This is a genomic window from Parabacteroides sp. 52 (assembly GCF_010500925.1).
GTDB lineage: Bacteria > Bacteroidota > Bacteroidia > Bacteroidales > Tannerellaceae > QVMG01.
The window spans coordinates 57,672-238,751 of record NZ_QVMG01000002.1; the positions used below are offsets into that span (position 1 = coordinate 57,672).

Consider the following 181,080-nt stretch of genomic DNA (forward strand, 5'->3'; position numbering starts at 1 on the left):
AAATCAACCGGAGCGATTTCTTATCGAATTGGTAACTTTTTATCCGGAGATACTGGAAGACATCTGTACCGTGTTTGCCTATCCCTGTGATGTGGCCCAGCAGGATAAAAGCTCAGTCTTGCATGTTGGTATGCCTTATGGTCCTATCACCACCATCTTGCGGCAATACAGTCGGTATGGTACGCCCAACCGTATGTGGATACTGAAAGAAAGCCTGGCAGCTCATAACAGAGGGTTCAAAAAGATACAAAGTGGTTGGTATGCAGATCTTTTTATGGCAATGGAACCTTCCTGTGAAGAATTGCTCGAATTGCAGAACGAACTCTTATCCTCTCTTCATTCCCCTTGTTCGAAAGGGGTACACACCGCTTTGAAATGCATAAAGAGGATATGCCCGGAAAAAACATTTCGTTCAAACGATTTCATCCCCCTGGTGCCCATGTTATTATCTTCTTCTCATAAATCTATACAAGTAGCTACCTTGGCTGTAATGAAGTTGCTGGCGCAAAGTCATCCTTGCCAGTCCGTGGATAAAGAATCAGCTTGAAACATCTCCTGCTGTATTTGTTAACAAAATTTACCCATTCCGATTGCAGCTATTTCAACAGTGAATTCATCTTTCAGATGTAGTTATAATTAATGAAATGAAAGTGATGAAGACATTAAAGTATTTTTTATTGGCCATGGGAATTACATTATCCCTAACGACTTTTCAATCTTGTCTGGATGGTGATGACACAAATTGGGATCTGGTTTATCCCAATGCGCTTGTAACGGTAAAACCGCTTAGTGACAATTCTTTTTACCTGCAACTGGACGACAGTACGACCTTATTACCTACGAATATAAAAACATCTCCTTATGGAGACAAAGAGGTGAGGGCTTTATTGAATTTCAGTGATACGGATAAACCCAGTGAAGGCTATAGTAAAGCGGTTCATATTCATTGGATGGATAGTATTCTTACCAAAGAGATAGCTCCGGATCGGGCATCGGATAATGATCTTGTTTATGGTACGGACCCTGTGGAACTTATCAACGACTGGGTTACAATAGCAGAAGACGGTTATCTGACGCTTCGTTTCAGAACAATACGGGGAGAGGCTGACAAAATTCATTATGTGAATCTATTGGCAAGCCAGGATCCCGCTTCTCCTTATGAAGTTGAATTCCGTCATAATGCGGATGGAGACGTCTACGGAGTTGAAAAAGACGGCTTGGTCGCATTCAACCTGAATAAATTACCTGATACGGAAGGGAAAACAGTGAAGTTGAAACTGAAATGGAAATCATTCACCGGGGATAAATCGGCAGAGTTTGATTATTGTACCCGTAAGAGTACTCCTGCGAGTTCCGCCATGGCTGCCCAAAGAAGTGAGTTGCATTTGAACTAGGCCTGTACGTATTTATTCATTCTTCAATGCTTTTACCGGATTGCCGGATGCAGCCTTGTAACTATGCCAGCTTATGGTGAGTAAGGTAATTGCTGTGACAGAAAGTAAGGCAATGATAAATATGCCTACGGATATATTTATCCGGTAAACAAAGATTTGCAACCAGCGATTCAGAAGAATCCAGGAAACGGGCGCCGCAAGAAGAAAAGCGATTCCAATCCATAGAAGGAATTGTTTGTTGAGTAGGATGACTATTTTTCTTGTTGTGGCACCGTTTACTTTTCGGATACCAATCTCTTTGCTGCGTTGTTCGGTGGAGTATAATGCGATGCCGAATAGTCCGAAGCATGTTAAAGCAATACTAATCAAAGAATACATTAGTAATAAATGAACCAGACCGAAAGACTTCCGGTTTCGGTCAATGAACGTTTCATATAGATGTTGGTAAGTAAATAACTTACCGGGATTATGTTTTTCCCATATTTGTTTAACCGTAGCTATTCGTTCGGGGTGTCTATTGTCTAAACGAAAATAGACATAGGTGTACTTCTCATTTATTTCTTCACGGATATGAATAATGGCAGGAGGGATTTCTTCTTCTAACGAATTGGTAAAAAAGTTATCCACTATTCCTGCAATATAGGTTGTTGGTTTTTCTTTTGATCCGTCTTCTTTGTTACCATAATCGAAGTCTTTGTCGAAGTTTTTTAAAGGTTGCCCGATCGGGTTGTTTTCTTTTCCTACCCAAACATCTGCAAAACGTTGATTGATATAAACCGGACGTGCATACTGACGGATAGCTTCTTGCGGCTGCATTCCTTGCAATACGTCAATGTGGAATGTTGACAAATAGTCAGTGTCCCCCTTGAATTCCAACAATGAATAGTACGTATTGTTTCCATTTGAATCGGGGATAGCCATTTGGCGTATCTCACTATATAAAACGGCTCCTTCGCTTGTATTTATCTCCCCTAATTCCGGATGCGTGCGTAACTCGGCAACAAAAGGTTTGTTATAGTCTCCCGCCGGACTGATTTCGATTAAGTCGCGATAGGCTTCTCCTCCTTTCCGGATCAATTCAACCTGTTTGTTGACTGTAAGGGTAGCTATTATCAATGCGATAGAAATGGTAAATTGAGCAATCGATAAAACGGAGATGATACGCTGTTTGCCTTTTCCGCTGAATAGGGCTATGTGATGTTGAGAAGAGAAGGAGGTCACCACCTTTCGGCTGACATAAATGGCTGGAATAATAGAAAGAAGAAGAATAAACCCGATCAATACAGGAATCACCTGGCTGTTGAAGAGGAAAGCTGCTTTCATATGTCCGGAAAAGATGGTGTTAAATATCGGAATCAGGTCATACATGATAAGCAATGAAATGAAAAAACCGATGATCACGGTAAAGAAGATATCGAAAAACAATTGTTTATTGATTTCTACAGGGGAAGCTCCCATTAAATGTTGGATATGAATCATTCTAATCTGCTGCAATAAACGGGAAAAATGCAGGTTGATATAATTGAAACAAGCAATCAACAAAATCAAGAAGGCGGAGCACAATCCGATTGTTAAGCTCGTTTTGTTCTGTTTATTAAGGTAGTCAATCGTTTGTGCATTGAATTCCTGGAAGTAGTTTTCTTGTAAGGTATGAAGATAGTACTGCCCTTCATTGACCATCAATGTGGGGAGTCCGTCTTCTTTTATTCGCCGTGCGAATGCTTCCGGGTCGATGGATTGTTTCATCAGAAGAAAGCAGGTTCCGCCATATGCTTGATTCATAGCCGTGATACCGTCGAAAGAGAGCAGGGCCTGGTCGTGTTCTTTGATTACGGCTACTACTAGATAGGGGGTTGCCCCCTCTGCTGTATGGTGTATATACATATTTTGCCCTATGGGGTTTTCTTTCCCAAAGAGTCGCTGAGCCGTAGTTTCTGTCAAAGCAATTTTATTCGGTTCTGTTAATGCCTCTTCCAGATTTCCTGCCAGAATCCGGTAGGGGAAGAAATGAGGAAAAGAAGCATCTGCCACCAGAAGTTTTATCGGGTCATAAATAGCTTCCCCAATAGAAACCTGGGATACATCGGCATGGTTGAGACATAGACAATCTTCCACCTCCGGATAACGATCCTTAATCATGGAAGGGATAGTATATGAGGCGTAAAAAACCTTGGTTCCTGACTGAAAAGGATTATCTTGAACAAGGCAATATATCCGGTCTTTATTGGGATTATCAGCCTCTACATTATACGCATGTATCACAAAGGCGACTAATAAATTGGTACAGGCTATACCGACAGCCAGGCTGAGGATGGAAATGACAGCAAATGTCTTATTGCGCCACCAACTTCGGAAGATAAGTTTGAATGAGATACTCTTCATAATGTTTCTGTCGTTTTGCCAAAACTAATCAGTCTTTACCAGCTTACCAATAGGATACAACGTCTTTTGAATCCCCCAAGAGAAAATTGTCTATTTTTTAGACATTCATAACAAAAGTTTCTTTTGGGGGTATACTTTCATGTATCAGCCTTGTCTTTGGCATTTATTTTAATTGTACGTTTGTATATTAAGTATGCGTACAGGTAAAATCATCATCGTAGACGATAACGAGACGGTATTAAAGACACTGCGTATGATTCTTTCGCGTGAGTTCAAGACCGTTCTGACAGTGGAGGTTCCCACTCTGCTTCCCGCATTATTACGGGAAGAGGATGTGGATGTGGTATTACTTGATATGAATTTTGGTACCGGAAAACAGACTGGAGGGGAAGGTATGTTCTGGCTCGACAGGATCCGAAGATGCCATAATCCCCCGGAGGTGGTTCTGATGACTGCTTTTGCAGATGTCGAATTGGCAGTAGACTCATTGAAAAAGGGGGCGGCTGACTTTATTGTCAAACCCTGGGATAATGAGAAACTTATTATTACAGTGAATGCTGCCAGGGAAAAGAGGAGAAATAAAATACATATGTCCATATCAGGTACGTCGGGTGAAGGGAAGAACGAACAAAAGGCTACCGATGCTGCCCATATTATCAAACAACTGATTGACTTCTTCCTGAAAAAATATGTTGTGGCCTATGGCAAACCCTATCCTTCATTGGATCAGAAGGCACGTGATAAACTGGCAAGTCAGCTGTATGCCGGAAATATACTGATTATTGAACAAAGTATTGAGCGTGCCATCCTCCTAAATAATGGAACGGAATTGACTGCCGATGATTTTATTTTTGAGGAGGGGAAATCCGTATCTTCTATGGCTCTTACGCTGGATGATATTGAAAAGCAATTTATTCAAACAGTTCTGGCAGAGAAAAAAGGAAATCTGACATTGGCTGCTCAGCAACTTAATATTACCCGGCAAACATTGTATAACAAACTGAAAAAATATAATATATAAACCTTTTATATGCCGAACCGCCGATTACATCGAATCCTTATGGGAGGGATAACAGGAATTGTGTTGTTCGCGATTGCTGGAGCCTGGTTCTTAGTCAGTCATACTTCTTTGTTTTTTGCTTTTGTTTGTTTCTTTATGATTGTTGTCCTGGCAATTCTATTGATAAAAAAGATGGAGAAATTAGATGTACAGTTGAACAAATTCTTTCGTGCGATCCATAATAACGACTTTCGTATTCACTTCGCAGAAAGAGAAAAGGACAGATTTCTGTATGGTTTGTTTCAGGAAATGAACCGAATCATGGCACAATTCGAAGAAAACCGGACTGTATTGGAAGAACGGCGTTTTTATTATGAGAGTATTATTCGGGTTCTGACCCATGAGATTCGAAACTCTATCACCCCGATAGCTTCTTTATCGGCCGATTTGATTAAATACCCGGAGGAGTATGGGGAGAAAGGGATGATTGACGGACTGCAAACGATTCATCAGCAAGCCAGGCAATTAAATACATTTCTTGATGCGTATCACCGGTTGACTCATCTTCCTGACCCGGTGAAGGCTAAAGTTGAAATTCCGGTTTTGTTTGATAAGCTTCAGCGTTTGTTGAATTCAGAACCGGGGAGTAAGTATATCCATTATATTTCGCTGGAAAATATGGAGGTTTTATGTGATCAGAATCTGATCACATTGGCATTAATCAATCTTATCCGTAATGCTTTACAGGCCACAGTAAATACCCCGGAACCACAGATTGTCGTGGAGGCCGGAAGAGAGAAGTCCTCATCATTCTTGCGAGTAATTGATAATGGAGAAGGCATAATACAAAGCCGATTGGAAGATATCTTTATCCCGTTTTATTCAACTAAAAAAGAAGGGAGTGGAATAGGTTTGCCTTTGTCCCGACGCATTATGCAACTTCATGGCGGGGAACTTTTCGCATATTCAACTCCGGGAGAACAGACGGTTTTTGGTATGCACTTTCCTGATTAACCCTGATATAACCTGTCAGGCCGAACGTATTTACCGGATTAATTATAAAAATTTCTTCGACAGGAATCGGCGAACCGGCTCATCATACAGTTTCAAGCAAACGTAGGCTAATAAAATACTACCTATGAGTAAAGCCAAGGCACCGGGGAAAGATGCTGCAAATGTGAGATCTTCGTTTTTTACCCAGGCATAATACAAATAAATGAAAGGATAATGTACCATGTATAAAGGGTAAGAGAGGTCTCCTAAGAATTTACAGATACGCCGGGTATATCTATCTGTCGTTTTGCCTGATGCTCCAAAGAGTACGATAAGTGGAAAGAATATGAGACAGCATACGGTGTCGTACAATCCATTCATCCATAGGTGGTCGGCGCCTCCTATGCGGGGAACAGCCAAGAGAACGACGACGGACAAACTACAGAACCAAAAGGCTCCTTTTATAGAAACAGATTGAAAGAGACGCGACAAGAGGAGACCCGCTGAAAAAGAGAAAAATAACCGGAAGAAACCTCCCGTGAATTCTGTTTCCGTCAAGGAATAGCCTACACATATGTCGCCATACCCAATCGCAAAACCTGCCAGACCGAAGCCGGCAACTGCCACTAACACGGCAAGCGCTTTTGTTGGTAGCTTACGGATAAAGAGCGCATATAAAAAGGTGCCGATATATTCGAAAAACAAAGACCAGCTTGGACCATTCAATGGATACATTTCACCTACACCCCGGATTTCGCAACCGGGTGTTGCAGGTATCAGAAAAATATTCAAACAGGTAGCTATCAGAAAAGCGGTTATCGAAATGGTTGAAACATCCCAAACAGGACAACCTTGAAAATAGAACATAATTGCTCCGATAATAGCCCCGAGAACGACCATCGGATGTAAACGAATAAATCGACGTTTGATAAAGTCTCTTGTTTTCATCGTTTTCCACCGGTCATCGTAAGCATATCCCACCACAAAGCCGGACAAGATAAAGAAAAAGTCGACTGCCAGATATCCATGGTTGATTTGTTGATCTAAATGACTGGTAGCAAAAGCCTCAAACACATGGAAACAAACGACTGTAATAGCTGCTACTCCACGCAGCCCATCAAGAATAGTATAATGTGGTTTGGTATCTGCAAAAGCAGCAGATGAAATCTGTTTTTCTGACATGAAAATAAAGTATTGATTTTCTGAATTTATATCTTTCTCGCACAAAACTACAAATTCAGAAGCATATACAACGCTTTTAAAATATTTCTTTTATAGTTTTGTGTAGTGAATCCAGTAAAAGAAAAGGTCTGTAATGAGGAATAAGATGAATAGATGCCTATTGGCATTAGGATCTAATGTGAATAAGGAATGGAATATAGACCAGGCGATTCAGTTGTTGCGTATTTTTTTTGATTGTATTTATTTTTCGGAAGCTCTATTGACAGAACCTATTGGGCAGATACATTTTCCGGGGGATTTTTTGAATCAACTGGCTTGGGTGTATACTCCCTTGGAGGAAGAGACTGTGCAAAGGATTCTCAAACAGATAGAACAAGAATTGGGTCGTCAACCGGAAGATAAAATATCCGGACGTATTCCTATCGATATAGATCTCTTACAATGGAATGACTGTATCTTGAAACCTGCTGATATGGAACGGGCGTACGTTCAAGAGGGTATACAGTCGCTTTCTGTGACAATGCAACATATTCTTAAAGGCGACAATAAATCCTAAGCTGCGATATTTTTTTTAGTGATAAATCTTTCTAAATAAGAGCATACAAACGTTCCGCTTGCTTTTGGTTGGAATAGGTGGTGTTGAGAATCTTTTCCCGGGAAGAGATAAGTTCCGCTGTCATGGGTAATGCCATTTGTTCGTTACAGGCACGAATCATCTCTTCGGGGCTATCAGCTATGACGCAAAGACTATCAAGTCCTGTTCCTGTTAACATCAGGCTGTTGACGATGGTATGGCGACCGGCAAACAGGCTGTTTAATAATTTGAGTTTTAACCCGGTATCCTGAAATGTGATTAGTAACTGCACTTGGGCATGGGTTATCAGGTATTCCATTCGTTCTTGGGAGGGGTTGGCTTCGATTTGTATATGGGGATAGTGGGCAGCCGCTTCTATTATTCGCTTGGAAGGATCCATGCCTGCGATAATGCAAGTGTGTTTCAGTTTATTGAATACGTTCTTGATAAGAAACAAAGCGGCTTGTTCATTTTCTACCACGGAGAGTTTGCCGTGGTAGAGGATAAAGTCGGATTGTCCCGGTTGAATCCTTATATGGTCATTGGCGTGGAAGCTGGGCATATATTCAACTGTAACCTCCGGGTATTGTTTTTGCAGATAATCCGTATCAGCCGTTGAAACCACCAACATATGATCGGCATGTGTTAACACCTTCTCATATCGTTTGTATTTCCAGGCTTCAATGTATAGGAATGTTTTCCGGATAATTTCCGGAGTCGCTTTAGCTAGGTGACGATAATAATCATGTTCAATATTACTTTCCCTGTATATTTTCATTCGGTCTTTCAGCGCAGGGTGATCGATATAATAGCAGGTGTGTAAAGCTTCAAACAGGATCGGGTAATTATTCTTTAATAAGTTCTCCAGCAGTTGCGGATCCTTGCGCCCACAGACATTATAGGGCAATAGGGATAGGTTTTTTAGGATACCTGTTTTTCTTTTGTAATAATAGACCTTTTCACATAATGCTTCCAGTTCCGGAGCCGGGGGGCGTTCGTACTCAAAACAGTGAAGAATAGTCCTGACTCCCATAAGATGAAGTGCTTTCAATTTGTAATAAACGTCTATGATGCCTCCGTAATTGGGAGGGTAGGGGACGTTGAAGGATACAATGTTAATATGCTTCTCCATGATTATAGTATAGTCTTTTTAGTTATTCTTGCGGTTGTCTATTAATTGATTGAATAGAATGGCAAATTCCTTGGCTTGGTTTTTTCGGGAATATTGCTGTATGGCTTCCCTGTTGACGGGAGAGGAGGTATACCCTTGTACTTTCCATTCTTCGTAATAATGCATTAAAAAGGCAGAGACCTCTTCTACTTTTGTTGCCGCCAATCCAGCGTTTGTTTCGTCTATAGCGGCTGCCAGATAACTCTCATCACTGCGAACACAAAGTATGGGTTTCTCTACGGCCAATGATTCAAAAAACTTTGTCGTCATTGTTCCCTTTGGTCCCTTTTGATCGGATTTATTTGTCAACAATAAAAGCACAGAACTATTGTTGAGCACATGTGGGATTTGGTTTGCGGGAACATATCCTTTAAAAACCATGTATGAAAGAATATCTTCTTTTTCTGCCTCTTTATATATAATATCCCAGGAGGCTGCATCTACATACCAATGTACTTTGCAGTCGCAAGGCGATAACTTTTTGTTTTTAAGAAGGATAGATAAAGCTTGCATAAATAGACCGGGATCACGCATCTCTGTGCTGAGGATCCGTCCGGTATAGGTAATCACAAAGTGACGTGTGACAGGCTGTTCCGGATAGAATAACTCCGGATCATAGCCATTGTATATAAGAGATACATTCCGGTTGAATGCTTGTAATACCTCTACATGCCAGGGAGATATTGTTGTGACATGGGCTGCTGTTGTCAAAACCTCATTTCTTGTTTGCAGATTCTTTTGCCTGAAATACTTGGTAAAGGATCGCCCCAGGTTACCCCAGGAAGAGATGTCGTGGGAGATAAATTCATTACCGGAATATTGTTCAATAATATCTCTGAGGTCTACCACGAATGGCAGGTTATATTTTTGTGCGACTTTCCTGGCGGCTTTTAAAGGGAATGTACGGAATGTACTGCAAAGGACCAGATCGAAAGGTTGTTTTTTATACATTTTATGGGCCTTTTGGACCATCCGAAAATCCTTATAGTCAAAAAAGAAATCAAGCAAAAAAAGGAATAACCACTGCAGTTTGCGTAAGTATTTTCCTTTTGCTGTGTAAAAGTTAATCCGTGTCACCGGGCAGATGTCTGTCAGAAAAGAAAAGGCGGATTCGTCTTTAACGGTTTCTGTCAATACGATAGGCTCCCATCCATAGGCGCGGATATATTTCGTTAAATATCCCATGCGTGGCCCAAAAGCAGGGGGGAAGAGGTCACATATGATCAATACTTTTTTCATAATAATTTGATAATCTCTCCGGCGGCATCTCCGTTGCCATATTCAAGAATTTCTTTTTTGTTTGTTTCTTTATGCAGGCAACGCAAAATGTCAGTTGCTTGGTATCCTGCTATTTGATTCCATCCGGCATCTACCGTTTCTTTCCATTCGGTCTCTTCCCGTAAGGTGATACAAGGAGTTTGGTGGAAGTAAGCCTCTTTTTGTATCCCGCCTGAATCGGTTAAGATGGTGAGAGCTTGTTTTTCTAACAGGACCATGTCCAGGAAAGAAAGGGGAGGCGTCAGGATGATACCGGGTTCTTCCCGTAAGGAAGCCATCCATCCATATTTTTCCAGGTATGTTTGGGTACGGGGATGCAGGGGAAGCACAACAGGTAAAGAAGGACTTCCTATTTCTTTCAGTGCCGTAAAGATTTGATACAATCGTTCTTTGTTATCTGTATTTTCAGCCCGGTGAACGGTACACAGATAAAAAGACTTACTCTTTATTGCCAATTGATTCAGTATATCAGAGCTGGTATCGGCCAAGCGGCCGAAGACTAAAGCCGCATCATACATTACATCACCTACGTGATATACCCCTTTATGTATGCCTTCCTCTGTCAGGTGGTTGACTGCTGCAAAGGTGGGGCAACAGAGCAAAGTAGATAAATGATCTGTAAGAACCCGGTTGACTTCTTCCGGCATTTGCCGGTTAAAGCTGCGTAGGCCGGCTTCTACATGTATAACAGGTATGTTCAGTTTGGATGCTGCCAACGCGCCTGCTAAGGTAGAGTTTGTATCTCCGTAAACAAGTACATAATCCGGTAGGGTATCTAACAATATTTTTTCTATTTCGATCAACATAGATCCAGTCATCTCTCCATGGCTACCATTTCCACACTGCAGATGCCAGGTGGGTTGAGGAATTCCCATTTCTGTAAAGAAGATGGAGCTCATGTTTTCATCATAATGTTGGCCTGTATGAAGCAGAAACTCTTCAATCAATAATTCTGGTTTTTTCCGGTTATGCTCCAGGATTGCCCGGCTAACCATCGCCGCTTTGATGAATTGAGGACGTGCCCCTACAATGGTAACAATCTTCATAACGATGCGAGTTTATGGATGAGTGTGGTATAAAGAACTTGCTGATAGTCCTTTTCTGTATCCGCAAGTACGTTATTGTGCCATAAGAGACTGATTTCTCCGCCCACCTTCTGCACTTCTTCAATAAGCCTCAGGCTGTATTTTTCGGCTTCTTGTTGTGTTAAATGCATATATTTCGGTTCTTCCAATGAACAATCCATAATCAATAAAGGGTGAAGTCGGAGAGGTGAGAGTCTGCGATTCACAGGGTTGATCCATTGTACCGGATAAGAGGTACCCAATCGAAATCCTGCCACATCCGCATATCCCATCGTGAAATCATCCGTAATGCCATTGGCCTCCAACTGGAGCATATCTTCGGGTTCTCTGTTAGCCAGGAAATGATGTCGGTTGAAAGTGATTTTTTGGTGAATAGCTTTTTCCAGTTTTTCTTTTTCTTTAGCAATGAATAAAGGATTTATTCCCGCCTGATAACTGCTATGCAGGCCTATCACCGCCTTGTTTTTTATTGTTTGTTGTAAAAGTTGCTGTATGTCTTTATCTTGCAGTTGATAATGCGGCTTGTCCGGTTTACCTTTGCCTCCGGCTTTAAAAAAGTAGATTGATTGGCAGTGTTTACTCCCTCTCTTTTGTTGCAAGAAATTATCTATCTCCCAAAATAGAGGGAATGTATAAAAAGGATCATTTGTGACCGGTCCGAATTTATATTGGAGAGCCTTTTTGAGGGAATTACCTCTTTGAAGCGAACGGATAAAGCCTTTCCATGAACGGTAGAGAAAAGGAGCATCCACATCATGCGTAAGATATACTTTCTGTATTTTTTTCTTTACCTCAGGTACGTTGAGGTTTGTCTGTTGCAGCCAACGACGGAGTAATAAACGGTATTCATCAACAATCGGACGATGTATGAAACCGGCCCGGTAAGGCAATGATTCTTTTCCGGGGAAACGCCCGTGTGTATCTCTCACCTTTCGGCATATCATTTCTTCGTACCGGGAAATTAAAAAATAAGTGCTGGCAATAATATCAGCATGTATGACAAGGGTAGCTCCCACAGTTTCCGTTTGCGGAGAACCAAATAACAAAGGAACCCCTTCAATCTCTTGCAAGGGAAGAAGAGGAAGCGAAGAGGGATGTCCATACTGAGAGGGGGCGAAGAAGCCGGAAGGAATAATGACAATGTTATAACGGGGAAAAAGAGTGCGATCGGCTGTGTAACCGATTGTTGCAGTTATACTCCCCGATATATCTTCTCCAAGAAGGAAACGTATGATATATTGCACTATTTTCTCGTTCATACAAGACTCTTCACTTTCAGATAGGCTCTATGTAATAAACTGCGTTTTCCTTTTGATATTGTAAAATAAGGGATTTGTTTTGCCCCGAACTCCCGGAAAAAACGTTCTACTCCCGGAAGCATGGAACCTTCAAAGTCGAACAATTCACTCTTGTCAGCGGTAAAACGGATGGCCTCCCACATAATCAGGCTATGTGCTCCGGAGTCCCGATAGGCCGGATCTCCACCTCCTGCGATGTAATAAGCAGCACTCTCTTGCCATGCGACAAAGATGGCGGCATGCAGATTGCCTACTTCATCGTATCCTCCCCATATATCTCCCTGTTCCCGTTCCCGGCAGGAGATGATTATCTTTTTCAGTATGGAGGTGTTAGGAATGGAAGATTTGCCTTGCCGCTTGAAGGTTTTTTTTACTATTTGCAAAAAATCATCGACAGGTATTCCTTTGATTACTTTTATCTGCAGTTTCTCCTGCGCCTTATTTATGTTCCTGCGTGTATGTTGACTCATATTGTCCCATACTTTTTCAGTATCGGTAAGAGAAAGAATATATGTATACCGTGTGGTTTGTTTATATCCTTGCCAATAGAAAGGTAACCAGTCGGTAATGTCATAGTGAAAGTTTTGAAGGAAAAAAGTATAGGATTGGAGTCGCTCTGTAAATTGTTTACAAAGAGCCTGACGTAGCCCTAACTCTGTGGTGTATTTGGTGTCTTTGGCAATTGGAGCAAACCAGGGACCCATTGTTTGGGTATAGGGAGGCATGGAAATAAAGCCTTTTCTTTGTTGTCTGAAGCCTGTTTTTAGCCCTTTATAAGGAACGTAAAAGGGCAGTACTGCTTGTACCTGCCCTTTTTGTTCTATCCATAAGACATCCCAGTTTACTTCTCCACACACAATATCCAACCACCAATCCCTTGAAAATAAGGGAATGGATTTTTCTGTATTGCAAAGCAAACGGTATTTGTCTTTGTCTGTCATTCTTATTTTTTCAGTGCTTCAAGTATCAAACCGGCTAATTCTTCGGCTAATTCCGGATTGTCACTGATGCATTGTTTGGCAGCATCCCGTCCTTGCCCTAGTTTTGTGTCGTTATAACTATACCATGAACCGCTTTTCTTTACAATGCCTAATTCAGAGCCTAAATCAATGATTTCTCCGGAGCGAGAGATACCTTCCCCGAACATAATATCGAATTCTGCTTTACGGAAAGGAGGAGCGACCTTGTTTTTCACTACTTTCACCCGGGCTTGGTTACCTTTTACTTCGTCACCGTCTTTCAATTGACTGATACGACGGATATCCAAACGTACAGATGCATAGAATTTCAAAGCGTTACCTCCGGTGGTAGTCTCCGGATTACCAAACATAACACCGATTTTATCACGCAATTGGTTGATAAAAATACAAGTGGTATTAGTCTTGTTAATAGCAGCTGTCAGTTTACGCAAAGCTTGTGACATCAAACGTGCCTGTAATCCCATTTTGCTGTCTCCCATTTCTCCTTCGAGTTCCGCTTTAGGAGTTAATGCTGCTACAGAGTCAATCACAACAATATCAATAGCAGAAGAGCGGATCAATTGTTCGGCAATCTCAAGTGCCTGCTCACCACTGTCGGGTTGGGAGATCCATAGATTATCAATGTCTACTCCTAGTTTTGCTGCGTAAAAGCGGTCGAAAGCGTGCTCTGCATCCACGAAAGCTGCTATACCTCCGGCTTTTTGTGCTTCGGCAATGGCATGAATAGCCAATGTCGTTTTACCAGAGGATTCCGGACCATAGATTTCAATGACACGACCACGGGGATAACCTCCTACACCTAATGCAGCATCCAATCCAATGGAACCGCTGGATATTACTTCTATTTGTTCAATATTTTCGTCGCCCAACTTCATGATAGAACCTTTGCCATAGTTCTTTTCTATCTTATCCATTGCTGCGCGAAGTGCTTTCAACTTATCTGCATTCACAGCTGATGTACCAGCCGCTTCTGTTCCTTGATTCATTTCTTCTTTTGCCATTCCTTTGTAATTGTTTTTAAAGGTTTTTATTTCTGAGGATTTGGTTATTAATTGATTTTTGTTAGTTTATGTTATAATTCATTTTTCTAGTGACATCTACTTTGTCTCTTGGGGTTTTCCCAAGAGCATGCCGTAGCAGTTGTCTCCCATAGTGATGTTTTTTTGCATAGGACTCAAATGTCTCTGTTTGATAATCAAAGTCCTCCTTCCAACAACCTTGGGGGGAAATATAACAATAAGTTGCTTTGTCGATGCGTCGATCGGCAGTCTTATCTTCTTCCAGTATAATTATATTCTTTTTTTCCGGAGCAAGGCAGACAATACCTTTTTCGTTGCACGATTTGATTAATGGAGCTATGATCGTATCATAGCTGGCATAGATATTTGACAGGTCAAAATCCGAATAGGCACTGTTCCCGATTTTTTGAATCGGTCGCAATTGTAAAATATCCATATGCTCCCCCACTATTTCCCAAAGATAAGGTAACTCGTTCAAATTATCGTTATTTATCGTATAATTTATACGAAGTTTTAAGTCCGGATACTGTGTTTTTATTTCTGAAATGTTTTTCAAAACCTGGCGAAACTCTTCGAAATTTCCGTTCACCATCAGCGATTCATAGGTTTCCCGCGTCAAGCCATGGGTGGAGATTGTTATTTCATCCAAACCGGCCTTCGCCATTCCTTCCAATACATCCCGACTCAGTAAACTACCGTTTGTTGTGAGGGATATATGGGGTATATGATATTGCTTTCCCAAGGCAATGATGCGAACCAGGTCTTTGTGTAAAGTAGGTTCGGCACCACAACCGATTTGCAGTTTCAATGCTCTGTGAAAGAGAGATTGAGCAATGGATTCAATCGCTGTATAGTCCAAAGTCCCTTTATAGGTTTTACGTTTTTCCGCATCACTGAAATAACACATTTTGCAACGAAAATTGCAGGCAAGTACAGGATCGAAAAAGATACCGATATATCTTTTTCTCAAAACATGAAAGAGCCAAATGCCCAACAGTTTGATCCTTATGCTTTTTATTCGGGAATTTAAACGTAATATCCTATAAAAGCCAGACATTATACCTCCAAGTCAACATTAAACTGTTCGTGCCAAGGCAATCCTTGTTCATTTAATTCGACCATGAATGGATCCGGATTAAATTCTTCAACATTCCATACCCCTGGTTTCTTCCAGATACCTTTCAAGAATAGTTTGGCTCCGATCATTGCCGGAACACCGGTGGTATAACTCACAGCTTGGGCACCTGTTTCTTTGTAGGCAACCTGGTGGCTAGCATTGTTATAGATATAATAAGTTAATGCCTTTCCGTCTTTCATACCTTGGATACGGCAACCAATGGATGTCTCCCCTGTATAATTCTCTCCCAGTTCGCCCGGATCCGGTAACACCGCTTTTAAGAATTGAATAGGCACAATCTCTACCCCATTGTATAATACAGGTTTGATGCTGGTCATACCAATATTTTGCATAACCCGCAAATGGGTAAGGTATTCTTGTCCGAATGTCATCCAGAAACGGGCACGTTTGATGGTCGGGAAGTTCTTTACCAGGCTTTCCAACTCTTCGTGATACATCAGATAAGATTCGCGTGATCCGATATTAGGATAGTTAAGTGTTTTATGTACAGACAAAGGATCTGTTTCTATCCATTGACCCTCTTCGTAGTATTTTCCCCGCTGAGTAATTTCGCGGATATTAATTTCCGGATTGAAGTTTGTGGCAAATGCTTTGTGATGGTCTCCTCCGTTGCAGTCGACAATGTCCAGGTATTGAATCTCATCAAAATGATGTTTGGCTGCGTGTGCCGTAAAGACACTGGTTACCCCCGGGTCAAAACCGCATCCGAGAATCGCTGTTAAGCCGGCCTTTTCAAACCGGTCTTTGTAAGCCCATTGCCAGCTGTATTCATATTTAGCCTCGTCTATGGGTTCGTAGTTTGCCGTATCCAGATAACTTACTCCGTATGCCAGGCAGGCATCCATGATAGACAGGTCCTGGTAGGGGAGTGCCAGGTTGACAACCAGATCCGGTTGATAGGCATTAAAAAGTGTAACCAGTTCATCTACATTGTCCGCATTTACCTGTGAAGTATGTACCTTCATATTTTTGATATCTGCTGCAATTTGTTCGGCTTTACTTTTTGTCCGTGTAGCTATCATAATGTCCGTAAAGACATCTGCATTCATTGCCATTTTCTTAACAGCAACGGTGCTAACACCACCAGCACCAATAACTAATACTTTTCCCATTTACTCAGTCAAATTAATCTTGTTGTTATACGTCTATTTTAGTTCTGAAACCAAGCAACAAATATAGGAGTAATTCTTTGAAATAATGTATGTGAGAGGTAAAAACAATTTATAGTATCTTTGCCTTCATGAAACTGACATCCGCCATGAAACAGTTTATACAGGAGCATGCAGGTGATGATTTGAATAAATTATTGCTCAGCAGTTCCCGTTATCCGACTATGGATATTCCTTTTGCTGTCGACCAGATTGCAGCAAGACGCCAGTTGCGTGATAAACTTCCTTCCTGGTATGCAAATGATAACTTGATATATCCTTCCAAAATAGCAGCCGAACAATGTTCTTCGGAGCTGACAGCCCGGTATAAACAACAGTTGATCAAAGAGGGAGAGGGCGTATGCGATCTGACGGGGGGATTGGGTGTTGACAGTAGTTTCTTTTCCCAAAAGGCCAACCGGTTAATCTATATTGAACGTTTTGAGAATTACTGCGAGGCAGCAAGGCATAATTTTCAGTCGTTAGCGATTAAAAATATAGAGGTGATAAAAGGCGATGCCACGGAAGTTGTTGAGACTCTGGAAGGCATAGACGTTTTTTATATTGACCCGGCAAGAAGGGGAGAAGGCAATAAACGCGTATTTGCTTTGTCGGATTGTGAACCGGATTTATCGCGGTTACTGCCTGTTCTCTTTCAACGGGCTCCCAAGGTGATTGCTAAGTTATCCCCGATGGTGGATATACAACATACGTTGCATTTATTACCTGAAACAACCGAAGTGCATGTTCTCTCCGTAAAGAATGAATGTAAGGAGTTGTTGTTTGTGATGGAACGGGGAAATTGTCTCTCTCCGCTTATTTATTGCCAGAATATTTTATCGGAAGAGGAAGAGCAGTCTTTTCAGTTTACTTACCAGGAGGAGCAAGGCGAGCAAGCTCGTATGGCCGGGCAGATACAAGAATATCTCTATGAACCCAATGCCTCAATCTTAAAAGCCGGAGCCTTTAAATGTCTTTCCAGTCGTTTGATGGTAGAAAAGTTAGGTATAAGCAGTCATTTGTATACCTCCGCACGATGCATTCCTGATTTCCTGGGAAGAGTTTTTTCTGTAGAGGCAGTCTATCCTTTTACCGGAAAACTATGTAAGACCTTGTCTAAAGAAATTCCCAAAGCGAATATTACGGTTCGTAATTTTCCTCTTTCTGTAGCCGAACTGCGCGCCCGCACGAAAATAACCGATGGGGGAGAGCTGTATTTGTTTGCTACCACACTGGCAGGTGGTGAGAAGGTGTTAATTAAAGGGAGGAAGGTTATAGTTTTTGCAAATGTGGGTTTATCAAAGGAGACATGATAACGTTTCCTTTTTTTATGAATAGAGGTATGTCTGATTGGTGTTATAAGTTGTTGTCTTGGTGTTTTGGAGGAAATAGGCTACATAAACAACAACAGTATTAACTGCGCTGTAATCACCCGTGTAAACATGGAAATAGGATAAACGGTAGCATATGCGACGGAAGGCTCATCGCCTTCTACCGTTGTGTTGGCGTAAGTCAGTGCCATAGGATTCGCCATGCTGCCGCAAAGCATACCCATATTCTCCGCATAATCAATAGGCAGGAAACGGGAGGCTATAAAACCGACAAGTAATACCGGTACGATGGTCAGGATAAATCCCAAGCCGATCCACAAAAGACCTTCCGCGCGAAAGACGGTCTCAAAAAAATGGGCACCGGAGTCTATGCCTAACCCGGCCAGGTAGATTACGATACCTAACTGGCGCAACATCAGGTTGGCACTTTGTGTCGTATACGTAGTCATATGTAAGCGTGGACCAAAGGCTCCCATTAAGATACCTACAATGATAGGTCCTCCGGCAATACCTAATTTAACAGGCATACTGATACCCGGAATGGAGATAGGGATAGCCCCCAATAAAACTCCCAGGGTAATACCGATAAATACAGCCAATAGATTCGGATTGTCCAATCGTTTGATTTCATCCCCTAGGATCTTTCCTACATTATTCACGGCATTGGCCTCACCTACGATGGTCAGGCGGTCGCCTATTTGTAACCGAAGGGCACTGGAAGCAATCAGATCGATCCCGGCACGGTTAACACGTGTAATATTTATACCATAGAGGTTGCGTAAACGAAGCGTTCCCAGTTTGCTGCCATTCACTTTTTCCTGTGTGACGACGATGCGGCGGGAGACGAGTTGGCGATCCACAACATCCCAGTCGATATCTTCCCTGTTCCAATCGATATTCTCCTGTTCTCCGAAGATGACTTTGATCGCTTCGATATCGGCCTGCGCAGAGATTACCAAAAGGTGATCTCCTTTTTGTAGTCGTTTGTCGGAGGTGGGAATAAATACATTCCCTTTGCGCCATATACGGGAGATCACAAATTCTTTTCCACCGGATTTGACGATTTCCTGAATGCTTTTATTGTAAATAGCCGGATTGGCAACAAGATATTCGGTTACATTCGGGCGCGGACTCCTGTTTTCTTTTTTCTTTGTTTTGTCAGTCTCTGAGACAAAACATTTTTTTAATAAAACAATGGCAAGTATGACTCCTATAACCCCCAATGGATAGGCCACAGCACAGGCCAATGCCATTTCGGTCACCCCCGAATTATTATCCGGTTGGATCTGAAGCAATGTTTGTTGTGCCGCTCCTAGAACGGGGGTGTTTGTCACAGCACCGGACATAATACCTACCATGGTAGACAAGGATATACCTGTCGATTGGCTGAGTATCAACGTCAGTATAAGTCCCAGAAAGATTACACAGAGAGCCATGGAGTTTAATAATAACCCTCCCTTTTTCAAAGAACCAAAGAATCCGGGTCCTACCTGAAGTCCCAAGGAATAAACAAAAAGGATCAAACCGAAGCTTTGGGCAAAATACAGCATATCTTTATTTATCTCCAGCCCGAAATGTCCGGCAATGATCCCGGCAAAAAAGACAAAAGTAATGCCCAGGGAAATACCCAAAATCTTTATCCGCGACAACAACAATCCCACCGCCGACACCAGGGATATTCCTGCTGCTGCCTGTAATACGGGGGAGTCAAGCCATGTGTTTAAAAGACAATCCATTTCGGGTGCAAATGTAAGCTTATCTCTATGAAAATGAAAATAATTCATGCATTTCCCTCCTTTAAGCGTTTGGGAAAGTGTAAAGGAAGGGGTAAAAAAAGAAACGATTGGACATGGGTCCAATCGTTTACTGTTATACTTGAAAAGTAATAAGAAGCTCTGCTTTATTTCGTAGAAAATAATTTCGCTTTATTCAGTCGGATCACTTTGCCGAATTTTTCTAATTCTTTGGTGTCTATTTGTTTCGGGTCACCAATGATAGCAATGGCAATGGGTTTATTTTTGATTTCTGTATGATAGAACTGCATCAGATCTTCAAATGTTAGGTTTTCTATAACAGATAATTCTGTTTTTGCAGGATCTTCAGTATACCCCAACTTTCTCCAGGCTTCATACCGTTGACTGGCATTCCGGAAAGAAGGTTTGGTTGTCAGCATCACCTTATATAAAAAACCTTTGATGTTTTCTATTCTGTTTGGATACTCCGGCATCTCTTTTAATAAAGAAAGATACAACTCAATAGCATCAATCGTTTTATCCGATTGCGTACCAATGAATCCGTCCATATAGATATTCTTTTGTTGAATCGGAGGGGTTACAAAGCGGCCATAGGCGGTGTAAGCCATGGATCTGTATTCGCGCACCTCTTTCATTACCAAACCATTAAAACTTCCGCTGAAGTATTGATTGAAGGCATTAATCGCTATCTTATCTTTTATATGGTAAGGTTTTCCGTTTATAAGGAAATAAATAGCGCTCTGCTGTGCATCATTATCCGGTAAGAAGTAGACTGTATTTTCATTGTATTGAACGACTTCTTTTACTTCTGGTGAGGTGGATGGTTTTTCCTGTGCTTTTAAGGGCAGGTTATTGCTCAAAATTTCATAGGCATCATCAAAACTCATATTACCGACATAATGAATTTCGGCTTCATAGTCTGTTGCCCGAGAGAATTCACCAGTTAGATGGCTCACACTCATCGAACGAATATCTTCTATCGGCAATCTGTCTATATATTCAGACTTGTCTTGGTAAAATAAATATTCAAAAAGTGCATCTTTAAGTATGTCGGTATAATCTTTTTCCACTCTTCTGGATTGCATCTGACTACCGATAATACTATTCAACTGTTTTTCTTCCAGTTTGGGCATCAATATTTGCCGTGTTAATAAATTACATGACTCTTGAAGTGTAGATTCATAGCCTTCCATTACAACATACAAATAGCTATCATCCACCCGGAAACGACAAGAAGTCCCTAATTTACTGAACTCTTGTTTTAATTCCTGCGGTTCGAACTGTCCCATGACACCTGCATTGTTCATTAACTGAACGGCATAACGCAGTTTAGGCATTTGAGCCGTTCCTACTCCGTATTTTAAAGTCAATGTATAAATTTCGTTTTCTTCATTCTTGGTGTAGAACAATTTAGACAGATCGTTTATTTTTTTAGATTTTACATCTTCCAGATTCGCGAATTCCGGTGCTTTTTTCATTACTGGTAAGTTCGAGAAGTTGGCAGCATAAGCTGATTCTGCATCTCTTGACGGAATGATTGGATCGTATTGCGGTTTATCCAGTTTGGTTGATTTAGGAGCTTTACCTTCTTGCAATTCAATGGCAATAAAGTCATTGGTAAGATATTTTTTGGCAATTGTTTTTATGTTGTCCAATGTAATTGCGGCAACGCGATCTTTGTATGCCAGGATTTCCCCTATATCTTCGTTATTCATGAATGCAGATACCAGTAAATTCGCTTTGGTAGCAGATGATTCGAATAACAAATCAAATTGACGGATTTCTGTCTCTTTGATTGATTGCAGTAACCATTCTTCAATATTTCCGTCTTGTAATTTTTTTATTTCTTTCCGGATGATCTTTTCCGTATCTTTCAATGAGTTAAAGCGTCTTTGATTGATGTCGAAATAAGGTACGGCACCGACTACAATTCTACCCTGGTCGCGGAAGCTGTTTACACCTGAAAAAGCAGTCATCAAGTCGCCTTCCAGTACCAATTTGTCCAATAAACCGGTACGGCTGCTATTAGAAAGCAAAGACATACATATATCTAAAGCGATATCATCGGGATGTCCATTCGGAATACCTTGAAATGCTAATTGAATCTGAGGGTAGGGGGTTAATTTGGCAGAAACGGATTTACGTCCTTTGATATCCCAATCCGGATATGTTTTTCTCTCCGGAGATTTTTTAGCCGGTAAGCGGCCGAATTTATCTTGTATAAGTGCTTGTACTTGTGATGTTTTAATGTTTCCCACTAATACCAATACCATGTTTTCAGGCACATACCACTCGTTATAGAAGTCAATTAAGGAACTTAGTTTCGGATTTTTCAAATGTTCCTGTTTACCAATGATTGGACGGGAATAAGGGTGTCCGGGGAATATGTTTTTCAATATAAAGTTTTGAACCTGACTTCCTTGTTGATCCTCATATCTATTGAACTCTTCGTATACCGTTTCCAATTCGGATTGGAAAGCACGGAATACCGGATTGATAAAACGTTCGGAATTCAATTCCAACCAACGATAGATTTCAGAGGGAGGAAATGAGTTGTAGTATACTGTGTAGTCCCATGAAGTACCGGCATTTAAACCATAACCTCCTAATTCTTCCGTAAGCGAAGAGAATTCGTTGGGAGCCATATATTGTGCAGCTTCAATACTTAGTTTGTTTATCTCTTTAGCCAATATTTCTTTTTGTGTAGCATCGTCTGTTGCTGCCATTTCATCATATTTGGCAATGATTTGTTCATAAAGCGGCCGTTCTTTTTCCCAATCGACCGTACCGATCTTTTCAGTACCTTTAAACATTACATGTTCCAGGTAATGGGCTAATCCGGTTAGATTCTCTGGATCCGATGAGGATCCTACATTGACACCCACCATGCCAAATACATCCGGTTTAGAGGAATCTTCCCATATATATACAGTTAATCCATTTTGCAATTTGAGCCCTTTCAGCCCCTGCGCATGAATAAGTGTGGGAATAAAACATAGAATGACTGATAGTAGAAAGAACTTTTTCATTTGTCGTTTATTATTATGTTCAAACTCTTGTTCTATAAATGAGATAGAACGAGAACTCTTTTTTCAGAATTTCTCGTTCTATCATAGTATTCTAATTTAATATTCTATTAGAGATTAGGGTTGTTTGTGATTTCGCTTGTTGGAATTTGGAAATACAAGCGGCTGTCTGTGTAATCAATCGTTTTACCAGGGTAAGTAGCATCGTTGCCTCCGCGAACGACTGCTTTTTTGAAACGTTTCATTGTTAACAAGCCACGTCCTTCTCCCCACATTTCAACACGCCAGTTATAATACATAAGCTCCAATAACTGATCACTGTTCATCTCTTCAATGGCCTCAGCTGCTGCTTCATCTCTTTCGCTCAAGAATGATTTAAGAACCACTTTGGCTCCTTCCAAATCATTCGCACGTATGCTTGCTTCGGCTGCTATCAAGTAGATTTCTTCCATACGCATATAGACTTCGTCATTCGTCCACAAGGCATCTCCGGCAGGTTTTCTGGCAGCATCATAGAATTTCCACCATCCTAAATAGGGAGCACCTCCACGGAACCAATCTTTCCGTTTGTCTGTGGCAGGAATTTCTGCATATAGATTGTCAGGTATTTCTTTGTAATTACCTAAGCTACCATATCCGTATGTGAAATAGTCAAACATACCCCAGAAGGTAGGAAGTGCAGGTGAATTGTCCAATGTCAAATCGATTGCCCACATGAAACTGTGGTTATCGATGTTGTTGAATCCGGTAGTTGTCAATTCATCTTTTGTTAACATCGGGTATGCGTTTACTTCGATCACCTCTTTCGCTGTTTGAGCTGCCAATGCATATTCTCCTTTTGACAAGTAGGTATATGCCAGGAATCCTTTAGCTACATTGATGTCCGGAGCAGTCTTATCACTTCTGGTTTCGTTAGTCAAAGCAGTGATGGCTTCTTTTAAGTCATTGATGATAAAAGTATAAATCTCATCTACCGTTGCTGCTGGTTCTGCTACTGCTGTTAATTGCGTTTTGTAGATAGGTACTGCTTTTTCACTTTTTGCTACATCATAAGGACGAGCGTATAAGTTTACCAGATTAAAATAAGCATACGCACGTAAAACCTTTGCTTGACCGTAAAAATTTCTTCTACTATCTCCTTCGTCCGGCATTTTGCCATCCCCCCCGACTGTGTCGAGAATAGTGTTGGCAGCCTTTATGATACGATAATAGTAACGCCAGAAAGAATAGGCTCTTTTGGTTCTGTCTGAAGTATTATTGGTTAACATAGCATCTGTCTGGAACCAGCCGTATGAATAACTGGAGCTAACCACATTACCACTCATTAAATCGGTAGCGATATCAATAGATTTTTGTCCAAAATCATCGTGGTTTGTACCACTTATCCCTCCTGTGCCATAGGCGAAGGTGGTGGATACAATCCCGGCAGCCTGTCCAAGCAGGATGTTGGGGTTCCATGTTGCATTTTCTTCCATTTGCTCCGTGGTGACCCAGCCATTCGGATTCTTTTCTAAAAAGCTCTCTGAACAAGCTGTTAACGTAATAGCTGCTAAGCCGATAACTATTCCTTTTTTATATGTTTTCATAAATTCTTATCAATTAAATTATTAAAAATCTATTTTAATACCACCTGTAACTGAACTTACCGGCAGGTAATGGCTACGGTCTGAACTTCCTGTTTCGCTTGCCATTGCAACGAATCCTTTACGTGCAGAAACGGTAAATAAGTTGTCTCCCGTTACATATACTGACAAACCGGCAACTTTGATATGATTCAATACCGATTTAGGGAATGTATAACCGATCCGTATATTGGCCAGGTTCAGGTAAGAACGTTTGGTAAGGAAGCGTGTTGAAAGTGCTGTAGCATACGTGTCACCACCTGCGGAAAGACGGGGGACATCCGTGATATCTCCCGGTTGTGTCCAGCGTTTTTCAATGTCGCTATGCCAGTTGTAATTACCCGCAGCACCACTGTTCATTAAAGTTGCATATACATTATCATACGCATAACCTCCCAAAGCATAGGTGAAAGTCGAGCTGAATGTAAGGCCTTTATAATCCAAGTCAAGTCCGAAACCACCACTGATTGTCGGTATAGATGTTTTGTCGATGAATTTTTGTGTAGCTAGGGAATAATTGCTGGTTTTATTTACTTTTATAGTACCGATATTACCTTTGTTACGGTGTAAGTAAGTTTCCATCTCTGTAATGATTTCTTCCGTACCGTCTGCTTTTACATTTACATATTGATTGTATTCTGCTAATCCTGTTTCAGGGTTTACACCGGCATATTCTTTGATGTAATATTCTCTGATGGAGTGCCCTTTGGCCCAGGCAGAACTACTACTTCTTACTTCAATAGGTTTTCTTTCTCCGGTGGTATCATCTAAAGGCATTTTTCCCATTTTGTTTTTATAATGTCCGCCGTTTAGTCTGATATCAAATTTGAAATCATTCGTATTGATGATATGTCCCGTAAGGTTGAATTCAATACCGGTATTAACCATTTCTCCATCATTTACAGGATATTGAGCATATCCCAGAGAAGGAGCAACTTGTTTCATAAACAACATATCGGTGGTAGAACTACGATAGACTTCAACTTCTCCTTCTAATCTATCAAAGATGTTGAATTCGATCCCTGTATTGATCGTCGAGCTTTTTTCCCAAGTCAGATTCTGATTTCCTTTGTATTGGAAAGTGAAAGACGGTTTGTCGTTCATGTTGCTGATTGAATATAAATCTTCATAAGGGTAATAGTTTGCTCTACTATAACCTGTATTCAGGAACTGATTTCCTAATTTTCCCCAGCTTAATTTGTATTTCAAATTTTTAAGCCATGACACATCAGAAAGGAAAGATTCTTTGTTGATAACCCAGGCAGCACCGATAGAACCGAAAGTACCCCATTTGTTTCCTTTAGAAAAACGTGAACTACCGTCTCTACGCAATGAAGCATTGAAGTGGTATTTGTCTTGGTAATCGTAACGGATTTGTCCAAAATAACTTTCAATAGCGTATTCCCAAGTCTCAGAATCCATAGATTGCATAATAACTGCATTCGTCCATTCTGTAACACCTGCTCTGACAAGCAGCGATTTTTCACCACTTATCCAAGAGAGTTTATATCTGTCGGTTTCATGGGCTACGAAAACATCAATGTTATGATCACCAATTTCTTTTGTATATGAAAGTACTTGGTTGAATGTGATTCTTTTCTGTGTTTGTTGTTCTTTGGCAATACGTCCGTAGGCTGATTTGGCATCTCCGTAATATGGATTTGTCAAATTGTTGTATCTCATGCTAGAAAATTGAACACCTAAGTTGGATGATAATTTGAAATCTTTCAAGAATCTGGCTTCTGCCAGGTAATTACCATTGAACAAGTTAGTTTCAGTTGTTTTATCATCCAGATTGATAACCCCTACAGGGTTAACGGCTGCTCCATAAGGACGTCCTTTTTCTCCATAGTCGTACCGGTATCCGCCTACCACTTCATCCGGAATAAGCGCACCGTTTTCATCCCGTTCGAACACTGGGAATATGGGAGCCATGAAGTTCACATACTGGAATCCGTTATTCATATTGTCCGTTTGTCCGGGGTTGCTGCTTTTGATATTGGTATACCCCATGTTCATGGTTGTTTTCAACCAAGATGTTACGTCATTCACCAAATTGCTTCTGGCATTGAAACGTTCAAAGTCAGATCCCATATAATACCCTTTTTCTTTGTAGTATCCCAAAGAAGTAAAATAAGTCAATTTGTCAGAACCACCGGAGATTCTCACGTCTCCTTCAACCTTTTCCCCTGTACGGAAAATATGGTCTTCCCATTTCTCCGGAGTGAATTTGCGTTGTACACCGTCTTTTACTCGCCCTGTTGTCGGATCAATAAAATCCGTACCCGTAGCGTTCCACATATTATAGGCATTGTTAATCCCTAATTTGCCACCCCAGATTTCTCCGCTAGCCCATTGACGAGCAGCTGATTCTTCCAGGCCATTTATATATTGTCCTCTGTTTTTCAACCCTTCCCAGGTTAATTCCATATAACGTTCCGGGTCCTCTACTTTGTCATAAAGCGGAATCCAACGTTGGCTTATACCATATTTTACTTCTGCTTCCACTTTGGTTTTACCTTTTTGACCTTTTTTGGTTGTAATCAAGATCACACCATTGGCAGCACGTGAACCATAAAGTGCGGTTGCAGTTGCATCTTTTAATACAGTCATTGATTCAATGTCTGAAGGGTTAATCCCTGAGATGTTGGCTTCGTAAGGAATACCGTCTACTACATAAATAGGTGCATTGCTTGAGTTCACTGAACCAATACCACGAATACGGATTACCGCATTTGAACCGGGTTGTCCACTGGTGTTGAATACTTGTACCCCTGCTACTTCACCCTGAAGTGCTTTACTGATCTCAGAAGTATTCTTTTGGGCGATTTTTTCACCTTCCACTTTGGCAGCAGAACCGGTAAAGGAACGCTTGGTCGCTGTTCCATAAGCTACGACCATCACTTCTCCTAAAGCCAGTGAACTGACATTCATAACGATGTTCATTCTGGGTTTGACGGCTACTTCCATTGTCTCCATCCCAACAAATGATACTTGTACGGTTTTTGTTGCACTAGGAACCTCTAGCGTAAAATTACCCTCGAAGTCAGTTACTGTTCCTGTACTTGTGCCTTTGATCATTATTGATGCACCAATAATAGGCTCGTTGTCTTCTGCGGAAATAACATTCCCTGTTATTTTTGTAGTCTGAGCTTGCGCTATACCAATACTCATAACTAAGCAAAAGAGAAAATAAGTCAATCTTTTCATCATAAATACACTCTTTTTATTAAACTTATATTGAAAAATCTCATAATTTGTAAACCTTATCCCACATATATAATATAGAGTGACATTGTTATTGTTTCTTCATTTTGTTATGTTTTTTGGATGAAAATGAAGCTTTTTGTCAACTTTCTAAATGTGTCTTTTCGTTAATTTTAGCGACTTGTGTTTTTGCCTTTTTAAGACAAAATAGCTTTGACGCAGTTTCAGCATTGTGGCAAAAGTAATAATTTTTTTAAATAAAAACAGTTTTTCATATATCTTTTTGCAAAAAATAAGAAAAAACAGATGGTCAAACCCTTTGAATCGCGAGGCGCGTTTTATTATAACATATTGTTGGTTGTCTTTGTTTAGTCTTGACTTGTTGGCGGTTTTTGTTTGAATCTGCTTATAAAATGGATAAATTGAAAGGGGAAGAGCGTTTTTTTATTCTCTGTTTTTAGGGAGAGTTTTCTGTTGCCGATGGGCATCGGCAATATTGACGATGCTGTTCAGCAATATTGTCGAACGTGTTCAGCAATGTTGCTGATGCCCATCGGCAACAGAATTGCCTCTCTTTAAATGTGTTATAGTATAGGTCGTGTATCGTTTTTTGATTCTATGGAAAAGGAAGGAGGGTGAACGTTCTCTTTTATTAACTATGTATTGCCTGGTGTGTATTGGCGGTGTGGATCTGGCTTTTTGTATGGTGTTTTGAAATGAAATGTGACATATTGATAGAATATAGCCCTGCGTTTCTGTTTAGTCTCTTCCTGTTGCTTTCAAAATGACACGAAAACCTGTTATTTAACAGTTGTTTTTCTTTTTATTTTCTTTCTTATTCCTTTTGCGAAGTGAATAAAAAATACGACTTTTGTCATTGTCATGAGTCAACCTTTAGCAGAAAGAATGCGTCCGAAGACGCTGGATGATTACATAGGGCAAAAGCACTTAGTGGGGAAAGGAGCTGTACTGCGGAAAATGATTGATGCCGGACGGGTTCCTTCTTTTATCTTATGGGGGCCTCCGGGCGTGGGTAAAACCACCTTGGCGCAGATCATTGCCCATAAATTGGATGCTCCTTTTTATACCTTAAGTGCGATCAGCTCAGGAGTGAAAGATGTACGGGAGGTGATTGAGAAAGCGAAAAGCAATCGTTTTTTCAATACCGTATCCCCTATTCTTTTTATTGATGAGATCCATCGGTTCAGTAAATCGCAACAAGACTCTTTATTGAGTGCGGTGGAGACAGGTGTCGTTACATTGATTGGAGCAACGACGGAGAATCCCTCTTTTGAGGTGATCCGCCCGTTATTATCCCGTTGCCAGGTATATGTCCTGAAATCTCTGGATAAAGAAGACCTGTTGACCCTGTTGCACCGGGTGATAGGAGAGGATGTCTTATTGAAAGAAAAGAAGATTCGCTTCACCGAGACAGATGCGATCCTGCGTTATTCGGGAGGAGATGCAAGAAAACTGTTGAATATCCTCGAATTGGTTGTTTCGGCCGAAGAGAGTAAAGAGGTGGAGATCCTGGATGAGAAGGTGGTGGAGCGTTTGCAGGAAAATCCGGCAGCTTATGATAAAGGAGGGGAGATGCATTATGATATTATCTCGGCTTTTATCAAATCGATCCGCGGCAGTGATCCCGATGCCGCCATCTATTGGTTGGCCCGTATGGTAGCCGGAGGGGAAGACCCGGAATTTATTGCCCGTCGCTTGCTTATCTCGGCAGCGGAAGATATCGGTCTGGCCAATCCCAATGCATTATTGTTGGCCAATGCCTGTTTTGAGTCGTTACGCAAGATCGGATGGCCGGAAGGACGGATTATCCTGGCAGAGACAACGGTATATCTGGCAACCAGTCCGAAGAGCAATTCGGCCTATCTGGCGATAGACGAAGCCTTGGCGTATGTGAATCAGACCGGTAATTTGCCTGTGCCTTTGCATCTGCGCAATGCACCGACCCAGTTGATGAAAGAACTGGATTACGGAAAAGAATATAAGTATGCCCACAGTTATGAAGGGAATTTTGTGACCCAGGAGTATCTGCCGCCGGAAACGAAGGAGCAACGCTTTTGGAAAGCACAACGCAATCCGGCAGAAGGAAAATTGGAGGAACAGATGAAACGATTGTGGGGAGATCGGTTTGAGTGATAAAATGATTTTGTTCTGTGGTAATATCTTTCGGAAAGATTGCCTGGGAGAATAAAAGCTGTATATTTGTCGCTTGTTTTGGGAAATAAAGTTACTAAAATATTATATAACATTTTAAAATGAAATGGGTATGAAGAAACACAATTTTAACGCAGGACCCTGTATTTTGCCGAAATCAGCCATTGAATCCGCCTTGGCAGCAATCAACGACTTTGATGGAACAGGTATTGGTATTCTGGAAATTTCACACCGTACTCCGGGCTGGGAGCGTGTGATGGCAGAGACAGAACAATTATGGAAAGAGTTATTACATATACCGGAAGGCTATAAAGTATTATTCCTTGGGGGCGGTGCCAGTACACAATTTTGTTATGTGCCCTTTAACCTTTTGGGAAAGAAAGCGGCTTATTTGCAAACCGGAGTATGGGCAAAGAAGGCGATCAAAGAAGCCAAATTGTTTGGAGAGGTAGAGGTGGTAGCCTCTTCTGAGGATCTCAATTACACCTATATCCCGAAAGAATATACGATTCCTACGGATGCGGATTATTTCCATATCACCACAAATAATACGATATACGGGACAGAGATACATACGGATATCAACTCTCCGGTGAACCTGATTGCCGATATGTCTTCCGATATATTGAGTCGTCCGGTGGATGTCTCCAAATATGCAATGATTTACGGAGGAGCCCAGAAGAATGTAGGTCCGGCCGGGGTTACTTTTGTTATTATCCGGGAAGATATTCTGGGTAAGGTAGACCGGCAGATACCGACTATCATCGACTACCGTACGCATATCAAAGACAGTTCCATGTTTAATACCCCTCCTGTATTCTCTATCTATGTGATGTATGAAACCTTGAAGTGGGTGAAGGAATTAGGCGGGCTCGAAGCCATGTACAAGATCAATAAAGAAAAGGCCGCTTTGCTTTATGATGAGATCGATCGCAACGCGATGTTTGTCGGAACGGCCAAGACGGAAGACCGCTCGTTGATGAATATCTGCTTTGTCATGGCAGACGCTTATAAAGACAAAGAAGCCGACTTTATGGCCTTTGCCAAAGAAAGAGGAATGGTCGGAATCAAAGGGCACCGTTCGGTAGGTGGTTTCCGCGCTTCTACATACAATGCTTGTCCGATAGAGAGTGTGAAAGCGTTGGTGGCATGCATGCAGGAATTTGAAAAAATGAATAAGTAATAAAGATTACCCATGAAAGTACTTATTGCAACCGATAAACCCTTCGCGAAAGTCGCGGTGGATGGTATACGAAAAGTAATAGAAGGTGCCGGTTTCGAACTGGCCCTTCTGGAGAAATATACGGAAAAAGCACAGTTGCTCGATGCCGTAAAAGAGGCGCATGCGATTATTATCCGCAGTGATATTGTGGATGCCGAGGTGTTGGACGCAGCCAAGGAGTTAAAAATCGTGGTACGTGCCGGAGCCGGTTACGACAATGTAGACCTGGCAGCCGCTACCGCCCATGGGGTGGTGGTGATGAATACACCGGGGCAAAACTCAAATGCTGTGGCCGAACTGGTTATGGGGATGTTGGTGTACGGCGTGCGTCGCTTCTATAACGGCACAGCCGGTACGGAATTGAAAGGTAAAAAACTGGGTATCCTGGCTTATGGCAATGTGGGACGGAACGTAGCACGCATTGCCCAAGGTTTCGGTATGGATATCTATGCCTACGACGCCTATACCCCTGTGGCATCGATTGAAAAAGATGGAGTGAAAGCTGTTGCTTCGACCGAAGAACTTTTCAGGGAATGTCAGATCGTATCCTTGCATATCCCGGCAACGGCTGAGACAAAAGGTTCGATCAACTTTGCTCTGATGAACACTTTGCCCAAGGGGGCCATCGTTGTGAATACCGCGCGCAAAGAAGTCATCGACGAAGCCGGACTGACAAAGATGTTCGAAGAACGTCCCGACTTTATATACCTTTCGGATATCCAACCGGCCATCCATACCGAGTTGAATGAAAAGTACGGCGACCGTTACTTCGCTACTCCCAAGAAAATGGGCGCACAAACTGCGGAAGCCAATATCAATGCCGGTATTGCCGCTGCCGAACAGATTGTGGACTTTATTAAAAATGGGAATGAGAAATTTAAAGTAAACTGATTATAGTGATTAGTGTTTAGTGATTAGTGTTTAATCGGCAGGATTATGAAACCAGGACCTTTACGAGAGAAAAGCTTTTGTTTTGCCTTGAGAGTTGTAAGTCTTTACAAATATTTATGTAAAGAAAAAGGGGAATATGTTTTATCCAAACAACTTCTCCGTTCTGGTACAGCTGTAGGTGCATTACAACGTGAAAGTGAGTTTGCGGAGAGTAAAATTGACTTTATTCACAAACTGGCAATAGCTCAAAAGGAGTGTAATGAAAGTGTTTATTGGTTGGAGTTGCTCCATCAGGCAGATTTTATTACAGAAAAAGCCTTTGTTAGCTTAAAGGATAATGCAGAAGAGTTGTTAAGGTTAATAACAGCCAGCATTAAAACTGCTAAAACACATACTAATCACTAATCACTCATCACTAAACACTAAACACTAATCGTTAATCACTAATCGTTAGATAACATGAAAATAAAACCTTTCAAAGGAATACGTCCACCCAAGAATTTGATCGAAGAAGTGGCTTCCCGCCCTTATGATGTGTTGAACTCGGAAGAAGCTCGTGCGGAAGCGGCAGGTAATGAGAAGTCTCTGTATCGTATTATTAAGCCGGAGATCGACTTCCCGGAAGGAATGGACGAACATGATCCGGCTGTTTATCAGAAAGCAGCAGCTAATTTTGCTCTGTTTCAGGAAAAAGGATGGCTGGTACAGGATGAAAAAGAACATTATTATGTATATGCCCAGACAATGAACGGACGTACGCAGTACGGACTGGTCGTTTGCGCTTATGTAGAGGATTATATGACGGGCAAGATCAAAAAGCATGAATTGACCCGACGGGATAAAGAGGAAGACCGAATGAAACATGTACGTGTGAATAATGCGAACATCGAACCGGTATTCTTTGCTTATCCGGATGATGTCGCGCTCGATTCTATCGTGATGAAATATACGGCTCGTGAACCTGAATATGACTTTGTGGCAAAGTTGGATGGTTTTGGCCATACTTTCTGGCTGATAGAAGATGAAAAAGATATAGACCGTATCACCGAATTATTTGAACGCATGCCGGCTCTTTATATCGCGGATGGACATCATCGTTCTGCCGCTGCTGCTCTGGTGGGTAATGAAAAGGCAAAACAGAATCCCAATCACCGGGGGGATGAAGAATATAATTATTTTATGGCTGTCTGTTTCCCTGCGAATCAGTTGACTATCATCGACTATAATCGTGTGGTGAAAGACCTGAATGGACTGAGTAATGCCGACTTTCTGGCCCGGTTAGAGCAAAACTTTGAGGTGGAAGATAAAGGAACGGAGATATATAAACCTCAGGCCTTGCATAACTTTGCGCTTTATCTGGATGGAAAATGGTATTCACTGACGGCTAAGCCGGGAACGTACAATGACAATGATCCGATCGGAGTCTTGGATGTAACCATCTCTTCGAATCTTATATTGGATGAGATCTTGGGGATTAAAGACCTGCGTTCGGATAAACGGATTGATTTTGTGGGAGGGATTCGTGGTTTAGGCGAATTGAAACAGCGTGTGGATAGCGGCGAGATGAAAGTCGCTTTGGCTTTGTATCCTGTTTCGATGAAACAATTGATCGATATAGCGGATACAGGAAATATCATGCCACCGAAGACAACCTGGTTTGAACCTAAACTGCGTTCGGGCTTGGTTATCCACAAACTGGATTGAGAAAAAGAAAATCGAATGGCAATAAAAAATATCGTTTTTGACTTAGGCGGTGTGATTATCGAGTTGGATACACAGCGGCCTATTGATCGTTTCAAGGAAGTAGGGGTGAAGGATGCCGCTGAATTATTGGATCCTTATGAGCAGAAAGGGCTTTTCCTGGAGTTTGAAAATGGAAAGGTAGATATGAACACTTTTCAAAAGGAATTGAGTAAACATGCCGGAAAGCCTTTGACCCTTGAAGAGATCACGTACGGCTGGATGGGTTTTCTACTTCATGTATCCCAGGAAAAATTGGATTATATGGAAGAACTCCGTCAGCAATACAATGTGTATATCTTAAGCAATACGAATCCGGTCATTATGGGATGGGCCAGAACGCCGGCATTTAGTCCGGCCGGTCGCCCGTTGACGGACTATTGTGATAAGATTTATGCATCCTTTGAGATCGGTGTGACAAAGCCTGATGTGCGTATTTTCAACTATATGTTGGCAGATGCCCAACTGATACCAGAAGAGACCTTGTTTGTGGACGATGGAAAAAGAAATGTGGAAGTAGGGGTATCGCTCGGCTTTCATGTATACCAACCGGCCAATGGAGAGGACTGGAGGGAGAAGGTGGCTTCCCTTCTTGGTTGAAAAACAAGAGTATATATAAAAAAATACGGAGAATCAGGAGTTATACACTCCTTTCTCCGTATTTTTTATTTTATCTTCTATGCGTCGAAACGAATCGTCTTGATTTATTGTATGCCGCGTTCGCGTAGTTTCAATTGCCAGTTCCAGGCAGTGACTAATGTGTCTTCCACTGTTTCTTTCGCTGTCCAGCCCAATACGGTATTGGCATGTACCGGATTGGCCCATACTTTTTCGATATCTCCTTCGCGACGGTCTACGATTTTATAAGGCACCTTTACACCGGTTCCTTTTTCAAATGCGTGGATCAATTCAAGAACAGATACGCCCCGGCCGGTTCCCAGGTTGAATATTTCCAGTTTTTCGTCGGATTTGTTTTCCAACATACGGTCGATAGCAATCACGTGTGCCTTTGCCAGGTCTACCACATTGATATAGTCGCGGATACAAGATCCGTCAGGGGTATCATAATCGTCTCCGAATACACTCAATTCTTTGCGGATACCCATGGCTGTTTGCGTGACAAAGGGCACCAGGTTCTGAGGCACTCCGTTAGGCAGTTCGCCGATCTCAGCGCTGGGATGCGCTCCGATAGGATTGAAGTAACGCAGGATAATGCTTTTGAATGGGAGGTCTGCATGGATGCAATCCCGGATGATTTCTTCGTTGATCTGCTTGGTATTTCCGTAAGGAGAAAGTGCCGGTTTGATAGGGGCGTCTTCTGTTACTGGAAGAATATCGGGTTGTCCGTATACCGTACAAGAAGAAGAGAACACGATCCCGTCAATATGAAACTCGGGCATTAGGTCCAGGAGGTTGACCAGGGTTACAAGATTGTTTCTGTAATATAATAAAGGTTTGTGAACGGATTCTCCAACGGCTTTACTGGCAGCGAAATGAATGATGCCTTTGATGCCGGGATTCTCTTTCAATACGTTGCGAACACCTTCTTTATCGTTCAGGTCAAGCTGGGCAAATACCGGACGGATACCCGATATTTTCTCAATGCCGTCTAATACTTCGATGTTAGAGTTGGATAGGTTGTCGATGATAACGACTTCGTAACCTGCATTTTGCAGTTCCACCACAGTGTGTGAGCCGATATATCCGGTTCCTCCTGTTACTAAGATTTTCTTCTTCATTTTGGTTGTTATTTTAGATCATCATGATGATTATACAATACCCGAGAAGCCCATGAAGGCCATTGCCAGTAAACCGGCAGTGATAAGGGCTATAGGAGTACCTTTCATGCCTTTCGGAACATGGGTCATCTCCAGTTGTTCTCTTATGCCTGCAAAGATAATCAAAGCTAAAGCAAATCCAATAGCCGTAGAAGCGGCATATACGATTGCTTGTAATAAATTATAATCTTTTTGAATAACCAGGATGGCTACCCCGAGTACGCAACAGTTCGTTGTGATCAACGGAAGGAATACGCCTAACGCCTGGTATAAGGCAGGGGATACTTTCTTGAGTACAATCTCCATCAATTGCACCAAGGCGGCAATGACAAGGATAAAAGATATGGTTTGCAGGTATCCCAGTCCATAGGCATCCAATACATATTTCTGAATCAGAAAAGTAACCAGGGTGGCAATCGTCAATACAAATGTTACGGCAGCTCCCATTCCAATCGCTGTATCGACCTTTTTAGATACACCCAAGAAAGGGCATATGCCTAAGAATTGTGCCAATACGACATTATTTACAAATACAGCGGCTATAAATATCAATATATATTCCATAACTCAGATTTATTTTAGGATACTTTTCGTAATTTATTAACAAGGGCAATCAGGAATCCCAAAGCGATGAAAGCACCCGGTGCAAGAACAAAGATAAGAGCACCGAACTCTTCCGGCATAATGGTCAGGTTAAATAATTTTCCTGTTCCCAATAGTTCGCGTACAGAGCCTAACAATGTCAAGGCGAGTGTGAAACCTAATCCAATACCAATGCCGTCCAGGGCAGAGGCAAACACTCCGTTTTTGGCGGCAAAGGCCTCGGCGCGTCCCAGGATAATACAGTTTACAACAATCAGGGGAATAAAGATACCCAGGCTGGCGTATAATGCCGGCACGAAGGCTTCCATGCTCATCTGCAAGACGGTTACAAACGAAGCAATTACAACAATATAACAAGGTATACGTACCTGGTCGGGGATCAGGTTTTTAAGTGCGGATATCACGGAATTGGTACAGATCAGTACAAATGTTGTAGCCAATCCCATTCCTAACCCGTTGATCGCGGAAGAGGTAGTCCCTAAGGTAGGACACATTCCCAATAATAATACAAATATAGGATTCTCTTTCAGGATTCCGTTTGTCAATGTTTTTAGATGGTTCATTCGATCCCTCCTTCCTTTGTTTCTGTTGATTCTGTCGCGGTGGTAGCCCCTGTTTGGCTGTCCGTTCCTTTGTAAGCACTGTATGCACGGTTGATGCTATGCAGGAAAGCCCGGCTGGTGATGGTAGAAGCGGTTATCGCATCTACATCTCCACCATCTTTACTCACGCTCAGGTTGCCCTGAGACAAGGAGCGCCCGATCACGCTCTGTTTGTTTTTGTCTGTACGGAACCATTCCTGCATCTTGGAACCCAAACCGGGGGTTTCTGCATGTTGAAGAACGGAATAGTTTACCAATGTACCGGCGGTATCGAATCCAACGATCACCTGGATCTCTCCATTGAATCCGTTTCTGCTGTTGCTTTCTACGGCAACACCTACGGCTTTACCCTCTTTGGTCGCCGGATAAATGGTTAATGAATCCCCTTCTGTGGTGACAGCATTATAAGCCTCTGTTAACGGGTTGTTATCGTATGGCGGTACCACTTCTTTGATGGCATTTTCTAAAGCCGCCGCCTTGGATAAGGCAATGGGACCGGCGGTATACATATTTGCTGTGGCCAGGATAGCACCTGCGCAGAGCGAGATGATCGTCAGCGACAGAAACATATTAGGCAAAGTTGATTTTAGTTTTTCCATGCTTATTTTCCTCCGAAGTGTTTAGGTTTCATATAGCTGTTGATAAGCGGAGTAAGTGCATTCATTATCAGAATAGCGAATGACATACCTTCCGGATAGGAACCGAAAAGACGTATCACTGTGGTCAGTACACCTATACCTATACCGTATACGATCATGCCGCTTTTACTCATAGGCGAAGTGACATAGTCGGTAGCCATAAAGATAGCTCCCAATAACAGACCGCCGGATAAAAGGTGAATCAGCGGATTGGCGTATACAGTCGGATTTACACTGTGCATAATACCGGTAAAGACAAGAACGGTTCCCAGAATAGCAACAGGTATATGCCAGGTAATGATTTTGCGTACCAACATAAAGATCAAGCCCAGGATAAGAGCGATAGCCCCTACTTCTCCGAGGCTGCCTCCCATATCTCCCCATAACATATTCATGTAAGAGGGCAGATTTTCCGTACCTCCTTTAAGCATGGAAAGCACCGTTGCTCCGGTTTGAGCATCTGTGTAATGCATTGACATCACCTCCGGCACCGGCCAGGTAGTCATCTGTGCCGGGAAAGAGATCAACAGGAAGACACGACCGACCAAGGCCGGGTTCAATATATTATTCCCTAATCCTCCGAACGGCATTTTACCGATACCGATCGCTGCCAGTGCACCGATAAGAATGATCCATACCGGCAGGTTCGAGGGTAGGTTGAATGCCAGGAGCAAGCCGGTAAGAATAGCCGAACCGTCATAGATTGTCGGTTCTTTTTTCATCATGAACTTTTGGATCAGGTATTCGAAGCACACACAGGATGCAACCGAGACAAGGGTTACAATCAATGCACCCAATCCAAAATAGTAAAGTGATACCAGGAAAGCCGGAATAAGGGCTATCAATACACCATACATGTTTTTCTTTATGCTGTCACCTCCATGAATATGCGGGGAAGGCGATACGTATAATTTATTCTCCATATTCCGTTTGTTTATGATTTGCGTGCGCGTATGATACCCATTACTTTCCCTTTTCCATAGCGGATGTGATCCAATAAAGGACGGTTGGCAGGGCAGGTATAACTACATGAACCACATTCGATACAGTCTGTGATATGATTTTTCTCTGCGAGATCCCATTGGGTAAACTCGGTAGCTGTCATTAATTGTGTCGGGTTCAATCCCATCGGGCAGGCACTCACACATTTGGCACAGCGGATACAGTTTTCCATTGGTTTGCGTACAGCCTCCTTTTCGGATAGGATCAGGATGCCGGAGCTTCCTTTTGTCACCGGAACTTCGGTGTTGACAAGTGCTTTTCCCATCATTGGTCCTCCACCGATAATCTTACCTGTACGGGGAGGCAGTCCACCGGCAGCCTCTATCAATTCGGTGATGGGGGTGCCCAGGCGTACCAGGAAGTTGGAGGGGTTCGCCACCTCTTTCCCTGTAACGGTTACTACCCGTTCGATCAGCGGTTTGTTCTTTATGACAGCTTCGTATACGGCAAAGGCAGTTCCTACATTTTGCACTACCGCTCCTTCTGAGATGGGGAGTGCTCCGCTCTTCACTTGTCGGCGAATGATGGAGTCGATGAGTTGCTTTTCACCTCCTTGTGGATATTGTGTCTTTAAAGGTTGTATTTCTATCCCTTTGTATTCGACTGCCAGCTTCTGCAGATGGGCAATGGCGTCTTTTTTATTGTTTTCGATACCGATGACGGCTTTTGTCACATGGATCGCCTTCATCAGGAGGCTGGTGCCGATCAGTACTTCTTCGCCTTTCTCCATCATCAACATATGGTCGGAGGTAAGGAAGGGTTCACATTCGGCTGCATTGATAATAAGTATCTCCGCCTTATTGCCGGGAGGAGGTGTCAGTTTTACCTGTGTGGGGAATGTGGCACCGCCTAGACCCACAATGCCGGCCTCGGCAACCCGCTTGATGATCTCTTCTGCAGTCAGGGAGGTCGTCTTTACAATCGTTTCACTTCTGTCGATCGATTCTTCCCATTCATCCCCTTCAACATCGATATAAATGGCCATGCGGCGATATCCACTGGCATCCAGTGCATTGTCTATCTTGTTTACTTTCCCCGAAACGGAAGAGTGTATGTTGGCAGATACAAATCCGGTGGCTTGTGCCAATAATGTACCTACTTTCACCAAATCTCCTTTTTTGACAACAGCTGTTGCCGGTGCTCCGATATGTTGACTGAGCGGAACGATTACTTGTTGGGGTAATGCCAAAGGAGTAATCTTTTTCCCTGCCGACAATTTGTTTTCGGGTGGATGTATACCTCCGATGCGAAATGTCTTTAGCATACTATTCGATTTTATTGTATTGTTTCTTCTTTTACTTTAGTCTCTGCAGCCGGCTCTTTCTTCGGTGGGAAATTGAGCTCGTGGATGGCACCCGTAGGACAAACCGCTACGCATTTGCGGCATAAGCGGCATTTCGTATAGTCGATATAAGCCAGGTTGTTTTCCAACGTGATGGCTTCAAAGGCGCATTCTTTCACACATTTGCCGCAACCGATACAGGCATTGTTACAGGCTTTCTTGGCCACTGCCCCTTTGTCTTTGTTGATGCAACTGACAAAGATACGGCGGGATTTAGGCCCTTTCTTGCGCAGTTCGATAATGTTTTTCGGACAGGCCTTGACGCAGGCGCCACAGGCTGTACATTTGTCTTCGATCACCTCCGGTAATCCGGTTTCCGGATGGATATGAATGGCGTCGAAGTTACATACCGATACACAGTCGCCAAATCCATGGCAGCCATAGGAGCATCCTGTTTCTCCTCCGTAGAGTGTGGAAGCGATTGCACAGGTCCGAGCCCCATCGTATGTGTTGTTGCGGGGACGGGCATTGCAGTTGCCATTGCAACGGACAACAGCGACCATCGGTTCGGCGGTTGTCACCTCTTTGCCTAATATTTTAGCCACTTCCGACATGACCTCTGCACCCCCTACCGGGCAATACAAATTGTCTAATTCGTCAGCTTTTACACAGGCATTGGCAAATCCGGAACAACCCGGGAAACCACATCCCCCACAATTGGCAGCAGGTAATGCCTCCTGCACCTCGGCAATACGAGGATCTTCATATACCTCAAACTTCTTTGAGGCGGCATAGAGGAACGCAGCGCTGATGGCACCGATCACTCCCAATGAAATAGCGGCAATTAAAATCATTTCTATTCGTAGTTTTGTTTTTCTAATTCCAAGGTGAATACAAAGCGTCTTTTCAGTTTGTCGCGCATGACATATAATAAGACGTAATAGGGGACTAACAATAGTAAACCGGCCAGGGCACTTAGGGTCTCACTCCAACCGATTGTCATGCCCAAGGCAACAGCCCCGAAAACCAAGACCAGGGGAATGACAAATGCAAATAAAACGGCCTGAAGTCCTAAGGAACTTTGGCCGCATATCATGACATCATCGTTTATGTGAAATCTACCGGACCGGTCAGTCACCTCTATTATTTTGACTTTGCTGTCTGAGGCTGAACACATGGAACGGGCATGGCATCCCGCGCAGGCGGACTGTTGTATGATCCGAACAAATACACTATTAGCTTCAATGCGTTCTACGATTCCGTTGTGACGTATGTTTTCTTTCATGGTTGTAATCTCGACATTACAAAATCACCGCAAAAGTAAGTATTATTTGCATATGACATTGGGATTAACAAATATTATTATTTGTCTAAAAGAAGAAATTATTTGAAAGATGAAAGAGAAAATAAGTGAGGGGTGACTTTTTGAAAATAAATAGTTGTTTTTACTTTCCAGCTTTTAAATCTTAAAGGGTATATGTTTACCATTTGTAATTGAATCCGAAACTTAATAATTCGTTCAATTGAAAATAGTTGTCAAAGTCTTTTGTTTTAGCAATACCGTCGTCGTAACGCAAATGGGCATAGATGCGGGTGGAGAAAAAGCGGTTGATGGCCATTGTTAATGTGTTCTCAAACTCGCATTCTACCCTTTCGTAGCTGGTTTTATAGCTTAAACGGGAAGTCCATGACACGTTGCGGTTGAAGTTGATGGTTAGATCTGCCCGTACGTTCGAACCGAACTGGCTGAGTGAATTTTTGAATATACCGGTCTCGGGGTCTTTTTCAAAACCGTGCCGTCCCAGGTCCATTGTCTTTTGGTCTTTGATCCGGCTATACATGTAGGTATAAGAAAAAGGGGCCATATTCAGAGAGAAAGCCAGGTTTTTGTGTTTGTTCTTGTATTTCTTCTTCAATTCGTATTTCATACCAATACCAAAGGTGGCGGTTACGGGTGCGAGAAGAGCGGATAATTTGATGCGGTTGTTTTCTTTGTAATTATTGAAAAGCTGTGTTTTGATTTCTCCGTCAAGTGTATAGTACCATTTGTTGAAAGCTTGATATCCAAAGTTACTATGTATACGCAACAGGTCGTCTCCCATTTTGTAGTTACGCAAGGTGTCTTTGGGTGCAGTATAAGCACTTATTTTCAATTCGACCTCGTTGGTGAGTTGTGTTTTGTCTTTTTTGTAATCATACCTCATGTAATTGCGCGTGTACAGGTTCAGGTTGCTGGTTCCTCCTTTATGCCAGTTGGGGGATACATAGTTTTGGGAAAACTGTATGGCGCTTTCAAAGGCCGATTTCCAGTAAAGTCTTTCCAGAAAGCGGGGAGGGGCTTGTATATCATTGATTTCCACATTCGTTTGCACAGGAATGGGGGAGTTTTCGTATATCTCTTTGATGTCTTTCTGGATAGGAGCCGGTTGGAACTTATCCTGGGGAAGGTCCTTTTCCGTATACTTGAATAGATCCGGCCGGTTTCTTTCTATGTATTGGAAAACCTTATCAGTAAACTCTTTTTTTCTTTTGAACTCGGGATATATCTCGGCAACGGCAAAAGGAATAGAGAGATCGTCTTTTTCCTGAAAAGAATAAGGCGTGTAAAAACGTATGTTTTCCGGCAATTGCATGCCTTTGAATACGAGTGGCATAAGGAAAGGGCTGGCTATGACGGTGTCTTTATAGGTTATGTTCGGGGCGAATAAGAGGGTGCTGTCCATCGTGGCATGGGCCAGCCTTTTTGCTTCCTCCGACATCTCCAGTTTGTCTTTGTCCAGAAAGCGTTGCAAAGCCTGGCTGGGGCGTTGGGGAGAGGCGTATGTCTTGTTTTGTTTTTCAAATTGAGAGCGCAGGTCGCTTATGGCGGATAAATCCACCTCTTTTATTTGTATCACCGGGATTGTGTCCGGTGCCATTTGTTGAGTGGATGGGTGTGTTGTGGAAAGGGTCTGGTAAGTCACATCTTGTGCATTTATTATCCCGAACAGGCACAAAAACATACATACTATATATATATGTCGATTTTTCATCATTCTATATCATTTATAAACAGATAAATATCAGGATGACAAAAGTATTGAAAAAGAATGAGACCAGCTAATCTTTTTACATCCTATAACAATCAGTCAAGAGGGGAGGCAGAAGAAAACCCTTCCTATTCTCACGAATCGGAAGGGTTTTGGGTTTGAACCTTAAAGAATAATACATAAAAACCTATAACTCTTTATGTTGATCAATATGGATTGATCTTGTATTGTTATGACTGAATAATCGGACAAAGGTTTAAAGAGGGTTGTTATTTTATTTTGTTTATGCCGGGGAAATTCTATTGCCGATGGGCATCGGCAACATTGACGATGCTGTTCAGCAATATTGTCGAACGTGTTCAGCAATATTGCCGATGCCCATCGGCAACAGTATTGTCCTTGTATTGGAGGCTTGCAAAATTCCGTGATCCGGGGTGATTTTATTAGAGGGCACAAAAAAAAAGAGTCACTAAAAAGTGACTCTTTCGGTTTTGTTGCGGAGGCAAGACTCGAACTTACGACCTTTGGGTTATGAGCCCAACGAGCTACCACTGCTCCACTCCGCGATATAGTTGCTATCATTCCTGATTGCGAGTGCAAAGGTAATGCTTTATTTTATGAAAACAAATTTATGGCAACTTTTTTTTATTATGCTTGGTAGATACCATCTTTTTTATCTACTTTTGCGCACAGTTTTAATCAAAATGTGCAATACATCGTATGACAGTATCGAAGACACGGGATATGTTAGTGGATGTGGCAAGACAATTGTTTGCCCGCATGGGGGTAGACAATACCACCATGAACGATATTGCACAGGCTTCCCGTAAAGGAAGGCGAACGCTTTATACCTATTTTAAAAGTAAAAATGAGGTGTATCTGGCCGTAGTGGAGTCGGAGTTGAACAAATTGCATCGTATGTTGCTTGATGTCGCTGCCAAAGAATTACCGGCCGATGAAAAACTCATTAATTTTATCTATACCCGTTTGGATACAGTCAAGGCATTGGTATTTCGCAATGGCACATTGCGGGCTACTTTTTTCCGGGATATCTGGCGGGTAGAGAAGGTAAGGAAAAGCTTCGATTTGCGGGAAATAGATATTATCAAAGGTATTCTGGACGATGGGGTGAAAGAAGGTGTTTTTCAAATGCCGGACACGGAAGTGACAGCGCTTGTACTTCATCATAGTTTGAAAGGATTGGAAGTCCCTTATATACGGGGATTGATGGGTGATACTATACAGCAGCGGATTAAGCGGAGAGATAATGTGATCAATTTAATATTCAACGGAATAAAGATTAAGTAAATCAGCGATGTATATAAATGCGACAGGTTATTATGTACCCGAAGAGCGTGTAGATAACCAACACTTTTTAGAACTGAATGGGTTGACCAGCGAGTGGATTGAACAACGTACCGGAATCAAAACCCGATCCAAAGCCAAGCCGGAAGAGAATGTAACGACTATGGGAATAGAAGCCGTGAAGCAGGCGCTTTCTTCCTTACCTTATGATATCACGGAAGTCGATTTGGTTATAATGGCTTCCTATTCTCCTTTTGATACGGTGGCAACCGGTGGGCATGTGGCTCAACGGGAGTTTCATATAGAAAACGCGAAAGTGCTTTATCTTTCTTCCGCCTGTTCTTCCTTTATCAATGCATTGGAGGTTGTAGAAGGCTATTTTTGTATGGGGAAGGCGTCGAAGGCCTTGATTATTTCTGCAGATAAAAACTCGGCCTATTCGAATGAGACGGATCCGAAGGCAGGACACCTGTGGGGAGATGCTGCGGCTGCATTTTTTGTATCCAAAGAACGTGTGACGGAGAAAGATCCTCATATCCTTGAAATCGTAACACAGGGGTTGGGTCATATAGGCAAAGGACCGGAAGGCGTGCAGTTGCGTCCGGGAAATGGGGGTATTATGATGCCGGAAGGTCGGGATGTATTTATCCAGGCGTGTACCTATATGCCGAAAAATGCCGTTTATTTGTTGGAAAAAAATGGATATTCCATAAATGACCTGACTTACTTTATCGGTCATCAGGCCAATATGCGTATCTTATCCAATATAGCCAAACAACTGCAATTGCCGGAAGAAAAATTCTTACACAATATAGAAGAATTGGGAAATACAGGCTCGGTGAGCACCCCTTTGGTGTATGCCCAGTTTGCCAAAGACTTTAAGAAGGGTGATCTGATCTGCTTGACCGTGTTCGGTGGTGGATATTCAGCCGGAGCCTGTTTGATTGAATGTTAATAAAAGAAGAATATATGAAACTATTAGAAGGAAAAGTTGCTGTCGTAACAGGTGCCGCTCGTGGTATTGGTAAAGCGATTGCACTGAAATTTGCTTCCGAAGGAGCAAGTATCGCATTTACTGATTTGGTTATCGACGAAAATGGCTTAGCGACACAAAAAGAGATCGAAGCCTTGGGAGTAAAAGCAAAAGGATATGCTTCCAACGCGGCGAACTTTGAAGAAGCACATGCTGTTGTTGGCGAGATCGTGAAAGATTTTGGTAAAGTGGATATATTGGTAAACAATGCCGGTATCACCCGTGACGGATTGATGATGCGTATGTCTGAACAACAATGGGATATGGTTATCAATGTAAACCTGAAGTCTGCATTCAACTTTATCCATGCATTGACTCCGGTGATGATGAAACAAAAAAGCGGAAGCATCATTAATATGGCTTCGGTGGTAGGTGTTTCAGGAAATGCCGGACAATGTAACTACTCTGCATCCAAAGCTGGTATGATCGGTTTGGCTAAGAGTATTGCCAAGGAATTAGGCTCACGGGGTGTGCGCGCCAATGCGATTGCTCCCGGTTTTATTCTTACGGAGATGACAGATGTTCTTTCGGAAGATGTCAAAGCAGAATGGGCTAAACAAATCCCGTTACGTCGGGGAGGCACAACAGAAGATGTAGCCAATGTAGCTACCTTCCTTGCTTCGGATATGTCTGCTTATGTAACAGGGCAGGTGTTGCTTTGTGATGGTGGGATGAATATGTAAATAGTGATTAGTGGTTAGTGATAAGTGGTTAACGTTTTATGATTAACGATAGGATAATTCCAAACAATTAATCACTAACCACTAATCACTAACCACTAATCACTAACCACTAATCGTAAATCATTAATCGTTAAAAAAAGTGGTAGTCCTTTTCGAAGATAATCATATTATTGCTGTTAATAAGACCTGTAATGAGATTGTGCAGGGAGACAAGACCGGGGACAAACCTTTGTCGGATCTGTTGAAAGATTGGCTGAAGGAGAAGTATAATAAACCCGGGAATGTATTTGTTGGCGTCACGCATCGGTTGGATCGTCCGGTTAGTGGCGTTGTTCTTTTTGCCAAAACCAGCAAAGCCTTGTCCCGGATGAATGAGATGTTTCGCTTGGGAGAGGTAAAGAAAACCTATTGGGCGATCGTGAAGAACCGTCCGCCGGCAGAAGAAGGTGAATTGGTCAATTGGTTGGTACGTAATGAAAAACAGAATAAGAGTTACGCCTACGATACCGAAAAGCCACAAGCGAAGAAAGCCATCCTGCGTTATAAATTAATCGCTTTTTCAGATAATTACTATTTATTGGAGATTGACCTCCAGACGGGACGTCATCACCAGATACGTGTGCAATTGGCCAAAATGGGATGTCCTATCAAAGGAGATCTGAAGTATGGCTTCGATCGTTCCAATAAAGATGGAGGGATCAGCTTGCATGCCCGTAGGGTAGGCTTTATCCATCCGGTATCCAAAGAATCTATTCAGGTGATAGCTCCTGTACCGGAGGATAATTTGTGGGCAGCCTTAACGAAAGGTCTTTCGTCTGTTAAATGAGTTCGGCAGAGAGAATGCTTACGTTTTCTAACGGACGATCCTGACTGTTGGTCTTTGTTCCTTCTATTTTTTCAACAACATCCAACCCTTCAATCACTTCCCCGTAGACTGTATATTGGTTGTCCAGAAAAGGAGTGCCTCCTATTGTTTGGTACGCTTCGAGTTGTTCGGGGGTGAATTTCGCTTCCTCTTTCCGTTTTTCCGCTTCCAATTGTGCTTTTCCTACCAGGGTGTCGCGTAGAATGGTTAATTCGTCTTTCTCTCCATTGCGGTACAATTCCATGATTTTCGGTTTGTTTTCCGTTTGCAACCGGTTGAATATGGATTGAATCAGTTGGCTTTCTTTTTGTTTTTCCAATTGTTTCAGCTCCGACTCTTTGTATACTTTCCCGGTAACAATGTAAAACTGAGAGGCGGAAGAGGCTCTTTCCGGGTTTACCTCATCCCCGGTACGGGCAGCAGATAAAGCTCCTTTTTTATGAAAATATTGAGGGTAAACAAATTCAGCCGGAACAGTATATCCCAAATCGCCAGCTCCTAACTGCTTATTCAAGGGGGCGTCTTTGGAAGTGACATCTCCTCCTTGTATCATAAAATCTTTGATGACGCGGTGAAAGAGTAAGCCGTCGTATTGTCCTTCTTTTACCAGTTTGATAAAATTGTCTCGGTGTAGGGGTGTTTCATTGTAGAGTTTAAGAATGATTGTTCCGTAGGATGTATGTAGTTTAACCTTTGTTTCCATAAAAAGTATAATTGTTTTTTAAATTTATTTCTTTACAATAGTCATTGATTTGATCTTGACATTTTTCAAGGGGCGGTCGTCTTCGTTTGTCGGGACAAATTGTATCTTATCGACAGTCTTCATGCCGCTGATAACTTCTCCAAAAACGGTGTAGTTTCCGTCCAGGTGAGGAGTGCCTCCTTCGAGCATATAGGCTTCCCGTTCTTCGGGGGTAAATGTTTTGTTGTTGTTGTTTTCCATCTTGTCTAATTCCATAGCGGTGTAATGTTTACCGGTGACAATGTAAAACTGGGAAGAGGAAGAGGCTTTCTCCGGGTTTTCAGCATCTGCAGTACGTGCGGCGCATAACATGCCTCGTTTGTGGAAGTATTGGGGATAAACAAATTCGGCCGGGACGGTATAGCCCAGGTCTCCATCTCCTAAATGTTTTTCAAGAGGAGCATCCTTTGATTCAATATCTCCGCCTTGGATCATAAATTGTTTGATTACGCGATGAAATAAAAGCCCGTCGTAAAGCTTGTTATTTACATTTTTAATAAAGTTGTCCCGGTGCAGAGGCGTTTCATTGAATAGTTTTACTTTTATTTTCCCCATATCCGTATCAATCAACACCATTGTCTCGTTTTCTTTTTCCTGCGCTGACAGTGAATAAGCCGAAAAAGAACAGACTAAAATCAGTAAAAAAGTCAACATATGTCTCATATTCATCTCTTTTTATTAAATTGAAGTGAGCAAAAGTAACAATAAAATACGATTTTTTGATGTATCCTGTTTCTTTTGATTTCTTTAACAAAGTAGGTGGATGAAAAGCGAGAAGTATCTTCAGCTTGAAAGAAAATGAGTATATTTGTTCCTGATTTAAAACAAAGTGTGATGAGTTATTCCAATTATCTCTACATTGCCATGCGGGCAGCCATTGATGCCGGGAAATCCATAATGGATGTATATACCGATCCCGACGCGGATTTTGGGGTGGAACGAAAAAGTGACCATTCTCCTCTGACGCGTGCAGATAGGGCGTCGCATGATTTTATCACGGGGGCTTTGTCGGCAACTCCGTTTCCTGTTTTGAGTGAAGAAGGAAAAGAAATACCGTTTGAGGAACGTTCGAAGTGGGAGACACTTTGGATTGTTGATCCTTTGGATGGAACTAAAGAGTTTATAAAAAAGAACGGAGAATTTACCGTAAATATCGCTTTGGTGGAAAAGGGCGTTCCTGTATTGGGTGTGATCTATGTTCCTTGCCGGAAAGAATTGTATTATGGCACGGAGCAATCGGGCGCTTATAAGGTGACTGGGGTGGATTATGAAAATCAACTATCCTTTGAGGAAATAAAACAAAAAGCGTTGCGCCTGCCTGTTTCGGTAGGGCACCAGGGTATTGTGGTGGTCGCTTCCCGGTCGCACCAGTCGGAAGAGACGACAGCCTATATAGAGAATTTGCGGAAGCAAGGAAAGCCGGTTACTCTGATCCATAGTGGGAGTAGCCTGAAGATTTGCTTGGTGGCGGAAGGATCGGCGGATGTCTATCCTCGTTTTGCTCCCACTATGGAATGGGATACGGCTGCCGGCCATGCGATCGCACGTGCTGCTGGCTGTGAAATCTACCAGATTGACGACAAAACACCCTTGAATTATAACAAAGAGAATCTACTAAATCCGTGGTTTATTGTCAGGCAGTAATTGTTCCATTTGCGGAATTTTATAGTCTGAATGTGCTATCCAGGTAATTAGGTACTTGTAAAGGCATGATTCAGTTGAGAATCTTTTTTACATTTGCCGTCTTTAATTGATTTATATATAAGAGACGCTAGTCTTAAAGGCATGAGTTTTGAAATAATTTTTGTGTTATTAGGGTTGGCCTTAATGGTCTTTGCGCTTATCCGGGATTTAATGCGCCCGGGTATGATATTGTTTTCGGTGGTGGTCCTGTTCTTATGCGCGGGAGTACTCACTCCGAAGGAGATGTTGGAGGGTTTCAGTAATAAGGGCATGATCACGGTTGCCCTGCTTTTTCTCGTGAGTGAGGGGATCCGTCAGAGTGGTACACTCAGCCAAATATTCACTAAATTCCTCCCTAAAGGAAATACTACAGTAATAAGATCGCAGGCACGTTTACTCCCTATACTTGCCGGTATGTCGGCTTTTTTGAATAATACACCTATGGTGGTTATCTTCGCACCGATCATTAAACGCTGGGCGGAGAAGGTAAAGCTGCCGCCTACTAAATTCCTTATTCCACTTACATACGCGGTTAGCCTTGGTGGAATTTGTACCTTGATAGGTACTTCTACCAATCTGGTGGTTAACGGTATGATTATGGAGGCGGGATATGAAGGCTTGTCCATGTTCGAGATCGGAAAGATCGGATTACCGATTGCTATTGTAGGTGTCCTTTTCCTGATTTTGTTTTCCAATAAACTCTTACCCGATTCTCCGGCGAACGGAAAGGAAGAGTTGACAGAGGCAGATGAAAAAGAAGGATGGCATAAGATAGAGGCTGTGTTAGGACCTCGTTTTCCGGGGATAAATAAAAACCTGAAAGAATTTAACTTTTTACGTCATTACGGTGCGATTGTTAAAGAGATAAAACGTTCCGGACAACGTATTTCCGGACAACTGGAAGAGGTTGTCTTCCAGGAGGGAGATGTCCTGACGCTTTGGGGCGATGAATCGTTTATACCGACCTGGAGAGAATCCAGTGTCTTTCTTATCTTATCCAACGGGAAAGAGGATGTGAAACCTATCTCCAACAAGAAACGGTGGTTTGCTCTTGGTCTGTTCCTGTTTATGATTGCCGGAGCAACGATAGGAGAGTTGCCTGCTACCAAAGAGGCTTTCCCGGATATAAAACTGGATATGTTCTTTTTTGTATGTGTTACTACGATCATCATGGCGTGGACTAAGATATTCCCGGCACGTAAGTATACAAAATATATATCGTGGGACATACTGGTCACTATCGCCTGTGCCTTTGCGATCAGTAAAGCGATTGAAAACTCAGGCGTGGCAACTATGGCTGCACGCTATATCATAAGCCTGTCCGAGACATTCGGTCCTTATGTGTTATTGGCTATGACCTTTCTTATCACCGCCTTTTTCTCACAACTTATCACCAATAATGCGGCTGCAGCTTTGGGATTCCCTGTCGCTCTATCGGTAGCAACGCAGTTAGGAGTTAATCCTATGCCTTTCTTTATGGTTATTTGTGTGGCAGCTTCTACCAGCTTCTGTACGCCGATCTGTTATCAGACCAATATGATCGTGCAGGGGATAGGAGGCTATTCGTTTATGGATTTCGTGAAGATAGGAACGCCGCTTACTATTATCGTGTTTTTGATGGCTGTATTTCTAGCGCCGATGATATGGGCATTTTGAATGAAGAAATGAAGAATCGTAGATCGCTTAATGAAGTGTAAAACAATGAAGAATCGTAGATCGCTTAGCGAAGCGCAAAGCAATGAAGAATTAAATATAACACCTGTTTTTGACAGGATGCTCAAAAGAGAAGATAAAGAGACTCTTTTGCGGCAACGGGGCATAATGGTTTGGTTTACGGGACTGAGCGGTTCGGGGAAGAGTACGATTGCTATCGCGCTCGAACGTGAGTTGCATAACCGGGGTTTATTATGCCGCATACTGGATGGCGATAATATCCGGACGGGTATCAATAATAACCTGGGTTTCTCACCAGAGGATAGGGTGGAGAATATCCGCCGTATTGCGGAGGTGGGTAAACTGTTTGTAGATACAGGCATTATCACGCTGGCGGCTTTTATCAGTCCGAATAATGAGATTCGGGAGATGGCAGCGTCTATTATCGGGAAAGATGATTTTCTGGAAATATATGTAAGCACTCCGATAGAAGAATGTGAACGCCGTGATGTCAAAGGCTTGTACGCCAAAGCAAGAAAAGGAGAGATAAAAGAATTTACTGGAGTGTCTGCTCCGTTTGAAGCTCCTTTAAATCCGGATCTGTCTTTAGATACTTCTGTATTTAGCCTAGAGGAATCGGTACAGAAGGTGTTGGGGTTGATAATTGACAATTGAAAGTTGACAATGAAAAGAATAAATAAAGAGTTATGATTGAGAAACAAAATAATGAGACGAGTAATTGTCAATTGAATCTAAGTCATTTGCAGGAGCTCGAAGCTGAATCTATCCACATTATCCGTGAGGTGGCTGCTGAGTTTGAAAATCCGGTGATGCTTTATTCCATAGGAAAAGATTCGTCGGTGATGGTACGGTTGGCGGAAAAAGCTTTTGCCCCGGGCAAGGTACCGTTCCCTTTGATGCATATCGATTCGAAGTGGAAATTCAAAGAAATGGTTGAGTTTCGTGATGCTTATGCGAAGAAGTTTGGATGGAACCTGATTGTGGAATCCAATATGGAAGCTTTTAATGCCGGAGTAGGACCATTCACACATGGTAGTAAGGTGCACACCGACCTTATGAAAACGCAGGCTTTGTTACAGGCATTGGATAAACATAAGTTTGATGCCGCCTTTGGTGGTGCCCGTCGCGATGAAGAAAAGAGCCGTGCCAAAGAACGTATCTTCTCTTTCCGTGATAAGTTCCATCAGTGGGATCCTAAGAATCAGCGTCCGGAGTTATGGGATATCTATAATGCGCGGATTCATAAAGGGGAAAGTATCCGTGTTTTCCCACTATCAAACTGGACCGAATTGGATGTATGGCAATATATACGCTTGGAAAATATACCGATCGTGCCTCTTTATTATGCCAAGGAACGCCCGATTGTCAATATGGATGGAAACCTGATCCTGGTAGACGACGAACGTATGCCAAAGGAGTTGGCGGATAAAGCGGAAATGATGCGAGTGCGTTTCCGTACCCTCGGTTGTTATCCGTTGACCGGTGCTGTTCAGAGTGAAGCCGAGACTATCGAAGAAATCGTTGAGGAGATGATGACGACAACGAAGAGTGAACGTACTACCCGTGTGATCGACTTCGACCAGGAAGGCAGTATGGAACAGAAGAAGAGGGAAGGATACTTTTGATCCAATTGATAATGGATAATTGAAAATTGATAATGAATACACTAAATATAAAGGAATATCTCGATAAGGATGAACAGAAAGACCTGTTAAGATTTCTGACCGCGGGATCGGTGGATGATGGGAAGTCTACGCTGATTGGGCGTTTATTATTTGACAGTAAGAAAATCTATGAGGATCAACTGGATGCGCTGGAGCGGGATAGTAAACGCATGGGTAATGCAGGTGAGCATATTGATTATGCTTTATTATTGGATGGCCTAAAGGCGGAACGGGAGCAGGGTATAACGATTGATGTGGCATACCGTTACTTCAGTACGAATAACCGGAAGTTTATTATAGCTGATACTCCGGGGCACGAACAATATACCCGCAATATGATTACGGGTGGCTCTACGGCTAACCTTGCCATCATCCTGGTGGATGCCCGCACGGGAGTGATTACGCAGACGCGGCGTCATACTTTCCTGGTCTCTCTTCTGGGAATCAAACATGTGGTGTTGGCTGTAAATAAGATGGACCTGGTCGATTTTGATCAGCAGGTATTCGATCGTATCGTAGATGACTATAAGGCGTTTGTGGAACCTCTGAATATTCCTGATATTACTCCGATCCCTCTTTCTGCTCTGGATGGCGATAATGTGGTGGAGAAGAGCGGCCGTACCCCGTGGTATGAAGGTATCTCTTTGTTGGAATATCTGGAAACCGTACCTATCGACCAGGATCGTAACTTTGACGATTTCCGCTTCCCGGTACAGTATGTGCTTCGTCCGAATCTGGATTTCCGTGGCTTTAGTGGGAGAGTCGCCAGTGGGATCGTGCGCAAAGGGGATACGGTTATGGCTTTACCATCGGGGAAAACTTCACGGGTAAAGAGTATCGTAACCTATGAAGGTGAGTTGGAGTATGCTTTTCCACCCCAATGTATTACGATAACCTTGGAGGATGAAATTGATATTTCCCGTGGAGAGATGCTGGTACATCCGGATAATAAGCCTGTGGCTGACCGTAACTTCGAAGCTATGCTTGTCTGGATGGATGAGGAACCGATGGACAGAAACAAACAATTCTATATCAAACATACCACCAATACGAGCCGTGCCCGTATAGATAATATCCGTTATAAGGTAGATGTTAATACGATGGAACAGTCTACTGTGGATCACCTTGTGCTGAATGAAATAGGGAAAGTTGTATTTACTACCGGAAAGGAATTGTTTTTTGATCCGTATACCCAAAACAAACAAACCGGTGCTTTTATCCTGATCGACCCCATCACGAATAACACCTCAGCTGTCGGTATGATTATCGACAGGGTGGATATTAAAGATATGATGACCGACGATGTATTGGCAGTATTGAATCTGCCCGAACTGGGAATAGGAGAGGAGCATTATGACGCGATCCGCAAAGTATGTGAGGATTTGAAAAGACAGGGGCTTCCTGTGAGATGTATAACAAAAGAAGATTAAAGGATGGGGTTGGAATTTGATAAGTTACCGGTCAATACATTGGTCGGTTCGAATTGGAAATCATTGCAGATACTGACGAAAGGGAAAGAGATAGATAAAGGTTTTAAGCAGAAATATTACCTTACCAAGTCGGTTTGTCGCCTACTCAGTCTGTTGCAGCCAATAGAAAACGCCCGTTACCGTAAACTGCAGGATAAACCATTGGAGATGGATCCTTTGTTTATCCTGGGGCATTGGCGAAGTGGTACAACCTTTGTTCATAATATATTCGCTTGCGACAAGCACTTCGGCTATAATACGACCTACCAGACTGTATTTCCCAATATCATGCTTTTTGGTCAGCCTCTCTTTAAAAAGACTACTTCATGGCTGATGCCCGATAAACGTCCGACGGATAGTCTGGAATTGCAGGTCGACCTGCCGCAGGAAGAAGAGTTTGCATTGTCCAATATGATCCCTTATACCTATTATAATTTCTGGTTCTTCCCGAAACAGATGATGGAGTATTGCGACCGTTACCTGTTGTTTGATACGATACCGGAGGAAGAAAGGCAGATATTTAAAGATACCTTCCTGAAACTGATTAAGATATCTCTATGGAATACAAACGGGACTCAATTCCTGAGTAAGAACCCTCCGCATACGGGACGTATACGTACTCTGTTGGAAATGTTCCCCAATGCTAAGTTTGTTTATCTTAAACGTAATCCCTATACTGTATTCGAGAGCACACGTAGCTTCTTTACCAATACTATACGTCCGCTTCGTTTGCAGCATACCACGGATGAAGAATTGGAAAATAACATAGTTGAAGTCTATCGCCGCCTTTATTATAAGTACGAAGACGAGAAGCATCTTATCCCCGCCGGTAACCTTGTTGAAGTGAAGTTTGAGGATTTTGAAGCCGATGCCTTCGCCATGACTGAGAGTATTTATAAACAATTAGACCTTACCGGCTTCAACGAATCGCGAGACAATATAGAAAAGTACCTGGGTAAAAAGAAAGGTTATAAGAAGAATCAATATAAGTACGAAGATCGTACTGTCCGTATTGTAGAGGACAACTGGGATATGGCGCTCAAAGACTGGGGATACAATCTTTGAGAATGGACAATTGACAGTTGACAATGAATTCTGAAAGATTTTACAAAAAAGGATATGATAAGAGGTAAAAGAGTCGTTTTATATCGTCTGTGCATTTGCGCAGTTCTTTTAATTGTCAATTGTCAATTGTCAATTGTCAATTGCCAAAAGGCAGTTACACTTCCTTTTGGAGACATGAATGCGTGGTTGGTTCGTGAGATAAAGGAATCGGCTGTGATTGGTGGGAACACAAAGCTATTATATGAAGTCGCTCCACCGGATACTCTCCGGGGCAATAATGCATATACCAATATGGGCGGTTCGCCATGGGCGAATTCAAATGTGTTGGCAAAGGTGGCGGGTGTAGTCAAAACCAATACCTCAGTGTTTCCGGAGAAAAGGGGCGACGGATGGTGTGCCCGTCTGGAGACCCGGTACGAGAGTGTCAAAGTGTTGGGATTAATCAATATCGAAGTTATTGCCGCCGGCTCTCTCTATCTGGGGGCTATGCATGAGCCTATTACCGGAACCAAGAATCCTCAAAGTAAGTTACAAAGCGGTATCCCTTTTACTCAAAAACCACAGGCAGTATGTTTTGATTATAAGATAAAAGCCGCACCGGAAGAGAATCGTACCCGCAGTACAGGTTTCAGCCGTAAAAGCACGGTGGCGGGAAGAGATTCCTTGGCTGTTGTACTTTACCTGCAGAAACGATGGGAGGACAAGGAAGGGAAAGTCTATGCCAAACGGGTAGGCACGATGGTCAACCGCTATTGGCAATCAACCTCCGGTTGGGTGAACAATGCCACTTATCCTATTCTTTATGGGGATATCAGCGCGCATCCTGAGTATAAAGACTATATGCGTATACAGGATGAAGAGCGGTATACGGTTAACAGCCGGGGTGATATCGTGCCTATCAACGAAACCGGCTGGGCAGATCCCGATGAAATACCTACCCACATCATCTTACAATTTACCTCCAGCCACGGAGGTGCCTATATCGGTTCCCCCGGTAATACGATGTGGATCGACAATGTAAGAGTTGTTTACGCTGATGAGGATTGAGATGGGATAAGGAAACTAGTTTATCTCCTTCACTTTATTTATAAAACAGGTATTAGCAGGTAAGGGGGATTTGCTGTATCTTTGCAGAATATAGGATGCGCCTTGGCATAGCTCAAACTTGTTTGGCTCTGCATTTGGCTTTCACTATATTTGCTACCTAATGTATAATGGCGCCTGTATGAATGAGACAGAAAAAAGGATAAAGCAGCTGCGTGACGAACTCAACCAACATAATTACAACTATTATGTTTTGTCGAATCCTACTCTTTCCGATCGTGAATTTGATGAAAAATTGAAAGTTCTCCAACTCCTGGAAGAACAACACCCGGAGTATGCCGATCCGCATTCACCTACCCAACGTGTGGGAAGCGATCTATCTAAGGAATTTCAACAGGTAGCCCATGTCTATCCGATGCTTTCTTTAGGCAATACTTATTCGGAAGAGGAGATAGGAGACTTCTACGACCGTGTGGAAAGGGCATTGAACGAACCTTTCGAATTGGTTGCCGAACTGAAATATGACGGCAGCTCTATCTCGTTGACGTACGAAAAGGGACGGTTGGTACGTGCTGTTACCCGTGGGGACGGTACCCGTGGGGATGATGTGACTGCCAATGTAAAGACAATCCGCTCTATACCTCTCCAACTGATGGGAGATGATTATCCCGATAGCTTTGAAATACGTGGGGAGATCTTATTACCCTGGGCGGAATTCGACCGCATCAACAAGGAACGCGAGGAGCAGGAAGAACCTCTTTTCGCTAATCCGCGTAATGCAGCGGCAGGCACATTGAAACAACAGAACCCAGCTGTTGTGGCTTCCCGTAAACTGGATGCCTATTTTTATTATATATTGGGAGAGAATTTACCCGGAGAAAGTCATTATGAAAACCTGACGGCTGCCCGTAGTTGGGGATTTAAAGTGCCGGATGTGATACGCAGGTGTTATTCTTTACAAGATGTTTTTGATTATATAAAGCAGTGGGATGTAGAACGCAAAACCTTACCTGTGGCGACGGATGGCATTGTGTTGAAGGTGAATGCCCTTCGTCAACAACGCAACCTTGGGTTTACGGCTAAAAGCCCGCGTTGGGCTATCGCTTATAAGTTTCAAGCTGAAAAGGCGGTTACCCGGTTGAACTCAGTCTCTTTCCAGGTAGGACGAACAGGGACTGTCACTCCGGTGGCCAATCTGGAACCGGTTTTATTGGCTGGTACGACAGTCAAGCGCGCTTCTTTACACAATGCGGATATTATAGAAGGACTGGATCTGTATATCGGCGACCAGGTGTTTGTCGAAAAAGGAGGAGAAATCATTCCGAAGATTGTCGGAGTGGATACGGAGGCACGCGGGATGATGATGGGTGATAAGGTGCGCTTTATCCCTGTTTGCCCCGAATGTAATACGCCGTTGACTCGTCCTGAAGGTGAAGCAGCACACTATTGTCCGAACGAATCGGGTTGTCCTCCGCAGATAAAAGGAAGGATCGAACATTTCGTGACCCGCCGGGCTATGAATATAAATATGGGACCGGAGACAGTGGACGACCTCTACAATGTCGGTTATGTGAAAAACGTGGCCGATCTTTATACATTGACCATACACGATCTGTTGCAATTGGAGCGCTGGGCGGATAAAAGTGCCCGTAACCTGATGGAAAGTTTACGTGAATCGAAAACCGTTCCTTTCGAACGGGTATTGTATGGATTAGGCATTCGTTATGTAGGTGAGACAGTGGCTAAACGACTGGCCTATGCTTTTCAGTCGATGGACAACCTGGAAAAAGCATCTCAGGAGGAACTGACTGCAGTTGATGAGATCGGTGGACGTATTGCACAGAGTGTGATTGCTTATTTTGCAGACGAGAGTAACCGGGAGATGATTCGTCGGCTGAAAGAAGAAGGATTGCAGATGATTATCTCCGAAGAGCTTTTATCCCAACGCTCGGATAAATTGAAAGGCCTAACCCTGGTTATCAGTGGAACCTTTTCCCGGCATTCGCGCGACGAATACAAAGCGATGATCGAACAACATGGAGGCAAAAACAGTGGGTCGGTATCCGGAAAGACGGATTATATCCTGGCCGGTGATAATATGGGACCGGCAAAACTGGAGAAAGCGACCAAATTGGGTGTGAAGATATGGAGTGAAGATGAATTTTTAAACTTCTTGAACGAATGATACTGAATAATTACTTTATAAAAAGAAATGTAGAGAAACAGGCTACAGTGGCTGTGGGTAGAAAGCATTGTTTCCGTTCCTTGAAAGAGGCGCATAACATATTGATCTTTTTCGAAGCCAAAGATGAAGATAAGATAGAACCTTGCCTGGAGACTTTGCGGATGTTGAAGAAAAATGTACAGGTCTGCTTGTATGTTTCCCGTAAGAATCCTTTGGAAGCCAACGATTCGTATCAAATGATCTACGAAAACAAAGATATCAACCGTTGGGGCTTTCCTCTCGCGGAAATCAGCCGGCAGGTAAACGATATCAAGGCTGATGTCTTAATTGATCTGACGGGAGATGGTTGTTATTCAATGAAATATATAATGCTTCAACACCCTTCTTGCTTTAAGGTGGGACTCAAACGCAAAGAACAGGATATGTATGATTTTTCATTATCTGTGACAGATCGGGACGATTTAATGTATTTGTTTGGACAGATTATATTTTATTTACAGACTATCCGTTCTAAATGATATTATTTGCTTATTTTTGCGTGGCAAAACTACAAAAGGAATATTTTCCCTATGGCGGACATAAACTTAAAAGGAATGGGAGTAGCTCTGATTACTCCTTTCAATGAAGATGACAGTGTAGATTATGAGGCGTTAGGCAAACTGGTCGATTTCCAGTTGCAGAATGGTACCGATTATTTAGTCGTTTTAGGTACAACGGCTGAGACACCCACATTAACAGAAGAAGAAAAGAAGAAGATCACTGATCTTATTATAACCCGCGTGCGGGGACGCGTACCAATTGTTTTGGGAGTAGGTGGTAACTGTACCCGTACCCTTGTGGAAAAATTGAAAAAGGATAGTTTTGAAGGTATCGATGCTATTCTTTCTGTTGTTCCTTACTATAACAAACCTTCCCAGGAAGGTATTTACCAACATTATAAAGCCATTGCGGAAGCTACCCGATTGCCTATTGTATTGTATAATGTGCCGGGACGCACAGGTGTCAATATGACGGCGGAAACAACCTTGCGTATAGCCCGTGAATTCCCGAATGTAGTAGCTATTAAAGAGGCTTCAGGCAATTTCACCCAAATGGATGATATTATCAAGAATAAACCGGCAAACTTCGATGTGATCTCCGGAGACGATGGTATCGCTTTCCCATTGGCCACCTTAGGAGCAGTCGGTGTTATCTCTGTGATAGGAAATGCCTTCCCGCGGGAGTTCAGTCGTATGATTCGCCTGGCTCTATCGGGCGATTACGATAGTGCCCGTACCATTCATCATAGCTTTACCGAACTGTTCGATCTTTTATTTGTAGACGGCAATCCGGCGGGTGTGAAGAGTATGCTTCATATGATGGGTTTTATCAACAATAAACTTCGCCTCCCATTGGTTCCGACAAGAATCGTTACTTTCGAAAAGATTCGTGATGTATTGCGGGAACTGAATATTAAATGCTAACAGAATAACAAAATAAAACGAAAGGCATCCCCCCAAAGGATGCCTTTTTTTATGGATCTTTCCGAAAAGGGGGGCAAGCATTGCATTTTTGGGAAGCCCTCGCTGAGATACTTTCCAGTTACAAATCTTCCAATCTCAACCGATTAGAAGATAAAAATCCGTACTAAATATAATTGCCGATATATATCAGCAATTGTGTCGATATATATCGGCAATTGTGCTGACAATTATCAGCACAAGTGTCGACAGCTATCGGCACTTTTATTTTCCAGCAGATTTACGGAAGAGAAAGTTGCTGTTTCAATTGCTTCATATAGGATTGAACTTCTTCCGTTTCTTCGGCGGCAGGGCTCCAGGGAGCCATGTCTTCGGTGGCAAGAGGGGTAAAAGGACCATTTTTGATTTCATATAATACGGTGCCGGACTCCAAAACGAGTAGACCATGCCATACGCCAGCCATTAATTCGGCACCATAACTTCCTTCCAGTGGATTTAAGAGCAGTGTTTCGGTGATATTGCCCTCTGCGTCAAAGAGCAGAAGAAGAGCCTTGCCCCGAAGAATAAGGAAAATCTCTTCTTTGGCCGGATGCAAATGGCGGTGGGGACGTACGTAGGTGTCGGGTTCCATCGCATTGAGTAAACGGTTTATGGGGGTTTCCGGCTTTTCGTGGAAATTGTAATTCATTCTGCGGCGCGGGTTTGTTTTAGCCAGACTGGTTGTCTGGTTGAGTAAATCTTCGTTGATGACCTTCATGTTTATTCTGTTTTGCATTGTCTGCGAAAGTACAAAAGACTTTTGAGAACCATTCATTCTCCGGAATTGTTTTTAAGAAAGTGGATTCAGAAAGGAAGGAGTGTCAAAATGGCATTATTTCGGGTTGGCATTTGTTTTGCAGTTTAAAGGATAGAATATAAGAGAATACGGATAAAATAAATAAACAGAAAGATATGAATTTGAATAACTTTACAATCAAAGCACAAGAGGCAGTTCAACAGGCAGTGCAGTTGGTTACCCATTCTAACCAACAGGCGATAGAACCTGTTCACTTATTAAAAGCTGTCATTCTGACGGGTGAAAGTGTAACGAATTTCTTGTTTCAGAAACTGGGCGTGAATATCCAGAATCTGAATATGGTATTGGATCGCCAGATAGAATCCTACCCGAAGGTGTCGGGTGGTGAACCTTATCTTTCCAGGGAATCGAATGCGGTATTGCAGCAAGCTATTGATTATTCAGGTAAGATGGGAGACCAGTATGTTTCCCTGGAACCGATAATCCTTGCTTTATTTACAGAGAAAAGTACGGCTTCGCAGGTCTTGAAAGATGCCGGGGTGACGGAAAAAGAACTGCGCCAGGCTATAGAGGAATTGCGTAAAGGCAATAAAGTCACCAGCCAGTCGGCAGAAGATACCTATGACGCCCTAGGTAAATATGCTATCAATTTGAATGAACGCGCGCGTAGCGGAAAGTTGGATCCGGTGATCGGTCGTGATGATGAGATACGGCGTGTCTTACAGATCCTGAGCCGGCGAACGAAAAATAATCCGATCCTGATCGGGGAGCCAGGCGTGGGTAAAACGGCTATTGCCGAAGGACTTGCTCATCGTATCATACGGGGCGATGTACCGGAGAATCTGAAGACCAAACAATTGTTCTCTCTCGATATGGGTGCCCTGATTGCCGGGGCCAAATACAAGGGTGAGTTTGAGGAACGTCTGAAGTCGGTAGTCAATGAGGTTATCCAGTCCGAGGGAGAAATCATTCTTTTTATTGACGAGATTCACACCTTGGTAGGAGCAGGGAAAGGAGAAGGGGCGATGGATGCGGCCAATATCCTGAAACCCGCTTTGGCCCGTGGCGAATTGCGTTCGATCGGTGCCACTACATTGGATGAATACCAAAAGTATTTTGAGAAAGACAAAGCCCTGGAGCGTCGTTTCCAGATCGTGATGGTGGAAGAACCGGATGAGCTGGATACCATCTCTATCCTGCGTGGATTGAAGGAGAAGTATGAAAATCATCATAAGGTACGAATTAAAGACGATGCGATTATTGCTGCAGTGCAATTGTCTTCGCGTTATATAACCGATCGTTTCTTGCCCGATAAAGCCATCGACCTGATGGATGAGGCCGCCGCTCGTCTGCGTATCCAGGTCGATTCTGTTCCCGAATCTCTGGATGAGGTGTCTCGTCGTATCAAGCAGTTGGAAATTGAGCGCGAAGCCATCAAGCGGGAAAATGATACAGCCAAACTGGAATCTTTATATAAAGAGATTGCAGATCTCAAAGAAGAAGAGAAGATACAAAAAGCGCAGTGGCAAACCGAAAAAGACCTGGTCAATAAGATCCAGCAGAATAAGATCGATATTGAAGATATGAAGTTCCAGGCTGACAAAGCCGAACGGGAAGGGGATTATGGGAAGGTGGCCGAACTGCGTTACGGTAAGATCAAAGTAAAAAAAGAAGAAATACAAGAGGTACAGGCGAAACTGCATGAGATGCAGGGTGCTTCGGCGATGATTAAAGAGGTGGTCGATAGTGAAGACATAGCCGATGTGGTCTCCCGCTGGACGGGCATTCCGGTAAATAAAATGATGCAGAGCGAGAAAGACAAACTCCTGAGCCTGGAAGCCGAATTGCATAGTCGGGTGGTGGGGCAGGAAGAAGGCATAACGGCCATAGCCGATGCCGTGCGTCGCAGTCGTGCCGGATTACAGGACCCGAAACGTCCGATAGGTTCGTTTATCTTCCTCGGAACGACAGGGGTGGGCAAGACCGAATTGGCCAAGGCCCTGGCGGAATATCTGTTTGATGATGAGAATATGATGACCCGTATCGATATGAGTGAGTATCAGGAGAAATTCAGTGCCACCCGTTTGATCGGTGCCCCTCCGGGATATGTCGGTTATGATGAAGGGGGGCAGTTGACGGAGGCTATCCGCCGCAAACCTTATTCGGTCGTTCTTTTTGATGAGATAGAGAAGGCGCATCCCGATGTATTCAATATCCTTTTGCAGGTATTGGATGATGGGCGATTGACGGACAATAAAGGACGTGTGGTCAACTTCAAGAACACGATTATCATTATGACCAGTAATATGGGTTCTTCGTTGATCCGGGAGAACTTTGAAAAGATAACGGCCGAAAACCGGGAAAAAGTCATGGATGAAACGAAGATACAGGTGTTGGAACTATTGAAAAAGACGATTCGTCCCGAATTTCTGAACCGTATCGATGAAATCATCATGTTCACCCCTCTGAATGAAGAAGAGATTCGTCAGATTGTAACCCTGCAATTAAATGGCGTTCAGAAGATGTTGATGCAGAACGGAATCCGATTGGAATTTACAGAGGCTGCAATTCGTTTGCTTTCCGATGAAGGCTTCGATCCGCAATTCGGTGCCCGTCCGGTAAAACGTGTCATACAAAAGCGGGTGCTCAATGAACTCTCCAAGCAAATCCTGGCCATGAAGATCGATCGGGACCGTCCGATTCGTATTGACAGGGAAGGGGAAGAATTGGTGTTTACCAATTAATTGACGGATCATTCAGTCTTTTGTGTAAAGAGCGGTTCTTTTTAATTGTTTTGCCAGTTGTTTTGTTTTTAGTCGTATATTTGTCCTGTAAAACCCATAAAAAGAAATATTATGAGTACGAAAGACGAATTTATGTATGATGAAGACGATTCTGTCAAATTTATACAGAACTATCTTCCTCAGGAATTGAAAGGCAAATTCAGTGACGACGATATCAATTATATTGTAGATCTGATTTATGATTTCTATGATGCCAAAGGTTATCTGACAGATGAGTCGGATGAGGATGAAAGCGACATAGAAATTGATGAAGACGAATTGGTTCAATATGTAATTAAAAACGCTCAAAAAGACGAAGTAGGTAAATTTGAAGCGGAAGAAATAACTTTTATAGTACAAGGAGAACTGGAATATTGTGATTCGATAAACATGTTCGACTGAAACGCTGTTATAAACAAAAACATAAATACAACCGTTTATTAAAAAAAGTAAAATGAAAAGTGCAAAATTAGTGTCAGTTATGCTACTCAGTGTAGCGTTGGTTTTTAGTAGTTGTGGTACATGGAATAACACAGCAAAAGGTACAGCAATCGGTGTTGGTGGTGGTGCGGCAGTAGGTGCCGGTGTAGGTGCCATTGCAGGTAATACCGCTTTGGGTAGTATCATTGGTGCGGCCGTTGGAGGGGCTGCCGGTGCATTGATCGGAAAGAAAATGGATAAGCAAAAACAACAAATCGAAGAGACGGTTCCGGATGCTACTGTAGAAACAGTGAATGACGGAGAAGCTTTGAAGATTACATTTGATTCCGGTATTCTGTTTGCCACGAATTCAAGTACGGTAAGCGATGCCTCTAAAAATGCGTTGCATAATTTCTCAAACACGCTGAAAACAAATCCGGATACATACATTAAGGTGATCGGACATACAGACAATACAGGTAAGGTTGATTACAATCAGACTTTGTCGGAAAAGCGTGCGAAAAGTGTATATGATTATTTATTATCACAAGGTGTTATGCAGAGTCGTATGACCTATGAAGGAAAAGGTATTCATGAACCTGTTGCTGACAATAGTACAGTAGAGGGTCGTTCGTTGAACCGTCGTGTGGAAATTCTTATCATGGCCAATGAAAAGATGTTACAAGAAGCACAAGAAGGTACATTAAGATAAAGAATTAAACATCTTAATTATATAAAAAAGGCTGCTCGGTTGGGCAGCCTTTTTTATTCGTATGAGGGGTGTTTGGTGGAATGTTTTATAATATTTGCAGCTTTACTCCGAGGGATAAACTCAGGTAATCTTTGGGTTTGAGATAAGCGTTTTGTACGGCGCATAATAAATATAAATCGCAGGTGCTTATTTCATAAAAAAGAGTGATGGATTTATTGTGTTTGTATTTATGATTGAGTTTGAAAGTGACACGTTCTCCCAGAAAGAGAAGGGTGCGTATTTTGGTTGAAAAAAAGTAATATCCTTCCGGGTATTTGGAGGGTTGTTTGGACCAGAAGTTTCCATTTAATAAAGTGTTGAAATAGATTCCACAGGACAACGGTTCAAAAGTGATGTTCTCGTTTACAGGAATATGCCAGGGGATATAATTTTGTTTGAGGGTGAATGTGATCAACGGATTGAGTTCACTCAGTGCTCTATCGCTATGTACATTGGAGGTCTGTTTGGGGACAAATCCCAATAAGAGATCGGTCTCCCAATGATTTTTCCCGTAATTCCAACCTCCACCGAAAGAGAACATACCCATGGAACCGGCGAATTGTATCTTTGTATATTTGGGAATAAGTGCGTCCCACAGATAGGTGTAGGCTTCTATCCGTCTCTCGTAGCGACTTCGGATGTAGACCGAATCCGTCTGTTCCTGTGCCGATAAACCAATGGGACAGATAAAAAGAAAAAGAATAAAAAAGCTTTTCTTAAAAGTAGATACGTTCATGGGTATAGCTGTCAGGGGTTATGGTAAATAATAAATAACTGCGTTTGCCCATATTGTCGCAACAATAATAGGGGATCTCATCCTCAAAGAAATAGATTGGTCCCTTGTAGTTATGGGTATGTCCGTGCAAGCAAAATTGCAGGGCAGGAAACTCTTTGATCTTTTCCTGAAAGATATCTGCCACATTGTTATTGAATTGTTCATTTTGGGGAGGGGCGTGCATCGCTACCACCGTTCGTCGGAAACGAGGGTATTCGCTGTTTACATCGCCATATTCCAAGGTCTCTTTGATAAAACTAAAATCGGGTATGGGGTTGGAGTAGTCGTATTCGATCGCATTGGTGTTTAAGCATAAAAACAGTATATCCTGGGCGATAAAAGAAAAGTTCTGAGGACCGAACATCTTTTCGTATATCTTGTCTCCGTTTGCGATGATATCGTGGTTGCCTATAATGACTACATACGGAAAATGGAGTTTACTCAAAATCTCTTGTCCCCATTCATATTCTTTGGTTGTACCGAATTCTACCAAATCTCCTGCGTGAATGCCGAAGTCAATGGAGTCCTTTTGGTTGATGTGTTTGACAAAGAGTTCCAACTCATCCAAGCTGCGTCCGGAATCACCAAACCAGACAAAGCGGATGGTGTCTTTCCTGTGGCAGGCACTTTCAATCAGGGGGATATTACGTATGTTTTCGTCTTTTCCTAAACCGAAATCGATTTTTCCATCATAGGGGTGATAATCAAAGAGATCGCAAGAAACGAATAAAAGAAAAACGGAGAAAGAAAGAATCTTTTTATACATAGTTATTCAGCCTTTATTAAAAAGGTAAAGGTAACAGTCTTTATGCAACGATAATGGCTGTTTTTAAGTAAAATGTAGTTTAAATAAAATGCTTTTATTCGCGTATAGGGAAGAAATGATTCAACTCGGTAAAATCAGAGATTATGACATCGGCTGTTTCATCTCCTTTGTAATCGCTCCATCCGATACTTTTTAACCAGACTGTCTGACATCCGATTGTTTGGGCTGGGATTATATCTTTATCATGTGAATCTCCAATGACAAGGATGTTTTCTGCCGGTAAGGCCAGTTCTTTTACTCCCAATGCGAAGATAGCGGGATCGGGTTTGCGGATGCCCACGACTGCGGATTCTACAATCGACACAAAGAGGTGTTCTAACTGAAAGTCTTTCAATACGGATTCGATGTTTCCATAGAAGTTGGAAACGAGTACTAAGGGGTATTCTTTGGCCAGATGCTCCAATAGAGGGCGGGCGGCATTAATTGCTTTTTGGGCATAGGCATAACACCAGTCCGCTATTCTTGCCGGAAGAAAGGCCGGCAGGGTGTGAGAGGATAAGTGCCCCTGTTCCTGTAACCATTGTATTTGCAGTTCACTTTTCAGTAGTAACATATCCAGAAAAGTGTGGTGTGGTTGTATGATCGGGTTTTTGCCTAAAGTCCTTTCTCCGTAGACGTAAGCCTGTCGGAAGGTTTCTTTGTTGACAGGGATCTCCAATGTTTCGTAAGCCATCCAGATAACTTCGGCCCAATGCATTCCGTTACTGTCGATCGTTCCCCCGTAGTCGAATATAATACCTTTTACTTTTTTTGCCTCAAACATTTTCTTCAGTCTCTAATTGTTTAGTGAATTCCCGACAAATACGTTCGTGTGTACATACCATATAGATCAGCATGCCGTTTAAAACGGTCAATTCAAAAGCGAAATACAACCAGGGTATACGGATAAAAAGACTTATAAATAAAGCGATGATACGTGTGTTGAAAGAGAGCATATTGGTGTATTTCATCAGGGGAAGACTTTTCTCCCGGAAAGCTGTACGGAACCATTCGGGGGCTTCTCCTTTGTATTTCTCCCGAATGAGCGCCATCATCTTTTGAAATTGAGGAGAGAGACGCTCTTGTCCAACCGTATAGTTGATATAAAACCATTCGAATGCCTTGAATATAAAATCGTGTTTCCAGCTTAATTTCTGATATTCCTCTTGCAGGTTGGGGGAATAAGAGAGCTCACTACCGGATTTACCTTTTAAAAACAGGAGGTGTATATTCCGGTAATAATCAGCCATCGCAGCTTGTTTGGTATGGGAATATCCCGCTATCGCTGCCAATATCCAGATCCATAGCGACCATTCCGGCATAAGACGCAGGCAGATAGCCGCATAGATGGTGATGAACCAAAGATCCCCGCAAGCCCCATCCAGGATACGTCCCAGTTGACTTTTCTGTCCGGTCATTCGCGCCAGTTGACCGTCTGCGCTGTCATAGGAGTTGGCCCAGATCAGAAGCAACATACCGATCACATTCACTGTCAGGCTGTCGAAGTAATAACATATGCCGGCAGCTATGCCTATAAATATAGATGCAATGGTGATTGCATTGGGGGATACGCCCAGTTTATGAAAAAAAATAGCCCAACGGTATCCGATGGGACGGTAGAAATAGATATCGATACATTCTTCGGTATCCAGGGATTTGAGGGTAGATTCTAAGCTGGGTATTTGTTTTTTTTCTTTCATCTTGCCGTTTCTACAAATTACTTATTGGCCGATTGCCATATGTGTTGAGCGATATATTGAGAGGCTTCTTCCCTGCACGGAGCAAAGCTGGGCCAGTCATTGAAATCTATAAGTTGCATATTTCCATCTGGGGAGACAATACAATCTCCTCCGTAAATAGATATGCCTAAAACCTCAGCTGCCTTATTGCATAACTTATGCAGATCGGTTCCGTGAAAAGGAATACCTGTTGCCGTTCCGTTGATTTGTTCCCATCCGAATTTACTGTGATGGATGTCGGACGGATAGAACCAATAAAAGAAGTCGGTACCTCTCACGCCATAGAACTTTACCAGGTCACCAGTTAAATGCGCATTGATCACCGCGGAGGGAATGCCCCGTATGGCAAATTCTTTAAAGATAGAGCAGGCCTCTTCCGGATTTCTTACATAAGTGACATCTTCCCGGTGTACTGCATGAAAGTCTCCTCTTTTGATCCAGCAATTATATAATCCTGCCTTCTCCAGTGCAGCGGTCGGATCTTCTTGTGTAGAGAAGATCAGGCTGGTAGGATGGGGGATGTTGTTTTCCATCAAAAGGCGGGTCATTTTCTCCCGGGTGCAATTCTCAATAGCGTATCCTGAGTTTATAACGATACGGCCTTGTTCTTCCATCTGTTGCAGTTTGCGGATCGAATTCCAGTCGCGTACCATATTGAAGATGATATTTTCCTGTAGATCTTGAACGATAAGGTCGGATTCGGTATATTCATTCACTGTGCATCCGTATGCCTGCAAATGTTTTACTGTTAAAGAAAATATGGCAGCGTCGTTGCCGATATGATTGGGAGAGAATTGATTACCTCTTCGTATGCCTGCAAGGGTAAATGGGCTCATCTTTATTTTATTTGTTTATGACTTAAGAAACGACTCTGCTTTAATTATATCTTCCGCATGGTCGACATCGATAATTTTACTGAAAGGATAGGCTTTCAGTGTTAACCCTTCCGTAATTAACTGGCGTTGGTAGTTACGCATGCGAGAAATATCAGCGGCTATTGCTTTGTTTAATACGGCAATCCCTCTTTCTCTCAGGCAATAGATGCCTCCGGAAATATAACGGCAAGAAGGATTGGCCTTGTCGAGGAAGTTACGGATAAACAATTTTTCGTCTGTTTCTACATATAAAGGCTTTTCGTCGTCTATATAATCGGTTACGGCCATAAGTCCATCCAGGTTTGTTTCCTGAAGAAACGCCTGTATGTAAGCTGTGAATTCCTTTTCTTTGAATATGGTGTCAACCGTAGTCAGGCAAATTTGCTTGCTGTTTAAATGACGGCTTATCTCATAAAAACTATGCATAGAGCTGGGAGTCGATTTTATGAGTAGGTGAAAGGGGACAGGCAATGTTTTCTTTTTCAGGTGATCCTGTACTTCTTTCATCTCTTCGTTTACAATGATATTGATAGAGGTAGCACCGTTTTTCAAGAAAATATCGATCAGCCGGTCTATCAGTATGGTACCGTTTAAACGCACAAGCGGTTTAGGCCATTTAACCCCTTCCTGGGCTAAACGCGAACCCTCACCGGCTGCAATAATTGCATAATCCATTTTTATATAATTAAGAATGAAGAACAGAGAAAAGAAAGAATGAAGAACCGTAGATCGCTTAACGAAGTGTAAAGCGATCTACGGTTCTTTATTTATTTAGTCTAAGTAGTCTATCGTTTCTTCTCCAATGATTTTCCGAAGCGTATTCTTCAGAATGGTGTGTTGGATGAATAAGTCGTGTTCCGGAACCCGGTCTTCGGCATGCATCGGACTCTTGAAGTAGAACGATAGCCAATCCTGAATACCCGAGAAGCCACAACGTTGAGATAAGTCAGCCAACAGTACCAAATCCAGGCATAAAGGAGCCGCCAGGATAGAGTCACGGCAAAGGAAATCTACTTTCAGCTGCATCGGATAGCCCATCCAGCCTATCAGGTCGATATTATCCCATCCTTCTTTGTTGTCTTTGCGCGGAGGGTAATAGTTGATACGTACCTTATGGTAAACGTTTCCATACAGTTCCGGATAAACGTCCGGTTGCAGGATGGTATCGATAACAGACAATTTGCTGACTTCTTTTGTTTTGAATGATCCCGGATCGTCCAATACTTCTCCGTCACGATTACCCAGGATATTTGTAGAGAACCAGCCTTCCAAACCTAACATACGTGTTTTAAGCATCGGGGCCAAAACCGTTTTAAGCATAGTCTGTCCGGTTTTATAGTCTTTACCAGCGATGGGTACGTTCATCTTCAAGGCGAACTCACATAAAGCAGGGGTGTCGACACATAAGTTCGGAGCTCCCATAATATACGAACAACCTTCGGCTATTGCAGCATAGGCATAACACATGCTGGGAGAGATAACCGCTTTGTTGTCTTCTTTCATCGCTTTTTCAAAAGCAGCCAGGCTTTTATGTTCATCGCTTAATGGAATATAAACTTCAGTACTGGCAGCCCACATGACAACAACACGGTCGCATGCATGGGTTTGCTTAAAGTTGCGGATGTCTTCACGCACCTGTTCCATCAGTTCCCAACGGTTTTTGCCGGTCTTGACATGGGTACCATGTAAACGTTTGACAAAATCCTGATCGAAAACCGCTTGCATGGGTTTTATGGCCACCAATTCGTCTTTTACACACTCGATGTCCTCTTTTTTCAAGACCTCTGCATGTACTGCGGCCTCATAGATATTTTCAGAAAATATATCCCATCCCCCAAATACCAGATCATTCAAATCTGCTAATGGCACTACGTCTTTGATCTTTGGGAAACGGTTTTCATTCCGTTTGCCTAAACGAATGGTAGCTAATTGGGTCAGTGAACCAATGGGGGTGCTCAACCCCTTGCGGACTGCTAGTGTACCTGTAATAAACGTTGAGGATACAGCACCTCCCACGCCTACAACAAGAATACCTAGTTTACCACTTGCTTCTTTTACTTCCATTTTCTAATATTTTTATAAGTTTTGTAATAATACTGCAAAAGTATAAGATATTAATGATTTTGAAAGACTTTATCGCTAATATATTTTGGTCAAAATAGGGATAAAATATGTCTTGTTGATGCATTCTGGTGTTTAAAGTAGAAAATAAAATACAATTTATAGTACGCAATTCAACTTAAATGCCTTTCTTTGCCTCCGAAAACAAAAGATAGTTTTTTTATTGTTCTTATTCTCTGGATTTACCTTTGTTATTTGGGATATTCTTGCAGTCTACAGATCACTACCAAAACCATCCTTGTTTATTTAATTAATTATTTATATATTTTTTGTATGAACATTTACATTGGTAACCTGAATTACCGGGTTAGAGAATCAGATCTACAACAAGTTTTGGAAGAGTATGGAACAGTAGATTCTGTAAAGTTAATTATTGATCGTGATACTCGTCGTTCTAAAGGTTTTGCTTTCGCTGAAATGCCTAATGATGCAGAAGCTAAAAACATGATTGAAGAACTCAATGGCGCCGAATTCGAAGGTCGTCAAATGGTAGTTAAAGAAGCTACGCCGAGAGGTTAATCTTTTAGCCTCAGGCTTTAAAAGATATCATTTGAATGAGGAAATGGAAATGTATTTTTCTGTTTCCTCATTTTTTTGTAAAGATATTTTGTATACGTTTGTGCGCAAATAATGAAAACTATGCATTTATTGGGGACTAATTGGAAAAAGACCGTTCGTCAGGGGGTACTACTGGGAGCTTTAGGTCTTGTTTTTTCTTCTCTTCACGCCCAGTTATCCGAACGTGTTTATCAGACAGATTATTCTATCCATCCGGAAAAAGAAAAAGAATTGTCCGTTGAATTGGATAACCTCAGTTTTTTTAAAAACAATGAGTATGCCGGGGTTGTCACGAGAGGCTATTCCCTTCCCGGTTTATGGGTACAACCGAAGGTGGTTTATTACCCTTTGCCTACGATCAAACTGGAAGCCGGACTTCATATGCTTTTTTATCATGGAGCGAATAAATATCCGAGTATGGCTTATATGGATATCCCGCGTTGGAAAGGAAATCAATATCAAAAAGGAACCCATATATTGCCTTATTTTCGCGCACAAATGGCTTTGTCGGAGCGAGTGAATCTGGTTATCGGGAACATTTACGGCGGAGCCAATCACCATCTGATAGAACCCTTGTATAGTCCCGAGCTCAATCTGACGGCTGATCCGGAAGCGGGTGTGCAGCTTCTCTATAATTCCCGAATTTTTGATTGGGACGCCTGGCTGAACTGGGAAAGTTTTATCTACCGGAACGATACACATCAGGAGGCGTTTACTGTCGGGATTTCTTCCCGTATAAAATGTAACGACCCGTCTTCCCGTTTCCATTGGTATATTCCCGTGCAAGGATTGGCCCAGCACCGGGGAGGGGAGATCGACACCCTGACTGTTGCTTCTGTGCAGACGTTGATGAATGGGGCTGTAGGTGTCGGAGCCGTATGGAATACGGGGCATAAGGTTTTCAAAAAGCTCAATGTGGAATTGGATGCCGCCGGTTATTATCAGCAGGCGGGTGAGATATGGCCTTTCGATAACGGGTATGGGGTATATGCCAAGGCTTCGGTTGATATATATGACTTTCGTATAAAAACCTCTTACTGGCAATGTGACCAGTTTATATCCATGTTGGGTGTTCCTTTTTATGGGGCAGTATCCACCCGGGAAGAAGGAGCAACATTGGATAAGCCCGAAATGGTTTATCTGGGATTGGAATATTCCCGTGTTTTGGGAAAAGGCTATTCGCTGGGAGTCGATCTGGATGTTTACCAGACATTGTCCGGCAAGATAAATAATCCGCAAACAGGGATTCGTTCGGTAGGAAGTTCTACCAGTTTTTCTTTTGGAGTGTATGTCCGGGTGAATCCTTCTTTCCTTTTGAAACGTTTTACTAAGTAAGTATCGGTACTGTGTTTAAAAAGCTTTGAAATTCAACCTTTTCAAAGCTCTCCTTTAGCGTTCGGAATGATCTCGGATCACAGGGTCAGTGGATTGTTCATGTAAGGACAATTCTGTTGCCGATGGGCATCGGCAATATTGACGATGCTGTTCAGCAATATTGTCGAACGTGTTCAGCAATATTGCCGATGCCCATCGGCAATAGAATTACCCCTCGAAAAAAAGAGGATCCTCCCGCATAAATGTGAAGTTGAGAAGACGTAGAGAAAGGGTTGGATGATATTGATTCTAAGGCTTGGCTCTGGCTTTAGGGAAAGCGATTCCGGTAATCCCCGGATATCGGATTGTGCTAACGTTTTTTATTGTCTGCAGGCACGGTCAAGTCAATAATAATCTGTAAATTTGTCGACATAAATATATTTATTAGAATGAAATACAATACAGAAGGAAAAAAGTTGGTAATGCCTGAGTATGGCCGTAATATTCAGAATATGGTGGACTATTGTCTGGCTATTGAAGATAGAACCGAACGCAAGCGTTGTGCCGACACTATTATAAATATCATGGGGAATATGTTTCCTCATTTACGGGATGTGAACGATTTCAAACACATACTATGGGATCATTTGGCTATCATGGCCGATTTCAAACTGGATATCGACTATCCTTATGAAATCATTAAAAAAGAAGATTTGCATAGTCGCCCTCCCCGTATTCCTTATAACAATTCACGCATTCGGTATCGCCATTATGGAAAAACGCTGGAGTTGATGATTGACAAAGCGACCGGATTCGAAGAAGAAGGTGAAGAAAAGAAACAACTGGTCAACCTCCTGGCTAACCATATGAAAAAATCTTTCCTTACCTGGAATAAAGAATCGGTGGACGACCGTAAAATCTTTAAAGACCTGGAAGAATTGTCTAAAGGAAAGATCGTGTTGGACGAAGAAGTCTATAAATTGACGGAAAGCCGGGATATTCTTGCCCGCAATAATAACAACACGAATAATAACAACAACAAGAAAAACTATTCGCGCAAAGGTCGATGAGCTCATTTGTCATAGAAGGTGGATATAAATTAGCGGGAGAGATCGTTCCCCAGGGAGCAAAGAATGAGGCTTTGCAGATTATCTGTGCCGTTCTCCTGACTCCCGAAAAAGTAACGGTACATAATGTACCTGATATTTTAGATGTAAATAATCTGATTCAGTTGTTGCGTGATATGCAGGTGAAGGTAGAGCATCCGGCTGCGGATGTGTATACTTTTCAGGCCGATGCCATCGATCTGGACTATTTATATACAGAAGAATTTGTACGCAAAAGTGCTTCGCTTCGTGGCTCGGTTATGATTGTAGGCCCTTTGGTGGGGCGTTTTGGAAAAGCATCGATCCCCAAGCCGGGAGGTGACAAAATCGGTCGCCGGCGGTTGGATACCCATTTTGTCGGGATCCAGAAGTTGGGCGCCTGCTTCCATTACGATGAAGACCATCAGTTATACGAGGTGGAAGCGAAGAAGCTAAAAGGCACTTATATGTTGTTGGACGAGGCTTCGGTTACCGGAACGGCAAATATTGTCATGGCGGCGGTATTGGCCGAGGGGACAACCACTATTTATAATGCGGCCTGTGAACCTTACCTGCAACAGCTTTGTGCGCTCTTAAACCGTATGGGTGCCCGTATCTCGGGTGTCGGTTCCAACCTGTTGACCATCGAAGGGGTAGAATCCTTAGGGGGAGCAACGCATACTATCCTGCCGGATATGATCGAGGTGGGTAGTTTTATCGGTATGGCCGCCATGACCGGATCGGATATTCTCATTAAAAATACAGGATATGAACACCTGGGTATAATACCCGACTCTTTTCGTCGTTTAGGTATTACGGTGGAACAGATAGGAGATGATATTCATGTTCCTTCCCATGATTCTTATCAGATAGATACTTTTATTGACGGCTCTATCATGACAATTGCCGATGCTCCCTGGCCGGGATTGACTCCGGATTTATTGAGTGTCTTTCTGGTTGTAGCCACACAGGCGGTAGGAAGCGTATTGATACATCAAAAAATGTTTGAGAGCCGGCTCTTTTTTGTGGATAAACTGATCGATATGGGAGCGCAGATCATCTTATGTGACCCGCATCGTGCGACAGTGATCGGTTTGGGCAATCGCTACCGGTTGCGCGGTTCTACGATGGTTTCTCCGGATATTCGTGCGGGGATTGCCATGTTGATAGCCGCCCTGAGTGCAGAAGGTACCAGCCGTATTGATAATATCGACCAGATAGACCGGGGCTATCAGAATATAGACAAACGATTGAATAATATAGGGGCTCGTATCACCAGACTATAATATGTTGTTATGATAAAGAAAGAGGATGTTTTTAAAATCGGTCGGTTTGCGAAGCCACATGGCGTGAAAGGGGAACTTTCTCTGGTAACGACCAGTGATCTTTTTGATGAGGTGGACGAACCGTATATCGTATGCGATATGGATGGCATATTGGTTCCTTTCTTTATCGAAGAATATAGGTATAAAAGTGATACGGTGACATTGGTGAAATTGGAATGTGTCGATAATGAAGACGCAGCCCGGGAGTTTGTCAACCGCGATGTGTATTATCCCCTGGAAGGTGTGGAGGAAGAGAACTTAGTGGGCGATATGACGTGGGATAGTTTTATCGGTTATACGGTGACTGATTCTGTTCATGGTCTGTTAGGTCCCATTAAAGGGGTGGATGAAAGTACGATAAATGTACTCTTGCAGGTCGATTACAAAGGAGAAGAACTCTTGTTCCCGGCCGTAGAAGAATTGATTACAGAGGTGGATCATACCCGTAAACAAATGACGGTGTCCCTGCCGGAAGGTTTGTTGGATTTGTGAAATAGGAATAGATAGAAATGGCAGAAAAGAAGAAAAAGAAAGGCAACCGCAAGTCTTTTTGGCACCGGATACGCTTCAAATATAAATTATCCTTTTTTAATGAAGGGACCTTGGAAGAGGTCTGGTCTTTTCGGATTTCCCAGCTTTCAGCTCTTCTGGTCTTGTTTATTTTTGCTTTTCTATTGATTGTCATAACCTCTCTTTTTATTATAATGACTCCTGTGAGGAATTACCTGCCCGGTTATCTGGATGTAGAGGTGCGAAAAGAAATTGTGCAGAATGCACTTCGGGCGGATTCATTGGAACGGATGATTGCCATTCAATCGCTTTACCTCGATAATATAGCGGGCATATTAACGGGAACGACTCCGATAGATTCTATCCGCGAGATCGATTCGTTGGCACATGTACATGCCAACTACGTGATTCTGCGTACGGCAAGAGAAGAAGATTTTATAAAGAATTTCGAAGAAGAGGAAAAGTATAACCTGAATAGTTTGAGTTCCAATACGGCTCCTGCCGATGGGGTTTTCTTTTTCAAACCGATAAATGGCATTGTGTCGGCTGCCTTTGAACCGGAAAAACATCATTATGGAATCGATCTGGTGTCGGCACCGAATGAGAGTGTATTGGCTACATTAGATGGTACGGTTATCTTTACCGGTTATGATCCTAATTTTGGCAATGTGATTCAGTTACAACATAAGAATGGTTTTTTATCCGTTTATAAACACAACGAGTTGCTGTTGAAAGAAATAGGCGATACCGTTGTGGCTGGCGAAGCGATTGCTTTAGTCGGTAATACCGGGAAATTATCTACAGGACCACATCTTCATTTTGAGCTCTGGTTCAGGGGATTGCCGGTGAATCCTACAGAATATATTGCGTTTTAGTTCCCATGAAAAGACAATTAGCTATATTAGGTTCTACGGGTTCTATTGGAACCCAGGCATTGGAAGTGGTAAGCGAGCATGCCGATTTGTTTGAGGTTTATGCGTTGACAGCAAATAATCAGGTTGATTTGCTTATCAACCAGGCGCGTAAATTCATGCCGGAGGTAGTGGTTATTGCCAATGAAGAGAAATATCCGGAATTGAAAGAGGCTTTGGAAGATCTACCCATAAAGGTGTGGGCCGGTTCCGAAGCAATCGCCCAGGTAGTACAGTCGGAACCGATTCATATGGTACTGACTGCTATGGTCGGATATTCCGGGTTGAAACCGACAATCGCAGCCATAAAAGCCGGTAAGGCGATTGCTTTGGCCAATAAAGAAACCTTGGTGGTTGCAGGGGAACTGATCACCTCCCTGGCTGCTGAATATAAAGTACCTGTCTTGCCGGTTGATTCGGAGCATTCCGCTATTTTTCAGTGTTTGGCTGGCGAATGGGAGAATCCGGTGGAGAAGATCGTGTTGACAGCTTCCGGCGGACCGTTCCGCACGAAGTCGCTGGAAGAGTTGGCTTTGGTAACAAAGACACAGGCATTGAAACACCCAAACTGGACGATGGGAGCAAAGGTGACGATTGATTCTGCTTCGATGATGAATAAAGGCTTTGAGATGATTGAGGCGAAATGGTTGTTTGGCGTTTCACCCGATCAGATACAGGTCGTGGTGCATCCGCAATCGATTATTCATTCGATGGTTCAGTTTCAGGATGGAGCTGTTATGGCTCAATTGGGTATTCCGGATATGAAACTGCCGATAGCCTATGCCTTTTCTTATCCCCAGCGGTTGAAGAGTACCGCTCCCCGGTTGGACTTCAAGCAGTATGCCACACTTACTTTTGAAGAGCCGGATATGACACGTTTCAGAAACCTGGCATTTGCTTTTGAATCCATACGGAAAGGAGGCAATCTGCCTTGTGTCATGAATGCGGCCAATGAAGTAGTGGTCGCCGCTTTCCTGCAGGAAAAGATCGGTTTTTTGCAGATGAGTGATGTGATAGAGAAGACAATGGAGAAAGCAACTTTTATTGCAACGCCCGATTACGATGATTATGTGGCGACAGATACAGAAGCCAGGCAGATAGCTATGGGTTTATTTTAAATATTTAATGAATAAAAATAGATGGAGACATTTTTGATTAAGGCATTACAGCTTATATTAAGCTTATCGATATTGGTGCTTGTGCATGAGTTCGGGCATTTTATTTTTGCCCGTATCTACAAGGTACGTGTGGAAAAGTTTTACCTGTTTTTTGATGCTTGGTTTGCCCTTTTCCGGTATAAACCGAAAAACAGTGATACGGAGTACGGTGTGGGGTGGTTGCCCTTGGGCGGATATTGTAAGATCTCCGGGATGATCGATGAGAGTATGGATAAGGAGCAGATGGCCTTGCCGCCGCAACCCTATGAGTTCCGTTCCAAATCAGCAGGAAAACGACTGATGATAATGATTGCCGGGGTCTTATTTAATTTCCTCCTGGCGCTTTTTATCTATTCCATGATTTTATATACCTGGGGAGATACGTATGTACCTCTTAAGAATATGAAACATGGGATGTATTACAGTGAAACATTTCATGACGTAGGCTTTCGGGATGGAGATATACTGACGAAAGCGGACGATACGGTATTGGAGCGTTTTGGGGAGAATAGTTTTCGCCAGGTGGTTGAAGCCCGAACGGTAACAGTGATTCGAGACGGTATAGAAGTTGTTATTCCTATGCCGGAGGATATGATGCAACGGGTATTGCGGGATAAAAAAGGTTTTGCCGATCCCAACCGTTTCCCTATGGTGATACGGGAGTTGGCCGACGAGCACTCTCCGGCGGCTAAAGCGGGCTTGATGGCACGCGATAGTATTGTCTCTGTTAATGGTGAGGCAACGCCTGTGTCTGAAGATGTAATGCGGGTTTTGAATGCAAACAAAGATGCGGATATACAAGTAGGTTTTTACCGGAATGGTCTTTTGGAATCTACCGTATTGCATACGGATACTGCCGGTAAGATGGGGGTATATGCGGAGACTTCTACCGCTTTATTGTATGGTACGGTGACGAAGTCCTATGGTTTCTTCGAGTCTTTTCCGGCCGGAGCCAAACTGGGTGTTAATACATTGAAAGGGTATGTGAATGATATGAAATATGTATTCACCAAAGAAGGAGCATCCAGTCTGGGAGGATTCGGTACTATCGGAGGCTTATTTCCTGCCAAATGGAACTGGCGTATGTTCTGGGAAAGGACCGCTTTTCTATCCATTATTCTGGCGTTTATGAATATCTTGCCTATACCTGCATTGGACGGTGGTCATGTTATGTTCTTATTGTATGAAGTTATTGCCCGTCGCAAACCGAGTGATAAGTTCCTGGAGTATGCACAGATAACAGGTATGTTGATTCTTTTCGGCTTACTTCTTTTTGCCAATGGGAATGATCTTATCCGGTATTTCTTTAAGTAAAAGCGCGTAAAACGTATTTTATATCAAAAGGGGCTGTCCAAAACTGGACAGCCCCTTTTGATTTTATAATCTTGCCGTTTTTTTTATTTCAGCACTTCATTGACTGCATCTAAAGATTTTTGAGCGTTGGCATTGCCGATGGTTTTAGCTTGCTCCAGGTATTCTTTGGCTTTTTTAAAGTCTACACTCGCTTTGCTTTTTTCAGCAGCGTATTTGTCCGGATCTGTTGCTGCTGCTGCCGTTGCTGCCTGTAACACTTTAGCTCCTTTGTTATAATATAAGATACCTAAGCTATACAGTGCATTGCCCTGATAGGTTTTGTTAGATACTTTCAATACTTCATTGAACAGTTTTTCCGCTTCAGTCGCATCTCCGCTTTTTTGTTTGGCTTGTGCTAATTTCATGAAGTAGCCATATTGCATCTTCTCTAAGTTTGCATTTGCCGGGAAAGCTTTGAGACCTTCTTCTACTGTTGCACTGAATTCTTCTGATTTGTTTAAATCGCGTAAAGCCTTGGCTTTACCTGCATATGCATTTTCTGCTTTGTATCCTTTTTTGATAGACATATCAAAGAAACGAACGGCCTCATCGTATTTTTTTGCCTGGTCTGCACTGAATCCTGCGTTGAAGATACGTGCTTCGTCCTGGTAATCTGTCAGTTTAAGGTATTCGCTGTATTTGCTTAATGCTTCTTCGTAATTTTTTACTTTAATGGCAGCGTCACCTTCATCTCGCAATTTGTCAGCATCTTGTGCAAATAGGCTTCCCAGACAAAAGCAAAACGATACAAATAAAACAATTTTCTTCATGATTAAATTAATTTAGTTGATAATGTCCAAAAGTAGTATCTCTGCTCAAAGCGAACAAGGTTTTTTGCTTTTATTTAGATTTCCAAAGGTAAATAATTGTTTGTTAACAATGAGTTTTTCGGAAGTAGAAACAAAAAAGGCCTGTTTGCATTTCAAACAGGCCTTTTGGTGGGTTTTATTTTATAAACCTTTGCCGTGGCAAGCTTTATATTTCTTACCGCTTCCACAAGGGCAAGGATCGTTACGTCCTACTCTTTTTTCTGTGCGAATCGGTTCCAGTCTTTGTTGTTGCTGTTGCATTTGTTCCGGTGCATTTGGATTAACCGGTGCATGATTACCTCCGCCTATTTCGGCTTTCTCTGTCCGGTACCGGCTCATATCCTGGCGTCTTTCCGGTGTTGCCTGTTGCACGGCAATACGGCGGGAGGCGGCAGCTGCTGCAGCTTGTTGTTCGGCCGACGGTTGCTCTTCCCGTACCGGTATCTGTCCACGCATCAAAACGGCAGCACTCTTTCTGTTCATGATATCTACCATCGTTTTAAAGAGGGTATACGATTCCAGTTTGTAGATCAATAACGGATCTTTGTTCTCGTAGCTGGCATTCTGAACCGAATGGCGTAATTCATCCATTTCGCGTAAGTGTTCTTTCCAGGATTCGTCGATGGTATGCAATACAATAGATTTCTGGAAAGATTTAGCAATCGCTTTACTTTCCGTATCGTAGGCTTCTTTCAGGTTGCAGGATACATTATACATCCGTTTTCCGTCTGTGATCGGAATAAGAATGTTTTCGTACATAGCTCCCTGATTTTCGTATACCTGTTTAATTACCGGATTGGCAACCTGTATCATCCGCTCCATCCGGCGTTTGAAAGTCTTCAACACCTCGTCGAAAAGTTTGTCTATCAGCTCAGGAGACTTTATACTTTTGAATTCTTCTTCTGTGAAAGGCGATTCCATTGCGAATGTACGGAAGAGTTCCAGTTTGAATCCTTCAAAGTCATGCACATCGGCATGTTGTTCGATAATGGAGGTCGAAGTATCGTAGATGGTATTCAATACGTCCATACCGATACGCTCTCCCATAAGCGCATGTCGACGGCGGGTATAGATCACGTTACGTTGTGAGTTCATCACATCATCGTATTCGAGCAAACGTTTACGGATACCGAAGTTGTTTTCTTCCACTTTCTTTTGTGCCCGTTCTACCGACTTGCTCAGCATGCTGTGTTCCAATACTTCACCTTCTTTGAATCCCATACGGTCCATTAATCCGGCTATCTTTTCAGAAGCGAACAGACGCATCAGGTCATCTTCGAGAGAGACAAAGAATACCGAAGAACCCGGGTCTCCCTGACGTCCGGCACGTCCTCTTAACTGACGGTCTACGCGCCGGCTTTCGTGACGTTCCGTACCGATGATCGCCAAACCACCAGCAGCTTTCACCTCCGGAGAAAGTTTGATGTCGGTACCACGACCGGCCATATTGGTTGCAATCGTAACGGTGCCTTTTTGTCCTGCCTGGGCTACAATATCTGCTTCCCGTTGGTGTAATTTCGCATTCAATACATTGTGAGGTATCTTCCGCATATTCAACATACGGCTGAGCAATTCGGATATCTCCACCGAAGTTGTACCGACAAGCACCGGTCTTCCGGCTTCCACCAAAGCGCTGATCTCGTCAATCACCGCATTGTATTTTTCCCGCTTCGTTTTGTAGATGCGGTCGTTCATATCTTTACGGGCGATCGGGCGGTTGGTAGGAATAACCACAACATCCAGTTTGTAGATGTCCCAAAGTTCGCCTGCTTCCGTTTCAGCCGTACCGGTCATACCGGATAGTTTGTGGTACATACGGAAGTAATTCTGTAAAGTAATCGTTGCAAACGTCTGGGTGGCAGCTTCCACCTTCACCCGTTCTTTGGCTTCAATCGCCTGGTGCAGTCCGTCGGAGTAACGACGTCCATCCATAATACGTCCGGTCTGTTCGTCAACGATCATTACCTTATTGTCCATAACCACATACTCATCATCTTTTTCAAACAATGTATAGGCTTTCAGTAATTGGTTGATTGTATGTACGCGTTCGCTTTTTACGGAATAGTTTGCCAGGATCTCATCTTTTTGTGCTTGCACTTCTTCTTCCGTACCCGTCACGTTTTCCAACTGTGATAATTCGGCAGCAATATCCGGCAGTACAAAGAAATGAGGATCATCCGAATTACCTGTCAACAGGTCAATCCCTTTGTCTGTCAGCTCGATACTGTTGTTCTTCTCATCAATCACAAAGAACAAATCATCGGTAACGAGGTGCATATTGCGCATATTCTCTGCCATGTACAATGCTTCGGTTTTGAGCATCTGCGATTTGATACCCGGTTCACTCAGGTATTTAATCAAGGCTTTGTTGCGCGGGAAACCTTTGAAAGAACGATAAAGCAGGAGTGTACCTTCTTCTTGTACTTTGTTATCGTCGCTGGCCATTTTTTGTTTGGCTTCGGTCAATAGTTTAGTGGCCAGGTTCTTTTGAGCATTGACAACCACCTCTACATTGGGGCGGAACTGTTCAAACAATTGTTCTTCTCCGCGGGGGATAGGTCCGGAAATGATCAAAGGAGTACGGGCATCGTCAATCAATACCGAGTCGACCTCATCGACAATGGCATAATTGTGTTTGCGTTGTACCAGATCATTGGGGCTGATAGCCATATTGTCACGCAGGTAATCAAAGCCGAACTCATTGTTCGTACCGAAAGTAATATCTGCATTATACGCTGCCCGGCGGGCGTCGGAGTTGGGTTGGTGTTTGTCGATACAATCAACAGACAATCCATGGAACATATACAATGGTCCCATCCATTCCGAGTCACGTTTAGACAGGTAGTCGTTCACCGTTACTACGTGTACCCCGTTTCGTGTCAGGGCATTGAGGAAGACAGGCAGGGTAGCAACCAGGGTTTTTCCTTCCCCGGTAGCCATTTCGGCAATCTTACCTTTGTGTAATACAACACCTCCGAACAGCTGTACATCGTAATGTATCATGTCCCAGTGTATTTCACCTCCTCCGGCTGTCCAGTGGTTCAGGTAAATAGCTTTATCGTCTTCGATGCGTACGAAGTCGTGTTTGGCAGCCAGGTCACGGTCGAAGTCAGTGGCAGTTACCACAATTTCTTCGTTTTCGGTGAAACGGCGTGCTGTATCTTTAACGATAGAAAAGACTTCGGGTAATACCTCTTCGAGGATCACCTCCATTTTTTCTGTAATTTCTTTTTCTATTTTATCTACTTCTGCCCAAATTGTTTCCCGCTCTTCCAATTCTTTCTCGTCTATGCCTTCGCGCAGGCGGGCTACGGCAGCCCGTTCGTCGGCTACATAATCCTGGATGCGTTGTTTGATATCATCTATCCTGGCACGTAACTCATCGTGGCTTAGACCTGCAATAGACGGATAAACGGCTTGGATTTTCTTCACATACGGGGTGATCTCTTTCAGGTCCCGTTGCGATTTATTGCCGAATAATTTGGTCATAAATTCATTGAATCCCATAATTCTTTTATTTAATTGACAAGTGACAATTGGTAATTGACAATGAAATGTCAAATGGAATTGTATTCTTGCCGTACGTTTATATTCTTGTTATTCGTGATTAAGGGAGACGGAGTCAGGGATTGAATGACGCATTCTTCCCTTTTTCCCCCTTTTGCTTTCCGAATTGTCAATTGTTACTTGTCAATTGTCAATTCAAACAGCGGAACGCTGTTTGACGCATTCGGTGGCCTTATCCGTAATATATGTGTTACGGAAGGGGCTACTTCTGTCGCTTTTACTTCGCGGTAAATATGTTTAGGCTGAATGCCATTCCCCATAAAGATGAGTGGGGTCATAACGGCATTGTTCCGGATCACTTTGACTTTTTCTTTGGCATCGTCAAAGTTGATCTTCCAGCCTGGTTGCAGTTCGATGATCAGATCGCCACGTCCCAGGTGATGGGTGCCGTGACGGAATTTGGCGGTGCCTTCGTTCCAGTCTCCATGCAGCAGGGCATGATCGGTCGTGACCAATTGTACCCCACTGAATTCCTGGATGAATTCAGCCGCTTTATCTTGTATTTCGGTAAGATTTAATTTAGCGTTTTCAATGGCTTTACGGTTCAGGTATATCTGGTTGTTGTAATATCCCTTCACCCAATTATTCTCCTGTCCGTATACGGCCATCAAATACATGTTGAGCAGTGCGATGCAACGTTTGGGGTGAAATTCGCCTCCGCCCAATAGCATTCCCTCCGGATATTCTTCTTCGCTGCGGAAATAACCGCTGCCGGTGAACACAATCAGTGTGCGGTTCAGGCCGACCTTTTTATCGATTACATCCAATAATTCTTCGATGTCCTTATCCAATTGGTAATAGGTATCCTGAATCTCCCGGTTGTATTCCTTATGCATCAGGCCCCGGTAGTTACCGGCGTAATAGGTCAACGCGAGCATATCCGGACAAGAACGTGTGCCGAATGCCGCATATTCCAGGAATTGTTTGGCCAAGCGGTTGATCTCCTTATTTATAAAAGGAGATGTTTTTAAGTGCAGATACGGATTGGCTTGCTTGGTATTGAATGTATATTTGAAAGGCACCTCGTCCTGTACGTAGGGAAATGCATGGTAACGGTCGAGTGGTAGAGAGGGTGTCCATGTCATCGTCTCCAACCGGGAAGGCAAGGCTTCGACTCCGTTATTGTATTTATCCAGGTACCAGGGGATTCCTTTATAATAGGTCGTGGTCGCCCATTTACCATTGTAATCATCCATCCAGAACGCTCCGTTCGCTGCATGTCCGGCAGAAAGTATGGCACTTTCCGCATCCGGTGCAATGGCGTACACATCGCTGCGTCCTTTGGAGGCTATTTTCAATTCGTCTCCTATGGTCGAACCTATCAACGCTTTGGGAGAATAGTTCTCTTTCGTATAATTTCCTAAGAATTCCGGGTCGTTTAAGATAGAGACGGCTCGTTCTTTCTCGAAATCATATACTTTGTCGTTATGTATGCCGTGGAAGGCCGGATTGGAGCCGGTAAAAAGGGTGGCGAATGCACTGGCCTGGTCAATGTTTGAAAATTCGAAACGGATGTTATTGTAAACAAGGCCTTCGTTCATTAAACGTTTGAAGCCCCGTTCCCCAAAGGTTTGGTAGAAATATTCAATATAATCCCCTCGCAATTGATCCACCGTAATGCATACCACTAACTTGGGAGCTTGTTGTGCTTCCAGGTTGGTGACTGCCAAAAGGACGATCAGTGACGATAATATTTTTCTCATTCGAAATGTCGTTTATACCTGTATAGCCCATATCCGGAACGTAGCCAAAGCGTGGCTACAAGCGGTATGAAGGCTGCATTCATCTGCTGTGGTATGAAATGCCAACCCATCAGCATACATGAAAGCGCCGCAAAGTTAATAAAATGATAGCAATATGCGGCCTTCTTTCCTCTTTTTACACAAAATAAAATAAGTCCGATCAGGTGTAAAGGGTGTAACCATATCAAGGACCAATTGGGCCAGATAGACGGATGTTCGGACTGGAAACACAAAAAGAAAAGGACAATACCCCCTAAGCCGGCCGCCGCAAATAAGACAATGTCTATGCCTAAAAAGGCTCTTTTCTTGCGTGCCCCCAGATAAGTCAGGGCGGCGATGACAAAGAAAAGGATCCAGCCGCAAACCAGGGGCGTGAATAAGGTGTCGAGTATATCCGGTTCTATTTCAGTCTCTGCCGCTTTGATGATATGTGTTTCTTTGACCAAAGGGCGTTCTGTATCGCCAAATGTCTGAATGGTCGCTTTACTGAATGCTTCTTTCAGGTAAAAAGGTAAAAACATCATCTCGTGCGGGGTTGCCATGCGGTCGGTCGGGCTGCCCAATGCCAGGGCGCAGCCGAAGGTGAGCCACGGATGGTTGCGGGTGCATTCATCGATCATGTCCCGGAAGGTGCGGGTAGGAGGGGGATCGTTATAGAGGATGTTGCCGTTGACGTTGTTTTCCAAGAGTAAAGGTATACGTGTGGCGCAATTGTCGAAAAAGAAATTGTATCGGTACACCCGGTTCTCCGGTTGCGCGTTTTGGATTAAGTTCATCCAGATCAGACTGACCTCTTCGTAGGTCAGGTCTAATACCTGCTCGGTGATGTCGCTGCCTCTCATCTGGTATTCGACGATGTAACTCAGATAATCATGCGCCCCCAACATATAATCGGTTTCCCCTTTGGCGAAATGGTAGATGAAGTTGGGTTTGGAGTCGTCGAACAAGCCAAAGTTGAATACCTTATCAAAATGATGTGTCGGGTCGGTCAACCGCAAAGCGACATGTCCGTATACGGTAAACACCTGTCCTTCGTAGGGAGCGCTTGTCAGGACACTGATCGTGGCCTCTTTGCTCAAGATCCGTTGAGCATGTGCCTGCAGGAGTAAACAGACGCTTATACATGCTAAAAATATCTTCTTTGTCATTTTTTGTTTTCTTAGAAGCTACAAAGGTAACAATAATAATAAGCAGAACATACATCTGTAAAGGCTTCTTGTCGATTCTTACCCAGGCACAATTCTGTTGCCGATGCGCATCGGCAACATTGCTGAACATGTTCGTCAATATTGCTGAACAGCATCGTCAATATTGCTGATGCGCATCGGCAACAGAATATTCGCTTTGTTTTTCTTTTTTTTCCGGGCAATATATTTCATCTTTCAGTAGATTTTAGGTCTTCTCTATGCTGTGATTGATATTTTTACTATTTTTGAACCCTAAAAATGAACTAAGATTATGATATTCCGATTTCTTATTTTGTCAGACGAAGTAGATGACTTTAAGCGTGAGATTAAAATAGATGCAGAAGCCAGTTTTTTGGATCTGCATGATACCCTCTTGGATTCAGTGGGTTATACCAAAGATCAGATGACCTCATTCTTTGTGTGCGATGACGATTGGAGTAAGAAGACTGAGATCACATTGATGGAAATGGATACCTCTTCCGAGGTAGACAGTTATATAATGGAAGATACCCGTCTGGAAGAATTGTTGGAAGATGAGCATCAAAAACTATTATTTGTTTTTGATTATATGACCGAACGGGCGTTTTTTATGGAATTACGCGAAATCGTTCCGGGGCAGGATTTGAAAGAGCCGCTTGTCAGCAAATCGATAGGGGAGGCTCCTGCTCAGGTAATGGCTTTCGATGAGTTCGAAGTGAAACAGCCTGTGCCGACAGTCGGTGAAGAGTTCTATGGAGACTCAGAGTTTGATATCGACGAATTGGACGAGGCCGGTTTCGAAGGTCTGGATGGTGGTGCAGCCGATGATATATTCGGAGAAGACCGTTTCTGATGAATACGTTGGTGGTTCTGCTTGGGCCGACAGGTGTTGGTAAAACAGAGTTGAGTTTACGTATAGCAGAACATCTGGCTTGTCCGATTATTTCTTCTGATTCCCGTCAGCTTTACCGGGAGATACCGATAGGAACGGCTGCCCCGACGCAGGAGCAGTTGGAGCGGGTAAAACATTTTATGATAGGCACGCTCTCTTTGACCGACTATTACAGTGCCAGTCAATTCGAAGAAGAAGTGATCGATTTATTGCCAAAGTTATATGCCACTCATCCATCCGTGGTGATGACGGGGGGATCCATGATGTATATAGATGCCGTCTGTAAAGGCATTGATGATATTCCGACCGTAACCCCCGAAATACGCCATGCCCTTTATACCCAGTTTGAAAACGAAGGCTTGGGTCCTATCCTGGAAGAACTCAGGCGGTTGGATCCTGTTCATGCGGAAGAAGTGGATCCGCATAATTATAAACGAGTAATCCATGCAGTGGAAATCTGCCGGATGACAGGTCGTCCTTATTCTTCTTTTCGTACCCATACAGCCAAAGAACGTGCTTTTCGTATCCTGAAAATCGGCTTGACCCGCGAGCGCGAGGAGTTGTGTCACCGTATCAATCTCCGGGTCGATCAGATGATGGCCGAAGGTTTGTTGGAAGAAGCCCGCAAGGTATATCCCCTGAGGCATCTGAACGCATTGAACACGGTGGGCTATAAGGAGCTTTTTGCCTATTTTGATGGGGAATGGACATTGGATTTTGCCGTCGAGAAGATCAAACGCAACTCCCGTGTGTATGCCCGCAAGCAAATGACCTGGTTTAAGCGGGATGCGGATGTTCAGTGGTTTCATCCCGATCAGGAAAAAGAGATTCTGGCCTGCCTGGACAAGAGTCTGTTTGTATAGGGAGGGGCTTGTGTATTTCATTAAATTTATATTCCTTTGCGAAAAAAATTTCACAGATAAGTGAATCTGATAATAGAACAAGGAAATACGTCAACTAAAGTAGGTGTGTATGATAAAGGAGTACTGGAAGCCTCTTTTGTGTACAAGGAGTTTAATCGTTCTACGCTATTTCCCTTATTAGAGCAATATGATTTGACCCAGGGAATACTGTCTTCTGTCGTAACACTCGATAAGGAGATGATCGCTTTTCTGCAGGAAAATCTGCACCCCTTTATTCTTTTGGATGAAACAGTGCCTGTGCCGATCCGCGTAGGATATGATACACCGGCCACCTTGGGGCGGGACCGTTTGGCCGCTGCCGTGGGAGCCAACTATTTACGTCCCCGGCAAGATCTGTTGGTGATTGATGCGGGCACGGCTATCACCTATGAATTGATAGAAGCGTCCGGGCTTTTTGTGGGTGGGAATATTTCCCCGGGTATGGGTACACGATTCAAGGCGTTGCATCAGTACACAGATAAACTACCTTTGGTATCGGAACAAGAAGAAATACCGTTTATAGCGACCCATACCGTGGGGGCTATACAGGCGGGAGTGGTGCATGGAATTGTCTTTGAAATGGATGGATATATCAATGCTTTACGGCAGAAATATCCGGATGTTTTCGTTTTTTTAACAGGCGGTCATTCGTTTTATTTTGAAAGACGCCTAAAAAACCGCATCTTTGCAAACATTAATTTAGTGTTGACAGGATTAAATAGAATCTTAGAGTATAATGTTGAAAATGAATAGGGGAGTAGTAATAATAAGTATTCTTATTGTTGCACAATTATCAGTATGGGCACAAAATAATACCAATTCGCCTTATTCTCGATTTGGTTATGGAGAGTTAGCGAATCGTTCTTTTGCTGCAGGCCGTGCCATGGGAGGAATAGGGTATGGATTGAGATCATCTAAGCAAATAAATCCAATGAACCCGGCTTCATATACAAGCATGGATTCATTGACTTTTCTCTTTGATTTCGGTGCGCAGGCGCAGATGTCCTGGTATGATGACGGCACGAATAAGCAGCGTTATACGAATGGGAATGTGGAATATATGGCTATGCAGTTTCCTTTACACAAACGTATTGCCATGAGTGTGGGCTTATTGCCCTATTCTTTTGTGGGGTATGAGTTCGGAGGATACAAAGACGAAGGCGATCAACCCTATTCGGAAACATTTGTGGGAACAGGTGGATTAAACGAATTGTATGCAGGCTTGTCTATAGATATATGGAAGAAGCGTCTTTCAGTAGGTGCCAATATAGGGTATCTGTTCGGAAATATAGACCATGAGCAAAATGCGGTTTTTTACAGCGCAGACGCAGAAGCGGACAATTCGTACAGGAAACAACGTATTGAAGTTCGTGATATGAAAATGGACTTTGGTATACAATATACACATCCGTTAAGTAGAACGAATCGTTTGGTTTTCGGAGCCGTATATTCGCCGGCGAAAAAGTTGCATACCAAGTCGTATGATATCTTTCACCTGGGATCCTCTTCGAGTGCGGGTACAACGACAACGGATACGATCTCTAATCAACGTTTTGATTTACCGAGTTCTTTTGGCTTGGGTGCCTCATTTGTAAAAGATAACAAACTGACAATCGGAGCCGATGTGATGTATGAAGCATGGGAAAAGGCTTATTTCTTTGATAAAAAAAGTAATTTTGATAACCGTTTCCGCGTAGCAGCAGGGGTGGAATATATACCGAATCAAACCAGTCGTAAGTACCTACAGAATATCAAGTACCGCGCCGGAGCTCATTATGGCAATTCATATGTGAATGTAAATATGAAAGAAGGAGGTGTATCCAAGAAATATGGCTATGATGAATATGGCGTAAGTGTAGGTTTCGGTTTACCGATCAAGATGGGGATGCAGTTGCACGACAACCGTTCGTACATAAACCTCTCGATTGAATATGTAAAGGTAAGCCCGGCCATACGGACGATGATTGATGAGCAATATCTGCGGTTTGCCATCAATTACACTTTTAACGAGTTATGGTTCTTAAAGCAAAAAGTGGATTAAAAACGAACAACTTAAAATTAAATCGATATGAAAATCAAGGTATTTTTAATGACCCTCGTATTCTCCATGGGAGTAATCGGAGGGTATGCACAGAAAGGTGTGGATAATGGAACACAGTATGGATCCGGAGAGGATAGCGTACGCTGTATCCGTAACCTCAGTTTGTATCTGCCTTATGCCAAAGCAGGGAATTATAAAGATGCGTATGAGTTCTGGAAACAAGCCTATGACGAATGTCCGGCAGCAAACAAAGATATTTATTTGTACGGCGTACGTATTGTAGGTTGGGAAATAGCCAATGAAAAAGATCCGGCGAAGAAAGAAGAATTGATTGATAAGTTGATGGCCGTTTACGATCAACGTGTTAAATATTTCGGAAACGACAAACGTTATGGTAAAGACTGGATTGTGTCTCGTAAAGCACAAGATTATATTCAGCAAAAAGGAGAAAGCTTTGATGCTAAATTAGTGTATGGATGGTTGAAAGAGATTATCGACGAATACGGTAATGATACGGAATCATTGGCTATCTCTCTTTATATGCTTGCTGCGCACCGTATGGTGATGGAAGATCCGAATACAAAAGAACAATATGTAGAAGACTTCTTGCGTATTTCTTCTATCTTGGAAACACAATTGGCTGCAGCCAAAGTGGCTAATAATACCAAAGACATAGAGACACTGACAGGCTTCAAGACCGCGATTGAAGGTGGTTTTGCCGGTAGTGGAGCTGCTGATTGTGAAACATTGCAAGGATTGTATGCCGATAAGGTAGAACAGAATAAAGCAGATATGGGCTTCCTGAAAGAAACACTTACTTTGTTAAGAAGAGTAGGTTGCAATGATATAGAGGTGTATTATGCTGCTTCGCGTTACCTGCACCAGAACAATCCGACTCCGGAGTCGGCTATCGGTTTGGGTAAACAAGCCATTCGGGACAAAGACTATGAAACGGCAGTGAAATATATAGAAGAAGCAGCCAGTCTGGATACGGATGCAAACTCTAAAGCAGATGATTTTTATATGATCGCTTTATTGATGTATGAACAAAATAATTATTCTCGCGCCAGACAATATGCCAATAAAGCCCTGGAACAGAATCCGGCTTATGGAAAAGCTTATATCTTGATTGGTAATATGTATGCAGCTACAGCGAAATCGGTTTATCCGAATGATGCTGTATTGTATAAAGCTTCTTTCAATGCTGTTATAGATAAATTTGAGAGAGCGAAACAAGTTGATCCTTCTGTTGCAGAAGAAGCAAATAAATTAATCGGAACATACCGTGCACACCTGCCCAGTACAGAAGATGTATTTATGCATCCGGACCTGGAAAAAGGCAAATCATTTACTGTAGGTGGCTGGATAAACGAGCGTACAACGATCAGATAATATGTTAAACATACGTTTTCAATGTAAAACGAAACATACAGGCATAACAACTATCCACCCGATAGTTGTTATGCTTCTTTTATTTTTCACCTCCTGTGCAAAAGAAAAGAAGGAGGTGGTGGAGGTCGCTTTTAATCCGGACTCAACCTTTACGATGCAAACCACGGATGTCGTTTCGTTTATTTCGGATTCGGGAGGGTATACGCGGTATCGTATTGTCTCCAAGGAGGTCTTGATGTTTGATAAAGCCAAGGAGCCTTATTGGTATTTCCCGGAGAAATTATATATAGAACGTTTTGATACTTTGCTTCAGGTAGAGGCCAGTGCCCAGGCAGATACGGTTTACCGTTGGCTGAAGAAAGATCTGTGGAAATTGGTAGGCAATGTGGAACTGATGAATATGGAAGGGGAACGTTTTGAAACCTCTTTGTTGTATTGGGACCAGAAGGCGGGGCGGTTTTATTCGGATGCCTATATACGTATCACCCGCACGGATCGTATCCTGACGGGCGTCGGCTTCGAGTCGAACGAAAATATAAGTAAGTTCCGGATTATACATCCGCAAATCAGTATTCCGATAAAAGAATCCACGCATTCGGATTCCACCCGGCGTGTACAAGAAGGGGCTGAACGGCCTGTGTTTACTCCTCCTCTGCGGAGCAGGCCTGTGGCCGTGCAAGAGAAGGAAGTAGAATCCATTAAAATGTTATCAGAGTGAATCTATTAATCTATATACTTATATCATTAGCCTTCTCCGCTTTCTTTTCGGGCATGGAGATTGCTTTTGTCTCTTCGAATAAGTTGCGTTTTGAACTGGACAAAGAAAGAAGAACCTTCTCTTCAAAGATACTGGAGTTGTTTTATCGAAACCCCAGCCAGTTTATCTCAACGATGTTGGTTGGGAATAATATCGCTTTGGTTATGTATGGCCTGCAAATGGCTATCTTGTTGGAACCGGTCATTGCAGAGTTGGTAGGTGTCGGCAAAGAAGGGCTGATCGTATTGATTCAAACTATACTCTCTACCCTGTTGATTTTGTTTTTCGGTGAATTTATACCCAAAACCATTTTCCGATTAAACCCGAACTTCTCTTTGACTATGTTTGCCATACCCTTATTGATCGTCTATGTGGTTTTGTATCCGGTCTCCAAGTTTGCCTCTTTCCTCTCTTATGTTATTTTGAAAATAGGCGGGGTAAAGAATTTGCATACGTCGGTTAACCGGATTCTGGGTAAGATCGATCTGGATTATTTTATACAGGAGAGTATCGAAGATGCCCCCCTGCATACATCCGTAGATACGGAAGTTAAGATTTTTCAGAATGCATTGGATTTTACGAATGTCCGCTTGCGCGAATGTGTTGTGCCTCGGACGGAGATCGTTGCTTGTGATATGGAGGCGACATTGGATGAGTTGCGGGCGAAGTTTATTGAAACAGGACTTTCGAAAATCGTTGTCTTTAAAGATAATATAGATGATATCGTAGGGTATATCCATTCTTCGGAATTATTTAAACATCCCGAGGATTGGACGCAAAGCATAAATGCCGTATCTATTGTGCCGGAGACAATGGCTGCCAATAAGTTGATGAAGGTATTGATGAAGGATAAAAAAAGCCTGGCGGTTGTCGTCGATGAGTTTGGAGGTACTACCGGTATTGTCACCCTGGAGGATATTGTCGAGGAAATTTTCGGGGAAATAGAAGATGAGCATGATACGAAGTCGTATGTGGCCAAGAAGGTGGCGGAAGATGAATACCTTCTTTCAGGAAGAATAGAGATCGATACTTTGAATGAGATGTTTCAGCTCGACCTGCCTGAATCGGATGATTATGTGACCATTGCCGGCTATATTTTACATGCTTATCAGAAGTTTCCTAAACTGAATGAAACAATCGATGTCGATAAGTATGCGTTTAAAATAATCAAGGTCACAGCCACAAAAATAGAATTGGTTCGTATGAAAGTGCTTGATTTATAAAAAAATCAGGATAAATGATGTAATAAATCCTTTTTTTTGTATCTTCGCACCCTTAAAAAGTAGAATATAAATATTAAAAAATAAATAAAAGGATAAATGGCAACGCTGGAAAAAATTAGAAGCAAAGCAGGACTGTTAATTATTGTAGTAGGGGTCGCTTTGTTTGCTTTTATCATCGGAGACTTTTTGAACTCCGGGTCTACTTACTTCAGACAAACTCAGGAAAAGATTGCGTCTGTTAATGGAGAAAACATTTCTATTCAGGACTATCAGGCCCGAATAGAGGAGATGCTGGATGTGTATAAAATGCAAACGGGCAACTCGAATGTGCAAGAAGAAGTAATGACGCAAATTCGTCAATCGGTATTTCAATCGATGACAAGAGAAATTGTATTGGGTGAGAAAGCTGAACTGTTGGGACTGACAGTTAGTTCCGACGAATTGTTTGACATGGTTCAGGGAGAAAATATATCTCCGGTGATTCAACAAATGCCTATGTTTGTGAATCAGCAAACAGGACGGTTTGACAAAACCGCTTTGTTGAATTTCCTGAAAAGGATAGGCGATGACAATACGGCATCTTATTCACCCGAGCAACAAGCTCAGTTGGAACAGATGCGTCGTTTCTGGTTGTTTTGGGAAAGAAGCATTAAACAACAACGTTTGGAAGAAAAATATACTGCTTTGTTGACAAAAGCTGTATCTGCCAACGTCTTGGATGCCAAAGCTGAATTTGATGAAACGGCAGAGTCAACCAATTTCAGATATGTTGTACAGAACTATGCTACTATACCTGATTCATTGGTACAGGTAAGTAAGAGCGATGTAGAAAAACTGTATAATCAGCGCAAACAAAACTACAAACAGGCAGAAGGAAAAGTAATCAATTATATTGCTGTGGATGTTGTTCCCAGTGCAGATGATTTTGCGAAAGCCCAAACAGAGATTGAAGGTCTGAAAGAAGAATTTACAACATCTTCTAATGTGGCTGAACTGGTGAATGAATATTCGGAAATTCCTTTCATCAATGCTTATTCTTCAGAGAATGCATTTGATGCGGATGTCAAACAGTTTATCACTACTGCTGAAGTAGGTGAGGTGAACGGTCCTCTTTTTGCTGACAACAAATACAGAATGTTTAAGTTGGTCGATAAGATCACTGCTCCGGATTCTGTGAAAGTAAGCCAGATCATGGTTGCTGCACAAACAGAAGCACAAACAGTCGCTTTGGTGGACAGTTTGATGGATGTGTTGAAAAAAGGTGCTGACTTTGCAGAAGTGGCTCGTAAACATTCAATGGATCAGATGGCTCAAAACGGAGGTGAAGTAGGATGGATGACAGAAGTGTCTGCTTTAGGTTGGTTGAATGAAGAATTTAAAGATGCAGTATTTGGTGCTTCTGTAAATGAAGTCAAGTCGTTGAAGACCATGTATGGTACAGTGATTGTGAAAGTGACTGAAAAGACTGCTAACGTGAAAAAGTACAAGGTGGCAAATATTGAAATGACTGTGTCGCCAAGTTCAAAAACATATAGTGATTTGTATAATGAGTTGAATCATTACATCTCTGTAAATAATACAATAGAGAAGTTTGATGAAAACGCTCAGACTGCCGGTTATAATCTGATGAAGGATATAACAGTGAATAAGAGTGAAGAAACTTTAGTAGGTATACCTCGTTCTCGTCAGGTGATCCGTTGGGCATTCCAACAGAGCAAAAAAGGTATTGTTTCTGAAATCTTTGAATGTGATGATAAATTTGTTGCCATAGCCGTACAAGGAACAGTTCCGGAAGGTTATCGTTCGCTGGCTTATATGACCCCTCAATTAGAAAAAGAATTGAAAAAGGTGAAGAAAGGCGAAAAAATCGTGAACGATCTGAAAGCGCAAAATCTGACTTCTTTGGAAGCTTATGGTCAAGCAATGAATAGCAGCATTCAGACAGTAAACTTCTTGAACTTTGGAACAAGTCGTATCTCGGGTATAGGTCTGGAACCTAAATTGAACGCATTAGCGTCTGTTGCTCCGTTGAATCAATTGAGTCAACCAGTGATAGGTAATGAGGCGGTTTATGTATTCGAAGCTGTAGAAAGAAATCCGGAAGAAAAAACATATAACGAAGAAGAACAGGTTAGTTTGATAAATTCTTCTAACTCTTATCGTTATGGATATCAAGCTGTACAATCATTAATCAATAACTCTGAGATTGTAGATAACCGTATCCGTTTCTATTAATCATATAGATAGAAAAATAAAAAACAGAAGCTGTCATATCATTTGTATGACAGCTTTTTTTATTCTGCATACGGCGTTCATTCTCTTTCATAAGATAAGATGTGCTTCGGCATAGCTCAAAACAGGTTTGGCTCTGCACTCAGCTTTCATTATCTTTTCATAAGATAAGATGCGCTTCGGCATAACTCAAACAAGTTTGGCTCTGCACTCAGCTTTCATTATCTTTGTATCCTATACTGACTTGAATAAATAGATGAAGGAAAAGAAGCGTTTATTAGGTATGACCCTGGAAGAACTGAAAGAGGTAGTTGCAGAAGTATCTCTTCCGGTTTATGCAGCCAAACAGATTGCAGACTGGTTGTATAAGAAGAAGGTGACAGAGATTGCGGCAATGACAAATATAGCAGTTGCCAAACGCGCCCTCTTGGAGGAGGCCTATGAAGTGGGAGCTTTCCCTCCGGTAGAGTCGATGGTCTCAATGGATGGGACAATAAAATACCTTTATGCGGTAGGAGATAAACAATATGTGGAATCTGTTTATATTCCAACCGAAGATCGTGCCACTCTGTGTGTCTCTTCGCAGATAGGGTGTAAGATGAATTGTCTTTTTTGTATGACAGGAAAGCAGGGATTCACGGCGAACCTTACAGCCAATGAGATACTGAATCAGATACAGTCTTTGCCGGAGTCGGAATCACTGACGAATTTGGTTTTTATGGGCATGGGGGAACCTTTGGATAATACGGATGAGTTATTGAAGGTGTTGGAGATTCTCACAGCCTCCTATGGATATGCCTGGAGTCCGAAACGAATCACTGTCTCTACGATTGGTATATTGAAAGGGCTTAAACGTTTTTTGGAGGAAAGCGATTGTCATTTAGCGGTAAGTCTGCATTCTCCTTTTTCGGCGGAACGTTTTTCGCTTATGCCTGTGGAGAAGGCTTTTCCGGCGGAAGAAGTGCTTGACTTGATCCGTCAGTATGACTTTTCGCATCAACGGCGTGTCTCATTCGAGTATATCGTCTTTAAAGGATTGAATGATAGTATGAAACATGCCGAGGCGTTGATTCGTTTATTGGGCTCTATTCCTTGTCGTGTCAATCTGATCCGTTTCCATGCGATACCGGGTGTGCATCTGAAGAGTTCGGATAATGAACAATTGGAGTTGTTTCGGGATAAACTGAATGCCAATGGCTTGCTCTGTACTATCCGTGCATCCCGGGGAGAGGATATCCTGGCAGCCTGTGGTATGCTGTCTACGGCCAAAACAAATCAAAAAGAGTAGATTACGAATAGTTCGGCAAAAAGAAGTATATTTGTCAAAAAATAAAAACAAAGCGATATGAAAACACCTCTTTTTTTTATCAGTATGTTGTCGCTTCTTTTTTTAGGAGCATGTACCAGTAGTCCGTTGACAAAAAGAGCAACAGGCTTAGCTTATGAAGTGGTAGTTACAATGGATCCTGCCGTATGGAATGGGGTAGCTGGAAAAACGATAAAGAATGATTTGACTTCGGATATACCGGGCTTGCCTCAGTCAGAGCCGGCTATGCGTTTGACATATGCCAGTCCGGATAATTTCAATGGTTTGTTGACTTATGTGCGTAATATTGTGATTCTGAATATAGATCCGAAAATGTATACCAAGGTTTCGGTTTATTCGGAAAAGGATAAATGGGCACAGGGACAAATGGTGGTGACTATTAACGCACCCAGCCAGGAAGATGTGGTTGAATATGAAAAGACGCATGAAAGAGCGTTCGTGAATTTCTTTACGAAAGTGGAAATGAAGCGTGCCGCAGATTTATTGGAAGGCTCTTATGAAACGACTGTTATGGAAAAGGTACAACGTAAGTTTAATGTAAGCCTGAAGGTGCCGGTTGATATGACTTACTCCCGCGATGAGAAAGGATTCTTCTGGGCATCGAATAATGCCAGTACGGGAAGAACAGATATTGTCGTTTATTCGTTCCCTTATACCGATGAGAATACATTTACTCGTGATTATTTAATAGCAAAACGCGATTCGGTAATGAAAGTCAATATGCCAGGTTCTTTCCCCGACTCTTATATGACTACCGAAACCCGTTATGTGATGCCTACGTATACACCTATCACAATGAATGGGCAATATTGTGGTGTTTTGCGGGGACTTTGGCGTATGCAAGGGGATATGATGGGCGGACCTTTTGTGAGTTATACCCGTCTTGATGAGATAAATAATAAGGTGATAGTAGCAGAAGCGTTTGTATATGCTCCGGAAACAAACAAAAGGAACTTTATACGTCGCATAGAGGCTGCATTGAATACCTTGCGCTTACCGGGAGAAGAAAATATATTAGATGAAGTGATCGTTCTTCCGGCCAGCTTGGATGAAAAGAAATAAAAAAGAAAAATATGGATGAACAAATGATAAAGGTGGGGATTACCCAGGGTGATATTAATGGTGTAGGATATGAAGTCATCTTAAAGACGTTTGCTGATTCCCGGATTGCGGAATTATGTACGCCTATCCTGTATGGCTCGTCAAAGATAGCGGCCTATCATCGCAAAGCCATGGATTTGCCCCCTGTTAATATGAGTACGATTACACGGGCGGAAGATGCCGGATGTAACCGCGTTAACATTATCAATTGTATATCAGAGGATACGAAAATAGATTTGGGACAATCGACAGAAGCAGCCGGTGAAGCTGCCTTTGTGGCGCTGGAGGAAGCGGTAAAAGACCTGAAGCGAGGTGCTATTGATGTACTGCTGACTGCCCCTATTAATAAACATAACATACAGAATGAAAGCTTCCACTTTCCGGGACATACGGAATACCTGGAAGAGTCTTTTGCAGGAGAGGGGCATAAAGCATTGATGATCCTTATGAATGAAGGGCTTCGTGTGGCTTTGGTGACGGGGCATATTCCTTTGGCCAAGGTGGCTTCAACAATAACAAAGGAGGATATTGTCAGTAAGCTGTCTCTCTTTAATCAATCGTTGAAGATGGATTTTGGTATTGTGAGACCTCGTATTGCTGTGTTGTCTTTAAATCCCCATGCTGGAGATGATGGGCTTTTGGGTACGGAAGAACAAACCATCATTCGGCCGGCAATGGAAGAGGCGGAAAGCCGTGGTGTGATGTCTTTTGGTCCGTATGCGGCAGATGGTTTCTTTGGTTCTTCTATGTATGAACATTTTGATGGCGTATTGGCGATGTACCATGATCAGGGACTGGCTCCGTTTAAAACATTAGCGATGGAAGATGGAGTGAATTATACAGCAGGTCTTGCTGTTGTAAGAACTTCTCCGGCACATGGAACGGCTTATGATATTGCCGGGCAGAATAAAGCCTCGGAATCGTCTTTCCGACAGGCTCTTTATGCATCGATGGATATTTATAGAAACCGTATCCGTTACCAGGAAGCGGGAGCCAATCCGTTGCGCAAGCAATATTTCGATAAAGGGGCTGATAATGTGAAATTGGATTTGACAAAGGATGAAGAAGCTGAAACGCTTTGATCATAACTAATTCATAGATATAAATAAGAGGGGCTGTCCAAAAGTAAAAGGGACAGCCTTTTTGTTTTTATAGGTGTTTCTCCTTTTTATCTTTTCCGGCGAATACGTATTGAATATGGGATATAAAACTCTTCTTTTGACCTAATCCGTAGCCTATCTTTTCAGCTTAATCTTTTCCCTGATAGGAAGATTTTGTGTATGTTTGCAGTTTAAAAAATAAAAGGTAAACATGTTCAAAAATAAGACAATCGTATATACTTCGGGCACTTTCGATATGTTTCACTACAATCATCTGCGAATGATTAACTATGCGCGTGCAATAGCTGATATTCTGATAGTCGGTGTCAGTACGGATGAATTGGTTTCTTCCTATAAGGCAGCTCCGATAATACCGTTTAATGAACGCTTGCAGATTATAGAAGCACTTAAAACGCCTGATATGGTGATACCTCAGCATACGTTGGATCATACGGAGATTGTAAAGAAATTGAATATTGATGCTTTTGTGGTTGGAGATGATTGGTATGGTAAATACGATTACCTGAAAGACCTGAATGTGCAAGTGTTCTATTTCCCCTATGGTACCGGGGTTTCCTCTTCTAATCTCAAGAAAACGATTCACGATTCCTACGAAGCAACGTTAAAGACGCAGCGTCAGTCGAAACCGGATTCAATCGTTGGTTCACCGGAAAAGTAAAAGGATATGAAAAAGCTGGCTTTTATTACCGGAGGTACGAAAGGGATTGGAAAAGCAGTGGCTTTTTGTTTAGGAAAGGCCGGTTATGATCTGATCCTTACCTATTCATCGGATGAGAAGGCAGCTCGGCAGACCCAGGAGGACTTACAGGCTCAAGGAGGAATTGCTGTCGATCTGTTGCGGGCTGATATAACGGATAAAGAATCTGTAGATGTTATATATCAATATCTTACGGATAAGTCTTTGACCTTGGATGCTCTTGTATTTAATGCCGGATTGACCTGTCGGGACTCTTTTGAAGATATGGTATTGGAAGACTGGGAAAAGGTCTTCTTTGCCAATGTGCATTTCCCTGTTTTTTTATTGCAGCGCATTGTCTCGCGGATTCGTCAACAGGGCAGTGTGCTTTTTACCGGTTCTTTAATGGGTATCCAACCGCATTCGGTCTCTCTGGTATATGGTGTGACTAAGAGTGCGGTGCATTCGCTGGTGAAAAACCTGGTGAAATTTATGTCTCCTTATCATATTCGTGTAAATGGGGTGGCTCCCGGTTTTGTGGATACCGAATGGCAAAAAACAAAGCCGGTTGAGATACGCAAAAGTATAGAAAGTAAAGTGTCTTTAGGACGATTTTGTGAACCGGAAGAGCTGGCAGAAGTGTATAAGATGTTGATTGAAAATAAATATTTTAATGGCGAAGTGGTCGTTGTAGACGGCGGATATTCGTTTAAATAAAGAGGAATGGCTGAACTGAACAAAGAATACGAAGCATCACTGAAATCGATAGAGACGGAGAATAAAGTCGATTGTATATTCTATCGCCCGATAGGGTTTTGTATTGCTCGCCTGTTGCGTGGCACGGGAGTGACCCCGAATATGATAACTATAATATCTATATTTGTAGGGGCTGCTGCCGGCTTTTTGTTTTATCCGAATAATTTGTATTATAATATACTCGGTATTTTGTGCTTGGTATGTGCCAATATACTCGATTGTGTGGATGGGCAATTGGCACGTCTGACCGGTATTAAGTCGGAAATAGGACGTATCCTCGATGGAGTAGCAGGAGACATATGGTTTCTCTGTATTTATTTAGGTTTTGCCTTTCGATTGTATCATTTGTATGGGCATGGATGGTTTTTCCTCCTGGCTGTTTTGTCTGGTTTCTCTCATTTGTTACAAGCCAATATTACGGATTATTATAAGACCTTGCATCTTTACTTTATCAGCAAAGAAAAGGGAGCGGAGTTTCAGACTATAGATCAGATAAAAGCAAAACATAAAGAAACAAAACCGGGGTTAAGTAAAGCTTTTTTCTTTTTATATAGCTGGTATTCTTTGTTGCAGATAAAAGCGACACCCTCTCTTCAGCAATTACTCAGTGGTCTCCAGAAGCGTTATGGGGATGATATTCCGGAACAGATCCGGTTGGATTTCCGTAAACAGAGTAAATGTATCATGAAAAGATATATAGATCTACTGACCTTTAACGGACGTACCCTCGTTATGTTTGTTATTGTATTGACCGGAGGGGTGTGGGTTTATTTTTTATATGAAATAATAATATTGAATATTGTTTTGGCGATAGCCATGCATAAGCACGAAAAAATGTGTGCTGCTTTTGTTAGGGAATTATGAAGAAAACAGTTGTAGATATTTACGATCTACAAAGAATGATACCCTTTTGTAGAACCCGTTTCGGCACTTTCCTGGGGAAATTGGTACTCAAATGGTTTTCCGTAGATAAGGTAAATAAAGTACATGAGAATAGTTGTCATTTGCGTGGGGCAGACTTTACGACGAGTTTGTTGAGTGACCCTTTGTTGGATATCCGTTATAAAGTACATAATGAAGAGCTCCTGGATAACCTGCCGGAAGGAGCTTTTGCCACTGTCTCTAATCATCCGATCGGTTCGATTGACGGAATCATCCTGATTGATATATTTGCTCGTCGCCGGCCAGACTTCAAAGTAATGGTCAATGGTATACTGACGAATATCGGTGCCATGGAAGATAATTTTATATCCGTAGTTCCGGAGTCGAATAAAGAGAATCCGAATGCTCCGGTGAATATCAACGGCGTGCGATTATCCTTGCAGCGTCTGAAAGAGGGACATCCTATGGGCTTTTTCCCGGCAGGAGCCGTCTCTTTTTATAATAAGGATAAAAAGAAAATTTGTGATTTGGACTGGACACACAGTGTTATTCGTCTGATTCGAAAAGGAAATGTGCCTATCTATCCTGTCTTGTTTGATTTTTTGAATACGCGTTTTTTTTATGTGTTGGGAGCTATCGACTGGCGCATCCGAACCTTACGCATGCCGGCAGAAGCATTTAACAAAAAAGGCAAAGTGGTGGATGTGTATATTGGGAAACCGCTTTATCCGGAAGAGATAAAAGGTATGACAGATGAAGAAGTGGCCCAACTCCTGTATAAAAGAACGTACGAGGCTAAAAAAGAATAAACGACCGATAGATTCCCCCTTTGATTGAGGTTTATTGAATTAAGAATTGTAATTTTGTCAGGTAAACTGAAATAATTACAGATACGAAAGAGGTATATGGCTGGAATAGATGTGCAACAGATAAAACAACGCTTTGGGATTATTGGAAATAATGCTGCATTGAATCGTGCGATTGATATAGCTCTGCAAGTCGCACCTACGGATTTATCGGTTTTGATAACAGGAGAAAGTGGAGTGGGGAAGGAGACTTTCCCGCAAATTATTCACCTGAATAGTCCTCGTAAACATGGACAATATATTGCTGTCAACTGTGGAGCTATTCCGGAAGGAACGATTGATTCGGAGCTTTTCGGGCATGAGAAAGGTTCGTTTACCGGTGCTCTGGGCGATCGGAAAGGCTATTTTGAAGTAGCCGATGGTGGTACAATTTTTTTGGATGAAGTAGGAGAGTTGCCTATACCTACCCAGGCCCGCTTGCTTCGGGTATTGGAAAGTGGGGAATTTATCAAGGTCGGCTCATCGAAGGTGTTAAAAACCAATGTACGTATTGTGGCTGCTACCAATGTGAATTTGATGCAGGCAGTAGGAACAGGGAAATTCCGTGAAGACCTTTATTATCGGTTAAATACTGTACCGATCCAGGTACCACCCTTGCGTGAAAGGGGAATGGAGGATATATTGCTGCTGTTTCGTAAATTTGCAGGGGACTGTGCCGAAAAGTATCATATGCCGACCATTCGTCTGGATGATGATGCGAAAGAATTATTGGTGTCTTATCGTTGGCCGGGTAATGTGCGCGAACTAAAGAATTTGACTGAACGCATTTCGGTGATAGAGGAGGGACGTGATATCTCTGTGGATATATTGCGGCAATATCTGCCGGATCTCAAAGTAGAAAAACTACCTGTTCTGGTAAAACAGGACAATGAACAAAAAATATTTAATAGTGAACGGGAGATTTTATATCAGGTTCTTTTTGATATGAAAAAAGATGTGACTGAATTAAAGAAACTCGTACATGAAATTATGACCGGTAGCAATATGCCTATGTCGGCAACAGAGGATTCGGGTTTTACCCATTCTATTCAACCCCATTCGGTTCACTCTGTGCATCCTCATATTCAAGAGGCAGAAGAGGTGGAAGAAGAAACCTTATCCTTGGAAGATGTCGAAAAAGAAATGATAAAAAAGGCTCTAGACAGACACAATGGACGCCGGAAAAATGCTGCTGTAGATTTGAAAATATCCGAACGCACCTTATACCGTAAGATAAAAGAATATGGCTTGGAGTAAAAAACAGAACAGACCTCTCGTTTGGCTTTTTAGCCTGATAAGCTTCCTCCTGATAGGTGGATGTTCGATTTCTTATAAATTCAATTCGGCATCAATTGATTATACAGTTTTGTCATCGATATCTGTACAGGAGTTTCCCAACCAGGCACCGTATGTTTATCCTCCTTTGAGTCAGGTTTTGACTGAATCCATGAGGGATCTTTATAGTAATAAGACCCGTCTTCAGTTGGTGCCGCAAAACGGAGACTTGGAGATAGAAGGTGAAATAACCGGATATGACCTGGCTCCTATGGCAGTCAAGGAAGATGCCTGGGCTTCTCAAACCAAATTAACTATTACTATTCGTGTCCGATATACTAATAACAAGAATCCGGAGAAAGATTTTGAACAATCTTTTTCAGCCTATCGTGAGTTTGATGCAAGTCGTATGTTGACAGACGTACAGGAAGAGTTATGTCAGGAAATTGTCGAAGAATTAACAGATCAGGTGTTTAATGCAACTGTAGCAGATTGGTGATATGAAAGCAGGTGATTTTTATCGGCTTATGGAATCTCCGGAACTTCTTACCGGAGAGACGCTTCAGGAACTGAAGTTGATTGTTGATGAATTTCCCTATTTTCAAACAGCCCGTATGCTTTACCTGAAGAACCTGGCTTTGCTGGAGGATGTGCGCTTTGGACAGGCACTCAAACGGATGTCTGTTTTTATCCCGGATCGCAAGAAACTGTTTTTATTGATAGAGGGAGAACGGTACGGATTGAAAGCTCTATCTGTGCAGGAATCTGTAGAAGAAAAAGAAAACAAAACCTTCTCGGTTATTGATACTTTCCTTTCCACTTATGCTACAGAGAAAGGAACGGAAGCAGAGGCTTCTTTTCTTTTCCGTCCCTCAGTCTCTTCGGATTATATGTTCTGGATTATGTCGGATCAGGAGAAACAGGAAGAAAGTAAACCAGTTGTGCCTTTATTGCATCAGGATCTGATTGATTCTTTCATACAGCAAGAGGAAGAGCGGGCGGGAAGTCGCTTGACACTTCTTGAGGATGTAGAAGAAGCGACAGTCCCGGATTCTGTGAAAGAATTGAATGACGACTATTTAAAGTCAATGGATGATTCTTATTTTACAGAAACATTGGCCCGGATTTATGTCAAACAGAAGCGATATGAGAAAGCTTTGCAAATAATTAAAAACTTACGCTTGAATTATCCGGAAAAAAGTATTTACTTTGCAGATCAAATAAGGTTTTTGGAAAAACTGATTATTAACACTAAAAAATAAGATAAAATGTACGTATTTATTGCAATCTTAATTCTGATAGCAGCCATTCTATTGATCCTGATCGTTATGATTCAGAACTCAAAAGGAGGAGGTCTTGCATCAGGATTCTCTTCTTCTAACCAAATCATGGGAGTAAGGAAGACTACGGATTTCCTGGAAAAAGCCACATGGGGATTAGCCGGAACAGTTATTGTTTTGAGTATCCTGATTACAGCATTTATCCCCAGAAACCAACAGGCTGTTCAATCTGAGATCAAACAACAGGTAAACGATGCTGTTGTTGTGGATCCGAATATGGTTGCTCCTGATTTTGGTACAGCACAACAACCAGTTGTTCCTGAAGAAGAAGAAGCTCCGGCAGAATAATTTGTTTGTAAGAACATATAAGGGAAAGACATCTTTTTAAAAGGTGTCTTTTTTTTATTCCCTTCTATAGGGAAAGGCTATATATCAGGTTTTGTGGAATGAAGATTTTAGAGAGTATGTCGTCCGAGTCATTAGATGCCCCTTTGTTCGGTCAATAGTTCTTGAATAAGATAATTTTCGGTTTGTTCCCCAATTGCCTATACCGATTAATTCGGTTACCTTTGTCCGGTAACGAAAATTGTGTTCGTATGGAATTATTACATTTTGAAGGGCTCTTAATAGGTATAGTCACTTTTCTAATTATAGGTATCTTTCATCCCGTTGTAGTAAAAGCGGAGTATTATTGGGGGACCAGGTGTTGGTGGTTCTTTCTCCTGTTAGGAGTCGGAGGCACGATTGCTTCTCTTTTTATAGAAAGCGTATTCTGGTCTGCTATTTGCGGTGTTTTTGCTTTTTCTTCTTTTTGGACTATAAAGGAGGTCTTTGAACAGGAAGAACGGGTTTATAAAGGTTGGTTTCCGCGTAATCCTAAAAGAAAATATCCTTGGGATGATCCATTTTCGGGGAATTAGAAAAATGGCACAATCTGTTGATTGAAAATTAGTCGAATGATTAAGTGATGAAAGCACTAGTTAGATTAGTGCAGAAGTTAGTACTATTTTACCTTTCAATCGCAAATCTGTTCGACTTATCATAACCTCTTTCAACAGCATTTATCATTCCACTATCAAGATATTTTTTTAAGTCTGATTTCAGAATCATAAAAGTATCATCTCTAACAAAATAATCAGAATCATTCATCGCTGATACAAAATGGTCATACTGAAGATAACTGTGTAACAATACAACCGAATCAATATTTACATTTTTAACCTTGAAAAAGTAATATATTGTTGACTTTTCATCATCCTGTCTAATCAAATAAACATCATTGGTTTGTGGATTAGCAACATACTCTGCCTTTTGTTTTTGAGCATTTATATTTGCAACAACCATTGTTGTGATTAATGTTAGCAAGAGAATTATTCCCGTGTACAAATAAACAGGCGTTTTTGTAATAGATAAATAGTGATTTATTTTTTTATCATTGAATGTGTCATTGCATTTCAAACATAAAGACCTGATTGTTTTTGTGCCAAATGGAAATATGGGAATGAAAAATACGTGAAAATATTTTTGATATACTGAGATTTCCTGACCGTAATCATTGCAATTTTCACATTTAATATGAAAATCATCGTATTTTTTAATCCTCACTTTTCGTATTCCGTAAAAAAGTATCATTCTTAATTCTTTTTTGTGTTGTTATCAAACAGTTAATCGTTTTGACATACACTTTGTCGTTCGCATATTACGGATCAATGATAGGGGACTGGCATAACTCCGTTACTCCTATCATACTATTTTATCTCGCCGTCCCAAAAATACTTATAATCTTTCAAATAGATGCTGTACTCCTTGTGAATTGTTAAAATACAATCGGTTTCGCGAAATTAGACTGTGCATGTTTTAAATCAAACCTTATGGGATAACTCTATTCATGATGTATTTGTGAAGGGTTGGAGTTTTATATTTTTTGTTAAATTTGTTACAAAGTAGCATTATAAAGAAATGCGGTAAATCAGAATACATTTAAACATAAAAAACTCTTGAAAAATATGAACTAAAAGGAGACTGAAAGAGAAAACATGGAAAATAAAAAGGAGTATAGAATCAACTCACCCCCATTTATAGAAATGATATTTTCTTAAAAAAACACAAAAAAACACAAGTGCCGTTTAATAAAGTAGAGAAAGAACACTGTCAATCAGCAAAGGATCTTCTTGATTCTGTATTAATAAGATTTATGAAAAAAGTAATCCCTTTTTTTATCGTATGTAGCATTCTTTTTGTTGTTGCTTGCACAAGTAAACACCCCCCATCACAAATAGGTGAATTGATTTGTATAGAACAATTAAAAAATCTACCAGAAGACGATTCGTGGAACAATAAGTTGGTCTCCTTTGAAGGCTATTTTGGCTTTTGTCGTATGATAAATGTAGTAAATACAAGTTCAAAAACGAACCTGCATATCACAACAGAACCCAACTGCGGAGGTGATCACTTGATTAATGCTAGAATCAGATTCATACGTGCAGAATCAAAAACAATTATGGGCCCCGCTGATCGTAATAAAATCATTGTAGAAAAAGAAATCAACCTGAATACACTGAAAGTAATTACCGATGATTACCAAAAAATAGATTATCAAAAGTTTATTTTTTCAGGTAATTTACTTTATGATAACGGGACATATTATTTAGACAATGTTACAATTCATTTAATTCAATAATTATGACAACAACACAATCAAAATTAAAATTTTCTCATATAGTTCTTATCGTGATAATGGGAGGATTATCTGTAGCGCTTTTTATGTATAAAGATAAAATCCTGCCAAATCCCAATGCTGCTTATGAAGAACTTTACAGTACATTTAAAAAAGCAGAAGGTACAATCGTCAGTATGGAAAGCAGAGGAGGTAGACGCAGTGTTATAATATATACGATTCAGTTTTATGATCAAAATAATAATTTGATAACTGTTACCAAAAACAACTGGCAAACAATGCCACTCAAAAAGGATGACAAAGTAATTATGTACTATAATCCTCTAAATCCTCAAGAAGCGACACCTGAAAGTAGTTGGAAAGAGATCATGAGAAAATAAAAACAATGCCTCTGCCCTACGTTTAATCAATTTGTTGCAAACGGAGGGCGAGGTTTGTTTAATAAGAATGTAAGATCGATTTAAACCACACAAAAAGAAAAATATAACAATCTCATAAATCTGACAAATATGACAATCACCCTTATTATTTCAGCAGTAATTCTTCTTATTACGCTTTGGTTGATTACAACTTATAACAAATTCATTTCCAAGAACAACCGTGTAAAACAAACAGAAAGTAGCATTTCAGTGATGCTTAAACAGCGAAACGATATGATACCGAATCTAGTGGCTGCTGTACAAACCTATGTGGGGCACGAAAATGCAACGCTTGTCAAGATTGCTGAACTGCGTGCACAAATACAGCAGTCCAATAACGAACATGAGCAAATGCAACTTGGTGCGGAAATGTCAAAAAAAATAATCGACATCAAAGCGACTGTTGAAAATTATCCAGAGCTAAAAGCCGACAAACAGTTTTTGCGCCTTGAGGACAGTATCGAAGAAATGGAATATCAATTACAGGCAGTGCGGCGCACATTCAATGCAGCAGCAGTCGATTTTAACAACTATGTACAAATGTTTCCTTCGAATATTATTGCTTCTGCAAAAAAATATCAACCCTACGAATTAATTACTATTCCTGAAGCAGAAATGACAAATGTGGATGTGAAAGCATTATTTAAAAACTAACACGAGTGTCCAACTAAAATCAAAGAGCTAAAAAATTATTAATTACAAAATAAAATGATCATGAATCAAGAAAAAACAAGTGTACCAGCGAATTTGTATGATTTTTATACGCAGCATCCCGAGAAGTTTGAAATGCGAACGGACCAAAAAAAGAAGGTTCTTTATTATGTTCTAATAGGGGTTTGTCTATTACTTTTGGTAATTCCCTCTCTTTTGCCGATTTCAGCGTTATTGGTTCGCATAATAGCAGGCTTAGGGCTTGTTGTATTCGGATTCTCAGCTTATGCCGGAGGGTCGGATTATTATAACAAAGAAAGTGGTGGAAAAATAACGAATATTCGCCTTAAAAAGTTTGATGGAGAAGAGATCGGGGAGGAACAAATAGTAACGATGTTTGAACAAAATGATATTAAAGGTTTGGCCGATGCTCCGTCTACTGATAATCAACCTATACAACTTTATGTTCACGAAGATGCACTGGGCAAGGAATTTTATCTTCAGGTCATGAAGTTCTATTCTTCATCTGATTTTAGAGGACTTACTCCTGTGAAAGTCATCAAAGAACCGGAATACTCAAAGCTTTATTCATTAATTCAGCATATATAATTTATCCCTACTGTCCGACTAAAATCTAAGAGCTAAAAGAAAAGGGCTACTTTCATTGCGGTTCACCCTTCATCGGTAATTTAGTTTTACTACAAACACTAGTTGTCTTTTGAACAAAATGGTGAATGAGAGTGTAACGGCAATCGATAGAGTCAAATAAATTTTGTCGGACAGTAGTAAAAACAAACATCCTTTTTCATATATATGGAAACAAAAATTGAACAATTACAGGAAGAGTTGTTTGGGGTATTAAAAAAAGCCGAAAAAGACAAACAGAAGATTTCCATTTTTCGTATTCTCTGTTATGGCGGAGCATTGCTCTACTTTTTTGGAATAATAGCAATGCAAATAGTTCTATATTCGGGGGGTGACACTTCGTTTCTCTACACATTAAATCCCCATCCAACATTTTGGGAACAATATAAAATGTTGATATTAATTCTGCCATTGATTGTGTTAATAACCATCGGCGGTTATGGGGTAGCCGTTTATCACAAAAAATTCACAGAGGCGGAACATCGTTCCATTCGTCGTATCATAGGAGCAATGTTTCCTGATGCAACATGCAGTCCGGTGCCCCATTACCCGGCAAAATCGCTGATACAACAAAGCAATTTTTGGGCTAATACCGACATTGAAAACATAAACAGACAATCATTCGGTACAATTACATTTGAAAACAACAATCGAAAATTAACCTTTTACGACCTTCTAATCAATGCCGGTTCGCAGCAAAACCGACTGGCTAAATCGTCTGTCGGTGCATTTGTATTTATAGCTGCAGTGCTTTTCAAAGGATTATTTGCTAAACGAGTAGAAAACATTACAGCTACTTTCAGAGGGATGTTCACATTCGCGCAGTTGGAAAAGAAAATCAATGGTTCCGTAGTTGTTCTTCCCGACCACCTGGAAAGCCATCTTGACTATCTTGCAAAAAATATTCAACTATTGAAAAATGTAAATGGGAATAAATTGGTAATACTTGAGGACATGGAGTTTGAACGTTTTTTTGCCGTCTATGCCAGTGACGAAAATACAGCACGTTACATTCTGACTCCAGCCATCATGTTTAGAATAACCGAATTAAGAAAGAAATACAATCGCGACATTATGCTTTCTTTTAATGAAGATAAATTCTTTTTTGCCGTAGCGATGCCTGAAGGTTTTATGACATTGGGTGATGCCTCATTCACGTCGGGTGAAGCATTGAGGGATTTGTATGATAATTTGGTGACGGCACGAGATACTTTTAATGATCTAAAAATCAAATAACAAAATCGTTTTAAATTATATTATTAACTCTCTAAAAAAAATATTATGGGAAATTTTTTATCAAACGCATTTGCTGCTCAAAGTGAAAAAGCAATACAACAATGGGTAGACAGTTTTACATCTAAAGAATTGCTCAAACAAATTGAGAATAATGAACGTCAAGGTATAGATATGACAGTTTATCGCGAAGCGCTTAATGCCAAAATCGCCGCCGAAAAAAAACTCGAACAGGATAGTAGGGATGCTATTGACTTCAGTAAATTAGACGCATACAAAAACGCTCGCAGTGCAGAATTTATAGACCGTGTTGCCAAATGCAACGGTGTATCGGATAAAAGTAAGTTAGAACCGGAAAATGCGCATTTGGTTTACGGCAGAGTTGTACAGGCACATTCTAACTTATTCAAACCTGCTGTAGACGATCACAACTATGCTATGGTTGTTGTTTTTGCCCGCGATGAAGCGCATCGTTACGACGAAGAATGGCTTGCGCAAACAGTAGAACGCATATCGGAAATGAAAGACCGCGTAATCAATGCCGAGGAGGATATATTAGATAAAATATGTCGTATTTTTAATTTGGGAGATAGTGGGCTTATAGCCAATTTTTTAGAATCTAGAAAGCTTAAAGCAATTCCGGAAGATTGCAGAAAATTTATTAAAAATCTGTGTAATGAGAAAAGTACTTTCTGCTTCCCTCTTGGTGAAAGTTTGAGTGGCGGGGCTGATGCTTGGTGTGCCACGAATACTATCATTAATAGGAAAGAGGAGTTGCCATTGTCTTATATTCCTTACAATAGAATCATTCCGTTTTTGTCTGGTCAACCCAAAGCGGGTGGTGGCGATAGTCTATTGGCTGCATGGAAAAAGGAGTCTGGCTTGCAAAATATTCCGGCGGTTTTCTATACGAAATAAATAATCAGGAAACATCTCTCTTGAAAATTGTTTTGAAACAATCTTCATAGCAGGAATCATTCCGGCTTCCAATAAGGCGTTTTAAGCGAGTCTTATTGAGGAGCCGGATTGTTTTTATCTAAAAAACAAAATCGGATCTAAAAAAAATGAACTAAAAGAGATCAAGGATGTTGAAATATTAATAGAAAAACGTATATAGGATGTAATATTTTAATAATTTTGCCTCTTTAGATATAAAGAGGAATAGATAATCTTTCAAAAACGGGCAAGCCCGCGAAGCCTTTCAAAAAGGGTAAGTAACAATAATAAGTAGCAATAAAAACAAAAGAGAATATGAAAAGATCAGTAAGTTTGATTATTTCCGTGTTGATTTGCGGAGTTTTTTTTATGACAGGATGTGATAAACAAGAACCAAATCTAGAAGGAGTTGAAAACATTATCGGTTGCTGGGTGGCAAATCCGGAGTCTGAATATGATGCTGATTCACAAAAATTAATTCTCTCTTATCAAAAAGTTAAAACCCTACCAACAGATTCACCAAGTGTCAAGTTTTTAAGTGACGGTACGTTGATAGAACGCAAAAACGCCAGCTGGTGCGGTACCCCGCCTATTACGTATGGCGATTTCTCTGGTAGTTGGAAGATAGAAAATGATAATGATATAAAAATAGATGTGACCTATTGGGGTGGTTCGGAACAAAAGACATGGAAAATAATTAATATCACGGGCAATACAATGAAAGTAGAAATAAATATTGGAGACATTCAATACAATTGACATACAGCCCTTGGGTTATCATATTATATAGGTCTGTTGAATTTTAACCTAAATCTAAAGTAATCGCCGGAATTTCAATCCATAGGCAATCGGGATAATTCATTTTCAGATAGTTTGTAAGGTACTGCTTCGTATCGTCACTGATGATATCGTCTTGGATGTTGTATGTATTATAGGCAACGGCATAAACAGGGATATGATTAAAACGGCAGATATCCAGAGTCAATAATGTATGGTTTATGCTTCCTAGACGAGGGGTAGTGACAATGATTACAGGCAGTTTTTGTTGTTTGATATAATCGAGAGTCGTGTAATCTTCATTTATAGGCACCCTGATACCACCGGCTCCCTCTATAAGGACTAAATCATAGGCTTGTTCAAGAGCGGCCGTTGCTGCACTTATTTTATTCAGATCGATAACTGTATTATCAATCCGTGCGGCCAGGTGCGGAGAGGCGGGGTAGCTTAAAACGACAGGTTGGGTTAGTGTTTGTTTATCTTCTGGCAATAAAGGTATATTCATAATCTTCCGGTGCACTTCTATATCCTCCGAAATTCCGGTATTACCGGTTTGAATAAACTTCTGTGTAATTACTTTTTTATTTTGGGCAGTAAACAGGTTGGCAATATATCCTGTGGCATAACTTTTCCCGATATGGGTATCTATTCCTGTGATAAATATTGATTTTCCGACATTCATCTTTCTTTCTTTTTTAGAGTTAAATAAATAGGGTGATAAGTTAATCGGACACCATCTCCATGCGAATACAAGGATTTGTATGTGTCTGTAAAATGTTGCATTTCGGAACGCGTACGCAGTACCCCTTTGCTGGCTGCATTCACTCCGGTATCACGCAGATGTTTCAGGATATCCGAAGGGGAATTAAACGGAAGGAGTATTTCTTCTTCCGAGATATCCATTATTTCGAAATGAACAGAAAATATATTCTTCAACGCATGAACCGTGGGATAGTGAAGTCCCGTATGCGTTATTTCCTTTATTTCTTTCAGGTTATTACAGCCAAAGGTAGAAAGGAACATATAACCTTTAGTTGAAAGGCTTTCTGCAGCCTTCCTTGCAAAAAGGGGAAGATCGGTGAACCATTGTATAACAGAAGAGGAGACGATAAGGTCTGTCTCTTCGGGATAGTCGATCTGTTGCGCATCTCCCGGCAGAAAGGAATAATCTGTCTGCTCGAAAACGGCAGGAAGTAAGGAGGCCACCTTCTCATTCATATCGTTGACAAAATAACGAGCCGCAGGATAAGAAAGAAGAAGTTTTTTGGTTAACAAGCCCGTACCGCACCCTATTTCAAACAGACTGTCGGGGGGATAGGGATAAACAGCCAAAAGGATACGGTGTAGTTTTTCGGCTATTTCTTTCTGGGCATACGCATTCTTGTCATACGTAGCCATGCTTTTCTCAAACTTATGTCTTATCAGCTTCGTATTCATAGAATATACTCTTTGATTATAGCGGAGAAATCGGTGTAATGCTCCCCTTCTTTCCGAATGGCTTTCTCTCCCCAGGCATGTAACATATTGTCGGCAGGGAATATCTTGTCATTGGAAGAGACGATGGCGGCATCCCATAGCAATCCTTTGCCCTGTTCTCTGGTGGAAAGGAGTTGAAGAGCCTTCAGCTCTGATAATTGACTTTCAATATCTCGCATCGGCAACTTTTCTTTGATCTCCTGGAAGTTTGTAGCCCCTCCGGCGATTCGCAGGTAGAATTTGTTTTTACTTTTTTCACTGAAAGAGTGTATCGTCGCCTTGAATATGTTTTCCGGAATACCCTTTTCATCGTTTATAGGAGTAGTAGTGCCATTCACTGCTACCGCTTTTTGAACCGGTTGCAGGTATTGCGCATACATATTCGCAATAAAAACTCCGTACGACCATGCCAGTACCTTTACTTCCGGATAGTCCTGTGTAAAAACAAACTGCAAAGGGTCAATTTGTGAATAGTCACAAACCGAAACGCAATCGTATCCCGGCAGATCTATATCGGAAAAGATTCTACTGTCGAATCCCCAACCATTGAATAATAGCAGTAGCTTTGTATTGTTTTCTTTCTTATGCCAATAAACTGTCATATACATTATTTATTTGTTCGACAGACATAGCCGCGGTAAGCGAGAAACGTATCCTGGCACTACCGGCAGGAACGGAGGGATAACGAACCGGCATAGCCCATATACCGCGGGATTGTAATTTTTCCGCCCATTGGCTACAACTTTTGTTCTCACCTATAACTAACGGGATGATATGCGTATTTCCCAAGACATCGAAACCTTCCAGTTTTGTCCGGAAATAAGTCGCAATCCTGTTCAGGTGCTCCCGTTCCTGCTGCATAGCTGTTATTTTCTCTATAATAAAATGAGTCCATAGAATATTTATCGGAGGGGTAGCCGTGGTAAATATCAAAGTACGTGATTTATTAATAAGCCACTTCTTTATTTCTTCTCCGCATACGACAAATGCCCCTTCAGAGGCAGCCGCCTTTCCCAATGTACAGACCGTATATTCGACGTCTTGGATAAACCCTTTATTGTACACACAGCCCAGCCCTTTATTCCCGACAACACCAAAGGCATGTGCCTCATCTATATATAATTTCGCATTGTATTTCTTTTTCAGGAAAATGAGTTTATCCAGGTCTGCCGTATCTCCGTCCATGCTGAAAATACTTTCTGTGACTATATAGATCGTATTGTATTTCTCCGAATTGTTCTTCAACAGGTGTTCGAGGTGCTCGTAATCGTTATGTTTATAACGTTTCAATTCACACGCACACAATTTGACCCCATCGATTATGCTTGCATGTATCAATTTGTCTGCAAGAATGAGATCCCCTTTTTCGGTGATTGCAGGTAATATGCCCACATTGGCGTGATAGCCCGAATTATAAAGCAGACATTCTTTTCCATAGAGCGTCTGCAGATAATGTTCCAAGGCTTCGGTGCAAGGAGAATTACCTGTCAACAGGCGCGAGGAGAGTGCCCCCAGGATAAATTCATTTCCGTCAAGAGTATTCAAAAACTCCTGTTGCAGTTCCGGATGAGCTGAAATGCCCAAATAATCATTGGATGATAGATTGAGGTATTCTCTGTCTTTATATGTCAGAAAAACACCTTTTTGCAACAGAGGTTTCAACTCTCTTAAAAGTCCTTTTTCTTCCAGTTCATTTAGTTTCTGTTGCATATTCTTTCAAGGTATGGAGTATTCCTTTTGTAAGTATGGACAGTTCCTCCTCCGAGCTAATGTAAGGAGGCATTGTATAGATTAGTTTACCAAACGGACGAAGCCATACTTCGTTTTTAAGAAACAAAGGAGTTATCTTCTTCAGGTCTATATTTTCTTTGGTCTCAATGACACCGATTGCACCCATCACCCTCACGTCCGAGACGATCTCTAAATCACGTGCCTCTGCCAGTCCGCGAGCCAGTTGTTTTTCGATGGAGGCTACTTTGACAAAAGCGGCATCCTCTCTGACAAGAGCCACACTTTCGTTGGCTACCGCACAAGCAAGCGGATTGGCCATAAAGGTGGGACCATGCATAAACACATGGGGATTGCGGGAAGAGATCACCTCGGCAACATGGGCCGTAGTCAATGTGGCCGCCAAAGTCATATAACCTCCTGTCAACGCTTTTCCCACACACATAATATCCGGGGTGATAGCCGCTTTCTCACAGGCAAACATCGTTCCTGTACGTCCGAAACCGGTAGCGATCTCATCTGCAATAAACAGGATGTCATACGTATCACAGAGTTGTCGCAATCGCTTCAGATACTCCGGATGATAAAAGCGCATTCCTCCTGTCCCTTGCACAATAGGCTCTATAATAAAGGCAGCAATCTCGTTGTGATACTTTTGGAATATATCCGAAATACTCTCTATGCCTTCGTCGTTCCATTCGTCCTGAAAAAGGATATGCGGCTTATCCGCAAAATACTGTATGGGCAACCGGTTACTGAAAATGGAGTGCATACCTGTCACCGGATCACAGACCGACATCGTATTCCAGGTATCTCCATGATAACCCGAACGTACGGTAGCAAACTTGCATTTGTCGGGCATTCCTTTGGCATAAAAATACTGCAAAGCCATTTTCATCGCCACTTCTACGGATACAGAACCTGAATCGGCAAAAAACACATGTTGTATCTCCTCCGGAGTAATTTCAATAAGCTGCTTAGCAAGCGTGATTGCCGGTTCATGGGTTAGGCCGCCAAACATCACATGGCTCATCTTCTCCCATTGCCGGCGCATGGCATCGTTCAACCGGGAATGGTTGTATCCATGAATAACCGACCACCAGGACGACATACCGTCAATGACTTGCCGTCCATCCGCCAAATGAAGATATACCCCTTCAGCCGATTCCACCAGGGTACAAGGAAGGGGGTCTTTAGCCGAAGTATACGGGTGCCATAGATGTTTTCTGTCAAAATCCAGTAACTCTTTCTGTTTTTCAGCATTCATATCCAAGTTCTTTAAATTGTTTGAAATCTTCTTCGACGCTTGAGCCTACCGTTGTCAGCATATCGCCTACCAGAGAAGCACTCACTCCGCATTTCAAGGCTTTATCCTGTATATGTTTGATCGAAACTCTTCCTCCGGCAAAACGGATATCGGCTTGGGGATTCAGAATACGAAACATCGCATAGGTCGTCAGTATTTCTTCGTCTGACAGAGGAGAGGCCGCTTCAAGCGGAGTTCCTGGTATCGGTTGCAGTATATTTAAAGGGATAGAATCGACGTTAAGTTTCTGTAACAGGATCGCCAATTCGATCCGTTGTTCTGCACTTTCTCCCATTCCTATTATGCCACCCGAGCAGATTTGCATCCCTGCCTCACGGGCTGCCTGAATGGTTTTTATCTTATCTTCTATCGTATGGGTGGTACAGAGAGTGGCAAAATACGACGGTGCCGTCTCCATATTACAATGGTAGCGGCGCACACCTGCATCATAAAGTTGTTGTAATTCCTCCTTTTCCAATAAACCTAAAGAAGAACAAAAACCAAGGCCTTGTACATCCTGCTGAAGCGCTCTGAATATGGAGGTCAGTTTTTGTAGGTCATATGGGCTTGTCTTTCTTCCACTTGTCACCAGGGAAAACATATGCACCCCTGCCTTTTGCGCAACCATAGCCTCTTTTAAAACGTCACCATAATCGACCAGTTTGTATACAGGCGATTCGGTCCTATGGAATTTAGACTGTGCACACCATTTGCAGTTTTCGGAACAAGCTCCCGATTTGGCATTCATTATCATACAGGTTGATAATCTTTGTTTATGGAAATGCTTCCGGAGGGAATCCGCCAAACTGCAAATGGCTTCATGAGGCATGGTATACATCATATCCAATGCTTCTTCATAAGTCAACCGGTAGCCATTTATAATCTTGTCTTTCATAAAAAATGTTTTAAAAAAAAGCCGGTACCTGAAACATACAGTTCAGATACCGGCATACTATATCCTGTTCCACTTTCAAGTGGAAAATTAAAATCGTTCGTTATTATACAAGGTTCGCTTACTTGTTCGATAAGAAAGTCCGAAAGAGAAGCAAGGCATTCTTCCTCCGGATCATCCCCTCCAGGAAGTAAAAGCAATCCGGCAAGTGATACCGGCGATATAAGGTTATCCGTAGACCCCGCCTTCAATAGCGCCAATTTGGTCATGTCGGCCTTGATGCGTAGAATATGCACCACCGTATGCAGACTACGGAAAACAGCCCATGGCTTGTTACTCCATCTTCCGAACCAAACAGCGCGTTTCTGCTTCAAGCTTCTTTTCATGGGGGCAAAAGTAGTGATTATTTTCGGTAGCTGAAAGTGAAAAAATCAGTACCCACTGGAATTTTCTGCCTTATTGGTTCGGTACTTTTCAAAAAAATGCGGGATAATTCTACTGTTGATAGCTATCGTCAGTAGTAACGATAGCTATCATCAGTAGTAACGATAGTTATCATCAGTACTGACGATAGCTATGGGCAGTAGAATAATACCCATTTTAACCGGTTGTTTATATGCTTATTTGTCGAAAGAATCTTATTTTTGTCTATCTAAACAATTCAATCATGAAACCCATTCAAACAGGTATAGCCTCTTATGGCATGTCAGGCTCCGTTTTTCATGCTCCTTTTCTGGATATTCATCCGATGTTCGAGTTGCACACAATCGTTGAACGCAGTAAGGATAATGCCTCCAAGCGGTATCCGGATGTCAATATAGTCCGTTCGTTTGACGAATTAATAAACAATCCGGATATACGTCTGGTGGTGGTTAATACTCCGGATGTCACTCATTATGAATATGCCAAAAAAGCCCTGTTGGCAGGCAAGGATGTGGTGGTAGAAAAACCTTTTGTTTTTGATGTGAACGAAGGCTATGAATTGATCTCTCTGGCCGAGGAGAAAAAACGCATGCTGGCTGTTTATCAGAACAGACGTTGGGACGGTGACTTTCTGACAATAAAGAAGGTGATCGAAACCGGAGCTTTAGGACGTGTCGTTGAATTTCATTCTGCCTACCAACGTTATCGGAATGTAGTGATGGAGGGAACCTGGAAAGAGAAAGCCGACAAACGGGTGGGATTAACCTACAACCTGGGCTCTCATATGATTGATCAGGCCGTTGTTTTATTTGGTATGCCAACAGCCGTATATGCCGATATCGATATATTGCGTGATGGGGGAGAGGTAGATGATTATTATAATATCCAACTGATTTACCCCCATGTGAAAGTATCCTTACGGGCGGGTTATCTGATACGGGAGGAGACACCTCGTTATTATGTAAACGGCACATCCGGCTCGTTTGTTAAATATGGACTGGATCCACAAGAAGAATTATTAAAAACAGGGGTTTCTCCTTCCGGACCGGAATGGGGAAAAGAAAAAGAATCGGAATGGGGGATCTTAAATACGGATATATCCGGATTGCATTACCGAGGGAAGGTCGAAACGATTCCCGGCAATTACGCCGCCTTTTACGACGATATCTACAAAGCTCTCAGTACAGGCGTTAAGCCACTTACTGATGCCAGTCATGTCTTATCTGTAATCCGCATTATCGAAGCGGCATTCAAAAGTAAGGAAAGTAAACAGATCATGTATTTATGACAAACACATGATCTGCTTGGGGGAGTATCTTTAACGGGATGTTTTGCCTTTTTTCCTTTCTGGTGGACGTTGTTTGGCGGATGCTTTCACCTTGGATACTTTGGATTTACCTATGCGCGGTCCCGTACTCTCTTTTTTCTTTTTGGCCAGGGAGGGCGTTTTGTCGGTTTCTGTTCTCTCTGTGAAAGCACGTTTGGTATGATTTGTACTCGTCTTTTTAGGTAATTGGGCGACACTATTGGCTTTGCGATAGTCTGTTTTTATGTCATGTTCACGCAAGGCTTTGTTCATCGCCTTGTCACTAGAAACTGCCCTTTTTGTTTGAGGATCTGATTGGGATTTTTCCAATAAGTCAAACAGACCTTCCAACTCCGTAAGCGTAAGGTTTCGCCAATTGCCTTGTCCTAAGTTTCCTAACTGAATGTTCATGATCTGGATACGTTCCAGTTTAAGCACTTCGTAATTGAAATAGGCACACATACGGCGAATCTGACGGTTCAAGCCTTGAACCAGTGAAATCCGGAAAGTGTACTGATTGATTTCTTCTATTTCGCACCGGCGGGTTACCCGGTCGAGGATAGGTACCCCTTTGGACATCCGGTTCAGGAAATCTTTCGTTATAGGCCTGTTTACTTTTACCAGGTATTCTTTTTTGTGATTATTCCCGGCGCGAAGTATTTTGTTGACAATATCCCCGTCATTGGTCAATATGATCAAACCTTGTGAATCTTTATCCAAACGTCCGATAGGGAATATACGTTGTTCATGGCTGATATAATCAATGATATTATCTTTTTCCTGGGGATCAGTAGTGCTGACCACGCCTACGGGTTTATTAAAAATAATATACACCGGTTCTATTTCATTTTTGATAATTTCCCCATGCACCCTAACTGTTTGTCCGGGTAAAACACGCATACCAATCGTTGCCCGTTTTCCATCAAGGGTCACATGCCCTTCTTCTATAAGCCGATCCGCTTCCCTGCGGGAACAAAAACCGGAACCACTAATATATTTATTAAGCCTATACTCCATTCTATACTTTTTTCTGCGTTCTATTTTTTGAGCATAACAACAGCCTGTCGCCTCTGCTCCTTTGTGTAAAGAAAGAACAAAAGTACGAATTGTTTTTGATTCTCCACTTTCAATTTCCTGCTGCCTTCTCTATCCGTATACGAGCATCTACGGCAAAAAGGCCCCTGTCGGTAGACAATAAAGGATTAATATCCATTTCTTTTATTTCTTTCGCGAAACGAAGTAATGTGGAAAGACGCACAATGATATCAGCATATTGTTGTTCGTCTACCCCTTTCTGACCACGCGTACCTTTTATTATGGCATACCCGCGAAGTGCACGGATCATAGAGAATGTTTCTTCATAAGAAAGGGGTGCCAAACCATAAGACACATCCTTTAATACTTCCACAAAGATTCCTCCTAAACCACATAGGACAACATGCCCGAATCGTTCTTCATAGGTAGCTCCCAGGAAAAGCTCTTGTCCTTTCAACATCGGTTGCACGAGAATACCCGTTACTTCCGGCAGATTCATCATTCTTTCAATCTCAAGCAATAGATGTTCTTCGCCACGTATATTCAAAGAGACTCCTCCTATATCACTTTTGTGTACCGGACCGACCACCTTGGCTACGACAGGATATCCTACCTTTTTAGCAAAGGCTAATAATGCCTCTTTATTATCTGAGGCCAGTTCTTCCACCAACGGTATATTGGCAGCTCCTAATAAGGTGCGTACCTGATCTGGATTCAGGTATCCGCTATCCGGTAGGCTGTCAATGATCCGACGTACCTCCGGCACGTTTACACCGTATAAATGAATATCGGTACCCGCTGGTTTGGGTGTATTGATAACCCGTGACAAGGCGGTACCCAAGGTTACTTCATCCGAAAAGTTTACATGGCCTTTCTTTACAAAACTCTTTGTTTCAGGACCTGCTGTCACAATAGAAGGCAAGACGGGGAATATGGGTTTCTTACATTCTTCCATTTTTTTATGTAAGACTTCATAGGCATCATATACTTTTACCAATCCCGGGTTACCGAAAATGACCATCATCATATCGATTTCCTCAAACTTATTTTCACAGAAATCAATAGCAGTAGCCAAATGCTCTGGAGTTCCTGTACCGACAATATCAATAGGATTACCCACGGCTGCCCCCGGATATAATTTCCCCTTTAACTCCTTTGCCAATTCACCTTCCAGAGGAGGTACGTTCAGATGTCCCTTGGATAAAGCATCCGCTAACATCACTGCAGGTCCTCCGGCGTGTGTGATGATGGCACAGTTCTTTCCTTTCACCTCTTTCAAGGTAAAGATACTCGCCACCGTTGTCAATTCTTCCCGACTGAAACAGCGCACAATTCCGGCTTTACGGAAAAGAGCCTCTACGGCCGAGTCGGAATTGGCTATCGCCCCGGTATGGGAAGAGGCGGCCCGTTTGCCGGACTCCGTACTTCCAGCCTTGATTGCCGCAATCCGACATCCTTTACGAATCAATGAAGAGGCATGAAAAAGTAATTTGTCCGGATTTTTTATTTGTTCGATATATAACATTTTGATCTTGGAATCCAGGACCGGATCAAATGTTTTATCCATATATTCAAGTACATCCTCCACACCGATTTGCTTCGAATTGCCCACTGTCCATACGGAAGAAAAACGTAACCCTTTGGTTAACGCTGACTCCATAATGAAAAGAGCCGTTCCTCCCGAGCTGGATATGAAATCAACTCCTTCGGAATGGAACTCCGGAACAGGCCGGGTAAATACTCCGTGATAATGCGTGTTCATCACCCCGATGCAATTAGGGCCTATCAACGAGGCACCTGCTTCGTTTACTGTTTGCAGGATCTGATCTTCCAACACACCACCTTCTTGGGTTTCTTCACCAAAACCGGCAGAGACAAGGATAAATGCTTTTACCTTTTTCTGATTGGCCAATACCTCTATCACCTCCGGACAGGAGGGCGCCGGAATGGCTATAATGGCTAAATCGGCTTCAGGGACTTCGTAAACCGAAGGATAGGATTTCACCCCTTGTACGTCTGTTTCTTTCGCGTTTACAGCATACAAGATTCCTTTATATTTACCATCCAATAAGTTTCGCATCAGTCGCCCACCGGGTTTATGCACATTATTGGAAGCCCCCACAACAATTATACTCTGTGGATTTATCAATTCCTGGTTAATCATAGCAATATGTTTGTTTTTATAGTCAGTTAGGGGAGCAAATATAAAAGAATTATCCAAAAAACAGCTATAACGGGCGGGAAATGTTTACATTTTGCTTAATTTGAGGGTGTGCTTCATCTGAGAGTTTATAAGTAAAAGGATTCCTTTTCATTCAGTTTTTTACTCCTATAAACACTTTGGCTTTATCTTCTAAGAATGTGATATTATTGTCTGATAAAATGAAAAATCGAATGATAAGAAAAAGAATATAGTATGGATACCGTGTTTACCGAATAACAACATCATTTATCACCTGGGCACCTGCGTGATCATTCAGACTTTTGATTAAACGTTCCCGGGAAAGAACCAATTCATTGCGCAAGACGGAAGAAGAAAGAGACACATAAAGAATACGGTTTTTTACATATATATTACGGGTATATTGCATCACCATCGGACCTAAGACTTCTGCCCATGCCTGTTCAACACGCGTCTCGAATATCTTTTCACGTAAAACCTGATTCTCTTCAAAAAAGTCCCGGATTACTTCTCCTATTGTCTGCGCATTTTTACGCTTCATATGTATCGCTTTTTAAAGGTTGTACTTCCCCTTGCTCTACTTTAAATAAAGCATAGTCATGATGCATAGCGGCCAGGATCTCATCCAGGTATTTCCGGTTGGTGTCCGTAATAAATATTTGCCCAAAACCACTCTCACTTACTAATTTGATGATCTGTTCCACCCGGTCGGCATCCAGTTTGTCGAATATATCATCTAATAATAAGATCGGAGTCGTTGTTCCTCTCTCGGCAAGAAAGGCATATTGTGCCAGCTTCAGAGCTATCAGATAGGTTTTGTTCTGCCCCTGAGACCCTACGCGGCGAATCAGGCTGTGACTCAATGTCATCTCCAACTCGTCTTTATGAATACCGACAGAGGTATAGCCCAGGATACGATCCCGTTCCCGGTTCGCAGCCAACTGATCGGACAAGTCTGTGTTTGCCAGTGGAGAAAGATAGCTAAGTCCTACCTCTTCCGTGGAACGACAGATTGTTTGATAATAAGAATTAAAGATAGGGATAAGCTCTTCAACCAGTTGTTTTCGTTTTTCATAGACCTGACAGCCATACCGATGCAGCTGCATTTCCAACACCTCATAAAGCGAAGTGTCCAATGATTGATTTTTCAATAGGGTATTGCGCTGCAACAAGGCTTTATTATATTGTATAAGGGCATGCAGGTAATTTTTGTCCTGTTGGGAGATTATCAAATCGAGAAAACGCCGCCGCTCTTCACTTCCTCCCTGAATAAGACTGGCATCAGCCGGTGAGACCATCACCAAAGGTAATAAGCCGATATGCTCGGAGAGTTTATCGTATTCTTTTTTATTCCTCTTGAACTGCTTACGTTGCCGCGGACGGATAGCACAAAAGATCTCTTCCATTCTCTCTTCATATTGATACAGTCCTTGTATCACACACACATCCTGTTCCTTATGGACAATCTGGCTATCAGACGTATGCAGATGGCTTTTACAAAAAGAAAGATAATAGATCACATCCAATAGATTGGTTTTCCCCATTCCATTATTGCCAAAGAAGCAATTCATCTTGGGAGAAAAAGTCACTTCCGATTGAAGAATATTCTTATAATTGAGAATAGAGAGCTTATTCAGTATCATCTGCACCGTATTAATCGTACAAAATTAAAAAATATACTTCGTAAGTGTAGTTTATTCCGTAAAAAAAACTACTTTTGCGCTTTGAATCGCCACAGGCATTCCCAAGAACAAAGAAAAATTAAATAAATAACTATAAAAGACTTATGGCTACTAATAAAACGAAAGGGACCCACAAAGAGTTGGAAGTTGGAGAAATCGTTTCCAGATCAGAACATTTTATTGAAAATCACTCTAAGAAAATAATTTATGGCATCCTGGCTATTGCAGTTGTTATTGCAATTTTCATGGGGGTTAAACAAGGGTATTTGGCTCCACGCGAAAGCAAAGCCACAGCAGCTTTGTTCAAAGGGGAACAATATTTTGCCAAAGATTCATTTGCTTTAGCATTAAATGGTAATGGTGCCGATTACGAAGGGTTTGAAGCGATTATCAATCAATACGGAAATACAAAATCGGGCAATTTGGCTAAAGCTTATGCTGGTATCTGTCATTTCAGAATGGGTGAATACGAACAAGCATTGAAAAACCTGAAAGGATTCAGTGGCAAAGATGAGATGATCTCTCCTTCTGTTACCGGTCTGATCGGCGATTGTTATGTGAACATGGGACAAGTGAAAGAAGGTGTCTCTTATTTTGAAAAAGCAGCGAATCAGGCTAAAAACGATATCATCAGCCCTGCTTATTTAATGAAAGCGGGTACTGCTTACGAAAGCTTGAAACAATACAAAGATGCAGTAAAAGTATATACTGCTATCAAAGAAAAATACACTACATCAGCTGAAGCCGGAGATATTGACAAATATATTACACGTGCCAGCGAATTAGCTAAGTAAGAAATTCAATCATTACGATAATAATAAGGAGGATGTCTCGATCAGGGCATCCTTTTTTTAAATCAAAAAATTATGGCAACAGCTTATCAAAACTTATCAGAGTATGATTTCAACAGTATACCGGATGCTTCAGAAATGAATATCGGTATTGTTGTAGCTGAATGGAACAAAGCTATAACAGAAAAACTATTGGAAGGAGCCTGCAACACGTTAGAAAAACATGGTGTAAAACAAAATAACATCGTTATTGGCCGGGTGCCGGGAAGCGTAGAGTTAACCTTTGGAGCAAAATGCCTGGCTGAAAATAAAGAATTAAATGCAGTGATACTATTAGGATGCGTTGTTCGTGGCGATACACCTCATTTTGATTACGTTTGTGATAGCGTGACTTTAGGGGTTACGGAACTAAATCTGATGTATGACATTCCGTTCATTTTCGGGCTGTTAACTACCGAAAATATGCAGCAGGCAGAAGACCGTGCCGGAGGTAAATACGGTAATAAAGGAGATGAATCTGCAATTACTGCAATAAAAATGATCGATTTTTCTTGCAAATTACAAAATTAACACTACCTTTGCACTGCGTTTGAGAAAAACAAACATGGGGGCAGTTACCAGAGTGGCCAAATGGGGCTGACTGTAACTCAGCTGTCTTTCGACTTCGGTGGTTCGAATCCATCACTGCCCACACGAGCAAATAGGCTCGCTCAAATTGATAATTATTTTTTGCGTAAGCAAAACATGCGGAAGTAGCTCAGTTGATAGAGCATTAGCCTTCCAAGCTGAGGGTCGCGGGTTTGAGCCCCGTCTTCCGCTCTCAAAAAGAGGATTACGAAAGTAATCCTCTTTTTTTATATTTTTCAAAAATGCAACTCTCTGAGAAATGTGGGCGCATTTTGCAAAACTTACTCAAAAGAAAAACCGCTAAACGTTTTATAATTAAACGAATAGCGGTTTGGCATTGAGGTTCCTGGCGGATTCGAACCGCCGTAGACGGTTTTGCAGACCGGTGCCTAGCCACTCGGCCAAGGAACCCTAAGGGAATTACTTCCCGGTTTTGCGAGTGCAAAGAAAGGGAATTATTTTTGTTTAAGCAAATGTTTGGGCGCTTTTTTATATGGATAGTGAAGGTGGGGCGCAAAGTAACATGAAAGTCTTGTGTGGACGATGATGATGTAATAGAGAAGTGACGGAGTTGTAGGAATGGCGGAAAATGGTTTACTTTGTTTCCTGTATTAAAATAAAAAGGACTATGACATTTAAAGAATTGGATATACCTGGTGTGTGGTTGATTGAACCGAAGGTGTTTAAGGATGGGCGAGGGTATTTCATGGAGTCTTTTAAGCAGAAAGATTTTGAAGAAAATATAGGAGTGGTGAATTTTGTGCAGGAAAATGAATCTTTTTCCAGTCAGCATGTATTACGTGGGTTACATTATCAGTTAGCACCTTACGCCCAAGCTAAATTGGTTCGGGTTATAGAAGGAGAGGTATTGGATGTGGCCGTAGATGTACGTATTGATTCTCCTACATTTGGGAAATATGTAGCAGTACTTCTTTCCGGAGAGAACAAAAAACAATTATTTGTGCCACGCGGTTTTGCTCATGGATTTAAGGTGATGAGTGCCACCGCTCTTTTTCAATATAAGGTAGATAATCTCTATAAACCGGAGTATGAAGCCGGCGTATTATATAATGATCCTGCCATAGGTATTGATTGGAGAATTGCCGATGAATCTGCTATGTTATTATCTGATAAAGATAAAGTCTTGCCTCTTTTAAGTGCAGCAAAGTTGAATATTCGTTATACAAAATAAATAGAATTAATGATGAAAACATATTTGGTTACCGGTGCAGCAGGTTTTATTGGGGCTAATTTTGTCAAATATATGCTGGAGACCTATTCTGATGTGAAAATAGTCCTGTTGGATTTATTAACCTATGCAGGTAATCTGGGAACGATAGCAAATGATATTGACGGAGAACGTTGTGTTTTTGTTAAAGGGGATATTTGCGATCGTTCATTGGCTAATGAACTGTTTGAAAAATATGCATTTGATTATGTAGTTAATTTTGCAGCAGAAAGCCATGTGGACCGTAGCATTGAAAATCCACAATTATTCCTCACAACCAATATATTGGGAACACAAAATCTGTTGGATGCTGCCCGGCAAGCCTGGGTGACAGGGAAAGACAGTACAGGTTACCCTATTTGGAGGGAAGGCGTACGGTTTCATCAGGTCTCTACAGATGAAGTGTATGGTAGTTTGGGCAATGAGGGATATTTTTATGAAGATACCCCTTTGGATCCACGCAGTCCCTATAGTGCATCCAAAGCCAGTGCCGATTTGTTTGTGAAAGCCTATTTTGATACCTATAAAATGCCGGTTACCCTTACCCGTTGTTCCAATAATTATGGTCCATATCATTTTCCGGAAAAATTGATACCGTTGATTATCAAAAATATCCTGGAAGGTAAATCTTTGCCGGTTTATGGGGATGGTTCCAATGTACGTGATTGGTTGTATGTAGAAGACCATTGTAAAGCGATCGACCTTGTTGTGAGACGAGGAAGAGTCGGAGAGGTTTATAATGTTGGTGGGCATAATGAAAAACAAAATATTGAAATTGTACGACTGACTATTCAAACCATTCACCGGATTATGCATGAAGAGCCTCGCTACCGGGAGGTGTTAAAGAAAAAAGAACGTTCCTCAGACGGTTCCATTTCTATCGACTGGATCAATGAGAGTTTGATCACCTTTGTCAAGGATCGCCTCGGACATGACCAACGTTATGCCATTGATCCGACAAAGATAAATACCGAATTAGGTTGGACGCCGGAGACTTCTTTTGAAACAGGCATTGTGCAAACGATCTATTGGTACCTCAATAATCAGGAGTGGGTAGAAGAGATAACCGGAGGTGATTATATGAAGTACTATGAACAAATGTATAGTGAAAGAAGTTTATAATTGAAACACATTTAATTCTAACAAATAAATAAGAAAAAGATGAAACTTACAGAATTGACTTACAAGATTTTTTTAGCTTTCTTTTTGTTGACACTCGTTATTTTACCAGCTTGTAGTGACGACGATGATTCGGGCAATATGGATGGAAATATTGTTGGTAAATGGACCATTCATAAGGTAACCGACATAAGTACCGATAATACTGTTTTAAACCTGACTTTACCCGTTGTTTTTTCTCAACAAGGTATTGAGATAACAAGTAGTACATATACCTTTGATGCCGACAATATGGCTCACTTTTATATACCGATAAAAGACAAATCCCCTGTACAATATGCACCGGCATATGCATATGAAAACAATCAACTGGCCTTCCGGTTCGATGAGATCCTGCCGATCCCGTTCAATGCATTTGATGTATTGACGCTTTCCGATAAGCGCCTGGAGTTAAGAGCTACTATTTCAGCAGAGTCGTTAAAAATATTGTTGGAATTGATAAAATTAGAAGATCCTACAATAGGGGCTACTGTTGAAAGTTTATTGGCCGATAGTCTTAAAAAAGGTTTGACAATAACGCTCAATCTGAGTCGGGTAGAAGCATAATATCCGAAAGAAATCTAAATCTCTCCAAACGATCCTTTATTAGATAGCGCAATATTTTATTTTTGTTACCTTTGCGTGTTTAAATACACAAAGGTGATTCGAGTAAAATGGCTTCAAAAGTAAAAAAGATTATTTTTATTTCAGCATGGACTTTATATGCTGCTCTTTTAATCATAGTAGCGCTAATCTTTGTCGCTATTTCTAAAGGATCGATTGGATATATGCCTCCGGTGGAACAGCTGGAGAATCCTATTGATAAATATGCCTCCCAAATCATTTCAGTCGATGGAAAGACCTTAGGCAGTTTTGGCTTAAGCATGGATAACCGTATCCGCGTGAATTATGAAGACCTTTCACCGGATCTGGTAAATGCCTTGATTGCGACTGAGGATATTCGTTTTTCACAACATAGTGGAATTGATGTAATCGGTTTGTTTCGGGCTATAGTAAAGCGTGGTATCCTGTTTCAAAAGAGTGGTGGAGGAGGCAGCACCATCACCCAGCAATTGGCAAAACAGCTGTATTCTCCGAATGCAGATAATTTCATTGAACGTATTTTTCAGAAACCGATTGAATGGGTTATAGCCGTTCAATTGGAACGTTTTTATACCAAAGAAGAGATTATCAATCTGTATCTGAACAAATTTGATTTTCTCTATAATGCCGTTGGTATTCAATCGGCTTCGCGTGTTTATTTTGGAAAGACTCCCCAAAGTCTGAAAATAGAAGAAGCAGCCACTTTGGTTGGCATGTGTAAGAATCCTTCTTTATACAATCCGGTGCGTCATAATGAGCGTACGCGCGGCAGAAGAAATGTGGTGTTCGAACAAATGTATAAAGCGGATTATCTATCGCGTGCAACGTGTGACTCCTTGAAAGCCTTGCCTCTTACTGTACATTTCACCCGTATGGATCATAAAGACGGCTTGGCTCCTTATTACCGCGAATACCTTCGTATGGCCCTTACCGCAAAGAAACCTGTTCGAAGTAAATATGCATCCTGGCAGGCTCAGAAATTTAAAGAAGACTCTCTCGCTTGGGAAACAAATCCTCTATATGGATGGTGTAATAAAAATAAGAAAAGCGACGGCGACTATTACAATATCTATACAGATGGACTGAAGATTTATTCTACCATAGACTCGCGTATGCAGCAATATGCTGAAGAAGCAGTACGTGAACATATCGGAGGAGATCTTCAACCTCTGTTTACCAAAGAAAAGAAAGGACGTACCTATGCTCCTTTTTCAAAAGACCTACGTTTGGGTCAAGTGGATACCATATTGATGCGTGCCATGCATCAGACAGACCGTTATCGTGCCCTGAAGAAAGAAGGACTCAAAGAAGAAGCGATCCGGGAAGAGTTCAAGAAGCCGGTCGATATGCGTGTGTTCAGTTGGAAAGGACCTATAGATACAATCATGTCACCTTGGGACTCCATTCGTTACCATAAGAGTTTTTTGCGTACGGCGTTTATGTCAATGGATACCCGTACAGGGCATGTGAAGGCCTATGTGGGAGGTATTGACTATAATTATTTTCAATATGATATGGTGAATGGAGGACGTCGTCAGATTGGCTCTACCATAAAACCTTATCTTTATTCATTGGCTATGATTGAAGGTATTAGTCCCTGTGAACGGATGTTACATGTAAAACAAAGTTTGCGGGATGAGAATGGCAAGCTTTGGGAACCTCAGAATTCAAGTCCTAAGAATGTCGGAGAGATGGTTACTATTCAATGGGGGTTGCAGAATTCCTCAAACTGGGTGACCGCTTATCTGATAAATAAATTATCTCCTTATACATTTGTCCGCTTATTGCATTCCTTTGGGCTCAATAACCAAATGGATCCGGTTGTCGCCATAGCTCTTGGGACACCAGACGTGTCGGTAGGAGAGATGGTAACCGGTTATTCAACCTTTGCCAATAACGGCATACGGGTCGATCCGCTTTATGTCACCCGCATAGAAGATTCCTATGGAAACACAATTGCCTCTTTCTCTACACAAATGAACGAAGTCTTGACGGAAGATGCCTCTTATAAGATGCTTCATATGTTGAAAGGAGTTGTCGATCAGGGTACCGGAACACGTATCCGTTTTCGGTATGGTATAAAAGCCGAAATGGGCGGAAAAACAGGAACAACGCAGAACAACTCGGATGGTTGGTTTATGGCTTTCACGCCAAGCCTTGTCGCCGGCTGCTGGGTAGGAGGAGAGGATCGTTCCATTCATTTCGATCGGCTGACCGAAGGGCAGGGAGCCAGTATGGCCTTGCCGGTTTATGGTCTGTTCATGCAAAAGGTATATGCAGACAAGACCTTGGGTTATTCTGAAGAGGAGACATTTATCATACCTCCTCAATACGCGGATCCCTGCGAAGAGTCTTCTCCTGAAAACCATGAAGGGACTACTACCGGAGCCATGGGGATAGACCGAATGTTTGAATAAAAACAATACGTAGGAAAAATAAAAAAAGAAGCTGTCCATCAGCCTCCTCAACAGAGAACAGAGGAGAATATAGTAAATGTGAAAACTAAATAATTGAATGTATTTATGAAAAAGATTTTAGGTCTGTTTTTTCTGGCAGCCGCTTTTGCCTGCACAGAGAGTAAAAATGTCGAGATTACGGTAAACAATCCGCTCGAAATGAATCGGGAGAACGAAGTCGTAGAACTGTCACCGGATGCATTATCTTCCATCCAGGCGAAATATGGCGATCAGTTTCTTATCACAGATGCGAAAGGTACGGAAATAGCCTACCAGCTTACTTATGATAATAAGTTGATTTTCCCTGTTTCTGTAGGAGCTAAAAGTAGTACGGTTTATACCGTGGTATCAGGTACTCCGAAAGCTTATTCAACTATAAGCTGTGGCAAATTCTATCCGGAACGGGTAGATGATATTGCCTGGGAAAATGATCGTGTCGCATTCCGTACTTACGGACCAGCCTTGCAGGCAACAGGAGAACGGGCTTTTGGATATGATATATGGACGAAAAGTGTATCCCATCCGGTAGTAGAAGCTCGTTATCATAAGGAGTTGAATCCTGAAACACGGGCAAAGATCGCGGAATTGCGGAAGACAGATCCGAAAGCTGCCCGCGAATTGGCCAATTCGGTTTCTTACCACTTCGATCACGGGGATGGACTGGATTATTATTCTGTTGGCCCGACATTGGGAGGAGGGACATCTGCTTTGATGACAGACGATTCGATTGTTTATCCCTATTGTTATAAAACCTATGAGATCCTGGACAATGGTCCTTTGCGCTTTACTGTAAAATTGGTTTATAATCCGCTTACGGTCAAAGAGAATGACAATGTTATTGAAACCCGTTTGTTGTCTCTGGATGCTGGCACTCAACTGAATAAGGTTGTTCTCAACTATGAGAATCTGACAGAAACAACTCCTATTGCAACCGGTATTGTCATACATGAACCCAGTGATGTATACCAGGCTGATGCAACGAAAGGATATATTGCTTATGCCGATCCTATCCATCCGGAAAATGGCCAGATCTATGCAGGAGCAGTAGTGCCTCAGATACAAACATTGAAAGAAGCCAAGGCTGTTTATTTCTCAGAGGAAGAGAAGAAAGACCGTAAAGCCAATGGCCATGTTTTGGCAATCAGCGATTACACCCCCGGTAATGCATACACCTACTACTTCGGAGGTGGATGGAGTAAGTGGGGATTTGCTACACCGGAAGACTGGTTTGTCTATATGCAGACTGCTGCCGAAAAGATTAACAACCCGTTGACAGTGACAATTCAATAAGAAAGTTCAGAAATACAAGATCCCAAAGAGGGTGAAATCATTCGGTGATTTCACCCTCTTTTTTTGGCGGATTCAATGATAGACAATAGGGGGGAACTCTTCTTCGATTGCAGTGAAGAGCTTCAGACGGCTTGCTGTTTTTATAAAAAACGGGGGAGGTATTTTAGTGTTGATAGCTATCGTCAGTAGTAACGATAGCTATCATCAGTAGTAACGATAGTNATAGTTATCATCAGTACTGACGATAGCTATCAACAGTAGAATTATCCTGCAAAAATAGCGGTATACTCCTTGGGGAATAGGGCTTTTAGAAGGATATTTTCATCATGAAGCGAAGGCCTCTCTTTTGAATGCCCGGATTATCCAGGTAGGAAAGACGCCAAACATAGTCCAAACGAATGAATTTGAAGATATTTTCCAATCCTACCCCCACTTCCATATAAGGCTTGCTGCCCATCAGGAAAGATCCTTCGGGAAAGGCATACAGTCCTTCTCTTTCAGAAGCCAGGAAAGGGTTGTTCTTATCTGTCAGATTGCCATATAAACCGCGGAAGGTGAATACTTCGCGCCATTGTAGTTTCTTTAACAACGGGATACGGTTCAATAAGGCCCCTCCCATGAAATAGGTCATTTCCCAGGAAGCATACTCGTCATTGATAAACTCCATCGCGTTCATATTGGTATAGGATTCCGGATAAATGGAGTAGGAGAGGTTGGCATTTGGCAATATCAATAAGGGGTATGGAGCTTTGTCCCAAACCTTACCTGCTTTAAGAATAATATCTGTATAACCAAAAGGGGTTAGCCAAAAGCGCTTTTGCAGTCCTACGTCTGTCCGGTTGTAGGTAAATGAGGAACCCATAAATCCTTTCTGGGCAGTCACATGGCTCAGGGTAATAACCGGATAATCCAGGGTTATGGGGTAGCGGTAATTACGTGTCTGATAGAATTTTTCTTTGGGTGCATAGCGGAAACGGAACTCCATTTCTGTCATTGTATATGAATGAAGCGGAGTTAATTCACCGTCGGCCCCGATGCGGTCGAAGGCGGAATACTCTGTTGAGAATTCTTTTTTATTCCGGATCACTGCTCCATAGCCTAGTCCGTTATGGTGTTCCCGGTAGTAGGTAAGCTCTGCATTTCTTAAGTAAGTAGCCCGTGTGTCTTTTTGTCGTTTCCAGGCAAGGAAGATATTGTCTTTGTTGGTGTACATATATTGTTGTCCCAACTGGTTTACATCATAGCTCATTTCTGCCCGGATGGAGTGAACGGGGAACTCTTTACGGAATTCTTTTTTGTCGATAAACGAATATTCGGCAATTGCGTCGTATTTGATTTTTTCGTCTTTGGTACCATAAGCGACGTAACCGTCCAGAAACAATCGCTTGCTGAAGTTAGTCGTCGTCGTTCCCCCTACGCGGAAGCGAGCCCCTTCGATATTGTTGGGGCTGATGAATGTATTTACCGGTCCGATCTCAAACTTACTTTTGGAGGGATCCGTATGGGTTTGTATATACCCATTGACAAAAACAGAGACCACTTTTTCTGTTATCTTGAAAAGAGGAACATCCCGAAACATAGCCATCAATTTCTCGACGCTGTTTCCATTCTTAGACGAGACTTCCGGTGGGCGCATCTCTTCCCAGAATTCTTTAGGCTGTTTGTAGGCAAGGTCGGCTGTAATAACCGGTGAGCTGTTCTGAAAAATAGCCTGGTTGTCCGGTGGTGAAAAATCCTGGTTGTTATAGATCAGGGTGCGTCGTGCGAGTATGCCCTTTCTTTTTTCCGTCAGTTTCAGGTCTACCAGGATATCATCTTTGGTAATGATACGCGTTCCATCTTCTTTGCGATCGAAATGTTGATTGATAGTCATCCTGTCTACAAAGTTGAGATTGATGTCTTTCGGTACATTCAACTGCAATTGTTTTATGAAATAGGTGGAATCCAGCGTGACGTATAAGTGTCCTGTAAAGCCATATCCTTCCGAATTAAAAGGAACAAAACCCAGGTCTACGCATTTCTCCCCCTGTATATCCAACGTGTCGAGCAGGTAATATTTGTAATAGTCCGGTCCGTAGCGGGCCAGCGGGCTCACAAAACGAAGCAGGAACAAAGGAATATCATTCTGAAAGATATCCACTTCACGGAATACCTCATCCAGAATGACCTGCATCCCTTCCGGCGAAAGAATCTCGTCTACTCCCGCTGCTTTTACACCTTGTATAAATCTTTTCTCGTTTTTCGGATTTTTCCGGTAATATACCGTCTCAATCTTTTCTTTTTCCACCAAAGGCAGTAATTGTCTGCCTACATCCAATGTGTCTATGAAGTCGATAAGGAAGTCGAACCGGCGTGCTTTCCCGTCTTCTCGTTTGGGTTTGGGTTGAAAATCATTTAACCCCATGATTATTTTTTCATACTGATCGTACCGGAAATAATCATGGTTACGTGGATCATTATCTTCCCTGCGGGCGATGATGTTGCGCACAAAGGTAACCGCCGGGTTTTCCTTTTTACTGTATTTCTCTTTGCCGGGTTTGATTACGACTTCCGACAAGGCAATAGTGGTGGGTGCCAACTGGATATGCAGGTTGTTGGTGCGTCCGACATTTACTTTTACCTCTTTTTCGGTGTATCCGAGATAAGAGACTTTGAGGGTACGCACACTCGTATGGGCGGAAAAGTCGAATTTTCCGTCTATATCTGTAGTAGTACCTATACTGGTTCCTGTAAATATAATTGATACGTAGGGCAGGAATTCTCCCGTCAGTGAATCTGTTACTACTCCTTTAATGACCGTATTTTGACCTTTAGCCAGGCAAACGATCCCTAAAAGAGTAAATAAAAAGACAATCTTTCTCCTCATTACTTGTTTTTCACACATTAAAAACCATCGCAAAGGTAGGTTGTTTATTTTAATTTCAATGTTCCAAAATACATGCATTACCGTCTTTTTAGCAACAAAGAATCCTTTTTATGCCGAATCGGATGAAATCCTTATCCTTTCTTTTCGCTAGTCGGGCAAGGACAAGAGAAGGTATACCTGTTGAATATCGGGTAACGAAAAGCCTGTTGTTTTTGGCTGTTGGCATCAAATAGTTTTATATTTGCAGGGTGAAAGAGGGAATAGGGAAGGTTGCGCCGCGTATTTTTTGACAAAGAGATAAATGAATAAGAATTGACAATATATGGCACTTATAAATGAACACTATCTGAAATTGCAAAGTAATTATTTGTTTTCAGATATCGTTAAAAAAGTAAATAGCTTTAAGGTGACACACCCCAAGGAACGGATTATCCGCATGGGGATTGGGGATGTAACACAACCTTTGGCACCAGCCGTTATTGAAGCGATGTCTAAAGCGGTGCAAGATCTGTCGACGAAGGATCATTTTCATGGATATGGCCCTGAACCGGGTTATCCGTTCCTGATCGAAGCCATTATTAAAAACGACTATGCCAGCCGAGGCATATATATTGAACCGGGAGAAGTCTTTGTGAGCGACGGAACCAAATGTGATACTGCGAATATAGGGGATATTCTCCGGCATGACAATAGCATAGGCGTGACCGATCCTGTCTATCCGGCTTATATCGATTCGAATGTGATGGCCGGACGTACCGGAGTGTTGGAGGAGGGAAAGTGGAGCGATGTCGTTTATATACCCTGTACGGAGGAAAATAATTTCGTCCCGGAATTACCCCAAAGACGTATTGATATACTGTATCTTTGTTACCCCAATAACCCTACGGGCACAACGCTAAACAAACAGGAATTAAAGAAATGGGTGAATTATGCTTTGGCAAACGATGTTTTGATAATGTACGATGCAGCCTATGAAGCCTACATACAAGAACCGGATATACCTCATTCCATTTACGAGATTAAGGGAGCCAAAAAAGTGGCGATAGAGTTTCGCAGTTTTTCCAAGACAGCGGGATTTACAGGAGTTCGTTGTGGGTATACGATTGTACCCAAAGAATTGAAAGGCTTCACCTTATCCGGTGAGTCTGCCTCTTTAAATAAATTATGGCATCGTCGCCAGACGACCAAATTCAACGGGGCCAGCTATATCACTCAGCGTGGTGCTGAAGCGACCTATACACCGGAAGGGAAGGAACAGGTGCGAAAGACAATCGACTATTATATGACGAACGCGAAGATCATGAAAGAGGGATTGGAGGAATGTGGTCTGCGGGTATATGGAGGTGTGAATGCGCCTTATCTGTGGTTGAAGACACCCGACCGCCTTTCTTCCTGGAAGTTCTTTGACAAACTACTTTATGAAGTGAGTATAGTCGGAACACCGGGTGTGGGCTTTGGGCCGAGTGGGGAAGGATTTCTTCGCCTTACCGCCTTTGGGGATCGGGATGATATGTTGGAAGCTATATTCAGATTAAAGAAGTGGTTAAAATAAAAGTTTATCTAAGGACAAAAGAAAAATGAAAACAATTACTATTAAACGTGCGATTGTGTGTATAATGGCTCTGTTTATTTTTGACTCTGCAGGGGCACAGGAGGATAAAAAGACCGTTGAAATAAATCCGGCTGTCGACCTTGTCAGTAGCTATGTATGGCGGGGGGCTTATCAAACGGGAGCCTCTATTCAACCCACTTTGACTTTCTCTTATGCCGGATTCTCGTTGACAGCCTGGGGATCGACCGATTTTACGACCTCCTCCGATATTTACAGAAGTAAAGAATTCGATCTTGCTCTGGGATATGAACGGGGCGGCTTATCCATTATACTGAATGATTATTGGTGGTCGGGTGAAGGTGCCCGTTACGGAAGATACTCTTCCGATCACTATTTTGAAGGTATGATTGGCTATCATATGGGGGAATCTTTCCCTCTGAGCCTTAGCTGGAGCACTTTCTTTGCGGGGGGGGATAGGGATGAAAAAGGGAATCAACAGTTCTCTACCTATATGGAGGCTGCCTACGATTTTACGGTAAAAGGAGTACAGGTTGTTCCTGCCATCGGTATTTCCCCCTGGACCGGGATGTATAATAAAGCCGGGAAGAGTGGTTTTTCTGTGCCCTCTCTCTCCTTAACAGCCACGAAAGAGATCCGATTTTCCGAATCATTCTCTTTGCCTTTATTTGTACAAGGAGTTGTTTCGCCTGAAAACGATGATGTCTTTCTTGTTGTGGGAATTAGCTTTTGATGTCTTTGTTGTAAAGTAGTGTCTTACAGGTCGGTTGAGGCTGGTTTGTACAGACCGTTTACTCTCCCTAATTCGGCCGGTTGTTTTTTGTTGATTGTGATATAAATCTATACCTTTGTGCGATTTTAATGAATAGCTTATGCAAAAGTCTGATAACATCATTCGTGTAGAGCATGTTTCCAAGTATTTTGGAGAGAAAGCGGCGTTGGATGATGTGACACTATATGTACGTAAAGGGGAGTTTGTCACCTTACTGGGGCCTTCCGGTTGTGGGAAGACGACGTTGCTGCGTTTAATAGCTGGTTTCCAGTCGGCTACGGAAGGTGTGATAACAATAAGCGGGCAGGTGATAACGGAAACGCCTCCCCATAAACGTCCGGTAAATACGGTGTTTCAGAAATATGCCCTTTTCCCTCACCTGAATGTGTTCAATAATATTGCTTTCGGACTGAAGCTCAAAAAGCTTCCGGCGGCTACTATTGCCAAAAAGGTTAAACAGGCCTTGAAGATGGTAGGAATGACCGATTATGAATACCGGGATGTGGACTCCCTTTCGGGGGGACAACAACAGCGCGTGGCTATTGCCCGGGCGATAGTTAATGAACCGGAGGTGTTGTTATTGGATGAACCTTTGGCAGCCCTGGATCTCAAGATGCGTAAAGATATGCAGTTGGAGTTGAAGGAGATGCATAAGTCGTTGGGTATTACATTTGTATATGTGACGCATGACCAGGAAGAAGCCTTGACATTGAGCGATACGATTGCCGTGATGAGCGAAGGACGTATCCAGCAGATAGGCACCCCGGTCGATATTTATAACGAACCCATTAATTCGTTTGTCGCCGATTTTATCGGGGAGAGTAACATCCTGAACGGGACAATGGTGAAGGATCATTTGGTTCATTTTGCCGGACAAACGTTTGAATGTGTGGACGAAGGTTTTGGAGAGGATGTGCCGGTGGATGTCGTTGTACGACCGGAAGATATTTATATATTCGAGTTGTCGGATGCCGCTATATTGCAGGGAATTGTTACATCCTCCGTGTTTAAAGGGGTTCACTATGAGATGATGGTTCAGACCCCCAATGGATATGAATTTATGGTGCATGACTACCATACCTTTGAGGTAGGACAGGAGGTAGGCCTTCGGGTGAAACCGGCAGATATTCATGTCATGAAGAAAGAAAGAATAACGAATACCTTCGAAGGGAAATGGATCGATCCGACACATGTGGAGTTTCTTGGTACCACCTTTGAGTGTAAAGAAATGCAAGGTATTGAACCCGGAACAAAGGTGACAGTAGAAGTCGATTTCAACCGGGTCGTTCTGGAAGATAACGAAGAAGACGGTATCCTTACCGGTGATGTGAAGTTTATTCTCTATAAAGGCAACCATTACCATCTGACTGTATTTACCGATTGGAACGAAGATATATTCGTGGATACGCAGGATGTATGGGATGATGGCGACCGGGTGGGTATTTCGATAGCTCCCGAATATATACGTGTTATTAAATAATAAACAGGGAAGCTTGTGAGTAGAAGTATCTCGACATTCTTGGGCAAACGTAGGAATTGGACAATTCCTTACCTTCTTTTTCTTGCCATCTTTGTTGTATTGCCATTGGTATTAATTGTCTTTTACGCCTTTACGGATGCCGAAGGGAACTTCTCGTTGGTTCATTTCCGTAAGTTTATGATACACCCGGAGGCGGTCAATACCTTTGCGTATTCTGTGGGGATTGCGATCATTACCACATTAGCCTGTATTTTGTTGGGCTATCCTGCTGCCTGGATTCTCAGTCAATCCCGCTTTAACACTTCCCGTACGATGGTGGTCTTGTTTATTCTTCCCATGTGGGTGAATATATTGATCCGTACATTGGCAACTGTGGCCCTGTTCGATTTCCTGCATTTCCCATTGGGAGAAGGGGCTTTGATATTCGGTATGATCTATAACTTCCTGCCCTTTATGATCTATCCCATATACAATACGCTCCAGAAGATGGATCGCAGTCTGATTGAGGCGGCACAGGATTTGGGGGCAACCCCTTTCCAAGTATTTGTACGAACCGTCTTCCCCTTGTCGATGCCAGGGGTGATTAGTGGAATTATGATGGTCTTTATGCCAACAATATCCACCTTTGCTATTGCGGAGTTGCTTACGATGAATAATATCAAACTCTTTGGAACGACTATCCAGGAGAATATCAATAACGGAATGTGGAACTACGGAGCTACCCTCTCCTTTATCATGTTGATACTGATAGGGATAACCGGCCTTTTCAATCAGGAAGAGGATAATGCATCCAATGAAGGAGGGCTCTTATGATGACAAAATACCTGGCTAAAGGCTATCTCTGGCTTTTATTAATCCTTCTCTATTCGCCTATTCTGATTATCATGATTTTCTCGTTTACAGAGGCGAAAGTATTGGGGAACTGGACAGGCTTTTCGACGAAGTTGTATACCTCTCTTTTTAGTGGAGGCGTCCGGCATTCGCTTGTGAGCGCTTTATGGAATACATTCACGATAGCGATGATTGCAGCAACCGTGTCGACTCTGTTGGGTACCATGGCTGCTATAGGTATCTATAACCTGCGCACAAGAACACGGCAGGCAGTCGGTTTTGTCAACAGTATTCCGATGTTGAACCCCGATATTATAACCGGGGTCTCATTGTTTCTTTTGTTTATCAGCCTGGGTATATCCCAAGGTTTTGTGACGGTTGTCCTGGCGCATATTACTTTTTGTACCCCTTATGTGGTACTGAGTGTGATGCCCCGTTTGAAATATATGAATCAGAATGTATACGAGGCAGCACTTGATCTGGGAGCCACCCCGTTTCAGGCTTTACGGAAGGTGATCCTGCCTGAAATACGTCCGGGTATGATCAGTGGTTTTATCTTGGCATTTACCCTTTCCATTGATGATTTTGCCGTAACCATATTTACTATCGGAAACGAAGGGTTGGAAACCCTGTCCACCTATATTTATGCGGATGCCCGCAAAGGCGGATTAACGCCGGAACTGCGTCCGTTGTCAACTATCATCTTTGTGACTGTCTTGGTCTTACTGATTATTATTAACAAACGGGCGGAAAAAGCCAATGCCAACAAACGGACGTAATGAATAAACTGATCCAATTAATAACCCTCTTTTTCTTGCTTCTGAGTGTCCTCTCTTCCTGTGGACGTTCCGACGAACAACGGAAAAAGATTCTGAAGATATACAATTGGGGCGATTATATCGATGAAGAGGTACTGACCGATTTTGAGGAATGGTATAAAGAAGAAACTGGGGAGGATATCCGTATTATCTACCAGGTGTTTGATATCAACGAGGTCATGCTCACTAAGATAGAGCGCGGACACGAGGACTTCGATCTTGTCTGTCCTTCGGAATATATCATCGAACGGATGTTGAAGAAAGACCTTTTGTTGCCCATTCATAAAGACTTTGGGAATACGCCTAATTATATATACAATGTATCCCCCTACATTTATGAGCAATTGAACAAAGTGAGTCAGCCCGAACGACAAACGACAGATTATGCGGTGGCCTATATGTGGGGCACAGCCGGTATCCTGTATAACCGCCAATTTGTTACCCGTGAAGAAGCCTCCACTTGGGAGAGCCTTTGGGATCCCCGATATAAAAACAAAATACTGATGAAAGACAGTTACCGCGATGCCTACGGTACGGCTATTATTTATGCCCATACCCAAGAACTTGAAGCCGGAACGGTCACTGTCGAGCAATTGATGAATAACAATTCCCCGGAAGCAATCGCATTGGCGGAAGACTATCTCAAACGCATGAAACCCAATATCGCCGGATGGGAAGCCGATTTTGGGAAAGAAATGATGACCAAGAACAAAGCCTGGTTGAACTTTACCTGGAGTGGCGATGCGGTTTGGGCTATCGAAGAAGCGGAGGCGGTAGGAGTAGAGCTGGATTATGAAGTGCCCGTTGAAGGTAGTAATATCTGGTTCGACGGATGGGTGATTCCCAAATATGCGCGTAATATAAAGGCCGCCAGTTATTTTATTAATTACCTTTGTCGGCCGGACATTGCTTTGCGCAATATGGATGCCATAGGATATGTGAGTGCCGTAGCGACACCGGAGATACTCGAAGCCCGGATTGATCCGGAAATAGAAGTCTCTTCGGATCTGAGTTATTTCTTCGGACCCGGAGCCGAGAGTATACAGATTGATCCGGTACAATATCCTGACCGGGAAGTGGTGGAACGATGTGCTATGATCCGTGACTTCGGGAATGAAACGGAACATGTACTGGAAATGTGGAGCCGTGTCAAAGGAGATAACTTGCATACAGGCATTGTGATCCTTATCTTTGCCGTTTTTGGAGGTCTCTTCGTCTGGATTGCCTATCAAAGGATTCGTACATACAAACAACAACAGCGACATCGCAGACGTCGAAACCGCTGGTCTAAGAAAAAATAAGATGGATGGTGTCAAAAACCTCATTATAGACTTTGGCGGAGTAATTATCAACCTGGCGCGCAACCGCTGTATCGATGCATTTGAAAAGCTGGGTGTCGACGTGCGGGATAAACTGATAAATAATTACCAGCATAAAGATCTGTTTATGCAATTGGAGTTAGGCACAATTACAGCCAGTCAATTCCGGGAGGGGATTCGTCACCTGACGCAGCAATGCCTGACCGATACAGAGATTGATACTGCCTGGATTGCCATGCTCGATGAGGTGGATACCTGGAAGCTGGATCTCTTACTCGAACAGCAAAAACAGTATAATATCATGCTCCTGAGTAATACGAATGTGATTCATTGGCATTGGTCCGAAAAAAACATCTTCTCCTATAAAGGCCATACTCCTGCTGATTTCTTCTCTAAAATATACCTTTCCTATGAGCTCCATAAGCTCAAACCGAATACCGATATCTTTGAATATGTTTTAAACGATGCCGCAATAGAAGCCGGAGAAACGTTGCTTATCGACGATGCCCTGGTCAATTGCCATGCCGCTGCCTCTCTCGGTATACGTACCTATATGCCTGAACCGCGGGAAGACTGGTCGTCACTTTTTAAACGTTAAACCACTTTATGTCCGGGTTGTAAAGTCAACATCTCTTTGGGGACAGCGGCTTTCACTCGTTCTATCAATAAATCCCCCAAGGTATGACGGATAAAGTCCTTGCGGGTAACAAAGACAATCTCCCGACAAGGTTGGGGAATAGCAAAGGGGCGAACAAGCTCCTTTTGTTCTTTGTTAAGTTGGTAAACGGCTAATTCGGGAATAAAGGTGATGCCGTTTTTGTTTTCGACCATACGCATGAAAGTCTCAAGGCTTCCCAATTGGTAGGCCGCCTGTCTTATCTTCACCTTTTCCATCTGGCAGAAACGCATCAACTGATCCCGGAAACAATGGCCTTCGTCTAATAACCAAAGATGTTCTTCACTGATATCGGCTGTGCGTATGCGCTCTTTTTTATAGATAGGTTCGTTTTGTGAGACATAACAAAAGAATTGTTCAAAGAAGAGAACCGTTCCTGTCAGATACTGTTCGACAGGTTGGTTGGCAATGATGGCAGCGTCTATTTCTCCGTTTTGTAATGCCTGCAATGTCTCCGCTGTTTTCATTTCCAATACCCGTATATCCAATTCCGGATGTTTGACGGTCAACTGTTGGAAAAAGCGAGGAAGGAGATAGGGCGCAATGGTCGGAAGGACTGCCAGGCGGAAAGAACCTTTGAGCGAATGTTCGTCTTCGTTGACAATTTCTTTGATACGGGAGGTTTCATACAAAACGACCCGTGCCTGTTCAATGATTTTGCGTCCGGTAGGAGTAGGGGTTACAGGCTGTGAACTGCGATCAAATATTTTGATATGTAATTCATCTTCCAGTTTTTGTATCATCATACTCAAGGTCGGTTGAGTGACGTGACAATGTTCTGCTGCTTTGGCAAAATGACGGAATTGATCCACCGCCAATATGTATTCGAGTTGTTGTATGTTCATAAAGCGAATATAAGCAATTTCATATAGATAGCCTTTATATTCTTATAAAAAATATCTGTTTGACACCAGGACCTGAATACCCTACCTTTGTTCAAAAGCAAGTAAATATATTTTATTATTAAAAAAAGAAGAAAATGAAAGCGTCCCAATTTCAAAAAGATCTACTGGATATACAAGGTCATATGATGCATTTTGCTTTGATGCTTACCGCCAACAAAGAAGATGCCCGGGATTTATTGCAAGATACTACCCTTAAAGTATTGGATAACCAGGATAAATTTATCGATAATGTCAACTTTAAAGGCTGGGTATTGACAGTCATGCGTAACCTTTTCATTAATAATTACCATAAGGTGGTACGTATGCAGACTGTGGTAGAACAAGGGGTGGATGTGTATAATTTATCGATTGTCTCTGATTCGGATGTAAACTCGCCGGATACTTCTTCTGACCTGCAAGAGATCAATGCGGCTATTGAACAATTAAACAGGGAACACCGGATTCCTTTTACCCTCTACCTGAGTGGGTATCAGTATAATGAAATTGCGGAAAAGATGCATTTGCCCTTGGGAACCGTGAAAAGCCGTATCTTTTTTGCCCGCCAGGAATTGCAAAAAGTATTGAAAGATTTTAGAAATTAACCTGTTTGCCCACTCGAAATGAATGATTGAAGTGCTCTTTCTTTTTAAACTCCTACCGGAAATGTTTATCTTTACCCGCTGAATTTGAATAGAAAAAGGAGATAATCACATAAAAGTTGATTTTTATAAATGATGGAACATTCAACTCTGTTTCCGGCGGAATGGTATCCGCAGAGTGCTGTGCAATTGACCTGGCCCCATGAAAATACGGATTGGGCCCCTCTCTTAGATGAAGTAATACCTTGTTTTGTGTCTATAGCCAAAGAGATTCTGAAAAGGGAGAAATTGATTCTTGTTTGTCAGAATAGAGAGGTTGTTTTACAACAACTGGGCGAAGGAATAGACGAAAGTCGTATATTGTTCTGTGAAATAGACAGCAACGATACCTGGGCACGCGATCATGGAGGTATCTCTGTTTTTGAAAATGGAGATCCTGTGGTGTACGATTTTACCTTTAACGGTTGGGGACTGAAGTATCCGGCCAATCAGGATAATATGATTACGCAGTATCTGTTTGCCTACGATCTTTTTAATGAGAATGTAACCATTGCCAATTTGCGTTACCTGGTTTTGGAAGGAGGCAGCTTGGAAACGGATGGGAAGGGTACACTCTTAACTACCGAGGAATGTTTATTATCTATGAACCGGAATGATTTTCTGACGAAAGACCAGATAGAGGAGCATCTGAAACATATGTTTGGGCTGGAGCGTGTCTTATGGTTGACATCCGGTTACCTGGAAGGGGACGATACGGACAGTCATATCGATACATTAGCCCGGTTCTGCAGTGAAGATACGATTGCTTATGTGCAGTGTCAGGATAAGGACGACGACCATTTTGAGGAGCTGCAACTGATGGAGCAGGAGCTGAAAATGTTTCGACAGATGAATGGCGAGCCTTATCAATTGATTCCTCTGCCGATGGCCGATAAAGTAGAATGGGAAGGGGAACGTTTACCGGCAACCTATGCTAATTTCCTGATAATAAACGGTGCCGTATTGCTACCCTTTTATGATTCCCCCAAAGACCAGGTGGCAAAGGCTGCCTTGCAATATGCTTTCCCGGATCGGGAAATAATTGGCATCAATTGCCTGCCTCTGATAAAACAACACGGCTCATTGCATTGTGTAACTATGCAATATCCGGGAGGATTTGTTAACTAATAGAATATTGTTTGATATGAAGATAGGCTTAATTCAACAGGCTAACGGAAAGGATCGTCAGGCGAATATCCTGAAGTTAGAAAAGAATATTCGTGCCTGTGCCCAAGAGGGAGCAGAGTTAATTGTATTACAGGAGTTGCATAACAGTCTTTATTTTTGCCAGACAGAAGATACAGACCTCTTTGACCTGGCCGAACCTATACCGGGTCCGTCCACGGAGTATTTTGGCTGTCTGGCCAAGGAACTGGGGGTGGTATGCGTGTTGTCACTTTTTGAAAGACGTGCTCCCGGCTTGTATCATAATACGGCCGTTGTGTTGGAGAAGGACGGAACGATAGCCGGCAAATACCGAAAGATGCATATCCCGGATGATCCGGCTTATTATGAGAAGTTTTATTTTACTCCCGGGGATCTGGGTTTTGAACCGATTGATACCTCTGTCGGGCGATTGGGCGTTTTGGTTTGCTGGGACCAATGGTATCCGGAAGCAGCTCGCCTGATGGCTATGCGGGGAGCGGAACTGTTGATCTATCCTACGGCTATTGGCTGGGAATATAAAGATACGCAGGAAGAAAAATCCCGCCAGTTAAATGCCTGGATTACCGTACAGCGTGGACATGCCGTAGCCAACGGTTTACCCGTTGTTGCTGTGAATCGGGTAGGACATGAAATAGATCCTTCCGGACAAACAAATGGCATTCAATTTTGGGGAAATAGTTTTGTGGCCGGTCCCCAAGGCGAATTACTGGCGCAACTATCCGATGAACAGGAAGAAATTCGGATCGTAGAGATCGATAAGAGCCGCAGTGAACAGGTGCGTCGCTGGTGGCCTTTCTTTCGCGACCGGCGTATCGATGCCTTTGAAGGATTAACCGAACGATATTTATAAAAGAAGCGGGCACTTACTACCTGCATTTTGTAAGACGAAAAGGGCTGTTCAATAGGAAAAGGAACAGCCCTTTTTCTTTTGTTCTTACGGCTGTAATAGGTCCAAATACAGGGGAGAATTCTGTTGCCGATGCGCATCGGCAATAAAGACGAAGCTGTTCAGCAATATTGCCGAACACGTTCAGCAATGTTGCCGATGCGCATCGGCAACAGAATAGTCCGGGGAAATTGACTTCTTGAAATTGCCGGATATTGTCCGTATACAATGAAATAATATGTGTTATATGGTAGTATTTCAATGATTTAACTTTTTGGGTGGATTTTATCCTGTTATTTTTTGTATTTTTGTAAAGACAAGACCGTTTGTTTGAATCCGATTTTGATAAAGAGGTCAAGCATATAGGAGAAAAGCGGGATAAACCGCCCCTTTAAAAAACCGAACATTTGAGAAATGAAATAAAAGTTCTGAATTCGTGTTGAGTTATTGTTTATGAAGTATGTATATCTGTTTATTGGATTGCTTTTATTTTACGCCTGTGGAAATAAGAGAGAAGAAAAGGGGAAGCAAGAAACAGAAAAGACCTTGACTTTTGAACCCGTCTCTGTTCCTTTACTTATAAGCGAACCGGAGCAAAGGGCTATTTACCTGATACAACATTATTGGGACACGTATGATTTTACGGATACGGCATATGTGCATCTGCCGGAAGTTACCGAACAGGCTTTTAGTAACTATGTTGCTGCTTTCTCCCGTACAGATCCGAAAGAGGTGGTTGCTTCCATAAAAGCCATGTTGAAAAAGGCAGAGGCGAATCCTGTTGTCTATCTTTATTTTACCGGGCTTTATGAAAAATACCTGTATGATCCCAATGCCCCGATGCGTAATGAGGAGTTTTATATCCCTGTCCTGGAATCGATGTTGGCCTCCGATCAATTGAACGAAGAGGAAAAAATACGACCTGCCCATTTGTTGGAGATCGCGTTAAAAAACAGGGTAGGGCAAGTGGCAACGGATTTTAAATTTACCCTGGCTAACGGAAAAACAGGGGAAATGCATGCGCTCGAATCGGATTATCTGATACTCTTTTTTTACAATCCGGGATGTGATGCGTGTCGGGTGATGACAAAAGAATTGGCGGGGGATCCATTGATACAGAAAGGACTGGATAAGAAAAAACTGATATTATTGGCCGTCTATCCGGATGAAGAATGGCTTGAATGGGAAAAACATCTCTCGGAATTGCCCGGGCAATGGATGAATACGTACGATATCTCTTGTTCCATAAAAGAGAATGAGTTATATGATTTAAAGGCTATACCCACACTTTACCTCTTGGATCGGAACAAAGTCGTGCTTTTGAAAGACGCTACATTTAATCAGTTAAGAGCCTATCTGTATGAAAATTCCCAAATATAATATTACATTTGTATGCCTAACTACTATTATCAGTGAATACGAAAATAAAATTATATGTACAAGGATTAAGTAATAGCCAGATACAATCGGGAGCTTACGCTTTGATCCTGGCTGAGGAAATAGGACCTCGCCGCATTCCTATTATCGTAGGAACCGCAGAAGCTCAGTCGATAGCTATTGCCATAGAACAGATTACTCCTCCACGTCCGTTGACGCATGACTTATTTGCCTCTTTCTCGCAGGCTTTTGGTGTCGTTTTGAAAGAGGTTTTTATTTATAAATTTGAAGACGGTATCTTCTATTCCGAATTATTTTTCAGTGATGGTGAGCAGGAAATCCGATTGGATTCGCGCACTTCGGATGCGATAGCTATAGCCCTTCGGGTGAAATGTGAGATCTATACGACAGAACAGATTGTGCGGGAGTGTGGAGTCGTTTTGGAGGAAAGTACAGAACGCACAACAGAAGATGAGACAGAGGAAGATGAACTGGGAGATATAGTGGATTCTTATCTGTCAACCTTGGAATTAGAAGACCTGGAAGATGAGAAAGAGATACAACATTGGTTGAGAGCTTTGAATGATGATGAACTTCATGTACGCCTGGAAGAAGCAATCTCTCAGGAGAATTATGAACATGCCCAGATCTATAAAGAGGAGTTGAAAAAACGGGAAGAAGGGGATCGGCTGTTATGATAGAAGAACAGGTAGGCTTTGGTTGGATATCCTTATTGAGAGGACTTTTAGGATTGATAGTGATTCTCGCAGTTTGTTATTTGTTGAGTTATGACAGAAAGCGGATTGACTGGAAATTAGTCGGAGGAGGACTTTTTCTGCAAATCGTATTTGCCCTGGCCGTACTTTATGTACCTTTTATAGGAGGGCTTCTGGAAGGTTTGGGCAAGGTTTTTGTCAAATTGATGGATTTCACTCAGGAGGGGATTCATTTTTTGATGGGGCCTTATGCTACCCAGGCGAACGGTTTTAGTTTCCTGATTCATTCATTACCTATCGTCATATTCTTTTCAGCCTTGGTTTCTATGTTTTATCATTGGGGAATCATTCAAAGGATAGTCGGTCTTTTCTCCTGGGTACTGCGCAAGTTTATGCCTATTTCCGGAGCAGAAGGCCTGGTCGTATCGGGTAATATCTTTATGGGCATGACCGAGTCTCCGGTTTTAATCAAGAATTACCTGCCGGGGATGAATAAATCGGAAATTTTTCTGGTTATGGTTTCCGGGATGGGTACCATTGCCGGTTCGGTGATGGGTACTTATATCGGTATGTTAGCCGGTGCGGATCCAATGTCCCGCGTTTTGTTCGCCAAACACTTATTATCGGCTTCCGTCATGGCGGCACCCGGAGCTATTGTTGTGGCGAAGATGTTATGCCCTCAGACCGAAAAGGCAACCGACCGTTTGTCTCCTGTGGAGAAAGAAAATAAACAGGCAACCGTTTTGGATGCTATATCATCGGGAACAGTGACCGGTGTGAAATTGATGACGAATATAGCGGCCATGCTTCTTGTTTTTATTTCTTTGGTAGCTTTGGCAAATTATATAATGGACGATGTCATAGGCAAGTATACCGGTTTGAATGATTGGATCGTTGAGGTGACGCATGGCAAATCGGAAGGACTGACCTTTCAGTTTATTGTAGGTATTGTATTGGCTCCCTTTATGTGGTTGATAGGTGTGCCGACAGCCGATATAACCACCGTCGGTTCTTTGTTGGGGCAGAAAACGATCTTGAATGAGTTCGTGGCCTATGCACAGATGCAAGAATGGAAAGATGCCGGAGTGTTTGTCTATCAGAAATCAATATTGATGTCTACCTATATACTTTGTGGTTTTGCCAACATCTCTTCGATTGGTATATTATTGGGAGGGATGGGAGTGTTAGCTCCTGAAAAGCGAGGATTGATAACCCGGTTTGGATTGCCCGCTATGGTTGGAGGTGCTTTGGTGTCGGTCTTGTCCGCTACTATTATAGGTATGATATTAGGATAAACAAACTCTTTATGCAGATATTTTATGCCCCGGATATCTCTTTGCATCCGGAACTACCCGAAGAAGAAGCCGGTCATGCGATCCGTGTGCTTCGTTTGACTGAAGGCGAGGAGATTCTCATCACCGATGGGAAAGGTTTTTTTTATAAGGCAACCATTGTGCGTGCGCACCCTAAACATTGCGTGGTCTCTATATGGGAGAAATATCCGCAACCTGTTTTATGGAATTTTCATTTGCATATCGCTGTGGCTCCTACAAAGAATATGGACCGGATGGAATGGTTTGTAGAGAAAGCGACAGAGATAGGTATAAATGCTGTTACTTGCCTGCATTGTCGTTTTTCGGAACGTAAGGAGATAAAGACCTCGCGCTTGGAAAAGATTATGGTGAGTGCAATGAAACAGTCCCAGAAAGCTTTATTGCCTCGTTTAGAAGGTATGACAGCGTTTAAGACTTTTGTTTCTCAACCTTTTTCCGGGCGTAAATATATAGCTCATTGCGAACCGGAAGAAAAATCATTATTAAAACATATATATCAACCGGGAGAGGATTGTTTACTTCTTATAGGTCCTGAAGGGGATTTTAGTACGGAGGAGATTGAACTGGCTAAAGCGAATGGATTTGTCCCTGTCTCTTTGGGGGAAAGTCGTCTCCGGACAGAGACAGCAGCCTTGGTGGCTTGTCATACAATACAGTTGTTGAATCAATGAAATAAAAAGAGGGAGAGAGGATTTCTAATCCGAAAACAATATAAAAAAAGAGGCTGGTTTCCGATGAACCAGCCTCTTTTTATTACATAATTATAAGTTCTGTTTGTTGTCTAATTCTTTCAGCTTTTGAAGCTTTAATTCTATTTCTTCTTTTACTTTAATTAAGCGAAGCTCTTCTTCACCCATCTTTTCTTTTTTGTAGCGTAAAGCTAAAGCGATTGAGCTATCAAGTTCTTCGAAACTGAGATGTTTTAAATTGCCTGCAACTAAATTAAATGCAGTTTCTTTGCCTAATTTATTGGCTTGACGTTTAGCGCGCATGGCAGCTTTTGCCTCTTCGGACATTTTTGATCCTTTAATTCTTCCCATGGTAATCCTTATTATCTCTTAGTTTATAAAAAAATATTTAGTCGGGAACAAATATATAAATAATAAATTAAATTACAATAGCTTGCTGTTTTTGTTTTTCTAGGGGTATATCTTCTTGCTGTTTTGTTGTTTCTTTTTAGGCGAAATTATCGATGTGGATAAAGAGAAAAGAGCGGCCTAATAACAGACCGCTCTTTCATTTTCTTTCTTTCTTTTAATGAATGAAAATTCATAAAACCAGGAAAGCTGAATATTCTTTTTTATAAATTCATTATTCCCATTCAATTGTTGCAGGAGGTTTCGAACTTATATCGTATACAACGCGATTTACTCCTTTTACTTTATTGATAATTTCATTCGATACTTTTGCTAAGAACTCATAAGGGAGTTGCGCCCAGTCGGCTGTCATAGCATCTGTTGAGGTGACGGCACGCAGGGTTATTGTATTCTCATAGGTCCGTTCATCCCCCATAACACCTACCGAACGAATAGGGAGCAGGATGGCACCTGCCTGCCATATTTTATCATATAATCCCCATTCACGCATCAAAGAGATGTAAATATCATCAGCCTCTTGTAATACGCGTACTTTTTCAGCAGTAATATCTCCTAAAATACGAATACCTAATCCGGGACCGGGGAAAGGATGGCGTTTAATCAGATTGGGCTGCATGCCTAATTCCATTCCTACACGACGTACCTCATCTTTGAATAAGAGACGGAGAGGTTCGACTAACTTCAGGTTCATCTTTTCAGGCAGACCACCCACATTGTGGTGGCTTTTTATCACGGTTCCTGTAATGGATAGAGATTCAATTACATCTGGATAAATGGTTCCTTGTCCCAGCCATTTAATATCTTTCAGTTTATGTGCTTCTTCGTCAAATACATCGATAAAACCTTTACCTATGATTTTACGTTTTTGCTCAGGATCTGTTACACCGGCCAGTTCATTATAGAATCGATCCCTGGCATTTATTCCGATAACATTTAATCCCAAATGTTCGTAATCTTTCAGTACGTTCTCGAATTCATTTTTACGCAATAAGCCGTGGTCAACAAATATACAGGTGAGGTTTTTACCGATCGCTTTGTTAAGTAATACGGCTGTTACGGAAGAATCGACTCCTCCGGAAAGGGCAAGGATGACTTTGTCGTCACCTAATTGTGCCTTCAACTCGGCAACAGTAGATTCAATGAAAGAGGCAGGGGTCCAGTCTTTCGCAGCATCACATATATGGAGGAAATTATCTAATAATTTCGTGCCGTCTGTTGAATGGAATACTTCCGGATGGAATTGTACACCCCAGGTTTGTTCCCCCTTAATAGAATAAGCTGCTGCTTTTACATCATCTGTGCTGGCTATGATATCAAAATCCTTAGGTAGGCTTGTAATTGTATCACCGTGTGACATCCATATCTGTGAGCCGGTTTGAATATCTTTTAATAAGGGATCATTGGATTGGGTATATGTCAGATTTGCTCTTCCATATTCCCGCGAGTTTGCCGGTTCCACAGTTCCGCCCGATGTATATGCAAGGTATTGCGCTCCGTAACAAATACCCAAAACAGGATATTTACCACGGATTTGACTTAAATCAGTCTTAAATGCATTTGCATCATATACAGAATAAGGGCTACCGGAAAGAATGACTCCTTTTACTCCGGAGGCATTGTCGTGTGGAAACTTGTTGTAAGGAACTATTTCGCAATACATATTTAACTCCCGTATTCTACGGCCAATGAGTTGAGTTGTTTGCGAGCCAAAATCAAGAATAATTATTTTCTCGTGCATGCAAATAAAGATATTAAATTGAATGGTGCAAAGTTAGAAATAATATTCGGATATTTCTTATTTATAAAGCTATAAACAGAGAGCCTTCGGAGGCTTGTTGGGGGATGGATGTTATTCTTCCGACAGATAACGAAGGTATCCGTCTTCTATCTCGAAATGTGGATCCTGGTCGGCCAAAAAACGGATCACTTGGATTACCTTTTCCATGGGAAAAGGAATCTCTTTTACCAACTCTTTTACAAGGATAGGTTCGCAGGTAAGCGTTTTTTCTAATAAAGTACGGATTTGATCGAAGTCATAATTGGAGATTCCTGCCTCATTTTTCCTGCGACAAATATCACAAGAACCGCAATTACTTGTTTTTTTCTCCCCAAAATAAGCCAGAAGCATACGAACCCGGCAGCATTGCTCCTCGTTGATATATTCGAGTACTTTGTTTATGCGGTTTTCAAAACGATCTTTCCGTTCTTCGTAGGCTGAGCGTGGGATACGTATGTGTTTTATCTCTTCCCGTGTTTGTGTGTAGATGATTAAAGGTGTTTTTTTGTGAGGGATATAATTCACGATCCTGTATTTGGAAAGGGCAATTAGGATGTCATATACCTCTTGTGGGGATACGCCGGCCCGTGTGGCTATTACCGTTTCATCGATATATACGTAGTCGGCAAATAAGCCGGTGTAAGAACGAAGAATGGTCTGTATGACTTCATCTGTGTGTTTGTCCTGATGCAGGTGTTTGTATAGTTCTTCCCGGGTTGCCACAAAAAGTAAACGGGAAGCATTGTCTATTTCCTCTGTATATTCAATATAACCGGAAAGCTCCAATATTTTGAGTGCATGGTGGGCTTGCAGGTGGGAGAATTTGAAGGCTGAACAAAAGTCGATCAGGGAAAAGTCGTGTACCGTATCTAGTCCATAGCCCACAGCGATCTGATAATAATTGCCTAAGGCCTCATATACCCGATAAATGAATTCTTTATCCGGGAATTCATCGGTGAATCGTTTTTTTAGTTTGGCATTGTCAATGCCGGAACAAAGAGTTACCGCATATGCTTTCTGTTCGTCTCGTCCAGCGCGACCGGCTTCTTGAAAATATTCTTCCAACGAACCGGGCATATCTATGTGAATCACCAGGCGTACATCGGGTTTGTCGATACCCATGCCAAAAGCATTTGTGGCGACAATAACCCGGCACTCATTGTTTTTCCAACGGTTTTGCCGGATTGTTTTTTCTGCACGATTCAGTCCTGCGTGAAAGAAGTCGGCAGAAATATTCGCCTTTTGTAACAGGGATGCTATTTCTTTGGTGCGGTTGCGATTGCGTACATAAACGATGGCCGATCCGTTTACACGTTCCAGTATATAAATGAGTTGAGAGACTTTGTCATCTGTCCGTCTGACTGAATAGGATAGATTGGGGCGGGCAAAGCTTTTTTGAAATACATTCTTTTGTTTGAACAGCAATTTGTTCTGGATGTCGTCCACTACATCGGGGGTGGCCGTAGCGGTTAATGCCAGTATGGGGATGTTCGGTAATAATTTGCGAATATCTGCAATGTTCAAATAGGAGGGACGGAAGTCATATCCCCATTGAGACACGCAATGGCTTTCGTCAACAACCAGGAAATTTACTTGCATAGCTTGTAACTTCGCCTGGAATATTTCAGTCCGTAAACGCTCGGGAGATACATAGAGGAATTTGTAATTGCCGAAAATACAATTCTCCAATTGGTTGATGATTTCTTTCCGGCTCATGCCGGAATAAACGGCTGTCGCTTTGATGCCTAACTGCCGCAGATTATCAACCTGGTCTTTCATCAAAGCGATCAATGGGGTTACAACAATGCATATACCTTCCATGGCCATGGCTGGCACCTGAAAGGTGATGGATTTACCTCCGCCTGTAGGCATGAGACCCAATGTGTCTTTTCCGTTATATACAGAATGAATAATATCTTCCTGCAAAGGGCGGAAAGAGCTATATCCCCAATACGTCTGTAATATATTATGGAAAATACTCACGGGTTTTGTTCATATAGTGTCTGTCTTGATGTCTTTTATCATCAATTGAATGGAAGTACTACCACCGTATGTGTTTTCTTCTATTGTATAGCAGATATGAAATGGTTTTGCCGCTTTAATGTGTTCATTAAACTCGTGCATACCAAAAGCAATCGCGTGAATAGGTGAATTGGTGGAAGAGTCGATCAGTTCCAGTTTGATGTGTTCCAGTTCTTTACCTACCAGCCTGCTGGTGCCGAAATCTTTAACATTCAGGGAGCAGAATACCGGCTTTTGGTTTTCCGGACCAAAAGGGTTCATCTTCTTCAGATCGTGCATCAGTTTCATATTGATATCTTTCAGGTCTAATACCGCATCAATATCAATCTGGGGAGTCATCTGTTCGGGAATGATTTCGTCGGCAGCTAATTGCAGAAAGCGGCTGGTGAATGCTTCCAGGTTTTCTTCTTTCAAAGATAATCCGGCAGCGTAGGTATGTCCCCCGAAGTTTTCTAACAGGTCGCGGCAGCTTTCAATGGCTTTGTATATGTCGAAGCCGGTTACCGAACGGGCGGAACCGGTAATTAATTCGGATGATTTTGTTAAAACAACAGCCGGGCGAAAATATTTTTCGGTTAACCGGGAGGCGACAATGCCGATAACGCCTTTGTGCCAGTCCGGATTATAGACAATTATTGCTTTGCGGTCTTCGATATCATGAAATTCATCAATGGCCTCATTTGCTTCATCGGTTATTTTCTTGTCTAGTTCGCGACGTACGTCATTGTATTTATTGATGTTTTCACTTTTTTCACGGGCGGCTTCACTGTCTTTTGCCAACAATAAGTCAACAGCTTCTTTACCGTTTTCCATGCGTCCGGAAGCATTGATGCGGGGACCTATTTTGAAAACGATATCGCTGATAGTGATGTCTTTATTTGTTAAGCCGCAAATGTCAATAATGCCTTTGAGCCCTAAACTGGGGTTGCTGTTGAGTTGTTTCAAACCATAATAGGCCAGTATCCTGTTTTCTCCGGTGATAGGTACAATATCCGAGGCGATACTGACGGCTGTCAGGTCTAGTAATTTTTCCAAATCGGAAGACGGGAATTTATTACTTTTAGCAAATGCCTGCATGAATTTAAAGCCAACCCCACATCCGGACAGATGATCATAAGGATAGATCGAGTCTACTCGTTTGGCATCCAGTACGGCGATTGCGTCTGGCAGGGTATCATCCGGCATATGGTGGTCACAGATAATAAAATCGATACCTTTATTTTTGGCATATTCTATTTTATCAATTGCTTTGATTCCACAGTCTAACGAAATGATAAGGGTAATATCATTTTCATAGGCATAATCAATCCCTTTATAAGATATTCCATAGCCTTCATCGTATCGGTCCGGTATGTAATAATCCAAAGAGGATGTATAGGTGCGTAAGTATTTATAGACTAAAGATACGGCAGTAGTACCGTCCACATCATAATCACCGTAAACTAATATTTTCTCTTTATTCCCCAAAGCCTTATTCAGGCGTTTGACCGCTTTTTCCATATCCGGCATTAGAAATGGATCATGCAGGTCGTTTAGGTTGGGTTTAAAGAATTTCTTTGCTTCTTCTATAGACGCAATTCCCCGCTGTATAAGTAAGAGTGCGACTACCTGACTGATCCCCAGCCGGGTAACGAACTCATCTCTTTTATGTAACTCTTCTTTTGTAGGGGTTTGTAAATTCCATCTGTTAACCATTATATATTATTTTTTCTTTTTTTGCTTTCTCGGGAGCATATCTTCTTTAGAAAGAAAGTTTCTAATAAAAAAGAATGCTTGAATCGGTAAAGTTAAGAATTTCTATATAGATTATAGCAATAGCATGGGGAAAATAGTTTTCTTGTTATTATTTTTTATAATCCCGAATGATTTGTACATTTGCGCAAACATTCTAAATGGCATGACAGAAGATATAAAAAAAGCCTGTGAGGTCTTACAGGCAGGAGGTTTGATTCTTTATCCGACAGATACAATATGGGGAATTGGTTGCGATGCAACCAATGACAAGGCTGTTCAAAAAGTATATGAACTGAAGGAGAGGATTGATCACAAAGCAATGCTTGTCTTAATTGATAATCCGGCTAAATTGGATACGTATGTTTCTGATGTTCCTGCTATTGCCTGGGATCTTATCGAGGTATCGGATAAACCCTTGACTATTATCTTTTCAAATGCTAAAAATTTATCACCCCAATTATTAGGGGAGGATGGAAGTGTGGGAATACGTGTAACCCATGAAGAATTTTCCCGAAAATTGTGTGAACGTTTCCGGAAACCATTGGTTTCAACATCTGCCAATATAAGTGGTCAAGTATTTCCTTCCACTTTTGCTGAAATCTCCGACTCTATAAAAGAGGGTGTGGATTATATTGTAAAATACAGACAGGATGACATGAGTGAAGCACAACCATCCAGCATTCTTAAGCTTGGATCCGGGGGGCTTGTTCAGGTAATCAGATAAGAATGAATATAAAGGTTCAGGCAAAAAAATATATTGTTTCGGATTTTATTGCAGCAGCCATTACCTGGCTATTGTTTAATATACTTAGATATATTGAAATTGCTACATATGGTGGTTTTTCTTCTTTAAAATCCTATCTGTCTTCTTTTCAGGTATGGGAAGGACAGATACTTATTCCTTTTTTCTGGTTAATCTTATTTTATTTTTCCGGTTATTATAATAAACCCATAGGTAAATCCCGTTTGGCTGAGTTTTTTTCAACCTGGATCACTGTTACGATCGGGGTTGTATTGATATTTTTTATTATTGTATTGAATGACCTTCCCCGTTCTTTTGAGATCTATTATGAATTATTCTTTTCTTTATTGTCTTTACAGTTTGTTTTGACATATATCCCCCGGCTCTATATTACTCAACAGACAAACCGGAAAGTGAAATGTAGAGCATATTCTATGCGTGTTTTACTTATAGGTGCCGGAGAGAATGCCAAACGCATAGCGGAGGATCTTTATAAGTGGGGGTATACAATTGCCGGTTTTGTTCCGGAAAAGGATAATGTTCCCATACAGGTCGATGCCGATCAGGTATTGGGTTCTATCCATGATTTGCCGCAATTGATGAAAGAAGGGAATATTGATGAACTCGTGTTGGCTATGGAAGCAACAGACAGTGAACGCCAATTGCCTATATTGTATTCTTTGTATCAATACAAACGCCCGATAAAGGTATTGGCCGACAATTCCAATATGTTGGCAAAAGTAAAGATCAAAACGATTTACGGGATTCCCCTTGTCGATATAACGGATAATAATTTCTCCGAAGCCGGAAAGAATATCAAGCTGTTCATGGATAAGATCGTATCTGTTATCGCTTTATTGTTACTTTCTCCGCTTTTTATCTATATAGCTTGGCGGGTAAAAAAAGACTCCAGTGGTCCTGTTCTTTTTAAGCAAGAGAGAATAGGTTATATGGGAACCCCGTTTTGGATATATAAGTTTCGCACGATGTATGTCGATGCAGAAAAAAAAGGTCCTTTACTTTCCGTAGAGGACGATCCCCGTATTACCCCTTTTGGCAGAATTATGCGTAAATATCGCCTGGATGAATTACCCCAGTTCTGGAATGTGTTAAAAGGAGATATGTCTTTGGTCGGTCCCCGTCCTGAGCGTCGTTATTTTATTGATCAGATCGTACAACGAGCCCCTTATTATTCTCTTCTGCATAATGTAAAACCAGGTATAACCTCATTAGGAATGGTTAAATACGGATATGCAGCCGATGTGGATCAAATGATAGAACGTTTGAAATATGATATATTATATTATGAGAATATGTCTTTGGGTTTGGATATTACAATATTGATTTATACGATAAAAACAGTAGTTACTGGTAAAGGTATTTGACATGGAGCAAAAGAGTGCGTTTTATAAGTTTCTTTTATGGCGGGACAAACATATAAAAGAAAAGAATTTTATTCTTATTCTTAGTTTTTTAGTAGGGATACTTACCTCAGCCGCAGCTATTCTATTAAAACAATTAATACATTTAATACAGAATTTACTTACCGGTAATTTTCAGGTGGAAGGAGTCAATTATCTCTATCTTCTTTATCCTGTAATTGGTATTTTATTGGCTGGTTTATTTGTCAAATACATTGTTCGGGATGATATCAGTCATGGGGTGACAAAGATTCTTTATGCGATATCGCAGAGAAAAAGTCGTATCAAACCGCATAATACCTGGTCTTCTTTGGTGGCCAGTTCGGTAACGATCGGTTTTGGGGGATCGGTAGGAGCGGAGGCACCTATCGTGCTTACCGGTGCTGCTATCGGTTCAAACTTAGGACGTCTTTTCCGCATGGAACAGAAAACACTGATGCTCTTGGTCGGATGTGGTGCTGCGGGAGCTATCGCCGGTATTTTCAAAGCTCCTATCGCCGGCTTAGTTTTTGTGATAGAAGTCTTATTATTGGATCTTACCATGACGTCAATCATGCCTTTGCTTATCACCTCTGTGACTGCTGCTACCCTGTCTTATGTGTTTACCGGTACGGAAGCTATGTTTAAATTTTCCCAGACGGAAATTTTTGAGATGGGGCGTATACCTTATGTCTTATTGTTGGGGATCTTCTGTGGATTAGTCTCTTTGTATTTCACCCGGGTGATGAATAAAGTGGAAGGGATGTACCGGAAATTAGGCGCCTATTGGAAGAAATTTATAATGGGAGGATTGACCTTGAGTATCTTGATCTTTTTGTTTCCTCCTCTATATGGGGAAGGTTATGATACAATCGGAGCCTTATTAAATGGGCAATTCTCTGATATTATGGAGAAGAGTTTGTTTTATGATTGGTATGGGAGCTATTGGGGAATTCTTCTTTTTCTATGCATGATTTTGTTGACAAAAGTATTTGCCTCCAGTGCGACGAATGCCGGTGGCGGTTGTGGTGGTATATTTGCACCCAGTTTGTTTTTGGGATGTATTGCCGGATTCGTATTTGCACATACCTCCAATTATTTCCCATTGACAACGTATCTGTCGGAAAAGAACTTTGCCCTGTTGGGTATGGCTGGTGTGATGTCGGCGGTGATGCATGCTCCTCTTACCGGTGTGTTTCTGATCGCAGAGCTTACAGGGGGATATGATCTGTTTCTGCCGTTGATGATTGTCTCTATTGGTTCTTATCTTACGATATTGATGTTCGAACCTCACAGTATTTATTCCATGCGTTTGGCACAGAAAGGGGAATTGTTGACACACCATAAAGATAAAGCCGTACTCACCTTATTAAGTCGTGACAGTATCATTGAAAAAGACTTTCAGACTGTTTTGCCGGGAATGTCTTTGGGAGATATGGTAAAGGTCATTGCTAAAAGTAGCCGGAATATTTTCCCTGTTGTCGATGAAAAGGGTGTGTTATTGGGTGTCGTATTACTGGATAATATTCGTAATATCATGTTTCGCCCGGAATTGTATAATCGTTTCAATGTGATGAAATTTATGGTTTCTGCTCCGGCCAAGATAGAAATAAATATGCCGATGGATATGATTATGCAGATTTTTGATGATACCAAAGCCTGGAATCTACCGGTGGTGGATGAAGGCGGGCATTATATTGGCTTTATGTCGAAATCAAAGATATTTAATTCCTATCGGGAAGTCCTGGTAGAAAACTTTTCGGAAGATTGATGATGGATAAAAAAGAATTACGTATCGTTTATATGGGGACCCCCGATTTTGCGGTGGAGAGTCTGCGTGCATTGGTCGAAGGGGGATATCAGGTGGTAGGTGTTGTGACAATGCCGGATAAACCTGTAGGCAGGCATGGGAGTGTATTGCAACCAAGTGCTGTTAAACAATATGCAGAGTCGGTCGGTCTGCCTATCCTTCAACCGGAGAAGTTAAAAGATGAATCCTTTCTTTCAGATTTAAAGGCATGGGGTGCAGATCTGCAAATAGTCGTGGCTTTCCGTATGTTACCGGAAGTTGTTTGGGATATGCCACGTTACGGCACCTTTAATTTGCATGCCTCTCTTTTGCCCCAATACAGGGGAGCTGCTCCGATCAATTGGGCTGTTATCAATGGAGAGAAGGAAACGGGAGCGACTACATTTTTCCTCACCCATGAGATTGATACCGGAAAGATTATACTGCAGAAGAAAATAGCCATAGCCGATACCGATACTGTTGGTATTGTGCATGATGCTTTGATGCATATGGGCGCGAAGTTAGTAACGGAAACTGTCGATCTTTTGTTGGCGGATAAAGTAAATGCGATTCCTCAGGAGGCATTCTGTGTTGATCCGTCTTTACTCAAACCCGCTCCGAAAATCTTTAAAGAAACGTGTCATATACAATGGCAGCAACCCATACAGCAGCTATATGATTTTATACGTGGACTATCTCCTTATCCGGCAGCCTGGACCGAACTGGTTTCTTCCCAGGGAGATCGCCAGGCCTTGAAGATATACCAGACGGAAAAACGGCTCGTCTCACACGCATTGCCTGTGGGCACTATACAATCAGATGGAAGAACCTATGTGGATGTAGCTGTGCCTGACGGTTTTCTTCGCCTGCAGTCTCTCCAACTGGCAGGAAAAAAACGAATGAATATAACTGACTTTCTGAATGGCTTCAAACAGATTGATTCATACACTCTTATATAATGAATAAAACCAAACGATACATATATATCGTGTTGGGCTCCCTCTTTCTGGTATTAGGAACAGTGGGTGTATTTTTGCCTTTGCTACCGACGACTCCTTTTTGGTTATTAACCTGTTGGTTTTATATCCGTAGTTCAGAAACATTATACAAACGAGTCATGGCCAACCCTTACTTTGGGACATATATCAAAGCCTATATGGTTGATAAGTCTATTCCTTTGCGCGCAAAGATTGTTTCTGTCGGTGTTATGTGGCTTTCTATACTCTGTTCAATCTGTTTTTGGGTGGAGCAAGGATGGATTCGTGTACTTCTTTTGTTAATCAGCATAGGCGTTACCTGGCATATTCTTTCATTTCCTACACGAAAGAAGAATCCCTGACTCAATAAATGAAAATGGGGAGCGTTATATATAGGTATTGAAAAACATATTCTAATGAGACGCATATTTACCATCTTATTTGTAACGATTCTTTTAGTTTGTATAAAACAAGGGTATGATACCTATATGTCTGCCATGTATGTGACGCAAAGAATGACAGGCGTATTGTCGGATATAGCCGAGGAGGTCGTAGCCATACCTTTGCAACCGGCCGCCGGAAAGCGTATCGTAAAAGCCCGCTATATACGCGAGGATGGACACAATCTTTTTCTTCTAAGCGAGGGGAGCCTTTATCGTTTCAATCGGAAAGGAGATTTTATTTGCCGGATAACGAACCCGGAATGTGTCGAGGTGGCTGCTTATGTGGTAAACTCACAGGAAAAACAACTCATTGTCCTGGGGAATCAAAACCATGTTTTTTATTATACATTCGATGGACAGTTACTTCGGGAAAAGGAATTGGATTATTCTATGGATAACCAACGCTTCTTATCTCTGGCAATGTATGGAGACCGTATCCTGACTGTGGAAGAGAATCATTTGATTGATCCGGATACGCAAACCATTCGTGTCGAAAAAGAAGTAGTCTCTTATTCTACTTCTTTTGAAAAAATAGAATCATATAAAATGGCATCCGTTGATTTGGGAAGGCAGTCCTATCTGCCCATCTGTTTGGATCCGCAAATAAGTGTTGATCCGGATACCGGCTGTTTATATGTATATACACCTTCTATGCAGCCGGATTATTTGTTGAAAGATACTTTGTACTTACAAACACATTGGCAGGAGACCTTGTATGCGGCGGCAAAGAATCGGTCTATACCCGTACTGCCTGTGCATTCCAGCGGACGCTTTTTGTTATCTTCCTATCAGCGTTCCACGGATGAATCCCTCCATCATTCCTTCTGTTATGACCGGAGAACCCGGGATTATAAACAAATGACTGCTGGGATTAAAGATGATTTTTATAAAACAGGAACGATCGCTTCTTTGGAGGCGATGGACCTTTTGAATCAGTCCTATTGTTTCTGTCAATCAGGTGAAAACGTAAAAAAGGCATTCCCAGACAGAGTAGATGCGGAGAATGCCGTTGTTTTTATCGCGCGATTAAAAGCCTGATTATTTTTTCAGAGAGGGGCGGGGTTTGCTATTGCTTCTTCCTTTAAAGTGGTTACCCTTTTTAGCTCCCCCTTTGTTCCATCGTTGTTTGCCATTCTTTTCCGGCTCGTATAACGGGGCTTCTCCCAGCGATGAATCAATGGGTATTTTATAAACCTCTTTGCCAAGGAAGTTCTCAATCCGTTTGAAAGGAGCTTGTTCCTCTACGGCTACAAAGGTGATGGCCAAACCTGCTCCGTTCGTACCTCGTGCCGTACGTCCGATACGGTGTACATAATCTTCAGGGTCATGTGGAATATCAAAGTTAATGACCAGTTTAATATCGTTTATGTCAATACCGCGTGAGACTACATCGGTGGCAACCAATATATCGATCCGTCCGTTTTTGAACTCTTTCATCACCTCTTCCCGTTGGGATTGTTCGAGGTCGGAGTGCATAGCAGCCACATTGAACTTCATTCGTTTGAGAGTCGATGCTAATTCTTTTACCTTCATCTTAGAGGAGGAAAAGATAATCACGCGCTGGGGACGACTTTCCATGAAAAGTTTTTCCAGGATCTTTAGTTTTTGTGGATCATAACAGATATAAGCTGTCTGCATGATAGACTCCGGTGGTTTGGATATGGCGATTTTGATTTCCTCCGGATCCTTGAGTATGTTTTGTGCCAATGTTCGTATTTTAGGCGGCATAGTGGCCGAAAACATGATGCTCTGGCAGGTAGGGGGGAGCAGTTTATATATCTGCATGATATCCTCATAAAAACCCATGTCCAGCATACGGTCGGCTTCATCCAGGATAAAGAAAGAGACCTCGGAAAGATCGACGGTTCCCAGTTTGATATGAGAAAGCAAACGACCGGGAGTGGCTATCACAATATCCGCCCCCATCTCCATGCCTCGTTTTTGCTGTTCCCAGGCAATACCGTCTGTGCCTCCATATACAGCAACAGCAGATACCGGAATGAAATAGGTGAATCCTTCTATCTGTTGGTCAATCTGTTGCGCCAGTTCCCGGGTAGGAGCCATGATGATCGCATTGATTGCATGCGCCGGGTGAGTTCCTTTACTGATTTCATTGATAACAGGTAGTACGTAAGCAGCCGTTTTCCCCGTTCCTGTTTGTGCGCAGGCTATAATATCTTTCCCTTCTAAAATAACCGGAATCGTTAACTCCTGAACCGGAGTTGTCTCTTGAAAATTCATTGCGTCGAGCCCGTCCAATACGGCATCTTCGAGCTTCAGTTCGTCAAATCTCATTGTAAATCTTTAAATTCCCTGTAAAGATACGTAATAATCGCCAATATCAATAATACCTTTTGTATATATCGTTGTATAAGCCGCTTTTTCGTATTTGCTTGAACCAACTATTGAGGCTGTCAAGCAGTACCGGCGCCTCTTTTCGTACGGCCCATGCCTGAAGTTGGGTGAAGCTGATATCTGTTTGAATATCTATTTCAGGAAGACGTTTTTGTGCCTGCCGGGCAATCTGTTGATCGCATACGGCATAGTCGATATCCCCCTTGGCTACCATGATGATAAGTTGTTCGGATGCATACAATTCATCTTCAACCACATGGATCGTATCTCCGATTTCCTGTTCCAGATTATGCAGGCGCAATAGGGCGGGAGAGGATTTGGGGATGTGTAGTGTTTTTTGTGCCAGGTCTAACTGATTACGAAGCGGACGGTGCCCGTTGTTTGCTTTTGCGGTGCGTTGAACCAATACTTGCTTGTTTAATACAATCGGTTCGGTAAAGATATAGTCGTTTTTCAGTTCGCTGGTGATAGGTATATTCCGGGCGATAACATCACATTTGCCTGAAGCTAATTGTGCGAAGCTTTTATTTAGATTCATCTCCAGGTGAATTTCTATCTCTAATCCGGACAAACGGGAAAGAGCCTGTCCCAATTCATACTGAAACCCTTCGATGGTATCTCCTGAAACATAATACCCGGTTTGACTGTATTCGGTTATCAGTCTGAGTATGCCTTCTTCTTTGATTTCATTGTAATCCCGAACCAAAGGAGCCTTTTTCTGGGGGGCTAACAGGAGCATGGTGCAAACGACAAGGGGTAATAAGCACACATACAAGAGGAGTAATCTTTTGGATTTCATCTTAGTTGTTGAAATAGACAGCGATACCGAATTTCAGAACGAATGGATTCAGCGGATAATGCGCCAGTGAGAAGTGATTGGGATCGATGAACTTTTGCCCCAGGTTATAACCGGAAACAAAGAAACGTGCCTGTTTCAGGTGAAAGTTTACATAGGCATTGATAAGCGGGTAATTACCCACCTTCGTTCTTTCTAGTTTTTCACCTTTAGGCCCTGTTTCCCGTTGCAATTGGAATTGTTGGGTGGCCGGTTCGTAATAAGGGGCGTAATATGCCGTAAAATAATGCACATCCGCTCCCACCTGGCAGGTAAGCACTTTGGCTAGTTTGAAAACGAAGTACATATTACTGTATATACTTAATTCAGGCAGTGGCAGTACACTCTTTTCGCCACTCAATTGATAAGCTATTTCGTTTTCCCATCCGAAGGCACGGTAACGTACATCCTGTTTGATGCGTGCAGAGACAATTTGGATATTGCTCTTATGTTGGCCGGGTGTCCCGTCGCTACCGAAATATACGTAGTTCTCCAGATTGGTCACCCCAGCAGACAGTTGGGTGCGGCTGCTTTGCAGGTCGATGGTTCCTCCGGCATATACTTCCCGTTCGTTACTCAGGTTGTTGTTCCATACATAATAACGGGATTGATACCTGCGGGCATAAAATGCCGGAGTCGTATTTTTTATATGTCCTTCTGCCCGGATCAGGGCTTTTTTCTGAAAGAGATTGAATTGGCTTTGCAGCTCTCCACTCAGTCGAAATTCTCCCAAGTCTTCTCCGACGATACAGAGTTCTCCCCGGGCATTGTATGTCAGTATACTGCCTTGCCGTTTGGATAGTTCCCCGCCCAGGTAGGTCGAAAATTCTTCGATGACATCTTGTCTGTCGGAAAGAATTCTGTTTTCGTTTCTTCCTGTTCCTTCATTCCAACGGGGATTCAAGGCGGCCATCTTAAACTGTCTGTTTTCGAAACGGATGAAGGCTGCCAGTCCGAATTTAGCCCAATCCTGAAATCCTTCCCGCAGAGAGAGGGCGATTGTGTTTTTTAAAGTCCATGCCGAAGGCCGGTCGTGGAGGGTCGAGTCTCTGGCTTCGTAAATATTCGGATACGCAGCATCTATTTGTGCCGTATCGGTCGATGTGAAGTGTCGCCTGTTATCTTCGTAATGAAGGGTGTGAATAATGCTGGATACCGGAACGAAGACTTGTCTTTCGTTGCCTTCTTCGTCTGTTTCTTCCAGGGTTTTATTGAATCCCAGGTTGTAGCGATGGGTCAGAAAGAACTGTTTGCCTCTAACGCGGTTAAACGCTTTACTGTAACGTACGGGGTAACTTTTAGTATCCAATGCTAATTTGCCATCTGCAAAGTCGTCCGGATGCGTAACGGTAGAGTCATTGCTTAATCCTCCGTTTTCCATGTGGACGAAGTTGAAGTTGTAGACAAAGGCTTTCATTTCGTACCTATCGGATAGGTAATTCCCGAACAGGCGGTAGCTAAGTTGCTTTACCCCGTTTGAGTTGTAGAAGCCCCGGGTATAGATATAATCCAGGTCTCCTCCGACATTTATCTTCTTCCCGAAATTCAGGGTGAGCACCCCTTTCAGGCGTTCTTCTTTCTTTTGCTCGCCTCCCCCGAATGTATACGCGACATGGGTGTAAGGAGATTTCGTATCGTAGAAATAAGCATTTTCCGGTGTCGTGATGTAATGGTCGAAAGCATCGGCAAAGAGGAAGTCACGTGCTTCTTTTCTTTCGTGAAAGAGGCGTGTTTGCATAGGTGATCCTATATTGGCCAGGTAGGCCATGGAGAGCCCGTATCCTTCGCCAAAGGTACTGTGGGAAAAATTCAATCGGTTAGTATCCATAGGAGCCAGGTAAGCCTCTCCCAGATAAGGGGTAAGATGATACCCTTTGACACCTTTATCATGCAGATGGAGGGAGTCACCCAGGAGTAAACTGTCGGGTATCTCTTTCTGGGAAGAAGTCAGATTGGCCAAGGAAAATCCTCCGTCCCCTCCTCGGGCAGGTTGCGCCTGGGCAGTCGTTACCAACCCTATTAAAATCAGTACTATGTAAAAGCATTGCTTCATGGGGTGCAAAGATATAACAAAAGGGCGTTTCTTTGGTAGAAACGCCCTCTCTTTATAACCTTTTTTACGGGATTACACCTTCTGTATGATCTCCATACCCTTTTTGATGGCCGCCTCGTTCATCGGAATTAACTTATGATGACGTTCCGGTAAGGATTTTTTTAAGCCTAACAACACATTTTCCAATTTGACCATAGGAACAATTTGTAATAATCCTCCCAGGATAATCATGTTGAATGCTTTTTCATTCTTCATTTCAGTGGCCGCATCCATGGCGTCTACACGATAAATGTTGATATCTGTTCGTTTCACGGGTTTATGAATACCATATCCATCGTATATCAGGATTCCTCCGGGTTTTATTTTGTCTTCAAACTTTTCCATGGAGGGTTGATTCAATACAATGGCAATATCGTATGTGTTCAAAATGGGAGAGCTGATAGGAGAGTCACTGAGTATAACCGTGACATTGGCTGTTCCTCCCCGTTGCTCCGGACCATAGGAGGGCATCCAACTGACTTCTTTCCCTTCCATCAAACCGGAATAGGCGAGGATTTTGCCCATGGATAGTACTCCCTGACCTCCAAAACCTGCAATAATTATTTCCTGTTTCATGTTGTTTCTATTTTATTTTTTAGGTCACCTAATGGATAGAATGGGAACATATTTTCCACCATCCACTTATTTGCTTTGTCCGGTGTTGTTTTCCATCCGGAGGAACAGGTAGACACAAATTCTACAATGGAGGTTCCTTTTTTAGCCATGGCGTTTTCAAATGCCAGGCGTAACATTTTCTTCGCTTTCTTAACGGCGGCAGCAGTGTGTACGCTTTGGCGGGTAACCAAACAGGTGCCTTCCAATTGGGCAAGCAATTCGCCGATCTTCAATGGGTGTCCGTTCAATGCGATAGAGCGTCCGTAAGGTGTTGTGGAGGTGGGCATGCCTTCCAACGTGGTAGGTGCCATCTGTCCACCGGTCATTCCGTAGATCGCATTGTTCACAAAGATGATTACAATGTTTTCTCCCCGGTTGGCCGCATGGATCGTCTCTGCCGTACCGATGGCAGCCAGGTCACCGTCTCCTTGGTAGGTGAACACCATTTTGTCGGGGTTCAGGCGTTTGGCAGCCGTAGCTACAGCCGGTGCCCGTCCATGAGCCGCTTCGATCCAGTCGATATCTATATAGTTGTAGGCAAATACCGCACAACCAACGGGCGATACCCCGATCGTTTTATCTTCCAGTCCCATGTCTGCTATCACTTCGGCTACCAGTTTATGGATGACTCCGTGGCTGCATCCCGGGCAATAGTGCATCGGATTCTCATTCATCAATCTGGGTTTTTCGTATACCAGATTTTCGGGTTTTATTATTTCGTTGAGTTCCATATTTGTTTAGTTGATAATCCCTGTGTGGAATTTATGAATGATTATTAATGGAAATAGCGAAGTATGTATTGTACGACGCGTAAGATGACTGCCAGTCCTCCGAAGCTGAGAAATGCGGCCCGGTTGTCACTGACGGCAAAATAACATACGACTGCTGCAATGGCTAATACCATAAAAAGCAATGTCAAAATTTCGTCTCCTCTACTTCCTCGTCTCATAATGTTATCCGTTCTGATTATTTGTTAATGATTAAATCCTTGAGCGCTACCAGTATTTCATCCGGAGTGAATACAATACCTCCCAGACGACCAAAATGTTCTACTTGCACTTTGCCGTTCACCGCCAGGCGTACATCTTCTACCATTTGTCCGGCATTCAATTCTACCGAAAGCATGCCTTTCACCTTTTCGGCATATCCGGCGATTGCTTTCGTGGGGAAAGGCCAAAGGGTGATGGGACGTAAAAGTCCCAGCCGGATGCCTTCTTCGCGTGCCAACTCTACTACTTTCTGGCATATACGGGCTGAAGAACCGAAGGCGATCAGCAGATATTCTGCATCTTCACAATGAAACTCTTCGTAGCGAACTTCATTCTCTTCGATTGTTTTATATTTCTTCTGAAAACGGATGTTGTTCTCCTCCATCACCGCCGGGTCGAGTTCCAACGAAGTGATGACATTGGGTTTGCGATGGGTCGGTTTACCCTGAGCAGCCCAGGTGGATTGTTCCCGGATTTCCGCTTCCGTTTTTCTTTCTTGGAAAGGAGGAAGAACGACTTTTTCCATCATTTGTCCGACGATACCATCGGCCAGGATAATGGCGGGGTTGGAATATTTAAAGGCCAGGTCGAATCCTAATCCGACAAAATCGGCCATCTCCTGCACGGATGAAGGGGCGAGGGTAATCAAACGGTAGTCGCCATGTCCGCCTCCTTTGACTGTTTGGAAATAATCGGCCTGACTCGGTTGTATGGTTCCCAGACCCGGACCACCGCGCATCACGTTGACGATCAGACAGGGCAACTCTGCCCCCGCGAGGTAGGAGATGCCTTCCAGTTTCAAACTGATACCCGGACTGGAGGAAGAGGTCATCACCTTTTTACCCGTTCCGGCACCACCGTATACCATATTAATAGCAGCCACTTCGCTTTCGGCTTGTAACACAACCATGCCGGTTGTTTCCCAAGGCATCTCGGCCATCAATGTCTCCAGGATCTCTGATTGGGGAGTGATCGGATATCCGAAATAACCGTCCGTTCCACAACGAATAGCTGCCAGCGCAATTGCTTCATTCCCTTTTAATAATTTTATTTCTTCTGACATATGCCTTAGATTTTAACTTTGTAGATGGTTAAACAACCGTCCGGACATACCTGACCGCAATTGGCACAGCCAATGCAATTGTCCGGATTTTTCATGTAAACATAATGATATCCTTTGTTGTTAACTTCACGTGGATGCAATTCCAATACATCCGAAGGACAAGCAACTACACAGAGATCGCAACCTTTGCATCGTTCCGTGTTAACAACAACTGCTCCTTTAATTTTCGCCATAACTTTTTAATAATTAAATTCTTCCTGTGTTTTTTGATATAGATTGCCGTACAAAGGTAGCAATTTCTTTAGTAAACTATTCTTTTTTAAAGGGATTTAAAACGTATCGGTTGCGTTATTTCTTCTTAATTTCTGTGCCGGTTTCCTGGCATTGATTAGAAAGATAATTTGTCAAACAGTAGGGGTAATTCTATTGCCGATGGGCATCAGCAATGTTGCCGATGCCCTTCAGCAATATTGCCGATGCGCATCGGCAATACTGTCGAAGCCCATCGGCAATAGATTTGTCCTTATAGCGATACGCCGAATGCAGGAGTTCATACGCACAAAGCGACCGACGGAATGCTCAAAAAACCATAAAGTGTGCAGATTCTGCGGATGTGCGTTTTGTTTTATAGAATGTTTGATTACTTTTGCATCTCAACTGAATGAGAAGAATAATTGTAAATATACAACTTAGGAAAAACTAATATTTCTAATAACATGAGTTTGAAAATTATTGTTTTAGCGAAACAGGTACCGGATACACGCAATGTGGGAAAGGATGCAATGAAGGCAGATGGGACGGTTAATCGTGCTGCTTTGCCTGCCATCTTCAACCCGGAAGACCTGAATGCATTGGAGCAGGCGCTTCGCCTGAAAGATGCTTATCCCGGTACTACAGTTACTTTATTGACCATGGGTCCGGGGCGTGCCGCCGAAATCATCCGTGAAGGTTTATACCGCGGTGCTGACGGCGGTTTTTTGTTGACCGACCGTGCTTTTGCAGGGGCTGATACTTTAGCCACTTCGTATGCCATTTCTATGGCTATCCGCAAGATCAAAGAATACGATCTGATCCTTTGCGGACGTCAGGCGATCGATGGAGATACGGCACAGGTAGGCCCTCAGGTAGCGGAAAAGCTGGGCTTGACACAGATCACCTACGCCGAAGAGATTCAAAAAGCAGAAAAGGGTAAAATTACTGTTAAACGCCGTTTGGAAAGAGGTATTGAAATCGTAGAAGGAAAACTGCCTTTGGTAGTCACCGTAAATGGTTCGGCTCCCGACTGCCGTCCACGTAATGCGAAGTTCGTACAACAATATAAACATGCAAAAACAGTGACGGAAAAGCAAGAAGCCGATACAGATTATATGGCTTTGTACGACAGCCGTCCGTATTTGAACCTGACCGAATGGGGGGTAGCCGATGTGGATGCAGAAGTGAAACACTGCGGTCTTTCAGGCTCACCTACGAAAGTGAAGAAGATCGAAAACGTGGTATTCCAAGCCAAAGAAAATATGACTTTGGAACCGACCGACGAAGCGATCGATACGTTAATGAGAGAATTAATTTTGAACCACACGATTGGGTAATGACAAAGGAGTCAAAGTAGTCAAGTAGTCAGAGTAGTTAAAGTAGTCGCATGCGATACGACTTAACTACTAAGGAGCGAAGCGACTGATAACTACTAACGAGCGAAGCGAGTGATGACTACTCTAACTCCTATAAAGTATGAATACAATGAATAATTTATTTGTATACTGTGAAATAGAAGACGGCCAAGTAGCCGATGTAAGTTTGGAATTATTGACCAAAGGACGTGGTTTGGCAAATACATTGGGATGCAAGCTGGAAGCGGTTGCCGCAGGTCATAACCTGGAAGGTATCGGCGCACAGGTCTTCCCTTACGGAGTGGATGTGTTGCACGTTTTCGACGATGCCCGCCTGGCTCCTTATACTTCCTTGCCGCATACTTCGGTATTGGTCAACCTGTTCAAAGAAGAACAACCGCAGATAGCCCTGATGGGTGCTACCTCGATTGGACGCGACCTGGGTCCGCGCGTTTCTTCTGCATTGGGTAGCGGACTGACAGCCGACTGTACCTCATTGGAGATCGGTGATCACGAAGAGAAAAAAGAAAATAAAGTATATGAAAACCTGCTTTATCAGATCCGTCCGGCTTTCGGAGGGAATATCGTGGCTACGATTATCAACCCGGAATGTCGCCCGCAGATGGCAACCGTTCGCGAAGGGGTGATGAAAAAAGAGATGGTCAGTGCCGATTATAAAGGGGAAGTGGTGAAGCACGACGTAAAGAAATATGTCAGTGATACCGATTTCGTTGTGGCAGTGATCGACCGCCAGATGGAGAAGAGCAAAACCAATATCAAAGGTTCACCTATCATCGTGGCCGGTGGTTATGGCGTAGGCTCGAAAGAGAGCTTCCAACTGTTACACGACCTGGCTGCTACGATCGGTGGCGAAGTGGGTGCTTCACGTGCCGCTGTCGATGCAGGCTATTGCGAACACGAACGCCAGATCGGACAAACCGGTGTGACCGTTCGTCCTAAACTCTATATCGCCTGTGGTATCTCAGGCCAGATTCAACATATTGCGGGTATGCAGGAAAGTTCGATCATCATTTCTGTAAATAATGATCCGAACGCACCTATCAATACGATTGCCGATTATGTGATAACCGGTACGGTAGAAGAGGTTCTTCCCAAAATGATTAAATACTACAAGAAAAATACGAAATAACAATGGCTAACTATTTTCACGATACTCCAGGATACAAACATCATCTGCATCATCCTCTGATGAAGCGGATCGTGGAGCTAAAAGAACGGAATTACACCGATAAAGATAAATTCGATTACGCGCCTTTCGATTTCGAAGATGCTATGGACAGCTACGAGAAAGTATTGGAGATTGTCGGAGAGATCTGTGATGAGATCGTGGCACCCAATGCCGAAGGTGTCGATCACGACGGTCCAAGCGTAAGTAATGGCCGGGTAACCTATGCACCCGGCACACAGGTTAATCTGGATGCCGTACGCAAAGCCGGCTTGATGGGGATGGCAATGCCACGTCGTTATGGTGGGCTCAACTTCCCGATCGTACCGTATATCATGGCAGCCGATATGGTGTCGCGTGCCGATGCCGGTTTCGAAAACCTTTGGGGATTGCAGGACTGTGCCGAGACATTGTATGAATTCGGAAATGAAGACCAGCGCGAACGTTATATCCCTCGTATCTGCGGCGGTGAGACGATGTCGATGGACTTGACCGAACCGGATGCGGGAAGCGACCTGCAGTCGGTGATGTTGAAAGCGACCTACAGCGAGAAAGACGGCTGCTGGTATCTGAATGGTGTGAAACGTTTCATTACCAACGGGGATGCCGACGTGCATCTGGTGTTGGCACGTTCCGAAGAAGGAACCCGCGACGGACGTGGCCTTTCCATGTTTATCTACGACAAACGCAACGGTGGCGTAAACGTGCGCCGTATCGAGAACAAGATGGGTATCAAAGGCTCACCAACTTGCGAGCTTACCTACAAAAATGCCAAAGCCGAACTTTGCGGCGATCGCAAATTGGGATTGATCAAATATGTAATGGCGTTGATGAACGGTGCCCGCCTGGGTATCATGGCGCAGTCGGTAGGGCTTTGTGAAGCGGCTTATCGCGAAGGATTCAGCTATGCCAATGAACGCAAACAGTTTGGTAAAGCGATTATCGAGTTCCCGGCTGTATATGAAATGGTGGCATTGATGCGCGCCAAGACCGATGCTTCCCGTGCGATGTTATACGAAACAGCGCGTTTCGTTGATGTTTATAAAGCTTTGGAAGATATCGCCCGCGAACGCAAACTGGAACCGGAAGAACGTCAGGAGCAGAAGAAATACAGTCGCCTGGCCGATGCATTCACCCCGATGGGTAAAGGCATGACTTCGGAATATGCGAACCAGAATGCTTACGATGCGATCCAGATACACGGTGGCTCCGGATTTATGAAAGATTATACCTGCGAACGCTTGTATCGCGACGCACGTATCACCAATATCTACGAAGGAACGACGCAGTTGCAGGTCGTAGCGGCTATCCGCCACGTCACTACGGGAACTTACCTCAATCAGATCCGTGAATACGAAGCGTTGGAATACAAACCGGAACTGGAAATGATGCGCCAAAAACTGATCGAGATGACTGATAAGTATGAAGAATTGGTTCATATGATTACCGAATTGAAAGATCAGGAAGTATTGGATTTCCATGCCCGTCGCTTGGTTGAATCGGCTGCTCATTGTGTGATGGGTTATCTCTTATTGCAGGATACCCATAAAGACGAAACGTTCCGCCGTTCGGCAGAGGTGTATATCACTTACGGACAGGCAGAGGTAAATAAGCATTATTCGTACATCAAGAACTTTGATTGCGGTGCTTTGGGATACTTCAAACAACAATAAGAAGAAAACGAAAAGCGTTTACATACAAGGAGGGCTGTTCAATTTGAATTGAACAGCCCTTCCTTTTTATATGACTCAGGAGATTCTCTCTTGGATATTACTCCATGGGGTTTGTGAGTTCTTTTTGGGCATCCAACCGCCTGGTTACTTTGCCATAGACGATCAGGGCAAAAGCAGATATAAGGGCTATGACACCAAAATAATACCAGATATAATGGGCGTGTTCACTGGCGGCTAACCACTCTTCCCGGGAATGAAAAAGCATAGGTTCCGGACAATATTTATTCAATAGATAACCCGATAGGCCGAATCCTAAGATGGAAGAGAGGAAAGAGTGTAAATGACTGAAACCGAGATAAAGCCCTTCTTCCCCTTTCGGTGCCTGCAGAGAGAAGTATTCAAGGAAACGGGGAGATATAAATGTCTCAGCTAATCCTTGGAAGATAATACCGACAACCATCATAAAAGCAACAGGGTGCATGCCTAATAGGTTATGACTGGCATCCAATACGTTGCCATATGCCATGCAAAGGGCAGACACAGGCATAATGAACATGCCGACTGTCATGGAAGTGAGCGCTGAGCGTTTACGCATGAGCTGGGTGACAAAATTGACGGTGAGTACTACAACCAAAGGGTTTACGTTGGCGTACCAGGAGGGAGACGCTCCTTCACCAGCCAGACGAAGGACATATTTAGGCATGGTGGCGTATAATTGTTGTTGTACCATCCAAAAGCCGGTGATGATGATGATTAACAGAATCAGACGGCCATTGGTGCATACCTTCAATAAAGCCTGCCAGATCTGTCGGAACGTTTTTCCTTCTCCGGAATGTTGAGCGCTTTTATAAAAGAACCAAATAGCGATCAGTGCCAGGAATGTCATGGTTGCTGAGAAATAATTCAGTGTGATCAAACCTTCGTTGCCCATGGCTTCGCGTAAGGGTTTGACAATGGTTTTCCCGGAAAAAGCTCCGATGTTTACCATCGAGTAGAATATGGAGAATCCTTTGGCCCGTGTATCCGGGGTTGTTTCTTTGGCTACTGTTCCGGAGATAACGCTTTTGATAAAAGAACCTCCGATAACGATCAACGCCATAACCGGTAAGATGCCATAACGCGCATTACTTTCTAATAGTCCGGTGAACTTGGTGGTCATACTGTATTCAACCAAACCGGCGGATTCCAATAAGGTAGGATAAATACCCAATCCTGCATATCCCAAGGTTAACAGGGAAAAAGCCAGTAACATGGAGTGGCGAAAACCAATCTTGTCCGCTAAGGCTCCGGCAAAGGTGGGCAAGAGGTATAAGCAGGCGGAAAATACACCTGCTATCGAAGCAGACTGGATATCATTGAATCCAAGTATGCGACTTAAATAAAGGGTGATAACGATAAATACACCATAATAGGCGGCGCGCTCGAAAAGCTCGACGGTATTGGCAACCCAAAAGGCTTTACTGAATTTGACTTTCTCTTTCGTTTTTGTATTCATTCTTGTTTCATTTTAGATAAAAGAAAAAAGCATACCCAATAGACAGGGGAGAAAATAAGAGCTGTCTAGGGTATGCCTTTCTGTTTGTTATGTTATTTTATTAAATTTCACAGGCTCCACAAAGGGTGGGTATGAGGTTCCGATCTCCATACGCATTGTCAACACGGGCAACATTGACCCAGAATTTCCCATCGTGCAACCAATCCAGTGGGAAGGCGGCTTTACTGCGTGGATAGGCATGTTTCCAATCGTCTGCTGTTACTTCATATTCCGGATGAGGAGCGTTCTTGAGCACATTGTCTTCTTTAGACGCTTTGCCGCTTTCTACCTCTTTTATCTCTTGCCATATGCAATCAAGCACCTCTACAAAACGATCCAGCTCTGCCTTGCTTTCACTTTCTGTCGGTTCAATCATTAATGTGCCATGAACAGGGAAGGAGAGGGTAGGAGCATGATAACCAAAGTCCATCAAACGTTTGGCTATATCCCCTTCGTCGATACCCGAACGTTCTTTTACCGTTCTGCATTCAAGAATTAACTCATGACCGACACGTCCGGTTGCTCCTGTATAAACAATACCGTAGGTGTCTTTGAATTTTGCCGCCAGGTAATTGGCGTTCAGGATAGCTATCTGCGTAGACCAGGTTAATCCTTCAGCACCTAACAGGCGGATGTAAGCATAGGTGATAGCGGCTATACCGGCACTGCCGTATGGAGCGGCAGATACTGTATTCAGGTCGCTGCCCCAGGCAACAGGATGGGAAGGTAAGAAGGGTACCAGGTGTTCTGCTACACAGATCGGACCTATACCCGGGCCACCCCCACCGTGAGGAGATGCAAATGTCTTATGTAGATTCAGGTGGCATACATCGGCTCCGATAGTTCCCGGATTGGTTAAGCCTACCTGCGCATTCATATTGGCTCCATCCATATACACCTGTCCTCCGCAGGCATGAACAATCTCACACATCTCTTTGATACATACTTCAAATATACCATGGGTAGAAGGATAGGTGATCATTGTTGCTGCCAGGTTGTCTTTGTTGGCTTCTGCCTTTTCGCGGAAATCATCAAAGTCTACATTGCCGTTCTCATCGGTTTTCACCGTAACGGTTGAATAACCACATTGAATGGCACTGGCAGGGTTGGTTCCATGGGCTGAGGCCGGTAGAAGAACAATGTTACGATGACCTTGCCCGATGCTTTCCTGGTAAGCGCGGATGACGCGTAGACCGGCATATTCACCTGCGGCTCCTGAGTTGGGCTGCAAGCTGACTCCTTTGAATCCGGTGATCTCTGCTAAATAAGCAGAGAGATTTTCTATTAATTCTTTATATCCTTCGACCTGCTCTTCCGGAGCATAAGGATGGATGTTTTGAAATTCCGGGCGACTCAATGCCAACATCTCAGAGGCGGCATTCAGTTTCATGGTGCATGATCCGAGAGAGATCATGGATTGTGCCAGGGAAATATCCCGGCGTCCCAGGCGGGTGATATAACGCATTAATTCTGTTTCCGTACGGTATTTCTTAAATACCTCCTGCTGCAGGAAGTCGGATTGACGTGCAAAGGTAGGTGCGAAATAGGTTTTTTCCGGTATCGCCTCCTGTAACATATAGTCTTTGCCTGCTGCACCGGCAAAAATGTATAATAATACGCCTATATCCGTTAATAAGGTGGTCTCGTCTATGCTGATACCGATTTGTCCTGCTTCGAAGTAACGCAGGTTTACCTTACACTCCAATGCGATTTCACGTAATACGTTTACGGATACATGGGGGGGGAGTTCGATCATTAAGGTGTCGAAGTAATTTTTATGCAGTTGTTTGTATCCCAGCTTTTCTAATTCTGTAGCCAGGAAGCCGGCGGTAGAATGAATACGGTTTGCAATATTCCGTAAGCCTTCTGCTCCGTGGTATACGGCGTAAAAGCTTGACATGGTTGCTAAAAGTGCCTGGGCTGTGCATATGTTGGAAGTTGCTTTTTCCCGTTTGATATGCTGTTCGCGTGTTTGTAGGGCTAAGCGGTAGGCTGCATGTCCATATGCATCTTTGGATATACCGATGATACGTCCCGGAATGGCTCGTTTGTATTCTTCCTTACAAGCAAAATAACCGGCAGAAGGTCCTCCGTAGAACATAGGGATACCTAAACGCTGGCTGCTTCCGAATACAACATCCGCTCCCCATTCTCCCGGAGGGGTTAATAATACTAGGCTCATCAAGTCGGCGGCCACAGCTACTTTGCTCTCATTGGCATTCGCTTTGGCTACAAATGCCGTATAATCTTCAATAGAACCGTTCGCATTCGGATACTGTATGATAGCAGCGAATACATCGGGGGTAAATTCGAATTTCTGATAATCGCCTACAACTATTTTTATACCCTGAGGAATCATCCGGGTATGAATGACCGCAAGGGTAGAGGCAAATACATTTTCATCTACAAAAACGGTGTTCGCTTCCGCTTTTACCTGTGTACGGCTGCGTGTGCCATGAAACATGGTGATAGCTTCTGCTGCTGCGGTTGCTTCGTCTAATAAAGAGCAATTGGTCAAAGGCAAAGCTGTCAGTTCACAGATCACAGTCTGGAAATTGAGTAATGCCTCCAGGCGTCCCTGGGATACCTCTGCCTGATAAGGGGTATAAGAGGTATACCATACCGGGTTTTCAAATACATTGCGCAGAATAGGAGCCGGGCAAACGGTGTCGTACCAGCCCATGCCGATATAGGAAGTGAAAATTTCATTCTTCGAGGCTAATTCACCCAGGTGTTCAGCCAGCTCACGCTCTGTCATTGCATCCGGCAGATCCATGGCTTTTTCTAAACGGATATTTGCTGGTATTGTCTGTTCGATTAACTGATCTAATGATTGGGCGCCAACGGCTTCCAGCATGGCTGGAATATCTTCGGCGGTGATCCCTACATGACGATTTACAAATTTAGTAGTGTCCATAGTTTTAATAGTGTGTTTTTATAGATTATAGCCGTATGTTATAAAAAAGGATTATTCATTTTCTCTGCGAATACCGTCGTCTCCGGTCCATGTCCGGGGTAAACGATTGTTTCTTCCGGCAAGGTAAGCAATTTCTCTTTAATGGCAGTCACCAATACCTCCTGGTTTCCGCCCCATAGGTCTGTACGCCCAATGCTGTTGGCAAATAAGGCGTCTCCGGAAAAGAGATATCCGTTTTTTTTATTGTAAAAAGCCAAGCTTCCGGGCGAATGTCCGGGAACTAATATTGCGGTAAGCTCTGAATGGCCAAAATAAATAGGCTCTCCTCCGATAATATATTTTTCTATCGGGATGTTTTTTATCTCTATGGGCAATCCGAAAAGACGCGCTTGGGCTTCCAGGCAAGGAAGGTTTTCTTCGTCGGCTTTATGTGCCTCGGGATGTAATCCATAGGTGTTGTATATAAATGCATTCCCTAAAATATGATCCAGGTGAAGATGTGTGCATAGGTTGTGCTTAAGAACCAGTTTGTTTTGTTCAATATACTCTTTAATCTCCATTTCTTCTTCTGGTTGTATGCAACCACAATCTATAATGACGGCTTCGAGCGTATCATCATATAGGATATAAGTATTCTCAGAGAAGAAATTGACATTAAAAGATTTTATTGTTATCATAATGGGACAAATACCACTTTTTTAGTTTTGAAATACTCTTCTTTGAAATAGTCTTTTAATTCGATACTGACAGCCTGGTTGCGAAAAGGTAAAATCTCATGTTGCAGTTCTCCTCCTTTCAGGCAGATCAAGCCATTGGGCAAAGCATTGCGTTGCTTCTTCAGGATGTTTATGCGTACGATCTTGACCAGATCCTCCAAAGGCATAACCGCCCGGCTCACGACAAAATCGAATTGCTCTTTTTCTTCTTCGCCCCTGCAATGACGGAAACTTATGTTTTTCAGACCGATTGCCTCGGCTACAGCCTGTCCGACTTTTATTTTTTTACCAATACTGTCGATCAAATGAAATTCTACTTGCGGATAAAGAATCGCTAAGGGTATTCCGGGGAAACCGCCTCCTGTGCCCAAATCCATCACCTTTGATCCATCTGTGAAATTTAACATTTTAGCGATGCCTAATGAATGAAGCACGTGGTGCAAGTAGAGATTCTCAATGTCTTTTCGTGAAATAACGTTGATTTTTCCATTCCAGTCTGCATACAACGCATATAATGCTTCCAATTGCCTGCGTTGCGTATCTGTCAGATTCGGAAAATAGGAGAAAAGAATGGTTTCTTGTTCTTTAATAGATACTGATTCTATTTCTTTATTTGTATGAATATCTGTCATCTTGAAGTTTTATCCGGGTAATTAATGAGCATATAAATGCGCTATAGGACTTTCTGTACGAAGTAAATGATGGATTTTTTCGTAAGGTAAATGTACATTTGTGATGCCTACCACATAAGCGGCTATTTCGTATTCATTAAAAGAATAGGTGATGCCTGTCTCATTTACCAAAAAATTGTTGTTGGGATAGATCTCATCTACACTGAAAAAACCGATATTCTCCAGTTCTTTTATGTTTTCAACGTTGTTTTGAGAGGCTATATGGTCGACCAATATCTGAGCCAAGCGGTCTTCGAATCCATCAATGAATACATCTTTTTCAGTGATAAGTTCTCCTGTTTTTAAGTTGATTACATGATTGGTGGCCGAATGGGATCCGTGAGCTCCTCCTGTATAGTTTTCAAAGCAGACAGTAAAACAAAGGATATCATCCATATTGAAATTAATGTCGTTCGTGGACATTTCATAATAGGAATACCAGGAGCCGACAGGGGTCGTGTCTGCATTTTTAACTTCTTCTTTGAAATCTTCTTCTAATTCTTTATACGCTTCAAGGTAATCTTCTGTATAACGAGCAACCGCTTCTTCCGGAGAAAGTGTTTCATAGGCTTCTCCGAAATAAGAATAAACAAATAGATATTGTATTTTATGTAAGATCTCTTTGTTATTATATTCGGTTGGATAGGTGAAAGATAACTGTAGATTGCAGTTGGGGTTTTCCTGATTATCCAAGAGGTGGTATGTTTTTTCCTTTTCAATCGTTGAGAATTGAACGTCGTTTTTAGAGTTTTTCTTTGGTTTGGTTTGGCAGGAAGCCATTAAAACTCCGATGAAAAGGAGAATGGTAAGGCTTTTGTATAGCTGTGTATTCATTCCAACTTTATTTTGTTTTTTATAATGCAAATGTACGTCATTCTATCATATAAACAAATGGAACGGAATAAGTTTAGGATAAAATAAATTTCTTTCATTTTTGTTTTTCTGAGAGATTTCGGATGTTTTGAGACGATATGTCTTATCCCTGTTTTATACATTATTATATAGAGAGTATGAAATGGTTGTTTTTTTTGAAACAAAGTAATCGGTTAAAAGCAGGGATGTTTTATTGCCGATGGGCATCGGCAACATTGACGATGCTGTTCAGCAATATTGTCGAACGTGTTCAGCAATATTGCCGATGCCCATCGGCAACAGAATAATGCTTGTAGTTGCCGGACCATTTGTAGGTACAACTTTTGGGAGATAGATATTACACCTAGGAAAATAAGCCATTTTTTTCCTCAATCTCTAACCTCTTCATCTTAAGCCATGTAGTAAATTCTTCAAAAAATAGTTGTAAAAAAAGTGATGTAA

General features: G+C 42.3%; 163 protein-coding genes and 4 tRNA genes (1 of these 167 cut by a window edge). 97 read left to right on the forward strand and 70 right to left on the reverse strand.

What is annotated here, in order from left to right; all coding sequences use genetic code 11:
* Nucleotides 1-547, forward strand: partial view of a DUF6493 family protein gene (locus D0T51_RS02655; RefSeq protein WP_163724787.1) — the 3' portion only. Its footprint begins 509 nt before the window's first position; only the last 547 of its 1,056 coding nucleotides appear in the window; its start codon lies beyond the left edge, outside the window; the stop codon is at nt 545-547.
* A 106-nt stretch (nt 548-653) separates the two neighbouring features.
* Nucleotides 654-1,394, forward strand: coding sequence for a NigD-like protein (locus D0T51_RS02660; protein WP_163724789.1), 741 nt, complete (start codon nt 654-656; stop codon nt 1,392-1,394).
* A gap of 12 nt (nt 1,395-1,406) precedes the next feature.
* On the opposite strand, the gene D0T51_RS02665 is transcribed toward D0T51_RS02660, so the two are convergent.
* On the reverse strand, nt 1,407-3,776 hold the full coding sequence (locus tag D0T51_RS02665) for an ABC transporter permease (RefSeq protein ID WP_163724791.1): 2,370 nt from the start codon (nt 3,774-3,776) through the stop codon (nt 1,407-1,409).
* 193 nt (nt 3,777-3,969) lie between these two features.
* Here D0T51_RS02665 and D0T51_RS02670 point away from each other — a divergent pair, with 193 nt between their 5' ends.
* Both D0T51_RS02670 and D0T51_RS02675 read left to right on the forward strand, forming a co-directional pair.
* Nucleotides 3,970-4,797, forward strand: a complete 828-nt coding sequence (locus D0T51_RS02670; RefSeq protein WP_163724793.1) for a response regulator — start codon at nt 3,970-3,972, stop codon at nt 4,795-4,797.
* Nucleotides 4,798-4,836: 39 nt separating this feature from the next.
* Nucleotides 4,837-5,790 carry a PAS domain-containing sensor histidine kinase gene (locus tag D0T51_RS02675; protein WP_239056650.1) on the forward strand — a complete coding sequence of 318 codons (954 nt, stop codon included), beginning with the start codon at nt 4,837-4,839 and terminating at the stop codon, nt 5,788-5,790.
* Between the two features lie 42 nt (nt 5,791-5,832).
* Here D0T51_RS02675 and D0T51_RS02680 read toward each other — a convergent pair whose 3' ends face one another.
* Complete coding sequence (locus D0T51_RS02680) at nt 5,833-6,951, reverse strand: acyltransferase (RefSeq protein WP_163724797.1); 1,119 nt, start codon at nt 6,949-6,951, stop codon at nt 5,833-5,835.
* Between the two features lie 145 nt (nt 6,952-7,096).
* On the opposite strand from D0T51_RS02680, the gene D0T51_RS02685 reads away from it, so the two are divergent.
* Nucleotides 7,097-7,507 (forward strand): 2-amino-4-hydroxy-6-hydroxymethyldihydropteridine diphosphokinase, encoded by a 411-nt coding sequence (locus D0T51_RS02685; protein ID WP_239056652.1) that lies wholly within the window; start codon nt 7,097-7,099, stop codon nt 7,505-7,507.
* Between the two features lie 31 nt (nt 7,508-7,538).
* On the opposite strand, the gene D0T51_RS02690 is transcribed toward D0T51_RS02685, so the two are convergent.
* From D0T51_RS02690 to D0T51_RS02725, 8 genes are all read right to left on the reverse strand, one after another.
* Nucleotides 7,539-8,657, reverse strand: coding sequence for a glycosyltransferase (locus D0T51_RS02690; protein WP_163724801.1), 1,119 nt, complete (start codon nt 8,655-8,657; stop codon nt 7,539-7,541).
* Between the two features lie 18 nt (nt 8,658-8,675).
* Nucleotides 8,676-9,935, reverse strand: coding sequence for a glycosyltransferase (locus tag D0T51_RS02695; protein ID WP_163724804.1), 1,260 nt, complete (start codon nt 9,933-9,935; stop codon nt 8,676-8,678).
* Nucleotides 9,932-11,020 carry a non-hydrolyzing UDP-N-acetylglucosamine 2-epimerase gene (wecB, locus tag D0T51_RS02700; protein ID WP_163724807.1) on the reverse strand — a complete coding sequence of 363 codons (1,089 nt, stop codon included), beginning with the start codon at nt 11,018-11,020 and terminating at the stop codon, nt 9,932-9,934. The genes D0T51_RS02695 and wecB overlap by 4 nt, the downstream gene beginning before the upstream one ends.
* Entirely contained in the window at nt 11,017-12,318 is a 1,302-nt protein-coding gene (locus D0T51_RS02705) for a polysaccharide deacetylase family protein (protein ID WP_163724810.1), read from the reverse strand. The genes wecB and D0T51_RS02705 overlap by 4 nt, the downstream gene beginning before the upstream one ends.
* On the reverse strand, nt 12,315-13,298 hold the full coding sequence (locus D0T51_RS02710; protein WP_163724813.1) for a peptidoglycan bridge formation glycyltransferase FemA/FemB family protein: 984 nt from the start codon (nt 13,296-13,298) through the stop codon (nt 12,315-12,317). The genes D0T51_RS02705 and D0T51_RS02710 overlap by 4 nt, the downstream gene beginning before the upstream one ends.
* A gap of 2 nt (nt 13,299-13,300) precedes the next feature.
* A complete protein-coding gene (gene recA / locus D0T51_RS02715) occupies nt 13,301-14,338 on the reverse strand; it encodes a recombinase RecA (protein ID WP_163724815.1) in 1,038 nt (345 codons plus the stop codon).
* Nucleotides 14,339-14,399: 61 nt separating this feature from the next.
* Nucleotides 14,400-15,413 (reverse strand): radical SAM protein, encoded by a 1,014-nt coding sequence (locus tag D0T51_RS02720; RefSeq protein ID WP_163724817.1) that lies wholly within the window; start codon nt 15,411-15,413, stop codon nt 14,400-14,402.
* Entirely contained in the window at nt 15,413-16,606 is a 1,194-nt protein-coding gene (locus D0T51_RS02725) for a saccharopine dehydrogenase family protein (RefSeq protein ID WP_163724822.1), read from the reverse strand. Before D0T51_RS02725 ends, D0T51_RS02720 begins: the two co-directional genes overlap by 1 nt.
* Before the next feature lie 128 nt (nt 16,607-16,734).
* Here D0T51_RS02725 and D0T51_RS02730 point away from each other — a divergent pair, with 128 nt between their 5' ends.
* Nucleotides 16,735-17,955, forward strand: coding sequence for a class I SAM-dependent methyltransferase (locus D0T51_RS02730; RefSeq protein ID WP_163724825.1), 1,221 nt, complete (start codon nt 16,735-16,737; stop codon nt 17,953-17,955).
* 80 nt (nt 17,956-18,035) lie between these two features.
* Here the strand turns inward: D0T51_RS02730 and D0T51_RS02735 are convergent, their stop codons facing one another.
* The 4 genes from D0T51_RS02735 to D0T51_RS02750 form a co-directional block, all read right to left on the reverse strand.
* A complete protein-coding gene (locus D0T51_RS02735) occupies nt 18,036-19,709 on the reverse strand; it encodes a putative transporter (protein WP_163725228.1) in 1,674 nt (557 codons plus the stop codon).
* Between the two features lie 164 nt (nt 19,710-19,873).
* On the reverse strand, nt 19,874-22,756 hold the full coding sequence (locus tag D0T51_RS02740) for a pitrilysin family protein (protein ID WP_163724828.1): 2,883 nt from the start codon (nt 22,754-22,756) through the stop codon (nt 19,874-19,876).
* A 107-nt stretch (nt 22,757-22,863) separates the two neighbouring features.
* The gene (locus tag D0T51_RS02745; RefSeq protein ID WP_163724831.1) at nt 22,864-24,339 is read right to left on the reverse strand and encodes a RagB/SusD family nutrient uptake outer membrane protein; all 1,476 of its coding nucleotides are present in this window, start codon (nt 24,337-24,339) and stop codon (nt 22,864-22,866) included.
* Nucleotides 24,340-24,360: 21 nt separating this feature from the next.
* Nucleotides 24,361-27,588: a SusC/RagA family TonB-linked outer membrane protein gene (locus tag D0T51_RS02750; RefSeq protein WP_163724834.1), complete on the reverse strand. Its 3,228-nt coding sequence runs from the start codon at nt 27,586-27,588 to the stop codon at nt 24,361-24,363.
* An 876-nt stretch (nt 27,589-28,464) separates the two neighbouring features.
* On the opposite strand from D0T51_RS02750, the gene D0T51_RS02755 reads away from it, so the two are divergent.
* The 6 genes from D0T51_RS02755 (at nt 28,465) to D0T51_RS02780 (ending at nt 34,207) form a co-directional block, all read left to right on the forward strand.
* Nucleotides 28,465-29,736 (forward strand): replication-associated recombination protein A, encoded by a 1,272-nt coding sequence (locus tag D0T51_RS02755; RefSeq protein ID WP_163724836.1) that lies wholly within the window; start codon nt 28,465-28,467, stop codon nt 29,734-29,736.
* Nucleotides 29,737-29,866: 130 nt separating this feature from the next.
* A complete protein-coding gene (gene serC / locus D0T51_RS02760) occupies nt 29,867-30,937 on the forward strand; it encodes a 3-phosphoserine/phosphohydroxythreonine transaminase (protein ID WP_163724839.1) in 1,071 nt (356 codons plus the stop codon).
* Nucleotides 30,938-30,949: 12 nt separating this feature from the next.
* The gene (locus D0T51_RS02765; RefSeq protein WP_163724842.1) at nt 30,950-31,867 is read left to right on the forward strand and encodes an NAD(P)-dependent oxidoreductase; all 918 of its coding nucleotides are present in this window, start codon (nt 30,950-30,952) and stop codon (nt 31,865-31,867) included.
* A 45-nt stretch (nt 31,868-31,912) separates the two neighbouring features.
* Nucleotides 31,913-32,272, forward strand: coding sequence for a four helix bundle protein (locus D0T51_RS02770; RefSeq protein WP_163724844.1), 360 nt, complete (start codon nt 31,913-31,915; stop codon nt 32,270-32,272).
* A gap of 54 nt (nt 32,273-32,326) precedes the next feature.
* On the forward strand, nt 32,327-33,571 hold the full coding sequence (locus D0T51_RS02775) for a DUF1015 domain-containing protein (protein ID WP_163724847.1): 1,245 nt from the start codon (nt 32,327-32,329) through the stop codon (nt 33,569-33,571).
* 15 nt (nt 33,572-33,586) lie between these two features.
* Nucleotides 33,587-34,207, forward strand: coding sequence for an HAD family phosphatase (locus D0T51_RS02780; RefSeq protein WP_163724851.1), 621 nt, complete (start codon nt 33,587-33,589; stop codon nt 34,205-34,207).
* Between the two features lie 104 nt (nt 34,208-34,311).
* On the opposite strand, the gene galE is transcribed toward D0T51_RS02780, so the two are convergent.
* The 10 genes from galE to D0T51_RS02830 form a co-directional block, all read right to left on the reverse strand.
* Nucleotides 34,312-35,346, reverse strand: coding sequence for a UDP-glucose 4-epimerase GalE (galE, locus tag D0T51_RS02785; protein ID WP_163724854.1), 1,035 nt, complete (start codon nt 35,344-35,346; stop codon nt 34,312-34,314).
* A gap of 30 nt (nt 35,347-35,376) precedes the next feature.
* Complete coding sequence (rsxA, locus tag D0T51_RS02790; RefSeq protein WP_163724857.1) at nt 35,377-35,949, reverse strand: electron transport complex subunit RsxA; 573 nt, start codon at nt 35,947-35,949, stop codon at nt 35,377-35,379.
* Between the two features lie 14 nt (nt 35,950-35,963).
* Nucleotides 35,964-36,551 (reverse strand): RnfABCDGE type electron transport complex subunit E, encoded by a 588-nt coding sequence (locus tag D0T51_RS02795; RefSeq protein WP_163724860.1) that lies wholly within the window; start codon nt 36,549-36,551, stop codon nt 35,964-35,966.
* On the reverse strand, nt 36,548-37,189 hold the full coding sequence (locus D0T51_RS02800; RefSeq protein ID WP_163724863.1) for an RnfABCDGE type electron transport complex subunit G: 642 nt from the start codon (nt 37,187-37,189) through the stop codon (nt 36,548-36,550). Before D0T51_RS02800 ends, D0T51_RS02795 begins: the two co-directional genes overlap by 4 nt.
* Nucleotides 37,190-37,191: 2 nt before the next feature.
* Nucleotides 37,192-38,151 carry an RnfABCDGE type electron transport complex subunit D gene (locus tag D0T51_RS02805; protein WP_163724866.1) on the reverse strand — a complete coding sequence of 320 codons (960 nt, stop codon included), beginning with the start codon at nt 38,149-38,151 and terminating at the stop codon, nt 37,192-37,194.
* An 11-nt stretch (nt 38,152-38,162) separates the two neighbouring features.
* Entirely contained in the window at nt 38,163-39,494 is a 1,332-nt protein-coding gene (gene rsxC, locus D0T51_RS02810) for an electron transport complex subunit RsxC (protein ID WP_163724869.1), read from the reverse strand.
* 11 nt (nt 39,495-39,505) lie between these two features.
* Nucleotides 39,506-40,366: a Fe-S cluster domain-containing protein gene (locus D0T51_RS02815; protein WP_163724872.1), complete on the reverse strand. Its 861-nt coding sequence runs from the start codon at nt 40,364-40,366 to the stop codon at nt 39,506-39,508.
* A 2-nt stretch (nt 40,367-40,368) separates the two neighbouring features.
* On the reverse strand, nt 40,369-40,797 hold the full coding sequence (locus D0T51_RS02820) for a SoxR reducing system RseC family protein (protein ID WP_163724875.1): 429 nt from the start codon (nt 40,795-40,797) through the stop codon (nt 40,369-40,371).
* Between the two features lie 196 nt (nt 40,798-40,993).
* Nucleotides 40,994-42,514 carry a DUF3078 domain-containing protein gene (locus D0T51_RS02825; RefSeq protein ID WP_239056656.1) on the reverse strand — a complete coding sequence of 507 codons (1,521 nt, stop codon included), beginning with the start codon at nt 42,512-42,514 and terminating at the stop codon, nt 40,994-40,996.
* Nucleotides 42,515-43,035: 521 nt separating this feature from the next.
* Nucleotides 43,036-43,107: transfer RNA gene (locus D0T51_RS02830), tRNA-Met, on the reverse strand.
* A 154-nt stretch (nt 43,108-43,261) separates the two neighbouring features.
* On the opposite strand from D0T51_RS02830, the gene D0T51_RS02835 reads away from it, so the two are divergent.
* The 4 genes from D0T51_RS02835 (at nt 43,262) to D0T51_RS02850 (ending at nt 46,388) form a co-directional block, all read left to right on the forward strand.
* The gene (locus D0T51_RS02835; RefSeq protein WP_163724878.1) at nt 43,262-43,849 is read left to right on the forward strand and encodes a TetR/AcrR family transcriptional regulator; all 588 of its coding nucleotides are present in this window, start codon (nt 43,262-43,264) and stop codon (nt 43,847-43,849) included.
* A 7-nt stretch (nt 43,850-43,856) separates the two neighbouring features.
* Complete coding sequence (locus D0T51_RS02840; protein ID WP_163724880.1) at nt 43,857-44,801, forward strand: 3-oxoacyl-ACP synthase III family protein; 945 nt, start codon at nt 43,857-43,859, stop codon at nt 44,799-44,801.
* 14 nt (nt 44,802-44,815) lie between these two features.
* Complete coding sequence (fabG, locus tag D0T51_RS02845; RefSeq protein WP_163724884.1) at nt 44,816-45,562, forward strand: 3-oxoacyl-[acyl-carrier-protein] reductase; 747 nt, start codon at nt 44,816-44,818, stop codon at nt 45,560-45,562.
* Nucleotides 45,563-45,701: 139 nt separating this feature from the next.
* Complete coding sequence (locus tag D0T51_RS02850; protein WP_163724887.1) at nt 45,702-46,388, forward strand: RluA family pseudouridine synthase; 687 nt, start codon at nt 45,702-45,704, stop codon at nt 46,386-46,388.
* On the opposite strand, the gene D0T51_RS02855 is transcribed toward D0T51_RS02850, so the two are convergent.
* Both D0T51_RS02855 and D0T51_RS02860 read right to left on the reverse strand, forming a co-directional pair.
* Complete coding sequence (locus tag D0T51_RS02855) at nt 46,381-47,130, reverse strand: peptidylprolyl isomerase (protein ID WP_163724890.1); 750 nt, start codon at nt 47,128-47,130, stop codon at nt 46,381-46,383. The two genes, D0T51_RS02850 and D0T51_RS02855, sit on opposite strands and share 8 nt — an antisense overlap.
* Before the next feature lie 24 nt (nt 47,131-47,154).
* Nucleotides 47,155-47,832: a peptidylprolyl isomerase gene (locus D0T51_RS02860; RefSeq protein WP_163724893.1), complete on the reverse strand. Its 678-nt coding sequence runs from the start codon at nt 47,830-47,832 to the stop codon at nt 47,155-47,157.
* Nucleotides 47,833-47,967: 135 nt separating this feature from the next.
* On the opposite strand from D0T51_RS02860, the gene cysQ reads away from it, so the two are divergent.
* The 10 genes from cysQ to dapA all read left to right on the forward strand — a co-directional run bounded on the left by cysQ (nt 47,968) and on the right by dapA (nt 59,416).
* Nucleotides 47,968-48,813 (forward strand): 3'(2'),5'-bisphosphate nucleotidase CysQ, encoded by an 846-nt coding sequence (gene cysQ / locus D0T51_RS02865; RefSeq protein WP_203583305.1) that lies wholly within the window; start codon nt 47,968-47,970, stop codon nt 48,811-48,813.
* A 141-nt stretch (nt 48,814-48,954) separates the two neighbouring features.
* Nucleotides 48,955-50,508, forward strand: coding sequence for an SLC13 family permease (locus D0T51_RS02870; protein ID WP_163724896.1), 1,554 nt, complete (start codon nt 48,955-48,957; stop codon nt 50,506-50,508).
* A gap of 45 nt (nt 50,509-50,553) precedes the next feature.
* Nucleotides 50,554-51,180 (forward strand): adenylyl-sulfate kinase, encoded by a 627-nt coding sequence (cysC, locus tag D0T51_RS02875; RefSeq protein ID WP_163724897.1) that lies wholly within the window; start codon nt 50,554-50,556, stop codon nt 51,178-51,180.
* 32 nt (nt 51,181-51,212) lie between these two features.
* On the forward strand, nt 51,213-52,151 hold the full coding sequence (gene cysD, locus D0T51_RS02880) for a sulfate adenylyltransferase subunit CysD (RefSeq protein ID WP_163724900.1): 939 nt from the start codon (nt 51,213-51,215) through the stop codon (nt 52,149-52,151).
* A 32-nt stretch (nt 52,152-52,183) separates the two neighbouring features.
* Entirely contained in the window at nt 52,184-53,620 is a 1,437-nt protein-coding gene (cysN, locus tag D0T51_RS02885) for a sulfate adenylyltransferase subunit CysN (protein ID WP_163724902.1), read from the forward strand.
* Nucleotides 53,621-53,623: 3 nt separating this feature from the next.
* Nucleotides 53,624-54,724 carry a sulfotransferase gene (locus D0T51_RS02890; RefSeq protein WP_163724905.1) on the forward strand — a complete coding sequence of 367 codons (1,101 nt, stop codon included), beginning with the start codon at nt 53,624-53,626 and terminating at the stop codon, nt 54,722-54,724.
* Nucleotides 54,725-54,778: 54 nt separating this feature from the next.
* Entirely contained in the window at nt 54,779-55,771 is a 993-nt protein-coding gene (locus D0T51_RS02895; RefSeq protein ID WP_163724908.1) for a PCMD domain-containing protein, read from the forward strand.
* 178 nt (nt 55,772-55,949) lie between these two features.
* On the forward strand, nt 55,950-57,953 hold the full coding sequence (gene ligA / locus D0T51_RS02900) for an NAD-dependent DNA ligase LigA (protein WP_163724911.1): 2,004 nt from the start codon (nt 55,950-55,952) through the stop codon (nt 57,951-57,953).
* Nucleotides 57,950-58,471, forward strand: a complete 522-nt coding sequence (locus tag D0T51_RS02905; protein WP_163724914.1) for a glycosyltransferase family 9 protein — start codon at nt 57,950-57,952, stop codon at nt 58,469-58,471. Before ligA ends, D0T51_RS02905 begins: the two co-directional genes overlap by 4 nt.
* 51 nt (nt 58,472-58,522) lie before the next feature.
* On the forward strand, nt 58,523-59,416 hold the full coding sequence (gene dapA, locus D0T51_RS02910; protein ID WP_163724916.1) for a 4-hydroxy-tetrahydrodipicolinate synthase: 894 nt from the start codon (nt 58,523-58,525) through the stop codon (nt 59,414-59,416).
* A 277-nt stretch (nt 59,417-59,693) separates the two neighbouring features.
* On the opposite strand, the gene D0T51_RS02915 is transcribed toward dapA, so the two are convergent.
* Nucleotides 59,694-60,170, reverse strand: coding sequence for a WbuC family cupin fold metalloprotein (locus D0T51_RS02915; RefSeq protein WP_163724918.1), 477 nt, complete (start codon nt 60,168-60,170; stop codon nt 59,694-59,696).
* A gap of 194 nt (nt 60,171-60,364) precedes the next feature.
* Between D0T51_RS02915 and clpB the strand changes: the two genes are divergently transcribed.
* The 3 genes from clpB to D0T51_RS02930 all read left to right on the forward strand — a co-directional run bounded on the left by clpB (nt 60,365) and on the right by D0T51_RS02930 (nt 64,124).
* Nucleotides 60,365-62,953 (forward strand): ATP-dependent chaperone ClpB, encoded by a 2,589-nt coding sequence (gene clpB, locus D0T51_RS02920; protein WP_163724923.1) that lies wholly within the window; start codon nt 60,365-60,367, stop codon nt 62,951-62,953.
* Nucleotides 62,954-63,064: 111 nt separating this feature from the next.
* Complete coding sequence (locus D0T51_RS02925) at nt 63,065-63,394, forward strand: hypothetical protein (RefSeq protein WP_163724925.1); 330 nt, start codon at nt 63,065-63,067, stop codon at nt 63,392-63,394.
* A gap of 52 nt (nt 63,395-63,446) precedes the next feature.
* Nucleotides 63,447-64,124 carry an OmpA family protein gene (locus tag D0T51_RS02930; protein WP_163724928.1) on the forward strand — a complete coding sequence of 226 codons (678 nt, stop codon included), beginning with the start codon at nt 63,447-63,449 and terminating at the stop codon, nt 64,122-64,124.
* 85 nt (nt 64,125-64,209) lie between these two features.
* Here D0T51_RS02930 and D0T51_RS02935 read toward each other — a convergent pair whose 3' ends face one another.
* The 7 genes from D0T51_RS02935 to D0T51_RS02965 all read right to left on the reverse strand — a co-directional run bounded on the left by D0T51_RS02935 (nt 64,210) and on the right by D0T51_RS02965 (nt 70,421).
* Nucleotides 64,210-64,899 (reverse strand): hypothetical protein, encoded by a 690-nt coding sequence (locus D0T51_RS02935; protein ID WP_163724931.1) that lies wholly within the window; start codon nt 64,897-64,899, stop codon nt 64,210-64,212.
* The gene (locus D0T51_RS02940; RefSeq protein ID WP_163724934.1) at nt 64,880-65,704 is read right to left on the reverse strand and encodes a metallophosphoesterase; all 825 of its coding nucleotides are present in this window, start codon (nt 65,702-65,704) and stop codon (nt 64,880-64,882) included. The genes D0T51_RS02935 and D0T51_RS02940 overlap by 20 nt, the downstream gene beginning before the upstream one ends.
* Before the next feature lie 94 nt (nt 65,705-65,798).
* Nucleotides 65,799-66,527 (reverse strand): HAD family hydrolase, encoded by a 729-nt coding sequence (locus D0T51_RS02945; RefSeq protein WP_163724938.1) that lies wholly within the window; start codon nt 66,525-66,527, stop codon nt 65,799-65,801.
* A complete protein-coding gene (locus tag D0T51_RS02950; protein WP_163724941.1) occupies nt 66,520-67,443 on the reverse strand; it encodes a CDP-alcohol phosphatidyltransferase family protein in 924 nt (307 codons plus the stop codon). The genes D0T51_RS02945 and D0T51_RS02950 overlap by 8 nt, the downstream gene beginning before the upstream one ends.
* A gap of 17 nt (nt 67,444-67,460) precedes the next feature.
* The gene (locus tag D0T51_RS02955; protein WP_163724943.1) at nt 67,461-68,318 is read right to left on the reverse strand and encodes a hypothetical protein; all 858 of its coding nucleotides are present in this window, start codon (nt 68,316-68,318) and stop codon (nt 67,461-67,463) included.
* A gap of 15 nt (nt 68,319-68,333) precedes the next feature.
* Nucleotides 68,334-69,032 carry an NDP-sugar synthase gene (locus D0T51_RS02960; RefSeq protein WP_163724946.1) on the reverse strand — a complete coding sequence of 233 codons (699 nt, stop codon included), beginning with the start codon at nt 69,030-69,032 and terminating at the stop codon, nt 68,334-68,336.
* A gap of 96 nt (nt 69,033-69,128) precedes the next feature.
* Nucleotides 69,129-70,421, reverse strand: a complete 1,293-nt coding sequence (locus tag D0T51_RS02965) for an inositol-3-phosphate synthase (protein WP_163724948.1) — start codon at nt 70,419-70,421, stop codon at nt 69,129-69,131.
* A gap of 330 nt (nt 70,422-70,751) precedes the next feature.
* Here D0T51_RS02965 and D0T51_RS02970 point away from each other — a divergent pair, with 330 nt between their 5' ends.
* From D0T51_RS02970 to rseP, 8 genes are all read left to right on the forward strand, one after another.
* The gene (locus D0T51_RS02970; RefSeq protein ID WP_163724950.1) at nt 70,752-70,997 is read left to right on the forward strand and encodes an RNA-binding protein; all 246 of its coding nucleotides are present in this window, start codon (nt 70,752-70,754) and stop codon (nt 70,995-70,997) included.
* Between the two features lie 111 nt (nt 70,998-71,108).
* Entirely contained in the window at nt 71,109-72,371 is a 1,263-nt protein-coding gene (locus D0T51_RS02975) for a hypothetical protein (RefSeq protein WP_373457000.1), read from the forward strand.
* A 428-nt stretch (nt 72,372-72,799) separates the two neighbouring features.
* The gene (locus D0T51_RS02980; RefSeq protein ID WP_163724954.1) at nt 72,800-73,420 is read left to right on the forward strand and encodes a DUF4290 domain-containing protein; all 621 of its coding nucleotides are present in this window, start codon (nt 72,800-72,802) and stop codon (nt 73,418-73,420) included.
* Nucleotides 73,417-74,721 (forward strand): UDP-N-acetylglucosamine 1-carboxyvinyltransferase, encoded by a 1,305-nt coding sequence (gene murA / locus D0T51_RS02985; RefSeq protein ID WP_163724957.1) that lies wholly within the window; start codon nt 73,417-73,419, stop codon nt 74,719-74,721. The genes D0T51_RS02980 and murA overlap by 4 nt, the downstream gene beginning before the upstream one ends.
* A 9-nt stretch (nt 74,722-74,730) precedes the next feature.
* Nucleotides 74,731-75,252: a ribosome maturation factor RimM gene (gene rimM / locus D0T51_RS02990; protein ID WP_163724960.1), complete on the forward strand. Its 522-nt coding sequence runs from the start codon at nt 74,731-74,733 to the stop codon at nt 75,250-75,252.
* Nucleotides 75,253-75,269: 17 nt separating this feature from the next.
* On the forward strand, nt 75,270-76,145 hold the full coding sequence (locus D0T51_RS02995) for a M23 family metallopeptidase (protein WP_163724963.1): 876 nt from the start codon (nt 75,270-75,272) through the stop codon (nt 76,143-76,145).
* Between the two features lie 5 nt (nt 76,146-76,150).
* Complete coding sequence (locus D0T51_RS03000) at nt 76,151-77,299, forward strand: 1-deoxy-D-xylulose-5-phosphate reductoisomerase (RefSeq protein ID WP_163724965.1); 1,149 nt, start codon at nt 76,151-76,153, stop codon at nt 77,297-77,299.
* A gap of 21 nt (nt 77,300-77,320) precedes the next feature.
* Nucleotides 77,321-78,652 (forward strand): RIP metalloprotease RseP, encoded by a 1,332-nt coding sequence (gene rseP, locus D0T51_RS03005; RefSeq protein WP_163724968.1) that lies wholly within the window; start codon nt 77,321-77,323, stop codon nt 78,650-78,652.
* An 83-nt stretch (nt 78,653-78,735) separates the two neighbouring features.
* On the opposite strand, the gene D0T51_RS03010 is transcribed toward rseP, so the two are convergent.
* The 4 genes from D0T51_RS03010 to D0T51_RS03025 all read right to left on the reverse strand — a co-directional run bounded on the left by D0T51_RS03010 (nt 78,736) and on the right by D0T51_RS03025 (nt 85,957).
* Nucleotides 78,736-79,461 carry a tetratricopeptide repeat protein gene (locus D0T51_RS03010; protein WP_163724972.1) on the reverse strand — a complete coding sequence of 242 codons (726 nt, stop codon included), beginning with the start codon at nt 79,459-79,461 and terminating at the stop codon, nt 78,736-78,738.
* Between the two features lie 180 nt (nt 79,462-79,641).
* Nucleotides 79,642-83,007, reverse strand: coding sequence for a preprotein translocase subunit SecA (gene secA, locus D0T51_RS03015; protein ID WP_163724975.1), 3,366 nt, complete (start codon nt 83,005-83,007; stop codon nt 79,642-79,644).
* Nucleotides 83,008-83,183: 176 nt separating this feature from the next.
* Complete coding sequence (locus D0T51_RS03020; RefSeq protein WP_163724977.1) at nt 83,184-84,770, reverse strand: alkaline phosphatase family protein; 1,587 nt, start codon at nt 84,768-84,770, stop codon at nt 83,184-83,186.
* Nucleotides 84,767-85,957, reverse strand: a complete 1,191-nt coding sequence (locus D0T51_RS03025; RefSeq protein WP_163724980.1) for a DUF4105 domain-containing protein — start codon at nt 85,955-85,957, stop codon at nt 84,767-84,769. The genes D0T51_RS03020 and D0T51_RS03025 overlap by 4 nt, the downstream gene beginning before the upstream one ends.
* Nucleotides 85,958-86,267: 310 nt before the next feature.
* Here D0T51_RS03025 and D0T51_RS03030 point away from each other — a divergent pair, with 310 nt between their 5' ends.
* The 20 genes from D0T51_RS03030 to D0T51_RS03125 all read left to right on the forward strand — a co-directional run bounded on the left by D0T51_RS03030 (nt 86,268) and on the right by D0T51_RS03125 (nt 105,597).
* Nucleotides 86,268-86,828: a hypothetical protein gene (locus tag D0T51_RS03030; RefSeq protein ID WP_163724983.1), complete on the forward strand. Its 561-nt coding sequence runs from the start codon at nt 86,268-86,270 to the stop codon at nt 86,826-86,828.
* Entirely contained in the window at nt 86,828-87,730 is a 903-nt protein-coding gene (miaA, locus tag D0T51_RS03035) for a tRNA (adenosine(37)-N6)-dimethylallyltransferase MiaA (protein WP_163724985.1), read from the forward strand. Before D0T51_RS03030 ends, miaA begins: the two co-directional genes overlap by 1 nt.
* A gap of 60 nt (nt 87,731-87,790) precedes the next feature.
* The gene (locus D0T51_RS03040; protein WP_163724989.1) at nt 87,791-88,522 is read left to right on the forward strand and encodes a type III pantothenate kinase; all 732 of its coding nucleotides are present in this window, start codon (nt 87,791-87,793) and stop codon (nt 88,520-88,522) included.
* The gene (locus D0T51_RS03045; RefSeq protein ID WP_163724991.1) at nt 88,506-89,810 is read left to right on the forward strand and encodes a hypothetical protein; all 1,305 of its coding nucleotides are present in this window, start codon (nt 88,506-88,508) and stop codon (nt 89,808-89,810) included. The genes D0T51_RS03040 and D0T51_RS03045 overlap by 17 nt, the downstream gene beginning before the upstream one ends.
* A gap of 27 nt (nt 89,811-89,837) precedes the next feature.
* Nucleotides 89,838-91,202, forward strand: a complete 1,365-nt coding sequence (locus tag D0T51_RS03050; protein ID WP_163724994.1) for a lipopolysaccharide assembly protein LapB — start codon at nt 89,838-89,840, stop codon at nt 91,200-91,202.
* 1 nt (nt 91,203) lies between these two features.
* A complete protein-coding gene (gene lptC, locus D0T51_RS03055) occupies nt 91,204-91,920 on the forward strand; it encodes an LPS export ABC transporter periplasmic protein LptC (RefSeq protein ID WP_163724997.1) in 717 nt (238 codons plus the stop codon).
* On the forward strand, nt 91,917-93,182 hold the full coding sequence (locus D0T51_RS03060) for a hemolysin family protein (RefSeq protein ID WP_163725000.1): 1,266 nt from the start codon (nt 91,917-91,919) through the stop codon (nt 93,180-93,182). Before lptC ends, D0T51_RS03060 begins: the two co-directional genes overlap by 4 nt.
* Nucleotides 93,183-93,278: 96 nt before the next feature.
* Nucleotides 93,279-95,417 (forward strand): peptidylprolyl isomerase, encoded by a 2,139-nt coding sequence (locus D0T51_RS03065; protein ID WP_163725002.1) that lies wholly within the window; start codon nt 93,279-93,281, stop codon nt 95,415-95,417.
* 253 nt (nt 95,418-95,670) lie between these two features.
* The gene (rlmN, locus tag D0T51_RS03070; RefSeq protein WP_163725005.1) at nt 95,671-96,702 is read left to right on the forward strand and encodes a 23S rRNA (adenine(2503)-C(2))-methyltransferase RlmN; all 1,032 of its coding nucleotides are present in this window, start codon (nt 95,671-95,673) and stop codon (nt 96,700-96,702) included.
* 57 nt (nt 96,703-96,759) lie between these two features.
* Nucleotides 96,760-97,803 carry a DUF4837 family protein gene (locus D0T51_RS03075; protein ID WP_163725008.1) on the forward strand — a complete coding sequence of 348 codons (1,044 nt, stop codon included), beginning with the start codon at nt 96,760-96,762 and terminating at the stop codon, nt 97,801-97,803.
* Nucleotides 97,804-97,814: 11 nt separating this feature from the next.
* On the forward strand, nt 97,815-98,924 hold the full coding sequence (gene pdxA, locus D0T51_RS03080; protein ID WP_163725010.1) for a 4-hydroxythreonine-4-phosphate dehydrogenase PdxA: 1,110 nt from the start codon (nt 97,815-97,817) through the stop codon (nt 98,922-98,924).
* Nucleotides 98,925-99,153: 229 nt separating this feature from the next.
* The gene (locus D0T51_RS03085) at nt 99,154-99,621 is read left to right on the forward strand and encodes an adenylyltransferase/cytidyltransferase family protein (protein ID WP_163725013.1); all 468 of its coding nucleotides are present in this window, start codon (nt 99,154-99,156) and stop codon (nt 99,619-99,621) included.
* Between the two features lie 6 nt (nt 99,622-99,627).
* A complete protein-coding gene (locus tag D0T51_RS03090; protein ID WP_163725016.1) occupies nt 99,628-100,356 on the forward strand; it encodes an SDR family NAD(P)-dependent oxidoreductase in 729 nt (242 codons plus the stop codon).
* Nucleotides 100,357-100,362: 6 nt separating this feature from the next.
* The gene (locus tag D0T51_RS03095) at nt 100,363-101,259 is read left to right on the forward strand and encodes a CDP-alcohol phosphatidyltransferase family protein (RefSeq protein ID WP_163725018.1); all 897 of its coding nucleotides are present in this window, start codon (nt 100,363-100,365) and stop codon (nt 101,257-101,259) included.
* Nucleotides 101,256-102,086: a lysophospholipid acyltransferase family protein gene (locus D0T51_RS03100; protein ID WP_163725021.1), complete on the forward strand. Its 831-nt coding sequence runs from the start codon at nt 101,256-101,258 to the stop codon at nt 102,084-102,086. Before D0T51_RS03095 ends, D0T51_RS03100 begins: the two co-directional genes overlap by 4 nt.
* 96 nt (nt 102,087-102,182) lie before the next feature.
* Complete coding sequence (locus D0T51_RS03105) at nt 102,183-103,379, forward strand: sigma-54-dependent Fis family transcriptional regulator (RefSeq protein WP_163725024.1); 1,197 nt, start codon at nt 102,183-102,185, stop codon at nt 103,377-103,379.
* Complete coding sequence (locus D0T51_RS03110; RefSeq protein ID WP_163725026.1) at nt 103,366-103,896, forward strand: LptE family protein; 531 nt, start codon at nt 103,366-103,368, stop codon at nt 103,894-103,896. Before D0T51_RS03105 ends, D0T51_RS03110 begins: the two co-directional genes overlap by 14 nt.
* Nucleotide 103,897: 1 nt before the next feature.
* Complete coding sequence (locus D0T51_RS03115) at nt 103,898-104,659, forward strand: hypothetical protein (RefSeq protein ID WP_163725029.1); 762 nt, start codon at nt 103,898-103,900, stop codon at nt 104,657-104,659.
* Nucleotides 104,660-104,665: 6 nt separating this feature from the next.
* A complete protein-coding gene (gene secG / locus D0T51_RS03120) occupies nt 104,666-105,025 on the forward strand; it encodes a preprotein translocase subunit SecG (protein WP_163725032.1) in 360 nt (119 codons plus the stop codon).
* 248 nt (nt 105,026-105,273) lie between these two features.
* On the forward strand, nt 105,274-105,597 hold the full coding sequence (locus D0T51_RS03125) for a DUF4491 family protein (protein WP_163725035.1): 324 nt from the start codon (nt 105,274-105,276) through the stop codon (nt 105,595-105,597).
* An 88-nt stretch (nt 105,598-105,685) separates the two neighbouring features.
* Here D0T51_RS03125 and D0T51_RS03130 read toward each other — a convergent pair whose 3' ends face one another.
* Nucleotides 105,686-106,309, reverse strand: a complete 624-nt coding sequence (locus tag D0T51_RS03130) for a zinc-ribbon domain-containing protein (RefSeq protein ID WP_163725038.1) — start codon at nt 106,307-106,309, stop codon at nt 105,686-105,688.
* Between the two features lie 562 nt (nt 106,310-106,871).
* Here D0T51_RS03130 and D0T51_RS03135 point away from each other — a divergent pair.
* The 7 genes from D0T51_RS03135 (at nt 106,872) to D0T51_RS03165 (ending at nt 111,997) form a co-directional block, all read left to right on the forward strand.
* A complete protein-coding gene (locus tag D0T51_RS03135; protein ID WP_163725041.1) occupies nt 106,872-107,357 on the forward strand; it encodes a hypothetical protein in 486 nt (161 codons plus the stop codon).
* A 2-nt stretch (nt 107,358-107,359) separates the two neighbouring features.
* A complete protein-coding gene (locus D0T51_RS03140; RefSeq protein WP_163725044.1) occupies nt 107,360-107,734 on the forward strand; it encodes a hypothetical protein in 375 nt (124 codons plus the stop codon).
* Nucleotides 107,735-107,863: 129 nt separating this feature from the next.
* Nucleotides 107,864-108,427 carry a LemA family protein gene (locus tag D0T51_RS03145; protein WP_163725047.1) on the forward strand — a complete coding sequence of 188 codons (564 nt, stop codon included), beginning with the start codon at nt 107,864-107,866 and terminating at the stop codon, nt 108,425-108,427.
* A gap of 60 nt (nt 108,428-108,487) precedes the next feature.
* Complete coding sequence (locus D0T51_RS03150) at nt 108,488-109,033, forward strand: hypothetical protein (RefSeq protein ID WP_163725050.1); 546 nt, start codon at nt 108,488-108,490, stop codon at nt 109,031-109,033.
* Between the two features lie 204 nt (nt 109,034-109,237).
* Entirely contained in the window at nt 109,238-110,305 is a 1,068-nt protein-coding gene (locus D0T51_RS03155) for a DUF3137 domain-containing protein (protein WP_163725053.1), read from the forward strand.
* 45 nt (nt 110,306-110,350) lie between these two features.
* The gene (locus tag D0T51_RS03160) at nt 110,351-111,220 is read left to right on the forward strand and encodes a hypothetical protein (RefSeq protein ID WP_163725056.1); all 870 of its coding nucleotides are present in this window, start codon (nt 110,351-110,353) and stop codon (nt 111,218-111,220) included.
* A 333-nt stretch (nt 111,221-111,553) separates the two neighbouring features.
* Entirely contained in the window at nt 111,554-111,997 is a 444-nt protein-coding gene (locus tag D0T51_RS03165) for a lipocalin family protein (protein ID WP_163725059.1), read from the forward strand.
* A 43-nt stretch (nt 111,998-112,040) separates the two neighbouring features.
* Here the strand turns inward: D0T51_RS03165 and bioD are convergent, their stop codons facing one another.
* Genes bioD through D0T51_RS03200 form a run of 7 tightly spaced genes read right to left on the reverse strand, consistent with a single transcriptional unit; the run spans nt 112,041 to nt 117,791 of the window.
* On the reverse strand, nt 112,041-112,697 hold the full coding sequence (gene bioD, locus D0T51_RS03170; RefSeq protein WP_163725060.1) for a dethiobiotin synthase: 657 nt from the start codon (nt 112,695-112,697) through the stop codon (nt 112,041-112,043).
* Nucleotides 112,694-113,452, reverse strand: a complete 759-nt coding sequence (bioC, locus tag D0T51_RS03175; RefSeq protein ID WP_163725064.1) for a malonyl-ACP O-methyltransferase BioC — start codon at nt 113,450-113,452, stop codon at nt 112,694-112,696. The genes bioD and bioC overlap by 4 nt, the downstream gene beginning before the upstream one ends.
* On the reverse strand, nt 113,449-114,093 hold the full coding sequence (locus D0T51_RS03180) for a pimeloyl-ACP methyl esterase BioG family protein (protein ID WP_163725067.1): 645 nt from the start codon (nt 114,091-114,093) through the stop codon (nt 113,449-113,451). The genes bioC and D0T51_RS03180 overlap by 4 nt, the downstream gene beginning before the upstream one ends.
* Nucleotides 114,074-115,201, reverse strand: a complete 1,128-nt coding sequence (locus tag D0T51_RS03185) for an 8-amino-7-oxononanoate synthase (RefSeq protein ID WP_163725070.1) — start codon at nt 115,199-115,201, stop codon at nt 114,074-114,076. The genes D0T51_RS03180 and D0T51_RS03185 overlap by 20 nt, the downstream gene beginning before the upstream one ends.
* Nucleotides 115,182-116,486, reverse strand: coding sequence for an adenosylmethionine--8-amino-7-oxononanoate transaminase (gene bioA / locus D0T51_RS03190; RefSeq protein WP_163725073.1), 1,305 nt, complete (start codon nt 116,484-116,486; stop codon nt 115,182-115,184). The genes D0T51_RS03185 and bioA overlap by 20 nt, the downstream gene beginning before the upstream one ends.
* Nucleotides 116,476-117,420, reverse strand: a complete 945-nt coding sequence (gene bioB, locus D0T51_RS03195) for a biotin synthase BioB (RefSeq protein ID WP_163725076.1) — start codon at nt 117,418-117,420, stop codon at nt 116,476-116,478. The genes bioA and bioB overlap by 11 nt, the downstream gene beginning before the upstream one ends.
* A complete protein-coding gene (locus D0T51_RS03200) occupies nt 117,417-117,791 on the reverse strand; it encodes a hypothetical protein (RefSeq protein WP_203583307.1) in 375 nt (124 codons plus the stop codon). Before D0T51_RS03200 ends, bioB begins: the two co-directional genes overlap by 4 nt.
* A gap of 293 nt (nt 117,792-118,084) precedes the next feature.
* Here D0T51_RS03200 and D0T51_RS03205 point away from each other — a divergent pair, with 293 nt between their 5' ends.
* On the forward strand, nt 118,085-119,128 hold the full coding sequence (locus D0T51_RS03205) for a Gfo/Idh/MocA family oxidoreductase (protein ID WP_163725082.1): 1,044 nt from the start codon (nt 118,085-118,087) through the stop codon (nt 119,126-119,128).
* A 30-nt stretch (nt 119,129-119,158) separates the two neighbouring features.
* Here D0T51_RS03205 and rluF read toward each other — a convergent pair whose 3' ends face one another.
* The 4 genes from rluF to D0T51_RS03225 all read right to left on the reverse strand — a co-directional run bounded on the left by rluF (nt 119,159) and on the right by D0T51_RS03225 (nt 124,006).
* The gene (rluF, locus tag D0T51_RS03210; RefSeq protein WP_163725085.1) at nt 119,159-120,163 is read right to left on the reverse strand and encodes a 23S rRNA pseudouridine(2604) synthase RluF; all 1,005 of its coding nucleotides are present in this window, start codon (nt 120,161-120,163) and stop codon (nt 119,159-119,161) included.
* A 109-nt stretch (nt 120,164-120,272) separates the two neighbouring features.
* The gene (locus D0T51_RS03215; protein WP_163725089.1) at nt 120,273-122,345 is read right to left on the reverse strand and encodes an acetate--CoA ligase family protein; all 2,073 of its coding nucleotides are present in this window, start codon (nt 122,343-122,345) and stop codon (nt 120,273-120,275) included.
* A gap of 265 nt (nt 122,346-122,610) precedes the next feature.
* Nucleotides 122,611-122,904 carry a DUF721 domain-containing protein gene (locus tag D0T51_RS03220; RefSeq protein WP_163725092.1) on the reverse strand — a complete coding sequence of 98 codons (294 nt, stop codon included), beginning with the start codon at nt 122,902-122,904 and terminating at the stop codon, nt 122,611-122,613.
* A complete protein-coding gene (locus D0T51_RS03225; protein ID WP_163725095.1) occupies nt 122,894-124,006 on the reverse strand; it encodes a DNA replication/repair protein RecF in 1,113 nt (370 codons plus the stop codon). The genes D0T51_RS03220 and D0T51_RS03225 overlap by 11 nt, the downstream gene beginning before the upstream one ends.
* 143 nt (nt 124,007-124,149) lie before the next feature.
* Between D0T51_RS03225 and D0T51_RS03230 the strand changes: the two genes are divergently transcribed.
* From D0T51_RS03230 to D0T51_RS03245, 4 genes are all read left to right on the forward strand, one after another.
* A complete protein-coding gene (locus D0T51_RS03230; RefSeq protein ID WP_163725097.1) occupies nt 124,150-124,839 on the forward strand; it encodes a tol-pal system YbgF family protein in 690 nt (229 codons plus the stop codon).
* Nucleotides 124,840-124,911: 72 nt separating this feature from the next.
* Nucleotides 124,912-125,406, forward strand: a complete 495-nt coding sequence (ribH, locus tag D0T51_RS03235; protein WP_163725102.1) for a 6,7-dimethyl-8-ribityllumazine synthase — start codon at nt 124,912-124,914, stop codon at nt 125,404-125,406.
* A 38-nt stretch (nt 125,407-125,444) separates the two neighbouring features.
* A tRNA-Tyr gene (locus D0T51_RS03240) sits at nt 125,445-125,527 on the forward strand.
* Between the two features lie 55 nt (nt 125,528-125,582).
* Nucleotides 125,583-125,655 (forward strand) — tRNA-Gly (locus D0T51_RS03245).
* Between the two features lie 148 nt (nt 125,656-125,803).
* On the opposite strand, the gene D0T51_RS03250 is transcribed toward D0T51_RS03245, so the two are convergent.
* Nucleotides 125,804-125,874 (reverse strand) — tRNA-Cys (locus D0T51_RS03250).
* Nucleotides 125,875-126,091: 217 nt separating this feature from the next.
* Here D0T51_RS03250 and rfbC point away from each other — a divergent pair.
* From rfbC to D0T51_RS03275, 5 genes are all read left to right on the forward strand, one after another.
* Nucleotides 126,092-126,655 (forward strand): dTDP-4-dehydrorhamnose 3,5-epimerase, encoded by a 564-nt coding sequence (rfbC, locus tag D0T51_RS03255; protein WP_163725104.1) that lies wholly within the window; start codon nt 126,092-126,094, stop codon nt 126,653-126,655.
* Nucleotides 126,656-126,667: 12 nt separating this feature from the next.
* On the forward strand, nt 126,668-127,813 hold the full coding sequence (gene rfbB, locus D0T51_RS03260; RefSeq protein WP_163725240.1) for a dTDP-glucose 4,6-dehydratase: 1,146 nt from the start codon (nt 126,668-126,670) through the stop codon (nt 127,811-127,813).
* Nucleotides 127,814-127,852: 39 nt separating this feature from the next.
* Entirely contained in the window at nt 127,853-128,416 is a 564-nt protein-coding gene (locus D0T51_RS03265; protein WP_163725107.1) for a hypothetical protein, read from the forward strand.
* Nucleotides 128,417-128,523: 107 nt separating this feature from the next.
* Nucleotides 128,524-130,869 (forward strand): transglycosylase domain-containing protein, encoded by a 2,346-nt coding sequence (locus tag D0T51_RS03270; protein WP_163725110.1) that lies wholly within the window; start codon nt 128,524-128,526, stop codon nt 130,867-130,869.
* A gap of 105 nt (nt 130,870-130,974) precedes the next feature.
* Nucleotides 130,975-132,198: a DUF4861 domain-containing protein gene (locus tag D0T51_RS03275; RefSeq protein ID WP_163725113.1), complete on the forward strand. Its 1,224-nt coding sequence runs from the start codon at nt 130,975-130,977 to the stop codon at nt 132,196-132,198.
* Nucleotides 132,199-132,505: 307 nt separating this feature from the next.
* On the opposite strand, the gene D0T51_RS03280 is transcribed toward D0T51_RS03275, so the two are convergent.
* Nucleotides 132,506-135,064, reverse strand: a complete 2,559-nt coding sequence (locus tag D0T51_RS03280) for a DUF5686 and carboxypeptidase-like regulatory domain-containing protein (RefSeq protein ID WP_163725116.1) — start codon at nt 135,062-135,064, stop codon at nt 132,506-132,508.
* A gap of 322 nt (nt 135,065-135,386) precedes the next feature.
* Here D0T51_RS03280 and D0T51_RS03285 point away from each other — a divergent pair, with 322 nt between their 5' ends.
* The 7 genes from D0T51_RS03285 (at nt 135,387) to D0T51_RS03315 (ending at nt 142,452) form a co-directional block, all read left to right on the forward strand.
* Nucleotides 135,387-136,616: an LL-diaminopimelate aminotransferase gene (locus tag D0T51_RS03285; RefSeq protein ID WP_163725119.1), complete on the forward strand. Its 1,230-nt coding sequence runs from the start codon at nt 135,387-135,389 to the stop codon at nt 136,614-136,616.
* A gap of 25 nt (nt 136,617-136,641) precedes the next feature.
* A complete protein-coding gene (locus D0T51_RS03290) occupies nt 136,642-137,367 on the forward strand; it encodes a TorF family putative porin (RefSeq protein ID WP_163725122.1) in 726 nt (241 codons plus the stop codon).
* 139 nt (nt 137,368-137,506) lie between these two features.
* A complete protein-coding gene (gene potA / locus D0T51_RS03295; protein ID WP_163725125.1) occupies nt 137,507-138,886 on the forward strand; it encodes a polyamine ABC transporter ATP-binding protein in 1,380 nt (459 codons plus the stop codon).
* Nucleotides 138,887-138,901: 15 nt separating this feature from the next.
* Nucleotides 138,902-139,699, forward strand: a complete 798-nt coding sequence (locus tag D0T51_RS03300; protein ID WP_163725128.1) for an ABC transporter permease — start codon at nt 138,902-138,904, stop codon at nt 139,697-139,699.
* A complete protein-coding gene (locus D0T51_RS03305; RefSeq protein WP_163725131.1) occupies nt 139,696-140,496 on the forward strand; it encodes an ABC transporter permease in 801 nt (266 codons plus the stop codon). The genes D0T51_RS03300 and D0T51_RS03305 overlap by 4 nt, the downstream gene beginning before the upstream one ends.
* Complete coding sequence (locus D0T51_RS03310) at nt 140,496-141,836, forward strand: ABC transporter substrate-binding protein (RefSeq protein ID WP_163725133.1); 1,341 nt, start codon at nt 140,496-140,498, stop codon at nt 141,834-141,836. Before D0T51_RS03305 ends, D0T51_RS03310 begins: the two co-directional genes overlap by 1 nt.
* A 1-nt stretch (nt 141,837) precedes the next feature.
* Nucleotides 141,838-142,452: an HAD family phosphatase gene (locus D0T51_RS03315; RefSeq protein WP_163725135.1), complete on the forward strand. Its 615-nt coding sequence runs from the start codon at nt 141,838-141,840 to the stop codon at nt 142,450-142,452.
* Here the strand turns inward: D0T51_RS03315 and D0T51_RS03320 are convergent.
* Complete coding sequence (locus D0T51_RS03320; RefSeq protein ID WP_163725138.1) at nt 142,449-143,375, reverse strand: hydrogen peroxide-inducible genes activator; 927 nt, start codon at nt 143,373-143,375, stop codon at nt 142,449-142,451. The two genes, D0T51_RS03315 and D0T51_RS03320, sit on opposite strands and share 4 nt — an antisense overlap.
* A gap of 134 nt (nt 143,376-143,509) precedes the next feature.
* Here D0T51_RS03320 and D0T51_RS03325 point away from each other — a divergent pair, with 134 nt between their 5' ends.
* The 7 genes from D0T51_RS03325 (at nt 143,510) to D0T51_RS03355 (ending at nt 150,203) form a co-directional block, all read left to right on the forward strand.
* Complete coding sequence (locus tag D0T51_RS03325; protein ID WP_163725141.1) at nt 143,510-144,016, forward strand: RNA polymerase sigma factor; 507 nt, start codon at nt 143,510-143,512, stop codon at nt 144,014-144,016.
* Between the two features lie 132 nt (nt 144,017-144,148).
* Nucleotides 144,149-145,180 carry an agmatine deiminase family protein gene (locus D0T51_RS03330; RefSeq protein WP_163725242.1) on the forward strand — a complete coding sequence of 344 codons (1,032 nt, stop codon included), beginning with the start codon at nt 144,149-144,151 and terminating at the stop codon, nt 145,178-145,180.
* Between the two features lie 16 nt (nt 145,181-145,196).
* Nucleotides 145,197-146,069 carry a carbon-nitrogen hydrolase gene (locus tag D0T51_RS03335; protein WP_163725143.1) on the forward strand — a complete coding sequence of 291 codons (873 nt, stop codon included), beginning with the start codon at nt 145,197-145,199 and terminating at the stop codon, nt 146,067-146,069.
* A 489-nt stretch (nt 146,070-146,558) separates the two neighbouring features.
* Nucleotides 146,559-147,485 (forward strand): DUF5106 domain-containing protein, encoded by a 927-nt coding sequence (locus D0T51_RS03340; protein ID WP_163725146.1) that lies wholly within the window; start codon nt 146,559-146,561, stop codon nt 147,483-147,485.
* 32 nt (nt 147,486-147,517) lie between these two features.
* Complete coding sequence (locus D0T51_RS03345; RefSeq protein ID WP_163725148.1) at nt 147,518-148,180, forward strand: bifunctional nuclease family protein; 663 nt, start codon at nt 147,518-147,520, stop codon at nt 148,178-148,180.
* The gene (locus D0T51_RS03350; protein ID WP_163725151.1) at nt 148,177-149,493 is read left to right on the forward strand and encodes a NupC/NupG family nucleoside CNT transporter; all 1,317 of its coding nucleotides are present in this window, start codon (nt 148,177-148,179) and stop codon (nt 149,491-149,493) included. Before D0T51_RS03345 ends, D0T51_RS03350 begins: the two co-directional genes overlap by 4 nt.
* An 11-nt stretch (nt 149,494-149,504) precedes the next feature.
* On the forward strand, nt 149,505-150,203 hold the full coding sequence (locus D0T51_RS03355; protein ID WP_163725153.1) for a 16S rRNA (uracil(1498)-N(3))-methyltransferase: 699 nt from the start codon (nt 149,505-149,507) through the stop codon (nt 150,201-150,203).
* A 90-nt stretch (nt 150,204-150,293) separates the two neighbouring features.
* On the opposite strand, the gene D0T51_RS03360 is transcribed toward D0T51_RS03355, so the two are convergent.
* From D0T51_RS03360 to recJ, 4 genes are all read right to left on the reverse strand, one after another.
* On the reverse strand, nt 150,294-150,572 hold the full coding sequence (locus D0T51_RS03360; RefSeq protein ID WP_163725156.1) for a hypothetical protein: 279 nt from the start codon (nt 150,570-150,572) through the stop codon (nt 150,294-150,296).
* A 271-nt stretch (nt 150,573-150,843) separates the two neighbouring features.
* Entirely contained in the window at nt 150,844-152,367 is a 1,524-nt protein-coding gene (gene guaA / locus D0T51_RS03365) for a glutamine-hydrolyzing GMP synthase (protein ID WP_163725161.1), read from the reverse strand.
* Nucleotides 152,368-152,478: 111 nt separating this feature from the next.
* A complete protein-coding gene (locus D0T51_RS03370) occupies nt 152,479-154,389 on the reverse strand; it encodes an ATP-dependent DNA helicase RecQ (RefSeq protein ID WP_163725164.1) in 1,911 nt (636 codons plus the stop codon).
* A gap of 9 nt (nt 154,390-154,398) precedes the next feature.
* The gene (recJ, locus tag D0T51_RS03375) at nt 154,399-156,123 is read right to left on the reverse strand and encodes a single-stranded-DNA-specific exonuclease RecJ (RefSeq protein WP_163725167.1); all 1,725 of its coding nucleotides are present in this window, start codon (nt 156,121-156,123) and stop codon (nt 154,399-154,401) included.
* A gap of 202 nt (nt 156,124-156,325) precedes the next feature.
* Here recJ and D0T51_RS03380 point away from each other — a divergent pair, with 202 nt between their 5' ends.
* Genes D0T51_RS03380 through D0T51_RS03405 form a run of 6 tightly spaced genes read left to right on the forward strand, consistent with a single transcriptional unit; the run spans nt 156,326 to nt 162,551 of the window.
* Nucleotides 156,326-156,886 carry an L-threonylcarbamoyladenylate synthase gene (locus tag D0T51_RS03380; RefSeq protein WP_163725245.1) on the forward strand — a complete coding sequence of 187 codons (561 nt, stop codon included), beginning with the start codon at nt 156,326-156,328 and terminating at the stop codon, nt 156,884-156,886.
* A gap of 2 nt (nt 156,887-156,888) precedes the next feature.
* A complete protein-coding gene (locus tag D0T51_RS03385) occupies nt 156,889-158,289 on the forward strand; it encodes a sugar transferase (RefSeq protein ID WP_163725170.1) in 1,401 nt (466 codons plus the stop codon).
* Nucleotide 158,290: 1 nt separating this feature from the next.
* Nucleotides 158,291-160,075 carry a chloride channel protein gene (locus D0T51_RS03390; protein WP_163725173.1) on the forward strand — a complete coding sequence of 595 codons (1,785 nt, stop codon included), beginning with the start codon at nt 158,291-158,293 and terminating at the stop codon, nt 160,073-160,075.
* 2 nt (nt 160,076-160,077) lie between these two features.
* Complete coding sequence (gene fmt / locus D0T51_RS03395; protein WP_163725250.1) at nt 160,078-161,052, forward strand: methionyl-tRNA formyltransferase; 975 nt, start codon at nt 160,078-160,080, stop codon at nt 161,050-161,052.
* The gene (locus D0T51_RS03400) at nt 161,052-161,432 is read left to right on the forward strand and encodes a YbaN family protein (RefSeq protein ID WP_163725176.1); all 381 of its coding nucleotides are present in this window, start codon (nt 161,052-161,054) and stop codon (nt 161,430-161,432) included. Before fmt ends, D0T51_RS03400 begins: the two co-directional genes overlap by 1 nt.
* 54 nt (nt 161,433-161,486) lie before the next feature.
* Complete coding sequence (locus D0T51_RS03405; protein WP_163725179.1) at nt 161,487-162,551, forward strand: 6-bladed beta-propeller; 1,065 nt, start codon at nt 161,487-161,489, stop codon at nt 162,549-162,551.
* On the opposite strand, the gene D0T51_RS03410 is transcribed toward D0T51_RS03405, so the two are convergent.
* The 8 genes from D0T51_RS03410 to D0T51_RS03440 all read right to left on the reverse strand — a co-directional run bounded on the left by D0T51_RS03410 (nt 162,552) and on the right by D0T51_RS03440 (nt 169,695).
* A complete protein-coding gene (locus D0T51_RS03410) occupies nt 162,552-163,808 on the reverse strand; it encodes a DEAD/DEAH box helicase (RefSeq protein WP_163725180.1) in 1,257 nt (418 codons plus the stop codon).
* A 46-nt stretch (nt 163,809-163,854) separates the two neighbouring features.
* Nucleotides 163,855-164,667 carry a transporter substrate-binding domain-containing protein gene (locus tag D0T51_RS03415; protein WP_163725183.1) on the reverse strand — a complete coding sequence of 271 codons (813 nt, stop codon included), beginning with the start codon at nt 164,665-164,667 and terminating at the stop codon, nt 163,855-163,857.
* A gap of 1 nt (nt 164,668) precedes the next feature.
* Nucleotides 164,669-166,756 carry a putative porin gene (locus D0T51_RS03420; protein ID WP_163725186.1) on the reverse strand — a complete coding sequence of 696 codons (2,088 nt, stop codon included), beginning with the start codon at nt 166,754-166,756 and terminating at the stop codon, nt 164,669-164,671.
* Between the two features lie 72 nt (nt 166,757-166,828).
* The gene (locus D0T51_RS03425) at nt 166,829-167,371 is read right to left on the reverse strand and encodes a 2-oxoacid:acceptor oxidoreductase family protein (RefSeq protein WP_163725190.1); all 543 of its coding nucleotides are present in this window, start codon (nt 167,369-167,371) and stop codon (nt 166,829-166,831) included.
* Complete coding sequence (locus D0T51_RS03430; protein ID WP_163725192.1) at nt 167,368-168,141, reverse strand: thiamine pyrophosphate-dependent enzyme; 774 nt, start codon at nt 168,139-168,141, stop codon at nt 167,368-167,370. The genes D0T51_RS03425 and D0T51_RS03430 overlap by 4 nt, the downstream gene beginning before the upstream one ends.
* Before the next feature lie 44 nt (nt 168,142-168,185).
* Nucleotides 168,186-168,359 carry a hypothetical protein gene (locus D0T51_RS12210; protein WP_203583308.1) on the reverse strand — a complete coding sequence of 58 codons (174 nt, stop codon included), beginning with the start codon at nt 168,357-168,359 and terminating at the stop codon, nt 168,186-168,188.
* Between the two features lie 17 nt (nt 168,360-168,376).
* Nucleotides 168,377-169,462, reverse strand: a complete 1,086-nt coding sequence (locus D0T51_RS03435; protein WP_163725195.1) for a 3-methyl-2-oxobutanoate dehydrogenase subunit VorB — start codon at nt 169,460-169,462, stop codon at nt 168,377-168,379.
* A gap of 5 nt (nt 169,463-169,467) precedes the next feature.
* Nucleotides 169,468-169,695 (reverse strand): ferredoxin family protein, encoded by a 228-nt coding sequence (locus D0T51_RS03440; RefSeq protein ID WP_163725198.1) that lies wholly within the window; start codon nt 169,693-169,695, stop codon nt 169,468-169,470.
* A 483-nt stretch (nt 169,696-170,178) separates the two neighbouring features.
* Between D0T51_RS03440 and D0T51_RS03445 the strand changes: the two genes are divergently transcribed.
* From D0T51_RS03445 to D0T51_RS03455, 3 genes are all read left to right on the forward strand, one after another.
* The gene (locus D0T51_RS03445) at nt 170,179-171,051 is read left to right on the forward strand and encodes an electron transfer flavoprotein subunit beta/FixA family protein (protein WP_163725200.1); all 873 of its coding nucleotides are present in this window, start codon (nt 170,179-170,181) and stop codon (nt 171,049-171,051) included.
* Between the two features lie 148 nt (nt 171,052-171,199).
* Complete coding sequence (locus D0T51_RS03450) at nt 171,200-172,219, forward strand: electron transfer flavoprotein subunit alpha/FixB family protein (protein WP_163725203.1); 1,020 nt, start codon at nt 171,200-171,202, stop codon at nt 172,217-172,219.
* Nucleotides 172,220-172,221: 2 nt separating this feature from the next.
* Nucleotides 172,222-173,928, forward strand: coding sequence for an acyl-CoA dehydrogenase family protein (locus tag D0T51_RS03455; RefSeq protein WP_163725206.1), 1,707 nt, complete (start codon nt 172,222-172,224; stop codon nt 173,926-173,928).
* A gap of 97 nt (nt 173,929-174,025) precedes the next feature.
* On the opposite strand, the gene D0T51_RS03460 is transcribed toward D0T51_RS03455, so the two are convergent.
* The 5 genes from D0T51_RS03460 to D0T51_RS03480 form a co-directional block, all read right to left on the reverse strand.
* Complete coding sequence (locus tag D0T51_RS03460; protein ID WP_163725208.1) at nt 174,026-175,423, reverse strand: MFS transporter; 1,398 nt, start codon at nt 175,421-175,423, stop codon at nt 174,026-174,028.
* A gap of 100 nt (nt 175,424-175,523) precedes the next feature.
* On the reverse strand, nt 175,524-178,379 hold the full coding sequence (gcvP, locus tag D0T51_RS03465; RefSeq protein WP_163725212.1) for an aminomethyl-transferring glycine dehydrogenase: 2,856 nt from the start codon (nt 178,377-178,379) through the stop codon (nt 175,524-175,526).
* Between the two features lie 38 nt (nt 178,380-178,417).
* Complete coding sequence (locus D0T51_RS03470) at nt 178,418-179,056, reverse strand: MBL fold metallo-hydrolase (RefSeq protein WP_163725214.1); 639 nt, start codon at nt 179,054-179,056, stop codon at nt 178,418-178,420.
* Nucleotides 179,053-179,727 carry a 16S rRNA (guanine(527)-N(7))-methyltransferase RsmG gene (gene rsmG / locus D0T51_RS03475; protein WP_163725216.1) on the reverse strand — a complete coding sequence of 225 codons (675 nt, stop codon included), beginning with the start codon at nt 179,725-179,727 and terminating at the stop codon, nt 179,053-179,055. The genes D0T51_RS03470 and rsmG overlap by 4 nt, the downstream gene beginning before the upstream one ends.
* Nucleotides 179,728-179,748: 21 nt before the next feature.
* On the reverse strand, nt 179,749-180,600 hold the full coding sequence (locus tag D0T51_RS03480) for a DUF3298 and DUF4163 domain-containing protein (RefSeq protein ID WP_163725219.1): 852 nt from the start codon (nt 180,598-180,600) through the stop codon (nt 179,749-179,751).
* Between the last annotated feature and the right edge of the window lie 480 nt (nt 180,601-181,080).

Excerpts from the sequence above, each read along its gene's own strand:
- D0T51_RS02945 (WP_163724938.1), bottom strand. The coding sequence starts at position 66,527 with ATGTTTGAGGCAAAAAAAGTAAAAGGTATTATATTCGACTACGGGGGA.
- D0T51_RS03335 (WP_163725143.1), top strand. The coding sequence starts at position 145,197 with ATGAAGATAGGCTTAATTCAACAGGCTAACGGAAAGGATCGTCAGGCG.
- secA (WP_163724975.1), bottom strand. The coding sequence starts at position 83,007 with ATGGGATTCAATGAATTTATGACCAAATTATTCGGCAATAAATCGCAA.
- D0T51_RS03320 (WP_163725138.1), bottom strand. The coding sequence starts at position 143,375 with ATGAACATACAACAACTCGAATACATATTGGCGGTGGATCAATTCCGT.
- D0T51_RS03115 (WP_163725029.1), top strand. The coding sequence starts at position 103,898 with ATGAAAGCAGGTGATTTTTATCGGCTTATGGAATCTCCGGAACTTCTT.
- bioD (WP_163725060.1), bottom strand. The coding sequence starts at position 112,697 with ATGAATGTCGGAAAATCAATATTTATCACAGGAATAGATACCCATATC.
- D0T51_RS02770 (WP_163724844.1), top strand. The coding sequence starts at position 31,913 with ATGAAACCAGGACCTTTACGAGAGAAAAGCTTTTGTTTTGCCTTGAGA.
- D0T51_RS02755 (WP_163724836.1), top strand. The coding sequence starts at position 28,465 with ATGAGTCAACCTTTAGCAGAAAGAATGCGTCCGAAGACGCTGGATGAT.
- D0T51_RS03430 (WP_163725192.1), bottom strand. The coding sequence starts at position 168,141 with ATGGAACTCAACGAAATAATAAAACCCGAAAATCTGGTATACGAAAAA.
- D0T51_RS03455 (WP_163725206.1), top strand. The coding sequence starts at position 172,222 with ATGGCTAACTATTTTCACGATACTCCAGGATACAAACATCATCTGCAT.
- cysD (WP_163724900.1), top strand. The coding sequence starts at position 51,213 with ATGATTGAGAAACAAAATAATGAGACGAGTAATTGTCAATTGAATCTA.
- D0T51_RS03305 (WP_163725131.1), top strand. The coding sequence starts at position 139,696 with ATGATGACAAAATACCTGGCTAAAGGCTATCTCTGGCTTTTATTAATC.
- bioA (WP_163725073.1), bottom strand. The coding sequence starts at position 116,486 with ATGAATGCTGAAAAACAGAAAGAGTTACTGGATTTTGACAGAAAACAT.
- cysQ (WP_203583305.1), top strand. The coding sequence starts at position 47,968 with ATGAGTATATTTGTTCCTGATTTAAAACAAAGTGTGATGAGTTATTCC.
- D0T51_RS02870 (WP_163724896.1), top strand. The coding sequence starts at position 48,955 with ATGAGTTTTGAAATAATTTTTGTGTTATTAGGGTTGGCCTTAATGGTC.
- D0T51_RS02680 (WP_163724797.1), bottom strand. The coding sequence starts at position 6,951 with ATGTCAGAAAAACAGATTTCATCTGCTGCTTTTGCAGATACCAAACCA.
- D0T51_RS02660 (WP_163724789.1), top strand. The coding sequence starts at position 654 with ATGAAGACATTAAAGTATTTTTTATTGGCCATGGGAATTACATTATCC.
- D0T51_RS03020 (WP_163724977.1), bottom strand. The coding sequence starts at position 84,770 with ATGAGAAAAATATTATCGTCACTGATCGTCCTTTTGGCAGTCACCAAC.
- D0T51_RS03330 (WP_163725242.1), top strand. The coding sequence starts at position 144,149 with ATGGAACATTCAACTCTGTTTCCGGCGGAATGGTATCCGCAGAGTGCT.
- murA (WP_163724957.1), top strand. The coding sequence starts at position 73,417 with ATGAGCTCATTTGTCATAGAAGGTGGATATAAATTAGCGGGAGAGATC.
- D0T51_RS03220 (WP_163725092.1), bottom strand. The coding sequence starts at position 122,904 with ATGAAGCGTAAAAATGCGCAGACAATAGGAGAAGTAATCCGGGACTTT.
- D0T51_RS02895 (WP_163724908.1), top strand. The coding sequence starts at position 54,779 with ATGATAAGAGGTAAAAGAGTCGTTTTATATCGTCTGTGCATTTGCGCA.
- D0T51_RS03065 (WP_163725002.1), top strand. The coding sequence starts at position 93,279 with ATGGCAACGCTGGAAAAAATTAGAAGCAAAGCAGGACTGTTAATTATT.
- D0T51_RS03185 (WP_163725070.1), bottom strand. The coding sequence starts at position 115,201 with ATGCAACAGAAACTAAATGAACTGGAAGAAAAAGGACTTTTAAGAGAG.
- D0T51_RS03230 (WP_163725097.1), top strand. The coding sequence starts at position 124,150 with ATGGCTACTAATAAAACGAAAGGGACCCACAAAGAGTTGGAAGTTGGA.
- D0T51_RS03275 (WP_163725113.1), top strand. The coding sequence starts at position 130,975 with ATGAAAAAGATTTTAGGTCTGTTTTTTCTGGCAGCCGCTTTTGCCTGC.
- D0T51_RS03090 (WP_163725016.1), top strand. The coding sequence starts at position 99,628 with ATGAAAAAGCTGGCTTTTATTACCGGAGGTACGAAAGGGATTGGAAAA.
- D0T51_RS02825 (WP_239056656.1), bottom strand. The coding sequence starts at position 42,514 with ATGTTTTTGTGCCTGTTCGGGATAATAAATGCACAAGATGTGACTTAC.
- D0T51_RS03470 (WP_163725214.1), bottom strand. The coding sequence starts at position 179,056 with ATGATAACAATAAAATCTTTTAATGTCAATTTCTTCTCTGAGAATACT.
- D0T51_RS02915 (WP_163724918.1), bottom strand. The coding sequence starts at position 60,170 with ATGAAGGTCATCAACGAAGATTTACTCAACCAGACAACCAGTCTGGCT.
- D0T51_RS02675 (WP_239056650.1), top strand. The coding sequence starts at position 4,837 with ATGGGAGGGATAACAGGAATTGTGTTGTTCGCGATTGCTGGAGCCTGG.
- D0T51_RS02685 (WP_239056652.1), top strand. The coding sequence starts at position 7,097 with ATGAATAGATGCCTATTGGCATTAGGATCTAATGTGAATAAGGAATGG.
- D0T51_RS03380 (WP_163725245.1), top strand. The coding sequence starts at position 156,326 with ATGACAGAAGATATAAAAAAAGCCTGTGAGGTCTTACAGGCAGGAGGT.
- D0T51_RS03435 (WP_163725195.1), bottom strand. The coding sequence starts at position 169,462 with ATGTCAGAAGAAATAAAATTATTAAAAGGGAATGAAGCAATTGCGCTG.
- D0T51_RS02765 (WP_163724842.1), top strand. The coding sequence starts at position 30,950 with ATGAAAGTACTTATTGCAACCGATAAACCCTTCGCGAAAGTCGCGGTG.
- D0T51_RS03145 (WP_163725047.1), top strand. The coding sequence starts at position 107,864 with ATGACAATCACCCTTATTATTTCAGCAGTAATTCTTCTTATTACGCTT.
- D0T51_RS03030 (WP_163724983.1), top strand. The coding sequence starts at position 86,268 with ATGATATTCCGATTTCTTATTTTGTCAGACGAAGTAGATGACTTTAAG.
- D0T51_RS03165 (WP_163725059.1), top strand. The coding sequence starts at position 111,554 with ATGAAAAGATCAGTAAGTTTGATTATTTCCGTGTTGATTTGCGGAGTT.
- D0T51_RS03410 (WP_163725180.1), bottom strand. The coding sequence starts at position 163,808 with ATGAGATTTGACGAACTGAAGCTCGAAGATGCCGTATTGGACGGGCTC.
- D0T51_RS03405 (WP_163725179.1), top strand. The coding sequence starts at position 161,487 with ATGAGACGCATATTTACCATCTTATTTGTAACGATTCTTTTAGTTTGT.
- D0T51_RS02965 (WP_163724948.1), bottom strand. The coding sequence starts at position 70,421 with ATGGAAGTAAAAGAAGCAAGTGGTAAACTAGGTATTCTTGTTGTAGGC.
- rluF (WP_163725085.1), bottom strand. The coding sequence starts at position 120,163 with ATGGAGTATAGGCTTAATAAATATATTAGTGGTTCCGGTTTTTGTTCC.
- D0T51_RS03350 (WP_163725151.1), top strand. The coding sequence starts at position 148,177 with ATGATAGAAGAACAGGTAGGCTTTGGTTGGATATCCTTATTGAGAGGA.
- D0T51_RS03440 (WP_163725198.1), bottom strand. The coding sequence starts at position 169,695 with ATGGCGAAAATTAAAGGAGCAGTTGTTGTTAACACGGAACGATGCAAA.
- D0T51_RS03400 (WP_163725176.1), top strand. The coding sequence starts at position 161,052 with ATGAATAAAACCAAACGATACATATATATCGTGTTGGGCTCCCTCTTT.
- D0T51_RS03315 (WP_163725135.1), top strand. The coding sequence starts at position 141,838 with ATGGATGGTGTCAAAAACCTCATTATAGACTTTGGCGGAGTAATTATC.
- D0T51_RS03110 (WP_163725026.1), top strand. The coding sequence starts at position 103,366 with ATGGCTTGGAGTAAAAAACAGAACAGACCTCTCGTTTGGCTTTTTAGC.
- clpB (WP_163724923.1), top strand. The coding sequence starts at position 60,365 with ATGAATTTGAATAACTTTACAATCAAAGCACAAGAGGCAGTTCAACAG.
- recJ (WP_163725167.1), bottom strand. The coding sequence starts at position 156,123 with ATGGTTAACAGATGGAATTTACAAACCCCTACAAAAGAAGAGTTACAT.
- D0T51_RS02690 (WP_163724801.1), bottom strand. The coding sequence starts at position 8,657 with ATGGAGAAGCATATTAACATTGTATCCTTCAACGTCCCCTACCCTCCC.
- D0T51_RS03150 (WP_163725050.1), top strand. The coding sequence starts at position 108,488 with ATGAATCAAGAAAAAACAAGTGTACCAGCGAATTTGTATGATTTTTAT.
- D0T51_RS02935 (WP_163724931.1), bottom strand. The coding sequence starts at position 64,899 with ATGAACGTATCTACTTTTAAGAAAAGCTTTTTTATTCTTTTTCTTTTT.
- D0T51_RS03130 (WP_163725038.1), bottom strand. The coding sequence starts at position 106,309 with ATGATACTTTTTTACGGAATACGAAAAGTGAGGATTAAAAAATACGAT.
- D0T51_RS02710 (WP_163724813.1), bottom strand. The coding sequence starts at position 13,298 with ATGACAGACAAAGACAAATACCGTTTGCTTTGCAATACAGAAAAATCC.
- cysN (WP_163724902.1), top strand. The coding sequence starts at position 52,184 with ATGAATACACTAAATATAAAGGAATATCTCGATAAGGATGAACAGAAA.
- D0T51_RS02955 (WP_163724943.1), bottom strand. The coding sequence starts at position 68,318 with ATGAGCCCATTTACCCTTGCAGGCATACGAAGAGGTAATCAATTCTCT.
- D0T51_RS02795 (WP_163724860.1), bottom strand. The coding sequence starts at position 36,551 with ATGAACCATCTAAAAACATTGACAAACGGAATCCTGAAAGAGAATCCT.
- D0T51_RS02995 (WP_163724963.1), top strand. The coding sequence starts at position 75,270 with ATGGCAGAAAAGAAGAAAAAGAAAGGCAACCGCAAGTCTTTTTGGCAC.
- D0T51_RS02705 (WP_163724810.1), bottom strand. The coding sequence starts at position 12,318 with ATGAACGAGAAAATAGTGCAATATATCATACGTTTCCTTCTTGGAGAA.
- D0T51_RS02670 (WP_163724793.1), top strand. The coding sequence starts at position 3,970 with ATGCGTACAGGTAAAATCATCATCGTAGACGATAACGAGACGGTATTA.
- D0T51_RS03025 (WP_163724980.1), bottom strand. The coding sequence starts at position 85,957 with ATGACAAAGAAGATATTTTTAGCATGTATAAGCGTCTGTTTACTCCTG.
- D0T51_RS03415 (WP_163725183.1), bottom strand. The coding sequence starts at position 164,667 with ATGAAATCCAAAAGATTACTCCTCTTGTATGTGTGCTTATTACCCCTT.
- D0T51_RS02980 (WP_163724954.1), top strand. The coding sequence starts at position 72,800 with ATGAAATACAATACAGAAGGAAAAAAGTTGGTAATGCCTGAGTATGGC.
- D0T51_RS02855 (WP_163724890.1), bottom strand. The coding sequence starts at position 47,130 with ATGGAAACAAAGGTTAAACTACATACATCCTACGGAACAATCATTCTT.
- D0T51_RS02730 (WP_163724825.1), top strand. The coding sequence starts at position 16,735 with ATGAAACTGACATCCGCCATGAAACAGTTTATACAGGAGCATGCAGGT.
- D0T51_RS03160 (WP_163725056.1), top strand. The coding sequence starts at position 110,351 with ATGGGAAATTTTTTATCAAACGCATTTGCTGCTCAAAGTGAAAAAGCA.
- D0T51_RS02780 (WP_163724851.1), top strand. The coding sequence starts at position 33,587 with ATGGCAATAAAAAATATCGTTTTTGACTTAGGCGGTGTGATTATCGAG.
- D0T51_RS02750 (WP_163724834.1), bottom strand. The coding sequence starts at position 27,588 with ATGATGAAAAGATTGACTTATTTTCTCTTTTGCTTAGTTATGAGTATT.
- D0T51_RS02840 (WP_163724880.1), top strand. The coding sequence starts at position 43,857 with ATGTATATAAATGCGACAGGTTATTATGTACCCGAAGAGCGTGTAGAT.
- D0T51_RS02940 (WP_163724934.1), bottom strand. The coding sequence starts at position 65,704 with ATGTATAAAAAGATTCTTTCTTTCTCCGTTTTTCTTTTATTCGTTTCT.
- D0T51_RS03095 (WP_163725018.1), top strand. The coding sequence starts at position 100,363 with ATGGCTGAACTGAACAAAGAATACGAAGCATCACTGAAATCGATAGAG.
- recA (WP_163724815.1), bottom strand. The coding sequence starts at position 14,338 with ATGGCAAAAGAAGAAATGAATCAAGGAACAGAAGCGGCTGGTACATCA.
- D0T51_RS03075 (WP_163725008.1), top strand. The coding sequence starts at position 96,760 with ATGAAAACACCTCTTTTTTTTATCAGTATGTTGTCGCTTCTTTTTTTA.
- D0T51_RS02740 (WP_163724828.1), bottom strand. The coding sequence starts at position 22,756 with ATGAAAAAGTTCTTTCTACTATCAGTCATTCTATGTTTTATTCCCACA.
- D0T51_RS03285 (WP_163725119.1), top strand. The coding sequence starts at position 135,387 with ATGGCACTTATAAATGAACACTATCTGAAATTGCAAAGTAATTATTTG.
- D0T51_RS03010 (WP_163724972.1), bottom strand. The coding sequence starts at position 79,461 with ATGAAGAAAATTGTTTTATTTGTATCGTTTTGCTTTTGTCTGGGAAGC.
- gcvP (WP_163725212.1), bottom strand. The coding sequence starts at position 178,379 with ATGGACACTACTAAATTTGTAAATCGTCATGTAGGGATCACCGCCGAA.
- rimM (WP_163724960.1), top strand. The coding sequence starts at position 74,731 with ATGATAAAGAAAGAGGATGTTTTTAAAATCGGTCGGTTTGCGAAGCCA.
- D0T51_RS02925 (WP_163724925.1), top strand. The coding sequence starts at position 63,065 with ATGAGTACGAAAGACGAATTTATGTATGATGAAGACGATTCTGTCAAA.
- galE (WP_163724854.1), bottom strand. The coding sequence starts at position 35,346 with ATGAAGAAGAAAATCTTAGTAACAGGAGGAACCGGATATATCGGCTCA.
- miaA (WP_163724985.1), top strand. The coding sequence starts at position 86,828 with ATGAATACGTTGGTGGTTCTGCTTGGGCCGACAGGTGTTGGTAAAACA.
- D0T51_RS02950 (WP_163724941.1), bottom strand. The coding sequence starts at position 67,443 with ATGAAAGAAAAAAAACAAATACCCAGCTTAGAATCTACCCTCAAATCC.
- D0T51_RS02835 (WP_163724878.1), top strand. The coding sequence starts at position 43,262 with ATGACAGTATCGAAGACACGGGATATGTTAGTGGATGTGGCAAGACAA.
- D0T51_RS03140 (WP_163725044.1), top strand. The coding sequence starts at position 107,360 with ATGACAACAACACAATCAAAATTAAAATTTTCTCATATAGTTCTTATC.
- potA (WP_163725125.1), top strand. The coding sequence starts at position 137,507 with ATGCAAAAGTCTGATAACATCATTCGTGTAGAGCATGTTTCCAAGTAT.
- D0T51_RS03205 (WP_163725082.1), top strand. The coding sequence starts at position 118,085 with ATGAAACCCATTCAAACAGGTATAGCCTCTTATGGCATGTCAGGCTCC.
- D0T51_RS03360 (WP_163725156.1), bottom strand. The coding sequence starts at position 150,572 with ATGGGAAGAATTAAAGGATCAAAAATGTCCGAAGAGGCAAAAGCTGCC.
- D0T51_RS03135 (WP_163725041.1), top strand. The coding sequence starts at position 106,872 with ATGAAAAAAGTAATCCCTTTTTTTATCGTATGTAGCATTCTTTTTGTT.
- D0T51_RS03445 (WP_163725200.1), top strand. The coding sequence starts at position 170,179 with ATGAGTTTGAAAATTATTGTTTTAGCGAAACAGGTACCGGATACACGC.
- D0T51_RS03265 (WP_163725107.1), top strand. The coding sequence starts at position 127,853 with ATGAAACTTACAGAATTGACTTACAAGATTTTTTTAGCTTTCTTTTTG.
- pdxA (WP_163725010.1), top strand. The coding sequence starts at position 97,815 with ATGGATGAACAAATGATAAAGGTGGGGATTACCCAGGGTGATATTAAT.
- D0T51_RS03280 (WP_163725116.1), bottom strand. The coding sequence starts at position 135,064 with ATGAGGAGAAAGATTGTCTTTTTATTTACTCTTTTAGGGATCGTTTGC.
- D0T51_RS02735 (WP_163725228.1), bottom strand. The coding sequence starts at position 19,709 with ATGGATTGTCTTTTAAACACATGGCTTGACTCCCCCGTATTACAGGCA.
- D0T51_RS03385 (WP_163725170.1), top strand. The coding sequence starts at position 156,889 with ATGAATATAAAGGTTCAGGCAAAAAAATATATTGTTTCGGATTTTATT.
- D0T51_RS02805 (WP_163724866.1), bottom strand. The coding sequence starts at position 38,151 with ATGGAGAATAAATTATACGTATCGCCTTCCCCGCATATTCATGGAGGT.
- D0T51_RS03310 (WP_163725133.1), top strand. The coding sequence starts at position 140,496 with ATGAATAAACTGATCCAATTAATAACCCTCTTTTTCTTGCTTCTGAGT.
- D0T51_RS02860 (WP_163724893.1), bottom strand. The coding sequence starts at position 47,832 with ATGAGACATATGTTGACTTTTTTACTGATTTTAGTCTGTTCTTTTTCG.
- D0T51_RS02695 (WP_163724804.1), bottom strand. The coding sequence starts at position 9,935 with ATGAAAAAAGTATTGATCATATGTGACCTCTTCCCCCCTGCTTTTGGG.
- rfbB (WP_163725240.1), top strand. The coding sequence starts at position 126,668 with ATGAAAACATATTTGGTTACCGGTGCAGCAGGTTTTATTGGGGCTAAT.
- guaA (WP_163725161.1), bottom strand. The coding sequence starts at position 152,367 with ATGCACGAGAAAATAATTATTCTTGATTTTGGCTCGCAAACAACTCAA.
- ribH (WP_163725102.1), top strand. The coding sequence starts at position 124,912 with ATGGCAACAGCTTATCAAAACTTATCAGAGTATGATTTCAACAGTATA.
- fmt (WP_163725250.1), top strand. The coding sequence starts at position 160,078 with ATGGATAAAAAAGAATTACGTATCGTTTATATGGGGACCCCCGATTTT.
- rsmG (WP_163725216.1), bottom strand. The coding sequence starts at position 179,727 with ATGACAGATATTCATACAAATAAAGAAATAGAATCAGTATCTATTAAA.
- bioB (WP_163725076.1), bottom strand. The coding sequence starts at position 117,420 with ATGAAAGACAAGATTATAAATGGCTACCGGTTGACTTATGAAGAAGCA.
- D0T51_RS03480 (WP_163725219.1), bottom strand. The coding sequence starts at position 180,600 with ATGAATACACAGCTATACAAAAGCCTTACCATTCTCCTTTTCATCGGA.
- D0T51_RS03460 (WP_163725208.1), bottom strand. The coding sequence starts at position 175,423 with ATGAATACAAAAACGAAAGAGAAAGTCAAATTCAGTAAAGCCTTTTGG.
- D0T51_RS02975 (WP_373457000.1), top strand. The coding sequence starts at position 71,109 with ATGAAAACTATGCATTTATTGGGGACTAATTGGAAAAAGACCGTTCGT.
- wecB (WP_163724807.1), bottom strand. The coding sequence starts at position 11,020 with ATGAAGATTGTTACCATTGTAGGGGCACGTCCTCAATTCATCAAAGCG.
- D0T51_RS03180 (WP_163725067.1), bottom strand. The coding sequence starts at position 114,093 with ATGACAGTTTATTGGCATAAGAAAGAAAACAATACAAAGCTACTGCTA.
- secG (WP_163725032.1), top strand. The coding sequence starts at position 104,666 with ATGTACGTATTTATTGCAATCTTAATTCTGATAGCAGCCATTCTATTG.
- D0T51_RS03290 (WP_163725122.1), top strand. The coding sequence starts at position 136,642 with ATGAAAACAATTACTATTAAACGTGCGATTGTGTGTATAATGGCTCTG.
- D0T51_RS02800 (WP_163724863.1), bottom strand. The coding sequence starts at position 37,189 with ATGGAAAAACTAAAATCAACTTTGCCTAATATGTTTCTGTCGCTGACG.
- D0T51_RS03425 (WP_163725190.1), bottom strand. The coding sequence starts at position 167,371 with ATGAAACAGGAAATAATTATTGCAGGTTTTGGAGGTCAGGGAGTACTA.
- cysC (WP_163724897.1), top strand. The coding sequence starts at position 50,554 with ATGAAGAATCGTAGATCGCTTAGCGAAGCGCAAAGCAATGAAGAATTA.
- D0T51_RS03420 (WP_163725186.1), bottom strand. The coding sequence starts at position 166,756 with ATGAAGCAATGCTTTTACATAGTACTGATTTTAATAGGGTTGGTAACG.
- rfbC (WP_163725104.1), top strand. The coding sequence starts at position 126,092 with ATGACATTTAAAGAATTGGATATACCTGGTGTGTGGTTGATTGAACCG.
- D0T51_RS02745 (WP_163724831.1), bottom strand. The coding sequence starts at position 24,339 with ATGAAAACATATAAAAAAGGAATAGTTATCGGCTTAGCAGCTATTACG.
- D0T51_RS03100 (WP_163725021.1), top strand. The coding sequence starts at position 101,256 with ATGAAGAAAACAGTTGTAGATATTTACGATCTACAAAGAATGATACCC.
- D0T51_RS02665 (WP_163724791.1), bottom strand. The coding sequence starts at position 3,776 with ATGAAGAGTATCTCATTCAAACTTATCTTCCGAAGTTGGTGGCGCAAT.
- rsxA (WP_163724857.1), bottom strand. The coding sequence starts at position 35,949 with ATGGAATATATATTGATATTTATAGCCGCTGTATTTGTAAATAATGTC.
- rsxC (WP_163724869.1), bottom strand. The coding sequence starts at position 39,494 with ATGCTAAAGACATTTCGCATCGGAGGTATACATCCACCCGAAAACAAA.
- D0T51_RS02930 (WP_163724928.1), top strand. The coding sequence starts at position 63,447 with ATGAAAAGTGCAAAATTAGTGTCAGTTATGCTACTCAGTGTAGCGTTG.
- D0T51_RS03155 (WP_163725053.1), top strand. The coding sequence starts at position 109,238 with ATGGAAACAAAAATTGAACAATTACAGGAAGAGTTGTTTGGGGTATTA.
- rlmN (WP_163725005.1), top strand. The coding sequence starts at position 95,671 with ATGAAGGAAAAGAAGCGTTTATTAGGTATGACCCTGGAAGAACTGAAA.
- D0T51_RS02970 (WP_163724950.1), top strand. The coding sequence starts at position 70,752 with ATGAACATTTACATTGGTAACCTGAATTACCGGGTTAGAGAATCAGAT.
- bioC (WP_163725064.1), bottom strand. The coding sequence starts at position 113,452 with ATGAATACGAAGCTGATAAGACATAAGTTTGAGAAAAGCATGGCTACG.
- fabG (WP_163724884.1), top strand. The coding sequence starts at position 44,816 with ATGAAACTATTAGAAGGAAAAGTTGCTGTCGTAACAGGTGCCGCTCGT.
- serC (WP_163724839.1), top strand. The coding sequence starts at position 29,867 with ATGAAGAAACACAATTTTAACGCAGGACCCTGTATTTTGCCGAAATCA.
- D0T51_RS03325 (WP_163725141.1), top strand. The coding sequence starts at position 143,510 with ATGAAAGCGTCCCAATTTCAAAAAGATCTACTGGATATACAAGGTCAT.
- D0T51_RS02775 (WP_163724847.1), top strand. The coding sequence starts at position 32,327 with ATGAAAATAAAACCTTTCAAAGGAATACGTCCACCCAAGAATTTGATC.
- D0T51_RS03390 (WP_163725173.1), top strand. The coding sequence starts at position 158,291 with ATGGAGCAAAAGAGTGCGTTTTATAAGTTTCTTTTATGGCGGGACAAA.
- D0T51_RS03105 (WP_163725024.1), top strand. The coding sequence starts at position 102,183 with ATGGCTGGAATAGATGTGCAACAGATAAAACAACGCTTTGGGATTATT.
- rseP (WP_163724968.1), top strand. The coding sequence starts at position 77,321 with ATGGAGACATTTTTGATTAAGGCATTACAGCTTATATTAAGCTTATCG.
- D0T51_RS02720 (WP_163724817.1), bottom strand. The coding sequence starts at position 15,413 with ATGTCTGGCTTTTATAGGATATTACGTTTAAATTCCCGAATAAAAAGC.
- D0T51_RS03355 (WP_163725153.1), top strand. The coding sequence starts at position 149,505 with ATGCAGATATTTTATGCCCCGGATATCTCTTTGCATCCGGAACTACCC.
- ligA (WP_163724911.1), top strand. The coding sequence starts at position 55,950 with ATGAATGAGACAGAAAAAAGGATAAAGCAGCTGCGTGACGAACTCAAC.
- D0T51_RS03085 (WP_163725013.1), top strand. The coding sequence starts at position 99,154 with ATGTTCAAAAATAAGACAATCGTATATACTTCGGGCACTTTCGATATG.
- D0T51_RS02815 (WP_163724872.1), bottom strand. The coding sequence starts at position 40,366 with ATGATTTTAATTGCCGCTATTTCATTGGGAGTGATCGGTGCCATCAGC.
- D0T51_RS03045 (WP_163724991.1), top strand. The coding sequence starts at position 88,506 with ATGTTGAAAATGAATAGGGGAGTAGTAATAATAAGTATTCTTATTGTT.
- D0T51_RS03215 (WP_163725089.1), bottom strand. The coding sequence starts at position 122,345 with ATGATTAACCAGGAATTGATAAATCCACAGAGTATAATTGTTGTGGGG.
- D0T51_RS03340 (WP_163725146.1), top strand. The coding sequence starts at position 146,559 with ATGAAGTATGTATATCTGTTTATTGGATTGCTTTTATTTTACGCCTGT.
- D0T51_RS03050 (WP_163724994.1), top strand. The coding sequence starts at position 89,838 with ATGAAAATCAAGGTATTTTTAATGACCCTCGTATTCTCCATGGGAGTA.
- dapA (WP_163724916.1), top strand. The coding sequence starts at position 58,523 with ATGGCGGACATAAACTTAAAAGGAATGGGAGTAGCTCTGATTACTCCT.
- D0T51_RS02725 (WP_163724822.1), bottom strand. The coding sequence starts at position 16,606 with ATGGGAAAAGTATTAGTTATTGGTGCTGGTGGTGTTAGCACCGTTGCT.
- D0T51_RS02890 (WP_163724905.1), top strand. The coding sequence starts at position 53,624 with ATGGGGTTGGAATTTGATAAGTTACCGGTCAATACATTGGTCGGTTCG.
- lptC (WP_163724997.1), top strand. The coding sequence starts at position 91,204 with ATGTTAAACATACGTTTTCAATGTAAAACGAAACATACAGGCATAACA.
- D0T51_RS02820 (WP_163724875.1), bottom strand. The coding sequence starts at position 40,797 with ATGAAAGAAAACATACGTCACAACGGAATCGTAGAACGCATTGAAGCT.
- D0T51_RS03000 (WP_163724965.1), top strand. The coding sequence starts at position 76,151 with ATGAAAAGACAATTAGCTATATTAGGTTCTACGGGTTCTATTGGAACC.
- D0T51_RS03450 (WP_163725203.1), top strand. The coding sequence starts at position 171,200 with ATGAATAATTTATTTGTATACTGTGAAATAGAAGACGGCCAAGTAGCC.
- D0T51_RS12210 (WP_203583308.1), bottom strand. The coding sequence starts at position 168,359 with ATGAGACGAGGAAGTAGAGGAGACGAAATTTTGACATTGCTTTTTATG.
- D0T51_RS03270 (WP_163725110.1), top strand. The coding sequence starts at position 128,524 with ATGGCTTCAAAAGTAAAAAAGATTATTTTTATTTCAGCATGGACTTTA.
- D0T51_RS02905 (WP_163724914.1), top strand. The coding sequence starts at position 57,950 with ATGATACTGAATAATTACTTTATAAAAAGAAATGTAGAGAAACAGGCT.
- D0T51_RS03125 (WP_163725035.1), top strand. The coding sequence starts at position 105,274 with ATGGAATTATTACATTTTGAAGGGCTCTTAATAGGTATAGTCACTTTT.
- D0T51_RS02960 (WP_163724946.1), bottom strand. The coding sequence starts at position 69,032 with ATGGATTATGCAATTATTGCAGCCGGTGAGGGTTCGCGTTTAGCCCAG.
- D0T51_RS03225 (WP_163725095.1), bottom strand. The coding sequence starts at position 124,006 with ATGATACTGAATAAGCTCTCTATTCTCAATTATAAGAATATTCTTCAA.